Raw genomic sequence first — 225,535 nt, 5'->3', positions numbered from 1 at the left:
TTCCGCTGAACAATTGAACGTGCACATTCACTTCTCCAAAATGCTCATTGATTTGAGGTTTGTTTTCTGAACCCTCTTCAACATTTTCTCCGAAGGCAGCACGGACTTTAGGGAGAATTTCCTTCCAGTCAAATTTCGCATTGCGTTCTACTGCAAGGAAATCAGCCACATGATAAACGCCTTTTACGCCTTCAACTTTCAGGATTTCCTGAATAACCTGCGGCGCACCTTCTGCCGTTTCTTTTTTATAATTATTGCTTTTTCCGCCTGGAAGCTCTTCGTCTAATATGATTTTCATCGTATTTGGACTTGGAGTCGGTTCAATCGATTTGATATTCAAAGCCATGTCACTCCTTGTTTGATCTCTGCACTCATTCTAACATAGCTGAAAGAGGTCATGCCATTTAGAGGACCCGGCTTACAGTCCTCTGTTCGGTCCTTCCCATTCAAGAAAAAATTGAGATAAATAGTCGACCATGAATTGGTGGCGCTGCTGCGCAAGCATTTTGCCTTCTTCAGTATTCATTAAATCCTTAAGCTTCAGCAGTTTTTCATAGAAATGATTGATCGATGTTGATTTAATTGTACGGTATTCTTCGCAGGTCATGCTGTCACGTGTTGGAATGGCAGGATCATAAATAAGGTTTCCTTTTGAACCGCCGTAAGAAAAAACTCTGGCTATGCCAATTGCACCCATCGCATCCAGTCTGTCTGCATCTTGTACAATCTGCGCTTCTATTGAAGAAACTGCTCTTCTTTTTCCGCCTTTAAACGAAATGGTCGAAATAATGGTCAGGACTTCCTGAATCGAATCAGAATCGAGTCCTTCTTCTCTTAAAAGATTGGCAACCTCATCCGTTTTCATTCTGATGTCATCGCTCAGTTTATCGTCGATTAAATCGTGCAATAAAGCGGAAAGCTCGATAATAGTTAAATCACACGAGTATTTTTTCGCGAGATTAAGAGCGGTTCTGCGCACTCTGTCAATATGGAGCCAATCGTGTCCAGTACCCTCTGTTTCAAGACGGCATTTAACGAATTTTTCTATGTTTTCTGTGATTTGTTTCATATTGACACTTCCTATTCTTCAAACCACGTCACGCCAACGACATCCTCTCCTGTATGTACTCCAATGGTTGTGCAGAGCGGAACAAGCTTTATATGAATGTCCGGAAATTCTTTTTGAAGGACTTCATACAGTTTTGAAGATTTGTCGAGTTTGGAGCTGAATAAAACAGCTATTTCATGAATACCGTGATTTTGATTTCCTTTTTTTATTAGATTGATAATATATTGAAACGCTTTTTTCTCTGATCTTACTTTCTCAGCCGTGGAAAGCTTGCCTGATTCTACGCGGATGATAGGCTGTATATTTAATAGACTTCCGAGATAATATTGTGTCCCCGACATTCTGCCGCTCTTGTGCAGCCTTGTTAAATCGCCAATCAGGACATATGTGCGGTGATTTTCACGAAGTGTTTCAAGCTTTGCGGCAATTTCATCCGGTGCAAGCCCGGATTCATGCATTTTTATCGCTGCCTTAACTAATCTTGTTAAAGGCTCTGATAATGTCAACGAATCAACCACAGTTACAGGAATATCAACTTCAGCAGCAGCCTGCACAGCAGAAGTATATGTACCGCTGAGCAAACTGGATAAGTGGATCGAAACAATTTCATCATATTTCTCTGCAAGCTCCGTATAGAGCTCGACAAACGCACCTGGCGGCGGCTGTGAGGTGGTAATGGCATTTGATGAATCTTTTAATAAGGCATAAAGATCATCTGCCTGAAGATTCACTCCGTCAAGATATTCTTCATCATTTATACAGATGACCATCGGCACCCAGTAGACGTCCGGATGATCTTTCATCTCCGCATCAATGCTTGCCGTGCTGTCTGTTACCCATGCAATTTTTCTCCTCATATATGACTACCCCTTTGTTTAGAATTCAAACTATCCCCGTCTATTTTTATTAAGCACAGGCATTTAAGAATCCTCTTTTAAAACCATATTTAATTTTGGAAATAATCTCAGCGCATTCTTATAAAAAAAGTTTTCGTGATGTTCATCAGGAATAATGTCCTTATATAAATCTACAAAAGGCTTCACACCAATTAATGGCCAGTCCGTACCAAACAAAAGCTTTTCATAATGTTCGCAATAAGACAAAGCATGAAGAAGATGATCAAAGAATCTTGATTGTTTTTTATCTGAAATATCCTTGGCAGTGCCGACAATCAGGCCTGACAAGTCTGCAAACATATTGTCATTTTTATTGACAACTTCTGCCCCGTCAAGCACCCATGGGTCTCCCAAATGCGCCATCATAAATTGGATATCGCGGTTTTCGACTGCCACTTCGTCAAGTGTAAGCGGATGACTGTATTTTAAAAGTCCTCGTTCAGAGTATGTATCGCCTGTGTGAAAAACAACTGGAAGTCTATAGGCTTTTGCGAGTTCATATACAGGGCCATAAACCTTGTCATAAGCATAATAAGGATAATAGCCCAAATAGATTTTAATTCCTGCAGTCTGCGGATTCTGAAGCGACTTTTCAAGCAATAACAGGTTTTGTTCATTCACTTTATTAGGGTTGATCCCCGGACAGTAAAAAAACTCGTTTGGAACCGGTCCATCAAGGTCAATTCCCATCGGTGTTTCAGCGTCCCGATCAGGAAATGCCCCAGGTTTAGTTTCTGTCACACCCATGGCTATTGCAGCGACAACTCCTTCTGCTTCATATTCTTTTTGCAGTCCGGCAATCGAATAGTCAACGAATGATAATGTCTCAGCTGTTTGCTTAAAGCTTTGAATCTTAGAAATATGCATATGAGCATCAATGATTTTCATGAAGAATCCTCCTTGGACCGGATATAAGAAAAGAAGCCGATTACTCAGGCTTCTTCTTTTAAATGATGAAAAATGAATAAATACTTCAGCCAGCTTAAGCTTCTTTTAACAGCTGCTGAATTTTCTCTTCCAATTCTTTAGGGTCTGTATTTGGCGAAAACCTCTCAACTGCTTTACCGTTTCGATCTACTAAAAATTTCGTAAAGTTCCACTTCACTGCTTTTGAACCCAAGAGACCAGGCGCCTCGCTTGTTAAGTGTGTAAAAAGCGGATGGGCATCAGAGCCGTTTACATCAACCTTTGCAAACATCGGAAATGTTACTCCATAATTTATTTCACAGAAGCTTTTAATTTCTTCTTCGTCTCCCGGCTCCTGGCTCATAAACTGGTTGCACGGAAAGCCCAAGATTTCAAGCCCTTCAGATTGATAGCGTTCATAAAGCTCCTGCAGTCCCTTATATTGCGGAGTGAAGCCGCATTTGCTTGCTGTGTTCACAATCACAAGAACCTTTCCTTTATAGGTACTCATAGATTGTTCCGCGCCGTTTATGGTTTTCATTTTCATGTCATAAATACTCATCACTTTGCTCCTTCATCTATTTTTTCAAGGGTATCGATGGCATGATCAGCCATAGCGATTAAGTCATCTATCTGTTCTTCCCCGATAAGCCTGTTGAATTGCACTTCAAATGTATGATGATAGACCTCAAACGGGACTCCATATGAAATTCTGTGAGTTACCGCTTGATGAGCGCCCCAAAGATCTTCAACGATTGATTTAATATACGTCTTATTTTCCGGTGTCCGGACATGGAAGAATAAAATTACTTCACACCCGGGAACAGCAGCGGTTTTTAACAGTTCACCGGATAATTGCGATACATTCATCACTAGATGAAATTCAGCGGAAGCCGCTTTTTTTCCTTCTTTTAATTGAAACGTATTTTGGTAGGATCTTGACATGGCTGCCAGATCCACTAAATCTTTTCGGTCTATTACGGTAATGGCTCCGCCAAGATCAGCATCGTAAATCGCCCCTTCCAGGACGACCTTTAAGTTATCAAAAGCAGTCGGATCAAACATTAAAACAGTCCTCTTGCCTTGCCGTTTTCATCCACACTCATTGAAAGCGCAGCCGGTTTTTTAGGCAGACCAGGCATTGTCATAATATCCCCTGTTAAACAAACCAGGAATCCCGCTCCAATTGATGGCTTCAGTTCCCGGATAGTGAGCGTAAAATCCTTCGGCCGGCCAAGAAGCTCAGGCTGATCTGACAGGGAGTATTGTGTTTTTGCCATGCAGATCGGCAAATTTGACCATCCAAACTGTTCAAATTCTTTTACTTGCTTCAGTGCCTTTGACGAAAAATCAACGCCTTTAGCTCCATAAACAGATTTGGCAACTTTTTCAATTTTATCCTTAATGCTGTCATTTAAATCATATAAGTAATCAAAGTGATTTTCCGTATGCCCGATTGTTTCAAGTACTTTTTCTGCAAGCTCTATTCCGCCTGCACCGCCCTTTTCCCAAACCTCCGTAAGAGCTGCAGGATGAGAATGCTCCCCGCACCACTTCATGAGTGCATCCGTTTCTTCCTCTGAGTCTGTCACAAAACGATTAACAGCTACAACATAAGGAAGTCCGAAGCTTTCAATCGATTCAATATGCTTCGCAAGATTTTCTGCACCTGCAAGCATTGCATCTTTATTTGAGATGCCAAGCTTATCTTTCGGTACTCCTCCATGCATTTTTAAAGCTCTTACTGTTGCGACTATGACAACCGCTGCAGGTGAAAATTCTCCAGCCCGCGTTTTAATATGAAGGAATTTCTCTGCTCCGAGATCAGCTCCGAATCCTGCTTCCGTCACAACATAGTCACCGAGCTTTGCAGCCATTTTTGTGCCGAGAAGGCTATTGCAGCCGTGGGCAATGTTTGCAAATGGTCCACCATGAATGATCGCCGGCGTGTGTTCTAGCGTTTGAACAAGATTAGGTTTCAGGGCGTCTTTCAATAAGAGAGTCAAAGCTCCTTCGTATCCCAAATCACCGACTGTTACTGGCTCCCGCTCATAAGAAAAGCCAACAACAATTTTAGAAAGTCTTTTATTTAAATCATCAAGGTCAGAGGCAAGACAAAGAATGGCCATGATTTCTGAAGCTACGGTTATGTCGAAATGATCTTCCCTGGGTGTTCCGTTTGCCGGTCCGCCAAGGCCAATGACCACATTTCTAAGGGCACGGTCATTTAAATCCAGGACCCTTTTCCAGGTGATTCTTCGCGGATCAATCTGGCATTCGTTCCCTTGATGAATATGATTGTCAATCAGTGCTGACAGTGCATTATTAGCTGTCGTGATTGCGTGTATGTCACCTGTAAAATGCAGGTTGATTTCTTCCATGGGAATGACTTGCGAGTACCCGCCCCCAGCTGCTCCGCCTTTAATGCCCATTGTTGGACCGAGTGACGGCTCCCTCATCGCAATGACGGCTTTTTTCTTCAGCAGATTAAGAGCCTGGCCAAGTCCAACGGTTACTGTCGATTTTCCTTCTCCAGCAGGAGTGGGATTAATAGCCGTTACCAAAATCACTTTTCCGTCAGGTTTTGTTTTCACCCGATTTAAAAATTCCAACGATATTTTTGCTTTGTATTTTCCGTAATATTCAATTTCATCTTCTAGAATATCAAGATCTCCAAAAATCTCCTGGATTGGCTTGATTGGTGCTTCCTGAGCGATTTCGATGTCTGATTTATGTTTTATTTTTAACACACAGCGCCCTACTTTCTGCTAGTAAATATAGATTTCACGCCCAATTGTAACACAAAAGCAAATTGAATTATTATTCTAAACTTTCTATAATAGAGAAAACTCAGAATGATAAAGAAAGTTGAGGTTCTTTTATGCCTATTAATATTCCAGCTGACCTTCCCGCAAAAGAAATTCTTGAAAAAGAAAACATCTTCATCATGGATGATGCCAGAGCCTATCAGCAGGACATCAGGCCTTTAAATATCGTGATTTTAAATATTATGCCCGAAAAACAAAAAACAGAGGTGCAATTATTGCGCCTTCTCGGAAACTCGCCGCTGCAGCTGAACATTACCTTTTTGCGCCCGGAAACGCACGTTTCAAAAACAGAAAAGCAGCAGCATCTTCAGCAGTTTTATACGACGTTTAATAAAATCCGCCACAAAAAATTTGACGGTATGATCATCACAGGTGCACCGATTGAGCATCTGGAATTTGAAGAAGTGTCCTACTGGGAAGAACTTAAAGAGATTTTTGCATGGACAAACCAGAATGTCACTTCCACTCTGCATATATGCTGGGGTGCACAAGCAGGACTTTATTATCATTACGGCGTAAATAAATATAGTCTGAATGAAAAATGCTTCGGTGTTTTCAAGCATGATATTTGTAATAGTTCTGTAAAAATTGTCAGAGGCTTCGATGATCAATACTATGTGCCGCATTCCCGGCATACGGATATAAAGAGACAAGATATCGAAGCAGTTGAAGCACTTGAGATTATCAGTGAATCTCCTGAAGCCGGCGTCTGTCTAGTCTCTTCAAAAGATGCGAAGCAAGTTTTTCTTACAGGCCATCCTGAATACGATTTGCTTACGCTGAAAGAGGAATATGAACGCGACCGGGCTAAAGGGATGAATACCGCCGTCCCTCTTTCTTATTTTCCGGAAAATGATCCGGCGAGAAAGCCTGTACAAAAATGGAAATCCCATGCCCACCTCTTATTTGCCAACTGGCTGAATTATTGTGTCTACCAGGAAACCCCTTACGAATGGGAATGAACTTTTAAAAAAAAGATTACAACAATTGGATTATTTTGTTAAAATTAAGCAGAATTTAATTTAAATTTTATGCAATCTTTATATTTCTTAAATATTCATATGATACGCTGATCGTAGTTAATCATGTTTCTTTGTTTTTCAGATTAAATTTGAGGTGAATGCGTTGATAAAAAAACCAAAAGTGCTGATCTTAACTGCAAAGTACGGGAATGGACATGTTCAAGTCTCAAAAACACTTGTAAAGCAATGCAAGGACTTGGGAATAGATGAAGTGGTGGTGTCGGATTTATATGCAGAATCAAATCCTGTATTTACAGAGATCACTCAGTACCTCTATTTAAAAAGTTTTACAATCGGAAAGCAATTTTACCGCATGTTTTACTACGGCGTAGACAAAATTTACAACAAGAAGCTTCTTACTCTTTATTTTAAGCTTGGCAACAAAAGACTGCACGAGCTGATCGAAAAAGAGCAGCCTGACATCATTATTAACACGTTTCCGATCATTGTCGTGCCTGAATACCGCAGGCGCACGGGAAATATCATCCCGACTTTCAATGTTCTCACAGATTTCTGCCTTCATAAAATATGGGTTCATAAAAACATTGACAAATATTATGTTGCAAGCAAACGAGTAAAAGAAAAAGTCATGAGCCTTGGCATTCATCCTGCAGCTGTTAAAGTAACAGGCATTCCAATCCGCTCCCAGTTTGAAGAAAATTTAAATAAAAATGCCATTTATAGAAAATACAATTTAGATCCAGCCAAGAAAACACTGCTGGTTATGGCCGGTGCGCACGGAGTTTTGAAAAATGTCAAAGAGCTGTGCGAATCGTTCTTAGCAGACAAAAACCTGCAGACTGTTGTTGTCTGCGGAAATAACACTGCCTTAAAAGAAAGTCTTGAGAGCATAACCGGAAAGAACAAGGAAAACTTAAAACTTCTGGGGTATGTCGAACGAGTAGATGAATTGTTCCGGATCGCTTCCTGCATGGTGACAAAACCAGGCGGAATCACCCTAAGCGAAGCAGCTGCAGTCGGTGTGCCGGTCATTCTTTTTAAACCTGTCCCTGGCCAGGAAAAGGAAAATGCGCTCTTTTTTCAGGAAAATGAAGCTGCACTTGTCGTAAACCGCTCTGAAGAAGTATATGATGCTGTCAGCACCCTGCTTCAGGATGACAAAAAGCTGCGCAGAATGAAGCGGAATATTAAACGGCTGCACCATCCGCATTCATCTCTTGCGATTATGGAAGATATCTTGAAAGAAGCTGCTGTCTTTAAAGAGAAAAAATATATTAAAGCTCAGTAAAAGAGCCTGCTGCTTTCAGGATGAAGGGGAATAGAATCCTGGAGGTCAACTGTATGGATACGAGCACACATATAACGATGGGATTTGGCCTTGCCGGTCTTGCTTTTATAGACCCTGCAGTCGCTGCTCAACCGGAGCTTGCTTCAGCCGTTTTGATCGGAACCGTCCTTGGGTCGAATGCTCCTGATTTTGATTACGGAATCAGGCTGTTTAAAGGAAATGGCATGTATACAGAGCATCACCGCGGACTCTCACATTCGATCCCTGCATGGTTTATGTGGACGGGTTTGTTAACAGCTATTATCTATCTTTTTCATTTTAATCTAACAGCACTAGAGCTGATTCATTTATCAGGCTGGATTTGTTTAGCCGTCATGATGCATGTCATGTTTGATATTTTTAACGCATACGGCACTCAGGTAGCGAGACCCTTTACAAAAAAATGGCTTTCATTGAATTTTATTCCGCTGTTTGACCCGCTAATCGTATTTTTGCATCTATTAGGGTTTGCTTTGTGGGGATTGACAGGTGATCCAGGGCTGGTTTTCCTTTTCATTTATTTAATAGTTGTACTCTATCTTTTAGAGCGATTTTTCAGTTCCAGAAGAGTATTGGCCATGGTCAAAAAGGAATTAGGCAGAGATGAATCAATCACAATTATACCAACTGTCCGCTGGTCTGTCTGGCATATCGTATCTGAAACAGACTCATCCTTTGATGTAGGAGAGCTTCGCAATAAGGAACTTACATGGATTCATACTTTCGAAAAGTCAGATCGGGACGCCTATGTCATAGATAAAGTAAAAAAGGATAAAAATGTTGGCCACTTTTTAAAAAATTCCAAGCACGTTCATACTGTTGTTCTTCCAATCCCTTCTGGATACGAGATTCGATTTTTCGATTTGAGATTTCGCACGAAAAACCATTACCCTTATATGGCCGTCTGTCAAATGACTAAAAACGGGCTGATTCTCGGATCATGCACGGGTTGGTTCCATCATGCAAATCAGTTTAAAAACAAGCTGATCCCGCATGAGAACGCTGGTAAGAACCAATTGGAAGCCTAAGGATTAGGTACTGAAAAAATACGGATGAAAAACGGGTATAGATTGCACAGCAATTTTTTACCCGTTTTTTATTTTTTGATAACCAAAGACTTGCTTTGACACCCTCTATTTCCAATTCGACAATTATAGGGCACCATAGATACAAAAAAACAAAGGATGACCTAATGAACGCAGATTGCGTTAATAGTCATCCTTTATTTATTGATCCTTGTTTAATTCTTCTTCGAAATAAAAGGTTGAAGGGTATTCCTTCAGAATGTAAGAGTAACGGTGCATATTTTTTATATATTTTGACTGCATGATAGTGACGCTTTCCCCTGTTTTCACAATTTGGACAGATTCACCGTTTTGAAACTTGCTGGCATTGCTCTTCATTCAGCACTTCCTTTCATCATATCCCCATTATATCATAGCTTCCATGATTTTTTAGGACAGGAGAAAAGAATGAACAAAGCATTTCTCCCGTCAGCTTGTCGTTTCTCTGAAATACACCTCTTCAAACGGCTGAACGACTACAAAGCCATCTCCTGCAAACTTCATTTGAATAGATTCTCCGCTGCCGCGCCCAAGTATCGTTTTTAAAGAAATGTCGGTTACAAATTCCGGAGTTAAACTGCCGGACCAGGCAACCGTTGCATTTGGATCTGTATATACTGGATCCCCAGGCTTCACAATCAGAGTCAATGGCTCATAATGAGAGGTAATGGCAATAAGCCCTCTTCCTTCAAGCTTGACATTAAATAATCCTCCTGAGAGCATACCTGCGATTTTTCTCATCATTTTAATATCCCACGAAATAGATGGTTCAAATGCTAGCAAATCATTTCCATTCACATATAATTCTTCACCATTAAGGTTCAAAATCGAAATCTTTTTCCCTTGATCTGCTAAATAAAGCTTTCCATTCCCTGTTGCCTTCATTAATGATGTGCCTTCCCCAGAAAATGCTTTTTTGAACATCTTGCCGATTCCATGTTCAAGAATGCCTTCCCTTTCATATTTAATTTGCCCTCTGTAAGATACCATTGCTCCTGATTTCGCCCAAATCTGCCCATTCAGATTGATCTCAAGCAGCCTCTCTGTTTCAAGTTCAAATAAGCCCTGCCCTTTATCCTGCTGCTCAGTCTTTTCAACAAACTCTTCAATGGAATATCGGTTCATTTAATCTCTCCTTCTTTCTTTTGAAGCATAAACAGCCATAGAAATGAAAGGGACTGTTTTAATTCAGGCGATAATACTTCTATCATTTCTTTTGTAACGCCCCGTTTGTAAACGCCTTGACTTCCAGCCAATTTCCATCCGTTTTCAAGCGCCAATTTTTCAAATTCCCAGGGCATCATTGTGTTGCATATGACAGGTTTTCCGTAAAGCCGTTCATAGCTGTTCGTTCGAGGGTGCGCCGTGGGACCTAATATCGCAATGCATAAAAAGCCATCCGTTTTTACCACACGCTTTAATTCGCTTAATGCCGCTAATGGATTCTCTGTCCACTCGATGCAATTGATCGTCAGCAGCGCATCCGCTGTTTCATCCTTAAATGGAAGCTCCATCATATTCGCCTGAATAAAAGAAAGCTTTCCTTCTTCTTCATGCTTCTTTGCGAGCTTAATCATCTCAGGAGACAGGTCCACTCCAGTAACCTTCAAGCCCTCTTTCATCAAAAGAAAAGAACCGTTCCCGTCTCCGCAGCCAATGTCGATCACTTCTGCTTCCGGTTTCACATACTTCGTAAAAAAAGGCACAATGGAGCTCCTGCTTCCCGAATCCCACATCTCCTTGCTTCCTTTATTCCAGAACGCAGCACGTTCATCCCACTTCTTTTCAGCTTCTTTTTCCCAATTATATGTATTCTTCAATTCCAATCAGCTCCATCTTTAATCATCTTCTACTATTTCTAGAAAAACCTGTGAAAATCCTTTTCTGAGGAATAATTGAGCGGCAAGAATGAACACTAAAAAAGAAAGGGGTGCTGACGATGGAAAAAGAATCTTTTGTGGCTGCACAAAAAAACGGAGACGGAGATCTCGTCTCATTTAAAACATCAGCAGGAAGAACTCTCTCCTACCCTGAAGCACTGATGGAAATCGGCAAAGGTGCTATAGAAGGTGTAAATACCTTTAAAGGAAAAGACGGAGAGATGTATATTCGGAGCAACCCGGATCACAATAAAGCAAACAACCTTGATTCATTACCACCATTTTAGGAGGAAATCATCATGACAAAGAAATTTAACAAAGGCGGAAGCGAAAACGGCAATTCTCCTAGAAAAGGACATTTCCAGGAAGAATTTGGCCAAGAAATCATTTCTGGCGATAATAGCAAAGGAAACAAACGGAACAAAGATCAAAAATCAAAAACTTCAGAGAAGTAAATGCAGCCGGCTGCCCTGAGCAGCTGGTTTTAATTTAAGGGAATCTGATACCTTTATTTCTGCCCCATCCCCCGCAAGAACAAAAGCGCAAGCGCCTTGGTCAGATCCGACAGGCAGATAAGAATACGACAGAAAAGTCCGGGTTTGACTTTTTTGGCGGATTCGTTCTGACCGAGGATCTAGGCGCTTGCGCTGGACGTAGATAACTTTATTTACTTATCCACAACCTTTTACATTTTATAATTTCCTAAACAACAAAAAAATTGCAGACAGCGCCTGCAATTTTTACTCTTCTTTATCAAACTCTTTTTCATTTGTGCCTCTGTCTATTGTAATGGCAGCTGTTTCGTTATTCATATAAAGAGGTACTTGCATCTTGTCGCCGTTATCATAAAAGGCTTCATTGATTTGCTCGTTCGCCCTCGATGTTTCTTCACTGCCAAGATATGAGGATTTATTGTTTTTCCTTGTCATGTGCCCGCCTCCATTCTTTTTTATCATCCCCTCGGGCAATAAAAAAAATCTCCCTTTTTTAAGGAGATTTTCTGCAAGACTTATGCGCCTAATTGTTCTGCTATGATGACACGTTCTACAGCTTCAATTGCATCTTTCGCATCGCTGCCTTCTGCTGAAACGACAATTGTTGTTCCTTTAGAGATGCCAAGAGACATGACGCCCATGATTGATTTTAAGTTTACTTTCCTGCCGTTTGCTTCTAAGTTTACATCAGCCGTGAATGAGTTGACTGCATTGACTAATGAAGTTGCCGGACGTGCGTGTATTCCAGATTCACTTGTAATTTCAAATGATTTTTGCACCATTGCTTACTTCCCCTCCCAAATTGTTAATAAACAATATTATAATCGTTTTCGTTTAAAAGAAAACTGTTTTTTTAGGAGTTAAGCAAGCTTGATAATTTCCTCATTCATAATGTAGCTGTGCAGATAGATGGTGCAAGTTTCTGTGCTCTTTTTTTCAATGATAATGGTATTCTGGAGCGGGTCTTTGATCAATATGAGCCGTTCACGTTCGATATCCAGCAAGGACTCGAGTGCCTCAAGCTGGCGGCATGCAAGCAGAAAACGCTCATCACTCATTTTACGGTCTTTTTTAAAAATAACCTGTTTATCTCCAATGCTTGTTTTGTACACGTTTCCCACATCCCTTTACAAGTTATTCCACCCTATATTTAAAATATCTGAAATTTCAATAAAAAGCTATAGGTAACTTGACGACAAATTTTCAATAGTGTATATTAAAATCATCATTTAGCTAATAGTTAGTGAGATGTTGTTTTATCAAACAATGTTTGCGCATACATATTTGCTGCATGATAAATATTTCCAGGTAGCAACACCTTGTGCTACAGTATTAGGAGGATAAAGTACTATGCAAAACGGTAAAGTAAAATGGTTCAACAACGAAAAAGGTTTCGGTTTTATCGAAGTTGAAGGCGGAGACGATGTATTTGTACATTTCTCAGCTATCGAAGGAGACGGCTACAAGTCTTTAGAAGAAGGCCAGGAAGTTTCTTTTGAAATCGTTGAAGGCAACCGTGGACCACAAGCAGCTAACGTTGTGAAATTATAATTACAAACGTACATTATATTTGATCATATACGATGCAAGAAAGAGGCTGAGCTATCTCAGCCTCTTTCTTTCGTGAAATCCTGGCTGATCATTAAGTATTCCACTGCCTTTATATTCTGTTTCAATTTTTTTTCGATTCTGTTTACTTCATATTGATTAAAGACATTTCCATTTTTCGCCATGAACAGCAGCATGTCCAAATCTCCATATATTTCATAAAATGCATTTTTTACATCTTCATTAATGCTGACCTTGGTTCTCATGAAATACTCTTCCCTCCCTTCCACGCCATCCGCCTAGTCAAAAAGATTCAATTTTAAGTTCTATTCTACACATTTCTGTTATTAGGAACAAAAACCCTTCTTTTTAACGAATATTTATTTATTCTGAAAATTCATTTTGTTTCTTTAGACTCATTTTTCCGATGTATATTTTAAGAAAGATGTCGAACGATAAGTAAGTGGAGGTGACGAACATGGATCAGATTAATCATACCGGCCTTATCAGCGGCTTTAATAATCTTAAACAATTGGAAATGGCTGTAGCAGCAGCACAAAAAATGACTGGATCAGCAACGATGAGCATGGATCCTGAGGCCATTCAAAACGCGGAAAAAGCACTGCAGGATGCAAAAACAATCTATCAGACCGCTGGCGATACAGGAGTCGACCAAGACTTTCTCAGCAATCAGAATGAACTTCTGCTGCAATGTGAACACCAGCTGAACGAGGCTAAGCAATAACAAGAAAAGCGGAAGCGCCCGTTTAGCGCAGGCATGACAGAACAAAATCACCCGAAAAGGCCGGTTCACGCCTTCTGGGGATTTTTTTCTGGCCGAGGAGTTGGGCGGCGGAGCTTGCAATCGAGACGCAAAGTATTATACTTTCTGATCTTTAAAAAAATCCGCTGAATCAAATTGTCAGCGGATTTTCATATTAGCTTCTTGCCGTATTCTTTAATTTTTTGACCGACCGTGCATTCTTCAATACAGAAAGAATGTGCATACTTTTTTCCGTATTCTTTTCGAAAATGCTTTTTTAACAAACAATCTGTGCAATAAGTGTCCAGAAGCTGGTCAATCTCACAAACAACTTGTTTTTTCTCCAATTCATTCATCTCCATCAATCACTGTCAAGCTTCCATTCACTTGCAATTGTTATTCCTTTTAATCCTTGACCTGCAAGCTTATCAGCTTCTTCATTGTCTTTACGGGCAATTGGCATGCATATTGGGCGAACTTTCATTTTTTTCAGGGCTGCTTCAATTCGATCAAGCCAGAGGGTGTACGCTTCTTCATAGACGGGCCACTCCCCAGAGAGCTGGTTAAGCACGACTTGCGAATCTCCTTTAAATGTTACATCCTGATAGCGCACGCCGAGCTCTTCAAGTTTTTGCACCAGAAAGTAAACAGCCATGTATTCTGCCTCATTGTTGGATGCCGCCTCTTCTGCTTTTGCACTGAATCTCATTCTTGTCCGTTTCTCGTTTAATGTGTAGTAGATGACAGCGCCAAGACCTGCTTCTTTCGTTTGTTTATTGTAGTTGCCGTCAAAATAAGCTTCCACATCGGCAGGCTCATGCACGACTTCCAATTTTAATTTCTTTAATTCTTTAAGCGACCATGGAGTCCCTCGTGTATCAATGAATTCTATTGATTTCACCCTGCCTGTTTTCTCGAGATCCTCACCAATCGAAATGGCTGAATCAAGATCTGTTTCATTATCAGATGTGAAAAGCATGTTCTTTTTTTTCGGGCTGCTGTACATCCATTTAATTAGATATTTCACCTGTTCCACTCCCTAAATCGGATGAGCTCTATATGCAGTAGTTTTGCTCATACCACCAAATGTATTCACTATGCTATAATCATATTCGGTAATTAACCTGGCTGCTTGCTGACTCAAAAACAGCCTATACTAAAGCAGCCTTACTAAACATATAAGCAAGGAGACAGATTGTATGCCAAATGAAATGTTGTGGCTTGGTTTTGCGTTAATCAATTTTATCATTGTTCTTTTATTTTATAAACTGTTCGGAAAAAGCGGATTGTTTGTCTGGATTGGCTTTTCAACGGTTGTTGCCAATCTGCAGGTTGTTAAAACCATTGAAATCTTTGGTTTGACAGCAACAATGGGGAATATCATGTATGGGACAGCTTTCTTAGTTACTGACATTTTAAATGAAAAATATGGAGAGAAAGAAGCCAAAAAAGCAGTATGGCTCGGATTTGCAACCTTAATCTCTTTAACTGTCATCATGCAGGGAGTTCTTTTGTTCAAGCCTGACGAGACTGATTTTGCACAAGGTGCACTCGAAACGATTTTCGGCCTCATTCCCCGCATTGCTCTTGGAAGTCTTGCTGCATTTATCATCAGTCAATATGCAGATGTAGCAATTTACTCTTATATCAGAAAAAAATTTCCGTCTGACCGATTGCTTTGGGTTCGCAATAATGGCAGCACGATGATCAGCCAATTGATTGACACACTTATTTTTACGTCTATCGCGTTTCTTGGCGTCTACCCATTTTCAGTCTGGGTCCAAATTTTTATTACAACCTATTTGATTAAGTTTGTTGTGGCGATTATTGATACACCTTTCGCCTATTTAGCTAAAAAAATGAAGCCCTATGAATAAGGAGTTGAAGACTAGATGATTGAAGTTTATATAGACGGGGCCAGTGCTGGGGATCCTGGACCTTCAGGAGCCGGTATTTTCATTAAAGGCCACGGCAAAGGGGAACAATTTTCCGTTCCTCTTGGCATCATGACGAATCATGAAGCGGAATACCATGCGTTAATAAAAAGTCTGGAAATTTGTCTAGAGAAAGGTTTTACAATTATTTCAGTCAGAACGGATTCACAGCTTGTCGAACGGGCAGTTGAAAAAGAATATGTGAAAAATCCAGCTTTTGTCCCGCTTCTTGAGAAGGTTTTGAGCTTGAAAAATCAATTTGAGCTATTTTTTATAAAGTGGATTCCAAGTAAACAAAACAGTGTAGCGGACCAGTTATCAAGAGATGCTATTCGGATGAACGGAGAAAATAAAAGATGAAGCTGAAAAAATCTTCCGCTGCTGATCTAAGTCTCCTGCTTGTTGCACTTATTTGGGGTTCTACCTTTGTTATTGTTCAAAAAGCCATTCAATTTATGCCGCCGCATTTTTTTAATGGCGTCCGTTTTTTTGCGGCTGCAGTTATTCTTGCGATGATAAGTTTAAGAGTAACCCGCTTTCGTCTTTCAAAAGAAACATTGCTTGCGGGAATATCGCTTGGTGTCTTTTTATTTTTAGGATATGCCTTTCAGACTGTAGGGCTTTTATATACGACTTCTTCAAAAGCCGGATTCATTACGGGTTTAAGTGTTATGATCGTTCCTCTTTTGTCGATCTGGCTGCTTAGGGAACGGGCAAGAAAAACAGTTTATTTTGCAGCAGCACTTGGAACTGCCGGCTTATACCTTTTAACCCTGAGTGATTTTTCCTCTCTGAATATTGGGGATTTGCTTGTTTTCTTCTGCGCTGCTGCGTTTGCTTTCCATATTATTTTTACCGGAAAGTTTTCTGGCAGTCATGATGCTTGGATGCTGACGATAGTTCAGCTTGGGACGGTCTCTTTCTTAAGTTTTTCTTCATCCGGATTATTTGAAGCTTCAAACGTCAAAGAAAATTTCAGAAGCATGTTTACATTTGAAGTTCTGTTTGCGCTTATTGTTACAGCACTATTTGCAACTGCTTTCGCCTTTTTCGTTCAAACAAAGCTTCAGCAATACACAACAGCTTCAAGAGTTGCACTCATCTATGCGTCTGAGCCTGTATTTGCTGCTTTAACTGCTTTTATTTTCATTGGCGAGCGGCTGAGCGTATACGGCATGACTGGCTGTCTGCTTATTTTGGCAGCCATGCTTACAGCTGAATGGAAGCAGGACAAAACAGAAGAATCTCTTTCTACATAAAAAATCTCGGGAGCCCCGAGATTTTTTTATGATAAAGTTTTATGCAATCATGCTTCACGAACATAACGGCTCCGGAAATAAAATGCGGCCTTTTTTCAATGAGTATTGACCAAGGCCATCCGCCATATAAATTAAATCAAATTCAATTTTTGCGCCACAAGAATTGCCTGTCTGCGGTTTTTTGCCTTTTCTTTTGTCAGTCTTTCTAAAAGAGAGACAAAAAATGAACCGTCAAATTCCTTCTGTGCTTTTAATGTCAGCTCGATTGCAGCAATGACAAGCTCATCTTCAGCACCTGTATAATGTTTGCCGAAACTGATAAAGCCAAGAGCATCTTCCTTCAGCTGAAATCCTTTATCTTTTAAATGCAGCAAATAATCTGTAACCGACTGTTTCGTATGTAGCAAGCAGACCCCGCCTTAGGTGTAAAGTTTCATCCATCCTAATTTTAGCCCATGGGTGAAAAAATTTCTATACTGATTAGTAATAGCCAATTTCATGAATTTCATCTGATTGAAACGTGATAACGAGCGGATCTTTATTTTGAGCTTCTTTTACCATTGCTTTAGCCACCGTTTTTGCATGGATCGGCTTCATTATTTTTAATTTTCCGATAAAAAGGAATCCAAAACTTTTAGCTATCCATTCACCCATCTTCTCTCCATAACGCAAGTCTTCCCTGTCACCGAGCAGAAGAGACGGCCTGAACAATATGACCGAGGGCAGCCCCATGTTCCTTAAGGCATCTTCCATTTGTCCTTTAACACGATTATAGTAAAACATTGAATCGCAATCTGCTCCGATAGCTGAGACAGCAAGTACTTTTTTAACGCCATGCTGTTTTGCCAGCCGGGCAGCTTCCACTGCATATTCAAAATCGACTTTATAAAATGCTTGCTTTGATTTTGCCTGCTTCATCGTGGTGCCTAAACAAATAAATAATTCATCTGCGGCAAATTCACTGCCGTAATCAGATAAATGATCAAAATCGGAAATGACAGTATTTTTATGTTTGGAATTTTCATGTGTTAAAGGTTTTCTTGTAATCGTCTTCACTTCTGAGTACTGCTTAGATACAAGCAGGAGGCTGAGCAATTCGGTCCCGATCAAGCCAGTTGCTCCGATAATCAATGCTTTCTTCATGATCGCCACTCCAATCTTATATTTAGAATCATAAAGGAATTAGAGCCATTAATCAAAAAAAGAGAGGTTACATTGCCTCTCTCACTGCCAGGGCATCTGATAAAAAAGTGTGCAGCCCTCTGAGTTCCAGTTCCTCAATCATCTGAACAGCCCGGTTATGTTCAACATTTAAAATCGCTTCATCAAGTGCGCACTCAACTGGCACATCACATGTAATTTCAGCAAGTCTTCGTGATAAATGAAGCATTTCAAGATCTTGTTCAATCTTAGAACGCTGGGCTTTGGTGAGCTCTTCCAAGCTGCTCAGCAGACCTTCAATGGATTTGTATTTTGCAATCAATTTATAGGCGGTTTTTTCACCAATGCCTTTTACTCCAGGATAGTTATCGCTGCTGTCTCCCATCAATCCTTTTACATCGATCAGATGAGCCGGAAGAATGCCTGTTTCTTCAGTGAAAAAATCGTGTGTATATACTTTATACTGGCCAATCCCTTTTTGCATAAGAACAACTTGTACATCCTCCGTTAATAACTGCAGCAGATCACGGTCACCTGTCAGGATTGAGACATTCATCTCACCTCCGTACAGTTTCGCAAGAGTACCGATGCAATCGTCTGCCTCATAGCCTGCAAGTCCAATATTCGGAATGTTTAAAGCCTCAACTACTTCTTTCGCTAAGTCAAATTGCGGAAGCATTTCAACCGGAGCTTCCGGACGGTTTGCTTTATAGTGATCAAACAATTCCGAACGGTACGTTTTGCTTCCCATATCCCAGCAGCAAATCACATGACTCGGATTAAAATGTTTAATGGATGCCAGTAAATGCTTTAAAAAGCCGTTCACTGCATTTGTTGGAACGCCTTTGCTGTTAATCATAAAATTGCCGTATACTGAAGTTGCATAAAAGGCTCTAAAAAGAAGCGCCATGCCATCTACAATTAATAAATGCTGTTTATTATTCATCTATTATCTGATCCCCTATCTAAAAAATTCAAGTACCTCTATCATATCATATTAAGGGCGGCAGGCTGAAAGGGAAAAACAAGAAAAAGACCTCCACATTTGTGAAGGCCTCCAGTTTATCTAGTTAGAATCCTTTTTCTTTTTGCTGTTCATTTTTTTCACTTCTGTTTCTGCATAAGAAGCGAATTCTTCATTAAAGCCATTTTTCTTTTTTTCATTGTTGTTGCGCTGTGCATTAGCATTTCCGCTTTTTGTTCTGCCCATTTATAACACCTCTTTTCAGTTGTGTTAGTCTTAGGTTTTCCATTAAGCAGGTCTGATTACACGCAGAAGTTATTGGTTATCACCAGTATATTTTCGCTGTACATACTCATGTACCATTTCTTCTGTGACGAGTTTTCTTGCCGGGATAATGCCCTGTTTAGCGAGCTCATTGATCTCAGCTGTAACTGCATTAATGCCAGTAACAGAGAATGACTGTGATTGTCTGCATTGCTGTACGGCTTGCTCAATCAGCGCTTCTCTTCTTTCTTCTAACGTTAAAAATTTGGAAACAATCGCGTGCTGTTTTTTACTGTGAGCTGAAATTTCTTCATGTACGTTTGTCATTGGTCAAGTCTCCTCTTTTTTTCATCAGGTTCAAAACGGCTTCAGCCGGAGTCCAGCAATCAAAAGAATAATCCGGCTTTGTTTCAAAGCCCAGCCTTCCGCAGCGGTAAATCATTTTTCCTTCGCTGCGGAAGCTTTGAAAATGAGTGCATGCTGCACAAACCTGATATTTATTGCTGCTCATTGTTCTCAAGCTCCGTCATAATTTGCTTCAGAGTTTGATGACCTAATTGATGCAAGGTCAAATCATCATTTGTATAAGCAGACAGCAGCGCTTCATAATAATTCTCTGCCTGATTGGCCAGGTTCTCAGTCAGCATTCTGCATTCATTCATGAACTGCCCGCGATAATATTCTCCGAATTGATGCTCGTGAACTTCCAGTAGATCTGTAATCGGCTGATCAAGTTTCCTTTGCAGCTCGTCACTCATTATTTTCTTCTCGTTTTTTTCGAAAAAGGATTTTGTATTTTTAAATCTTTTCAGCGGCTGGCGAATTTCACCATTGTTTATGTCTTTTAACACAGCCTGCAGCTTGGGTGTTTGAAATTTCGAGAATTCAGGCATTGATGTCCTAAGCTGGTTATTAGTAAGTGCCATATCCTTGGAATGGCGCTTAAACACATCCGCAAGCAGCTTGTGGCTGTATTTTTCAAGCCTGAGGGTTGTTGCCTGCAGCTCTTGCATCACATGAAATTGCAGCGAAACCAGCAGGTCCTGCAGGCAATTTTCAAGGATTTCTTTTGTCTGCATAGACGATCCTGCAAAAGCTCCTGGATGAAAGGCTTCTTTAAATAGGTCTGGAAATCTCAGCATCGTGCGCTGTTTCACATAAAAAAGCTGCTCTTTTATTTCCTGAAGAATCTGCTTTTGCTCAAGCTCGTGTTCATCGACGCGGAGCATAGATCCAATCTCAGCACGTTCTGATGAAAGCCTCTCAAGTTCTTTCTTTTTCTTTTCCTGATCATCGCTTGCAGCTTCGAGAATCGACTGCAGCTGCTGCTTTGCAATAGACAGTTCTACCCTGGCAGACATGATCATCGAAGCGGATAAATCGTTGTTGATAAAGTGCATAAAATCATCTTGGAACTGTGCGAATTCAGAAAGAGCAGGATCTGCTGTTTTCTCAAGCTCCATCAGACTGGAAATGCCGTAAAGACGCGGATGGCGAATCTCATGTGTCAGCAGCTGCCCTGTAATGTACTCTTTTACCATCTCAATTTCTTCCTTGCTCTCGGCAAGATCAATGGCATTGATGACAAAGAACATCTTATCCATCGCAAACGTATCTTTTACGCGTCCAAGCTGCTTCAGAAATTCACGGTCCCCTTTTGAAAAAGGATGGTTATAATAAGTGACAAACAAAATAGCATCAGCATTTTTTATATAATCAAAGGCTACTTCTGTATGACGCGAGTTAAACGAGTCTGCACCCGGTGTATCAACAATCGTAATCCCATTTCGACTAAGAGGGCTGTCAAAATAGATGATGACCTCTTCAACCGTGCATGCTTTTTCTTCATTGGCAACAAACTCTTTATATTCCTCTCTGCCAACCCCTCTTACCGTTCCGCTGATTGAGGAGAAGTTTATAAGAGCATGGGTGTAGAGCGGAAGAAGGGATTTCAGTCTCTCATTCCCGCCTTCCAGCTTTTCGAGTTTTGAGAGAGCTGATATTATCGATTCTGCTTCAATCGAAAATAAATCGGCGATTTCCTTCAAAAACGCATCTTCTGATTTAAATTTCACTTCAATATAACCGTGCGGCTTATCCGCTGTTACTGGAACAATTTTGTTGATTGTAGCTGTAGTGGGTGTCGGGGACGAAGGCAAAAGCTTTTCCCCGAGAAGCGCATTGGCAAATGATGACTTGCCAGCACTGAAAGCCCCAAATAAAGCAACCGTAAATGATTTATTTTGAAGCGAATGCGCCTTTTCTAATAGAGATGACGTCAGCATTTGAAAACCGGGAATATCCCTCATGGCTTCTGAAGCCCGGGCAATCTGCTGTGAAAAGAAATCTTGATCGGGCTGCAGGTCATGTTCAGGCTTTTCTTCATTTCTGACTTCAACGCTCGCGGCCGGAACAGGTTGATGAGCCTCAAGCATCCCCTCTACTGGTTCTTTCTCAGGGTTCTTTTGCATCCACTCCGTAAACTTGATGTCTGGAAAGCTTTGCTGAACCATTAGTTCCATTAAATCATTTTTTACTTGTTCATATGAAATCAGACTGTGATAGGTTACATTCAATTCTTCAAGCTGTTTATTCGCTTCGTCAACCTGTGCTTCAAGCGTTTTAATTTGATCTGCACTTTGATTTTTGAGATGGCGCTCAATCTCTTCAATTAGAGGCAGGACCTGCTGTTTGCACTCTTTCTTGACAGCCTCGCTTAAATCATTGGAGAAGGTCAGCGTATATTGCGAATTGACTGTTGCACCTTTATGAATAGAATCCTCCAGCAGCTGCGGCTGAATTTTAACATGGAACGATTGAATGTTATTTAAGATAACGGGATCATGGATCTCATATTCAGCACTTTTTTTCTTTAAAAGCTCAGATATATGCCACGTAATTTGTGACTGCAAGCGTTCTGTTATTTCTTCAAAGAGCTCAGATTCACGCTTTTGCTTCTCTTCAAGCGTTTTAGCTTTAGAGAAGAGAAGTCCGACCTTAAATCCGGGCTGAGCAGCTTCAATAAACCTCTCCGCCTTGGATCTTGTCTCAAATGGAATCAAATTCGCATTTTTAAGAATATACTGCAGCTGCTCCTTCATATCAAAAACTGCGCTGTTTACTGTATCAAGCAGGCTTTGCAGGGCTGAAGCTGATGCCTCTTTATTTACTTGAACCGATTCTAATTGCTCAATTAAATCATCTGCCTGGATGTCTTTAATCTCAAGATCATCCTCTTTCCACTTCAAAAATTCTTCCACTAATGATTTCAAAGTGAACTGGGCACTTTGGATAACAAGGTGATTTTCCGCGATTGTATCCCGAATAACCTTTTTTACTGTCTGAAGCTGATTATGAGTATTTTCAAGGTCTACTAAAGATGTATAAAAGATATGGTTCTTAGAAAGACCTGCTCCGCCAAATGTCATTTCAATTTGTGATTTGAAAAAAGTAAAAGGAACTTCTTCTTCCCTGTGTTTATCGATTTGATTTACAATCAAACAGACATTTTTGCCTTTATGTATCATTTCTCTTATAAACGCAACATTCTCTTCAGATTGTACGTGATTATAATCTGTCACATAGAAGATCAGATCTGCAAGGTGCAGCGTTGATTCTGTTGCCAGCCGGTGAGCGGCATCTGTTGAATCGATTCCGGGTGTATCCATAATCACCACATTTTCAGGCAGAGCCTGATACAAATCGCTGATCTCCACTTTCAAAATTTCTTCGCCCTGCTTGCAGTAATCTTTTACTTGCTGAATGGAATATTCCCCGTTCAGCTTCAGCAAATTCCCGCTGCTGTCATGCAAAATGACCGACTTGTCCCCTTTTTGGAGCAGCACCACATTAGCACTGGTCGGGATTGGACTTGTAGGCAGAATGGATTCTTCAAGGATCGTATTAATCATTGTTGATTTACCGGCAGAAAAATGACCGGTAAACGCAATATGCTTCGTCTCTTTATGAACTTTGTAAATCAGTTCTTTTACCTTGGCAGCTGCGGCTTTATCCTCTTTCATCCGTTCGAAAACAGCAGCTGAACGCGGCAGCAGGTGATGTTTTAACGTTTTCGTGCTCATTGCCTAAACCCCTTTGTCTAGCGTATATTGCTATTTTACTTGATTTTTTGCCTTTTTCCCATCATATTATAGAATGTATGAATGGTTCTTCTGAATCCTGAAACTTTTTAATTACATGACTCGTATAATAATTAATTATAAATGGTTTTTTCACTAGCTGAAAGGTGGGCATTTTCTTGTTGTTTAGTAAGGTATTATGCAAATTTGGAGTAGGCTCGGCAAAAATTGATCTTGTTTTAAAGAGTGATACATACAGCAGCGGCGATATGATCAAAGGTGAATATATCATCAACGGCGGCGTTGTTGAACAGCGATTAAAACGCGTTGAATCAGATCTGGTGCTGACTTCTTCAGATGATGATCGGGAAAGAGTGATTCATACGAACACCATTTACTCATCAGCTGTGATTACGGCTCAGGAAAAGAAAGTGATGGGCTTCTCTTTTAAGCTTCCATCATCCCTTCAGCCATCTGACCACCAAGTATCCTACAAATTTATCACACGGCTGATTTTTACAGACGGCATCAGCAGTGTCGATCATGATGAAATTATTATTCAGCCTGACTAAATCAGTAACAAAAGGTGACTAATGTCACCTTTTTTCATTTTCTAAAAGTGCATCTATATAATGGAGGACTTCTTCTTCGACTGGATATAAACCGGTCTTCCCATCAGGATCTTGCTTTCTCACATCCCAAAATTTCTCCATAAGTTCAGCGTCTCCGCGAAACGTTAAATCTGACAGCCTTATCATATCTTGTGCCAGCAGTTGACCCTCTTCAGAATCCGGGCTGATTTCTTTCTGCAGAAGAAGCCGGGCCCTCTTTAGGATGGAAATCCATTGTTTCGTTATGTAGTCCTCCTGCTCAGCTTTAGGCAGCAAAGACATCGCTTCTATTTCCTCATCATTGAAAGAGTCTTTCCAGTGAAAAGTCTGTTCATGTGCGCTCCTGGCAAGCGGCAGAACACGCTCCCAGCTGAGGCCGTCGTCCACCTCATTGATTGTGAGCAATCCAGTTGTTTTTTTCAGCTGAGCTGATAGTTCTTCAAGCTGTGCTTCTAAATGGTGTTTATGTTTTAATACAATTGCAACTGTATTCAGCTCTTTCAGCAGGATTTTGATTTGATCCAGCGGCAGCGCTAAAGATTTCAAGAGTACTGCTTTTTCTAGAAGCAATAGATCTGCTTCTGTATACAGCCTCCGTCCGTTCTGATCCTTTATGCTCGGCTCGATCAAGCCGATTTGATCGTAGTACCTCAGGGTGCGGACACTGATATTCAGCATCTTGGAAAGCTGACCTGTTGTAAAGGATTTCACTTTCATGCCTCCTTTTAAAAAAAGTACTTGCAGGTGACGCAGCGTCATCTTTTAAAATCAAGTTAACATTAGAAATGGGGGATTTACATGCTAAATATTTCTTTTATCAAACAGCGGGATTCTTGGGAAATGAAAGACTTCTTCATATTACTGTTCATTGCTTTCGCTGCTGTTCCTTTGCTCATTGAAACGTATCTATACAATCTATTTGAAGCCTTTTTTAAGGATACTTTCTATTCAGGTACGTTAATTGGATTTTTCATGTCTATTTTATTTACCTTAAGTCTGTACTTTATTTCCATAAAACCTCATGCTCTTTCTTTTAAAGAGATTGGCCTTGTTTCTTTTGAAAGAGGATACTGGAAACAAATTCTTCTGTGGACTTTAGCGCTGATCGTTTCCAGTACTCTAATTATGATTTTCATGGCTTTGATGGGAGGAACCTATGAAAATGCAAAAACAGAAAGTATACAGCAAAGCATTTCTCCGCTCACATTGCTGATTGGCCTGCTGTCGGCAAGTGTGGTCTCTCCAATCTATGAAGAACTTTTTTACCGCGGCTTCATATATCGCTTTGTGAGAAACAGATTGGGTATTTTCCCAGGCATAATGATCAGCAGCTTTCTTTTTACACTGGCGCATATCCCAACTTACAACACGCTCCCGGTCAATTTTTTATCAGGAGTGATCTTTGCATGGACCTATGAAAAAACGAATTCTGTGATACCCGCAATGATTATTCATGGGCTATTTAACGGGATTGCGTTCTTACTGACCGCTTTTGCTTCCTAGCAGTAAGGACTGGTCCATTCTCTTTCAGCAAAACCTGTATAATAATCGATGACAGAATCCATTGCTCTTCCTCCTATATAACGTTTGAATCTTCATAAATTATACCATTTACTGTATTTGAAATATAAAAAAAACGCTCTATGAATAGAACGTTTTTTGGTTTACTAATTTTCCTGCTGTCTTATTTTAGGCTCTGATTTTTTCGTTACTTTCCATTTGAAGATTTTATTCAGGAAATGATAGATGGCTTTTGACTCTTTCGTTAATAATGGGCCAAGGATCGCTAAAATGAGCACATAGAGAGCTGAGAATGGTTTTAGAATCGGCATCAGACCGCCAGCTATACCTAAGTTAGCCATGATTATTGAAAACTCTCCCCGTGAGACGATGGTCAGTCCGATGTTTAGTGAACCTTTATGAGATAACCCGGCTCTTCTGCCTGCAATCATACCCGCGATGATATTACCGGTAATCGTCAGCACAACTGCACCCAGAGCAAGCCATACAGCGCCTCCAAGTGAAAATGGATCAATGCTTAATCCGAAGCTGAAGAAAAAGAGGGCTCCAAAGAAATCGCGAAATGGAACAACTAAATGTTCAATGCGGTCGCTGTGTTCTGTTTCTGAAAACACCAGACCTAGTAAAAGTGCACCAATTGCTTCAGCAACATGGATTGTTTCTGAAAAACCTGCAATAAAGAACAGGGATGCAAATACAACGATGATAAAGATTTCATCTGAAGAAATATTTAATAATTTGTTTAGGATTGGAGTTGCTTTCCGGGCAACAATGAAAAATAAAAGCATGTACCCGAGGGCTATTAGAATGGAGGTTAAAGCTCCGCCAATTGACGTTGCATCTCCTAGAACGAGGCCTGATACAACAGATAAATAAACAGCTAAAAAGATATCCTCGAACATGATAATTCCTAAAATGAGTTCGGTCTCAGTATTACCTGTTCTTCTTAAATCAACCAATACTTTTGCAACTATGGCACTGGAGGAAATGGTGATGATGCCTGCAATTATCAAGATTTCAAGCAGTGGGAATCCCGCAAGGTAGGCAAACAGCAACCCTACAGAAAAGTTTATTAAGATATAGATTGAGCCGCCCATCACAATGGACTTTCCTGATTTGATCAATTTTCCAATAGAAAACTCGAGTCCGAGGTAAAAAAGGAGAAATAGAACACCCATGCGTCCCATAAATTCAATGATGTCCGCACTCTCAATGAAGGTTAAATCAATGACTCCAATCTTTGGAGCGTGAGGACCTACCAGCATTCCAAGGATAATGAGGAATGGAATAATGGAGAACTTAAATTTCCCTGCCAAAAGGGCTGCAATTGCTACTAAAACTAATGCTGTTCCTACTTCAAATACTAAATGATCCATCTATACATACTCCCCCTTAAGAAGATAATAAATTTTTGATCAGTGCTTTCAAATCCTTTCTTTCTCCTGAAATAACTATTGTATCTCCTGCTTCAATCACCGTTTCTGGTCCGGGATTCAATACTTTTTTCTGATTTTTTTTCATAATTGCAATGACGGTTACGCCGTATTCATTTCTAATATCAATGTCTAAAATGGATTTATTCACAGCAGGAGCACCAGGCTCGACTTTGAACCATTCAATCACAAGGTCATCAAGAGCGATTTCAATGGACTCCATAGCTTTTGGCTTGTAAACCATGCCGCCTAAAATGGCTGCAACTTGTCTGGCTTCATCATCATTAAATGTAACATTTGAAATGCTTTCCTCATGATCATCCGCATCAAAATGATAAATTTCTCTTCTTCCATCATCATGAATCACGATGACAATTTTATCATTTGTTTTTGTGATCACTTCAAACTTTCTGCCGATTCCGGGCAATTCACTTTCTCTGCAATTCACACCTATTCCTCCTTCACATTTTGGGCAAAAAAATAGAGGCCTTTTTTAAGGTCTCCAATTTTCTTACTATTATTGTATCGAACTTTTTTGATGTATTCAAATAGTTTGCACTATTATTCACAAAGTCTTCAATTGTTTCTAAAACTCTTTAGAAGAAAGCGGCAAAAAATATTTAACTCCTCTCCTGTTAAACGGGAGAATTTTCATATCAGCAATCAAATGGCTTGCGTATCCTGCTGTACTGACAATAAATGAATGATTAACTCCGGCTGCCTGTTCAAATTGATAAGCGATCACGGCGAAAAAAGCCAGGCCCGCAAGTGAGTGAGTGTAGCTTCGATGAGGAACGAAAGATGCAATAACAATGAATGCTCCAAGAAGAATAATCCAGATTTCCTGAAGAGAAAATCCTCCAGATGCAACGCCGATGCCAGTCATCGTCAGCATATGCCTTTGCCTGACAAACGCTGAGAAGACAATAATTCCCGTTCCAGCCCCCATTCCTATCCAAATTTCATTGCCTCTTCCTTGAAAAAAGCTGTACATAATCATCAAAAAACCGACAATCTGTGCGACCGTGCGGAAAAATTGATGAGAAAACGTAATTTTGTTGCTCAATTTACCGTCAATATCAAAGTCAGGCATTAATGCTGTCAAACCGCCCAGACCTGATAACAGCAAGGTTGTCTGAAAGTCAGCACCTGTTGCATTGGCGATAATAAATCCTGTTCCGGCACCTATAGCCATGTGTGATGTTCCGTTCATAGATGATACCTGTCTCCTTTTTTGTTTATACGATTACTTTATTCTAATATAAAAAAGTCCAGCTGGGATGATTTTGATGGAAAAACTTTCTGATAGGGCATTCATAATAAAATAAGGCTCTTTTCTTAAGGCTTGTTGTTTTAGACTAGAAGTTATAACCATAAGTGCTGTAGCGGAAGGAACTTGACTTCTTCTGGAGAATAGAGGGAATTAGTTGATTCCACTTTACGTTGTATAAACCAAAATTGTGGAATCATAGCGTGCGGTTGATTTTACTTTTCAGTTCAAAAACCAAAATTGTGGAATCATAGCGTGCGGTTGATTCCACTTTTCAGTGCAAAAACCAAAATTGTGGAATCATAGCATGCGGTTGATTCCACTTTTCAGTGCAAAAACCAAAATTGTGGAATCATAGCATGCGGTTGATTCCACTTTTCAGTGCAAAAACCAAAATTGGGGAATCATAGCGTGCGGTTGATTCCACTTTTCAGTGCAAAAACCAAAATTGTGGAATCATAGCGTGCGGTTGATTCCACTTTACGTTGTAAAAACCAAAAAAGATCCCCTTAATAAGGAGATCTTAATCCATTAAAACGTATGAGCCAAATCTTTAGCGCGGGAAATTCCATCTTCTTTGATTTCCTGAGCTTTGTCAGGCATTGCCGCATGACCTTCAATGAATAAGCCATCAAATGAAGGAACTCCGAAGAAATTCATCATAATGCCAAGGTAACGATGTCCCATTTCCATTTCAGCTGCCGGGCCAGTTGAATAGATGCCGCCGCGTGCTTGAATGTGAAGAGCTTTTTTATCTGTCAACAAACCGACAGGTCCTTGTTCAGTGTATTTAAACGTTTTGCCTGCTACAGCAACAGAGTCTAGATATGCTTTCATAACTGGCGGGAATGAGAAGTTCCAAAGAGGAGTTACGAAAACATATTTGTCAGCTGAAACAAATTGTTCGCTCAGCTCAGATAGACGCCCTACTTTTGCTTTTTCTTCTGCAGATAACTCTTCAAAACCTTTGCCAGTCTGAAGTTTTCCCCAGCCGCTGAATACGTCTGCATCGATATGAGGGATGTTCTCTTTATAAAGATCGATATGAACGACCTCGTCATTTGAATTTACTTCCTTGTAAGTATCCAAGAATGCTTTTCCTGCTGCCATACTGAATGATGCAGTATCATCGTGCGGGTGTGCAGTGATGTATAAAACTTTTGCCATTTTGTCATTTCACCTTTCCTTGTTTAAAATTAGAGACATTTTATTATTGTTTTAAAATAAGGGATTTAAACAATATATTATGAATCTTTAAATTGAATATCTTCAATTCGAGATAATAATATCGAATATTTTATTCTTTGTCAATTGATTTGATTTCACTAAAAACAAATCATAAAGCTTTCTTTCTGTACCCAGAATTGCTCGTTATGGTATCTCTATTCATCAGCCATTGCAACACATGGATTCAAAGCTTTTTTACGGCACTGCCGGCTGAAGGAGCCTATTTTTTTCTCGAAACTTCGATAATGCTTACAGAAGTTGATCGAAATTTCTACATAAAAAAAACTGCCAAAAAGGCAGCGAATGTATTTACGAAACAGTATTTACTTTTTTAAGTACGTAACCAATTAACGAGCTGTAGCCTAAGACGGTTCCTAATAATAATACCATTGTCATTGTCTCACACAACCTTTTCGCTGAGAATGATTCTTAAAATCAGTGTAGCACGAATGAAAATCATTTTCAACAAGAAAAGCGGAACCGACCGTTTAGCTCCGACAGACAGATAAGGCTCAGCCAGTGAAGGCGCTTTTTGCCTTTGCTGGATGAGCCGTTCTGGCCGAGGAGCTGGGAGGTGGAGCTAGACACCAAGAAAAGCGGAACCGACCGTTTAGCTCCGACAGACAGATAAGGATCCGGCTGAAAAGGCGCTTTTTGCCTTTACAGACGGAGCCATTCTGGCCGAGGAGCTGGGAGGTGGAGCTAGACACCAGGAAAAGCGGAACCGAGTCAATCCTCAAGATTCTTCCTTCCCGGGTATAAATCTTTTTTTAGCAAGAAATGCCTTCTTATAATTTGTATGCTCCATCAGCGCTTTTTCTTCCGCAGGTATTCTGATGGACAAAATCGCTGCATTTAGAATCGTAAAAAGAATCGCGGTAAAATATGCTTGAAATAAAATCGGCAGAAAAAGAATTTCGACCGCAACAACTAAATAATTGGGATGCCTCATAAAGCGGTAGGGACCTTTTGCAACGACTTCAATGTCCGGGACGATCAGGATTTTTGTATTCCAAAACGGCCCTAAGCTGAAAACCGCCCAATATCTGATGATTTGTGTGATTAAAATAATCGGGAGGATGATCATCCACAGGGGAGAAATTTCTTTATTAAAGAGAATGACCTCTAGTGCGAATGACAGCAGAAACAGCAGATGAACGGCTACAATCAGCGGATAATGCCTGATGCCATGCTCTTCTCCCCCCATTCTTTTCATGTGTGCTTCGTTTCTCCTGGCAATCCATAATTCAGAAACTCTTTGTCCAATGATAATGAAGAGAAAAAGATAAAAGATCATCCAGCCTTCTCCCATTCTACAAGTAATAGCTCTGAACAAAACCCTGGTCCGAGGGCTGCAATGATGCCTAAATCCGATTCCTCACCCAGCCCGCTGCTTAAATATTCTTCAATTACATACATAACAGTAGCGGATGACATATTGCCATGATTTTTAAGGACGTTTTTAGAGACCTGAAGCTGTTCCTCTTCAAAACCAAGGCTTGTCTGGTAGGCTTGAAGAACTTTCTTTCCGCCTGGATGGGCAAGAAAGTGCTTAATTTTGGCCAGGGGAATTTGTTCTTCTTTCAGGTAATCTTCAACCGTCTGTCTTAGCCAGTTTTTTATAATGCTTGGAATATCTCGCGAGAAGATGACGTAAAATCCATTATTTTTAATATCCCATCCCATGACATCTTCAGAATCCTTCATAAAGGTTGAACGAGTAGAAAGTGTTTTTGGAAGTGTTTTAAGAAGGGAAAGCTCTTCTGCCTTAACTTCTTCTCCTGCAAGCAATGTGCATGCTACACCATCTGCAAATAAGGATGTGCCAATAAAATTGCTTTTCGATAAATCATCAGGCTGAAAAGTCAGGCTGCACAGTTCCACGCAAACGACAATCACTTTAGCCTTCGGATAGGCTTTGCAGTAGTCATGAGCTCTTGATAAGCCGGATGCCCCCCCTGCACAGCCAAGGCCCCAGATGGGCACCCTTTTTGCAGAATCCTTAAAAGGCAATCGATTCATGATTTTCGCATCAATGCTCGGCGTCGAAATGCCCGTACTTGAAATAAAGAAAATCGCATCAATTTCTTCAAAGCCGATGTCTCTCTTTAACAGGCGTTTTGCAGTTAAACAGTTGACGACCGCTCTGGTTCCAAGTTCTACTGCAGCTTCAATATATGTATTATTTTTGTCTTCGAATGAGTGAGCTGAAGTATACCAGCCCATATCTTTTACAAACTGCCTGTTTTCAATGTCTCCGTTTTTAAAAGCCGGAAGCAGTCTATTAATATCTTTAAAGGAGCCTGAAAATAGTTCTTTAGCGAATTCTACCGTAGTGTCCTGCGGCAATTGATTCGGCGGTATGCTTTTACCAACAGACAAAATATACGCCATAAATACACCTCATTTTTCACCTGATAAGGTTACTTTTTCCATTATGGCGCCGCTTTATGTAGTACTACATCAGGTAAACAAAAAAAAGCTCTTCCCGATAAATGGGAAAAGCAACGTTTTAAAGGAGTTGTTGTTGTGCTCTTTTATTATAACCTTAAAATCCTGTTTGAACAGCAAAGATTAAATGGGAATTCATGTAAGGAAAAGTGAAAACTGAGATTCTCCTGAACGTTCCCACTTGCACATGTTTCACTCAGACTTAAAAAAGTAGGCCATATGAATTTCATCATCAAACTTTCCGTTTAGAATCACCTGCTCACGCTGTGTTCCCTCAATAACAAATCCATACTTTTGATACAGCTTCAATGCAATTTCGTTTGATGCAAATACAGTTAAGCAGAGTTTATGGAGATTGTTCGATCTGCACCACTCAAGCGTAGCGTTCATCAGCTCCTTGCCGATGCCAAGTCCCTGGGCAGAATCTGAAAGCCACGTCCGGAATAGGCCTGTATGCTTTTTCATCTCAAGTTCTCCGCGGATGACTCTCGCTATACCGACAATTTTGCCTTTTAATTCAACACCTAAATACAGGTTGTTTTTTTCTCTCATTTCGGAAATAAAGTCCACTTCTTCCTGAATAAACCGCGCCCGTTCTTTTTGTATGTACGTCCCGGAATCAATAATGCTTTTTACGGACTGAATGATGTCCTCCGCATCCTCTTCTCTTACCTGCCGCAATGTGACCTGTTCACCGTTCTTTGCTGTAAATACTGTATTGATCTCTTGAGTAATCATGATGTTCAGCTCCTTCGGTTTAGTATATCTCAGGGACTCAAGAAGTAACACATTATACAGTCTGGCTCTTATTTTTTCAAAGCATAAGTCTGCCTGAATCACGCAAATAGGCTTCAACTTCCTTAAAGCTGTTCACGCCAACATACTTAATTCCCTTCTCTTCCAGCAGCCCGCACAGCGCATCCTTTGCAAAAGTAAGATCCGCATAAACAGCTGGATGTGAGTCAGGTTCACTGTCTCCAAAGAAATATACGGTTTCGTATTGTTCCTTCAGCTTTAAAATCACTTTCGATTTATCTATTCCATATCGCTCTGAGTATTTCCAGTCTTCTTGGTCAATTTTCAAATGAATATTCTTTTTGTGGTAATATCCCTCATTCGAAAAAATTTCTACATCTTCAGCCCCAAGATCATCCAGGATATGCCGGATATAATAATCTGTACCTGCACTTAAAATGAAAAAATCTCCTCCGTTTTTTTGAACAAGCTTGATAAATTGTCCAATATGCTCATCCATCGGCAGCGTCAGAATTGATTTTATAAGACTCGCTTCCTCTTCATGGATTGAGGTGAAAACATGACCTAAAAAATCAATGTCGAGCATTTGCCCGTCCTTCCATTTTTTATAGAGCACTTCACCCTCAGGATAGTAATGTTCAATGACATGATGATAAAAATCTTTCTTTGAGATGGTTCCGTCAAAATCTGATACAAAAGCCCACTTTTTCATTGAATTGACCTCCAGAGATTAATTTTCAACATTTGGCAATATATAGGAAGTATTCTCATATGATGTAATAATGGCATTTTATTCTTACATCAAAGGGGATGCACATGAAAAAAATACTCGTTATTTTCACCTTGGCGCTGATCATGTTTTTTGGCGCCGGAATCAGCAAAAGCTATGCAGCCGGAAGTGATTTAATCATCATCAACAAATCTAAAAACCAGCTGGCCTACTATCAAAACAGCAAATTAAAAAGTGTATTTAAAGTAGCTACAGGCAGGCAGCCTTCTTACACGCCAGAAGGAAAGTTTAAAGTTGTCAGCAAAATTGTCAACAGACCTTATTATAAACTTGGCATCCCTGGCGGCGATCCGCGCAATCCGCTTGGCAACCGCTGGCTTGGCATCAATGCAAGAGGCACTTGGGGAACGACTTATGCCATTCACGGCAATAATAACCCGAGCTCAATCGGCCAATACATCAGCAACGGATGCATCCGCATGTATGACAATGAAGTTGAATGGCTCTACAGTCAGGTGAAGATGAACACTCCTGTTATTATCACGACATCAGGAAAAACATTCGATTCAATCGCGCTTGCAAGCGGCTACAAAGTTAGCGGAAGCAACGCAGTCCCGTCAAAACCTGCCGCATCTTCCGGGCAAAATTTAAGAAAAGGCAGCAGGGGAAGCGAAGTGAAGCAGCTTCAGCAGCTGTTAACATCGAAGGGCTTCAACACAAAGGGCATTGATGGCATCTTTGGAAATAATACAGATAAAGCGGTGAGGTCGTTCCAAAAAAGCAAGAAATTAACGGCAGATGGAATCGTCGGACCTAATACAAGAAAAGCACTGAGTATGTATTGATTAAAAAGGAAGCCCTAAAAATGATTTTAGGGCTTTTTTCATTGTATCTCCAGCAGCTCCAGGTGAAAATCGCCTGCAGCACCTTCTACATATAAATTTGTAAGCGATGCCGAATAATTGATGATGGTTCCTTTAAATGAGAGATCTTCACCCAGAACGTTTACTTCAAAGGTTTGGTTATATAAAAGCGTTGTGATCTCATGATAGTTGCTGGAATGAACTTTAAAATCCATTGTTATTTTTACAGCACCGTTATCAGCGGTTTCCTTTTTGAAGGAGTATGGTTTTAATTCTGTTTGGTTTAATAGGACCGTATCCTTCATTTTCTCCATCTCCTGTAAGTTTGATAGAGAAATGGTAACATGGCAGCAATAAAAATAACAAGAATTCAAGCTCCGTTTCAAGAATGGAAAAGGACCTCACCATATTCAGTGAGGTCCCTGTGGATTAAGAAGCCTGTTTTCCTAATGAAACGATCCCGCTCTTCTTTTCTTTTTTCACGACATTGAAAAGAATATTTAAGAAAATGGCGGTTAAACTTCCTGCTACAATCCCATTGTTCGTCAGAATTTTAACGGATTCAGGAAGATTTGCAAACATATTAGGCACTGCTGTCACACCAAGTCCCATTCCTACGGAGCAAGCAATAATCAGCAGATTTTCCTGTGAAGCAAATTCAACTTGACTGAGCATTTTAATTCCGTAGGCGATTACCATTCCGAACATAGCTACCATTGCCCCGCCAAGCACGGCTTCCGGAATGATTGTCGTAAATGCCGCAATCTTGGGAACAAGACCAAGCACCATCAACATGCCGGCTGCTGTGTAAATCACATTTTTTGATTTAACGCCTGAAAGGGAAATTAATCCGACGTTTTGTGAGTAAGCTGTGTATGGAAAAGCATTGAAAATCGCCCCCAATAAGTACGCCACACCCTCTGCACGATATCCTTTCGCAAGATCAACTTTCGTTATTTTCTGCTTTGTAAGATCTCCTAACGCATAATATACACCTGTTGATTCAACCATGCTGACAATGGCCACTAAAATCATTGTTAATATCGGTGCAATTTCAAACGTCGGTGTTCCGAAGTAAAAAGGTTTTCCAATTTGAAACCAGCTTGCTTCATATACAGGCTGAATATCAACTTTCCCCATAAATGCAGCAGCTGCTGTTCCTGCAAGCAGACCGATCAGAATGGAAATGGAGCGGATAAACCCTGTGAAAAAGCGATAAAGAAGAATGATGAAAAGCAAAACACCAAATGCAAGCCCTACATTTGAAATAGAACCAAAATCAGGAGATCCCTGTCCTCCTGCCATATTGTTCATCGCAACAGGAATAAGAGTGATTCCAATAATCGTTACTACTGAACCCGTTACGACAGGCGGGAAAAATTTCGCCAGCTTGCCAAAAACAGTTGAAATTAAGATGACAAAAAGCCCAGATGCAAGAATCGCTCCATAAACAGAAGATATACCGTACTCTGTTCCGATCGCAATCATCGGTCCGACTGCTGTAAATGTACATCCCAAAACGACCGGCAGACCGATACCAAAAAATTTGTTCTTCCATACTTGGAGAAGAGTCGCCAGTCCGCACATGAAGATATCAATCGATACTAGGTAGGTAAGCTGTTCTGCATTTAGTCCCAGTGCTCCCCCAACGATAAGCGGCACGATGATTGCACCTGCATACATCGCCAGAACGTGCTGTATGCCTAATGAAAAAACCTTGAAAGAACTGTTTTTCATACCGCAGCCTCCTCCGTTTCTTCCAGGAATTGAACTACATGCTTTTCAAGTGATTTTATTCTTGCAAGGGATTCTACGCGAAATCCTTTCTCGCGGAGGATTTTGCCGCCTTCTTGAAAGGACTTTTCAATCACGATTCCGATGCCTGCAAGTGAAGCTCCCGCTTGCTCGACTATTTCAGCAAGACCAAGTGCAGCTTGTCCATTCGCAAGGAAATCATCAATGACTAAAACACGGTCTTCAGAACTTAGATGCTCGCCAGATACAGCAATCGTATTTTCTTCTTGTTTTGTAAAAGAGTAAACAGATGCCGTTAACAGCTGATCTGTAAGTGTCAGTGACTTTCTTTTGCGTGCAAAAACTACAGGAACGTTAAGCTCAAGTGCAGTCATAACAGATGGTGCAATTCCAGATGATTCAAGTGTCACGATTTTTGTAATGCCATCGTTTTTAAATCGATCTGCAAATTCTTTTCCGACTTCTCTCATCAAGAATGCATCAATCTGATGATTTAAGAAGGAATCTACTTTCAATACTTGGTTTGAAAGAACTTTTCCCTCATTTTTAATTTTTTCCTGTAATTGCTTCATTTAAAATCCCTCCAAATAGTAAGAAAAGCGCAAGCGCCCGTTTAGCGCAGGCATGTCAGATAAGAATCCGGCAGAAAAGTCCGGGTATGACTTTTTTGACGAATTTGATCTGGCCGAGGAGTTGGGCGGCTCCGCTTGCCATCAATGCGCTAATTTTATTTTTGCTTGAACAAAAAAACGGCATTGCCTCACATAGAGTGAGACAATGCCGCTATATCCGGAAAAATATGAAAAGAAAATCCCCATGCAAAATAAGGAACTTTTACGAATAAAAACAACACTGCTCACTCATAGTCAGATGATTTACGGTCATCCGGTAGAAACTTGCAGGCCCTATTCCTGCGATTATATGAGTGCTCGTTTATTTGATTAGTTGCATTATAACAAGGATTTTAGCGAATGGGAAGTATTTTTATAGAGAAAAAACGAATAATAGAGCAGAGAAAGTTTTCAATTATTCGTTTTTTCAAACAAGTTAAAAAATGCATGGATGCAATCTGCTGAATTTATGACATTGCATAATTTAGCTGCGGGGAACACCGTACTTTCTTGTACCCAGCCAAATTCTTCACTGACTGAAGAGCCTGCAAAAGGCACGGCTTCACCTTTTACTGATCCATTTGTTTCTCTCTTTGCACAAAAGACCGCACAACTATTAATGTGCGGTCTAACTGATTTTATTTAGCAGCTTCCAGCTGATAAAGCTTCGCATATTTCGTTTCAAGATGCTCAATTAAATAGTTGGCATTCAGGCCTTCTCCTGTTACATCATGAAGAATTTCAAGCGGCTGTTTCATTTTTCCATATTGATGGATGTTATCAGTCAGCCAGTTTTTAATCGTGCCAAATTCTCCATTTTCAACAAGCTCATCAAAATTTGGAAGGTCTTTAAGCATCGCATGTTTAAACTGTGCTGCATACATATATCCCAATGCATATGAAGGGAAATAGCCGAACATTCCGCCCGACCAGTGCACATCCTGCAGAACGCCTTCTCCGTCATTTGAAGGAGTAACGCCTAAGTATTCCTCATATTTCTCATTCCATATACGCGGAAGATCCTCAACTTCAATTTCGTCATTAAATAAACCTTTTTCAATTTCATAGCGGATCATGATATGAAGCGGATAGGTCAGCTCATCTGCTTCAATTCGAATAAGGGAAGGCTTAGATTCGTTTACGCCTCTATAAAAATCCTCTAAAGAGACATCATCGAATTGACCTCCTGCATGCTGTTTCAAAGAATCATAGTAGCGGTTCCAGAAACCTGGATTCTTCCCTATGAATTTTTCATAGAAGAGTGATTGTGATTCATGAATTCCCATTGAAGTTCCGTCACAAAGCAGTGTGCCTTCAAGCTCTTCAGAAATATTCTGTTCATATAAGGCGTGCCCGCACTCATGAATGGTGCCGAATAAAGCTGTGCGGAAATCCTTTTCCGAGTACTTTGTTGTCACCCTTACATCCCCGCGGTTTAAACTGATGGCAAATGGATGAACCGTTTCATCCAACCGGCCGGCTTCAAAATCATAGCCAAGCTCTTTCAAGAAAAATTCAGAGATTTGACGCTGCTTATCTTTTGAAATCGGCTCATACAAAAAGCCTGTTTCTGGCTGATTAGGAGACTCTGTAATCCTCTTTACCAGCGGAACAATCCGTTCTCTGAGCTCTCCAAATACACGGTCAAGCACTTCTACCGTTACACCTGGCTCATATTGATCGAGGAAGGTATCATATTTGTTTTCTTTATATCCCCAGTATTCAAGGAACTTTTTGTTCGTTTCAACAAGCTTCTTTAAGTATGGAGCAAACAAGCTGAAATCAGATTGATCTTTTGCTTCCTCCCATACCGATTCTGCTTTTGATTTAAGAATGACATATTCTTTGTATTCATCCTGCGGTATCACTTTGCTGAGCTTGTATTCTTTCTCGCACTCCAGTGCTGCTTTATAGGCAATTTCTGAAACTTCTTCTTTCGCCTGTAAAACTTGATCAATATATGATCTCATTTGATCAGACGTTGCCATTTGAAATACTTCTGTAGAAAGAACGCCAATTGCCTGAGAACGCTGCTCTACCGCTTTCTTTGGAGCTCCCGTTCTAAGATCCCAGAACATGAGAGAAATCGCTTCATTATAGCTTTTCATTTTTTGAAGATACTCTAAAAATTCTTTTTCAACGGATTGAATGGTCAATCTGCTCACCCCTTGATTTTTATGTAAATAAATAGTAATAATTTTCTAACATTTTCAGATTAAATGATGGGAAAGGTTTTTGTCAATCTTTTTATCGACTGGATAGTCTGTTTAGAAAAAATAAAAAAAGCGAAGGATTCCCTTCGCTTTTACATCATTTCAGGCTCAACCGGCAATACGGCTTTCACCTGATCTAATACTTTTATGTCTCGTTCATTTGAAAGATAAACCGAGATTTCTCCCTGATCGGTGCTTGTTCTGATCAGGCGCCCGATGCCCTGCTTCAGTCTTAATATCATGTAAGGCATGTCTACATCAGCAAATGGATTTGCTGAGCTGCCCCGTTTTGATTCAAAAACAGGATCTGTTGGAGGAAACGGCAATGACCAAATGATCACATTAGACAGTGATGCACCTGGAATATCGAGGCCTTCCCATAAATGCACGGCACATAAAATGGAGGTTTCGTCATTTTGGAATTCAGATACGAGCTGGCTGATTTCCTGATCTCCTTCAAATAGGAACGAGTATTCAGTGTTCTGTTCACTAATAAATTGTTTAAAGACTTCGAGCTCGTTCATGGCACTGAACAGGATGAGTGCACGGCCGCCGGTCTTATTAACTTTTTCAAGAGTCTGAACACACTTCAATTTATTTAAATCAAGCGCTGCTGAAAGATCGTGGAGTTTTATTTTCATATTTTCTTCATAATCAAATGGCGACTCCACTGTGAGAGACAAGTAATCTTTAATGCCTAGACTTCCGGCAATGAAATCAAAGGATTTATTGTTAGACAGTGTGGCAGAAGAAAAAATATACGGTTTTTTCTGTGAAAATACTTTTTCACTCAGCACTTCTTCAACAGTCCGCGGCATAATAATCAGCGAAAAGTCCTGCTCGCCGCTTTCAATCCAGTGAATGGCTCCGCTCTGCTTATTAAAGAGAGAGATGGAGAATTCCATCGAATCCAAGTACTCTTCGACAATTTTAAGCTCATAAGAATCAATGGTGTACATTTCACTTTCAAAAACGAGCGCTTCTCCGATTTCAGCAAGAAGCCTGTGCAGCTGAATGCCCTGCTTCCTTAATGTATCATTCATGATAATTTTAGAACGGTGCGACCCGGGAACTTCTTCAGACGCATCCAGCAGACTGTCGAAAAACTCTTCATTGATTACTAGTGTGTCCTCCACTAAATGAGCGAATTCCTCGCGGATATCATTCTGGAGCAGTCTTTCCAGCAGAACGGCAAGTGTGCTGCTTTTCACTCTGTATGTTAAGGCTTTTTGGGCCGCATATTCCAGCAGATGCCCTTCGTCAAAAACGACAGAGCTGTGCTCAGGAAGAAGCGGCAGCTGACCTTCACGTTTTCTGGAATCAAATGTCCATATATGCTCCATGTAGAAATCATGTGAGCAGACAATCAAATCTGCTGCTTTTCTGTAATGATCGCGTGAAAGAGTCAGGCCGCAGCGATGCCTTTGATCGCATGACAAACAATCCTGAAACGAGTCATAATTAACAGTGTTCCACTCTTCATCAGATAAATGAGGATATTCTTTTCTGTCGCCATAATGGCTGAATGATTGCATGCCCGCTTTTTCATGCACAAACGACGGCAATGATTCAAATAAATCAAGATAAAGATCATCACCGGTTCGCTGAATCGTTTGATCCAGTTTTTTAAGACATAAATACTGATCCTGTGATTTCCCAAGACGCACATCAATATTCAAGTCCAAATGCTTGCGGAGTTTGGCAATATCGCCCTCATTTTTAACAAGCTGTTCGATAAGTGTTTCATCAGCACAAGCAATGATGGCTGGCTTTCCTGTGTATCTTGCATAGCTTATTGCATAAAGCAAATAAACAAGAGTTTTACCCGTTCCTACTCCTGCTTCAGCAAACATGACATTTTTTTCCCGGAACGCGCGTTCAAGCTGAAACGCCATAAATATTTGTTCATCTCTAAGTTCAAAGCCTTTTTCAGGCAAAATATCATAAAAAACATCGCCGATCCAGTTATTTAATCCTTCATAGAAGGTTTCATTCTTTGATACGGCAAAAGGCAGACGTGACGTCGGCATGTATCAGATCCCCCACATTCTTTTATACTCGAAAAGCCATTATTTCACTTAACGCACACATAGTCAAGATTTCATGACTATGAATGAACGCAAGAATAAGATTGGTTTTTATATAGCGGATGCTGCCTTTTCCCACTAAAAAAGATAGGCTTTCATCATGAGAAAGCCTATCTCTTAACGGTCATAAAGTGTATCGATCATCACTTTCTGATCAATAGCAGAGGCATGGGCAACAGCTTTTAGAAAATCAGCGCGCGCATTGCTGAGCGAAGCATGAGCTGCTGGGTCCTGGCCATTTTCTATGAGCGATAGATAGGAAGACGACAGCGCCTTCGATATTAAGTTAAAGTCTTCGTTTATGTGCAAAAAGACCACTCCCCTGAATTTTATCAATACTGATTCTAGTGTATTCAAGGGAGGATCAATCTATACCTGTTTCTTTTCACGGGGAGGGCGTTTTCCCCAGAATTGATAATAATCTGTTTCGATAAATCCATTAAACAGTTTGCGTTTTTTTGTAGCCTGTCTGCCGTAATATTGCTCAAATCCTTTATGGGAAGTCAGCATATAAACAGACCATGTATCATGAGGAGCAAGTGCCCGTCCTAATTCCTTATACATCTGCTCTACTTCTTCTTTTTCGCCGAGACGTTCTCCGTACGGAGGATTGCCGACGATAACGCCGTACTCTTTTCTCGTTGTAAAGTCACTTACTTGCATTTGCTTAAACTGAATGATGCCGCCAAGGCCAGCTTCATCCGCGTTTTCTTCAGCTATGCGGATCATGCGGTGATCGATATCATGGCCTGCGATGTCAAGAGGGATATCATAATTGGCCAGGTCCTCAGCTTCCACTCTTGCATTGTTCCAGTGCTGCTTATCAATCCAGTTCCATTGTTCAGATACAAATTCACGATTAAAACCGGGAGCAATGTTCTGTCCAATTAAAGCGGCTTCTATAGGAATCGTGCCAGAACCGCAAAATAGATCGGCAAATGGACGGTCCGGTGTCCAGTTGGTCAGCATAACAAGAGCAGCTGCCAATGTTTCTTTTAATGGAGCTCCGCCCTGATCAAGCCTGAAGCCTCTTTTATGGAGACCTGCGCCGCTGGTGTCAATCGTCAGTGTGGCAACATCTTTTAACAGAGCAATTTCCACTTTATAAAGAGGGCCGGATTCCTCGTACCAGTCAGATGCAATTTTATGATGGCTTTTCAATTTTTCAACAATTGCCTTTTTTACAATCCGCTGACAGTCAGAAACACTGAACAGCTTTGATTTTACTGATTTTCCTGTGACAGGGAATTCAGCCTGTGCAGGAATAATATCTCCCCAGTTCAGTGCTTTTGTCTTTTCAAAAAGCTCATCAAAAGAATAGGCTTTGAATTCTCCTACTTTTAATTTGACCCGGTCTGCTGTGCGGAGCCACAAATTTACCCGCGGAATGTCTTTTGCTTCTGCCTCGAATGTAACCTTGCCGTTTTCTGTCGTGCATTCATAGCCAAGATCACGCACTTCTTTTGCAACAAGAGCTTCAAGGCCCATTGCTGCAGTAGCAATTAATGTGACTTTTTCCATGAAATCACCTTCTTTTCTGTAAAATCGTACAGCTAACTCAACCTTCTGTAAGCTTGTTTAACCGAATTTTTATGTAAATGAAAAGCTCTCATCTAAGTGAAGAGAGCCTGTTTCGCATTTATAGTAACCTGTAATAACGTTCTGTAAGCCATGTTTTGTCCCTTTGTACTGCAAACGGCCGGTATCACCTCGTACTCCGGTGGTAATCATCTATCTACAGAAGCGAATCGCTTCCGGCCTTCTCCTTGTTCAGTTCCTAAGAGAAGGTGCCCCTACCTATATTTGGGTTTCTCGCTCGAGGGGTTTACCGCGTTCCACTCTTTCGGTTTCCCGAAAGACTACGTCACTGTGGCACTTTCAAGGTAGTAAAGCCGTATCCCGGATGGGACTTAGGCTTGTTCCCTGCCGTCAGCCAAATCTTTGGCTGCCCTAGCTTATGAATTCGCTAGGCACGAACACTACGGGCATCTCAGCACCGTGCGAGCATGGACTTTCCTCTACAGCCCTAAAGACTGCAGCGATTACCTGAACGTTATTATTTTAACAGCAAATATTAGTATAGTGAATTTAAGAGATTAATGCAAGTGTAAATAAATGGAATCAATCGTACAGCTTGCTGCCGAAAACGTGTTTCTCTAAATTTGATAAACGTTTAAGAATATCAAAGTTTGTTGTATTTGTCTGAACCGGCTGCGCCTGTTTGCGATTAAAAGAATCTTCAAGCTGCTTAGTCAAACGAAGATTTTCCTGCTGCAGCTCTTCAATTTCCTGATGAAACGTTTCATAATCCTTAATTACCAAGTCTAAAAATTTATCAACATCTTCCTGTTTGTAGCCGCGCATACCCTGTTTAAATTCTTTTTCTAAAATTTCTTTAGCCGTTAATTTAATTTTATCAGAAAGCATCTCTTTCACCTCGTCACACTGAAATCATCTTTACATATTTTTTCACATCTTGATTGCAATTGTCAATTTCTCTTCGCTAACTTGACCAAAATCCATGCGATTTGCTCTGTTCTTCTTCTACGATCATTTGCAGATCTGAAAATGAAATCATCATTAATGAATATTCGTTTGCTTCCGCCTTTTTTCTGGCCGTATCCAGCAAAAATTTTGGAGACCCTTGATTTTCTTCATCATAAACAAGAAGCAAACCTTGGCTTTTTGAAACAAAAAACTCATTTTTCAAGCGAAACTGATTTGGATTTTCGTATTTTCGTTTTGTTATACTATCAACAAAATCAGCTTGAGACAGAATGAATTCATAGTATTCTTTATTGTCATCATTCCACTTCTCTTCCTGATCCAAAAAAGGTGTAAGCACACCCAGCTTTAATTCATCATACTCCAACTGCAAATCAAAGACAACCTCTGCGGCCCATAGCTCAACACCAAGCTGTCCGCTTATCAATACCCATTCTAAGCCGTCATCAATCATCTGACGCAATGACTTTTCTATTGCTTTTTTAATATACCCGATGGCTGGATCATCTTTTTTAAAAATGCCAAGTTCAAAGGGCTTGTAGCCGGAAACTGTTACTACCTTCATCTATGTATCGTCTCCCTTCAAAAGAAGATAGGAGCTGATACCCTAGCATCAGCTCCTACTATCTGAGGTTAACGGCCGTAAGGACTAAATGGTGGTCTTGGACCGCCGCCGCAGTTAAATTGTTGGTTTGAAACTTGATTTGCCATAGATTGAGTTTGAGGGAAATAATGTTTATGCTGGACCATTTGATGGTTTACTACAGTAGTATGGGTTGGATGAATGTGCGGAACGACTGTTGTAGAAAATGTGTGCTGTACACAGCATTTTGTCGGATGGACAATCGGCGGACACATTTTAGTTGGTCCCATTGGTCCCATTTGAGCTCCGCCAACCATATTCGGTGCAGGCATATTCGGTCCCATCGGTGACACCATATTTGGCATATTCGGTCCCATCGGTGACACCATATTTGGCATATTGTTATTAGGCATCATATTTGTTTGACTCCTTTCCTTCATTTCTTATCTGTCTTACAGTGATAGTCTATGAAGAAAAGTGTGTACATGTACTGATGCATTAACCTATTTTTTACAAGAAAGCGTAGAAAGTGTCTTTGAAGTTTGAAAAGATAAAAACAGTTGCAAATAAAACGATGAAAAACAAGTAGAAAATCCCTTTGTACATATTCCGTTCACCCCATGCAGATAGTGTTTACAGTCCTTAATTTTACACACATCTACACCATTCTACAATTACCTATTTTAATCTTTGCAAAATTTCACAATATCGACAAATTCTTTGCGAAAAACCGCTGATTTTGCGCTTCCCCGGGGAATAATCACCTGTTTTTATTTCCTAAGCGTTTCATTCTTTTTAAGAGTTCAAGCTTCTCTTTTTCCGAGTCCGTTTTTAATGCTTGATCTTTTGCCTTTATCGTCAAGTAAGCTGAAGTCGCATAAGACAGTGCTTTTTCATAATTCTTTTCTTTATGTTCATAATACTTCGCAAGCTCTACAGCAGCTTTTGCCTTCTGTTTCAAGCTCGGGCCTTCAGCAACAGACTGAAATAGCGGCAGTGCTTCCAGCAGGTTTTTCTTCTTTTTTAAATGCATGGCCATTTCGAATTTCGCTTCAAATTCTTTCGCCTCACTGCGGTCAGCTACAGATTTGAATGTGTCGAAAGCTGTTTCTTGATCTCCGGCAGATAGCAGCCATCTTGCCACTTCATATTGTTCTGTATCCGTCGCTTCGACACCCGGGAACAAGATTCGGTAAGAAAGATGTGTATACAAAGTAATCAAAGAAAGAATATCAATCTCATTATGAATCAGCACACCCTCAATATGATCAGGATCCTGCGACTGAACAAAGCTGAAATACAGCATAGGAGCAAGATAGCCAGGAACATCATGCTCACGTACAATACCAAGTATTTCTTTCTCTACAATGCTGAGTTTTACGGATTCCAAGCTTGTTTTCCATAATCTTCTCGCAGCATGAAACAAATCAAAGTGGCCGAAAGCTGGAAGTTTTGGCACTTGTTCACGCACTAGAGTATGCCGTGTTTTTACCTGAGGCCAATCAAAAGCTTTCCCGTTATAAGTTACGAGAGTTTTCGTGTTCACATCGCTTAAGAAGCTTTGATAAAGGGCGACTTCATTTCCCGGTTTAGGGAGAAAGTGCTGCTTAACTACCACTTTGTCGTGAAAAACCTGTGCGTGTCCAAGCAGAAAGATTGTATTGCCTGCTCCTCCGCCGAGTCCCGTTGTTTCTGTATCAAAGAAAAATAATTCATGGGAATCATGGTCTTTAGATGATAATGGATGCTTGCTGTTTCTTTCATTCCAGCAAGAAACGGCTCTATGAAATTCACCCATCTGATAGAGACCGTGTTTATAGTCAAGGGGATAAGTGCGTTCCCTGACCATGCAATACTCTCCATCAAACCAAAAAGGCAATGCATCCAAGGCGGCCCACTTTTCAAGGTTTGGAATCTCCTCTGTATGGGGCGTCTGGGCAGTTTCCAAACTGCCTTCAAGCGACATATGTGTTTTTAATCGATTTAACTTTCCTTTTAATGACAAGGATTCTCTGCTCCTTTTAACTGTACTAATAATTGAAGGGTATCGGCTTTTTGATGGTCAGATCCTTCAAGTCCTGTGCACGACGGGCATCCGGATTCACATGGACAGAAAGCAATCATCGCCATCGCTTCCTGCAGGACGATCTCCATTGTTTCAAATACTTTATTTGCAAGACCCACCCCGCCTGGATAGCGGTCATACAGAAATACCGTAGGCTGATCATTATGAGTTGCTTTCATTTGCGGAATGACACTGATATCGGATGGGTCACACATGACGCTTAATGGGACAATATGTTTAAGAGCATGTGCAATTCCTAGCAGCGCTTCCTCAAGTCTGTCTTTTTTCAGCGATTTTGCCAGTTCATCCGATAAACTGATCCATGCAGCATTCGTATGCAGCTCTTCTTCAGGCAAATGAATGGGACCTGAACCGATGTTTTCATGCGTATCAAATTTTATTTTTTTGAAGATCGTAGCCATCGCCTGCACGGTTACATCTCCAAAACCAAGCTGATGAGTTTCATTGCTTCTTGATTTATCTTCCTCCAGCACTTTCAGCTGAACGGCAAGATTTGCATCTGTAAAATAATCAACATCCACTTCTCTCACAAACGCTTTTTTCTCTTCCCAATCAAGCTTCTCAACCTGATATTGAATCCCCTGATGCAGATAGATCGCTTCATCATGAAGCAAAGTCATTGCGCTGAATCTGTCCATTTCCCCAATCACTTTAACGTGAGCGATGTTAGACTGGTCAACGATAATGACGTTTTCCTGAGACGCTGATCTCAGACTGATATTATGGGCTGGAAATGAATCATTCATCCAGTGATAACGTTCCCGGTTGTAATAAAGCACCTTTTCTTCCGTCAAAAATTCAAGGATATCCGCAAGCTCAGCATTGCCGAAATTCTCGCCTTTTTTGAAAGGCAGTTCAAACGCCGCACATTTCACATGGTCTACTAAAACAATCAGATTATCCGGGTTAATAATAGCTGTCTCGGGATTTTGTTTAAAAAAGTAATCAGGGTTCTGAATGATATACTGGTCAATCGGCGTGGACCCTGCGACCATGACAATAAGCGCCTCTCCGCTTCTTCTCCCAGCTCTTCCCGCCTGCTGCCATGCACTTGCGATGGTTCCTGGATATCCAGTCATGATGCACACTTGAAGCTGACCGATGTCTACTCCCAGTTCAAGGGCATTTGTACTGACCACACCAAGGATTTCACCATTTCTGAGCCCTTTTTCAATCTCCCGTCTCTGCTTTGGCAGATAGCCTCCGCGATATCCTCGTATCGTCTGTTTGCCAAGCTCGCCTTTAATAAGCTCCTGCAAATACGTTAAGATGATTTCAACACGCACCCTGCTTCTTGCAAAAACGATTGTCTGAATCTTGTTTTTTAATAGCTCGCTTGCAATTTTTCTGACCTCAAGCGTAGCGCTTTTTCGAATATTCAGCGGCTTATTCACAATAGGAGGATTGTAAAATAAAAAATGCTTTTTTCCTGATGGCGCACCGTTGTCATCAACAAGAGCCATCTCCTCCTCCAGCAAATTTTCTGCGAGCTCCTGCGGATTTGCAATCGTGGCAGATGTGCAAATAAACACCGGATCACTTCCATAAAAATGGCAGATGCGCTTCAATCTTCTGATCACATTGGCAACGTGGCTGCCGAAAATTCCCCTGTAAATATGAAGCTCATCTATGATGATATATTTTAAGTTCTCAAAAAGAGAGACCCATTTCGTATGGTGCGGCAAAATGGCAGAGTGAAGCATATCCGGATTTGTCATAACTATATGCCCCGCTTTCCGAATGACATTTCGGATGTTGGGGGCAGTGTCGCCGTCATACGTATAAGAATTAATATCCACTCCGAGTTCTGTAATTAGCTCGTTCAATTCACTTTTCTGATCCTGCGCAAGTGCTTTCGTCGGAAATAAATAGAGTGCTCTGCTCGTCTCATCATTTAGAATTTGCTGCAGGACCGGCAAGTTGTAGCACAGTGTTTTTCCAGAAGCTGTCGGTGTCACTGCTACAAAGCTTTTTTTCATATGGGCAAGCTCATAGGCGGTAGCCTGATGTGTATATAAATTATGTATGCCTCTTGCTGCAAGGGCTGATTTTAATTTAGGGTCTACTGAAGCAGGCATTTCCGCCGTTTTTGCTTCTTTTGGCTGAATAGTATGAGCATGTACAACCTGATGCTTAAACTGCTCATCCTTTTTTAGAAATTCAATGATTTCTGCCAGTGACTGCTTTCTTCTCATTCGCTTCACCTCTCTTTTCATTCTAACAGAATAAACGTTCGTTTTTAAGCGGAACAGCTTATTATTAATTATTGGAAATTTTGACGAGGTTTACATGGCAGCCTAGTAAGGTATAAGTTTAATAATCGATTTTTCAGTAATGACTTTCAACATCATTTCCGCATAAAAAAAGCAGGCCGCAGCCCGCTTCATTGATTTCATTATTTCACTTTAATTTCAAACACTTTATCAGAGCCGCCTTTAACCTCGCCTAATGGAGATTTTTGCACATTCTCAATGATATCACCATTTGTGATGATAATCGGTGTTATCGTGCTGGCTGCTTTTTCTTTAATTAAATTCAGATCAAATGTAATCAATTTGTCTCCAGGTTTTACTTTGTCGCCTTCTTTTACAAATGCTTCAAAGCCTTCCCCATTCATCGCAACTGTTTCAAGTCCGATATGAAGCAGAATTTCCATGCCGGTTAAGCTTTTAATTCCTATCGCATGTTTCGTGTGGAAAAGCTGAATGATTTCTCCCTCAACCGGAGAAACAAGTATTCCTTCAGAAGGCTCAATCGCCATTCCGTCACCCATCATTTTTTGAGAAAAAACCGGATCCGGAACATCTTCAAGATTAAGCAATCTACCTGTTAGAGGTGCGTAAACCGTTTCTTCTGTTTGCTTTTCAGTCTTTTTTCCAAATAATTTTTTCAGCATGTTCATTCTCCTTTTCTGCATTCGTTTCTACTATTAGAAATACCCTGTACCCCTGAAATTAAACGTTTCCCCAAGTGTGAAAAAGCCCGTCCCCTTATTTATCTTCATTATTTAATCACAAAAAGCTTAAATCAAGCAACCAATTCACGGGTTTATGCATAATTTAGCCTAAAAGAGCGAGGAGAGCATATTTATGAGTGAAAAAAAACAAAATCCTCTATATGAGCTCGCTGAACAATTTTTTGGCGAAAGCTCATTTAAACAGGATTTAAATGAATTCGAAAAGATGTTTCGGCTAAAAAGCAGCGCATCTTATCTTAAAATTTCTCAGTTCGAAGAAAATGGCTATTATTTTGTTAAAGCAGAGCTTCCCGGAATTAAAAAGGAAAAAGCCGGCATTGATCTGCATGAATGTTATTTAACCATTACTATTACCCATCAGGAAGAAATCAACATCCAGCATACTCGTGGCTCCAGCGTTTCCCAAACATGCGAGCATATCTCTAAAACAGTATTATTGCCTTTTGCTCCCGATAAAAATCAAGTAAAAACCACCTTTAAAAACAGCTGTATGATGATTTCATTTCCTTTTGAGGAGTCTTTTTTGCCGCCGCCCAAAAATTAACACCATAATATAGCCCCTCCTAAAAGAAACTAAAGGCAGGAGGTGCATGACATGCAGAATGAACATACTAAACGGATTAGCGCAGAACCTTCAGATTCCCCAAGGCTTGTGATTAAGACAAATCTGGATTCTTCCACTCCTGCTGAAGAGAATCCCTATTTCTCCGGCAGCGATAAGGAAAAAACAAAAAAATATTTTGAGGACCGCTGAACATGGATAAATCACTGAGCTATTTGCGCGAAGTTCTGTCCAATTATCTGGAGCATCATGAAGTCAGCAGGCATTTATATCAAAAGCTGTCTCAGCAAGCTTTTGATGACGAAAAACATTTTGTGAGAGATTTATCTGAGAAAGAACTGTCATTTCTAAATAAAATGCTGCCTCATGAAATCAAGCACGCCATGGGTGAACAGGATTATGTCCGTGTCGATCAGTTAAATGAAGTTTATGAGGAACTGCTGTAGAGGTGTTTGGAATGAAAGAGAATGGATTTTTAAATTCAAGAAAATACAGTGATACTGATATAGACAAAGTAATACAGCTGAATGCTCAGTCAGGCATGTCTTATCAGGAAGTTAAGCAGGCTCTGGCCCGCCAATTTGCATCCAAAAACAAAGAATCATAACAAACAAAAACGCGTGCTGCCTTTCACGCGTTTTTGTTTTTATCATCATTATCCCTTTCGACTACTGACTGTTTATATGCCTGATGAGTTGTAATCGCAGCACCTGCAGCAATAAAACCATTTGCAATACTGCTTACTGAAAAGCCTAATGTGAAAATACTTGCCATTATGCCAGCACCAAGCAGAATCCAGACAATCATCCAATCCTGAACTTTTGGGGTCCTTTTTAAGGCATATCCCAAGATCATCAAGGCTGGTACAACTATAACCAGCTGAGGATGAACACTGATTTGATCAAACACGCTCGAAAGTGCGCCTGTCACCACCTAGAACACCTCTTTTTCCATTATAGTTCATGCAGGAAGCCCAATTTACACTTTAAACATGGAGGTAACACCTTTTACAAGCGAACTCATCTGGTTGACTGCACCCATCATCTGCCCTGCCGTATCCATCACTTTATTAAAATCCATTTGTCCGTCCGGTTTTTTAAATTGAGACATGACAGTTGAGATTCCTCCAGCCTGATGTTTAGCATTTGGCACAGGCTTTGGATAAGGATTAGCATACATGGCCTGCTGTATCATAGTCTGCGGCTGCTGCACCGGAAACCCTTGAGCCTGATAGCCATTCATATAAGGCGGTATTTGTCCCTGCTGATAGTAAGCTGGATTTTGCTGCATTTGTTGATAATTATGTTGAACCTGAGGTAAATATGTCGGGTTTTCATATGGAGGATACCCTTCATATGGATAGTAATAACTGATTCTTTCTTCTTTTTTTCTTCTGCGGTTTTTAAATGAATTTCCTCCGGCTGAATACATGATTCATTCCCCTTTCCCATACATTAGGCTATTTCATAGGTATGCTGAAAAAAGCGCTCCCGTGCTTATCCTCCAAAGTGAAAAAATATGTCAACTCTTGTCGGAAGTTTAAATTTTACAAAAAATTAAGATAAAAAAATGACATGATACGATAAAAGCAAGGGGAATGGGAGGAGATACATGATGAATTTGCAAAGCATAAAAACTGCATTTTTTGAAGCGAAGCAATATGAACCGAACAGCATGGGCGAGCTCCTGAATTTTATTAAAACCATGTACATCAAAGGTGAATTATCCATCAGCGAATACAGAACTGCTGTCATGCTGCTTGAAACGTCTGACACATCTAATCCCGGACAAGAAGTAAACGCATAGCCAATATTTTCTTAAACAGAGAAGGAATCCCTTCTCTGTTTTTTCTTTTAAAATACATAATCCTGCTGAATGAAACCATATTATGAAGGACTCTTATATCAAAAACATGGAGGTTTTCTATATGGGAAGAGGCAAAGATTTCAATCACCAGAAAAAAGGACAGGATTTAACGATTTCAAAAAAAGGACAGCCTGTCGCTGCGAAACATTCTAAAGATGTCGAATATGCAATTGAGCCTGTGGCAAGTGAGGGAGACCGTGCTGTTACCCTTCAGGAAGCACGCGAGATTGATGAATAAATAAGGGAAACCGGCTCTATTTTGCCGGTTTCTTTTTTTACGCTCTTTTTGTAAGTTTCTTTTATAGAGAATGTTTAAGCATTGGATAGACTGCATCGGAGATCTCCGTATGAATGTATAATCATGAACAAAAATAAAGCTGAAAAGAGTCTTCTTCAAAAATGAAAAAAAGCCCCCTCTTCTATAAGGAGCTTTCGGTCTGAATATGTGCAATGACTTGTTCGATCACATAGTCAATGGACTGTTTCATGTTTTTAAATCGTATTGGTTTTGACTCCTTATAAAAAGACTGCAGCACAAGCTGTTCGAAATTTTCTACTGTAGAGTCGATTTGAGCAGGAAATAAATATTTTGGTCTCGCCGTGATTCTCCATGTCAAGACATCTTCTTTCCACTCATTCATGATCGCCATCGCCTCTTCAAATGCAGGCTTTACTTCATTAAAAAAATCTACTTCATCCTTTTTTTTTGCATCATTTTCAAAACGGCTGACACATTCGCCTGTTATATGAAGGAGCTTATTTGAGTTATTCAGAATTTTTATATTCATGTTCCGCATCACCTCTCTGGGGTATCTTACCAAACATGAACCCAAAATTCCAACATCATCTTCATCATCTGATCTCTAGTAACTTAATCGGTATCTCGGCTGAACTCTGGAGTTCGTGTCCTCCCTTATCCCTTCCTCGTTCAAAAACCTGCTAGCTTCCATTACATGCTGAGCAGCGCCTTCCATGTTCTTATACAGTTCTTCTTCACTTTGGCAGATTGTTTCCGTTACTCTTTTTTGTATGGCAAGTTCTAATTTCGTCATCTCTTCATCTAATTCCATCAATAATTTTTCTACTACCATCTTAGGTATGAGGTGCTCCACGCTGACTCCTCCTTTCAATCTACAGGTACTATTCGAGAAGCTTTTCCCTCCTCCCTTCAAGGGTGACAAAACTAGTTTCCATTCGTCAAAGAAAGAAGAAAATATTGGATAAAGCTTAATTTTCGACATTCCCTTCTGCGACATTCTGCATGAAATCAATCTGCGTGCAAACAATACTCATAGGAGGTGGCAACATGGCAAAAGAAACGAAAAAGAAACAGCAAAAACAACAATCCCAGGCACCATCAAAAAACGACCTGGATAAAAAGCTCGGCGGGCCGAACCGCCCATCGACATAGAAAAGCGGAGCCACTGTTCTGGCCGAGGGACTAGGAGGCGGAGCTAGACACTGTGTATTACGAAATTTCCGTTTAGCTCAGGCATGACAGATAAGGATCAGCCAGTGAAGGCGCTTTTTGCCAATGCTTGCTGGGTGGCGATGAAACCGACTTGGTAAAAAAAAGAAAGCAAGGATCAATTAATCCTTGCTTCTTTTCCCTTTATTAATTACGTACTCATTCAGCAAAGAAAATGCATGCATCTGATTTTGTTTTTTTATAAGCCACTCTGTCATTTCGACTTCGTTTGGAGTTGGCAGCGGGCTGTACCATTTTTCCATCGGCTGGCCATGAAACCATTTTCTTTCTTTTACGTCTAATTGGTGGGAGATCATCGGATAGGATGTTCTTAAATAAGGTGTATCTCTTTTTCTTCCGTCACCCAAGTACTTTTCATAATCAAATCTTGACCCTGTATGGGGTGTCCGTTCTGAAAAGTCCATAAAATCAGGAAGATAATCCGGGTGAAAAAGCAGCCATGCTAAAGATCTTCCAAGCTTGATGCGGCTTTTCAGCTTTTTAAAATCGTGAACGGAAAAACCGAATAATCTGCCTTCTATAGTAGGGAAAACGACTGTGCTAAAATGAAAGAGGTCCTGAAAGAAAAACAGCGGTGTATGAAAAACCTTTCTCTTAAAAACAGCCTTTTCAATAATTGGCTTCTGAATTAAATGCTGTTCATTAATAATCAGCGATGTCATTAAATATTCAATGTTTTTTTCTTCCCAAAAACCCTGCCATACTTTTTTCATAAACGGCGAAACATGGAATTCATCCAGCAAATGAAAAAGAGGCCGGCCTGTTTGTTTTGAAATTTCATACAGCAAGAGCTGGGGATAAGCATCGGAGAAAATGAGCCAGTTTGCATCTTCATAAGTCAAAAACAATGCCTTTATCATTTTTTTATTTATCATTTTTTGAAACCAAAGGCCCTTTAAATCCGTCATACAGTAGCCGGCATTCCGTGATACCATGCCTGCAAGAAATGCCCATCTTATTTCGGGATTTCTTTTAAAATATTGATTATAGCTTTCTGTTCTCGATATGTTGTCGTAATTTTTTTTTAATGTCGTATTCTTTATAAGTGCTATAATATTATTTTCTTCCATTGTTCTATGATTCGGCGGGAAATCTTGATTGATGTGCATACGTTCACCTCACTTCTTATAGACTCTCCTGATTGAAGCTGAAGTACACATAAGCAGCGTTAACAAAATCGAAACTTTTTCACCATGTCTTTTTCATTTTTTTTGATATGATAAGTAGTAGTTTTACCTGAGGAGGGAAGAAATGATTTTTCGTTATCCTAACGGAAAAACGTATAACCCGAGTACTGCTCCGCCTAAACAGCGCCAGCAGAAAGAAACCTACAGCAACAGAGGGATGACGCTTGAGGAAGATTTGAACGAAACGAATCAATATTATTTAGACAGAGGCATCGCTGTCATCCATAAAAAACCTACCCCTGTTCAAATTGTAAATGTGGATTTCCCTAAACGGAGTGCAGCCGTTATCCGAGAAGCTTATTTCAAACAGTCATCTACAACAGACTATAACGGTGTTTATAAAGGAAAGTATATTGACTTTGAAGCAAAAGAAACGCAAAGCAGCACATCCTTTCCGCTTCAAAACTTCCATGAACATCAAGTCAGGCATATGAAAATGGTACTAGACCAGGGCGGACTGTCTTTCGTCATTCTTTCTGCCTTCCAATCATTTTATCTGATGGAAGCTGCCATTCTTCTTGAATTTTGGGAGAGGAAAGAAAACGGCGGCAGAAAGTCGATCACAAAAAAAGAAATTGAATTAACATCCCACCCCATTCCGCTTGGCTATCAGCCCAGAATTGATTATATTAAGGTATTGGAAAAACTGTATTTTCTATCATCCTGAGTGAAGCGGATTTTGTAAAATGAAAGGTTGGAAAAGCAATGTCAGATCAATATAAAAGCCGTGAAGAACGCAGAAAAGCGTTGGCGCAAACAAGTAAAACCAAGAATAAAAAACCAAATAAACCAGAGCGCGGATCTCTCTTTAAACGCATCCTGTTCATATTGGTTTCCATCGGTCTGATCGGACTGATAGCAGGCGGAGTTACTTTCGCAGTAATTGCTGCGGGTGCCCCGAAGCTTGATGAGAAAAAATTAAAGGATTCCTACTCTTCTACAATCTATGATAAAGAAGGCAATGAGATATCAGAAGTAGGAGCCCAAAAACGAACCTATATTTCTTATAATGATATTCCCAAAAAATTAGAAGAAGCCGTCCTAGCAACTGAGGATGCCCGTTTTTACGAGCACAGCGGCGTAGATGTCATCCGTCTCGGCGGAGCTGTAGTAGCGAACGTCACACAGGGTTTTGGCTCACAGGGCGGAAGTACAATCACACAGCAGGTTATTAAAAATTCCTTTTTCACACATGAAAAAACAATCACTAGAAAAATACAGGAGCTTTGGCTCGCTTTTCAATTGGAGCAGAAATATTCGAAGCATGAAATCCTGGAAATGTACTTAAACAAAATCTATTACCACCCTCAATACTATGGTGTCGGGAAAGCTGCGGAAGGATTTTACGGCAAAGAGTTAAAGGATCTTGAACTGCATGAAGCAGCAATGCTTGCAGGCATTCCGCAAAGCCCTACAAATTTTGATCCGAGAAAAAATCCTGAATCAGCAGAAAAAAGACGCAATATCGTTCTTAACTTAATGGTAAAGCAAGGCTTCATTACTGAACAAGAAGCAGAAGAAGCAAAGAAAGTGCCTGTACAGTCAACGGTCGTTCCCGAGAGAGAAAAATCGAACCCATACAGCGCATATGTAGAGCAAGTCATTGAAGAAGTAAAAGATAAAACAGACATTGATGCAAGTTCAGCAGGTGCAAAAATCTATACTACAATTGATACAGATGCCCAAAATTATGTTGAAGAATTGCTGAATGGAAGTGAGATCGGCTATCCTGATGACAACTTCCAGGCTGGGGTAACCCTCATCGATACAGAGACAGGCGAAATCCGCGCAATTGGCGGAGGCCGCAATCAAAATGTCGGTGACTTCAACTATGCAATTGATACAAGAAGACAGCCTGGTTCAACGATTAAGCCAGTTCTTGATTACGGTCCGGCAATCGAATACCTAAAATGGTCAACGTACGAACAAATTAAAGACGAACCTTACACTTACTCAAATGGCGTCAAAATCAATAATTTTGACAGAGGATATAAAGGACAAATGTCTATCCGTGATGCGCTCGCACAATCACGCAATATTCCTGCACTAAAAGCTATGCAGGAGGTCGGTGTTGATAAAGCGCGCGACTTTGCAGCAGGTCTTGGTATTCCGCTTGAAGAAGAAATACCGGAAGCCTATTCAATTGGCGGTTTTGATACCGGTGTCTCCCCTCTTCATATGGCGGGAGCATTTGCTGCATTCGGAAATAACGGGATCTATACAGAGCCACACGCTGTAACGAAAGTTGTTCTAAGCGATGGTACGGAAATCGACCTCTCTCCTGAGCCTGAAGCTGCCATGAGTGATTATACAGCTTACATGACAACTGATATGATGATCTCTGTTGTTGAAGAAGGCACAGGTACAGCTGCCCGGGTACCTGGTGTGACAGTAGCAGGAAAAACCGGAACAACGAACTTCTCTGAAGAGGACAAAGCAAGATACAACGTTCCTGCAGGCGGTGCAAAAGACAGCTGGTTTGTCGGCTACACACCTGAGTATTCAGCAGCTGTATGGACTGGATATATGAAAAACGATGAAAAAATGCACTTAACAAAAACAGATCAGCAGCTTGCAAAAAAAATCTTTAAAGAAGTGATCTCAGAGGTTTCAAGCGGTGATGGCAAAGACTTTAAAAAACCGGATTCCGTTGTAAAAATAACGGTTGAAGATGGTTCAAATCCTCCGAAGCTTGCAAGCAAATTTACTCCTGACAGCAAAAAAATCAGCGAGTACTTTGTGAAAGGAACGGAGCCTACAAAAGTTTCTGAGCAATATAAACGACTTGCGAAGCCATCCGGCTTTAAAGTGGATTACGATCAAACAAGCAATCAGATTACACTCAGCTGGGACTATAAAGATGACTTAAAAGACGCTGTATCCTTTGAGATCAGCCAATCTGTCGATGATGGTCCAGCACAAGTCATCAATAATACGAAAGATACCGGCATGGTGATTCCAAATGCTGCTGCAGGTTCAACTTATAAATTCTACGTAACCGCAGTAAGTGACGATGACGGCTCAAATCGCAGTGATTCTGCAGCAGCTGTTTTAAAAGTTCCAGAAGCAGTTATTGAAGAGCCTGTTGAACCAGAAGAACCGCCTGCTGAAGAACCAGGTGAAGAGCCTGGTGAAGGTGAATTGCCTCCTCTCGAGGAGCTTCCTGGTGAAGAATTGCCTGGTGAAGGTGAACAGCCTCCTGGTGAAGAAACTCCAGGTGAAGGAGACGCGGACGGCGGTGACAATGAAGGTCAGCCTGGCGAAGGTGAAACCCCTCAAGAACCAAGCAATCCGCTCGTACCAGTCCCTCCAGCAAATCCACCTGGCAACGGGAATGGAAATAATGGGAACGGAAATGGCAATGGCGGAAATGATGATGGTGATGGAAGTTCAGATGGAGATTAATGATACGAACCCCTCTGCATAGCAGAGGGGTTTTTTATGACCGGCGGTTTCCTGCATCTGTATATATGGGAGTACCGTACTTTTTTTGCAGCAGTATTTTTCACTAAAAAACGCAAGGATCAAAAACTGATCCTTGCGTTTTATTTATTTCGGCTGCTCATAGCTCTTTTTTTATGATATTGTTTAACCGTTTCTTCAATAAGCTGATCGAGCTGAATAAAAGAATGATATTGTTCAGGCTTTAAAAGCACATACATCAGTCTTTCAGTTGGATTGATCGGCTTTGCAGCAAAAGCTGTGAAATCAGAAGGCTCTATATCCAGATGATGGACTGGAGTTTCATTGCTCCAATGAATCATACAGATCAATATGGCGATCCCTTTAACCATTTCTGCTTTATCAGCTTTCCTTGCATTTGAAGAAATCCCCCTTTTGATTGTCTCCTTAATTATCTGCCATTCCTCAGTTAGAATTGGGATACTTAATTCAGGATTTTTCCAAGGGTGAAAATCAATGGGCACATTCGCTTTAAAGCAAATATCAAAATAAAAGGGATTTGCTTTGATCATTTCTTCCGCTGTTCCCGCAGAATTCAGCTGTATTGTTAATTCATCTTTGCGAAAGAACGGCTCAACCTTAAAGCCATCTGGCAGATTAATCAATCGCTGCATTCCGCACTGTTCCCTTTTTCATTCTTTTTTGTCCTTCACGGCACATGTGAAGCAGCGGGCATTCTGTGCATTTAGGCGCCTGCGCTTTACAGTGGTATCTCCCAAAAAAGATGAGGCGATGATGGGTAAGCGACCATTCTTCCATCGGCACTTTCCGCATGAGTGTTTTTTCCACTTCCATTACGGAGTCTTTCCATTTGCATATAGCAAGTCTCTTGCTGACTCTCTCAACATGTGTATCAACTGCAATAGCAGGAACTCCAAAGGCAACAGACACAACGACATTGGCTGTTTTGCGGCCAACACCCGGAAGCTTTGTCAGCTCGTCCCTGTCCTTAGGCACAACTCCCCCATATTCTTGGATAAGAAGGGTGCACAGTTTTTGGATGTTCTTCGCTTTATTGCGGTATAAACCAATCGATCTGATATCATTTTGCAGTTCTTCAATCGGTACAGCTAAATAATCCTCAGGCGTTTTGTATTTTTCAAAAAGCTGTTTCGTCACTTTATTGACCAGGACATCTGTACACTGTGCAGACAGGGCGACTGCGATGACTAGTTCAAAAGGATTGCTGTGATTCAGCTCACAATGTGCATCAGGAAAGAGCTCACCGATTGTATCAAGAGCTTCTCTGATTTGTTTCATATTCAGCATGCGATCACCTGTTTAGTTATTGTTTGTAAAAATCTCATGAAAAATTAACTTTCCAGCCAATTATAAAACGGCACTTTTCGTTTATATTCTTCATCTGATTGATTTTGCTTTTGCGGCTGGGATTGATGCTGCCGGAATCGTTTGCCGTAATTGCGCGCCTGATCGATTGTCCGGATCCCGTTTTTCTTCCACTCAAATAAAATTCTGTCGATATACCTGAAGTTTAGTTTACCTGATATGACAGCTTCTTTCAAAGCTGCTTTTATGATAATCGGGTCATGATAATCCTGATCCATCCAAATGGACAGTGTTTCAACTTCAAACGGTGAAAGAGGCCTTCCGAATTCACTTTCAAATACAGGATACAAATTCACGTTTTCCTGCTGCTGTTTTTCTTCTGTTTTTTTCTCATCTTTCATCAGCATAAATTCATATATTTTGCTCCAAAGAGGTTTCAGAGAGTACCGTTCGTATTTGATGGAAGCTTGCTCATATTCCTCAATGTCTAAAAATCCTCTTTGCAGCAAGCTTCTGAGAAGGGATGTACATGAAGATACAGAAATGGACATGTTACTTGATAATTCACTTGGAGTAGGAAACTGATTTCCTTTTTGAAGATGGAGATTGACTTGAAGAAGCAAAACAAGCTCCTCTTCTTTAATTCCGATTTGATGATAATGCATAATTAATGCTGCAGGAACAGATAGCGATCCCTGCTCTTGCATGTTAACAAATTGCTCTTTATTCATAACGAGTCACCTCACCTAAAATAGTATAACATGTCCAAGCAGAAAAACGGTGATGGACTTTCATGGAAAAGCGGAACCGGCTGTTTAGCTCCCTTATTAATAAAAACAAGGAAATATAAACCCGTTACTGCGAACCTGTAAACAAAATATGAGCCTCCTATCAAGGAGACTCACATTATTATTATTATTATGGATATAATCTGTTAAGCAAACGAGGGAACGGAATGGATTCGCGCACGTGTTCTACGCCGCTGATCCAGGCAACTGTGCGCTCAAGGCCAAGGCCGAATCCTGAATGCGGAACAGATCCGAATTCACGCAGCTGCAGGTACCACTGATATGCTTCTGGTGATAGATCGTGCTCTTCAATGCGCTGCTTTAGAAGTTCGTGATCGTGAATACGCTGTGATCCGCCAATGATTTCCCCGTAGCCTTCTGGTGCGATTAAGTCTGCACAGAGCACGACGTCATCGCGGTCAGGAGCAGGCTGCATGTAGAAAGGCTTAATGCCTGTCGGGTAATGAGTAATGAATACCGGTTTTTCAAAGCTTTCTGCGATAGCTGTTTCATGCGGTGCACCGAAATCATCGCCCCACTTAATGTCATCAAATCCTTTTTCATTCAAGAATTTAATGGCGTCGTCATAGGAGATTCTAGGGAAAGGCGCCTTGATTTGTTCAAGTTTAGCTGTATCACGGCCTAGTGTAGTCAGTTCAAGTTTGCAGTTTTCAAGAACGCTTTGGACGATATAAGAAACATAATTCTCCTGTACAACCAGGTTGTCTTCGAATTCATAAAAGGCCATCTCAGGCTCGATCATCCAAAATTCGATCAAGTGGCGTCTTGTTTTTGATTTTTCAGCGCGGAACGTCGGTCCGAATGAGAAAACCTTTCCAAGTGCCATTGCTGCAGCTTCCATGTAGAGCTGACCGCTTTGAGACAGATAAGCATCTTCATCGAAATATTTAGTTGCAAAAAGCTCTGAAGTCCCTTCAGGAGCGCTGCCTGTTAAGATTGGCGGATCTACTTTTGAGAAGCCTTCTTTGTTAAAGAACTCATACGTTGCACGGATGATTTCATTTCTGATTTTCATCACAGCGTGCTGACGCTTGGACCTGAGCCATAAATGACGGTGATCCATTAAAAATTCTGTGCCGTGTTCTTTTGGCGTAATTGGATAGTTTACAGATTCATGAATGACTTCAATTCCTGTCACCCCAAGCTCATATCCAAACGGAGAACGCTCGTCCACTCTTACAACACCTGTTACATAGATGGAAGATTCCTGGGTGATTGATTTTGCTGTTTGGAAAACTTCTTCAGCTACTTCTGCTTTTACGACTACGCCCTGGATGAAGCCAGTGCCGTCCCGCAATTGCAAAAAGGCAATTTTGCCGCTGGAACGTTTATTTGCAATCCAAGCCCCGATTGTTACTTCTTTATCTACAAATTTGCTTACTTCTTTAATTGTTGTTTTCACGTAATTGTTCCCTCCAAAAACCGGATCTTAATGTATGTACGTACTTGCTATTATACATTTGTTGCATGCTTCGTTCAAACATAAATGTGAGCCGTCAAATGACGGCTCATCTTTTATTAATGAACACTGTTTTCTTTTACAAATCGGTCAATTCTGACTAAAGCTTCTTCAAGTGTATCAAGAGAAGTGGCATAGGAAAGTCTTACGTTGTCAGGAGCTCCAAAGCCAGAGCCTGGGACAATCGCCACTTTTTCTTTTTCAAGCAATGCTTCTACAAAGTCATCTACATTTGCGAACCCTGTATTTTCTGCCGCCTGCTTTGCATTAGGGAAGAGATAAAAAGCTCCCTGAGGCTTTAAGCACGTAATTCCTGGAATAGAAACAAGCTTGTCATAAATAATGTTCAGGCGTTCTTCAAATGCTTTTCTCATCTCTTCCACCGGCTCCTGTGAACCTGCATATGCTGCGATTGATGCATATTGGGCAATGGAAGTCGGATTAGATGTACTGTGGCTTGCAAGATTTGTCATTGCTTTAATGATTTGCTCATTTCCGGCAGCATATCCAATTCTCCATCCTGTCATTGAATGAGATTTTGAAACACCGTTAATGATGATTGTCTGCTGCTTTAATTCCTCAGAAATCTCGGCAATAGATACATGAGAATGTCCGCCGTAAATCAGCTTTTCATAAATTTCATCTGAAACAATCAGCACATTATGCTGGATACAGATGCTTCCCAGCTCTTCAAGCTCTTCTTTCGTGTAAAGCATTCCGGTAGGATTGCTTGGAGAGTTGATGATGACGGCCTTCGTTTTGTCTGTGATCGCAGCTTTTAGCTGATCAGGAGTCATTTTAAACTGATTTTCTTCCAGGGCGTTCACATATACAGGCACTCCATCTGCAAGCTTCACTTGTTCAGGATAGCTTACCCAATATGGAGATGGGATGATCACTTCGTCTCCTTTATTGAGAAGGACTTGAAAAAGTGTGTAGAGAGCATGCTTTGCACCTGTGCAGACAATAATTTCACCAGGTTTGTATGAAAGGTTTTGATCCTTCTGAAACTTGCCGATGATTTCTTTTTTCAGCTCTGCAAGTCCGCCTGCAGGCGTATATTTTGTCTGTCCCGCATTCATTGAATGAACAGCAGCATCAATAATATGCTGAGGTGTATTAAAATCAGGTTCTCCTGCTCCAAGTCCAATTACATCATGTCCGGCTGCTTTCAGCTCTTTTGCTTTTGCTGTGATCGCTAAAGTGGATGAAGGTGTTAATGCAGATACTCTATCGGCTAATTTCATGGATGTGTCCCCCTATTTTTTAATGGCAATATGCTTTCTAATTTCACCATTGCTGAAATTGATTAAATCATATGTATAACGATTTTGATCGTCAATATATTTTACTTCCCAAAGCGGTACATTTTTTTCCATTCCAAGCTTGACGCTTATCACTTTTACAGGATTCTGTTCTGCTTTTACAATTTCCAGCGCCTTTTTTTCAGTTATGCCATCTGAGGCAAGCTTCAGCACAGGCTTTTCCTTCTTGTTCTCAGGAACCCATACGTAAACACCTTTATTGGACTTATTCAGGCCTGTTATCACGTAAAACTGTTTAAGACCATTAAACGTTTCAACACTTTCGGCATTTTTCAGGTCTGTTTCTTTTAATGCACGGTCAATAGCTTCTTCATGACCATCGTTTTTTTGAGCCATCGCTGAATGATAAACGTTAAAAAAAACTCCAAGTGATACAAGCAGAAAAACGGCGGCAGCACTTGCTGTGATTACTATTTTTTTCCCCATGTTTTAAATCCCTACGTTCTGTAAATCGTAAATACGGCTTTATTTTTATCATCCTGATCAAGCGCCAGACCAAACATCAGATTTTCTCTCTTCAATGTCCGATTTAAGCCATCGACAATTTTATAGAGGTCATCTGAATGTTCTACGGTTACGGTTGATAAAATTTCGATTTTACTTTCCATGACCTATTCCTCCTATGCAAAAACAAAAATTGTAACTTATATGTCAGCCGCAAAGGGCAACAATAACAAATACAGACAACAAGATGTTGTTTTATGTACCCATTATAACAGTATCATTATCAATAAGTGAAAATAAATTTTCTCCTACCCACACCATTGCCTGTGCTGCTCACACAGGCTTTTTTTCATGTGATACATATTGCATAATATACAATTTTATCGGCCTGTAAAGCTATTCCGTGTCGGCGGCTGGGTCCTTATGATTCCAGCAGAGAATTTCATCATGAAGCTTCTCCATTGGCTCCACATGGACATCTATCGGCGGCAGGGATGCAATAAAGTGCCTGCCGTACTTTGCTTCTATAATCCGTTTGTCAAATACAAAGAGCAGTCCTTTATCCCGTTCTGTCCTTACTAGTCTGCCAAAGCCCTGTTTGAACTTCAGGATCGCTTCAGGCAGTGAGTAATGATAAAAGGCATTCTTCCCCTGCTTTGTGATCTGTTCGCATTTTGCTGCAACGACCGGATCATCCGGCGGGGAAAACGGAAGTCTGACGATTATCAGCGTTGTCAGTTCATCACCGGGAAAATCCATGCCTTCCCAAAAAGTGCTCGTTCCGAGGAGAATAGCCTGATCAAATTGCCGGAAATTTTTGGTCAGCTTTGAAATGCTGCCGCCTCCTTGACCCATAATCATAAAATCTTCCAGTCCAGAATCAGCCTTTAACAGCTGATGCGTTTTTTTCAGCATATCGTACGCAGTAAACAATACGAGCAGCTTGCCTTTTGTGGCCTTGGCAATCGCTGAAACATTTTTAGCAATAGCTGCCGTATATTCATCAAGCGTCACATGCTGCACGGCTGGAAAATCTGAAGGTATCATTAACTTCGCCTGTTCTTTATAGACAAATGGCGATTTGATCATCAGCGTTTTTGGATAATAATCTGTCAGACCAAGTTCTCTGATCATATAGTCGAAAGAATGATCGACAGTCAAGGTAGCTGATGTAAGGATCACGCTTTTCATCTCTGAGAAAAAACCATCTGCTAATTGCTCTGATACAGAAACGGGCTGTGAATAGACACTGACAGCGTTTTTCGCTCCGCGTGATTCAATTTCAATCCATTTGACAGCATCTTTCTTTTCCTTGAAAAAAAGTGTGTCCAAATCCTGGTATGCAGCGGCAAATTTATCAAGAACGGCAAAATATTCATATAAAATAAAGGATTCTTCTTCATTTTTTATCTTGTGAAAATCTTCTTTTTGTTTATTCATGATTGTCATCAAATCATGGAGCTGAAATTTCACTCTGGCTGCAACCTCTAAAATAGCCAGCCATTTTCTGCTCTGTTTTTGATTGTGTTTAAAACGATGAGTGATCCGGTTTGTTTGCACATCTTTTTCATTTTGAAGTACATACCTGTGCAGTGTGCTGAATAGCATTCCATTATCTTCAACGAGCTGTTTGATTATGACATCCATTTCAATAAAGGCATCATTTAATCCATTTACCGAAAAAAGATGCTGTGTTCTTCTAAGCAATCCGTCTGTATAAAGGTTTCCAAGCTGATTGGTTAAAGCCTGCAAGGTTAAATAGTGCATCCTTGTGCCTAAATGTTCGCAGGCGATTCGCTCAAAATGATGTGCTTCATCAATAATCACTTCTTCTATATCATCAAGAAAATCACTTGAGGACGATATACTTGATAGCAAAAGAGAATGATTTGTAATGACAACATCTGCTTTTTTGGCGTTTTCATATGCTCTTTTGTAAAAGCAGCGCGACAGCCAGGGGTTTTTAGCAGAATTTGATGATTTCTCATCATAATGAAGCCTTTGCCAGAGCAATTTTCCGCCAGACGGCAAATTCAATTCATCAAAATCCCCGGTCTCTGTTTCGGTCAGCCATATTAAGAGCTGTGCTTTCGTTAAAATATTATCATAATTATAATCATCTTCATTCAAATATTTTTCAAATTTACGCAAGCATAAATAATGGGATTTCCCTTTAAGAACCGCCATATGAAACGGCTGGCTGACGGCTTTTCTCAGCATAGGAAATTCTTTTGCCATGACCTGCTGCTGCAGAGCGGTTGTATATGTACTGACTAATACACTTTTTTTCTCAGACATTGCATAGAAAATGACAGGAATTAAATAAGCAAGTGTTTTGCCTGTTCCTGTGCCAGCTTCTATCAAAGCATGCTGATGCGACCTAAAGGACTCATGTATTTCATTCATCATTTTCACTTGTTCTGTACGTTTTTCATATTGCTCAAATTGTCCCGCAATTGGTCCATCGCTGCTCATCAGCCGATTTGAAAAGGTCTCAAAATTCTCTGATATCCTGCTGTTCTGATCATCAAGAATGTCTTTAGATTGGCTTCTTATTGCGATTGAACGAAATACTTCTATGTGTTCAGGTTCTTTTAGATCAAGCAGTCTCTCAGAAATAATATCCTCCAGAACATCTTCAATATCGCTTATAAACGAGCGTGATAAACGCTTCAGCGCTTGAAGAGTGACTGGCGGCAGACATGCTGCTTTTTTGAATATATGAATAAACAGTTCTCCTGTCACTTCAGCGTCGCTGTCGGCACGATGCGGATTGTCATGCTTGATGTTCAGCTCTTCGCACAGCTCAGACAATTTATAGCTGTCCGCTCCAGGGAAAACAATTCTTGAGAGCTCGACTGTGTCAAGCACAGGACCGGTAAATCTCTGCAATCCGCTGCGTTCGAGTTCTTCTTGTATAAAGGAAAGATCAAAATGAACGTTATGCGCCACGAAATAAGCATTACTTAAAAGAGACGAAACCTTTTCAGCGATAACTTCAAATGGGGCTGCATCCTTTACCATCTCATTTGAAATACCGGTTAATTGCTCAATAAAAAGCGGTATAGGCTTCAGAGGATTGACAAAGCTTGAAAAACGCTCTGCCACCTTGCCGTTTTCAATCACCACGGCTGCAAGCTGAATGATCCTATCCCCTTTTTTTGGAGAATTTCCAGTTGTTTCAACATCTATTACAACAAATCTTTGTTTCATTTTGATACACCTCAATTAATCGAAAAACCAATAACGTTATTTTACCACTTATAAAGCAAAATCCCCCAAACAATCGGGGGATTTTTAAAAAAATTATAAAATGGTTGCCGCAGGCTCCTGGCCGAGAAGTTCGACAATCTGATTTTTTTCATTCATGATGGCTACTTTAGGTTCATGATCACGGACCTTTTCTTCCGCTACCATTGCATACGAAATGATAATAACAACGTCATCTTCCTGTACAAGTCTTGCTGCTGCGCCGTTCAGGCACACAACGCCAGACCCGCGCGGACCAGGAATGATGTATGTTTCAAACCTGGCACCATTGTTGTTGTTGACGATTTGCACTTTTTCATTAGGAAGCATATCAACGGCATCCAGAATATCTTCATCAATCGTGATGCTGCCGACATAATTCAAGTTTGCTTCCGTGACTCTTGCACGATGAATTTTCCCCTTCATCATTGTACGAAACATTATGATCTCCTCCACTGCTGTTCTCTATATAAATTTCATTCTTTTTCAATTTAATTCGATTGTCATATTATCAATAAGCCTTGCTTTTGTAAACTTGACAGCAACTGCGAGAATCAAGTTCCCCTTCAATTCCGTCAAGGTCTCAAGGTCAGGATAGGAATAGATCTCCACATAATCAATTACGCCATCTGTATGAGCCGACAGATAGGATGACACGGATTTGATAACGGCCGCCGGGGATTTTTCCCCTTTCACCATCATTTCTTTTCCTGCCTGCAGGGCTTTATAAAGATGCGGGGCCTGCTTCCTTTCTTCTTCTGATAAATAAACGTTGCGGGAGCTTTTTGCAAGTCCGTCTTCTTCCCTTACAGTCTGAACGGGAACGAGCTTTACAGGGAAATGAAAGTCTGAAATAAGTCCGCTGACAACCGCTGCCTGCTGTGCATCCTTCATTCCGAAATATGCGCGGTCAGGCCCGACCAGATTAAAAAGCTTAGTTAACACTGTTGCTACACCATCAAAGTGGCCGGCTCTTGATTTTCCGCATAAAACGTCCGTCCGCTTCTCTACTTTGACTGTAACGGAAGGCTCGTTTTGGTACATTTCGTTCACTGATGGAGCAAAGATATAATCTGCTCCTGCCTCTTCGGCAAGACGTGTGTCCCTCTCCATGTTTCTCGGATAGGAATCAAAATCTTCATTCTCTCCAAATTGCAGTGGATTGACGAATATGCTGATGATCAGGATATCATTCTGTCTTCTTGCCTCTTGCATTAATTTCAGATGTCCTTCATGAAGAAACCCCATTGTCGGGACAAAGCCAATCGACTGCTGTGAGTTTTTATGCTCTTTCATAGTCTGCTGCAGTTCTTTTATTGCTGTAATGATTTTCATTTGGCTTGAGTTCCTCCATATAGAGACTGAAGTTCCTCATCTTTCATCGTAAAGGTATGTTTTAGCTCAGGAAATTGTCTGCTCTTTACTTCTTGTACGTATTCATTCAAAGAAGTTTTAATTTGTCCGCCGATGTTCGTGTACTGCTTTACAAATTTAGGCACACGGTTCACACCGTATCCGAGAACGTCGTGATAAACAAGCACTTGTCCATCTGTTTCGGATCCTGCACCGATTCCTATGACAGGAATGGTTAATCTATTTGAAATTTCTGAAGCGAGCTGTCTTGGCACACATTCAAGCACTAAAGCGATTGCTCCCGCTTCCTCGCACTGTTTTGCGTCATGCATTAATTTTTTTGCACTTTCAGCATCTTTTGCCTGTACTTTATAACCGCCAAGTACACCGACTGACTGCGGAGTCAGCCCTAAATGGGCAACAACAGGAACCCCCGCACTTGTAAGCGCTTCAATAATTGGAAGCACATCATCAGCACCCTCAACCTTTACAGCATGTGCCCCGCTTTGCTGCATAATTTCAGCTGCATTTTTTAAAGATTGCTCTTTTGAAAAGTGATAGGACATAAACGGCATGTCTGTCACAATGAAAGTAGAAGGCGCTCCTCTTTTGACAGCCTTTGTGTGATGAATCATATCACTGACTGTAACCGGCACCGTAGAATCATAGCCGAGTACAACCATGCCAAGGGAATCACCGACTAAAATCATATCCACGCCAGACTCTTCTGCAAGCTTAGCTGAAGGATAATCGTATGCGGTAAGCATCACAATCGGTTCATGCTGCTGCTTCATTTTCATAAAATCCAATCTTGTTTTCATTTTTTCCCCTCCCATTAATTGCAGAGGAATTTCATAACCGAGTGACATGAAAAAACCTTCTTCAAATAGGAAGAAGGATTATACTCATCGTATCCAGCCGGTTTTTCATCCCTCTGTCCCAGTCCGCATTCCGGATCAAGGCAGAACTTTTATTCAAATATGTGATAAAACTAAGTGCAGGTGCAGTTCCAATTAAGGATACTACCCGCCTAGAATTATAACAGAAAATAAAAGGGGATACCAATTTATTGTTGAACGCACTAGTTAACGATTAAGACTGAATTTCGATATCTGCAGAATAAATTTTTTCAATTTTGCCTTCGGCTGTTTCAAGAAGCAGCACACCTTCATCATCAATACCGATGGCACGCCCGCGAATGGTGCCCTGAAGGGTTCTTGCAATGAGAGTTTTATTCAGGCTGATGGCGTAACTTTCCCACAGCAGCTTTACAGGTTTAAATCCATGAATCAAATAGCTGGTATAGAGCTTTTCGAAATTCTTCATGATGGCCTGAATTACCTGAGCCCTGTCAGCCGGTTCTCCTGTTTCCTCAGCAATGGAGGTAGCAATTGCCTGCAGCTCCTCAGGGAATTGATCCAGACTGTGATTGACATTCATTCCGATTCCAATGATGACAGAATGGACTCTGTCTGCTTCTGCCTGAAGTTCCGTCAAAATGCCGACAATCTTTTTGCCGTTTATCATAATATCATTCGGCCACTTGATTTCTGGTGTAAGTCCTGTCACTTCTTCAATCGCCTGGATAAGAGCGACAGCAGTCAGCAGGGTTAGCTGCGGTGTTTTGTTAATCGGAATCTTCGGTCTGAGAATCATGCTCATCCAAATGCCTGTCTGCTTTGGAGAGTACCACGCCCGGGCGAGTCTGCCTCTTCCGCCTGTCTGCTGATCCGCTACGACAATTGTTCCTTCCTCCGCTCCATCCCCCGCTAATGAGTGGGCAATTTTTTGTGTGGATGAAACAACCTCTTCAAAATGAATATGACGGCCCATAAATTCTGTCTTCAGTCCAAGCTGAATTTCATTGCCGCTGATTTTATCAGGCTTATGAGTGATTCTGTAGCCGCGCTTTCTCACAGCTTCAAGCTCATACCCTTCGCTTCTTAAATCTTCAATATGCTTCCAGACTGCTGTTCTTGAGCAGCCAAGAGTTTCACTTAGTTTCTGGCCGGATAGAAACTCCCCTTCAGCTTCTGAAAAAGCCTGCAACAATCGTGTTCTTAAATCAGATTGCACGATGCTAACATCTCCTTAATAGCTTCCTTGCTGTTTTCGACTTCATCGTTCACAACTGCGAGCTCAATCTTTTTAAGTAATTCGCCCATCCACGGGCCTGGCTTTTGACTGCTGATCTTCATCAGGTCAGCTCCGCCAATCGCGAGTTCATTTTTAGAGTGAATCGGCAGACTCTGGTAAAGTGCTTTTAGCTCTGCCGTTCTCTCGCAGGACAGCGCTTTCCCTTTTATTAGGCAATAAACAGCTTCTACTTCAAGGGTGCAATGCAGGCCTGCCTCGTAAACGGACAGCCTTGTCCATTCACTCTTCTTGCGTTTTTGTAAATATAAACTATTTTTAGCGATCATCTCAATTTGGCGATTTGAAAGCTTCCAGCTTTTCAAAAATGCTTCTATGCTGTTTATTTCCAAAACATCCAGCAATGCTGTCCAGCGTTCTTCGGTTGAAGACAAGCCATTAATTTCCAGGGCACAAGCCTTCAGCAGATGCTGTTTTTTCCCATCTAAACCAGGAAGGTAATCTATGATGCCTGTTTCTGCAACAAGCTTCAAAGCTCGCCCGCTTCCGTCTCCTGCCATGATTTTTTCAAACTCCGCCGTCTTTCGCTCGACAGATATTTTTTCAAGCAGGTGCGTTTTCTCACAGATTGCCTCATACGTATCTCCGCTTAAAGAGAAGCCAAGCTGGCTTACAAAGCGCACCGCTCTCATCATTCTCAGTGCATCTTCAGAAAAGCGCTCATGCGGACTGCCTACAGTCGTAATCAGCTTTGCTTCGGCATGCTCTTTCCCTTGAAAATAATCAATGATTCTTCCTTCATCATCCATAGCCATCGCATTTACAGTAAAATCCCGTCTTTTCAAATCTTCCTTCAGGGAAGATACAAATGTGACCCCGCTTGGTCTGCGATTGTCTTCATATGCAGACTCCGTTCTGAAGGTCGTAATTTCATAATGGATGCCGCCAACAATCACAATCATTGTCCCGTGCAGAGATCCAATATCAATTGTTTTTTCAAAAAGAGCTTTCACTTGTTCCGGCGCTGCAGAAGATGCGATATCTACATCTTTAATTTCCTTTTTAAGCAGCTGATCCCTTACAGAACCGCCCACAAAATAGGCTTCAAAACCATGTTCTTTTAACCTTCGGATCACCGGAAGCGCGTCTTGAAATTCTTTATTCATCACGTTCACCAGAATCCAGCAATCCGTAGTAAAGATCCTCGTACTGCTTCACGATGAGGCTTGAATGAAATTCTTCCTGGGCAATTCTCACAGACGCAGATGACATTCGTTCATAGAGCTGTTTATCCATTAATATCGAACTTGTTTTTTCGGCAATTGCTTTAATATCCCCTACATCACATAAGAAACCTGAAATTCCATCTTTAATTACTTCAGGGATGCCCCCGATGTTTGTTGCGACACAAGGCACACCGCATGCCATTGCTTCAAGAAGAACCAGACCGAAGCTTTCCTTCTCAGATAATAGCAGTTTCAAATCACTGATCGAATATAGCTCTTCCAAGTGATTTTGCTTCCCAAGAAATAGAACGTTTTCTTTAATTCCAAGTTCTTTGACCAATTTACAGACTGATGTCATTTCAGGACCATCGCCTACAAGCAGAAGCTTTGATTTGACTTTGTCTAAAACACGCGCAAAAACACGGACAACATCCTGAACCCGCTTCACTTGCCGGAAATTTGAAACATGGATGATGACCTTTTCGTCTTCTGAAATCCCGTATTCACTTTTCAAATGAGCTGCATCCTGTTTCTGATAAATGCGTTCATCAATAAAATTATAGACCGTCTGAATTTCTTTATCAGGGTTCAGCAGATCATAGGTTTGATCAGCAAGAGCTTTTGAAACAGCTGTAACAGAATCAGAAGCTTCTATGCCAAACTTGATCATATTTGAAAGGGATAAATCATGTCCCAAAACCGTTATATCCGTTCCGTGCAGCGTGGTGACAATTTTCAGATGATCGCCTGTCATTTGTTTGGCCAAGTGCGCGCAAATCGCGTGAGGCACAGCGTAGTGGACATGAAACAGGTCTAGTTCTTCACGCTTTGCGACCTCGGCCATTTTACTTGCAAGGGCAAGATCATACGGCGGATGTTTAAAGACAGAATACTGATTAACCTCAACTTCATGGAAAAAAATATTGTGATACATTTTGTTTAACCGGAAGGGTCTGCTTGTTGTGACAAAATGAATCTCATGTCCATTTTCAGCAAGCTTTTTCCCAAGCTCCGTCGCTACCACGCCTGAACCGCCGACTGTAGGATAGCATGTAATGCCTATTTTTAATTTCTTCATAATCTGTCCCCTATTAAATCTTTGTCGAGCAGAATCGGGGATTTTGTTAAAAATCCCTCCGCATACTTAACGCCTGCCTCTTTGCCGAATAAGCGCTCACGGCTCTCTACACTTTCTATGTATCCATTAATTAATGGGGTGATTAAGGAAGAATCACTTTTAATAAACTGACTTTCATATGCTCTTAAACTTGAGAGTTTTTTATCCATTGTATCAGTAATATCGACCACGAAATCCGGCTTATGGTACCCATTAATCATGTAATAATATAGGCGGTTTACACGATGAGGGGGAAGGCCTCCGGGTTCGCTCACTTTTTTCACACCGGCTGAAAAACTTGCTTCTTCCACCAATTTCGCGCAATTTCCGTGGTCGGGATGACGGTCTTCATACCATGGAACAAACACAAGACGGGGCTTGTATTCCCGGATGACTGATACAATCTTTTCAATATATTGTTCTTTCAAGTATAGTCCTCTGTCTGGCAAATTGAGAAAAATACGTTTATGTATGCCGAGTATACTTGATGCACGTTCTGCTTCTTCCTGCCTGAGTTCTACAGTACCGTTGGATGATAGCTCTGCTTCTGTTAAATCGCAAATGCCAATTTTGAAGCCCTGCTCTGCGTATTTTGCAAGAGTTCCTCCCATTCCGATTTCGGCATCATCAGGATGAGCTCCAAAGGCAAGGATATCAAGCTTATTCTTTTCCATAGTCGTCATCGATTTCTTTGTCATTTACAATTGATCTCCATTTCAAATCACCGCGTTCAAGGCCGCGGATTAGGATTTCAGCAGTTCCCATATTTGTCGCAAGCGGAACGGCATAAACATCACATAACCGGATAAGGGCCGTAACATCAGGTTCATGCGGCTGCGCTGTAAGCGGATCTCTGAAAAAGATGACCATATCCATTGCATTGTTTGCGATGCACGCTCCAATTTCCTGATCGCCGCCAAGTGGTCCAGATTGAAAACGGTGAATACTAAGCCCTGTAGCTTCAGAAACTTTAAAACCGGTCGTTCCTGTTGCATATAGCTTGTGCTTCTCAAGAATCCCTTTGTAAGCAAGCGTAAATTGGATTAAATCATTTTTCTTCTTATCGTGAGCAATGAGTGCAATATTCATCAGACATTCCCCTTTAGTCGATTAAATTTTCTAGCCCGTAAACCAATACATCAAGTTTCATAATTTGCTCTACGCATAATTTTACGCCTGACATGAAGGATGCCCGATTAAATGAATCATGACGGATGGATAATGTCTGCCCGTCCCCTCCGAACAAGACTTCCTGATGAGCGACAAGCCCCGGCAGGCGGATGCTGTGAACATGAATTCCCTGATAATTTGCTCCCCTTGCTCCCGCTAATGTTTCTTTTTCGTCAGGATGACCCTGTTCTTTTGCCTCTCTCACTGCGGAAATCATTTCAGCTGTTTTCAGTCCTGTGCCAGAAGGTGCATCAAGCTTTTGATCATGATGCATTTCAAGGATTTCTACATCACTGAAGTATTTTGCGGCCATTTGTGAAAATTTCATCATTAAAATAGCTCCAATGGCAAAGTTCGGTGCAATAATGGCGCCAATCCCTCTGTCTTCTGTCAGTTTTTCAAGTTCCTTTAAATCGGCATCCGAAAATCCCGTCGTCCCCACAACAGGTCTTACTCCATATTCAAGTGCTTTCTTCGTATGGATTTTCCCGATTTCAGGTGTTGTCAGATCGATTAAAACGTCCGGCTTCGTTTCGGAAAAGCATTTCTCAATATCTGTGTAGATCATGGCATGGCTTTTAAAATCATCTGCTTCGCTGAGCTTTTGTCCTTCAAATTTATGATCAATGACCCCCACAAGTGAGAAGTGTTCCGTTTCTTCCACAAGTTTAACGGCTTCTCTTCCCATTCTTCCCCTAGGTCCTGCAATAACAATTTTGATTGTTTCCATGTCTGTTTCTCCTTAAGAATCTATTTTGGTCCAGCGGTCTTTGTCTCTTGTATTAAACTTCTTCATCACAAGGTTATGCGCTTCTTCAAGATCAATATTTAAAGAATTGGCAAGACAGATTAAGACAAATAAAATATCGCCCGCTTCTTCCTCTATCTTTTTTTCCTGTTCTGTCTGCTTTTTTGGTTTTTCACCGTATGTATGATTTATCTCACGGGCAAGTTCGCCCATTTCTTCTGTTAACCTCGCCATCATGGCAAGCGGACTGAAGTAGCCTTCTTTAAATTGCCCAATATAGTCGTCAACTTCTTTTTGGAGATCTTTCATCGTTTTATTATTCATGATTCTTCACCTCAACTTCATTCCTTTCCATGTTAGCGGGTCTCAGCCTTTTTGACAAATTTTTAGGTCGTCTTTCAGGCTCAGATTGCACCTTTTGTTTCCATCATCTATAATATTATCGCTAAGACTTAGAGCAGAGGATGATGTACAGCATGTTCACTCAACTGAAAATACGAAATATTTTCTTTATTTTACTCGGTTCAGCTATATTTGCATTTGGTTTAGTTCATTTTAACATGCAGAACAATTTGGCTGAAGGCGGTTTTACCGGAATTACCCTGCTTTTATATTTTATTTTCGATATTGATCCATCCATTTCAAATCTCGTGCTGAACATTCCGATCTTTTTCATCGGCTGGAAGCTGCTTGGCAGGACAACCTTCCTCTATACCATTATCGGAACAGTCGCATTATCGGTATTTCTATGGCTGTTTCAGCGTTTCCAGATTTATATGCCGCTAAAAGACGATCTGACTCTTGCAGCTTTATTTGCAGGGGTATTTATCGGTGTCGGACTTGGAATCATCTTCAGATACGGGGGTACAACCGGAGGAGTAGATATCATCGCCCGGCTTGTACATAAATATAAAGGCGTCAGCATGGGCAAAACGATGTTCATGTTCGATTTTGTCGTCATTGCCCTCTCTCTTGTCACTTATTTATCCTATAAAGAAGCGATGTATACATTAGTTGCAGTATTTATTGCGGCGAAAGTCATTGACTTTATGCAGGAAGGTGCCTATGCAGCCAAAGGAGCTACCATTATATCAGAGCGCAACGGGGAAATAGCTGACAGAATTATGCAGGAGATGGACCGCGGTGTAACCATTTTAAAAGGTCAGGGATCTTTCTCAAAGATGGATCGCAACGTTTTGTATTGTGTAGTCGGCAAAAACGAAATTGTCCGGCTTAAAATGGTCATAACCTCAGTTGATCCACATGCATTTGTTGCAGTAAGCGATGTGCATGATGTGCTTGGCGAAGGATTTACATTAGATGCGGATAAGAATCCCATTCACCGATAATTATTTAAAAATAGTTCAAACAAAAAAGCCTCTCTGCTGGTAACGGGTTCTGTTTTGAAGTACAAACTTCTAATAAACAAACAAAATGGTAGAGTTATTTGTAACAGAAAAAACAATTATATTTGCATTAAAAATGGTCAGTGGCTGATATGCCTCTGACCATTTTTTATGACGATTCTTCAATTAAAGCCCCCGATTGTTAAGTAAACATAAATTTATTCCGCATCCCTAATTACGATTTTGGATAGAAGCGCAGATAAAATAATTGTTGTTCCGGCAAAAATTCCAGCATACAATCTACTGTCCCATTCTATAAAAGAATCTGAAATTGTAATTACAGTTGCAGCAATAAAGGACATAAGTATCATTTGAGGGATATTTAATTTCATTTTAAACTTTTCCATTGATAGCTCCTTTTTGGACCGTACAATTTTCTGAAGAATAATATTTTTAGAAATAGACATATCTTATTCCAGATAAGCCCCTGATAGCTTAACATTAAAAAAAATTTTCACTTAATCGGGTTACTATTTTCAATTCCAATTTTCTTCTTTGTAAATAAACCTATTATCAATATAATAATTCCATTCAAACATACAGCAAATGAAAACAATATTCCTCCTAATGCTTGAAATCCACCTCTGCCTATTTCACCTAAAATCGTTAATGTTGCGAAGAAAACCAGGGGACTTAACACTATAATTGTAATTCCAGCCAAAATTCTCTCTTTTCTGAACTGCTTTACAAATTGAAAAGCGATGATATTAAGAAATACAATCAAAATTATATATATAACAAACTCAAACTCCATTAGGAAAAACTCACCCCTTATAAATTTAATGTTTAATCAAAGATCTTAAGATAAATAACTCGATATCCTTGTTCAATAATCCTGCCCTTTAATGGAATAACTGATATTTCCATTTTATCATACATACTGCCCTCAGTTCTTTTTTGTGTGCCTTAAAGTGTATAAGAAATCGCATCACATAATTTGAGGAACAGGAAGTTCTGTCATCTACATTTTAGGGTGCATTTTGCATTACAAATTATGAAGATAGCAAAAACGCCGATAAATCAAGAAAAAAGGAGTTACAAAATCAATACGATTTGGCACTCCTTTTGATGTGTAATTTTTAGTTTTGTACTCGAAAACCGAACCCGTTACTCTGCTGGAGGCTTTTTATTTGTTCATATCACGTTCACGATTCATTTTCTCTTTTTCGCCTCTATACTTCCGCCATCCCGTATAAGTAAGCGACATAAAGATGATGCTGCCGGTTGATATCATGACCCACCATAATGAAGGATCGGCTTCGTCTTCTTTTACCCGATTAAACAAATCCTGCAATTCCTCCTCCATCAGTGCAAGCTGATTCACTTGAGATTCTACTGGTATTTGAGTAAAAATAGCATCTTCTACTACGGATCTATGAGCGTCCATTCTTTTAAGCTGTTCTGAGTCGACATCCATCATCATACTGGGATAAACGGTTTCATAAAGCGAGACGAATTCAGCCCAGTTCTGCTGAAAGGACTGATGATCTCCGTTTTCAACATCCCCTTTTACTTGAGAAAAAGCAGACATGACCGGCTCTTCCATTGAACTCCATAGAGGCTGGTGTTCTGATGCTGCCGCATCCACCACAAGTCTCAGCTGAATAAGCGCTCTTACCTTCTCATCAGGAGTGATGCTATTCTCCAGCAGCATTTTAGCTGCTGTTTGCTGTGATGCTGATATCGTACGAATCTCTCTTGCTGAAATGCCCCCGTCACCTTTTACAGACTTTTCAAACTCTCTTTGAAAATAATCAATAAGCTGATGTGATTCTTCAAAACGATTTTGCTTTGACAGCTGAAGTGCTGTATCGGTGAGTTTATTTAAATCGTCCCATTTATCCGTGTGTTCAGCCTGATGATCAGCTAAAGCCCAATACGGCAGTGCGACTATCATAACAACGAAAACCGCCATCACGATCATTCTTTTTTTCATCCTTGTCCCTCCTACAGCTTCTACTAAAAAAGTATGAAAAAGTGGACAAGGTTAGACCACCTTTTTACACAAACATTAAAAGGCGGTCTGCAGCTAAAGAAGATTTAGTTTCAGTGAGTTCTTTCTGACGACAAAATAGTATGCGAGATAAATGGAGAAAAGGCTCAGCCAAAATGTGAAATATCCGATTTCAGGCAAATAGTTCATCAGAACACTGTATTTGGGCATCATGCCAAACACATAGTCTATGATTTCATTATGCAGTGTCCATACAGCAGCAGCAGCTAAATGCCACGCCTTAAATCTGTAATAAGGGGCATACAGAAGTCCCTGTACAGCCATGCCGAGGTGAGAAAGTATGAGCATATAGCCGACCGGATCCAGAACACCTGTCTCATTAAGCACCAGCAGGTTCATTACAACTGCCCAAATCCCGTACTTAAAAAGAGTAATGATGGCAAGTGCTTCAATCAGGGGGAGATTTTTCTTAAATAAAAAACCAAGCATGACGATCGTGAAAAATAGGCTTGCTGTTGGGCTGTCAGGGACAAACGGGAGAAAAATTGCCGGTGTCTCGTATAGCTGGTACCGGTACCAGTAGTACCCATAGATCGTTCCAAACAAGTTGACGGTGAACATCATAAACAAAAAAGGCTGTTTAACAAGAAGGTATTGAAACCACTTCATCTTTGTTCAACTACTTTCATTCTCAAATGTGAATCTATCCTTAAACGTAGAAAAAAAGCTGACTTTTGGTCAGCTTTTCACTTATTTTGCTGTGACACTTGAAACAAATTCAGAAAGCACTTTCAATTCTTCATCCGTGCCTTTAAAGATGCCAGCCGGCATTCCGCCCTGACCTTCTTTAGCGATTTTTGCAACTTCTTCAGGACTTAAACCTGTATCCACCAAAGATGGACCGGCAGCTCCTCCTGCTAAGTTATCGCCATGACAGGAAACGCACGTTTGTTCAGTGAAAATTTTGTAGCCTTCAGATTCTTTATCAATTTCAGCTTCAGCTTTAATCTTCCCTTGTTCTGCAGCTGCTTCCCAGTCATGGGTGGCAACGGATTCCCAAGTTAAGAAAATAGTTGCTGCAACACCAAGCAGCATCATACCTACAGCTACAGGACGTTTCGAAGGCTTGCGTTCAGGGCCGCGGTCAATAAACGGCGCAAGAAGCAGCGCTCCGAATGCAAGTCCTGGCATAATGAATGCCCCGATTACAGTATAAGGACCTGCGGCATACGTGTATTTCAGCAATTGATATAAGAATAAGAAATACCAGTCCGGCAATGGAATGTATCCAGTGTCAGTCGGATCTGCAACACGTTCAAGCGGCGATGGGTGCGCCACAGTCAAACATAAATACCCGATCAGGAAAACGGCGCCAACAAGCCATTCTTTTAATAAAAAGTTTGGCCAGAATGCTTCTGTTTTACCTGGGAATTCAGAATAATCTTTTGGAATATTCGGTTTTCTTTCAGCTGGAACACGTGAATCTCCAACAAATTTCATCCCTTTTCCGCGATGCATGATTTCCCCTCCTTCTTTGGCAGTTACGCAAATGAACTAGAATGCACTTGCGGATTTTATCTTATCGATTATTTTATAGAGGTCCAGATATACCCTGCTTGCGAATCATGATGAAGTGAGCTCCCATTAATCCAAATAGAGCTGCCGGCAGGAAGAACACATGGATGGCAAAGAAACGCGTCAATGTCTGTGCACCGACGATCTCAGGATGGCCTGCAAGCAATGTTTTTACTTGAGTGCCGATAAGCGGTGTTGCTTCAGCTATTTGAAGACCAACTTTTGTGGCAAATAGCGCTTTCATATCCCAAGGCAATAAATAACCTGTGAAGCCTAACCCTAACATAACGAAGAAAATTAAAACGCCAACTACCCAGTTAAGTTCACGAGGTTTTTTGTAGGCACCCTGGAAAAATACCCGCAATGTATGTAGGAACATCATAACGATGACGAGACTCGCTCCCCAGTGATGCATGCCGCGGACAATTTGTCCGAAAGCGACTTCATTTTGCAGATAATAAACAGATTCCCACGCATTTTTGATATCGGGAACATAGTACATTGTCAAAAACATGCCTGATAAAACTTGAATAACAGTTACAAAGAACGTCAGACCGCCAAAGCAGTATACGAATGCTGAAAAATGGTGCGCAGGATTTACGTGCTCCGGCACTTCATGGTCAGCTATATCCCGCCACATCGGCGTAATATCTAAACGTTCATCAACCCAATCATAAATCTTGTTTAACATTGATTACGCCTCCTTTCGCGGTTTAGCCGAACCAAGATACAAAAATCCATCCTTCACTTCACTCTTGTATACATCAAGCGGAGCAAGCGGCGGTGTTCCAGGAACATTCGTGCCGTCTTTGTCATATAAGCCATAATGGCATGGACAGAAAAATTTGTTTGGATTAGATGGATCACTATTCCAGTTAACTGTACATCCTAAATGCTTACAGACAGGAGAAAGTGCAACAATATCCCCTTTTTCCGTTTTAAATACCCAAGCCGATCTAGGTTCTTCAGACTTGTGCCAAGCATCAACTTGTTTAATTTTAAAATTAAAACGCGTTGGTTCGTTCGTAATTTCATCGACACTCACTACCTGTACAAGGTCTTGCTCTTCGACCTTTCCAAGTACAGGGTCGAGCGCAAAGCGAACCATTGGCATCAGCATACCCGCAGCCATGAAACCGCCTACACCAGTCAGTGTATAGTTGAGAAATTGCCGTCTTGAAACACGATGTTTTTTCTCGCTCATCATTTTCCCCCCTCTATCTTAAGCTGAAGTCCGTCAGGACATACGATAAAACCATATAAAACTAGGACAATCTCATGATATATCAATCTTCCAGTAAGGTCAATATTATCCTTTTTTGGAACTTTAAAAATGTAAGGGTTTTTATGAAACCCTCCAGGATTGTAAGAAAATGTTCAAAATTTGACTTACTTGATCCTCAATCATTTTCCTTTTCAGGGACTCGTCCATATGTTCCATAGGAATTGGAGGAAGATAGATTACGCTGTCCTTATGCGTTCCGTCTTCATTTTTCCATAATTCATCACTCGTCACGAAAAAAATATGGTTGAAATTGTCCTTTAATTCATGATACCATTGTAAAATTATTTTTTCTCTGTCATGCATTTGTCCGGTTATGTACGTGCAGGCAGGAAGCATAAAGATTCTTCCTTTAAGCTGGCGTTCCAGATCTTCTGTGATCAGCGTTGTATACTCTCCCTCTGCCGCCAAAGATTTCAGATTATCTCCAAATCCGATTTGAACGAGCGGGATAATGGCAGTATCTACATATTCCTTTGATTGAAGAAACATGCTTGTGTCTTCTGATGTCCATTTCATGTCTTACAGCTCCCTCTGCTTATTATGTAATAATTATAAAGGTATTATATGTGTTTGTTAATAAGCTTTTGAAAATGAGGGAGATATTGGCTTTTCTGTTTCATTGCGAAGAACCTTTTGTTCCAAAATCCATTTTATCAATTCTTACATTATATGTAATTTTCGCTTCGCTGAATTTTTCATCCCACTGTTTTCCATATTTTCTCCAAAAGGCAGGATGCTGATTTTTAACATACTGAAATAGCCCGGCCACGCCTGTTTTATAGTCGTGCTGCAGTGTATAGATTAAGTCATTCACCTCCCTTTCAATTGTCTTTTCCACGATTTCTTCAATTCCTTTTTGATACCCTTTATCGAAAGAATTCTCCTTTTCATACCAATCCTCCGCTAATCTGCCTTCTACTCTGATGAAGACATCGATGAAAAGACGTCCATTCTTAATCTTCGTCTTTATTTTTTTGCTTCTCAATTTAATCACTTCAAAGCCAAATGGCTTATCATGATGAACAGCTTCAACGGTGCCTCCTTCTACTGACCCATTAAGCCAGGAGAGAGCTGATACTTCATCTTCTGTTAGATTTTCACCTACCAGTTTTCCATTGTTGATTACACCGGCACCCTTTAATTTTAAGTTGCCGTTTTCTAAACCTACAATCTGAATGGCAAAGCTTCCTTCAGACTGCAAGCGGGCAGAAGCTTCACCAAGCTTAAGCGGCGGCAAAATTTTATTTGTTTTTTTTCGATTTTCTGTGAGTTCATAGATAATATTAGATGGGATTTCTTTATCTGTTTTTACTGATAAAAGCTCTGATGCAGGTTCTTCCGTAAGAAATATGTATAAGCTTCTTCTTGTTTTATCATCCCTGATAAATTGATTGATGACTGTATCCAAGGGAGTTTCTTTAATAACTTCTTCATTAATTAAAACGATCCGCTGATGTTCGCTTGATATTGGCTTCGTCTCTAAAGAGACATTTCGAATCGCTTCATGCACAGTTCCACCTTGAGTTGTAATATTTTTATACCCAGCTCCCTCACCCTGGCCAATTGATCCGCTTTTCGGCAAAATGATTTGCTGAACTAATTGCACCCCTTCAACAGGATCAATCTTATCTACACCTGTCCCCACTACAAGGGAAATATCTTCAATGTTTTGGCTGTCCCAGCATCCTGTGAGCATCAGTGTAATAACTATAAGGAGAATTTTTTTCATAGTTTTATTAGCTTCCTTTTCAAAGCGACCGTTAAAAACGTTGCGATTGGAATGACGAGAAAGACAATTTGAAACATTTTTCCGACTATTGTGCTCATTTGAATAATTTCAAGTGTATTACTAGGTACGCAGGCTAATAGAAAAAGGAGCGGAAGCAGGATAAGCACGTTCGTTTTAAAAGTTGTTTTAAACACATGAGTCATTCCGTACGCAGCTAAATAATAGTACATGGATGTAGTGGTGAAGAACTGCAGAATCCAGGTTGTCAGCAGAAACGATTCGAACCGCTCAATAAAAATGCCCCTCACTTCAAAGGACTGCACAAATGAAATAGTCGGCCATGTCACAGCTTTCACTTCTTGTTCAGATAAACCTGAAACAACTAGAACATACGTTGTAATATATAAAATTAATGGAATGGCAAAACCGATTATCAAACCCTTCTTCAAGTTTTGTCTGTTTTTTGAAAAGGCTGAAATGACAAGAAAAATTTCCACTCCGATAAAGGAAAGAATCACCGAGTTTATCCCTTTGAATATGGGAGAGAACCCATCTCCCAAAATCGGTTTAATATTTTCAATATCAATACTTTTAATACTGAAAAAATAGATAAGAAACAGTTCAACAATTGCCAGAGGAAGAAAGACACTGAAAACCTTTGTTATACTTTGCAGCATGCCTAAAACCAAATATGCACTCAAACATATCAAGGTTAGAATAACGACCTGTACCGGTGTTGTTGAAAGCAGGAAAAAACGGACCATTTCACTCATTGCAACAGCTTCAAAGCTTGCTACACCCATGAAGTACAGGATGATAAATAGCTGGATTGCTTTTGAAATCCATAATCCAAACCCTTCTCTTGTATATTGAAAAATATCCTTCACCTGATGTTTTTTAAAGAAATACAGGACAAGTAAAGCAAACAAGATTGCTAGGATTCCATCTATTATTAACACGATCCATCCATCCGGCGAATCAATTTCTGCTGTAATCGTTCTTGGCAAAGTGAGCAGTCCGACTCCAAGCATGGCGTTGCTTACAAGCATCGCTACTTGAAAGACCGAGAGATTATCCATTTGCTTCATTTTCGGGGCCTCCTGCTAATTACCTTCTTTCGCCTGAATGGCAGCCTGACTAAGATATCCCTTGCCATGCTCGGGTTAAAAATCGTTTCCGGCGTGAAATAAGGAGTGTTAAAGCTTGACAGTCTAGATAGGTGTATACAAATTAAAATAAAAAATAAAGTCGTTCCATAAATCCCAAGCACTGCAGCAGCTGCCATAGCTCCAAAGCGCAATAATCTAAAAGCTAAGGCAAAACCATATTGAGGTACGGTAAAAGATGTGATGGTTGTGATTGAAACAATGATGACCATAAGGGAGCTTACAATGTTGGCTTCAACTGCGGCTTGACCAATTATAACCCCTCCGACAAGGCCAATTGTCTGTCCGATAGGAGAAGGAAGACGAATTCCTGCTTCCCTTAGCAATTCAATAGTAATCTCCATAATCATTGCTTCAACAAATGGCGGAAACGGCACATTTTCCCGGGTTCCCGCGATAGTGATTGCAAGCTCAGTTGGAAGCAGTCCAGGATTAAATGAAACCAGGGATATGTAAATAGCGGAAAGAAACAAAGTAATAGCCACTGAAATATATCTGAGCAGCCGCAGAAAAGATCCTGCAGCCCATCTTTCATAATAATCATCAGGTGATTGAAATAGCATATCGATTGTCGTTGGTGCAAGTAAAGCAAAGGGCGATCCTTCTGAAAATATCACTACCCTTCCCTGTTTCAGGGCAGCAATAACTCTGTCTGGACGTTCTGTGTTCTGAATCTGCGGAAATGGAGAATAAGGTGAATCCTCAATCAGCTCCTCGAGTATGCCTGAATCTTCCACATTTGTTGTTTGCACCTTCTCAAGCCGTTTTTTCACTTCATTTATCAGCTCTTCATTGGCTTTTTCTTTGTTATACAGATAAACAATCCGTTTAATACTGCTATCTTCCTCAATTTCGATTTTTTTTGCGATAATAGACTGATCATTTGCCAGCTGACGTATAAGCCCTAGATTTTCATCCAGGCTTTCTATGAAACCAAGCTTCGGCCCCCTTACGATCCGTTCTGATGTGGGTTCTGTAAAGCTTCTCAGCTTCTCCTTTTCAGTATCTATGACAAAAGCAGTGGAAATTCCATCAACTAAAAGAACAGTCTGCCCGGAAAAAATATGTTTAAAGACATCTTCAATCGTGTGGATTTCCTGCTTTTTTAAAGGATTTACTTTTGAAAAGAAGAGCTGGGAAAAAGAGTGATTAAAATCCGTCATAAAATCAATCGATGAAAAGGAATTGATCATTTTAAGTTGTTTATTGCTGTCTGTCATTCCAGACAGATAGAGCATGACACACATTTTTTGATGCGCTTGAATATAAAATTCTTTTTTCTCCAAATCTGTACTCTCAGAAATAATCGGGGCTAAACTTTCCAGATTCTCTGTTAATTGAGTTCTGAGCAGGGTATTATGACTCATCATGTGTTCTCCTCAGGCTTTATCGTTTTTTTATTATTTCTCCTTCTTCTATTCTTATACGAATGAAACTTAATACAAAAAGCCCCTTCATTTAATTAGAAGGGACTCCATTTTTACGTTTTCTGGTGTTTTTTCCGAAATAAAATAGTTCCAATTATCAGCAGGACAGCTCCAATCACCATGTAAGTATAGGTATTTGTCGCAGTCAAGGGAAGTTTGTTGCTGTTATCATTCTTCGAATCTGTTTCACCTGACGATTTACTATCTGAATCATCTTTCTTATTAGGTTCATTTGGACCCGGAACTGTTCCGCCGCCTGCAGGTTTTTCTTCATCAGCATCACTCGGAGGCTCCGTCACTTCATTTTCAAGTGCTAAAATGAATGTACCTCCAAGTTCCCGTTCCGCTAAATCAACTGTTACTTGCTTATCACTGGAAACCTTGTATTTTTTGCCGCTGTATAAATCTATAATCTTATCAGACTCCTCAAATGGCACATCAATTGTAATCTGCTGTTCATCTTCTGTCGTGTTTATTCCAATAACCAGAGATTCATCCTTGTAATCTCTATTGAAAACAAGGTAACCCTCTTCATTGCTGCCTGCTACTTTTGTCCGTTCTCCTTTTGAAAAAACGCGGGAATAGTCTTTACGGATGTTTAACAGCTTCTGATAATGAGTAAGGAGATCATTATTTGCCGTATTGTCCCAGTCAAGATTATACCTATTTTCATTAAACTCGCCTTTATCCATGTCGCCTGCATGCTTTCCAGATTGCCCAAGCTCTTCTCCGTAATAAATAACCGGCTGCCCTTTTGCTGTAATTTGCAGAGCAGCGGCAATTTTCTGCTTGCTTTTATCTCCGCCTGCGTGCGCCAATAAGAAACCGTCTTCGTCATGGCTGCTCAGAAACTGTCCCATTGCGGCTGTGTTCGAGAGCTTGCCGTTTCGTTCTTCAAGTCTTGCTTCAACAGCTTCAATCTCTCCATTGATAAAATCTCTTGCGTCGTATTTAAAATTGAAATCAAGCAGAGAATCCATCTGTCCGCTGTTTAAGTAACCGCCTGTATTATCGATGCCCCCGCCATAATATTCACCAATCATTTTGAAATCAGGATTCACTTTGGTCAGCTCATTTTTAAATGCTTTCCATGTTGTATCTTCCACATGTTTTACAGTGTCTACCCTGAAGTAATCAATAGCATTTCCTTTTTTTGTTTTGTGTGATGCCCACGCTGTCTGCCAGTCAATGATTTGCTTTCTTACAGCCGGATCTTCGGTAATCAGGTCCGGCAAACCGGCAAGCTCCCCTTTTATAACATCCGTTCCTCCGCTCCGGAGCATTCCCTTAAAGCGATCCCGATCTTCATCTCCAGGGAAATTGGGAATGTTTTGTTCATTTTTATCCGTTTCTTTCAATCCATAGCCGGTATGATTCAGGACCACATCGACCATTACTTTCATATTTCTTTCATGCGCTTTATCAAGCAATTCATTTAAATCGTCCATCTCGCCAAGATGTTCATCAAGCCTTGAAAAATCCTTTGCCCAATATCCGTGGTACCCGTATTGATTGCCGCTTTTATTATGACGCAGATCCCAATCAATATTATCGACTATTGGTGTAATCCAGATCGTATTGATGCCAAGATCATCAAGATAGTCAAGCTTCTCCGTTATCCCTTTAAAATCGCCGCCGTGATACGTTTCAGGATGGTTTACATCATATCCTTCATGATTCGGGTCATTATTCCCTTTGTCTCCGTCATAAAAGCGATCAGTCAGCATAAAGTAAATTCGGGCCTCATCCCAGTCGAAATCCCCTTCTCCTCCGGAAACTCGCGGTTTCACTGAAACGGATGCTTTCCCAGTATGTTTATTTCCAAATGCATCAACAGCTGTAACAGGAATTTCTTTATCACCGGCCGGCACTGAATCCTTAACTGACAAACTCACCTCTTTCAGTGCAGGATCGATTTGCAATACTTCCGGTCCTCCAAGAGACGATGCATCGGCATACATATCCGTAAACTGAATGGTTTCCTGGTCAGATTTTATATCTAAACTCAAGACCGCATTCTGGTTAGATGTGATCTCTTTTGGAAATACAGATGCCTTCATCTTTACTTTTGGAATCACGTAGTCTATATATGATTTCTCATAATATGGATCTGTTACTTCATTCGCTGTTCCGCCCTTTGTGACAAGATAGGTGTATTCATATTTGCCCTCTTCAGGGATATCAAATGTATAGGTGAAATATTCATTTTTCTCATCATATTTCATGTCAAATTGCTTGCCGTGAATTTTTATTTTTACATGCTCAACATCTGACATCGCATTGTTTTCGAAAAGCTCCTGATCCCGGTAGAAAAATGTTGCTTTTCCGTCTGATATAACAGGACCTTTTATCGCTGGAACTGTGTGAAATTCAGCCATTCCGCTTTCAACAAACACTTTTGTCAGCGGCTGATCTGGGTCTGTTTCTATATACCGGTCTTGATCATACGGATCTTTTACAGCCCAGTCCTGGCCTTTTCTAATGACAAATCCAATGTTTGATGCCTCTGCTCCAATTTCGAACGTTGATACGGCCCCTTGATCAGTCTCTTCCGTAAACCGTTTTTCCCCATCTTCAAGTCCCGTCTGCCATGTCCATATATTCCATCCGTCATAATCGGCATCTTCTCTGGAATAGGTAAACTGAACAAGCCTTTTGACCGGGCTTTTCATTTCACTTGTTTTAAAAGAAAGGGAAAGATCCTGTTTTAATCCTGTTCCTGATTTTTCTCCAGTAATGGCTTGTTTTGAAACAGTCAGTGTATAGTTTTGAGCTTTTTGCAGAGTCTCAGGAACGATTTTCAGCTGATTTGCATCCGCCGTAATTGCTGCCGTTATAGCCTGTCCTCCATTTTCTTTCAGGGAAATGCCGTCTGTCTGCCAGAGTTTAATAGACTCATTGAACGTCAGGATAATAGGAGAAGTTGTTTTAACGTCTTCATCTCCATCAGCAGGAGCTGCTGATGTAAGTTCAAGCTGTTCTGATCCGCTGATTCCATTTAGTGTATACTCCTTACTATAAACAGATTGCTCATTTGGCTGATCTTTTTCATTCCAGGATACCGCAGTATTGTTCCCTTCAGCTTCAGGACTCACATCAAATGCGCCATGTTCAGAAGCAGTATTTCCGCACAATACGGCAATCGCTTTTAAACGATCATCATTTTCAAGCCCCAGTTCGCTTAATGGAATTCTTCCTTCAAATCCCTTCGTGCGGTCAGCTGCAAACTGTGCACCTTTTATATTTTCCCAAGTTGAGAGTTTTGGATGATTAAAGTCTTCTGCACTGTACAATGCAGCACTCGCTATTTCATGATCGTTCTTTACTCTGGAAACAATATGAAACTGGGGTTTCGCGTCTGTACCGCCAAAATGGAACGGTGCGCCCCATGGATTTCCTTGCACTTTTGAATCTTCGTTATTAACATTTATTGCGAGATTCAGGTACATGCCACTTTCGCCCCAATTTGGGACATTTTTAGCTTCAACCCAATAATAGAGGAACTGACTGTCATTCTCCAGATGTACATCTCCGAGATGAAAACCTTCATATCCTGGATTATCAGATGTGGCCATTGGCTCAATTCCTGTCCAATCCTCACCGTTCCCATCAACTGTTATCACATTCTGTTCAGCAGCAAACACCTGCCATGAACTCATTACCCCGCTTGCCAGAAGCAGTATAATCAGCAAAATGGATATCCACTTGCTTTTCTTTCTCCTCATCCCATTTCCCCCTTTAGCTCTAAGCGAAATCGTTTGCACAATTTTAGTTTTACAAACACATGTAAACGATTACAATCCCAATCATATTTTGTCACGTTTCGACCGAAAAATCAATTGAAAATTCTGAAAAATAAATGCGCAGCCTGGCCTTTCATTAATCAAAAAAAGAACCTCATCAAGTAGAGAGGTTCTTCCTTATTTCAAGCATTTCAGTTTTTCTGTTAAGCTTTCAAATGCTGCTTTATCCTGGCGGTCAAGTGCGTCATCAATCATTTGAAGTAATTTTTCTTTTTGGAACGTTTGAATCGACTGCTCTAAAATGCGTTCGGCTACTACACGGTCTTTTTCATTAATGTTGAGATGTTTCGGCACAAATGGGTTCGATTCAAGCACTGCTGCATAATTCGGCGATTGGTAGGCCGAGCGGAAGTTGAGCTGAATGTACAGATCCTCGTCTTTATTTAACCGAATGTCATGGAAGGATTTTTCTGCATCCGTTGTCATGACATTTTCTTTGTAAAAACGAAACGGCACTTCCTCTACGCAGTGGGTCGACATGATAATCCCTCGCGGACAATACTGGGCCTGCTCAACGAAATGCACTTTTTCCATCAGCGTGTCGTGACTCATTAAGTAATTCAAAATCCAAACACATTCCCGTCTTTTCAACTGATAATGATTTAAAAACCACCTGATAAAATCTTTCTTCTCAATGACAGATACAGGGGCCATCATATGCATTTCCCTCCTCTGCTAACTGTAGATTCTTATTCTTAAAGTTCAACAGATCCTAGGTGAAATCCTTCCGATTGGACGTTAAAAATCATCTTCTAATTGTATCAAAATCTCTTCGATTTCGACATTCGCCGGATCATGCTTTAATGCCTGACGGAACATTTCCCTGGCGGCGGCGCGATTTCCGTCCTCTAACAAGTAATAGCCGTACTCTGTGAGAAAATCTGGTTCTTCCTTGAAGAAATTATATGCTCGCTGGTAATGGTTTAATGCATCCGAATATTGCTCTGTTTGATGATAAGCTCGTGCTAATTTACGATCGTATTCAGGATCTTCCTCGCCGTACCTCATTACTTCTTTCAAACAGTCAATGACTTCTTCATATTTTTGTTCCTGCATATAAATATTTGTCAGTGTAATCGTTGCTTCGACATGCCCCGGATCAATGGCAATTGCTTGCTGGAGCAAGGCGGAAGCTTCGTTTGGCTCATTATTTTTTAAAGCGATTTTCCCGCCGTAAACGTAAAGCTCTTTATTATACTCATCCGCCTTCAGGCCGTCTTTTACTGTTTCTAGGCTTTCCGCAAGCATGCCTTCTGCTTCATATGCTTTAGCTAAATATAAATAAAGAGATGTATATTCATGGTCGAGTTCTTTTAATTTTAAAAACTGATCAATTGCTGTTTTGGGATAATTCGCCTGCAGAGCTGTGAAACCATAGCCGAACAATGTGTGCAGATCTACTTGTTCATCGACCGCTTTCTCATAATACGGAATCGCTTCTTCAAATTCGCCTGAGGCGCTGATTGATTCTGCAAGCCTCTGATACACATTAACTCCGGTTAACACCTTGTGCTCTTTTAAAACATCCTTAAAATAAGGGATTGCTTTATGATAATGTCCTTGATGAAAATAAAGCTCGCCTAAAGCAAAGTCAATGACGGGTTCATCAGGGACGATTTTTTTTGCAGACAGCAGCTTTTGTTCGCTGACTTCATTTAATCCCTGCATTTGATACAAATCAGCTGAAAGGATCAAAGCCTGTACATACGCAGGATCTGTTTCAGGGATTGTACTTAATAGTTCAATTGCCTTTTCTTCTTCGTCCATATCTATATAGACTTCTGCTAAAAATACCGTAACCTCAGATTCTTCCGGATATAACGTATGCATGTCTTCCATTATACTCAGAGCCTGCTCTGTGTTGCCCCACTGGTAGTATTTTTCTGCAAGCAGAAATTTTTCTTCATCATGCAGAGTCTTCTCAAGCCCTGAAAGTTTTTTTAAACCCTCTTCAGCTTGTCCTGACTCAACTAATTCAATTGCTTCGATTAGTGAATTTTTCAACTTGTAACGCCCTTTCCAAGGAAAATCCTTATGGGACTGCATTTGCGGCAAACCTGCCTGACATGGATATGGCACAGAACTCTCCAAACCCAGGCTTTATGCAGACTTTTTCATCCACTTTGATCAGCTGTCCCTTATGAATCGTAAATTTAGGAATATGATTATGATACCCGCTAGCGGACATTTCTTCAACTGAATTGAACTCATTCCGCACATAGAGGTTATAATCAACTTCGCCGCCGATCCTGATTTCTCCTTTTTCAGGGTATAACCCTATTTTCATTAATAGTGATTTTTCAAGAATATCATGTTCTGGAGGACAGTCCGGTTCTGCTGCCATTCGGTGTCTATCCATCAATGCAGCAAACTGTTTTCTCCTTTTATCTGATGATGATCCGTTCCATTGAGGCAGGAATGTCATCGGGAATCCATATATGCATCCGCGAATCCATTCCCACGGAAAATCAGCAATTGAATCTTCTGAATGAATTTCTAAAATAAGCAGTGGAATTTTATTTTTTTTGCAGCTAATGAGCAATGATGGGGTCAATCTTTTCAGCGGAACTTTCACACCGATGCAGTAATCGATTGGAGAATTAATCATCAATTGTTTCTTTTTGCGAATCGCTTCGGGGAGATCCCGTTCATATTCTGCCTGAGCAATGGCTATAACTGTGGTACAGCCCTTTGAAATCAGCTTTTCCGTAAAGATTCGTTTTATTTCTGTAAAAGAACCTCCAATAGAAAAGTCAAGCATCACGTGTCCAGGTGTTAACAGATAGTCCGCAGCGTTCATTTTCATGCACGTCATCCTCTGCAGCGAAGGACTCATGTAATCAATTTTGTTGTTTCGAATTAGAATGGAAGTATTAACAAGTTCGCCAGTTTTTAAAACATTTGCATCTTCAATAAGATAGGACAACGCCTTTTATCCCTCCCCCTGAAACCTTCTTAAGACAAGCTATGAAGGGAAGGGGCAGGATATGACTGTTAATGAAAAAACCTGCAGAAAAACTTTATTTCTGCAGGCATTTTTTAAATTGGCTGTTTTTGCAAAGAACGTTTTTTTCGATTAAAAATGTTGTCCGTTCCTTGCAGCGAAAGGAACTTGCTTTCCGCGGGGAGCGTGGAAGCCTCCTCGGCGAGCCTGTGGGGTCTTCTCTTTCGCTCTTTTTCCCGCAGAAGTCAAGTTTATCCGCCACAATCCACTAATGGCTTTAAACATCTAGTCTAAAAACAATAAAGTTTAGGAAAAGAGCTTTTAAATTCTCTGTCTGGCTCCACCGACCAACTCCTCGGCCAGAAAAATCGCTTCCGCCTTTTTAATCAGCGAGCTGATTTAAGTGATCGAAAAATTGCGGATAGGAAACATTGATTGCTTCATGTTCTGACAATGAAACGTCTCCCTCTGTTATAAGGGCCGCAACAGCAAGCATCATTCCAATCCGGTGATCACCGTGGCTTGAAACGGAAGCTGAGTTTCTTAAGGTCTGTTTACCGCGGATAATCATGCCGTCATCTGTCGGCTCAATTTCTGCTCCAAGTTTTTTCAGCTCCTGAACAACTGTATCAATGCGGTTTGTTTCCTTTACCTTCAGCTCACTTGCATCTTTAATGATCGTATCCCCTTCAGCTTGAGTGGCAAGCAGAGCAATCACGGGAATCTCATCGATCAATCGCGGAATCAGTTCGCCTGAAATGACCGTTCCTTTTAATTCAGATGTTGAAATCGTTAAATCTGCAACTGGCTCATGTGCGTGAGATCCTTTCTCTTCGATTGTTAAATCAGCACCCATTTTACGGAGAACCTCAATAATCCCGATCCTGGTCGGATTAATTCCTACGTTTTTCAGCGTAATGGTACTTGATGGAACAATTGCTCCTGCTACTAAGAAGAAGGCAGCAGAAGAAATATCTCCAGGAACGTGAATAGATGCAGCCTGTAAAGACTGACCTCCGATCAATTCTGCTGACAGACCTTCTTCCTTCACTTCTATACCAAATGCTCTCAGCATTCTTTCTGTATGATCCCTTGATTTATGCGGTTCTGTTACTTTCGTTTTTTCCTTATTTGCCTGAAGTCCTGCAAGCAGAATTGCTGACTTAACTTGAGCACTTGCTACAGGTGATACATAGTCTAATCCTTTAAGTTTGCCGCCGCGAATAGATATAGGCGTGTAATTGCCGTTTTGTCTGCCATCGATAGCTGCTCCCATTTCTCTCAGCGGGTCAGTGACGCGTGTCATCGGTCTTTTAGCGATCGATTCATCGCCGACAATGCAGGCATGAAAAGGACGGCCTGCTAAAATGCCAAGCATAAGACGGGTAGTTGTTCCCGAATTGCCGACATCAAGTATTCCCTCAGGCTCCCTTAGTGCATCAATACCTTTGCCATGCACTTTCACCTTTGTTCCTTCCTGATCGATTTCAACGCCCATTTGTCTAAAGCAGGCAATCGTTGATAAACAGTCTGCTCCTGCAAGGAAATTTTCAATGACAGTCTCACCGTTAGCAAGAGCTCCGAACATCACCGCTCTATGTGAAATGGATTTATCGCCTGGGATGGCAATTTCACCGCTTAACGTCTCTGCTCTCCGCAAATTTTTTTCATTTGACATGGTCCTCACCTCATTAACTGAAAAATGTTTTGTAGTCTGTATATTTCTCGATGCATTTTTGTGCACGTTCACGGTCGACATCCGTCTGGAAGCTTAATCTCAGCACACCGTAAATCTCTTCGCGTGTTTCGATAATCCGGATGTTCGTGATGCTGATTTCCTCCATTGCCAGATAACCTGTGATTTCAGAAATGACCCCTGGATAATCAGGTACATCCACATATAAATCGTAAAAAGAAGGAATAGCTCCTTTTTCTCTCTCAGGCAGGCCATCTCTAAAATCCTTTGCCTCCTGAAAATACGAAAATAGAGCATCTCCATTAAGTCCATCAACAAGCTCTCTGACACGGTTCATTTCGTATTGCCAGTCATCAAATAAAGCAAGCAGCTTGTCTTTATTATGGATGAGAATATCTCTCCACATCGCGGGGCTGCTTGAGGCAATCCTCGTGATATCGCGGAATCCTCCCGCTGCCAGACGCTTAATCACAGGATGACTGTCTTCAAAACGGCCTGCCTGATGAACAAGACTCGCTGCAACGATATGCGGAAAATGACTGATTACACCTGTAACCTCGTCATGTTCAGCTGGAGTCATTTCTACAAATTGAGCTTTCGTTCCTTTTAAGACGTTCTGAAGGATCCTAAGCGAAGCATGGGATGTATGAACCGTCGGCGTCAGGATATAAAAGGCATTTTCAAAAAGGTGCGCTTTCGCCGCGATCACTCCTGATTTATGCGAGCCGGCCATTGGATGTCCGCCGATGAACTGCACCCCGTCCCCGAAAACAGAAGCAGCGTATTTGCTGATTTTTTGTTTTGTGCTGCCAACATCCGTAATAATGACGCTTTCTTTTAAATGTTGTGAACTTAATTCGCTGATGATGGACAAAGTCTGTTCCACCGGAGTAGCAAGAATAATTAAATCGGCTGTTTCTATGCCGCCGAATTGATTTGGAGCTATTTCATCGATTACGGTCAGAGTCTTGGCGATTTCAGCCTGACTTTGATTAATATCATACCCGACAATCTTTACATCAGGAAACTCCTGCTTAACCGCAAGGGCGATCGAACCGCCGATTAGCCCGAGTCCGATGAGATGAATTTTTTCGATTTGCTGTTCCATTCTTTATCACCTTCGCTGCACATTATGTATGAAGAAAGAGGTGATTAAGATCACCTCTTCTTTTATGAAATCAATTCTGTCAGGATCTGCAGAATCTCTTCGTTTTGTTCTTTCGTTCCGATTGTGATGCGGATAGACGTTGGAAATCCAAGTGCATTACCGGAACGGACAATATAGCCTTTTTCCAGGAGAGCCTGAAACACTTCATCAGCATCGCGGTTAAAATCGATCAGAATAAAGTTTCCTTCTGAAGGATAGTAGGATAGACCGTGTTCTTTACTGAAATGGTAAAACTGTTCAAGACCCTGTTTGTTTTTTTCTGCACATTGTTTAATGAATTCCTGATCACCTAAAGCATGCAATGCGGCTGTCTGTCCTAAACGGTTCGTATTAAAAGGCTCTCTTGCAGGTTCGATGCTTTTGATTAACTCCCTGTTCGCAATTCCGTAACCGACGCGGAGGGCTGCAAGGCCGTATGCTTTTGAGAAAGTGCGGAGAATCATGACGTTATTATATTCTTTGATTAATGGAAGTGTTTCCGGAAAATCAGATGCTGTTACATATTCATAGTAAGCTTCATCCAGGATAACAAGCACATGCTTTGGCACCTTTTTCATGAAAGCATGCAAAGACTGCTCGTTAATATAAGTACCCGTTGGATTGTTTGGCGAACATAGCCAAATGACCTTTGTTTGTTCGTCAATTGCTGCAAGCATGGAGTCCAGATCGTGATCTCCATCGACCAGCGGAATTTCCTTAATATCCGCGCCTTCAATGATGGCATTGTGGCGGTATTGCGGAAATGTCGGTGTTGCCATTACTGTGTTCGTCCCTTTTTTCAAAAAGGCGCGGCAAATGATCTGAACAATTTCATCGGATCCATTTCCAAAAATAATTTCATTTTCTTCTACGTTTAAAAAACGTGCCAGCGTTTCACGAAGCAGAGCGCTGTAGCCGTCTGGATACATAGCAAGCTGATTCAGTTCATCCTGAATGGCTTTTTTCGCGCGTTCTGAGCTGCCGTACGGATTTTCATTGGAAGCGAGCTTCACAATGTGAGTTAAGTTATACTCTTTTTTTACTTCTTCGATCGGTTTACCCGGCTGATACGGTTTTAAGTTCGTAAGCTGATCTTTAATTTGCATGAATGGACACCTCTTCTGTAATAAAAGCGAAGATTTCTTCGCTTGCTGCTCGATTTACCCTGTGCTTACTTTAGCGTCTGAAACAAAGGAGGAAGCTTTTTCTGCAAACTCGAGAAGGGCAGCATCCAATGAATCTTCCTCTTTCAGTTTTGAAGATAACCTCTCAACTTCTTCAATAAGTGCACTTCCTACAACAACTCCGTCACATACCTTTGTCAGTTCTTCTACGTGTTCCTTTGAAGAAACACCGAAACCGACAACGACTGGAACTGCAGCTTCTTGTTTTACCTCACTCAGAAAATCGAAAATGCGCTGATCGAACGTCTTTCTCGAACCTGTTACACCTAACGATGAAACACAGTATAGAAAACCTTCTGCATTTGACACAATTTTCTTAAGCCGCTGAACAGAAGTAGGGGCAACCATTGAAATAAACGTGACGTCATGCTGCCTGCAGGACTCTCTCAAATCTCCGCTCTCTTCGAAAGGAAGATCCGGAATCAGCAGCCCGTCTATTGTGTTTTTTTCCGCTAAAGCAAAGAAGGATTCTTTTCCTAATTGTAACACAGGATTATAATACGTAAAAAGAATTATTGGAATAGTTAGACCTCTTTCGCGCATAGCTGGAACGAGTTCCATGGCTTTTACAATATTCATTCCGGCCGACAGCGATCTTTGCGAAGCCCTTTGGATGACAGGACCGTCCGCCAGGGGATCTGAATATGGGATGCCAAGTTCTATAGCTGAAGCTCCAGCCTTCTGAAGAGTAAGCGCGAGTCCGATTGTGGCTTCGCCATTTGGGTCGCCTGCTGTTATAAACGGGATAAATAATTTCTTATTTTGAGCAAGCTGCTTCTGCAAGTATTCCTGCATTCTTATCGCCCCCTTCAAGAGATTCCATCAGTGTATGAACATCTTTGTCTCCGCGTCCTGATAGACAGATGAGCAGCGTTTCATCTGGATCCATTTTCTCTGCAAGCTGGAAGGCTTTTGCAAGAGCATGGGCGGTTTCAATAGCCGGAAGAATTCCTTCTTCCTTTGCTAAGAAAGTCAGCGCTTCTAATGCCTCGTCATCTGTTATGCTCTCATATTTTACCCGGCCAGTATCTGCAAGGTGTGCATGCTCAGGTCCAATTCCAGGGTAATCAAGCCCGGCTGAAATGGAGTATGGTTCAATAATTTGCCCGTACTCATCCTGGATCAGGTAAGTGAGCGAACCATGAATAACTCCTTTTGTGCCCTTGGTGATGGTTGCAGCATGGAGAGGTGTATCAACGCCTTTGCCTGCTGCTTCAACGCCGACAAGCTCAACATCTTCCTCAATGAAGGCTGCAAACATGCCAATCGCATTGCTTCCTCCTCCGACGCATGCGACAACTTTATCAGGAAGGCAATCCATTCGTTCAGCCAGCTGCTGCTTTGCTTCATCTCCTATTACTCTTTGAAACTCTCTGACCATTTGCGGATATGGATGAGGTCCTACTACTGAACCGATCATATAAAAATGATCCTCACAATGCTGAACCCAGTATCTGATCGCTTCGTTCGTAGCATCCTTCAGCGTTTTATTTCCGCTGTGAACAGGGATAACTTCTGCCCCTAGCAGCTTCATCCGAAAGACGTTAAGCTGCTGACGGATCACATCTTCTTCCCCCATAAAGACTTTGCATTCCAGGCCGAATTTTGCTGCAACCGTTGCTGCCGCAACACCGTGCTGTCCTGCACCTGTCTCTGCGATGATTTTTGTTTTCCCCATTTTCTGTGCCAGCAGGGCCTGGCCAATCGCATTATTAATTTTGTGTGCGCCTGTATGGTTAAGATCCTCGCGTTTCAGGAAAATCTTTGCTCCGCCAAGTTTTTTCGTTATGTTTTCGGCATAGGTCAAAGTTGTCGGCCTTCCGGAATATTCAATGAGAAGACGGTGGTATTCGTTCATAAATTCAGGATCTGCCGCTGCTTCTGCAAATGCCTCCTGCAATTCTTCAAGCGGCTGCATTAACGTTTCAGGTACATACTTCCCTCCATAATCTCCGAATCTGCCAAATTCATCTGGAAACTGATACATGGTGATTCACCCTTTCTTCTAGCCTTGTCAATAAGGCCTCATCTTTTTTTCCGTTTTGTTCAATCCCGCTAGAAATATCAATTCCCGGCGGATGAAGCCCGAGCAGCTGTTCAATATTGTCAGGAGTAAGGCCTCCTGCAATGAAGAGTGTTTTGTTTATCTCCTCAGCGGCCTGTATATAACACGGCACTTTTGACCAATCGAATGTCCGGCCAGTTCCTCCGAAAGCGTCTTTGACTTTAGAATCAATCACAAAGCCGTCCGCTGCTTCTGCATATAATTTCATATCAGACAGTGTTCCCTCATAATGGGGCAATGCCTTCCATACTTCCCTCTTAAAATGATGCTTGATTTCAGCAATTTCTTTGACTGTCTCCGAGCCGTGGCATTGAATGACATCGATTGGAAGTTCATTCATGACTTGTTCTATTTCATCCAGCCGGGCATTTACAAATACCGCAACTAATTGTTTATCCTCAGTTTCAACTTCTTTCAGCCACTCTTTTACATCCAGAGCTTCCACTATCCGCTTGCTTTCAGCAAAAATCAGTCCGAGATAATCTGCATCTGACTTGCTTGTCAGCTTCAAATCTTCCAAAGATTGATTTCCGCATAACTTGATCAAAGGTTTACTCATTTTCTTCTCCATACAAAGCTTTGATAGCAGCTGTTTGATTCTCGCCTCGCATGAGTGATTCTCCGACTAAAATGGCATGCGCGCCTTCTTGCTGAACCGTTTTTACATCTTCAAATGTAAAAATGCCGCTTTCACTCACCATCAGAGTATCTTTTGGAACAAATGTTCTTATCGTCTTTATTTGATGGATATCTGTCTTAAAGGTTGAAAGATCTCTATTATTCACACCTAGTATTTTAGGGGTGAACACAGACAGAACATTTTCCAGGACTGCCAGAGAATGCACTTCCACCAATACATCCATGCCGAGCTCATAAGCATTCACATACAGTTCGTGCAGCTCTTTAGCTTCAAGCGCCTCTCCTATTAAAAGGATGGCATCTGCCCCTATATTCCTGGATTCCTCAACTTGCTTGTGATCAATAATGAAATCCTTTCTTAATACCGGAAGACTGACTTCTTTCTTAATTTCCGCTATAAAATCACGGTGGCCCTGAAAAAAGCTTTCATCTGTTAAAACAGAGAGACAATCCGCTTTTCCAGCTTCATAAGCTTTTGCAATTTCCACCGGATGAAAATTCTCTTTAATGACCCCTTTAGAAGGAGAAGCCTTTTTTACTTCCGCGATTAAAGCCGGTTTCCGGTTTGAATGCTTCAAGGCGCTGTAAAATGACCGTTCAGATACGTTATTTCTTTCGGGAATAGTCAGTGAAAGCACTTCTTCCCTTTTTTTTTCAAGAATTTTAGTAAGCATACTGCTCCTCCTTCTTTCTTTGAAGACGTGCGAGCTGACGATAGGCTGTGCCATTTGCGATTGCGTCTGCCGCTTTTTTTACTCCATCAGCAAGTGAATCCGTTTTGCCTGCTACATATAAAGCAGCACCGGCATTCAGTGCAACAATGTCTGCCGCCGCCCCGCTGCGCTTCCCCTCAAACACACCCAGAATCAGTTTTGCACTTTCAGCCGGGCTCTCAACCTGGATGTCTTTTAATTCTCCGCGCTGCAGTCCCATCTCTTCCGGGGTTATTTCATAGCGGTCAATCTTGCCGTTTTTCAGTTCAACAATATCTGTTACACCTGTAATACTGCATTCGTCGAGGCCATCTCTTCCTGTAACAAGGAGAACATGTTCTGAGCCAAGCTCGCGCAGGGCAAAGGCTATTTTTTCTGCATACTCTGTAGAGAACACCCCCATTACCTGGCGCTTGGCATCAGCAGGGTTTGCTAATGGTCCAAGAAGGTTAAAAACCGTCCTGAAGCCGATTTCCTGTCTAGGGCTTACAGCATGCTTCATGGAAGAATGGTAGATTGGCGCGAACAGAAAACTCATATCATAAGCCTGCAGAGCGAGCTTCGCTTCATCCGGTGTTGTTTGAATGGAGATCCCAAGCTGTTCAAGCACATCAGCACTGCCGCTTTTGGATGAGATTGCCCGATTGCCGTGCTTTGCTACTTTTACTCCGAGCGCAGACGCAAGGATTGCTGATGCAGTCGAAATATTAAATGTCGATGCCCCGTCTCCGCCTGTTCCGCATGTGTCAATCAGGTCCTCTGCATAATCAATGCGGGTCATATGCTGTTTCATTGCTTTTGCAAAACCGACAAGCTCGTCAACCGTTTCACCGCGGAATCTTAATATGGAAATGAAACTTGCGATTTGGCTGGAAGTGGCTTTTCCCTCCATTACCTGATTCATGGCAGCCATTGCCTCTTCTTCTGTCAGCGTATGGCCTTCAATGCATTTGCTGAGTAATGTTTTCATGTTCTGCCTCCTCCTTTTTGCCAAACACTTTTTCTGCAAGTTCAATGGTTTTAATTAAGGCGCTTGCTTTATTTCTCGTTTCTTTCCATTCAAGTTCAGGCTTTGAATCTGCTACAATTCCGGCACCGGCCTGAACATAAGCTTTTCCGCCCTGCAAAGAAATTGTCCTGATTGTAATGCAAGAATCAATATTGCCGTCAAAGCCTATATAGGCGATGCACCCTGCGTACGCGTTTCTCGCTGTTGGTTCGAGCTCCTGCAGAATCTGCATGGCCCTCACCTTAGGGGCGCCAGATACCGTTCCGGCCGGGAAGGATGAAAGCAAAGCATCTATGGGATGTATGCCGGTTTTTAATTGACCGGTCACCTTTGAAATTAAATGCATCACGTGTGAAAAACGTCCGAGCTCCATTAAAACCGGAGTCTTAACTGTCCCGTAATCAGCTACTCTGCCAATATCATTTCTCGCCAGGTCAACAAGCATATAATGCTCTGCTTTTTCTTTTTCATCGCTGCGCAGATCTTCCTCAAGCCTCAGATCCTCTTCTTCCGTCTTTCCGCGTTTTCTGGTTCCTGCAATCGGATGAATTTCGAGATAGCCGTCCTGAACGTAGATCAGCCTCTCAGGAGAACTGCCGATCAGCTCAGTCTCATCAAATTTGATGTAAAACATGTAAGGCGAGGGATTGACAACCCTCAGCATTCGATATAAGTCAAAGCCTTTTGCTGTTATGGGCATTTCGAATCTTTGAGAAAGAACGCCCTGAAAAATATCCCCTGCTCTGATGTATTCTTTTATTTTTTCGACTGAGTCAAGAAAATCATCCTTTTCAAAATTGGAGGTTACTCCTTCAAACGAAACAGATGCCTGATCCATCGGAGAGAGCATCAAATCATTGAAATCCCTTTTTTCAGTCAGCTGGGAAATCAGCTGATTGATTTTGGCTTCAGCAATGTCATAAACTGCCCGCTTGCCTCCTTCTGACTCTTTTCCGGAGAGGCGTTCGTAATGGATAAACGAAAGTGTTTTATCAATATGATCGAATGCGATCATCGTATGGCAAACGAATAAAAGGCACTTTTTAAAATTCAGATCTTGATTGGCATGCTTTGGTACTCGTTCAAACATCGTGACAGAATCGTATCCTAAATAGCCTACAGCACCCCCTGCAAACGGAATATCAAGATCTGGAAGCTTTACTTTTAAATAGCCGTCCATCCATTGGAAGATTTCTTTCAGAGATGAAGATTCATAGATTGTATTTCTTTGTTTGGACCTCACGCAGTAGCGGTCATTTTCTTCTTCAATGAACAAAAAAGGATTTAATCCAATAAATGAATAACGTGACCATGACGATTCGGCATCTTTGCTTTCTAATAAATACACCGCTTCATCTTCAAACACTTTAAAAAGCTGAATCGGAGTAAACGTGTCAACTTGAAAAGACTTAATAACAGGTATGGTTTGATAGCTCATGCTATCTTGTTTAAATGAGGCAAAATCGGTATGAAACATAAGTACTCACTCCTCCAGCATGGTGGAGAATAAGTATTTAGGAGGTATTAAGCGGAAACGCTGCGGTAAAACGAAAAAACCCAAAAACAAAGAATCTCTGTTTTTGGGTAGTCTTAACCGTAACGGAAAATATAAAAGACCTCAGCTAAACTCATTCTCGGCTACCCTAAACTATGCTAAACTAATTGATTTTTCACTGAACTGATCTGACTTGCTCACTATACTCATCTAACGCACTGGAACATATTAGAAGCTCTCTTCTAATTTCTATTCTTGGGCTCTATCTTAATACACATGCTGTTTTCTGTCAACGAATGATGTTCCCGCCTAAGGGAGGAACATCAGGCACTATTTAATAAATTTAAATTTATTCTTTGTCTGTTAAATCGGGTCTTAGCACAATCGCTTTTCCCTGATATACATGCTTTACTTCTTTTTGATTAAGCCGAGTCTCTACTGTCATCATGACCCTGATGCACTTTTCAAGACTTCCAGCTACAGGGATTTCCTGCATGCACATGACAGGAACAAATTCCCATCCATCAAAATTCCGCAGAGCTTTCGCCGGAAAAACCGCATCTAAATCGGCAGTCATTGAAAGCAGGACAGATGCGACATCTTCAGGCTCTACATTATTTTTTTCAATCATTTCTAAAACAAGAGCTTCCGTTGCTTTAATGATCTGATCTTCATCATTGTGATCAACTGTAGCAGCTCCTCTAATTGCACGAATCAAACTGATCCCTCCTGTCTCCATGTTTCTAGCAAGGATCTTAATTGATCTCTTTCGAAAGGTGAAATTTCCGGTGCTCCGATCGTTTTTAACAGAACCATTGTGATCGTCCCGGAATGCGACTTTTTATCTTTCAGCATTCTGCTGATTAAAGCATCCGAAGATAAGTTTTCAGGCACTTCAACCGGAAAGCCTAATTCTTTAAACCAATTTTTGATTTTTTCATAAGGAAGACTCAAACTGTGAATTTTCCCGCTCAGCCAGATCGCAAAAAGCATGCCGATGGCAACCCCATCACCGTGGCTGATCTTTCCATATCCTTCGGAAGCTTCAATCGCATGTCCCAGGGTATGGCCAAAGTTCAGATGGGCTCTCACGCCGGTTTCTTTTTCATCTTCTTTTACGACTGCCGCTTTGACATGAATCCCTTCAAGAATCATATGCTGAAGTTTTTCATCATCCAAGTCATCGAGAACAGAAATTTCAGACGTCAGCCAATGATAGAAATCCGCGTTTCCAATCAGTCCGTGTTTGATCACTTCTGCAAATCCAGAACGAAGCTCATGAACCGGCAATGTCGAAAGAAAAGCCAGATCATAAATGACTGCCCGGGGCTGATGAAACGCACCGATCATGTTTTTCCCTTCCGGGTGGTTAATCGCGACTTTCCCTCCGACCGCACTATCATGTGCAAGCAAAGTAGTCGGCAGCTGAATGAATGGGATACCTCTCATATATGTAGCAGCAGCAAAACCGGCCAAGTCGCCAATGACTCCTCCGCCGAATGCAAGAATGAGAGATTTCCGGTCAAGTCCAAGTTTAAGAGCGAGCGTTTGAATATCATAGAAAGATTGGAAAGATTTATACTCTTCCCCGCTCGGCACAACGAAAACTTCCGTTTTATAAAAATGGCTCAATGCATTCAGCAGCCGCTCACCGTAAAGGCTTTGAACAGCTGCATCAGCAATAATCAATATACTTGAAGGCTTTATTTCATTTACTTGCTTAATCAGTTCAGTTTCAATGATATTTCTTCCTACTGAAACGGGATATGATCCGGAAGCAGTTTCAATAAGCAAATTCTTCATTAGAACTTCCTCGCATACTCGCGCATTTCCTGAACGTGCTCACGGATTGCATCCATCCGGTCTGAACCGAATTGTTCAAGAATCGCATTCGCAATTTCCCATGCCACAACGGCTTCAGCAACTACACTTGCTGCAGGCACGGCACAGCTGTCAGAACGTTCGATGCTGGCTGAAAAAGGTTCTTTCGTTTCAATATCAACACTTTGAAGAGGTTTATACAGGGTTGGAATTGGCTTCATGACTCCTCTGACTACAATCGGCATGCCCGTAGACATTCCGCCTTCTAAACCGCCTAAGCGATTCGTTTTGCGTGAGTAGCCATTCTCTTCGCTCCAAATAATTTCGTCATGTACTTCACTGCCAAATCTTCGGGCTGCTTCAAAACCGATGCCAAATTCCACACCTTTAAAAGCATTGATGCTAATGATGGCCGCTGCAATTTTCGAATCAAGCTTGCGGTCGTAATGAACATAGCTGCCGACCCCGGCAGGCATTCCTTCTACAATCACTTCCACGACACCGCCGATGGAATCGCCATTGCTCTTAGCATCATCAATGGCCTGCATCATTTTTACTGCAGCATTCTCATCCAGGCAGCGGACAGGCGATTCCTCAGTGACCCGCTGTAATTCTTCAATAGACGGATACTCTGTTTTTTCAGCTTTGATTGCTCCGATTTCAACTACATGTCCTGCAACTTTAATGCCAAGCTCTGCCAATAGCTTTTTAGCTACTGCACCAACCGCAACTCTGACCGTTGTTTCACGGGCAGAAGAGCGTTCAAGCACGTTGCGGATATCTCTGTGCCCGTATTTAATCGCTCCGTTTAAATCAGCATGTCCAGGCCGCGGACGGCTGATCTGGCGTTTAATATCTTTTTCTTCGCCTTCTTCTAAAGGCTCGATTCCCATAATATTCGTCCAATGTTTCCAATCATTATTTTCAACTACAAGTGCGATTGGAGAGCCAAGTGCTTTTCCATGACGGATTCCGCTTGTAATCTGAACCTCGTCCTTCTCAATCTGCATTCTTCTTCCTCTGCCATGTCCCTTTTGTCTGCGCGAAAGATCGAGGTTAATATCCTCTGCAGTAATTGACAGCCCCGCCGGCACTCCTTCAACAATAGCTGTTAACTGCGGTCCATGTGATTCTCCTGCTGTTAAGTATCTCATCTAAAGCTCTCCCTTCAGCGCACTAACGCTTTTAAGTAACACTATACCATATGTATGAAAAATTGAATAGAAAGTTTACATTTGTATTTTTCTGTAAAAAAAGGTGCCTGCTGATTCAAGGTCATATTGCTGACTGTAAAAAATCTGTTCCGTGCTCCCGATAAAAAAGATACCCTCGTTTTTCAAAGCCCTTGAAAACTTATGATAAAGCATATTCTTCGCATCTTCCGTAAAATAAATCAGCACATTTCGGCAAATGATTAAATCAAATCCGCTTTCAAAAGGGTCTGAAAGCAGATTGTGTTTTTTAAATTGTACAGTCTCAATGATTTCTTTGCTGATTTGATAGCCTGCCCCGTCCTGAACAAAATATTTGCTCTTCATCTCACCCGGCAGCTCAGCAAGACTTCTTTCCGGATATATCCCGAGCTTTGCTCTGGCTATGACATTTTCGTCTAAGTCTGTTGCCAGAATTTTAATAGAGCACAAGGGCAAATATTTTGACAGAATCATTGCGATTGTATAAGGCTCTTCACCGGTTGAACAGGCTGCGCTCCATATTTTCAGCGGGCGGGACCCGCTTAGCAAAGCAGGAAGCAATTCAGTCTCTAATAGATCCCAGCGCTTCCTATTCCGATAAAACTCTGTAACGTTGATTGTTATTCTGTCCAGAAGTTCACAGAGCATCTCCCTATCTCTTTGAAGTGCTGAACCATACTCCTTAAAACCGTTAAATCCCCTTTTCAAATAAAGAGAGGTAATTCTTCTTTTCATTTGTGCCTCTTTATAAAGACCAAGATCGATTCCGGTTAACTTTTTAAATTCTTTCTGAAATTGCATATATTCCATCTGACTCAACTCTCCTGCAGGAATTCCCTCTATGTATAGTATATCGGAAAGTGATAGTCTCTTGTGAGGCCTGAATAAAAAAATCTGAAAACTCTTAAAAATTCTTATAAAAATGGTAAATGGGAAGTGATATTTAAACATGAGAAAAGCCAGCATCTCTGCTGGCTTTTAGGCGGATCAGTATATCCAAGTATGAATATCTTTATCGTATTCTACTAATTCTTCTTGTTTGAAGAACAGGTTAATTTCGCGCTCTGCACTTTCCGGTGAATCAGAACCGTGGATGATGTTTTTTCCTACGAATAAACCATAGTCGCCTCTGATTGTACCCGGCAATGCTTCGGCTGGTTTTGTTTTTCCCATCATCGTGCGGGAGATTTCGATCACATTTTCCCCTTCCCAAACCATAGCGAAAACTGGTCCGGATGTGATGAATTCAACTAACTCTCCGAAGAAAGGCTTCCCGTTGTGTTCCCCGTAGTGCTGTTCAGCAAGTGAAACCGGAATTTGCATTAATTTAGCCCCAACTAAATGTAAGCCCTTACTCTCAAATCTAGAAACAATTTTCCCGATAAGCTGACGCTGAACGCCATCAGGTTTGACCATCATAAATGTTTTTTCCATCTTAATTTCTCCACCCCGCGATTGTTATGTATGGGCTTTCATGCCCCATGGAAATCGTACCATTTTTTCACTTTTTTCGCAATCGTATGGGGCGGAGGAATTTAAAATTTTCTTTTTCCAATATATTTTGCAATATTGGATAAAGCAGATCTTGCCCGATTTTTCGGCAATTGGTTTAAAATGCTGAAACCTTTTTGAAGATACATGTCACTGACTTGTATGGACCGCTCAATTGCATTCGTAGATAAGATGGCATCGATAATCTCCGCCATTTCCGTATCGGACGTATCACTCGCAACCTTGCTGATTTTGTTTTTCAGCTCGGAATTTTCCATTGCATACAGCACCGGAAGGGTAATGTTGCCCTGCAGCAGGTCTCCTCCAACAGGCTTTCCAAGCTCTTCTTCTGTAGAGGTAAAGTCGAGAATATCATCTGTAATTTGAAAGGACATCCCTACGTAATAGCCGAACAGAAATAATTTTTTATGTATGGATTCCGGAACGCCGCCTGCAATCGCTCCAAGCTGGCAGCTGGCAGCTATTAATAACGCTGTTTTCCTTTTTATGCGTCTTAAATAAACACGCAGATTCTGGTCAAAATCATACTTGTCTTTTATTTGTTCAATTTCACCAAGGGATACTTCAACAATTGTTTTTGAAAGGATTTGATGTGCTGCAATATTTTCTAAGGATGTCATAATCTCAAGTGACCTTGCAAATAAATAATCCCCTGTATACATGGCAATGCGGTTATCCCATTTTGCTTTAATAGTCGGTTTTCCCCGCCTGAGCTCAGCATCATCAATCACATCATCATGCACTAAAGATGCCATATGAATAATTTCAAGAGCGATGGCCACTTTTTTGACTTTTTCGATATCATATTCGCCAAACATGGCAGAAAGCAATACAAAAACAGGGCGGATACGCTTTCCCCCTGCCTGAAGAAGGTGAAGCCCTGCCTCGCTTAACAAAGGCTCTGTTGAGCTTACCGTTTTTTCAAGTTCCTGTTCAATGAGATCAAGATCTGCATTTAAGAACGAATACGCCATTTTAAATTTCATTCAATTCACCTAAATACTCGCATTTTTAAAACATGGCTGGTCTAATGATAGATTGCAGTACGTAGTCCACATCCGATTCCTCCGCCATTTAATCTTATAGGAAGGACAGAATTATAAACAAAAAGCTTCATTTGCACCCGAGATGCATTGCGGCTACGCCGCCTGTAAAAGGCTTCACTTCTACATCTTTAAAGCCCGCATCTCTGAACATTTGTGCAAGCTCACGCATTCCCGGGAAATCTCTGGCTGATTCCTGCAGCCATGAATATTCATTGTAGCTCTTTGCAAACAGTTTTCCGAAAACAGGCATCACAAATCGGAAGTAACCGTAATAAAGCTGCTTAAATCCGATCATGGTCGGCTGGGAGGTTTCGAGGCAGACTACTTTTCCGCCTGGCTTTACAACGCGGTGCATTTCCTTAAGCACGGTCATATAGTCCGGAACATTCCGAAGTCCAAAACCGATTGTTACATAATCAAACGTGTTGTCTTCAAAAGGAAGCTCCATGGCATTGCCGTGAATTAATTCGATATTGGAGTAATCTTTTATTTTCTCTCTGCCAATTTTCAGCATATTGTTGCTGAAATCAAGACCAACCGCCCGGCCTCTGTCGCCTACCGCATCAGCCATAGCAATTGTCCAGTCAGCTGTGCCGCAGCAAACATCCAGGGCAATCGAGCCTTGTTTGACATTCATTCGTTTCATAGTTTCGCGGCGCCAGGCAATATGGCGCTGAAAACTGATGACTGAATTCATCTTATCGTAGTTTTTATATATTTTTTCAAATACAGAATGGACTCTTTCTTCTTTGGATTGCTGCATTTCATAAACCTTCTTCCGCAAGCGTAGTGTATCTTATATCCTGATTATACTTGAATGACTGCAATCTTGCTAACAGGACTTTCTGCAGAGGGGACGGCTGCTGAAAACAGCTTTCTAAAAGCTCGGCTGTCTCTTCGAAATAACGGTTGCAAAACTCTTTAAGATACACTCCGGTAAATTCGATTGTGCCGATATTTTTCTTCTTTTTCTCCAAATTCCTCATGATCGATAAAGATTCTTCGTTGTATCTGTTTTTCTCAAGCATCAGCCGCTTGTATGATAAAAATTTAGTCGTAAGCTTTGAGAATAAGCCTGCCTGAAAATAATCAGAAACATGCTGAAAAAGAGCCGTTTCAACTTTTATGATACTTGCAACGAATGAATCAAAATCACTTACAGTCTCTTCGTACAGGCGAATTTTATGTTCATTTATCTCTTTTATTGCCGTTGCTAACGTTCGAATCATTCCAATATCCTGCATTTCTGATAATAACGCGTAATACAGACCGCTGAAGTAGTCTCCTGCAAGAACAATAAGCTGTCTTTGCATGAACTCTTCCTGCTTTAAATGAACGGAAGTGGATACTTCATCATGAGTATCAAGGGCAATTTGCACAAGCATCGCTGTAATTATGTAGTTCTCTTTTTTTTCATCTGGAAGATCAATCTGATCGAACAAAGCATAGAAGAGGAGCAGTTTATCTTCATCAATCACAGGAGAAGGTATATATTTTGCTAAAAATGGATGAGTGAGCTTTACGTGCAGCGCGTCTTTAATCTTAGCCATTTGTACATAGATGTCTTGCAAATGAATCACCCTTGTCCCCATGTAAATAGAAATTTTTTCGAAAAACCAGCAACAGCAACAAACAGTTACAGCTGAATACTAGATATTATACCATAATTGCAGCCGTCAGAAAATTATCTTCTGGAGTCGCTTTCGATTTCACCGTAGCTTGTCTGAATAATAGCTTTGCCTCTTATCTTGATAGCAGATGTATGCTCAGTAAACTGGGCAATCATGACCTCGCCTTTATCAAGCTTCTCTGAATGATGAAATCGAGTATCCGATCCGCGGGTCAGACCGATGACATTCACTCCATCTTCCACCGCTTTAATCACTAAAAAATCATTTGTGTTGTCTTTCATATGAACACCCCCGAATCCTTATTCTTTAATAAATGATAATACTTCCGCTCTGGCTGCAGGATCTTTCACAAAAACACCTCTGACAGCTGATGTCACTGTTTTGCTTCCAGGCTTTTTGACTCCCCGCATTGTCATGCACATATGTTCTGCTTCTACAACCACCATGACGCCATGCGGTTCTAATGAATCAACAATGCTGTCTGCAATTGTCGAGGTAATTCTTTCTTGAAGCTGCGGTCTTCTGCAAACAGCTTCAACAGCTCTGGCCAGCTTGCTCAGCCCCGTTACTTTTCCGCCTTTTGGTATATATGCAATGTGAGCCTTTCCAAAAAACGGAACAAGGTGATGCTCACACATCGAATGAAATGGAATATCCTTTACCAGCACAAGTTCTTCATGGTCTTCGCCGAACACGGTTTTAAAATGCTCTTTTGGGTCTTCGTTAAGTCCAGAGAATACTTCGGCATACATTTTAGCAACACGCTTTGGAGTATCAAGCAGCCCTTCGCGATTTGGATTTTCCCCTATCGCCTCAAGTATGAGCCTTACCGCCTCTTCGATCTGCTGAGTATTGATTTGCCCCATACATATCCTCCTAAAAACAATATATTTGATACAGATTCTAGCATATGTAAGCAATTAAAAGCAAAGAATGATGCATCTTGTGAAGTTGATGCAGCAGCCATGTCTTCTTTTTTTCCAGAACAAAGGAAAAGCCCCTATAAAAGGGGCTATCCATGTCATTTTGTGTATGTAATTTATGCATCATACACGGGTAAGAGCACATTATTTTCCAGCAACAGCGTCTTTAAGAGCTTTACCTGGTTTGAACGCAGGCACTTTGCTTGCTGCGATTTCGATTTCTTCGCCAGTTTGTGGGTTGCGTCCTTTACGAGCCGCACGCTCACGTACTTCGAAGTTGCCAAAACCGATCAATTGTACTTTATCACCGTTTTTAAGTGCATCTAAAAGTGTATCGAAAACAGCATCAACCGCTTTCGTTGCATCTTTTTTAGATAATTCGCTAGCTTCTGCTACCGCGTTGATAAGTTCTGTTTTATTCATGCCTTTCACCTCCTCCCAAAGATTGTCTGTTAAGCAATAAAAGCATTCTGTTAATTTCATTTCTTCACAGATTATGCAGAATCTATACATGATAGATACGCATTTTACTGTTAACACGCTAATCTTATACGATTAACGGCTATAATTCAATGATTTTCCGCATGAATATTGGGTTTCTAGGAAGAATCGACCAATGCAGAAAATAATTTCTGATAGTAGATTAACACATCCTTTTTCGCTAAGCAAGGAGAAACCTTTATAAAACCTATATAAATCAATAAGTGAGGGTACTTTCAGCGAACGTGCATTCCTATAAAGAACATATTTTACAAAAAAAAAACCGCAGATGCAAATGTTATTTTGAAATATGTAAAACTTATTAAAAACACTAATACATATTGGGATAGAAGTAAACATTAATTTTATTAAAATAAAATTTTGTAAGCTTATTGTCATCAGATTGAAAACTATTTTTAAAGACAAAAAGATGACCACATTTTGTGGTCATCTGTTCGTATGACTTCTATAGAATGATCGCGATTAAACCGCCTGATCCTTCGTTAATGATGCGTTCGAGAGTTTCTTTCAGCTTGTATCTGGCATTTTCAGGCATTAAGGAGAGTTTCGCCTGAATGCCTTCTCTCACAATTGAACTCAGGCTTCGTCCGAAAATATCTGATTTCCAGATGGACAGCGGATTATCTTCAAAATCCTGCATTAAGTATCGAACCAGCTCTTCACTTTGTTTTTCGGTTCCGATAATCGGAGCAAATTCTGACTCCACATCCACTTTAATCATATGAATCGATGGGGCCACAGCTTTTAGACGGACACCGAATCTTGCACCCTGCCTGATAATTTCCGGCTCATCAAGGCTCATGTCGCTGAGTGCCGGTGCTGCAATGCCGTAGCCTGTTTGCTTAACCATTCTAAGCGCATCTGATACTTGATCATATTCTGCTTTCGCATACGCAAAGTCCTGCATCAGCTGCAGCAGGTGATCTTTCCCTCGGATTTCCACACCAACGACTTCTTTTAATATCTGATCATATAAATCATCCGGCGCGTAAAGATCGATTTCTGCGATCCCCTGCCCCATTTCAATGCCTGCAAGGCTTGCTCGGTCAATGAAATCATATTCACTGAAATAACCGACCACACGGTCAACATCTCTGAGCCGCTTAATATCCTGTACTGTGTCTTTGACTGCTTCCTGATAGCTTTCGCGCAGCCAGTGATTATCACGGAGTACCATAACCCAGCTAGGCAGATTCACATTAACCTCAAGCACAGGGAACTCATACAGCGCTTCGCGGAGAACGTTCATGACATCTGTTTCACGAATGCTTTCAACACTCATGGCAAGAACCGGAATGTCATATTTTTCACTGAGCTGTCTTCGGAGCGTTTCTGTTTCAGGATGATACGGCTGAACCGTATTAATAATCATGATGAAAGGTTTTCCTACTTCCTTTAATTCCTCAATGACACGCTCTTCAGCTTCAATGTAATCTCTTCTTGGGATCTCTCCAATTGAACCGTCTGTTGTAATGACGACGCCAATTGTGGAGTGCTCCTGAATGACTTTTCTTGTTCCGATTTCTGCTGCTTCATGGAAAGGAATCGGCTCCTCATACCACGGAGTGTTAATCATTCTAGGCCCATTTTCATCTTCATACCCTTTTGCCCCGGGTACCGTATAGCCAACGCAATCTACCAATCTAATATTGACGTCAAGTCCCTCATCAACATGGATTGAAACCGCTTGATTAGGGACAAATTTAGGCTCTGTTGTCATGATGGTTTTGCCTGCAGCACTTTGTGGGAGCTCATCCTGCGCGCGTGCCCGGTCTGACTCGTTATCAATATTCGGAAGCACAACCTGCTCCATGAATTTTTTGATAAATGTAGATTTGCCTGTTCTTACTGCTCCTACTACTCCAAGATAAATATCGCCGCCTGTGCGCTCTGCGATATCTTTAAAAATATCTACCTTTTCCAAGTGATCCCCTCCCGATCATAGGCTTCTTGGGTTATTGACCGTCTGCTTTTTCGTGTTTAGGACACTATATATTTATGACGTTGTCCTATTTATTTATGACAGTGATCTGAAATTTTTTTCATTTCATTTTTCTTATATGATTTTAAAAAATGAAAAACCCTTCTTTCAGAGTTTATTTCTCTTAAGAAGGGTTCATGACTTATTTATCTAAAAAGACAGGTTCATTTTTTTCATTGACGGTATAAGGCAAGGAAAATGCCGGAACAAACGGAGAGTCAACGACCAATAGATTTCTTATATCTTCACCATCTGCGGCTTTATGTTTTTTTTCGCTCAATGCTTTATTCAAATCAATGCGGTAATCAACATACACTTCCCCCGTATTATCAATTACAAATGGCAGTATTTCTCCTGAATAAGGGCTAACAGCATGAGGAGCTTCCTCATAGCCAAGTTTCTTATAGTCCAAAGTAAACACATTTTCAGCTACAACATCTTTATAAGGCGGATAGCCGTTGGATGCTTTATACACATTTAATCTCGTTTTCAGATCACGGATTTCCTCTGAGATTCTTAGGTCAATCAGTTTGACAGTCGGATTTTTTTCAACATCAACAAGAACATACAAGTAAACTCCGCCGCTTTCATAAGATGTCCCGGGGGGTTCAGCCATGTATTTCGGCACAAGCTGGGCAAAATCAATCGGGTATTTCTGATAGATCGGCGTTTCCATATCTCTCGTTTTTATCGGAAGCAGCCCTCCGGAATCTTCTTTAAACCGGTCAACCGTGTTTTGCACCCCTGCTATCTGATCTTCATACGGAACCTGATTCTGGCTCAGCTCCTGATCAGGATACAAGCAGCCTGAAAGCAGTGTCATGATTAAAAAAACAGGTAATAGTGAAACAAGCTTTTTCATGAAAATCTTCCTTTATAGTGAAGTTCATTATTCATTAACAGGTCCGCTGAACACAACGAAAAAGATTAATAATCCTGCCAGAATCATAAAAAAATAGGCAATTGCCGCAAAAGCAACCTTTAAAAACCCTTTCATTTTAAATCTGCTGAAATAGATTGATATAATCGCAACAAACATAAACCCCATTGAAGCGAGAGCAATCCACATCTTCATCAACGCTGGACTCATTCCCTTACCTCCCCTTATTATCCGAAAATATTATATCATACGAAATGCGGAATCGCCCGTTTAGCTCCGACAGACAGATAAGGATCCGGCTGAAAAGGCGCTTTTTGCCTTTACAGACGGAGCCGTTCTGGCCGAGGAGTTGGGAGATGGAGCTGGACACCACGAAATGCGGAATCGCCCGTTTAGCTCAGGCATGACAGATAACAAATCTCAAACTAGACAAATTCCTTTTTTTAGCTAAAATCATCCCATTTTATCCAGACGGTTTCCTGTTATATATAGCCGTTTTTGCTTTTATCAGAAATTCAATTTTTGATATCGCTGGATTTCTGCTTATTTAGCCGTACTGTGCACTCTTAAGCTGAAATCCCGCAATTTAAGCCGAGTAAATTTATGTATGAATAGCTGAAGTGTATCTATGTATATCCCTGCATCCAGCAGAACCGCCAGACTTGTCCCTTTTCATGACAAAAAAAACCGAAGTAAAGAGGGGGCAGCTTTACTTCAGCCATTTTTTGCTTCAGACTAATCGGATCCCATTGATTAGAGCAACTCATAATTTACTACGATGCATTTTATGCGAATTTCAAAGCATTTGCATCCTCTAATGCCTATTTTCATGATTAAGTGAGCCATTTTTATAAACAGAGAGGAAACGTAAGTATATGATTCAATGCTATAGTGGGATTTACGCATTTGCACCTAGTGGTCCGTTTCATGAGTAAGATTGTTATTCTTTCACTAACTCAAGGTATACTATGCACGTTCCGCCCCATATGCCACATGAGTCAGCTGCGATTTTCACTTATATTCACAAGATCTTCCATTTCATGTGTTTTCACTCTGGCCATCAGCGAATCAACAGCATCTTTTACTTCTTTATCGTTGAATAATACATCATACAGAGCTTCTGTAATCGGCATTTTCACTTCATATTTTTGGGCAAGCTGATAGGCTGCCTTTGTCGTTCTGACACCTTCTACAACCATTCCCATGTTTTCAAGCACATCCTCAAGTTTTTGGCCTTTACCAAGCAAATTACCGGCCCGCCAGTTTCTCGAGTGTACACTTGTACATGTAACAATTAAGTCTCCAATACCTGTGAGTCCTGAAAACGTTAATGGATTTCCGCCCATTATACTGCCAAGACGCGCTATTTCAGCAAGTCCTCTCGTAATAAGAGCAGCTTTGGCATTATCTCCATATCCAAGACCGTCCGTGATTCCTGCTGCAAGTGCAATAATATTCTTCAGAGCTCCGCCAATCTCAACCCCGATGACATCAGGGTTTGTATACACTCTGAAATGCTGATTCATAAATATGTCCTGAATAAGCTCTGCTGCTTCAAGGTTATCTGAAGATGATGTTACCGTTGTCGGCTGTCTTAGGCTTACCTCTTCAGCATGACTTGGACCTGATAGAACCACTACATCCTGCAGAAGGTGTTCAGGCACTTCCTCTTTAATGATTTCAGATATGCGCAGAAGGGAATCAGGCTCAATTCCTTTACTGACATGCACAATGGTCAATTTATGGTCAATTACTTTTATAACGTCCTGCAGAACTTCTCTTATTGCTTTTGTCGGAACAGCCAAAACCGCGATATTCACTGAATTCAGAGCTTCTGCTAAATCTGTATAGCCTTTAATGGCATCTGAAAGCTCAACATCAGGCAAATACTTTTGATTCCGGTGTGTTTCATTTATTTGCTGAATGAGCTCTTTGCGATGTCCCCAAAGTCTAACTTCATGATGATTATCTGCAAGTACAATACTAAGCGCTGTCCCCCAGCTGCCTGCACCAAGAACGGCAATTCGTTCCATCCCTATTCACCCCTGTTATTTTCTAGCTCTTGCGAAAATTTTAATTGGTGTGCCTTCAAAACCAAATGCATCCCGGATTCTGTTTTGCAGGAATCGCTCATATGAAAAATGCATTAATTCTGGTTCGTTTACGAAAATAGCAAATGCCGGCGGTTTAACAGCAACCTGTGTAGCATAATAAATTTTCAATCTCTTCCCTTTATCAGTTGGCGTAGGATTCATCGCTACAGCATCCATAATGACATCATTCAAGACGCTTGTTTCAACACGCAGAGAGTGATTTTCACTGGCAAGTATGATTTTTGGCAGCAGTGTATGGATACGGCGCGTCGTTTTTGCTGACAAGAAAACGATTGGAGCGTAATCCAGGAATAAGAAATGCTCTCTAATGTTTGTTTCAAAATCTTTCATCGTTTTTTCATCTTTATCAACTGCATCCCATTTATTAACGACAATCACGACTGCACGTCCAGCTTCATGTGCGTAGCCTGCAATTTTTTTATCCTGCTCAATAATGCCTTCTTCCCCGTCAATCACAACGAGCACGACATCTGAACGGTCTATGGCTTTTAAGGCGCGGAGAACACTGTATTTTTCAGTAGACTCGTATACCTTCCCTTTTTTCCTCATGCCGGCGGTATCAATAATTACGAAATCCTGGCCTTCATATCGGTAGCTCGTATCGACAGCATCTCTTGTAGTGCCTGCGATATTGCTGACGATTACCCGGTCTTCTCCAAGAAGAGCATTCACCAGGGAAGATTTTCCAACGTTTGGACGGCCGATTAAACTGAATTTGATTGTTTCTTCATCATACTCTTCTGTCACGATATTTTTAAAATGCTCAGCTACTGCATCAAGCAAATCTCCAAGCCCCAGTCCATGAGAACCGGAAATCGGGAAAGGCTCTCCAAATCCAAGCGCATAGAAATCATAAATGCTTGATCTCATTTCAGGATTGTCCACTTTGTTTACAGCAAGCACAACAGGCTTTTTGCTGCGGTAGAGAATCTTTGCCACTTCTTCATCAGCAGAAGTCACACCTTCGCGTCCGTTTGTCAGAAAAATAATAACATCCGCTTCATCGATCGCAATTTCAGCCTGCTGGCGAATCTGCGCTAAGAACGGCTCATCTCCAATATCAATTCCGCCTGTATCAATTAAATTAAATTGGTAGTTCAGCCATTCTCCCGAACTGTATATTCTGTCTCTTGTTACTCCTGGTGTATCTTCGACGATTGAAACACGCTCGCCAACGATTCGATTAAATATCGTCGATTTCCCGACATTCGGGCGGCCGACGATTGCAATTACCGGTTTAGCCATAGCAATCTTTCCTTTCAGCTTGCAGTTTATGTATTTTAATGCGGGCAACATATAAGTTCATATCTTACATTATAAGCTTTCCCTTTTCATGAAAGAAACCCTTCTCTATTTTCGGGAAGGGCTTAACTTTTATATATTAGCAGAGTTTAGCATGTTGTACAACTCAATGCTTTACAATAATGTACAGATCTTCGCCGATTCCGTGTGCGATTCCATCTAAAATGGCTTCTAGATTTTTTGCGTAAAAATCCATTTCTTCTTTTGTTTTGACTACAAAGACGGCAGTCCCGCCTGTTACTTTTTCGGGGCTTGTCGTTACCGCTGCCAGAATATATTTTTCAAGTGATGTACTCAATGTTTAGACCTGCCTTCATTATTGGCTTTAGACTCACTTGGCATTCTTATCGCATTTTCAAGTGTCGGGACTTCCCCAATTACGGTTTTGGCAAGCTCAATGTCTCCACCTTGAGGGAGGACGAATACTCCTACTCTCCCATCATCCAAATCACGCTTAGCGAGCGGTACTAAGGATGGTTCACCTGAATCCCGGTGGACTCCAAGCGCAGTTGAGACATCATGCAGGATCGCCTGTCTTTGTCCTAAATTCGCAATTGTCGTTCTTGCATTGTAATTTTTCGGAGTCAAAATAAAGCCCATGCCGTATTTTAATACAGCTTCCTGTTTGGCAGGTATCCCGATATTCATGATATAAATATTATCTATATATAATCCTGCACCTTCAAAATGAGGCTCTTTATATTCAATATGTACGATATCCTTCAATTTGCTTCCTGCCATTAATTTTTTTGATACGATCAGACAAATGACGCCTGCAGCAGCTGCTGCCCAGATGTTTAATACTAAATAAGTTAACGTCGTCACTAAAGAAGTGAAAATGACCAGATAATTTCTGCTTTCAAACGCAACGGCAATTCCCTCAATATATGTGCTCCCTCTTGAAACAAGCTCATATCGATCCAGCTCTGTTAACGTATTCCTCTCCATATTTCTCACTTCCCTGAATTGCGAAGCAGCAAGCGTCAGGAAAGTAATCGCAGTAAATTCTTCCTCCATAATAGCTGGTATGGCAATCGTTCCAAGCCCTGCAGCAATGAAACCCAATGCAACATGTATGATTTTTCCGTGCAGGTACGTGGGGTACTGTCTGTAATCTGTGCGCAGCATATAAAGTCTTGAAACCACACCAAAAGCAACACCGAATAATATCGGAAGAGTATATACATTCATATTAAGCCTGCTTCCCCCTTGCTGATTTTTGAACCTGCTGATTTAATGACGCCGTCACTTGTTCTATATAAGTCCAAGTACATAAGATAAAAAAGCCAATGGCAGCCATATTTAAATAATCAGCTGTTCCAATTGTTAATCCATCATGAAATTTTCCAAGGATGACCCAAAACAATAATTCTCCCTGGCTCATGGAAAGGATCAGAAGCCCTAAACGCTCGCGCATACTTTTCCCCAGATAAAGAGCTAATATACTGATAACCCCAATAATGACAAAAAAACGGTCGACCATAAACCATACAGGATCAAAGATTTCAAATAAATGAATACCTGCATATGCACTAGTTAACGTCATCACTGAAAAAAAGTGATAAACCTTCCGCATGCTGACTGCGGCCAAATAATAACCCACACAAAGTGCCATAATAAAGGAAACTCTAATGGAAAAAGAAGAAACCTCCACAAATAATTCCCCAAATGCTATGAATAATAAAATAACCATTGATATCAATGTTCGCCTGAAGGATTTTTGAAGAAAAAAAGCTGCAGCAATCCAAGCTCCCCACAAAATCCAATAGTAAAAGACATTTTCCACAATCCTCACTCCTATTGTTCCTATTATGGGAGGATTTTTTGATCTTTAATCCACATCTCGGGTGAAAATTGCCGTTTATGTATAGACAGCTGATTAAATGAGCTTTCTCGGTTTTGCCCAAATGATCAAAGCCTCATAAAATGGAATTCATGGGCAGCGGCTGCTTGAGTCATACTAAGGAATAAAAGGAGGGATTTAAAATGGGACGTGACCGTCAAGAAAAAAAGCTGAAAGCAAGTAAACGGGTCGAATCTGACCGAGATCAATCACTGCATTACAAAGGAGCCACTTCTTTAGAAAGCCCGGAGGAATCAAGAGCCCGAAATAAATAGGCAATCAAGTTTTCTTCTCCCGAAGCAAAAAAAGCCGCCAAATGTATGGCGCCTTTTCTCCAAAACAAAATCCGCACCCTGTAACAGGATGCGGATTTTTATTTTTCGATGATTCGATTGCTGAACATTTTTGTGTCAATGTTTCGTTCGGTTAAAATATGATGTGTCAGACCGGATAAAATGACGGGTGCCTGCTGAAGCTGGTTTATGCTTTCTGCCCCAACCGCTGTCATAATCATTCTTAAATCATCCTGAACGTTTTTAATTTCAGAAACAAGTGCATCATAGCCGTCTTCAATCAATAATTTCAAAAAGAAACCGGCCATTCCTGCGCTTGATGCACCGAGAGAAATAGCTTTCGCTATATCCATGGCGTTTTGAATGCCCCCGGACCCGAGAATGGAGATGCCTTTAACCGACGAACCCAGCTCCGCTATTGAAACGGCTGTTGGAATTCCCCAATCATTGAAATAAGATAACAGTCTGTTTCTTCTTTCGTTTTCAATTTTTGCAAAGTTAGTTCCGCCAAAGCCCCCGACATCTATGGCTGCTACGCCGGCATCTCTCAGCTGTTCGGCCGATTCACGGTTCATGCCGAATCCCACTTCTTTCACGATAACCGGAACTTCTGCTGCATTAGCTATCGCCGAAATTCGTTTTAACGCACCGCTGAAATCTCTGTCGCCCTCTGGCATAACCAATTCCTGAACAACATTCAAATGAATTTGAATGGCGTTTGCTTCGATCATATCAATAGCTGTTTTTGCCTGATCCGGCGTTGCTTCGCTTCCAAGGTTTGCAAAAAGGATTCCCTTTTGATTAACCTTGCGCACCACTTCATAGGAAGGTCTTTCTGAAGCATCGCGAATAGCAGACATTTGGGAGCCGACAGCCAGCGGAATTCCGCACTCAGCTGCAGCGGAGGAGAGCGCTTCATTAATTTTGACTGTTTCTATTCCGCCTCCGCCTGTCATTGCATTGATGAAAATTGGCGAACTTAGAACAAGTTCGCCAATTTCAGTGTGAAAATCAATGTGATGAACAGCCGTATCAGGCAAGCTCTGGTGCAGAAACATGACATCATCAAATCCATTTTCTCTTTGCTGTCCTGTTTTTAAAGCATGTTGTATATGGTCAATCTTGCGCTTAGCTCTGCTCACATTCATCACCGTTTATTTCAATTTATTTAATTGATCGCCAATCATTTCGCCTAATTGAAAACCTGAAGACTCTTCTTTAGCCTGATAATTGCGGTAATCCTCTTCATCAGCTCTAGATGGGCCTTCTAATTCACGAATGCTCAGGGAAATGCGCTGTTCGTTTTCATTAACATCGAGCACTTTCACTTTAACTTCTTCATTCTCTGAAAGCACTTCATGCGGTGTGCCGATATGCTTATTTGAGATTTGAGAAATATGAACAAGACCTTCTACCCCAGGAAGGATTTCTACGAATGCACCGAAAGAAACCAATCGTTTCACTGTTCCGTCCACAACATCGCCGGCTTTTACTTTACCTGCAATGTTCTCCCATGGTCCAGGAAGGGTTTCTTTAATAGATAATGAGATTCTTTCATTATCACGATCAATTGAAAGAACTTTCACCTGAACTTTTTGTCCTTCTTCTACTACTTCAGACGGTTTGTCAACATGGTTATGTGACAGCTGTGAAATGTGAACAAGCCCGTCAATGCCGCCGATATCGACAAATGCTCCGAAATCAGTCAGTCGCTGAACCGTTCCTTCAAGCACTTCGCCTGCTTTAATCATCTCTAATCTCTGCTGTTTCTTTTCACCATGCTCTTTTTCAACCACGGCACGATGAGATAAGATCACACGGTTTTTCTCACGGTCAATCTCTACAACCATAAGTGTCAGTGTTTTTCCTTTGTAGTCAGAAAAATCTTCAACAAAGTGAGATTCCACTAATGATGCAGGAATGAATCCTCTTACTCCAAGATCGACAACAAGGCCGCCCTTCACTACATCCTTGACTTCTGCTTCAAATACTTCCTTAGATTCGAATTTAGCCTGCAGCTGATCCCAGGCAAGATCTGCGTCAATTGCTCGTTTAGAAAGGATTAATGCTTCATCCTCGACTTTTGTCACTTTTAGCTGCAATTCTTCATTTTCACTTACAACATCAGAAGCTTTTTCAACGTGCAGACTGGATAATTCACTGATAGGAATAATACCAGTATGTTTCACGTTATCAATTTCAACAATTACCTGTTTGTCTTCCACTTTGGTAACGATCCCTTTTAGAATGTCACCAACTTCCGGTGTTTTTACTTCTACATCATTCATGTCTTCAACCATTCCAATTACCTCCTTGGTCACAACCCACGACTTTAGTTGGATATGTATGAAATCACTTTTTAGAATAAAGTGAAAATACTCTTTTTACTAACTTCTAATAAATGTTACATTTTGTCAAGTAGTAAGACTCTTAAGAGCGATGTTTTTCGAGCAGTTCTGCAATTTTCGACATAATCAGTTCAGTTGCTTCTTCAGCAGTAGCTTTTCTCTCTCTTAAAGGATCCAGATTGATAGGCTCGCCGAAGAAAACTTTCACTTTCCGAAAAGGCTTATACGTGCCTATAACTGCGCAGGGAACGACTAAAGCATTAGATCTGAGGGCGAAAAAACCTGCTCCCGCAAGCCCCTTTCCAAGCTGGCCGTCTTTGCTTCTTGTGCCTTCAGGGAATAATCCCAAAACGCCGCCTTCTTTCAGCACATTTAAACCATTTCTTAAAGCTTCACGGTCACTCATGCCTCTTTTAACAGGAAAAGATCCAACTTTTCTGACTATACCCCCTAATATAGGGACTCGAAACAATTCTTCTTTCGCCATAAAATGCACTTGTCTTGGAGCTGATATCCCGACTGTAGGAGGATCTAAGTTATCAATATGATTCGAACACAAAAGAACCGCGCCTTCCTTAGGAAAATGCTCTTTCCCTTTTACCTCGACCCGGTAAAGAGGAAAGAACACTGAAGCTACTACACCTTTGGCAAATTGATAAAAGTTCATTTTCATCAAAGCCTCTCTTTGACAATTTTTTTGATTTCTTCCACAACACCAGAAATAGACAGTGACGTGGTATCAATTTCAACAGCGTCATCTGCTTTTTTAAGAGGAGCAATGACCCGTTCAGAATCAAGTTTGTCCCTTCTTGCAATGTCAAGCTTCAGCTGCTCTAAATCGGATTCAAATCCTTTTGAAAGATTTTCGTCATGACGTCTTTTTGCACGTTCAAGCACAGATGCTCTCAAAAAAATCTTCACTTCTGCATCCGGCAGAACATGGGTTCCGATATCTCTTCCGTCCATAACCACTCTGCCGCCGCTTGCCATTTCTTTTTGTCTTTTGACCATTTCTTCTCTGACAGAAGCATGTTTTGCCACGATAGAAACAGAATTTGTGACTTCATGGGTGCGGATCACTTCTGTGACATTTTCCCCATTCACATAAACAAGCTGTCCTTTTTCACTTGGAACTAGGTCTATTTTTGTATTTGACAGAATCTCTTTCAGAATTTCTTCGTTTTCTAAATCGGCTTTCTGCTGAATCGCTTTATAAGTAAGAGCTCTGTACATGGCACCGGTGTCAATATAAACATACGAATAGTCTTCTGCTAAAATTTTTGCAACTGTGCTTTTGCCTGCTGCTGCAGGTCCATCAATTGCAATCGATATATTACGTTCCATAGTTCCTCCTTGATAGTTTCCTAGATACATATTCAGGAATCTTCATGCTGTTTTAATAAGAAATAAAAAGAATGCAGGTCTACTTATCCTGCATAGTTGATTGTTTAAAGGTTTCAAGCCATTCACTGATTGTCAGCTTATTTACACCTTCATATTGTACCACACGCGAGATGTGGGGCTGAAGATTTGAATTCGTCAGCGCTGCCTGTGCACAAAATAAAAGAATCAATTGAATGATCACAATCTTGATCACAATTCGTTCAAACCGCATCATACATGTATCCATCTCCACTTTTTATAACTAGTATGATGCAATTGGAATTTTCTTATTCGGCTAAAACTCCCTTTTTCTTCATAAGCAGCTGCTGGTCAAAGCAAAATTGCAGCACTTTCTTGCGGTCTTGTTCTGATAAGTCAAGAAACTGAAGCGTGGCCATGTCTTTCTTTCCGCTTTTTATGATTCTTATCATTTTCGCTTTGATTTTTGCATATTCAGTTGTTCCTTTTTGAAAAGGCAAAGAGAGCCATGCATACACCTCTTCATTTTGATTGACAGTGACATGAGAGGGAAGGCTGACTGCAGCACCACCTGCACTTAAATCAATCGTTGTCGTCACAAAAGGCTCAAACATGCCATTTACTGAATGAAGAGCAACATCAATTGCGGTCTCAATTCTGACATACTCTCTTCTTTGAATTCTGGTCATGTCATGCGCTGCCGGAAGTTTAAAGGCAAGCATCGGTATATTATCTTTGAATCTGCCCAGTACTTCTGTATCAAAATAATAAGGATTTTGATCATTTCCAACGAAGGTGGCAGATAAATGTGTTCCGTTCAGCAAAAACGATGGTTTTCCTGTCTTTTCATTCACTGGATAATCGGTATATAATACCTGATCCTTAAGATCGACTACTCTGCATTTTAATTTTACAGACTGATCATCTTTTATTTCAAAAATTAAACGATCCCCAATATTCAGCACATGATCACATACTCTCTATTTCACTCTACTTTAATATTAAATCATGGAATAAAAAAAAGGAAAAGTCTATTTCATCTTTTCCTTTTTTTATTTAGGATCTTTTTGTCATTTTTTTCTTTCTAAATTTCCTGATAGATCGGCTCAGAGTTATCAAGCTTTTCAACTTTTTCTTCCGTTCCATCATTCGCATTGACAAAAATTCTGTAAGTATCATTCTCCATTGTTCCTAAAAACTCATAAGTAAGAACTTCTTCACCCAGTTCATTTGTAATGATAGCCAGTCTGTCTTCTTGGACCATCAGATTAGGATTAACAAAACTTCTTGCTTCTTCTGCACTGATTTTCGCCTGCGGAATTTCGCGTTTGCGGTGTGATGCCAGATAGTCTCTTGCGGAAAAGCCAATTACTTTTCCATCATCAAGAGCCACTTTCATTCTGATTGCATCCGGATAAAGCCTTACATTTTTATAGACGGACACAAAGGAGAAAATGCCTATGTTTTCAAATTGAGCACTTTCATATAAAATCAAATCCTCAAACCCCTGATCTTTTAAAAATTTCGCCGCATTATTAGACGCATCATTTAAACTGATCTTAGGGTCTTTTACTTCTCTGTTCTGAAGCAGCCAAATCGGATAGCCGCCTTTTTTTGTAATATCCAGATAAATCTCTGATTTCTTTTTCGGATCGTTGACTGATACGCTGTAAAACTCAAGCGGTGAACCTTTCCCATTGGGCGTTACTTTCATTTCGCCGGTAGAACCCGGAACAAACTTTTCTACAATCTTTGGAACTTCTTTTTCTGTAATGACTTTGCCTTTTAAATGGTTAAAACCTTCTTCCTCTTTTTTAACAGACGTTAAAGACGGATCAAAATCTGTTTCTGAATAGGCATTGACATTTTTCTCAACTGTTTTAAATCCATTAATAATGGTGTTATCATCTTTTTCATCGCCAGAAGCCAGAGCAAGTTCAACATCCATCCATCTGAGATTGTTATCGATAACCAAATGCTGGACATTGCGCAGTTCTTTTTGAATATCCTCTGATTTTGTATAAAGCTGCTTTAGTGTGGCATATTCCTGATCTGATAATGGTTCTTTATCCAGGTCCCGCACAGCTGTACGGTAGCTGAAATCAGATATTGCCGCTAAAAACTCTTCTGTTTTGTTGAAAGGGAGCAATGTCAGCGGCAGCTGTCCCACATCACTATGAGCTTCCGATGTAATTCTCCATACTTCAACAAGGCCCGGCGACAATGATTTTTTTGAATTCATTGCAAGAGTGGCACCGATTTTATCATGCAGCTGATCAACCTGATAGGTCAAATCATGGAATGCACGCTGGTAGTTATTTTCAGCATGAATCAGCACAGCATTTTTTTCTTGATGCTCTTTGTAGCCCCAATAAGCCGTTCCGACGACTCCAATTGTCAGAATCGCAATCAATATCCCTCTGATCATTTCATTCACCTCTTAATTGCAGAATATGTGTTTCCCAATCTGTTTTATTTGAGGACGTCCCCAAATCCAGCCGCTTGTTGCGGTATTGGGATTAAAATAATAAGTCGCATTCTCTGTTGGATCCCAGCCATTTATTGCATCCATTACTGCTTTTTTAGCCGTTTCATTCGGAGTCAGCCAAATTTGCCCATCTGCTACAGCTGTAAAGGCTCTTGGCTCAAAAATAACACCTGATACTGTATTAGGGAATGTTGGACTGTCCACCCGGTTTAAAATAACGGCGGCAACAGCAACCTGCCCGATATACGGTTCTCCGCGCGCTTCGCCGTATACTGCATTTGCCATTAGCTGAATATCATTTTGCGAAAAACCCTCCGGCATATTTACAGCGGTTGTTTTTGCTTTAGGCTGTGGCTTTGCTTTAGGCTGTGCCTGCTGTTTTGGCTGAGCCTGCTGTTTTGGCTGAGCCTGCTGCTTCGGCTGTGTTTGTTTTGCCTGTCCTGAAGGGGCCTTGCCTCCTCCTTTTTTGCCGTATGCCGCTTTTAATTTAGCCTTATACTGTTTTGAAGGCGAGCTCTGTCTGCTGAGCGGAACGCCTCCGTAATGTGTAAAATCTTTGCCAGAGTTAAGCTGCTTATGGACAAAATCCCGATAATATTTTGTAGTCTGTGTGAGTTTATGTTTTGTTGACTCTCCCACCAGTCCATCTATTTCCTTTAATCCAAATTCATATTGAAAGTTGCGTACAGCCCAATAAGTGCTCCATCCATATACTCCATCGATTGAACCGTTATAATATCCGTTGTACTGCAATCTTGCCTGCAGTTCCACAACATCATCGCCAACAGCGCCTTTTTGAATCACTTGATTCGAAAACGCATGGGCTTCATTTTGATTTAAAATAGTCATTTGGAAAAAGAGGGCAATGATTACTGCACCTGCCGTCATCCAAATGAAACGATTTTTCTGCATGCTGCTGCCTCCTCATGATTAATGGTTTTCCTTACAACGTATTTTTTGTAGTAAATGGCATTTTATACAACCTGATTAAGAACTTCTGTCCATAATAAAATAAGCAACCCTCTGAAAGGATTGCTTTTTGCTTATACAGGATGTTTGATCATTCTTGCTTTTTTTGCTTTGTGCAGTGCGAACCACCATAAAAAAAACATAAAAGGAACCATATAAAACGGCCAATGTTCATGTGCGACCAATATGTAATCATATAATCCGTGCAGCAGAACCGGAAGCATCAAAGACAGCAAAATCCATTTCTTTTTTTCGGAAATAAGGGAAAACTTTCCTTTCCCAAGGTAATACCCCATAATGACACCAAACAGCGCATGACTCGATACAGGCAATAGCGCTCTGCCAATTGCGAACTCCAGTCCATTTCCGATCAAGTACAGAATATTTTCCAGGGTGGCAAATCCAAGAGAAGATGCAACACCGTAAACAATACCGTCATAATGCTCATCAAAATGAACATGCGGATAAATAGTCACTATTAAGATAAACCATTTGAAAAACTCTTCCAGAAGCCCGCTGGATACAAATGCCAGCATCAGTCCAGAGTCAAAGACTTTTTCTTCTTCAAGTACATATTGTATAAACATGATTGGAAAAACGAGCAATGCCCCAAAAACAAATGACCTGAAAACCATGTAGAACGGCTCTGAATCATACTGGTCTTTTAAATAAAAATAGCTTAAAATGGCTAAACCAGGGGCTATGCCGGCAGATATAATGGCAATCATCCACAGGCCTTCTTTCTTCTAAAATCTTCTATTTATTAATGGTATCATGTTATCGTAGAATTGAAAATGAATGAAAGATCAAACAGAGAAAAAGATTTCAAACATTCGGAGGAGCTTATGAAACATATATTTGTCATTCACACAGGCGGTACGATCTCAATGAGTGAAGATGAAACAACGGGGGAAGTCAAACAGGGAGAATCGAATCCCCTGCTTCACAACTTACTGAAATTCAACGATATTGTGATTACGGCAAAGGAATTATTTTACCTGCCTTCGCCTCATATCACCCCAAACGAAATGCTCCAATTAAAAGAAACGATTGAAAAGGCATGCAAGAAGGATAAAATTGACGGCATCGTTATTACTCACGGTACAGACACTCTTGAGGAAACGGCGTATTTTCTGGACTTGACTTTAAATGTCAGCATACCCGTTGTCATTACAGGTGCCATGAGGTCAAGCAATGAGCTCGGTTCAGACGGATTATACAATCTAGTATCATCCATTCAAGTCGCCGCAAGCAAAGAAGCAGCAGAAATGGGTGTACTCGTCGTCATGAACGATGAGGTCCACTCGGCAAAAAATGCCACGAAAACACATACAAGCAATGTAGCGACCTTTCAGAGTCCGCAATACGGCCCGATCGGCATCGTCAATAAAAGAGGCGTTGCCTTTCATCATAAACCGGTCAATCGAACGTCACTCGCTGTTGCCTCTTTAACAAAGCAGGTCCTGCTTTTAAAAGCATATGCAGGCATGGATGAAACAATCTTGAAAGCCATAGAACAATTAAAACTAGACGGTTTGGTTATTGAAGCACTGGGACAAGGCAACCTGCCGCCCAAAATGATGACGTCCTTAAAAAGATTAATGAGCTTAGGCGTTAAAATTGTCATTGTATCCAGATGCTTCAACGGCATCGTTCAAGACGTCTATGCCTATGAAGGCGGGGGAAAAACACTCAAAGACGCCGGCATTATTTTCAGCAACGGACTAAATGGCCAAAAAGCAAGACTAAAACTCATGATTGCCCTTGAAACCACACATAACGAAGAAGAATTACAGGAAATATTTTCGTATTAAACCAGAAAAGCGGAACCGACTGTTCAGCTCCGACAGGCAGATAAGAATTCACCGGAAAAGTCCGGGTTTGACTTTTTCGGTGAATTTGTTCTGACCGAGGAGTTAGGAGGTGGAGCTGGACAACCAGAAAAGCGGAACCGACTGTTCAGCTCCGACAGGCAGATAAGAATTTACCGGAAAAGTCCGGGTTTGACTTTTTCGGTGAATTTGTTCTGACCGAGGAGTTAGGAGGTGGAGCTGGACAATAAGAAAAGCGGAACCGACTGTTCAGCTCCGACAGGCAGATAAGGATCCGGAGACTATTTGGAATGACGCCACTTGTCATGCTTTGAACCGTTAAAAGTGGTTGCGCTAAGGAGAATGAGGCCACTTATTACTCTTTGCATCATTAAAAGTGGTTGCACTACTTCGACTGATACCACTAAATATACTTATAAAAAAAGCAGGCAGGAAAACCATTCCTTTTCCAGCCTGCTTAATTTTATAGACTTATCAGAAAGCCATTTTCTTTATTTCATTTTCTCTGCAATATGACTCGCCAACAATCCGCCATGAAATCGGCCATTTTCAATAAAAATCTCATTTGCGTTGTTTCCTGCTGCGATAACACCCGCAATATAGATACCCTCTGCGTTTGTTTCCATTGTCTCCTCGGAAAAAGCAGGTCTGCCGGATGTTTCGTCAATTGCCACACCCATTTTAGTCAAAAATGAATGATCAGGATGATATCCAGTCATGGCAAACACAAAATCATTTTTGATCGTTTTTTCTTCTTTGCAGTCAACTTCATAGGTTACTTCTTCTTCTGTTATTCGTTTCAAAATAGAGTTGAATTCCATATTGATTGTGCCGTTTTTGACAAGAGCCTCAAATTCCGGCAGAATCCAGGGCTTTACGCTCGGAGAGTAATTTGCACCTCTATAGATAACCGTTACACGGGCACCGGCATGGACAAGTTCAAGCGCTGCGTCCACACTTGAATTTTTCCCGCCTACCACAACTACATCTTTGTCGAAATACGGATGTCCTTCTTTAAAATAGTGGAACACTTTTGGAAGATCTTCTCCTTCAATGTTCATATAGTTTGGATGATCGTAATAGCCGGTTGCTGCCACGATAAAATCAGTTCGGTAGTCCGCTTTAGACGTTTTGACAATAAATTCTGTTCCTTCTCTCAATACTTCAGTTACTTTTTCAAAAGCATTGATTCTTAAGCCGCTCCTCTTGACCACTTCTCTGTAATAAGCGAGCGCCTGGATACGAAATGGCTTCCTGTTTTCTGTAATGAAAGGAATTTCGCCGATTTCAAGTTTTTCACTTGAGCTGAAAAACGTCTGATGAGTCGGGTAGTTGTAAATGGAATTTACGATGTTTCCTTTTTCTATAATAAGAGGGTTAATCCCTTTTTCTTTTAAGGCAATGCCTGCAGCTAATCCGCATGGCCCACCGCCGATAATAATAACCTGTTCCGTTTTCAAAGCGTTCACTCCTGAATAAAACTAAAATCGTCCTGTTTGTCTATTAAATAAAAAATCTCCTATCAATAATGATAGGAGATTTCTTGAATTCATGCAAATATTTGATTTTAGATCCAGCCTCTGAAGCGGGATGCTTCTGCCATTTTGCGGACCCCGACCATGTAAGCTGCGAGCCGCATATCAACACGTCGTGTCTGTGCTGCTTCATAAATATTATTAAAGGATTTAACCATCACTTTTTCAAGTTTTTCTTCAACTTCTTCTTCGGACCAGTAATAGCCTTGGTTGTTCTGAACCCATTCAAAGTAAGAGACGGTAACGCCTCCTGCGCTTGCCAATACATCCGGCACAAGAAGGATGCCGCGGTCAGTCAGGATTTGCGTTGCTTCAAGCGTCGTCGGGCCATTTGCAGCTTCTACAACAATGCTTGCACGGATTAAGTGTGCATTCTCTTCTGTGATTTGATTTTCAATCGCAGCCGGCACTAAAATATCACAATCAAGCTCAAGCAGTTCCTTATTTGAAATGGTATCATTGAACAACTTTGTTACTGTTCCGAAGCTGTCGCGGCGGTCAAGCAAGTAGTCAATATCAAGACCTTCTGGATCATGCAGACCCCCGTACGCATCTGAGATCCCAATAATTTTCGCACCTGCATCATGCATGAATTTCGCTAAGTAGCTTCCTGCATTTCCAAATCCCTGTACAACAACACGGGCGCCCTTAAGCTCAATTCCTTTTTTCTTGGCAGCTTCATATATACAAATCGTAACACCCTTCGCAGTCGCTGATTCCCGGCCATGTGAACCTCCAAGCACTAAAGGCTTTCCTGTAATGAATCCAGGTGAATTAAATTCATCTATTCTGCTGTACTCATCCATCATCCATGCCATAATTTGTGAATTGGTGAAAACATCCGGAGCAGGAATATCTTTTGTCGGTCCGACAATCTGGCTGATCGCTCTAACGTATCCGCGGCTCAGGCGCTCTAATTCACGGAATGACATATCACGCGGATCACAGACAATACCGCCTTTTCCTCCGCCGTAAGGCAAATCAACAATGCCGCACTTTAAACTCATCCATATTGACAGCGCTTTAACTTCAGTTTCGGTTACACCCGGATGGAACCTGATTCCGCCCTTAGTAGGTCCTACTGCATCGTTATGCTGGGCGCGGTAGCCAGTGAAAATCTTGACTGAACCGTCATCCATTCTTACAGGTATTTTTACCGTCATCATTCTTAGGGGTTCTTTTAATAATTCATAAACTTCTTCAGGGTATCCTAGTTTCTCTAGGGCTTTATGTATCACCGTTTGTGTTGATTTCAACACATCATGCTTTTCTCGTTTATGATCGGTGCTTTTTTCGGCTACCATTCGAGTAAACCTCCTACTGTCTTTTCAATTGTGTGGAAATGTCCACCTTTCATGACATAGTATACACCTTCAGATGTTTTCTGCAAAGTAGAAAAAGCAGAAATAAAACAAAAACAAACCCATTTTTGTAAGCGATTTCAATGTTGTGGTGTTAATGGGTAAAATTGGTTAAATATTACCGTTTGAAGTTTGAAAATAGCGAATATTTTTAACTGATTGAGGATTTAGTCTTTTTTGTCAATCCATCTTTTGAGCACAGTTTCAAAATGACAAACGGCAACATCCAAAAACAAAACCTGCAGTAGCCTGCAGGCGTTTTTTGTTATTTTGTTTTACTCCAATAGTAGTGATGCAGTTTTTCAATTGCACCATCTGCCATTAAGCATTTTCCGTATTCATGGAGATAATGAATGGAGATCATGGATGGATTACCGTATTCTGCGATGATTGAAATTAAGGAATCCACTTCGATCGGCTGATGCTCATCCAGCATGAAGTAAAATCTGTTCTGATGGGAGTATACGGCCCCTTCTTTAATTCCCTGCGAGAAGAGTGCATTTGAAAGCTGTATAATGTCTTCAAACTCATTGAATTCAAAAATAATATCATAGCTTTGATCGAGCTTCACTTGCATCTCAATGTAATCATCTGCGTAATCTTCATCAGTCTCTTCTTCCTCATGATTTTTGGTCACGATGATGACCATCCCCTGAGCTTGAAGAGAGTATACTTCAACTGCAATTGGCCCGCTTGGTTCAAAACCAAGCTCTTCACTTGCTTCATCCATCATTTCTCTGAAAAGCTGATGCACTTTCAATGAATCTTTCCATAAGTCTTCCTTCGTAAGTCCTCTGTCCATTAGATCGTCTATTGTTAAGAAGATTTTTATCTTGTTATAGTTCAATCGCTCTAGCCGCATCCCTTACCCTCCTGCCGTCAGAACGCCCTTTTCCTTATCATATGAAATACAGATGGGATGGTTCGTTGATTTTTAACAAGTTTACACTCTCTTAACCCATTAAGACAAGCAAAAGATTTCGGGGTGCCCGTGTTAAACTGAAAGGCGTTCTTTAAGCCAATTGTCCCACTGGTTTTTCGTATCCCCGACGAAAAATGATTCATAGTTTTTCAAATGCTCTTTTGGAACTTTATTAAACGCGTTGCCTCCGAGACCTATGATCAAGCTGCTGTATTTTTTTGAAAGCTCCTCAACTGACTCGACCGTTTTTGCAACGTTTTCCTGCAGAGTGCATGAGTAGAATAAAAACCTCGGATTTACTTCTTCAAGGACAATATCGATATCCCCGTCGGCAATGCTCGTCCCAAGATAAATGACTTCAAACCCTTTTCTCCTTAAATAAAGAGTAAAGATCAGAAGTCCCAGTTCATGCCACTCTCCTGGACCGCAAACGGAAACTACTTTTGGAAGCAGTCCGTTTACAGGCAGGGTATGAAGGATAATCCCGATTCTCGAACGGAGAAATGACGAGGCAAAATGCTCATGTGCAGAAGTAATTTTGCCATTTTCCCACATGTCTCCGATTTTCACGAGAAGTGTTCCTAAAATGTCGATGAGGACTTTGTCAATTGAATAAAGACTAAAAGCCTTGTTCAATAGTTCATGCGCCTGGTTCTCATCAAATGAAAGCAAAGCCGAAAGCAGCTCTTCCGTTAAATCCAGCGCATGGTCAGGTGTATCGGAACTTGCTGACACAGCAAGAGGCTCTTCTGATGCAAGGCCGCTGTTTTCAAGCAAATTAACTGCCTGGCTGATAGTAAAGCCTTTATTTACTTTCGTGATCAGCCATTTAACAATTTTTATATGTTCTTCTGTATATAAACGGTGCCCTGAATCATTTCGAACCGGTGCAATCATATTATAGCGTCTTTCCCAAGCTCTTAATGTCCCTGGTTGGATTCCAAGCATTTTGGAAACTGCCTTAATGTTGTATTTGCCTTCTTGACCAGACATATCTAATCCTCCAATAACAAAAATCACTGTACTCAAAGTATATAGGATTAAACAGCATGTGTAAACTTTGTATAACAAATGAATAATCCTGCATTTACAGCAATTTTTTCATTAGATATGTACTTTAAAATCTTAATGGGCTTTTTTAGGCGAGAAATGTTGATGGTTTGCCGCTGCCAGCCCATATAAAACTGTAAAAGCTGCTAATACTAAAGTTTGCCAAAATCCTATTTGAAATAATATATAAAAATTAATAAAAACACAATAACTAATCGTCGTCTCAAGCACATCCCCTTCGTTTCTTGCGATTTTTAATGTTAGTCTTAATGCCGTTTTTATAAGAGAAGCGTGCAGAATGAATCCGATTGTAAATAGGATCATTGATAAAAAAGATCTTGCAGGGTTTAATACAAGCATCATAATAAATTCAGACAGCTGGAACGGAACCTGTACAGGTATCCAAATACATGCTAAATAGGCAGATATGTACCCGATGATCAAAAACGCGGCATGTTTAAACAAAAAAATCCCTCCCCTACACTTTTATATGTAGGGAAAGGAGGTTTATTCATCTTCGTGGACATCGAGGACTCTGAATCCTGACTTTTCTATCCTTTCGATAAACCGGCTGATATTGTCCTTTTTTTCAATTTTCATGACCATTCTTCTGACCATGCTTTCGGTTTCATCAAACGTGACAAGGGAAATGATGTCTTCATGAAACTGCCTTGCAAGCTCTGTCAGCCTTGCGATCCTGCCCTCTGTTTCAACTGAGGTAAATGCAATTCTGACTCCTTTTTTATTCATTCCGAATGCGCTTTGGAATTGTTCAAGAACATCATATCTCGTAACAATACCCAAGTATTCCTTTTCTTCTCCGACTACGGCAATCAGCGGAAAGTCTTTTAGCCGAAGCAGCGTTTTTTCAAAAATCTCATCGCCTTCAAGGAACACATCCCGATTGACGGCAATTTCTTCCGCTTTTTTGTTTTTTAAGTATTCGTCTTTCTCCACATTAGACTCAAAAAAATGCTCATATAGGTGATAACGGGTGATCATCCCTATGTATGCCGTCCCCTTCAAGACTGGAATTCCATCAATCTTATGTTTTTCCAGCTTTTCAAGCACCGTAAACAGCGAATCCTCCGCTGCGGCATGAATTGTTCTTGCTTTAGGAATCATCGTACTCTTAACAAACATCGCATCACCCCATTAACGTTTTAGCATACATTCGCTGTTATTTGCTAAATTCCTCTATACTCCGTCTATTTATTTGCTTTCAAAATACAGGTTAATATCAAAATCCTTCTTCATCATGTCATAAACCTCGCCTCTTTTTTTCCAGTGATAAGGCTGTGGCCACAATTCAGAGCTTTTCCGGATGATTTCCGTTCTTAAGCCATGATATTCCTTTTCGTATTTTTCTTCTTTTTTCTTATAATAATGGGATGTTGCATACCCTGCCCCTATGGTTAATATGATGAAAAAGTGAAACGCGCTTCCAACTAATTGACCGAGCATGAAGCCAATATCGCTTCCATTAGGAACAACAATGAATTGATAAAAATAGAGAAAAAAAGCCATCCCGCCTGTCAGTGTAAACATCTGCCACCTAAAACAATTCTTTTTATACCGCTCATATTTTCGTTTTTTATTCAGCACGCTCTGAAGCATTTGTTTAGTCGCTAAGTCGGTAGACTCACTAAGCTGCTGTATTTGCTTTTCCACACACATCACATCTCCTGGGAAAGGTTCTCTTCTTATACCAGATTATATGATGTTGTCCATCTTGATATGAAAAGCAAGCATGAAAAAAACGCATGCTGTTCATGCGTTTACTGTTTGATCGGTATTTTAAGTACTTGACCTTCATACACACCGTCTCCGCTCAGCTGATTCCACTGCTTAATTAAAGCTTCGCCTGAACGGTCACTGTAATATTTCACAGAGATTCTGAACAGATTTTCTTCAGGACCCACTGTGTGTTCGATTACTTTGTACTCTTCTTTTGGTTCGGGTTCGGGTTCGGGTTCGGGTTCAGGTTCAGGTTCAGGTTCAGGTTCAGGTTCAGGTTCAGGCTGTGTTTTTTCAGGTTCAGGCTCTGAAGTTTGCTGAGGTGCGGCGTCTGTTTTGACAGTGGTTTCAGCTGAGCTTACAGACGCTTGATCAGCCTCTTGTGATTTTGTTTCAGATTCTTCTAAGGACTGTTCGTCAGAAGACTGTTCTTCTTCTTCCTCTTCATCACCATATTTTATTAATACATCTTCATAGTCGGAAATATTTTCTCCATTGACGGTTTTACTGCGGTCATCAAAATAAGAAATAATGTAGTAAAACACTATGGGAAGCAGAAAAAAGAATAAGGCCAGTATGCTTATAGCGGGATATTTATACTTTGATTTCTTTTTATCTTTCTTTTTATGAAGTTCACTTCTGGATGGATAGCTGCCAGTTCTTGATTTGTATTCATCTATCTTATTTTTCCTGGAAGCACGTGACGAAGCTGGTTCTTCATTTTTACTCATATTTTTCACCTCCGTTAATGTACTGCAAACGAATTTGAATGGCAAACACCAAATCGATTAAGAAATGTGCAAAAACTGTGACGAATAAATTATCTGTCCAATCATACACAAACCCGAGCAGCAAACTGATCAGCATCACCATAATAAACAGCAGACCTTTTGTTAAATAACGAAAATGCAGGACCGCAAAGATGATGCTTGCTGTCCAAATGCCAAAATGAGTCTGAATGACACCGCGAAATAAAAGTTCTTCTGTAAAGGAAATTAACAGACACAGGAAGAAAATATGCAGCAAGGAACGGTGTCTGAACATTTTTTCATTGATGCCGCCATCATCATACCATTCTTTTGGCATGGTGCGCATGATGATCCAATCAAAAATCAGCACAATACCAGCAGTCAATCCGCCAAACAGCAGGATTTCTGCCAGTTCTGGCCTCCATATTTCCTTAAAATCAGACAATCTGTTAAATAACATCATACTTAAAAAGACGGAAATTGTAAGTAGTAAAATTTGAGTAAAATAGAGCTGCTGGAGCAGCTGCCCATCTGTCATTCTTTTGACAAGTTCATTTTGACGCTTAACCATTTCATCACTCGTTCTGGCCAAAAATAGCCTTTAATTCTGCCTTCCACTCAAGGAGATGCAGATGCGTATGCTTCTCTTTCTTTTCTTCATAAAGTAAAAGATCAAGTCCGCACCTGTCACAGCAAATCTCCTGTGACTTAAAATTCTTTTCTTCAAAGTAATTGAGAATTCCCTGCCGCCTGCATTCTTTTGACAGCAGCCATTTCATCACTGCGTCTAATTTTCTTTTTTTGAAAGAACGCCTGTCTTCAATTCTTCCCCAAACGAATTGAATCGCCTGTTGTTCATTCCCGGGCAGAGGATATGGGAGCTTTTCTAAATGATGAAGAATAAATCTTCCCTGTATTTCATTTACACCAGCCGTTTCAAATGATCCTTCAGCATCTCTGCCTGCAGAGATTTGATAAATGGTCTGATGAAGCTGTTCATACGTTGAAAACTCAGATTCCATCAGGGCTAAAGGTATTTCCATATCTCCGCTTCCAATAAGAGATATTGCCGCACTTGGCAGTCCATCTCTTCCGGCTCTTCCTATTTCCTGAACGTAGGATTCCATTTGAGAGGGAAAATGAAAATGAATGACAAATCTGACATTCCCTTTATTAACACCCATTCCAAATGCATTTGTGCAGCAGACTACATCTAATTGATCATAAATAAACTGCTGCTGAATCAGTGTCCTCTGCTCTTGCTCCATCCCGGCATGATAACAGGCAGACTCATGAATGCCCTCCATTTTTAGAAATTGCGCAAGGTTTTCCGTCCATTTTCTGCTTGAGCAATAGATAATTCCAGGGCCTTTCAGCGTTTTTACTAGTTCAGATACTCTTTTCATCTTATCTTCAAGTGAATGGCATTCCTCAATTTTAATGGCAATATTGCTGCGGTTAACGGATTGAATATGCATTTTCACGTTCGTCATGTGCAGAGATTTTTCAATATCCTTAAGTACTTCTGGTGTCGCAGTCGCGGTCAGTGCCATGCAAGGTGCACCGCCAAGTTTCTCTCTTAATTCCCCAAGCTTTGAGTAGTCAGGTCTGAAATCATGTCCCCATTGAGAAATACAGTGAGCTTCATCAACTGCAAATAACGAGAGTTTTATCTCCCGAAGTGCCGTAGCAACTGCTTCAGACTGCAGAATTTCAGGAGATGCAAAGATATATTTATATTGATTCAGTCTGCTTAATGCTCTTTGTCTTTCCATATAAGGGAGGGCGCCATTTAAGCCAATGACTCTTTTCTCTCCCCGGAGGCGAATTTGCTGAATCTGATCTTCCATTAGTGAAAGGAGCGGTGAGATGATCAGAACCGTCCCTTCCAGAATGTAAGCAGGCAGCTGATAGCAAAGCGACTTCCCTCCTCCTGTAGGAAGAAGGGCGATTGCATCATGGCCGTTTATAATGTCAGTTATGATGTTTTCCTGGCCAGTTCGAAATGAATCATGTCCGAAATGGCGCTTTAATGCTTCTTTAACGTTCATGATTTCCTCCTAAAGACGTGTAAAAGCAAGCCTGATCTGAAAATATGAATAACGGTCATTCAGCGCTTCTTTTACAATTCTCAGCTGATGCGTGTTTAATTCCTCAATCTTCTTCGCAATAACCTGAAGACAATCATCCGCTAAAAACATAGAAAAATCAAAAGCAGTGTCATTCAATGAAATTTCGACTACATGATCTTCAATCGTGCTTAATTTTAAATACCTGATTCTTGCAATGTCCTCTATTGATTTTCCCAATTGGATCAGCTGCAGCGTTTTTGAAGTGGATTCGGTAAGAGGGTGAACTTTTGAAAGGTCTTGTATCACAGAGTTCAAGATCGGATATTGATGTTTTTTTTGGCTGCATTCTTCAAGTACACGGTGAATAAGGTTCCAAAACAGCAGTTTTATGTACTCTGCATCTTCTTTAAATTTTTCGCCAAGCTGGTCATATGTCAGGCCAATGCGCTGATTTGAAGTCAATTGATATACCCAAATCGCTGCCTCCCGATCTGAAAACCGTTGCAGATGACTGAGCATTTCATGATAGAGTGCATCTGACAGCTCCATATTATTTAGAGATGACCTTTTTAAAAATTGCTTCACCCACCGCTGCACTTTTTCATCTTTTGTTACAGGCAAGTATTTTGTGCTGCCTGCTTTAGAATGAGAAAGAACTTGAGTCAACAGCATAAGTCTCTTCCAGAAAAGAAACCCGCTTGATGAAAAGATGGATCCATTCAAGCTTTTAGGAATTGGCTTATTTTTCAGCACTGTTTCAAGAAGAGTTTCAGCTTTTTTTGTTAAAATAAGAGCATCATTTTCTGAATAAATTAACTGTCCACTTTCAATGAGATTCTCCACAGCTGCATCAAACTCTTTTCGCTTTAAAACCGGATACATGCCGAATAAGTTTGAAAGGTGAAAAAGCTTGCTGTCCTGAATCGTCTGTGAGGATTTTTTTCCTTTTAATAAGTGAAAAACGGCTGATGAAGAGCGTTCCCCGCCGAATTTCTTAAGACAATCTAAATAGACAATATCTAAATAATTTTGACTCATCCACATCACCTTACACGTTTTGACACGTTTCGATTCTTGCTTCTATTGTAACAGATTCCATCTGAAAATTGGCGTTTAAAGTTGCCTGTAAAGGGTATCTTAATTACTAGAAAGCCTTGTATGATAAGCATTCTCATTGTACTTTCCTATTGAAAAGTTTTGAAAACAGATTTACAATGTATAAATATAAAGAGGTACGCACCTGATTTTTCAGTTTTTCACTGACAAATGAATGAATGTACCATATCATAGAGTGTGACCATTTCAGAGGAGGTTTTTTTATGGCAAAGTATACAATCGTTGACAAAGATACTTGCATTGCTTGCGGTGCATGTGGAGCAGCTGCACCAGACATTTATGATTATGATGATGAGGGTATTGCATTTGTAACCCTTGATGATAACCAGGGAATTGTCGAAGTACCTGAAATCTTAGAGGAAGACATGATGGATGCTTATGAAGGCTGTCCGACTGATTCCATCAAAATAGCTGACGAGTCATTTGACGGCGACGCTTTAAAATTTGAATAGCACACAAAAAACCCTCTGCAGCGGCAGAGGGTTTTTCTTTATTTATTATGCAGCTCGTTTATAATCAGTTTGTGCATGAACCCATGTTTTAAGCTTCGCAAAGATTGCCATAAACACAAATCCCATCACAATTCCTTTAATTAAGTTAAACGGCAGAATTCCCGCTGTAATTAGGGCGCGCAATTCTGGCGCTGCCATAGCCGGAGCATTTAGGAACCATGTGTATGCCGGAATAAACAAGTAATAGTTTAAGACACTCATGACTAGAGCCATCACGATCGTGCCGATTGAAAGTCCAATTGCAAGACCTCTCATAGAATTCATTTTACGGTACATATAGGAAGCAGGCAGAATATATAAAACACCTGCGGTAAAATTGGCCAGCTGGCCTACAGGAACACCTGTTGCATTCCCCATGATAATATAATGAAGAATGTTTTTGATTGCTTCAACCATAATCCCCGCTCCAGGCCCAAACAGGATAGCTGCAATAATGGCCGGAACATCTCCGAAATCAAGCTCTAAAAAGCTTGAGAAGCCAATCGGAAAATTAAAAATCATTAATACAAACCCTACACTTGCAAGCATTGCGATTGATACTTGCTTTTTCACCTTACTTTGCTGCATCTTTCTCTCTCCTTTTTCGATCCATCCGGAAAGAAAGGATACGTCCTGTTTATCCAAGCAAAAATAAAACCCTTTGCGCATCGTACACAAAGGGAGAAATTAAGCAAGGTTAAATAAACGATTAAAATTTGCATTTTAAACGCCAGAACCTCCATCTTCTCCCATCCAGACTTTACTGTCGGCTCTGGAATCACACCAGATCCTGCCAAACTGCAAACGGCTCGCGGGCTAGAAACATTTGTTTCATTACCGCCGGTCGGGAATTGCACCCTGCCCCGAAGATAGATCATATTATTTTGTTTTCGAGATAAGTATACTGCATCCCCTTCATTTTGTGAATATAAATGCTTAAAATCGGATCCGCATTCTTTTTCCAATTAAAGTCTTTACCCTTTTAACGCTTTACTGTTATTGACATAATAATCTCAATATGATAAATTATCTGATATTTAATAGAAGTGCTAGGGGGATAATCATGTATCGAATACTAGTGTCAGATTCAATGAGTGCAGACGGGCTACAGCCTTTGCTTGCAGCAGAAAATGTAGAGGTTGTTCAGAAAAAAGCGTCGGAGGCAGCAGAAGAACTCCATACGTTTCACGCTTTGCTTGTCAGAAGTGCCACTAAAGTTACGGATGAATTAATCGCTAAAATGCCGTCCCTAAAAATAATTGCAAGAGCCGGTGTTGGAATCGATAACATTGATCTTGATGCAGCGACTAAACATGGTGTAGTCGTTATTAATGCACCTGATGGAAATACGATTTCCACAGCCGAGCATACATTTGCAATGATGACTTCCCTTCTCCGCCATATTCCGCAGGCAAATGTATCCGTTAAGTCTAATGAATGGAATCGTACAGCATTTGTCGGAACTGAGCTATACGGCAAGACATTGGGAATTGTCGGACTCGGGAGAATCGGAACAGAAATCGCAAAACGCGCGCAGGCTTTTGGAGTAAATGTGCTTGTATTCGATCCATTTTTGACCCGTGACCGCGCTGCAAAAATATCAGTAAAAAACGCGAGTCTTGATGAACTTCTAGAGCAGGCAGATATCATTACTGTACATACTCCTCTTACAAAAGAAACAAAAGGACTTATTGGAGCAAAATCCTTGCCTAAGACTAAAAAAGGCGTATATTTGCTCAACTGTGCACGAGGCGGAATTATCGATGAAGAAGCCCTTATCCCTTTTTTAGAAAACGGGCACATTGCAGGAGTTGCTCTGGATGTATTTGAAACAGAACCTCCAGTTGATCACCCTCTGCTTGCCTTTGACAATGTAATTGCAACCCCTCATTTAGGAGCTTCTACGAAGGAAGCGCAGTTAAACGTTGCAGCCCAGGTCGCACAGGATGTTCTTCATTTTCTGGACGGCAAAATGGTGACGACATCTGTTAACCTGCCGACATTAACAAAAGAAGTATTCGAAAAAATTCAGCCATTTTACAAGCTTGCCAAAAAAATGGGGAACGTCATTTCTCAGTGCATGAAAGAACCTGTGAATGACATTTCCATAAAATATGAAGGATCAGTAGCTGAACTTGAAACTTCATTTATTACAAAGAGCATGATTGCAGGGTTCTTAACACCCCGTGTTGCTTCTAATGTAAATGAAGTAAACGCAGGCATGATTGCAAAAGAACGCGGAATCAGCTTCAGCGAAAAAAACACTTCAAATCAGTCAGGATATGAGAATTGCATCACTGTAACCATCCATGGTGACCAAACAACTTTTGAAATAAAAGGCACGCACATTCCTCACTATGGTGAACGAATTGTAGGCATTAATTCTTTTAATATCGACTTTTACCCATCAGGACATCTCATTTATATTCAGCATACTGATAAACCGGGGGTCATTGGGCGCGTAGGCCGGATTTTAGGTGATCATGAAGTAAACATCGCCACCATGCAGGTAGGCCGTAAAAACGCTGGCGGAGAAGCCATCATGATGCTCTCATTCGACCGATCCCTGGACGATGCTCTGCTGACAACCCTATCCGAAATAGATGATATCGTATCTATTAGAGCCATTGAGCTATGAAATGCGGAATCGCCCGTTTAGCTCCGACAGACAGATAAGGATCAGCCAGTGAAGGCGCTTTTTGCCTTTGCTGGATGAGCCGTTCTGGCCAAGGAGTTGGGCGATGGAGCTGGACACTAATGAAATGCTGAACCGACTGTTTAGCTCCGAAAGACAGATAAGGATCCGTCCGTAAAGGCGCTTTTTGCCTTTACGGGCGGATCCGTTCTGGCCGAGGAGTTAGGAGGTGAAGCTGGACACCATGAAATGCGGAATCGCCCGTTTAGCTCCGACAGACAGATAAGGATCAGCCAGTGAAGGCGCTTTTTGCCTTTGCTGGATGAGCCGTTCTGGCCAAGGAGTTGGGCGATGGAGCTGGACACTATGAAATGCTGAACCGACTGTTTAGCTCCGAAAGACAGATAAGGACACTTGGAAATGAAAAAATAAAGAAATCTTTATAGACAAAAACAGAGAACAGGCTTCCTGCTCTCTGTTTTTTTATGCTCTTTTCATCGGAATTTCAATCTCAACGGCCGTCCCTTCGCCAACTTTGCTGCTGAAAGATATTTTTCCATTATGTGATTCAATGATTCTGTAGCTTACGGTGAGGCCGAGTCCTGTTCCTTTTTCTTTCACAGAATAGAATGGTTCACCGAGTCTTTTAAGTCTTTCATCTTCAATTCCGTCACCATCATCAGCAATCATGACGAAGGCATGTTCCTGATTGTGGCTGACTTTAATCTCAATGGTTGTAGAGCCGGCTTCAATCGAGTTTTTAATGACATTAATAAAGACTTGTTTAAGCTGATTAGGCTCACAATCAATATCCGGCATGCCGGCTGCGTGCTCAAATTCAATATTAACGCCGTACATATTAGCCTGTGACTCCAAAAGTGATATAACGTTGCACATAAGCTGGTTCAAATTTGTTTTTTTAAAATGAATATTCTGCGGTTTGGCCAGAACAAGGAGTTCACCGACGATCTCATTGATCCGGTCCAGCTCGCTTTCCATAATTTCGTAATACATTTTGTTCACACTGTCGTTTTTATTCATCAGCTGAACAAAACCCTTTAGAGAGGTCAGGGGGTTTCTTATTTCATGGGCAACACTTGCAGCAAGACCTCCCACAACACTTAATTTTTCAGCCTTCTGCAGACGGTCCTCGGCTTCTTTCATTTGTGTAATATCCCGCCCGATGACAACAAGAGCTTTTCTTGACCCGTCATCGTTATATAGTGGAACTTTGATCGTATCAAACGTTTTGAAGCTTCCGTCAGGCAGCGGGATAATTTCTTCACAGCGGCTGACTGTTCCACCCTGCCATGTGATTTCATCAGATTTTTCGCAAAATAAAAGCGCTTCTTTATAGAAATCCGTGTATTCAGCAAGCTCCCGGTCACTTTTCCCTTTATATTCAACACCCTGCAGCTGAAATAGGTTCAAACCAAAGGTATTGACTTCAATCCATCTGCCCTGGCCATCTTTAAAGTTCACAAAATCCACCATGGAATTAATCAGGGACAAAAGCTTTTCTTTCTCCCGCTCCAACTCCTTAAACTGTTCGTTTTCATTGATTAAGTAGTAGATGAAGATGCTTGTGGCGATGATAAAAACAATGGCTTTAAATTTTGAAATAAGAATAAACGTATAAATATCGTAGTCTAAAACCGCAATTAAATGATCTGTTCCAAAAATCCAGATCATACTGATAAAAAAATATATGTAAAGAACTTTTTTCTTTTTTGACATGAAATTCTCCCGCTAAATGATGTGTAGACTTTCATTTTACTACTATTAGCAACTAAATAGATAGGAGGCGATTGAATTTTTTCTTATTTATGAAATGAGAACTGCAGAAAAAAGGTCACTCTATATAGAATGACCTTTTTTTATACAACTATTTAAGCGGCACTTCTTTTCGCTCCCCTTTTTGGAACGTCATTAATGAAGTATATCCGACTTTTTTTGCAAGAGCGATGGCCTGATCATAGTCCGCCCCCACGTCACCAGGTATATGTGCATCAGAAGAAAGGACAATCGGAATGTTTTTCTGAAAACATAGAGAGAGAAGTCTTTCATCCGGATACAGCTGACCAACAGGCTTTCTCAAGCCGGCCGTGCTGATCTCAACACAGGTTTTCGATGCGGCAAGAGCATCTGTTGCTCTATCATATTGCTTCAGCAAAAATTCTTCATCACTCGGCACATATTTAAAAATCTTCACTAAATCAAGGTGTCCTACAATATCAAACAAATTTGACTGAGCAAGTGTTACAACCTGATCGAAATATTTTTCATATACTTCATTTACATCGCGCCTGTCCCATTCGTGAAGAAACTCTTTTAAATCAATGCCAAAGTCATCAACCCAGTGGATGGAACCGATAACATAATCAAAATCATATGTATCAATGAAAGTTTTCATTTCAGCATGCTTCCCTGGTGTATAATCCATTTCAATAGACATTTTCACATCAATTCCATGATTCCATGCGTCTTTAAAAAGCTCCACATAGTCCTTCATATCATAGTATCGTCTTTCTTCTACCCACGGATTGCTTAGTATATCTTTTGTCTGATAGAAGTGATAGGCATGCTCTGAGATTCCAAAGTGCTGAATGCCTTTTTTTGCAGCTTCATCTGTGAATTGCTTCAAATAATCAAGTGTCAGGCTGCCTCGTTCTAAATGATTGTGATAGTCTGTCCGCATCGTCTGCCCCCCGTAAGTTTTGTCCATTATAACTTTTTTTGGGCAGTGTGACAATGCATTTTCTGTTTATTCTGAAGAACTGGAATGATTAGAGATTTTCAAGTTCTGATAGGGAAAAATCGCTTCCGTTTTTAAACGATTTTCTTTTTTCAGCTGATGAACTGTCACTTGAAACTCATCTGCAATTGAGAAAAGGGTATCTCCCTTTTTCACAGTGTACGTTTTAATATCCGGCTTATCTTTAACGATTAACTTTTGGCCTATTGCCAAAGTGTTTGATGACAGTCCATTCTTCTCTTTTAAGGCTTCAATTGGAAGGCCGTATGTCTTTGAGAGCCCCCACAGCGTGTCCCCTTTTTTCACAGTAATAGAAGCTGGATTTTTCACCGCAGCTGATGCTGGCATCGAGAGCACCGGCACGGTTTCAATTTTATTTGCAGCCACCATCAGAAATGGATTAACAGCATTTTTCTTATCGAAGGTCCATTTTCCTTTATGCACTTCAAAATGAAGATGTGTTCCTCTTGATGCGCCTGTATTTCCAATAACGCCTATTTCATCTCCACTTTCCACTTTGGAACCTTCTGAGACTGATCTTTTGCTTAAATGAGCATAGACCGTTTCATAGCCTTCTGGATGCTTTATAAATACCACATGTCCATATGTATCTGAATAATAGGATTTCGTCACAAGACCTTTTTGCACAGACTGAATGATGGTTCCTTCTGGAGCTGCGATATCAATCCCTTTATGTTTTCCGCTTCTTGTTCCAAACGTATCAGTAATTGTCCCCTTTATGGGGCTGGACCAATTTAATTCTACAGCGCCAGATCTTCCTTCAGCCTTTGCCTGAGTGCCGCTTACGAATAACAGAACGATGCATATACCAACTAGTAACGCGATTGATAACCTTCTTAACAAATCTAACATAACTTCCCCCTATACTTTGTTTGTCAAAAAATGACCAATACTAGTATTATGCAGTGATTTCCAATTCATACATAAGGATTTGCAGGGGAATGGATTGCTTAATCTGGCCATTCCTTTAAATTCCTGTAATTTCACAGGCAATGCAGCGTTCGTTTTTTTTTTTACATTTTCTGTTATTTGCAAAGAATATCAGATTCTATACGAAAACTGGCTTTGCTAAAAGACTTTTCTTTTCATCATAAGCAAAGACTCGTTGTTTCCTAACATAAAAAAACCGCAGCATTCACTCCTGCAGCGGTCAAAATACTTCTCTATTCATTTAATTCGACAGGATTTGGGGAAAACGGAACAGGTACAGCCTCTGTCAAATCCATTTCTCCGACTCTGTCTACATTTAATCCTTCGAACTTCACACTCTCATATCCAAACTCTTTTGCAGTCATTAAGATAGCTTCAAGCATCAGAGTATCTGTTTCATTATTATCAATCGTTGATTCAGCAGTAAATTCAATTGTCACATCATCTTTTGTTTCTTCAATGTCTTTAATGACAACTGTTTTTTCGATCACAGGCTTAAGCCCGAGTGTCCCTTTTCCCTTCATTGCAGACAATGCATCAGACAGTTTATTGAATGACAGCAGGGATGGTGCGAGAAGTTTAGGGGATTCAATGCTCTCCTGGTAAAGGAAATACGCTTTTCTTTTAAGAGCGCCAAGTTTCATCCCTTCCCGGAAGCCATATGCACCCAGTTCTATTCCCTTCTCTCCGTTTTTAAAATACTCTGCCTCTTCAACACCCTGCCAGCGGAAGGACTCTTCAATGCCTTCTGTAAAAAGTTTATTGTCCGTTTCTGATGCGGACCCAGCGAAAGGATTTTCGTTAACGTCTATTAATAGCTTAGGTGGAATGCCTTCTGCATAAGTAAGCTTCAACCCTGATAAAGAAGAGGAACTTAGCCCTGCTTGTGCCGGATTAAAATCTGAAAGAACCGATTGAAACATGTTCAGATAATCTTCACTCTTTTCCATTTGAAAGCTGAGAGGGATCATATTTTGCACCTGCTGATCCGGAAAAGCAGCTGTGACGATGGAAAAACCGTCTTCAGAACGGGCAACAAATGTGCTTTTTTCAGAGCCGCCTGTCAGTTCATCCTCTTTTTTTGATTCAGCATTCTCCGAGAATGGCTGTGCCTGGTCTAAACTTGCTTTATCCATGCTTGATTCTGATTTGCTGCTGCTTTGATTTATACCTAATTGATTAATGAAAAAAGGCGATATTAATAATAGAATAAAAAGTGCGGCAATACTTGCGAAAGCAGGTGTTACCCAAGGCTTCCTGTGTTTATATTCTTTTTTCGGTAGCCGGGCATAAATTTCAGCAGAAGTCCGTTTATCTTCAATTGCCGGCAGCTTTCTTAAGGCTTCGGTAATTTGATCTTCATTCCAATTTGATTTGTTCATCCTTTTAAAATCCCCTCCTCCCTCACATTATGGTCAGTCAAATGTTTTTTCAATGCTTTTAATGCTCTGTGCTGGGTGGTTTTCACTTTGCTCTCAGTAAAGCCAAGGGCAGCAGCAGTCTCAGCAATGGACAGCCCTTGCAAATAACGCAAAATAATGACAGAGCGCTGATCAACTGTACAGCTGTCGAGAGAACGGTAAATCCCCTGCAATTCTTCATTTTGAGCGGCAATTTCCTCAGGCATTGGCCGCACATCCTTTATTTGCTGCCGGTCCCAATCAAATGTTTCCAAAATCCTTTGCTTCAAGGTTTTTTGCTTTCTGAAAAAGTCGATGGCTACATGCCTTGCTATAGAGAAAATCCACGTTTTTTCACTGCTTCTTCCCTCAAAGCTGTCATAGGATTTTAAAATTCGTATATAAACCTCCTGAACGAGGTCTTCAGCCTGCTCACGATTTTTCACCATATAAAATAAGAATTGAAAAATATCACCATGATACTTTTCATAGATCCTCTGAAAGGCCTCTTCCATGAATGAACCCCCGATCAAACCATTAGTCGATTTTCTAGTATAAAAAGTTACATATAACTAACTATATATCTGTTCATAGAACAAGATCCGACAGCCAGATAAGAATCCGCCAGAAAAGTCCGGTATTGACTTTTTTGGCGGATTCTTATCTGGCCTAGGAGCTGGACGCAGATCATTTTATGATATAATCCATATCCTTTTCACTATAATAATTTCTAAACGTATAAAAAGGAAGGTGCTCCCTTCCTTGATTTCTAATTATATTATGACTGTTCCGGCTTCGTAAATACGATTGCGCTTCTTTCGTATTCCACATCTTTAGAGCCGAGTCTCGCATTTGCGACTCTTGCTGCAGCAAAAAAGTAATCTGAAAGTCTATTCATATATTTTAATACATGTTCATTGATCTCTGTTTGCTTCTGCAGGGAAACAATGCAGCGTTCAGCTCTTCTTGCTACAGTTCTTGCAATATGTATGGCGGATGCTGCCTGTGTGCCTCCAGGAAGGATAAAGCGCTGCAGCGGCGGAGCTTCAGCAGAATACTGATCAATTCTTTCTTCTAAGAATGCAATCATTTCAGCTGTTGTTTTATACGGATGCTTTTGTCTGCCATGTATGACCGCAAGATCGCTTCCGCAGTCAAACAGCTCATGCTGAATTTTTTCAAATTCATGATACAAGTCAATCAGTTTATCTTCATGAAGCCACGTCATGGCAAGTCCGACGAATGAATTTACTTCATCAATCGTGCCGTATGCCTCTACTCTTAAATCATCTTTATCGACTCGGCCGCCAATAATGCTTGTTTTCCCTTTGTCGCCTGTTCTTGTATATAAATTCATTTTTTCAGCAGCTCCTTTAGGGTTAAAAGTAAAAAGAGCGAAACTAATCGCTCTTTTATTTTACCATTTTTCTTATTGCATTGTTACGCCGTAATCCTTCTTTTTCAAGTAATACTCAAACGTTTTTCTCATGACAGGATAAAGCAAAAGAAAGAAAATGCCATTTCCGATTGCATGTGCTGTATCAAACGGCAGACCAGCAAGATAATAGGCGAATCCATGGTCAGTCAAGAAAAACATATTCAGTGAAACAACAAAACCGAATAGGTATCCTGCTAACACAGAAATGGGTGTAAAGATAATCATGCGATTAGATTTCACATATTTGCCTAAAAGACCTGTTATCAATGCGAGAATCCCCCATGCGAGCATTTGCCAGATTGTCCATGTTCCCATCCCGAGCAGCAAATTGCTCAGAAAGCATCCTAAAACGGCTACAATCATGCCATTTACAGGGCCAATTAATATAGAAGTGATGAGAATAATGGCAGTCATCGGCTGAATGTTCGGCACAAATTGAAAAGCCATTCTTCCAACAACTGATAATGCGATCAGGAGTGAAAGCAGACTGATTCTTCTAGTCGTCATAGTGCTCTCCAGGATTACTCATATTTTCTTAAATCGAACTCAACTTTATCTCCATCTTTCAGCTCGATTTCATTAGCTCCCGTCATAGCGTCTTCTCCATTAACAATTAGATGCCAGTAAGTTTTATCCGCATCGCTTGCCATGATTCCATCAATTCCGCTGATGAAGCCGCCAGCTTCTTCCACTTTGAAATTCGCTTTCATTGCATCCATCAGAGTCTGGCCTTCTTCAAAAGCCACTTCTTTAGAATCTACTTTTTCTGCCATTTCATTTTTAGTAAGTGTGACAGCAGCTTTCATTTCTTCTGCTTCATCAGCAGCCTGTTCAGATTTTGGAGCTTCTTTCTTCGGTTCCTCCGCTGTATTTCCGCAAGCTGCAAGCAGCGCTAAAAGGAAAACGGACAGTAAACTTATTAATTTTTTCACAACGAATCTCTCCTTCTTCTGTATGTATCTATTTAGTGGATCTTGAAACACTTAAGAAAAGGTAATGCGCTTCGCTTTGATAAGCTATCACACGGAAGTCAGGCTTTGGAGCTTATTCTCTATGTCCTGAGAAATATAAAAAAGCCCATCTTCTCAGATGGGCTTAAAAACGGCATAATTAGATTCAGATTATATGCAAAGAAACATAAATCCTGCCGTTTCTATGCTCAGGCCCCGAAGAATACAAACAAAGTAAGAGACATCGGCAGGTCTACTGACTTTTGCGTCATCCTCCACTCGAACCTTCCCATATAATAAACAGCAATAGAGCCATCTGATTATACAGTGGTTTAGACAAAGTATCGTCGGCAAATACAGTTGCGGGGACAGTTCAGGCATTTCACCTGATTCCCTATTAAGCGTAAAGCACCTATATCTCAAAGTATACAATTTTATTAATTCAGTCTTATTTTACATAAAACGACTAAGGTCTTCAACAGAAATTTCATTCGGTGTTTCTTATGAAACAAGAATTTTCGTCATGTTCTATCAGAAACATCGCTTTTTCGAGGCAAATAGAAGCTGAACGCTGTCCCTTCATTTACCTTGCTGTGAACATTGATAGTGCCTGCATGAGCATCTACGATGTTTTTTGCAATCGCAAGGCCAAGCCCAGTGCCCGAACGTCCTCTCGTTCTTGCTTTATCCGCTTTGTAAAAACGTTCAAAGACAAAAGGCAAATCCTCTTCTACAATACCTGTTCCTGTATCTTTTACGTCTATTTTCATGCCTCCTGCAACGGTTTGAACATGAATTTCAACAGATCCCCCTTCAAGGGTATGTCTGATCGCATTATCAACCAGGTTCGTCAAAACTTGTTCAATCTTATCCGGATCAAGGACAAACTCAGGATCATCTAGTGAAAAAGAGGAGGTTAACGAAATTTTTTTGTCTCTTGCAAGTCCCTGGAATTTCCGGCTTATTTTCTCAATAAACTCATGAACCAAGATTCGCTCTAAATTAAGAGAAATGTGCCCTGCTTCCATTCTTGCAAGATCAAGCAAATCGTTAACAAGTCTTCCCATGCGCAGCGATTCATCATAGATGACCTGAGCAATCTCTTTTTTCTCTTCCTCAGAGTTCGCAATGTCATCGACAATCGCTTCACTGTATCCCTGCAGCATGGCAATCGGCGTTCTCAGCTCATGACTGACATTGGCAATAAAATCTTTACGGAGCTTATCGAGTCTTCTTTCTTCTGTCATATCCCTAAGAACAGCAACTGCGCCCCGTACATAAGACTGGTTATAAAGAGGGCTCATAACCATCACCCAGCTCCTGCCCTGCAGATTGACCTCTACTATATGTTCTCTCTCTGTATTGACGACTCTTTGAAATAATTCTTTCGCTTCTGGAGGGATTTCCTCCCCCTCATTGATTTGCATCTTTTGTTCGTAGTACCAGGACTGAAGAAAACGTTCAGCAGGCGGATTCGTCACCAGAATCGTCCCATCAATATTAAGCGTGATGACGCCGTCTGCCATACTGCTTAATATGCTTGTTAAATGTTCTTTTTCCTGGTTAAGTGCATTAATGTTGAATTTCAGCTGCCTGCCCATCTGATTAAACGCGATGGCAAGCTCGCCAATTTCATCGTGACTTAAAATCGGCACCTTCGTATCGAACTTACCGCGTGTAAGCTCTTGCGTTGCTTCCCTCATTTTTCTGAGCGGATAGGTAATTCTAGTTGATAAAAAGAAAGCGAATATTGTCGTTAATACAATTGCAATACCTGCAGCAAGCAGAATATACTTTGTTGTATGCTTTGTTGTTTCGTGAACAGCAAGCAGTGACTGTGACATAAACACTGCCCCGTTTTCTCCATTTTTCAGCTCATAGGGTACGCCAACGACCAGCACTTCATCATTGTTGTCCGAGCTGATCTGCTGCTCTTTGGAGAGTTCCGTGAGCTTGCTGACATTTTTTTGATCTGTAAAAACTTTAGAAAGCTCGCGGTCTTTCTGAATATCCTGCATGTCAAAAACCGGGGTGCTCTCGAATTTCTTGGGCGAAAACCAGTATTTGTCCTGATCTTCAACGATGATGATGCTTGTAAGTTCATCCGCCAGTTCCCATGAAATTGACCGCGCGAGTTCCTGATCTTCATGTTTTTCTAGAATAACCGAGATTTTGTTGGCTAATTGTGTAAGCTCCCGTTCGGCCTCATCCACATGATAATTTTCAATGAATTCAAGAAGAAGCACAGTCAGAATTAATAAAACAAATGAAACGAGCAATAAAATGGTAAACCACAGTTTACCGACTACGCTTTTCCAAAACATCATTCACTGCCTACCTCAAATTTGTATCCAACTCCCCATACCGTGACAATCATGGTGGCTGCATCAGGTGATACCTTGCTCAGTTTTTCTCTCAGCCGTTTGACATGAGTATCAACCGTTCTCAGGTCCCCGAAGAACTCGTATTGCCATACTTCTTTTAACAGTTTCTCGCGGTCGTATACTTTATCAGGCGTTTTTGCGAGAAAATAGAGCAGCTCATATTCTTTTGGAGTTAAACTGACCTCTTTGCCGTCTGCAAGCACGCGATGTGCATCGTGATCGATGGAAAGATGCGGGAAGACAATCACATTCTTAGCTTTCGTTTCTGTTTTCAGGAATGATGTTGTCGATGAGCGCCTCAGCAGTGCTTTCACTCTTAAAACAACTTCTCTCGGACTGAAAGGCTTGACGATGTAGTCGTCTGTTCCAACTTCAAATCCCTGAACTCTGTTCACTTCTTCCCCTTTTGCTGTAAGCATAATGATCGGAGTCGCTTTTTTCAGGCGCAGCTGTCTGCATACTTCAATCCCATCAAGGCCCGGCATCATTAAGTCAAGCAGGATTAAGTCGTATTCTGCAGACAGTGCCATTTCAAGAGCATCACTGCCGTTGTCAGCTTCTTCAATTTGATAGTTTTCTCTTTCTAAGTACATCTTCAAAAGTCTTCTGATTCTGTCTTCATCATCTACGACCAGAATTTTATAGTTCATGTTGTTTTCCATCTTGCTTCTCCTCCTTAAAAAACTCCTATAGCATTATCTTACCAAAAAACCTTCACTTTATATGAGTGAAGGCTCTTTAGCAAGAAAAGCAAGTTCTGCCTATGCGTAAGAATGCAGGCCGGCAATGACCAGATTAACGAAAATCAAGTTAAACATGATGATGGCAAATCCAATAACAGCAAGCCATGCTGATTTTTCTCCCTGCCATCCTTTTGACAGGCGCAAATGCAGGTAGGCTGCGTAGAAAAGCCATGTAATTAATGCCCAGACTTCTTTAGGGTCCCAGCCCCAAAAGCGGGTCCAGGCAATTTGCGCCCAGATCATTGCAAAAATGAGCGCTCCAAGCGTGAAGACCGGAAACCCGATTGTAACTGAGCGATAACCGATTTCATCTACTAAGTCAAGATTCACATTTTTGGTGAGAGGCTGAAGGAAAGCTGAGATTCGCTTTCTCAGAATTAAACGGATTGCTCCGTATAATAATAACCCGGCAGCAATTGACCAGATGACAGTATTCAGCTTTCTGGCAGAAATGAGAGCAGGAACTTCGATAAAAGCTTCCATTTTCCCTTCTGTTAATAGCTCGCCTTTATGCGGCCCTACAAGGGCAGGCAGATTATAGATCATTTCAGCATTCTGATCATTTTTATCTGTCCATTTATATACGGCTTCATAATCCATCATTCTGAAAGTGCTTGTAATGGCAATGAATGCAATCGTAGCTACAAGTGTATACATAACTACTTCAAGCCAGAATGTTTTCTTGGAATTTTTCGACTGATCCACTGTCCTGATCAGATAAATGACACCTGCTATAAAGCTGATGGCAAGAATCGCCTGTCCAAGAGCGGCTGTTGTCACATGAATGTGCAGCCAGCTGCTTTGAAGCGCAGGAATAAGCGGTGAGATATCTGACGGAAACATGCTTGCATAAGCGATAAGCAGCAAAGCAACCGGCAGAGTGAAAAGTCCTAAAATGGACACTTTATAAATAAAGTAGAGTACTATAAATGCAAGAACGAGCATCATGCCAAAGAACGTTGTAAATTCAAACAGATTGCTGACCGGTGCATGACCGGATGCGATCCATCTCGTTATGAAATAGCCAGCTTGTGCTGCAAAAGCAAGAATTGTGATCGCAATACCCGCAGACGCCCATTTGCTTGGCTTTTTGTATTCTTTTCTCTTATCACGGATGGCTCCGCCAAAAAGAAATGTCGCAGCCAGATATAAAATGAATGCTGCAAATAGCAAATTACTGCTTAGAGCCGCCACACCTTTTCCTCCTCTATGATCTGTCTTATTTCTCGTCTGACTGATCCTTCAGCTTTTCAATTTGCGTGCCCTCAAGCACCGTATCAATCTCATTTTTAATACCGTACCAGTTCTTATTTGTATGCGCTGCAAGAAGAATCCCATCTCCGCTTCGTCTGATCCAAATGCGGCGATGATTCCAATACATGCCCTGGGTGACACCGATCATGAAAATCGCTCCGCCAAGTCCAAGAAACCAAAGAGTATTGTCTTTGCGTACAGTAAGTGCTGATAGATTCTTTGTTTGCACGCCCTCAAACTTCATTTTCAGCTGATTGTCTTCATTTGGTTCAATTGTCTGCTGAATGGCTACAAAGCTTGTTTCGCCTTCAGGTTTATCAGGAGAAATCATTTTAAATACAAAAGCAGGATTATCCGGTATTCTCGTTTTCGTAGCAGGTTCTCCCTCGCTGTTAAAATAAAAATCAGGAAGGTAGCTTGCCACTTCTACTTTATAGCCATTGCCCAAATCAAATTCTTTTTGAGGATCAAGCAAGTCGATTGTCAGCTGTCCAAAGTTTTCCTCGGTCTCTTTGTCTACTAAACTAAATGTCATTTTGTTCAATTCATTTAATTTGAAATCAACTTGATACAAAGCGTATGAATCATGCTTAAGCGGCTGATTCACTTTGATTTGCTCATCCTTTATCTTCTTAAGCTCAGGCTCTTCACCAAGGACTGCTCCGCCTTGTCTTTCGTACAAAGTGACGTTTGTCTGATAATTCTTAGCAACGCTTCCATCACCTACTCTAGTAATAGCATCCTGGAAGACTTCATCTTCGCTGTCTTTTTTGTATGTTTCCATCACAAACTTGTCGCTCTTGAGAAAATATTTTCCTTCTGTACCAGGAATGACGTTCGTTTCCCCTTCGCGTATCCAAATGACATCATCCACATACATGCCAGGAACAAACCTGAGCATCGCTCCAAACAAAAAGATGATCAAACCGATATGATTGACATAAGGACCCCATCTTGAAAAACGATTTTTCTCAGCAAGGAGATTGCCATTTTCCACTCGGACATGATAGCGTTTTCTCTTTAACTTATCTTTAATGGCTTCAAGCTGTTCTTCCGTATTCATAACAGAAACTGTTTCGCTGAATAACCGCTGTCTTCGCATAAAGCTTTCATGTCTGGTGACGCCTTGTTTTTTCAACGCCCGATAGAGCGGAACAAACCTGTCTAAGCTTGCAATAACCAATGAAGCGGCCAGTGCTCCAATTAAAACCATGTACCACCACGAGCTGAATAGTTCATGAAACCCCATCTGATAGTACAGCTGACCAATTACACCGTACTCATCGCGGTAAAACTGTTCAGGCGTTACATTCGGCGGTATGTACATAACCTGCGGGAGGATTGTTCCAATTGCAGAAGCAATTAAAATCAGGACAATAATCCATATTCCGACTTTTACAGATGAAAAAAAGTTCCAGATCTTATCGATTGGCGTTTTCTTATAGGTCTGAGAGCGTCTTGCACTCCCATCATATTTCATATCCAGCAGCTGGTCTGGAGCAGCCTGATTATTGCTGTCTGTTTCCCCGACAGGACGACCGCAGGATTCACAAAGGATCGTTCCGTGCGGATTATGGTGCCCGCACTTGCATTTCACTTCATTCATGATGAAAACTCCCCGTTTACGGCTTGATTGATTCCATATAATCCCTGACCATCCGCTCATTCATCTGGCCCGTGATTATTTCTGCTACTTTTCCATCTTTATCTATCAGAAATGTAGTCGGAAGAGGTAAAACACCGTATGCTTCTAACACTTGCCGGTCCTTATCGAGGACGACAGGAAACGATAAATCATATGTATCCGTAAAATTCTGTACGGCAATCTTTGACTCTGCGATGTTGACGGCAAGCACCTCTACACCTTGTTCTTTATAATAATCATACTGATTTTGCATGTAGGGCATTTCGCGTTTGCACGGTTCGCACCAAGTTCCCCAAAAGTTCAGGAAAACGCCCTTCCCCTTATAATCTGAAAGCTGATGCTTGTCCCCGTTAATGTCTGTTAAAACAAAATCAGGGGCATCGCTTCCAACTTTTACTTTTTCCTTGCTTGAGAAAAAATTTGTGTATAACGTATATCCAAGTGCTGCAACCAGCACTGACAGAATGATCGATCTCATGAGCAACCGTCTTTTTTTCATAAAAAACTCTCCCATATCCTCATACATTTCAACTCATTATATCACTGTTTATTTCAAACATTTTCTTGATAATTTGAAGTTTATGTGAAAATTAAAGGGTTTACTTTCCAAACTTGGCAAGTGATCTGAGCTGTTTGACTTCATGCGGAGATAATTCACGCGCATCTCCTGTTTTCAACCCTTTCAAGTCCAGGAAAGCATATGTTTCGCGCTTCAGCTTCAGTACAGGATGTCCAATCGCTTCGAACATGCGGCGGACTTGAAGGTTTTTGCCTTCATGAATCGTCAGTTCAATAATGCTTGTTTCCTTCTTTTTGTCGAGTGACATAAACTTCACTTTGGCAGGAGCTGTTTTCCCGTCTTCGAGCATAATGCCTTTTTCTAACGACTTCAGCTTTTCACGAAGCGGAATTCCTTTCACTTTGGCTACATATGTTTTCTCTACTTGATTGCTTGGATGCATAAGAAGATTGGCAAAATCACCGTCGTTTGTCATGATTAAGATGCCGGAAGTATCGTAATCAAGCCGGCCAACCGGATAAATGCGTTCTTTAATCTGGGGGAAAAAGTCTGTGACTGTTTTTCTTCCTTTATCATCAATAGCAGAAGATATTACACCGCGCGGTTTGTAAAGAATAAAATAAACTGGCTCTTCCTTTTCAACAGGCACTCCTGCAACTTCAACACGGTCATTTCCGGAAACCTTAACACCAAGCTCCCTTACGACCTTCCCGTTGACAGTCACTTTGCCTTCTAATATAAGCTCCTCTGCTTTTCTTCTTGATGCAAGACCCGCATGAGCTATCACTTTTTGTAATCGTTCCATTTCTTTCACCTCGTTAACATCTTACTTCTTATCATTTTTTTATACAAGTTCTCATTCGATGGTCAGCGCAGGCATGGCTTACATATAAAATACAAAGAACCTTTATAAAAAATGCATGAAGCCTTATTATCTCACAAAAACAGGAACAATGAGACAAAAATATTTCATTACAAAAAAAGCGGACTCCAGCATGCCGGAGTCCGCTCAACTAAATTCAAAGCTCTTTTATGAAAGTTTGCTGCTTTTAGAAAAAATGGTTATTAACCTTGAGTGGACTTCAGCGGAGGGCAATTGACTCATGCGAGCCGTCAATGCGAAAACAGCGAAATTAAAATAGCATCATAACAATGACGATTGAAGCAATAATTCCCATTAGGTCGGCAAGCAGACCGACTTTAAGAGCATCCCCCATTTTTTTGACTCCTACAGCTCCGAAATAGACCGTCAGAATATACAAAGTTGTATCTGTACTTCCCTGCATGACGGCCGCAAGCCTCCCAATAAACGAATCAGGTCCGTAAGCTGCAATCAGATCTGTAGTCATACCAAGTGCTGCTGTTCCTGAAATAGGCCTGATAAATGCGAGGGGAACGATCTCGCTTGGAACGCTGATGGCATCCAGAGCCGGTTTCATCATGCCCACAAAAAATTCAAGAGCTCCTGAAGCCCTGAAAATCGTTATCGCAACAAGCATGCCCACTAAATAAGGAATAATTGAAAACGCAATATCAATTCCTTCTTTTCCGCCCTCTACAAACGTTTCGTACGTAGGCACTTTTTTGAACGTCCCATATAATAGAATGAACCCGATGATCAGCGGGATCATCCATAAAGAGATTAAACTGATCATTGCCATCCTATTTTTTCTCCTTTCGCATTCTTCTATGATAGAAATAGCGGTCTATCAAAATGGCGCCAATCGCTGAAATAATCGTCGCAAGCAAAGTGGGGCCGACAATATCTGTTGGAGATTTAGAACCGTATGTCATCCTGACGGCAATAACGGTTGTTGGAATTAAGGTAATACTCGATGTGTTCACGGCAAGAAAAGTAATCATGGACCTGCTTGCTGCAGGTTTGTCTCCATTTAATTTTTTCATCTGTTCCATTGCTTTGATGCCAAGCGGAGTTGCCGCATTTCCAAGTCCGAAAAGGTTGGCAATCATGTTTGACAAAATGTAGCCCATTGCCGGATGATCTGCAGGAATTTCCGGAAAAAGTCTTTTTACGAATGGCTTAAAGAGCTGTCCAAGCTTTTCAAGCAAACCTGCCTTTTCAGCAATCTTCATCAGCCCGAGCCAGAATACAAGGACACTGATCAGGCCGATGCTGATCGTTACAGCATCTTTTGCACCTTTGAAAACAGCAGCGTTCACTTGTTCCATTGTTCCATTGATCATGGCAAAGACGATGCCGATGACAGTCAGCCCAACCCAAATAATATTAATCATGATTGCTCAAGCCTGCCCTTATGAAAAACAGCTTGCGGAATTTCTCCCACAGCGAGGCGTTTGGTTTATTTGTCAAACCATTATCATAATAAATTGGCACTTCATCCACTCTTTCATCATCAACAATAATCGTCATTTTTCCCACAACGTTCGGAACATCCTCAGGGTCTTTCCAGCTTTTTTCCGGTCTCAATATGGAGACATCAATTCTAAGATCGTCTTCTTCCTCCTCTGTTAATGGATAAAACACATCTCTTTTTATAAAAAGCTTATTTTTATAGATTTTATCTTTAATATCTATCTTTTTTAACGTACCTGATTCTTTAATTTTGAATAAATCATACTTGCTGAACGCCATGTTAAACATTTCAATATGATCATTCCAATCATCTGACGCATCAATCGTCACGGCGACGAGATTCATGCCATCTTTTTGAGCTGTGGAAACGAGTGTGCGTTTCGCTCTTTTTGTATAGCCTGTTTTCCCTCCGGTGCTGTACTCATAAAGACTGGTCAGCAGCTTATTCTTATTTCTCCACACACGGTCCCATTGTTCATTCGGATTTGGTGCACGATGAACCTTTGTTCCGGAAATTTTTTGATACATCGGATTTTCCATCGCGTACCTTGTAAGGATCGCCATGTCATAGGCTGACGAATAGTGATTTTCATGATCATCCAAACCATGCGGATTGGCAAACTCCGTATTCATCATGCCGATTTCAGCAGCTTTTTGATTCATTAAATGGACAAACCCCTCAACGCTGCCTCCCACATGTTCGGAAATTGCAACCGCTGCATCATTTCCTGAACGGAGCATCAGTCCATATACAAGATCTTCAAGCTTAATTTTTTCTCCTTCTTGCAAGTAGACCGCTGAACCCTCTGTATGTATCGCACGATTGCTTACCGTTGCCTTCTCGTCCATTTTTCCGGATTCAATTGCAAGAATCGCTGTCATAATCTTTGTTATGCTGGCAATTCTTCTTTTTGCATGGGCGTCTTTCTCAAATAGGACTCTGCCGGATTCCTGTTCAATTAATATCGCACTTCTTGCACTTACGCCCATTTCAGCAGAAGAATGGCGAGGCAAACCTGAAATCAGCAAGAAGAAGATGAGTACGATCGCTGCTATCTGTTTCCATTGCCGCATAACACCCACGTCCTTTTATTGTTTTGTACAAGTTTATGCGGGTGGACAAAGGTTATGAACGATAAATTTGAAAAACTGCAGGGGAAAACAGGGATGGATTAGCAGGAAGACGTAAAAAAAACAGCCGCTCTGCAAGTAACAGAACAGCTGCCATTTTTTATTATTTAGACTGGATCATTTTCGTACGGTAATCCGTCTCGTAGTATTCGAGTTCTTCGCGGATTTCCTGAAAACCGCTTTCTAATGAAGCAATCATAACCTTAAGTGATTCTGGAGCCGAGTGGCGGTATTTGATTGCATTCTTGCCGGTATAGGCAGATCTGCTGTCTTCATACCAAACATCATTTTTCGGATTATAAAATTCTTCAATGCACTGATGATAAATTTTATAAAGTGCTTTTTCAGCTGCCGGCTTTCTGAAAGGCTCATTTTGAAGAACAATGTGACAAGCTTCAAGCCCCTCTTCGCAATAAACAGAAAGTCTTCTCAAATTACGGAAAAGATCCTCATAATAAGTTTCATTCCCATCTGTTTCATTTAAAAATGATGAAATTGTTGCATGGTTTAAAAACGTATTCAGCTCCTTTACGACGTTTCCTAAAAATACTTCAACTTGTTCTGTTTGTGCTTTTACGATCATATTTCCCATTCAAACACATCCTTTCAAATTCTTAAGCTATTCTTTATGTATGGGTGTTTTTAGCTTTTGAACAACTTCTGACCATTTCATCGTCTGATTTCGGTTCATCTCCGGAATCAATTCAATAGCTGCACGAAGGTCGATTCCCTGAAGAAACATGAGAAATTCTTCTTCTGTGTTCAGATAGAGCCTTTTGCGCTCTAAAAGTGCTTCGTTTTGAATGATGCATATCAGTGCCATTACATCTTTAATGCTCAGGTCTGATCCTTCAAAAAGCAAAGGATTCTGTTCTCTGAATTTGTCTTCGAAATACCTCACATACAAAACATAAAACGTTTTCTCCATCTTTTTTGACACAATTGTGATTTCAGAGCGGTTAAAAAAATCTTCGGATGTATTGGGCATCTCTTTTACTAATTCATACCCTCTGCCATTTTTTATAATCACCTGACAAGCACCCCTATGCGTTTTTCATTCAAAAAAAGGAACAAAGATATTCCTTTGTCCCGTTCTCCTCTATTTTATCATAGGTCATGATGCTATTGTGTAAATTATTTGATTTCTTCAAAAGTTTGATTAAAGTTCTCAAAAAAGAGATCGGCTTCTTCATTAAAGGAGTCATCATCATCTTTTTCAGGAAGGGGCGGAAGTTCTTTTATCGTTTTTAATCCGAAGTATTCAAGGAATTCTTTCGTCGTTCCGTATAAAATCGCTCTTCCTGTTCCTTCAGCCCGTCCCACTTCTTTCACAAGCACTTTAGAAGTCAGCGTCTGCAGCGGACGCTCTGATTTCACGCCGCGGATATCTTCGATTTCAGCCCTTGTTATAGGCTGACGGTATGCAACAATCGCCAGAATTTCAAGAGCTGCCTGAGATAGTGCGGTGTGATTGGGTGTTTCAACCAGTTTTTTTAAAAAGGCAGCATGCTTTTTTTTCGTCGTTAATTGAAAGACTCCCGCCACTTCAATCAATTCGATGCCGCGCTGTTTTTTCTTGTAATCATTCTGAAGTTCCTGTATGACTTCAGAAATCGTTCCCTCTTCTGTTTCAAGTACGGACGTCAGCTGTTTCATTGACAGCCCTTCATCCCCTGCAGCAAATAGAAGAGCTTCAATGATGGATTTCCATTTCTCCAAGGTTTTAAGACCTCCCCAGAATATAAATATCAGAAAAATTTTCTTCTTGTTCAATCATGATGTTGTTCTTTTTCATCAATTCCAAGATGGCAAGAAATGTGACAACCAGGTGATCCTTTTGATCGGAAGGAAAAAGCTCCGTAAATTTTCGCCGCCTTGGATTCCGCTTCAATTCCATAAGGATTTCATCCATTCTCTTTTCAATCGGTATTTCCTGGCGTGCAACTTTTGTCTGCAATGGTTTCTGAAGCTTCTTTCTCCGCATCATCTTCTGGAAGGCACCGAGCATATCGTAGATTGATACATTCATAGATTCTTTATCAAATACAGGCTCACCGGCAAACTCGCTTAAATCACTAGGGGGTTTTGTATAAACCTGAGAACGTTCTTCTTCCATATGCCTAAGATCCACTGCCGCCTCTTTGTACTTTCTGTATTCGATCAGCCTTCTCATCAGTTCGTCCCGCGGATCTTCCTCAGGTTCAAATCCGAATTCGTCCTCAACCAGCTCTTCCTCATGCTTTGGAAGCAGCATTCCGCTTTTGATGGAGAGCAGAGTTGCCGCCATTACTAAATATTCTGAAGCTACATCAAGCTGGAGTTCTTTCATCGTATGTATATAAAGCATATACTGCTCTGTAATTTCAGCTACGGGTATATCGTATATATCAATCTCGAGCGTATTGATTAAATGCAATAGAAGATCGAGCGGCCCTTCAAATGCGTCAATTTTCACTTTGTACTGCAACTTCATCCCACCACTTCATTCTGTACCATTCATGTCGGCTACCCTATAGTATAGAACATTCTGCTTCCAATCTCCAACACTTATTTTCAGAGGGGAGAAGTCCTCCGGTTCAAAAAAAGGCCAAAATTGTGATAAACGCCCAAACAAACACAGGACCACCTACATAAGATACCTATGTAAATGCAAGATACTTAAGGAGGAACAAGTAAATGGGAGATAAAGGCTACGGTTCAGGCTTTGCATTAATCGTTGTATTGTTTATTTTATTGATTATTGTCGGAGCTGCTTGGTTGTATTAATTTTCATTCAAAAGGTGCTCTTCATGAGCACTTTTTGTGTTTCATAAAGGAAAGTCATAGAGTTTATGCTACACTAATCAATACATAAGCAAAGACAATGGGGTGATGGTTTGTATCCGAAATCATATATAGAATACCTTGTTCATTTTCACGGAGACCGCGATTACTTCGAATGCCATGAAGTGCTTGAAGAATATTGGAAAGAAGATCCTCCCGGTCAGAGAAAGATATACTGGGTTGGTCTGATCCAAATTGCGGTCGGCCTTTATCATCACAGAAGAAGCAACTGGAATGGCGCTCACCGAATGATATCCAATGCCCTTGCCATATTGGAGCAGGAAAAAGACGCTCTGCTCTCCCTTGGTTTAAATCCTGAGAAGACGGCGGAACTTTTAAGAAAAAAAAGCAAAGACATCGAAAACAAACGTCCATATGAAAGTGTGAATCTGCCGATTGAAGACAGCGATCTCCTTCGTACTTGCATCGAATTTTGCACAAAGCATCGCCTGCAATGGGGGAACCCGAGCGATCTCTCCGATGAATTCCTGATTCATAAGCATACAATGCGTGACCGGAGCGATGTGATTGCGGAAAGGAAGAGCAGCCTGATCCGCAATCAGAAAAAAAACAGATGAAGCATATGCTTCATCTGTTTTTTTAATCGCAATCTGTGCATCTCTCAAAAAATGCTTTTGTATGTTGATCTGGAATAACTGTTTTTGTCTTGTACTGTTCTTTTAATGCCGTCACCATTTTCTTGCCGATTCCCTGATGGCGATGCGAAGGGTTCACACTTACATGCTGAATCTTCACGTGATCATCATCCTGAAACACTACTCCGATTGTTCCAATGATATCTTCATCTTTCCAAAGAAACAGCTGCCATTTCTCATCTGTTTCATATTGTTTCATCGTCTGCTGCAAATGTTTTAAATCTTTTTCATTTGGCATAAAAGACAGAAGACCCATTGCAATTTTTTCAAAGCTTTTCTTATAGCGAATTAACATATGAACCCCTCATTAACGAAATAACCTTCCGATTAGAGAAAGCAAAAACAATAAACTTGCGCCTATCATAATGTAAAATAAAATTCTTTCCTGATTTCTTCCTTTATCTTTTTGATCTCGATTCAAGAAGAATCACTCCTCAGAACATTATAAACAGTTTTCCGCCCATTTTAAACACTTTTGCCTAAAATTAATCCATTGTACGCATTAAATTCGCCATTTCAATCGCAGCAACCGCAGCTTCATAGCCTTTATTCCCAGCTTTTGTTCCCGCTCTTTCAATCGCCTGTTCGATTGATTCGGTTGTCAGGACACCGAAGATTACCGGCACTCCTGTAGACATTGAAGCTTGAGAAACTCCCTTCGCTGCTTCATTGCAGACGTAGTCATAGTGTGTTGTAGAACCTCTTATGACAGTTCCAAGAGTAATAACTGCATCGTATTTGTTTGAAGAAGCCATTTTTTTCGCAACGAGCGGAATTTCAAACGCTCCAGGCACCCATGCAAGCTCTACATTTTCATCTTCTACTCCGTGGCGTTTTAAAGCATCTACTGCTCCGCTTAAGAGCTTGCTTGTAATAAACTCATTGAATCTTCCTACGATGATCGCTACTTTTAATCCTGATCCGACTAAATTTCCTTCATATGTTTTCATGTACAGTTCCTCCGATTATAAGTTTAGTAAGTGTCCAAGTTTACTATGCTTTGTTTTCATGTAGCCTTCATTTTCTTTCTTAGATGGCATTTGAATAGGTACGCGGTCAACTACGGCAAGACCATACCCTTCAAGTCCGGCTATTTTTCTAGGATTGTTTGTCAGCAGCTTCATTTCTGAAACGCCAAGATCTCTTAAGATTTGAGCCCCAATCCCATACTCTCTTAAATCATCTGCAAATCCAAGCTTGTGATTGGCTTCTACTGTATCGTACCCTTCTTCCTGCAGTGCATAAGCCTTCATTTTATTCAGCAGGCCGATTCCCCTGCCTTCTTGTCTCATATACAAGAGGATGCCGCTGCCGGCTTCCTCGATTTGAGCAAGCGCTGCATGCAGCTGCGGGCCGCAGTCGCACCGGTTCGATCCAAATACATCTCCGGTCAGGCATTCAGAGTGAACTCGGACAAGTGTCGGCTTATCATCTGAAATCTCACCCTTAACAAGGGCAATATGTTCTTTTCCGTCAAGGATATTTGAATATCCGACTGCCCTGAACATGCCGAATTCAGTCGGGAGTTTTATGTCCGCTTCTCTTTTCACGAGAGCATCTGACATATTGCGGTAATGGATTAAATCCTTGATGGTAATCATTTTCAAATCAAGCTCTCTGGCAATTTCAATTAAATCAGGAACCCGCGCCATTTCGCCATCTTCTTTAATAATTTCACAAATGACTCCGACCGGGCTCACTGCGCAGAGTTTAGCCAGATCGACCGCTGCCTCTGTATGCCCTGCTCTTCTTAAAACTCCGCCCTCTTTTGCAATGAGAGGGAATATATGCCCGGGTCTTTTAAAATCAAGCGGCTCTGCATCTTCTTTTAAAATAGCTTTAATGGTTTCTGAGCGTTCTGATGCACTGATTCCCGTTTTGGTTGTTTTGTAATCAATACTGATCGTAAAGGCAGTTCCATGCGGATCTGTATTGTCATTTACCATAGGATGAAAATTAAACTTTTCAGCATATTCCTCTGTCAGAGGCACACAAACGAGCCCTCTGCCGTGCTTAATCATGAAGTTAATGACCTCAGGCGTTGCATACTCAGCCAGCGCAATAAAATCACCTTCGTTTTCGCGGTCTTCATCATCTACTACGATGACTGTTTTTCCAAGTTTTAAATCGTCTAACGCTTCTTTAATGGAATGAAATGCCATGATGATCCCCCATTCTAATAAAAACCATTTTCCTTTAGAAAGTCTGGTGTTAAAGATGAAGATTTTGAATCTGACTGCATCACAAATTTTTTGACATATTTTCCGAGCATATCGCATTCGATATTTACGGTATCCCCTGCCTTTTTGCCTCCAAGCACCGTTTCAGACAATGTGTGGGGAATAATTGATACGGTTACTTTTTCATCCTCTAAACCAAATATGGTCAGGCTGATGCCGTCAATGGCTATCGAACCTTTCATGACTAATGATGACGTTATTTCTTTACTCACCTTGATCTCATAGTAAACCGCATTGGCTGAAGGCTTTTTGCGGATGATAATTCCGGTTCCGTCAACATGCCCTGTTACAAAATGGCCTCCGAAGCGCCCATTGGCGGGCATCGCCCGCTCCAGATTGACGGATGAACCAGGCACAAGCGAATTCAGGGAAGTTGCTTTGACTGTTTCGGGCATCACATCCACAGTAAATGATCCAGCAGTGAAGGCTGTTACTGTTAAACAAACGCCATTAACGGAAATACTGTCTCCAAGATTCACATCATCTGTAATTTTCTCTGCATGTATGGTCATCTCGATTGCATTCTCTGTTCCCTGCATACTCGCGATTGTGCCGATTTCCTCAATGATTCCTGTAAACATTCACTTGTCACCCCTCTTTTTTCACACAGACTATTTTAAGATCATCTCCGAGTATCTCAGTTTCTTTTATTCTTAGTCGAATCGCCTCGTTTATACGGCTGAAGCCGGCACCGGCTACTGCAGGAGGGGCCTCTTTTCCGCCGATGAGCATCGGGGCAGTATAACTCACCACTTGATTGAAAAGCCCGCTTTTTATAAAACTGCCATGAACTGCGGCTCCGCCCTCTACGAAGAGCGATGTAATGTTTCTTTCCCCCAGCAGGTGAAGAAGATTATCTATCTCAATATCCGGAGTATTCATTTGAATGATAACCGCGTTCTTCCTTTGAAAAGACTCTATCCTTTCAGGGGAAACTTCACTGCCGGTAATAATCCATACAGGCGAATGGCCATCGTTGACTAAACCAGCCGTTTCCGGTGTTCTAAGGTGCGTATCCAAAACAATTCTGACTGGCTGCTTTTTCGGGTTTTCAAGCCGGCAAGTCAGTGATGGATCATCTTTTATCACGGTTTCAACGCCAGCTAAAATTGCATCATGAAGTTCCCGGTATTTGTGAACATCTTTCCTTGCGGATTCACCTGTTATCCACTTGCTTTCACCTGTGACCGTAGCCGTTTTCCCATCAAGGCTGCACGCCCATTTTAGGGTTACAAAAGGACGTTTCGTTTGAATGTAATGGAAAAAGACTTTATTCAGCTCTTCTGCTTCGTTTTTTAATACTCCTGAAACCACTTCGATTCCAGCAGCTTGAAGCTTCTTCATTCCTCTTCCTGCTACAAGCGGATTCGGGTCTTCCGCTGCAACAACCACTCTTTTCACCTTTGAAGAAATGAGCAGGTCAGCACACGGAGGTGTTTTTCCGTGATGACTGCATGGCTCCAGCGTCACATAGACGGTTGAATCCTCAGCTTGTGAACCTGCCATTCTTACAGCATGTACTTCAGCATGAGGTTCGCCTGCTTTTAAATGGGCGCCCATTCCAATGATCTGTCCATTTTTCACTACAACAGCTCCAACGAGCGGGTTAGGACTTGTTTGTCCAGAGCCTTGTTCTGCAAGCTGAAGGGCCACTTTCATATAATCCTGATCTTTCAATGCACTGCCCCCTTTTAAAATAAAAATAAAAAGCCCAAGGTAATAGATACCTGGGGCTTTGTAAGGGATTTCAGTCACATATGCATGCCAAACAAGAGTACTATTCATCTGTTTTTTCAGAAAAATAATACCCGCGCGTTCACATTGTGTTCCTTCTCCCATCCAGACTATACTGTCGGCTCCAGATTTTCACTAGATCCACCGCCTGCAATAAATGCAGCCGGGTCACGGACTTAAAAGCTTTTGCTTTATCACCGCCGGTTGGGAATTTCACCCTGCCCCGAAGGAATTCAATGAATTATGAAGTTTTCCTTTCTATCATTTTAACGAGAGTGTGGGAATTATGCAATGAATAAACTTAAAAGCGTAATTTTAACTGATTCTCAACTCTACTTAGCATATAACCGTTTTTCATAAATACATTAAAATATAAACCAGTTTAAGGAGGGATAGAATGCTCGATGAGCAGATAAGAAAGCTTCTCAATAACTTAATTCAGATTGAGCATGTATCTGCAACCCTGTATCTCGCCATGTCTGCATATATGGCAACCCGCAATTATACCGGCATGGCGTCTTGGCTGAGACTGCAGTCAGAGGAAGAACGGACACATATGCTGAAACTGATTGATTATGTTACGGATAAGAATGGTTTAGTGGAGATTCAGGCACTTCCTGCACAGCCATCTGAATTTGGGACACCACTGGAAACGTTTCAAAAGGTTCTTGAGCATGAGCAGTTTGTCACAAACTCCTACCGCCAGGCCTACAATTATATAAAACAAACAGATGAACAAACGGCCATATTTATTCAAGAGTTTCTCCTTGAACAAATCGACGAAGAAGCTCAGGCTCAGACCATTGTTGATCGATTAAAATTAGCGAAAGACAACCCTGCCGCCATCCTTATTTTAGATCAGGAATTAGGTCAGCGGAATGCAGCGGCAGCGGCGCCTGCTGCCGGAGGAGCGGGTGCAGGCGGTTAACTCTTTCAAAAAGCGATAAAAAAAGCTGACCGCATGCGGCCAGCTTTTTCCGTTTTTATTCTTCCCAGACTTTAACTTCTTTCATAACATCGCCTTGCTTGATTTTATAAATGTTGTCCATGCCCACAACCACTTGGCCGAAAACAGTATGAACGCCATTTAAATGAGGCTGCGGCTCGTGAACGATGAAGAACTGGCTGCCGCCTGTGTCTTTGCCTGCATGAGCCATCGATAATGCTCCAGCCACGTGCTTGTGAGGGTTCCCTGCTGTTTCACATTTAATAGAGTAGCCAGGACCGCCAGCGCCTGTTCCCGTTGGGTCTCCGCCTTGAGCAACAAAACCTGGAATAACACGGTGGAAGTTTACTCCGTTGTAGAAACCTTCATTTGCAAGCTTCTCAAAGTTTTCAACTGTTTTTGGAGCTGCCTCAGGATAAAATTCGATCACTAATTGATCGCCGTTTTCCATTGTAATTTGACCTTTTTTCATATGTATGAAACCTCCTGCTTCTTTTTTTCGTCTAATAGACTGAACGTTATTCATTCTACTATAATACGTTCAAGAAAGCCAAGGAGATCGTCTGCCGCCTCACCAAGAAGATACGACAGCCAAAAAACTCTGTCGCCAATCAGAAAAAAATACTATAATGAAGGTTGCTGTCATGAAATAAGGAGGTCTTTTTTTGAAAAAGATATTGGTTTCTATTATGGCGCTTGCATTATTTGCGTTCCCGACGATCGGGCTTGCAGATGCAGCTGCCGGAGATAAAATTATCACACTCGGAAAGAACTTAACAGAAGAGCAGAAGCAGTCTATGCTTAGCGAGATGGGCGCTGATGACAATTCACAGGTTATTGAAGTGACGAATGAAGAAGAACATAAATATTTAGGAAACTACATTCCTAAAGCCCAGATTGGCACAAAGGCGATTTCATCATCAGCCATTACAATCGAAAAAAGCGGATCAGGTCTTGAAGTAGATACACAAAATATTAATTGGGTAACAGATGAAATGTACTTGAATGCCCTTATGACAGCTGGTGTAAAGGATGCAACAATCCAGGTTACCGCTCCTTTTGAAGTTTCCGGAACGGCGGCGCTCACCGGATTATTAAAAGCATACGAAGTTACTTCGGATGAAGCCATTCCAGAAGAAGTCAAGCAGGTGGCAAACGAAGAGCTTGTCAAAACAGCAGAGCTTGGAGATAAAGTCGGCGAAGAAAATGCGAGTGCGCTTATGGCGAAAATCAAAGAAGAAATCGCAAATAATGGCGTGCCTGAAACAGATGCGGAATTCCGCGAATTAATTGAAAAAGCAGCAAGCGACCTTGGCATCACTCTGTCAGAAGAAGAAATTAACAGTCTTGTTGAATTATTTAACAAAATGAAAGAAGTCAACGTTGACTGGGATCAAGTAGGACAGCAGCTTGATAAAGCAAAAGATAAGATTTCTAACTTTATAGATTCAGAGGAAGGACAAAACTTCCTGGATCAGCTTAAGGAGTTCTTCATTGCCCTTTGGAATGCAATCATCTCCATTTTCAGCAATAAAGATAATGCATAAACTGAAAAAAGACGAGCCGGCTGGCTCGTCTTTTTTTCAGTTTAACTTTGCGTCACTTTTGATTTTAAAGGCAGATCAAGCGCAACTAAATCCTGATACGTTTCTCTTTTAATCACAAGCTGTTCTTCTCCATTTTCCGCAAAAACAACCGGAGGACGCGGAATGCGGTTATAATTGTTCGCCATGGAATAGCCGTATGCTCCTGTACAGAATACAGCCAGCAGATCATCAGGGTTTGCCTTTGGAAGCGGCAGATCCCAAATCAGCATATCGCCGCTTTCACAGCATTTTCCTGCGATTGAAACAGACTCATCATTTTTATCATTCATGCGGTTTGCAAGCGCCGCTTCATATTTTGCCTGATAGAGGGCTGGGCGAAGGTTATCGCTCATTCCGCCGTCAACAGATACATACTTGCGGATATTCGGCACTTCTTTTTCAGACCCGATGGAATAGATGGTTGTTCCGGCATCGCCAACAAGTGAACGGCCCGGCTCAATCCAGATTTCCGGCATCTCAATGCCGCTTTCAGCTACAAGACCTTTTATGCTTTTAACAATTTTTTCAACATAATAAGTAGCCGGAAGCGGTTCATCCTCATCCGTGTAGCGGATGCCAAATCCCCCGCCCAAGTTCACTACTTTCGGTTCATACTGGAAGGTATCTCTCCAATAGCTGACTTTAGTGAAGATTTTTTCTGCAGCAAGAACGAAACCGGTTGCATCAAAGATTTGTGATCCAATGTGGCAATGGTAGCCCAGCATGTTGAAGGCAGAGGAAGAAAGAACATTTTCCATCGCACGTTCTACTTGACCATTTTGCAGATCAAACCCAAATTTTGAATCCTCTTGCCCTGTTGTAATATAATCATGCGTATGCGCTTCAACTCCAGGAGTAACCCTGAGCAGAATCGGCACGACTGTATTTTCTTTTGCAGCAAGTTCTTTCAGAAGCTCTATTTCGTGAAAATTATCAACCACGATACAGCCGATTTTCAGCTTGATCGCCATTTCTAATTCTTCTTTACTCTTATTATTTCCATGAAAGTGGATTCTGCCGGCAGGGAAACCCGCTGTAACAGCCGTATAAAGCTCTCCCCCTGAAACTACATCCAGTGATAATCCCTCTTCTTCAACCAGCTGAAACATCGCAACGGATGAAAAGGCTTTACTTGCATAGGCTACCTGCGCTTTTACGCCAAGCTTTTCAAATGTATTCTTAAAGCTTCTCGCACGGTCGCGAATAAGCGCAACATCATAGATGTACAGGGGTGTTCCATATTTCGATGCAAGTTCGGCCGCATCGACTCCGCCGATTTCCAGGTGATTCCGCTCGTTAACTTTACTGCTTCCATGTAAGAACAATTTAACATTCCCTCTTTCATCTCGGGTAAAAAGGATAAAAAGACAGTCGCTGACTCATGGCTTTAACAACTGTCCTTTTATTCGTTTCCTTCAGGTAAATTAAGCTTACAATATCACAAAAGCCATGTACTTTCAATCTCAGCGGGGCTGTTTTCTTACATTTTGAGGATGGACAATACTAGGCCTGATTTTCGCTCCAGGAACAGATGTGCGAATTAAAATCTGCCAGAATGCTTTCGGATTAAATGGAAGGAATGGCCATAGGTATGGCGTATTCAGAGACCGGATGTGTGTCAGGAATAAAAAGATGACGGTTGCGCCAATGACCAATCCTTCTGCCTTGAATAATGCAACTGACAGCAGCAGAACAAGCCGCATCATCTTATTGGCGATGCTGAGCTCATAGCTTGGAGTGGCAAATGTGCCGATTGCAGCAATGGCCACATATAAAATAACTTCAGGTACAAAGAGCCCCACATCGATTGCGATTTGCCCGATCAATGCCGCTGCAATTAATCCCATTGCAACAGACAGGGCGGTTGGTGTATGGATGGCTGCCATCCTTAAAAATTCGATCCCCAGATCGGCCATGAATATCTGAACGACAATCGGTATATTCTTTTGCTCATTCGGTCCGATATAGGCAATGTTCTCAGGCAGCAAAGAAGGCTGAAGCACGTACATAAACCACAAGGGAACGATTAGAATTGAACCGATAATCCCAAGGAAACGAACCCACCTTAAAAACGTTCCGACAGCAGGCGCCTGGCGGTACTCTTCTGCATGCTGCACGTGATGAAAGAAGGTTGTCGGGGTTATGATCACACTTGGTGATGTATCCACAATAATTAATACATGCCCTTCTAATAAATGATTGGCTGCTACATCTGCCCGCTCTGTATATCTGACAAGGGGATAAGGATTATAGCCCTGCTTGACTAAAAATTCTTCCACCGTTTTATCCGCCATAGTCAGACCGTCAATTTTAATGGTTTCGAGCTCTTTTTTAACAACTTCTATCAAATTCGGGTCAGCAACATCTTCTATGTAACAAAGACAGATATCCGTTTTAGAACGCTCACCGACCTTCATCATCGAATACCGTAAGCGTTCATCCCTGATTCTTCTTCGGATAAGGGCTGTATTCACAATGATATTCTCTACAAATCCGTCTCTTGATCCCCTTACGACTTTTTCAGTATCCGGTTCCTCAGGGTTTCTGCCGGGATAGCTCCTTACATCAACAACCAGCCCGTAATCGCACCCTTCAATCATAAAGACGACAAGGCCTGACAGCACTTGATCAACGGCTTCATCGATTGTTTTAATTCTTTGAACCTGCTGATTCACTAAGCGGTTTTCGACGATTTCGTTTACTTTCATCTTCTCGTGTTCATAATCATTTATCTCAATTAATTCTTTTAAAAGCTGAATGATGTAGGAGGTATCGCAAAGTCCATTGACATAATACAGATTCACGCCAATGCCCATCACAGTAATTTTGCGGACACCCAAGTCAAAACTCTGATTTAATCCTACATGATTTTTAAAATAATTCTCATTTACAACGAGCTTAGGAGAGATTGATGTCTTTTGTTTCACGTTTTCGCTCATCTGCCATGCCGCTCCTTTCAAGAATCAGTTCTACCGCCTTCATAGTGATCGGTGATCCATGATCTAAACTGTCTTTACGGGACATTTTACCGATGTCCCCAATGCCGACTATGATAGGTACATCCAGTTTGTCTAGGCAATACACCGTATCTCCAGTCATTTTCCCTACCTCAAATTCACGGATTCCGCTCTTATCCACTCCGTACTCAGAGATAAGCCCGTCACGGTCAATGGAAACGTCAATATTCGTCCACTCTGATCCGTGCGTTTTTGCTGCAACGGCAATCACACCAAGCACATCAACCTGCGGATGTTCCGCTACGTACTGCATCGCTCTTTCACCTGGTCCCTCTTCCAATAAACCGCAATCATCAAACATGACAAAAACAGGGTCATAAGGTGTTTTCAAAATTAACTTCACAATCTCAGGCCCCGTTAAAAAAGTTGGATTGCCTTTTGACTGAGAGATGCACCTCCCGCCGATCTGCTTTGCAGCATACGCAATGGTTTTAGCTGCATAAACATCCCCGTCTGTTACTAATATGACCCTTCTCGTTTCTGTCATAGGATGATCTTATCCTTTCGGTTTGAAAATAAGTGCTACAAAAAATGCAAAAACGATTGCTGAAGAAATCCCCGCTGATGTCAATTCGAAAATTCCGATTCCGATTCCGATAATGCCATGTTCATCTGCTTGATGCATTGCACCATGCAGCAAAGAATGTCCAAAGCTTGTAATTGGAACAGTGGCCCCTGCCCCTGCAAATTCAATAAAATTATCATAGATCCCAAAGCCGTCAAGAATGGCACCAGCTACAACAAACGAACTCATGACATGAGCCGGCGTCAATTTTGCCACGTCAAGGAGCAGCTGGCCGATGACACATATTGCTCCGCCTACGACAAACGCAATTAAATATTCCATTATCCGATCACACCCCTGTTCACACGTTCAAACACGACGCCATGTGCAATAGTCGGTATCGACTCTTTTTGCTGAATCATTGTCGGGCTAAGCAGAGCACCTGTTGCTACAACCATCACACGATTAAGGTTTCCGCTCTTTAGTTCATTAAAAATGTGGCTGTAGGTGACAACTGCAGAACACCCGCATCCGCTTCCGCCTGCAAAAACATTTTGATCAGGTCGGTAAATCATTAATCCGCAGTCATTATGATTTGCATAAACGTCGTAGCCTTCTTCTTTCAGCAGGTCCTTTAGAATCGGGCTTCCGACAGACGCCAAATCACCTGTCACAATCAAATCGTAGTCTTCAGGCTTACTGTTCAAATCTTTAAAATGCTGCGCGATGGTATCGGCAGCTGCCGGCGCCATCGCAGACCCCATATCAAATGGGTCTGTAATCCCAAGATCCGCCACTCTTCCTATCGTTGCGGAAGTAATCATAATGTCACTCGGATCACGGCTTACGATGACAGCCCCTGAACCTGAAATGGTCGATTGCGCAGTATCCGGTTTTTGCCCGCCATATTCTGTTGGATAACGGAATTGTCTTTCAGCTGTTGCATTATGGCTGCTCGTAGCTGCCATGACGCGATTCGCAAATCCCCCGTCTACAAGCGCTGAGCTTACGGCGAGCGTTTCCATTGAAGTTGAACAGGCACCGAACATACATAGAAAAGGAATCTTATTTTGCCTGGCCGTATAATTTGCCGTCACGTTTTGGTTTAATAGATCCCCAGCAAGGAAAAAATCGATGTCCTCTTTCGTATAATTTCCTTTTTTCAATGCATGTTCAATCGCATCTTCCATTAAACGTCTTTCCGCAAGCTCCCAATTATCCTCATCACAGTGAAGATTATCATAGGTTTTGTCGTACAATTTTCCAAATGGCCCATCTGCTTCTTTCGGACCGACAGCTGTACCGCTTGACTGCACATAAATCTGATTCTCAAATTGCCATGTCTGTTTTCCAGTCAGCCTCATTGCAGAGACACCTCCTCGTTAAAATGCCAATCCATATAGATACCGGATAATTCCAACAACATATGCTGCAACAACCCCAAAAACAATAACTGAGCCTGCCAGTTTAAACATGTTCGTAGCCACCCCGAGAACTAACCCCTCACTGCGGTGCTCAAGCGCCGCACTTGTCATGGAGTTTGCAAATCCAGTAACAGGAACAGCTGACCCCGCACCGGCAAATTGTCCGATTCGATCATAAATACCAAAGCCAGTCAGCAGTGCTGAAATGAGAATTAAAGTGGCAACAGTCGGATTCCCCGCTGTTTTTTCAGTAAAGTCAAAAAAGGTCATATACATATTCTGAATAGCCTGCCCTAAGGTGCAAATCAAGCCTCCAACAACGAAAGCCTTAATGCAGTTCAAAAGATAAGGCGGCTTAGGCTGATAGCTTTTAATGTTGTTTTTATAATCATCTTTCAATTTAGAGGTACTCATTTCTTTCTCCTCTCATGTCTTATTGGTCAACAAAATAAAGCCAGTGAAACAACGAGCCTGCTACTTTGCCAAAAACAATGGCCATTAAAAGGATCACGATTTTATCAGCAATCCCTATCCGTTTAGCCATAATTGGAAAGACATTTAAAACTTCTGTCAGCGCGGCTGCAAGCATTCCGATAAAGATTCCATTAATTAATCCAATCGGTACTAGAAAATACTCTGATAAGTAAAGTTTGGAGTCCCTGAGACTTACCCATCCTCCTGTAAGGGCACCAGCTACGATGGCCCATTCATATGCTTGTATCAGATCGACTGTTTTCGTCAGCTGCGTTAACCTGGGTATGATGCCAAGCACAGTTAAAAAGGCTACAAAGCCAGAGCCGACTGCAAGACCTCCCGAGAGTCCGATGAAAATGGTGATCAGAATATTAATTGTCATCAATTTTCTTCATGCTCTCTTTATTTTCTTTCATAGATACGTACATATCCATATCAAGCTGGTAGTTGAACATTTCTACCTCAAGAGGACTTGGCTCTTCATTAATTCTTTTCTTGAAAAGGTGATTGAAGAAAAGAATCATCCCTAAACCGAGGCCTATAGAATAAGGAATCTGCAATAAAAGAGGATGTTCTGATGTCTCACCTGTAATAATGGTATAAAGACGCTTATGCACAAGCTGCATGCTGACATCTTCGTGAAAATTCATAATCGCAAGAGCTGCACCCACAAAGAGCAGCAGCCAAACGAGTGCGAATAAAACAGGAGAATACGTTTTCTTTTGATACATAATTTCAACAATCGTCTGTGCCGGTCCAACCGCCTGAACATCGATATCAGGATCTGTTTTATGTACTTCAGACAACACGCGCATGACATCAATCACAACAATATTTTTGTCACTTGGCTGAACTTTATGGACCTCAAGTTCTCCAATCATGTCGCGAAGCTGCTTTCCGGCAACAATCTGGGCAATCTTAGAGACGGTAATACAATCGTCCGGATGGACTTGTACGCGATGACGCAGTCTGATGTACACCGTTTTTTCCATCACATTTCACTTCCTGAAAATAGGATTGTATCTGTAGTATGCATTGGAAGAATTTATATCATGCAGATTGCTCGGATGGTCCATTAATTACCAAAGGGTTCGTAGGTGCAGTGATTCTCCGGAAAAGGCTTCTTACTCGCTGGACAGATTTAATGATTCAATGTTCTAAAAAAGTATGCCCGCTTATTCTGCTTTTATTTTCTAAAAAGCAAAAAAGACACATCCATATTGGACATGTCTTTTCCATAGTTATTGATCCATGCGGTCTTTCATCTGCTGGAGAATTTTCTTCTCCAGCCTCGATACTTGAACTTGTGAGATCCCCAGCCGCTCAGCAACTTCTGATTGTGTCTGGTCTTTGTAATACCTTAAATAAACAATCAGCTTTTCACGTTCATCGAGCTCTTTGATTGCATCCTTCAGGACAATTTTATCAAACCATTTCGTCTCTCCTGAATCAGCGATTTGATCAAGGAGAGTGATGGGGTCACCGTCATTTTCATAAACGGTTTCATGGATGGAGGAAGGTGCACGTACCGCTTCTTGTGCAAGGACGACTTCTTCAGATGTGATTTCAAGGTAGGCTGCTATTTCAGAAACAGTCGGCACCTTGCCTAATGATTTGGATAAATCATCTTTGGCCCTTCTGATTTTATTGCCCAGTTCTTTTAGGGAACGGCTCACTTTTACTGTGCCGTCATCTCTGATAAAGCGCTGAATTTCACCAATAATCATCGGTACAGCATAGGTTGAGAATTTCACATCGTAGGATAAATCAAACTTATCGACCGATTTCAAAAGGCCGATGCAGCCAATTTGAAACAGGTCATCTGCTTCATAGCCCCGATTTAAAAACCTCTGAACAACAGACCACACAAGACGCATGTTTTTCTCAACTATGGTATCTCTGGCTGTTTGATCGCCCTGCTGGCTGCGCTTAATCAACTCTTTCACTTCATGGTCCTTTAACTGTGTTTTTGAGATATCGTTCTTGACCTCCACATCCATAGCAAGTCTCCTTAATTTACTAAAGCTTTGCTTTTCGATAAGTGTTTTGTAAGCTTTACCGCTGTACCCCGTGATTTTGATGATTCAATCTGCACTTCATCCATGAAATTCTCCATGATTGTAAAACCCATACCTGATCGTTCTAGTTCAGGCTTTGTGGTATAAAGCGGCTGTCTTGCTTCCTCTACATCCGGTATTCCCATGCCCTCATCTCTGATCGACAGCCTGACCACACTGTCTTCTAGTGTTACTGAGATGTAAACAATACCGCTTGGATCATTATCATAGCCATGAATAATGGCATTGGTCACCGCTTCAGAGACGACTGTCTTGATTTCGGTTAACTCATCAAGCGTAGGATCAAGCTGAGCAATAAATGCCGCAACCGTCACCCGGGCGAAGGATTCATTTTGGCTGAGGGCTGAAAATTGAAGGTTCATTTCATTTTTCATGATGCCACCCCCAGTGTCATCAGCGCTTTTTCCTCCGATGGCTCCAGACGAATGATTTTAAACAGCCCAGACATATCGAACAGTCTTTTCACTGAAGGAGAAATTGCACAAACGACCATTTCTCCGCCAAATTGCTTCACTTGCTTATATCTTCCAAGAATTACGCCCAAACCAGAGCTGTCCATAAAGGATAATTGCTCCAAGTTCAGTACGATATGCTGAATGTCTTCTGATGCAAGAATTTCTGTCACTTTCTGCCGCAATTCCTCCGCCGTGTGATGATCCAATTCTCCGATCAGACGAATGCACAGGACAGATTGCTTTACATCAAGCTCTACTGCTAGACTCATCCATACTCCTCCTTCAATTTCTGGATAATGTCTGTTTCGAGGTTTTGATGTGCTTTTCCTGCCCTATGACAAAACTAGTGGAGATTCGCCAACATCAGCTAGACTTTTTCATGCAGTCAGCCTGATTTCGTGAAGTCTCCAAGGACTCGTTTAAAGAGTGTCCACCAACCGGCCTGGTCTATGTCGCCCTCAGCAACAAGCGGGCTTTCCACCACGACTTTATTGTCTTTTTTCAGAATCAGTTTTCCAAGTTCATCCCCTTTTTTCAGAGGAGCCTGCAAATTCTGTTTCATGACAACTTCCTGAGTAACATCTTTGACGCTTCCGCCTTTTTTCGTCAAAACAGAAATCGGCTCTGAAGTAACAAGGTTGAGATTTTTGCTGTTTCCTTTGCTGATTTTCATATTCGCCACAACTTCATTTCGTTTAAATAAAGGATGTGTTTCATACTGGCTGAATGCGTAATCGAGCATTTTGGTCACCTGCGCATTGCGGTCTTTTGGTGTTGGTGCACCCATGATCACAGCAATGACACGCATGTTTCCTTTTTTTGCTGTAGCAGTTAAACAATATTTTGCTTCATTCGTAAAACCTGTTTTTACACCATCTACGCCTTTATAAAATTTCACAAGGCGGTTTGTATTGACCAGCCAGAATTTTTTGTCTGTATCCTGACGCAAATAATCTTCATATTGACCTGTGTATTTTGTAATGCCTTCAAATTTCAACAGCTCTTTTGCCATAACGGCCATATCGTGTGCTGTACTGTAATGATCTTTTTCAGGAAGACCTGTCGGGTTTTGAAAGGAAGTGTTCTTCAGCCCGAGTTCTTTTGCCCGATTGTTCATTTTTTCAACAAACGCATCTTCAGACCCAGCAATTCTCTCAGCCATGGCTACAGATGCATCATTTCCTGAGGCAATCGCGATTCCTTTCAGCATTTCATGAACGGTCATTTCTTCTCCAGGCTCAAGGAAAATTTGAGAGCCGCCCATAGAGGCAGCATGTTCGCTTGTACGGACTTTTTCATCCATTTTGAGCTGGCCTTTATCAATCTCTTCCATAATCAGCAGCATCGTCATAATTTTCGTCATACTTGCTGGAGGAAGTTTTTCATCACTGTTTTTATCATATAGAATGTTTCCGGTGTCACGTTCAATCAGAACAGCTGATTTTGCCTGATCTGCAAGCTGTACTGAACCTTCTTTTGCAAATGCCGGTGATGCAATGGTTAATATCATGGTGCTAATCGCTACGGTAGATAGTAGACGTTTCATCTCCAAACCCTCCATTCTTATACACCCCATTTTTTCCAATTGAAGAAAAAATATACTTGCGGACAAGAAAAAATTGCATACAAAAAGCCGGGATTTTCTCCCGGCTTTCATGTCATATTATTCTTTAATTGTATCGTGAACAAGCGGCGGTGCTTTTACTGAGTCAGCTGTTACTTTAATGCTTTCATACAGCTTTGTTTTTACTTGTTCTACATCTTGCTGATTGCTGTAAATCGTTACTAGCGAATCGCCTTTTTTAACAGCATCCCCGATTTTTTTATTCAGCATCAGGCCTACAGCAAGGTCAATTTCTGATTCTTTTGTTGCTCGTCCTGCACCAAGCCACATTGCTGCAACTCCAACAGAATCTGCCACAATCTCAGAAACGAAGCCGTCTTCTTTTGCTTCAAGTTCTACTTTGTAGCTTGCCTGAGGCATCTTGCTTGGATCATCCACAACTGAACCGTCTCCGCCTTGAGCTTCTAAGAAGATTTTCAGTGTTTCAAGCGCTTTTCCATTTTGGATAACTTCCTCAAGCATCGCTCTTGCTTCCTCAAGTGAAGAGGCTTTTTCAGCCAAGAATACCATGTAGCTTCCAAGCGTTAAGCAAAGCTCATGAAGATCCTCAGGTCCTTCGCCTTTTAATGTATCAATCGCTTCTTTAATTTCTAAAGCGTTCCCGATTGCATAGCCAAGCGGCTGGCTCATGTCTGAAATAACAGCCATTGTTTTGCGGCCGACAGCATTTCCGATTTCAACCATAGCCTGAGCAAGCTCTCTCGCATCATCAAGATCTTTCATAAATGCGCCTGCTCCTGTTTTCACATCCAGAACGATCGCATCTGCACCTGCAGCGATTTTTTTGCTCATGATCGAGCTTGCAATTAATGGAATGCTGTCAACTGTAGCTGTTACATCACGCAAAGCGTAAAGCTTTTTATCAGCTGGAGTCAGGTTTCCGCTTTGGCCAATGACAGCAATTTTATTTTGGTTGACCAATTTGATGAACTCATCGTTTTCGATTTCAACGTGGAAGCCAGGAACAGCTTCAAGCTTATCGATTGTGCCTCCAGTATGGCCAAGACCGCGGCCTGACATTTTAGCAACCGGAACACCGACTGCAGCAACAAGAGGTCCCAGCACAAGAGTCGTTGTATCGCCTACGCCGCCTGTGCTGTGCTTATCAACTTTAATGCCTTCGATTTTGCTTAGATCAATCGTATCGCCAGAATGAACCATCTCCATCGTCAATTGAGCGCGCTCTTCCTTTGTCATTCCTTTAAAATAGATGGCCATTGTTAAAGCACTCATTTGATAATCCGGAATATCCCCGTTTGTATAGCCTTTGATGATAAAGCTGATTTCTTCTTTCGTCAGTTCCTTGCCGTCACGTTTTTTTTCAATTAAGTCAACGATTCTCATGATTTACCCACCCTTTGTCAGTTTGATTCGTGTATGTCTGAAACAATTTTCTTCACTAGATTCAAGAAATTAGCTTTTACTTTTTCAGTCGTTTCCATAACTTCATCATGTGATAATGGCTGGTCTAATATACCGGCTGCCATATTTGAGATGCATGAAATCCCAAGCACTTTCATCCCTGCATGATTGGCTACGATAACTTCGGGAACTGTTGACATGCCGACAGCATCTCCTCCAAGCACGCGTGCAAGACGCACCTCTGCAGGCGTTTCATATGCAGGTCCTGTGTTTCCTACATAGACACCTTCCTGAACTTTTATGCCAAGCTCGGAAGCCGCATTTCTAGCAAGCGTTCTGAGCTCTCTGCTGTATGCCTGAGACATATCAGGGAAACGGACGCCTAGATCAGAATCATTTGGTCCGATTAATGGGCTTGTCCCCATATTATTAATATGATCAGAAATAATCATTAAATCACCAGGTTCAAACGATTCATTTACTCCGCCAGCAGCATTTGTAACAATGATCGTGTTTACACCCATTTCCTTCAGCACACGCACAGGGAACGTCACTTTTTTCATGTCGTATCCTTCGTAAAAATGGAAACGTCCCTGCATGGCAACAACGTTAGCACCTTTTAATGTGCCGAATACAAGCTGTCCTGCGTGGCCTTCAACAGTCGAAACAGGAAAATCAGGGATTTCCTCATAGGGGATTTTCACCGCATTTTCGATCTCATCAGCAAGTACTCCAAGGCCAGATCCTAAAATCAACCCGATCTCAGGCAGGTCTTTTACTTTTTCTTTCATAAATTGCGCAGATTGTTTGATTTCCTGAAGATTCATTTACCGCTCCCCCTTAATTCTTTAATTCCATTAAGAAACTTTTTCCGTGCTTTGGCATGCTCACTTTAAAGTTGTCAGCAATTGTAGCCCCAATATCTGCAAACGTTTCACGGACCTGAAGCTCAGAACCGCTGCTGAATCTTGGGCTGTAAGCGAGCAGCGGAACGTATTCACGCGTGTGGTCTGTCCCGTGATGAACAGGATCATTGCCGTGGTCAGCTGTAATAATTAAGAGATCATCTTCTTTTAATTTAGAGAGCAGTTCAGGAAGACGCGCATCATACTCTTGAAGCGCAAGACCGTAGCCTTCAGGATCGCGTCTGTGACCGAAAAGTGCATCGAAGTCTACAAGATTGACAAAACTCAGACCAGTGAAGTCGCGATCAGCTGTTTCAGCAATCTTGTCCATGCCATCCATATTGGATTTCGTGCGAAGTGCATCTGTAATTCCTTCTCCGTCATAAATATCAGAGATTTTACCGATTGCGATAACATCGAGACCTCCGTCCTTCAGCTCATTCATAACCGTTCTCTCAAACGGCTTTAAGGCATAATCATGACGATTAGGCGTTCTTTGGAAGTTCCCCGGATTGCCTACAAACGGACGTGCAATCACGCGGCCTACCATATACTTTTCATCAAGTGTCATTTCGCGGGCCATTTCACAGATTTTCAGCTGCTCTTCAATCGGAACAATGTCTTCATGTGCGGCTATTTGCAAGACGGAATCTGCAGACGTATAAACAATAAGAGCTCCTGTTTTCATGTGCTCTTCGCCCAGTTCATCTAAAATCTCCGTTCCTGAAGCAGGTTTGTTGCCGATGATTTTTCGACCTGTTTTTTCTTCAAGAGCCCCGATTAATTCATCAGGGAATCCATCAGGGAATACTTTAAATGGTGTTTCAATCTGAAGACCCATGATCTCCCAGTGACCTGTCATCGTATCTTTGCCGTTAGATGCTTCCTTCATTTTCGTATAGAAAGCTTGAGGTTTTTCCTGCACAGGTATCCCTTGGATTTCTTCAATATTGCTCAATCCAAGCTTCGCCATGTGCGGCATTTGCAGGCCGTTCATATGTTCTGCAATGTGTCCTAGAGTATGTGAGCCAGTGTCGCCAAAATCAGCTGCATCAGGCGCTTCGCCGATTCCCACTGAATCCATGACAATCAGGAATATTCTTTTATATGTATAATCAGACATGTAAATCCTCCTTTAATCGTTCAGAGATCACTCTTTGTATAACATTCCCAATTGTTCAGGAATGATTAGCTGCTTTTTATTGGTCAGAAGTCTGACATCTAAAGTATAAACCGTTTTCATGCCTTCTGACAATAGATATCTTGATATTCTTCTATGGTTCTGTTTTCCTTTTACACGTTTTTTAAAACATGAAGCTGTCTGCAAATAGAATGTTTCATATTTGTTTCGCAGCAAAAATTCCCGCAAACAGAACAAAAAAAGCCACCGCACCTACTGCGAATGACTTCAAGCTCTCGGATGATATTGTTTATATACATCTTTTAATCTAGTTTTTGAAACATGAGTATAGATTTGCGTTGTAGAAATATCGGCATGTCCGAGCATTTCCTGAACAGCCCTTAAGTCTGCGCCATTTTCAAGCAGATGGGTTGCAAAAGAATGTCGCAGCGTATGAGGGGTCAGCTCTTTGCTGATGCCTGCCTCCAGGGCAATTTTTTTAAGGTTCTTCCAATAGCCCTGTCTGGTCATGCGGTTTCCATGATGATTTAAAAACAAGGCTTCCGTAGCTTTTTTCTTTGAAGCTAGTTTAGGTCTGCCTTTTTCGATATAGGATTCAAGTGCTTCTGTCGCTGTTCTGCCAATTGGAACGATGCGCTCTTTGTTTCCTTTTCCGAAGCAGCGGATAAATCCCATTGTTAAATGAACATCGCTCAAATCCAGATTGATCATTTCACTTACCCGGATGCCCGTTGCGTAAAGAAGCTCTAGCATCGCTTTATCCCGGTAGCCGAATGGTGAAATCAATGTTGGAGTATCAAGCAGTTTTTCAACTTCTGTAAGAGAAAGTACTTTAGGCAGTGTCCGTTCAACTTGAGGAGATTCGATATGTACAGTCGGATCATGATCGACTGCTTTTTCTCTTAGAAGAAACTGATGAAAATTGCGGATGGATGCGGTATGGCGTGCAATCGTCTTGCTTGATTTTCCCGCTTCCTTCAATGATTTTAAAAAATGAATGATGGATAATCTAGTGACATCCTGAAATGAAGTTAGCTGCTCCTGTGCAGTAAGAAATTGATGATAGCTCTTTAAATCGCGTTCATACGATATGATTGTGTTATGGGAAAGCCCTCTCTCCACAACCAGGTAATGCATGAAATCCTGAATTTGATCTTTCAATCTCCTCTACTCCCCGTTTAAATAGAAGAAAAACAGACGATTAAGCCAGTGCTCTTCTTCGTCCGCCACCATTTTCGTGACTTTCAGGGCTGCACCCTCAGGCTGGTCATATCGGTGGATTTCTTCATACTCTAAGTTAATCCAAATGATAGCATAATAGAAAAGAATCGTAAATCCAGTAAACAGGATAAATACTTTAATCATATCAAATAGTGTTCTAGCTGCTCTCATCGCGGCAGTCCTCCTTTGGCCGGTCTTTCATCTTAAAACATATGCCAAAAAGGACAAACTTTATACTAAAAAATACAAAAAAACCTCTCCTGTTTGACCGGAAAGGTTTATTGTTCATCTTCTTTCTCTTCTTTTTCCTGACAGCGGTAGCATATGCCATGAAACGTCAGACGATGATCTTTAATTTCAAAATTGAAGTCGCGTTCGACAATCTGTTCAACATCCTCTAAGAGGTCATCCTCAATTTCAGCGACAGAGCCGCATTCAATGCACACAAGATGATGGTGAAAATGGGCTGCGCCTTCTTTTCTTAAATCATAGCGTGATACGCCATCTCCAAAATTTATTTTATCGACAATTTTAAGTTCTGTAAGTAGTTCCAACGTTCGATAAACAGTTGCTAAACCAATCTCTGGCGCCTTTTCCTTAACGAGGAGGTAAACATCTTCAGCACTCAAGTGATCTTCTTCGCGTTCAAGCAAAACCCTTACGGTAGCTTCACGCTGAGGAGTCAGCTTGTAGCTGGATGAATGCAACTGCTTCTTAATACGCTCAATTCTGCTTTCCATAACACACATTCCTCCCTCGCCACGTTCCTCATTCATTATATCAAAAGAAAGGGATGTGTCCAACGAAAATAATTACAATCTAATAAATGAAATGATTATTAAGTAAAAATCATTCTATTTAGAAACAAGTTCAATGACGTTCTTCATCAGGATCGGCGAAGCATATGCCTCAAGTGTTGAGGCAATCATTGTCAGCGCTGAAATAAACATAAAAACGGCCGCGTATTTCGTAAAAAGGGCGAAAGGCGATTCTGTTAAGTTTGTTTTCTTCATCAGCAGCTGCTTAACAATTTTCAATGAGAAAGAGATTGCAACCGTCCCCATGATGATAAATGCAGGTATTAAGACTATATTCTGAGGCAAAACCGATACAAATGAAAGCATAAAGCCTTGCCATCCCATTTGATTCACTAAAAAACCCACTGTAAATCCAACGACCATTCCTTTTAAGAATAACATAATCAGAATGACCGGCAAACCGATAATTGAGATGCCGAGCACCCACATCAGACCAAGATATTTCAGGTTATGAAAGAAACTCTGCTGAAGCATTTCAGCCGAGCTTGCGACTTTCCCTTCAGATACTTGTCCGAAAAACCGGCTTAAATAAAAATACAAATCTTCTTTTTGTGTAAAATTCATGCTGTTGACAATGACTGCACCGAAAATGACCCCCATCAAAAACAAGACAAATACAAATAGATATAGCGATGAGCGTTCTTTTATATGCTGAATAATCATTGCTTTTAATGGATGTTTGCGCATATACCTTCCTCCTAGCGTTCTCTTACTAGATTGTATGAAAAAAGGAAGAAACTATGCCATTCTATCATTGCATTTTTTTCCAAGTATAATATAATACTAAAAAATCAGAAAGGCGGTTTTGTTATGAAAAATCCAATATAAATTGATTTTCCGGCTGAAATGACGACTGAAGACTCTATATCCGGGCTCCTCGTCCGGGCGATGGAAAAGAAGTCAATGCCGCCGTCAATGAATCTTTGAATGAGCTTAAACCGTGGATGCCTTTTGCTCAAAAAGCCCCTGAACTTGAAGAGACGGAAGCAAATATAAGAGAATCATGTGCGAAGTTCATCTTGCGCGAGGATCTTAGGCTGCTTATATTCGACCGTGAGCAAGGTCATTTTATTGGAAGCACAGGCTTTCACCGTATGGACTGGGATGTGCCGAAGGTGGAAATTGGGTATTGGATTTCAACGAAATATGCCGGAAAAGGCTATATGACGGAAGCGGTTGAGGCTCTGACGCTGTTTGCTGCAGAAGAATTCGGCGCTAAACGGGTGGAAATCAGATGTGATCCTGAGAATATAAGAAGCCGCCGCATACCTGAGAAATTAGGATTTATTTTAGAAGGAATTCTTAGACAGGATGATGTTTCGGCAGACGGCAGCACATTGCGCGATACGTGTGTGTTTTCGAAGATTTTTTAATTTCTTGTAAGATAAACAGCTTTGCTGAAAATTCGATAGAAGAAAAGCCTGTTCATACCTTTCAACCTTATATTTTCTGAAGGCACTTTACATTAAAGTGCCTTCATTATTCAGGAGCGATTTTCCCGTACACTCCGCCACCGCCAGGAACAGCACTAAGCTTCCCTTCCCTCGCTGCGATGATATAATCTGCTGTTTTAGCCGGCAGGACCATTAAAAGATCCTTTCTTGAGATTTCATTTAAAATGACCATCTCAGTTCCAAACGCCGTTTTCAATTTTTCAAGCGTTTTTGGGCCGATACCGGGGATAAACTGCAAAGGCACCTGATGAATATATGGCGGACGGTGCGGTTTCTCATGATTGTTGTCTGAGAGCTCTTTCAAGCGAGTGCTGACCCCTCTAGTCGATCTTTTGCTGCCGCAGCTTTGACAAATCGTGTCCACTGACGCTTTTTGTGTGCCGCATTTCTCGCAGGTTGTGCCATAATACTTTCCTAAAAGCGGATTTAAACCATGATTGGAAAGAATCCCCCGGTTTCCTATTCCTTTTAGAGCTTTTTTCAACTCTTCGAAGGTAGGCTCTTTTAATTGAAGCTTCTGATACTCCCTCCCAATCTTAGCAAGAGAGTGTGCGTCAGAGTTTGTCAGAAAAGGATACGGATTCAGCTCAGACAGCTGGGAGGCCATTTCAGTGTCAGAGCTTAAGCCAAGTTCAACCGCATCAATCAAGTCAGGGTCCAACACTTCTTCAAGTGAAGAAGATACCCCGCTGCCGTACAGACTTTTATGCGGCGTAAAAATATGAGCCGGAATAAATAAGCCTCCAAGCTCGTTAACTTTTTCCTGAAGAACCCGCGCATCTGCATATATTCTTTGCGTACTTAATGTCCTATTTTTCACCCGAAAAGACAGCCATTCGGAAAATTGCTTCATCTGCTGAATAGACGGCATATAGACGAGCACATGCAATGGACCTTTGCATCTGGAGTCATATACTTCAATTTCAGAGCCAAGAATCATGGTGGACTGTTTGAATTGAATTCCGCCCTCGTTATGTTGTGTCCAGAGTCCTTCATTCAAACCCTGCTCCAGTGTATCCAAAATCTCGGGTACGTGGCAGTCAATAATTCCGATGATATCCATTCCTTTATGTTCGCTTGCTTCAATCAAAATATTTTCAAGCGTAAGCTTATTTGAAGCAGTAATCTTAACAGGTTTGCCGGAACGTGTTCGCCCGATATGAATATGTAAATCTGCAAAAAAGGTATTCATCTTATTTTTGAAGAGCCAGTTTCAGCTGCAAATACTGAACGGCATATGCTGTTTTTGCATCGAAAATCCGCTGATCTGCAATCATTTGCTGCGCTTCTTCTAGTGTCACCTCCAGAACATCTACAAATTCATCCTCATCAAGCTCTGCCTTTTCGGTTAAAATCTGCAATTCTTCCGTAAAATATAAATGCACAAGTTCATCCGCAAACCCTGGTGAAGTATAAAACGAGATTAAGTGCTGAAGCGAATCCGTGGTGTACCCTGTTTCTTCTTCTAATTCCCGTTTAGCCGTGACCTCAGGAAGTTCCCCTTTTTCAAGCTTGCCGGCAGGGATCTCAACGAGGACACGCTCCATTGCTTTCCGGTATTGCTGAACCATGACAATTTTTTTCTCTTTAGTGATGGCGATAACAGCGACCGCACCCGGGTGCTTAATAATTTCTCTTGTGCTTGTTTTTCCATTCGGAAGCTCTACTTCTTCTAAGTACAAATCAATAATGCGACCAGAAAATAATTTTTCAGATGATTTTGTTGTTTCTTTTAAATGATTCATACTCATTCCTCCGCGTTCTGCAAATTCTGCTTTTCACATATATTTTATCATATATAGAAAAGCGGAAGCGCCCGTTTAGCTCCGACAGACAGATTAGGATTCGGCAGTGAAGGCGCTTTTTGCCTTGGCTGCCGAATCCGTTCTGGCCGAGGAGTTGGGCGCTGGAGCTGGACAATACGAAAAGCGGAACCGACTGTTCAGACTCGGGCAGACAAATAAGGATCCAGCTGAAAAGGCGCTTTTTGCCTTTACAGACGGATCCGTTTTGGCCGAGGGGCTAGGAGGTGGAGCTAGACACCATGAAAAGCGGCAGCACTATGGAGAATGACGCCACTTTTTAAGCTTTGAATCGATAAAAACAAGCTTGGCGCGGAACAACTTAATACTTACTCACCAATTAACGAAAGAAACGAGGCGAGCGCATATGAAGATCTACCTTCTTGACAAAGGCGTCGTGCTGGTCGGCAAAGCTTGGGAAGTCCGGGAAAAACTGAAGGAATACAGCCGGAAATATGAAACGGTTGAACAGTGGACTAAAGATAAGTAAGCGTCACAATTGCATTTTCACCTCTCTTGTACTAATGTCAAAGCAAGACATATAGGCAGGAGTGATACGATGAAAAAAAGACAATTGGGCACATCAGATTTATTGGTCAGTGAATTGGGACTTGGCTGCATGTCTCTTGGAACAGATAAAGAACAGGCTGAATCCATCATTGATGCAGCTCTATATGAAGGAATCAATTATTTTGATACAGCGGATTTGTATGATTTCGGATTAAATGAAGAGTTTGTAGGCGATGCCTTAAAAAAACGCAGAAAAGATATCATTCTTGCAACGAAGGCCGGAAACCGCTGGAACGAGAACAAAGACAGCTGGACGTGGGATCCCTCTAAAGCCTATATAAAAGAAGCGGTGAAAAACAGCCTTAAACGATTAAAGACAGATTACATCGATTTGTATCAGCTGCATGGCGGTACAATGGAAGATAACATTGACGAAACGATAGAAGCGTTTGAAGACCTGAAAAAAGAAGGCGTCATCCGCTATTACGGAATATCCTCGATTCGTCCAAATGTCATTAAGCAGTACTTGGAAAAATCATCGATCGTCTCCGTCATGATGCAGTACAGTCTGCTCGACAGACGTCCTGAGGAATGGTTTTCTCTTCTTAAGGATCAAAACGTCAGCGTGATTGGAAGAGGTCCTATGGCAAAGGGTCTTCTAACAGACAATTGGGAGTCCAAGCTCTCTGAGAAGGGCTATTTATCCTATAGCGATGAGGAACTGCGCCGGGTGCTTCCATCCATTGAAGCAGAAACTGATTTATCCATGACAGAAACCGCCGTTCAGTACTGTCTGAAGCAGGCTGCAGTAGGATCCATTATTCCGGGTGCCAGCAAAATTGAACAGGTTCAGGCTAATTGCCGTGCTGCAAATGCACGTCCTTTATCCGGCGAGGAATATATAGCGCTGCAGGCACTTACGAAATTTGATAAATATGAGCAGCATCGTTGAGGTGCTGCGAAATAGAAATCCTTCCCACTTTGGGGAGGATTTTATTATTGCTTGAAATTTCATTAATATGAACATAAAAGATAATAGGTAATTAGACCTGTATCTTCAGAATTATCTTTTTTTATTTTTTTCCAATTTTACGTGATGTAATCCATGTATTGTAATTTAATACAAAACTATACATATAGGTGTTTTTTCATATCTGTTGTAAATACACACTTTATGTTAAGGGTTGCCTAAGGAGAGGAAGCAGTATGAACAAAGTATTCAGTTTTTCTAAGAAACATTGGAAGTATATAATTGTAGCCCTCATTGCTCTTTTTATCGGTAGCACAAGCGGTCCTTCTAAGGCTGACGTCGAATCTACTCAGCAGGAATTAAAAGATGCTTCTAAACAATTAGAAGAAAAAGATAAGGATTTAAAAAAGGTTAATAAAGAAAACGAAGATTTAATGGCTGATAAGCGTGAGTTAGAGAAAAAGGTAAAAGAAGCAGAGCCTTTTTTTAAATTAACTGAGCAGGAACGCAAGGAAAAGGCTGCCGAATTAAAGAAAAAAGAAGAAGAAGCAAAAGCGAAAGAAAAAGCTGAAGCTGAAAAAAAAGCTGCTGAGATTAAAGCTGCTGAAGAAGAAGCAAAACGTAAAGCAGAAGAAAAAGCTAAAAGAGGATATGATACAGGAATCACTTATAATCAATTAGCTAGAACACCGGATGACTTTATAGGTGAAAAAGTGAAGTTTAAAGGTAAAGTCGTTCAAGTTATGGAAGGTGACGGAACTACCCAAATCCGTTTAGCTGTGAACGATAATTACGACACTATTATATTTGGAGAATTCGATTCTTCAATACTTAAAGCTAGAATTCTAGAGAATGATGTTATTACTATTATGGGTATATCTACTGGTTTATTAACTTATGAGTCGACCATGGGAGGAAACATATCAATCCCAGGTATGCTGATTGAAAAAATAGATTAATCTTAAAACAAATACCCTTAGAAAAACGCCCCCGCATAGGCGGGGGCGTTTCTTATTTATAATCAGACCACTTCATACTGCTGTCATTCAGCAGCTCTTCAAAGCTTTTGTTCTTTTCTTTTTCTTTTTTCTCTTTGATTTTTTGAAGGCGTTCTTGCTCTGCCTTCTGCTCCTGTTCTTCCACCAAGCCTTTTTTCATGTTTGATAGTTTTTGGAACAAGTCAGACTCAAGATGATCCTTTAAGTTTAAGCTGTCTTCTGTTTTTTTAGGCTGAGGTCTTTGCTGTTTTTTTTGTTTTTTAGCCATGATGATCACTCCCGTATCCTTTCATTATATACAAGAAAGGTGGTTTATAGAAAGCGATTTGACCCTTTTAATAAGCATCAAGCACTACATCGTCTCCGATGATCAGCTCGGGCTCTGTTGATTTTTTGATATCTTCGATTGTGTAGCCTTTTGCGACTTCGACAAGCTTCAGGCCAAGCTCTGTTACATCAATGACAGCCTGATCTGTAATGATGCGGTGGACAACCTGTTTCCCCGTAAGCGGCAATGTGCACGCATTGAGAATTTTTGACTCGCCGGATTTGTTCACATGCTCCATGATGACAATGATTCTTTGCGCGCCGTGTACTAGATCCATGGCTCCGCCCATTCCTTTAATCATTTTGCCTGGAATCATCCAGTTTGCGAGATCTCCTTTTTCGGATACTTCCATGCCCCCGAGAATCGCTACATTGACGTGTCCTCCCCGGATCATGGCGAATGATTCGGCACTGTCAAAATAAGCAGAACCCGGGATAGCCGTTACGGTTTCTTTTCCCGCATTGATCAAGTCAGGATCCACATCCGCTTCTTTCGGATAAGGCCCAATACCAAGAAGTCCATTTTCAGATTGAAGGACAACCTGTTTGTTTTCGCTGATATAATTGGCAACAAGTGTCGGCATGCCGATTCCCAAGTTGACATAGAAACCGTTTTCAATTTCCTGTTCCGCTCTTCTTGCAATTTTTTCACGCACTCCTACTTTATCCTGTATCATCGCTTTGCCTCCTGTCATCCTGTCTTTTGTACCGTTAATCGTTCAATGCGTTTTTGCTGCTCACCAAGTATCAATGATTGTACATAAATGCCCGGAGTGTGAATCTCACTTGGAGCAATCTCACCAATCTCAACAAGTTCTTCAATTTCAGCAATTGTCACTTTTCCTGCTGCTGCGATCATCGGATTGAAGTTTTGAGCTGTTTTATTGTAAAGCAAATTGCCCATTTTATCAGCCTTCCACGCACGGACAAGGCTGAAGTCTGCCGTAAGCGCTTCTTCGAGCAAATATTCTTTTCCGCCAAAGCTTCTCGTCTCTTTACCTTCTGCGATTGGCGTTCCTACACCTGCAGGCGTATAGAAAGCCGGAATTCCTGCACCGCCTGCCCGGATTTTTTCAGCGAGCGTTCCCTGCGGGACAAGTTCAACTTCAATCTCCCCTGAGAGCACTTGACGTTCAAACTCTTTATTTTCGCCAACATATGAGCTGATCATTTTTTTGATTTGCTTATTTTTCAGAAGCAGGCCAAGCCCCCAGTCATCTACTCCGCAATTGTTTGAGATGATCGTTAAATCCTTTACGCCTGTTTCTACCAATGCAAGAATCAGATTCTCAGGAATTCCGCATAAGCCAAATCCGCCAACCATTAATGTTGACCCGTCTTTAATATCCTTCACTGCTTCTGTAAAAGATGTATGCACCGTTTTCATTTTATCACCCCAGGAATTATAGATTTTCAATGATTGTTGCTACGCCTTGTCCTCCGCCGATGCAAAGTGTCGCCAAACCGCGTTTTGCATCTCTGCGCTTCATTTCGTGAATGAGTGTAACAAGGATTCTTGTGCCGCTCGCTCCGATTGGATGTCCAAGAGCAATGGCACCGCCGTTTACGTTCAGCTTTTCTTTATCAAAATGAAGTTCGCGGTCAACGGCTATGGATTGTGCTGCGAATGCTTCATTTGCTTCCACCAGGTCAATATCTTTCATGTTAAGCCCGCTCTTCTGAAAGGCTTTTTGCACAGCTGCAACCGGTCCAATCCCCATAATGCTTGGATCTACGCCGGCGTTGCCGTTTGCTGTAATTTTAACAAGCGGCTGAATGCCAAGCTCTTCCGCTTTTTTCCGGCTCATCACAACTACGGCAGCTGCACCATCGTTTATTCCAGATGCATTGCCGGCTGTGACTGAGCCGTCTTTTTTGAAAGCAGCGCGCAATCCGCCAAGCTTCTCAGCTGTTGAACCTGCACGCGGAAACTCGTCAGTATCAAATGTGACAGCATCTCCCTTACGCTGAGGAATAACGACAGGCGTAATTTCAGCTTTAAACGTTCCAGCCTGAATAGCGTCTGTTGCCTTTTTCTGGCTCCAGGCAGCAAACTCATCCTGCTCTTCTCTTGAAATTTCATATTTATCGCATAAATTTTCAGCTGTTACGCCCATATGATAATTGTTGAAAGCACACGTTAACCCGTCGGAAACCATTGTGTCAATCAGCTTTTGATCGCCCATTTTAAATCCGTCGCGTGCATTTTTTAATATGTACGGTGCCTGGCTCATATTTTCCATACCACCTGCAACGATAATGTCAGCATCCCCCGACAAAATAGCCTGTGCAGCAAGATGAACCGTTTTCAGCCCAGATCCGCATACTTTATTGATTGTCATTGAAGGGACATTTTCCGGTAATCCCGCTTTAATAGCTGCTTGACGCGCAGGATTTTGCCCAAGTCCAGCCTGAAGGACATTCCCCATAATGACCTCGTCGACCTGCTCTCCTTTTAATCCAGCTTTTTCGAGAGCATCTTTGATAACGATGGCTCCAAGCTCAGGAGCAGATACGCCTTTCAGCGATCCGCCAAAACTTCCAATTGCCGTACGGACTGCACTTACGATGACCACTTCATTGTTGCTCATTTTCTCATTCATCCCCTTTTTCATTGGTTCATAGATTGGTTTCGCTAAATAAAGATAAATTCCTTCAAAATTTTCAAGATTCAAATTTCATTTGCATCTAATCCTAGTTAACTACTAATATAGAAATATGTAAACCCTTTCATAGAAAAGCGGAACCGACTGCTCAGCTCCGACAGACAGATAAGGATCCGCCAGAAAAGGCGCTTTTTGCCTTTACTGGCGGAGCCGTTCTGGCCGAGGAGTTAGGAGGTGGAGCTAGACACCACGAAAAGCGGAATCGCCCGTTTAGCTCCGACAGACAGATAAGTCTCATCCAGTAAAGGCGCTTTTTGCCTTTGCTGGATGAGACGTTCTGGCCGAGGAGTTGGGCGATGGAGCTAGACAATACCGAAAAGCGGAATCGCCCGTTCAGCGCAGGCAGACAGATAAGAACCCCACAGAAAAGGAGCTTTTTGCCTTTACTCGTTATGCGTTCTAGCTGGAAATACAAAAAAGCGAAACCGTCCATTTATTCTCACATCACCCATTGCAGAAAGGCTGGTGATTCAAGTTGAATCTTCCTGAACATGTGACATTAATTGAAGTTGGCCCGCGTGACGGGCTTCAAAATGAAAAAAATGAAATTCCGACTGATGTTAAGATTCAGTTTATCAAGGAGTTAAAAAAAGCTGGTTTTAAGGAAATGGAGCTGACATCATTTGTTTCTCCCAAGTGGGTTCCGCAATTGAAGGATGCTCTAGACATCATTCAATACTGCACAGATGAAAACCGGAATCTTGTGCTGACTCCGAACGAAAAAGGCGTCATGCGGGCAAAAGAGGCAAAGTGCCGGGATATAGCCTTTTTCGTCGGGGTAAGCGAATCCTTTAACTTAAAGAATATTAATTCAACAACGAAAGAAAGTATGAATAAGCTTTTGCCGCTGATCCGCGAGTTAAAAGCAGACGGATTTTTTGTTCGAGCCTGTATTTCCACTGCTTTCTACTGTCCGTATGATGGGAAAATTCACCCTGATGCTGTGCTTAACATTTGTCAGCAGTTTGCGGATGCCGGAGTGGATGATTTAAGTGTGGCTGACACGATTGGAATGGCGAATCCTCTGGAGGTTTATGAGCTTTTTTCCCGCTTGAAAGCGCAATTTCCCGACATGCTGCTTACAGCCCATTTTCACGATACACGCGGGATGGCACTGGCGAATATTTATGCTGCTTTGCAGGCAGGAGTAGACAGGTTTGATACTTCTGCCGGAGGGCTTGGAGGCTGTCCGTTTGCACCAGGCGCTACTGGAAATGCTGCGACTGAAGATGTTCTTCATATGCTGAAGGCTTTGAACATTGAGACTGGGATTGATATGAATCAGCTTTTAAAAGCAGTTGAAGTGATTGAGCCACATCTTGCAGGAGCAATTCAAAGCAAACAGCATCAGTTGAACAAACAGGAAAAGGCGGTTAATTAAGACAGGCAGAAATAGCTTAAATAAAGAGAATGAATGCGGAAATAATGGCGGCAGCACAGCTTGGCAAGCCTAGTAAAAACAGCTGGATAGCCCAGTTTGTCCTCGCTTCCCTGTGCTCATTTGTTTCTGAATGAAAATTAGCCCTTATACGGTCTCCGCCGAGGAAGGCATTTGTCAGCAGGCCTGAGATCCCGAAGCAAATCAGAACAACTCCGGACATCATGATGAAAAACAATTGAAGATCCTTTGCAGCAAAACTGATGATGCCTGCTATACATGCAGTCAGAATTCCAGTTCCCAATGCTTTCATGTTTTTCACGCTCCTTTCCCTTTATACGTAATGGACAAGCAGGATGTTTCGTTTAATTGTATAATTTCTATTCTTTTTCCAAACGTTAGGACTATAGAAAGGAGCGATATCTCATGTCACATGAAAAAACATCAAAAAGTCAAAAAGGAAAACCGAATGCTGATACAGTAAAACAAACGATGGCGTTTGAAGAAATGGAAAAGGCGGTACATCCGACAAAGCGGCAAAATTCTGAGCAGTGATCATGCGGCAAGCCGTCCCTGGCTTGCTGTTTTTTTGCCCAAATTGCTGTAATCCTTATTTCCTGTCCCCCTTTTCTCATGCTAAAATAATTTCATGAACCTTTGAGAGGAAGAATGCAGATGAAAAAATGGCTGATCGGAGCAGGCATTGTTCTCTCCTATATTTTTATCGTGGGATTCTTTTTTACCAATCAGATGATGTATATGAAAAAGAAGACAGATAAAGAAATTATCGACCGTGAAACGAAGGACGGACATTACGATGAAAAGGAATATGATTCTTATAACAAAATTGAAGTTTCCATCCCTTCGAAATTTGGCTATGACATTAAAGGCATGCTCATCGCCCCTCATAAAACCTATTCATATGTGATTATTTGCCACGGAGTCACAATGAACCGGTATAATTCCATCAAGTATATGAAGCTCTTTTTAAACCGGGGGATGAACGTGCTGATCTATGATCACCGCAGACACGGAGAATCTGGCGGCAAAACAACAAGCTTTGGACATTATGAAAAATTCGATCTGCAGTCTGTTGTGCATTGGCTGAAGGACCGGGTTGGCGATGAACTGCACCTCGGTATTCACGGAGAATCAATGGGAGCTGTTACAACACTGCTTTATGGAGGACTGGTTGAAGACGGTGCAGATTACTATATTGCCGATTGCCCTTTTTCTGATTTACAGGAGCAGCTGCTGTACCGCTTAAAATCCGATTTTAAACTTCCGGGCTACCTGGTTATGCCGATCGCAAGACGCTTTCTAAAACTCCGCGACGGCTATTCAATTCAGGATGTTTCCCCTATTGCCGTGATTGACCGGATTCAGCATCCTGTTTTATTTATTCACAGCAAAGACGATGATTACATTCCGTCTGCGATGACACAGCAATTGTTTGATAAAAAGCCTGGCTTCAAAAAGATTTACTTTGCTGAAAAAGGTGCGCACGCTATGTCATATACTGAAAACCGGGAAGAATATGAGCGCATTATTGATGAATTTTTTGAAGAATTAAAGAAACACAAGCACACCGCCAATATATAAGAGAAACGCCCGGATTCAGTCCCTGAATCCGGGCGTTTCGTATTAACCAAGAACATCTGTTATTTCTTTCATGTTTTCGCTCATATAGGCAATGGCTTCATCAATTGTGGCAAACTCTTTTGCCTCAAAGGTCATTTCATCCTGCAGAAGCCAGACATCTTTCTTATCCTCGTATACTCCTCCGATGGACCAGTGAAGCAGCGTATAGGGATGGTTGCTGTTTAAAAAGGAAACCCAAGTTTTATTTAACGCAATATTTTTAAGTGATGTTAAGCGGTCCTTCATCTTTTTCTCCACCTCACTTTACTGTTAAGCTCATGCGGGGATTCAAGATTTGCGAAGGACATGTCAGCATGTATGTGTTTGCTGTTTCATTAAAATCGATGGTCATTCTTTCATCCAAGAAAACCATTTTCGATTTTTCAACAAGTACCGGAAATGCGTTTGTGTCAATTTCCAGATCATCACTGTCTTTTTCATCTATGAGCCAGAGTGCCGTAACACCGCTGACAACGCAGCCGCAGCCGTCTGTATCATATTTTAATTTGATGTGCTTATCTGAATTCTCCTGAACGTTTCCTGAAATTTTTTTGATTGCACGATCTGTCCATTTTATTTCCATCATCTATGTCTCCTCATTTCAGCTTGCATACGGCCATTTTATCATAAGTTTCCAAAATACGCATAAGGGCTTGCTTTGTCACACTGGAATGCCCGCTTGAATACTTGTGTGTATAGAAAAAAGGAGGGTTATGAAAGATGAATAAAGCTCAAATCAAAGTGAATGATAATGGATCGCTTCGTGTGACCGGTGATGTGGAATTAGTGGACGCAGAAGGCAACGTGTTTCCAACCAAACAAAGCTTTTCGCTTTGCCGCTGCGGGTTATCAAAGAAGATGCCGTTTTGTGATGGCTCTCATAAAGGCGCGTTTCAGTCAGTTGTGCGCGCTGAATAGGGTAAAGTAAAAAAACTTTATACCTACTGCAAAAACGAAAAAGGACTGTCCCAACAAGACAGTCTATTTCTCGCGAATATCTGTTATTTTGTTCAATGGCAGATCAAAGCGGGCTTCTTCTGCATTTACGATCCGAATGCATCCGCGGATCGGATCTACATAGTGCACATGGCCTTCCTGCACATGAAAACCGTGATTTTCATAGTAGGTAAAAGCAAGCTCGCGGTTTTCTTCCATGGCAAGACTGATCAATTCATTAAAATGCTCCAGCTGCTGCTCATCCACCGAAGGCTTTGCTGCATGTCCCTGTTCAATTTCAAGCTCCCGCAAAATTTTTACATGCTCAGGCAGCATCATGGATGTCCATTTGATATTGCCCCGATCCCGAATCATGACAATCCCTCCTTTTGTTAAGCTTTGTGTCCACCGACAAGTTGGGCACGGTGCCTCGCGGTGCCGGCGTTTGTATAGGAAACGGCGCGCAGCAGGGCATTAGAGCCGTATTTTCCCCGAATGGAGTCCATCACATAACCGAGGATCTGTTCTTTTTCACGATTAGGCTGAAACAAATCCAGCTGCATTTCAGCATCATCTTCAATATTGGACAGAGCAATTGAGATTTTCCGGACCGTTTTATTTGCATAAAATTGATCAAATAACGCGATGCATGTTTCGTAAAGCTCCATTGTGATATTGGTCGGCTGGCGCATCGTCCGTGAGCGGTGAAATCCGCCCCCAAGCTCATCGTGACTGTAGCCGATGCCAAGGCTCACCGTTCTGCCCGCTTTCCGGTGGCTGCGTGCTCTTCTTGCGACCTCCTCGCACATCTCAAGGATGACATGCTTCACTTCTTTCGGGTCGGGATAGTCCCGCATCAGGATCTGGCTTTTGCCAAAGCTGATCTGCCCCTGCAGAATCGGCGCTCCAATTTCAGACAGATCAACGCCCCAGGCATGATAATAGAGCTGATTTCCCATAATGCCGAATTTCTTCTCCAGCAGCTCAAGCGGATGACGCGCGAGCTGTCCCACATTAAAGATTCCCATCCGGTTCAGTGTTTTTTCTACCTGGCTGCCGATGCCCCACATTTCCCGGAGCGGCGAGACCTTCCAGAGCTTTTCCTTCACATCAGCATACGTCCATTCGGCAATCCCTTTTTTCTTCGCCTCCAGATCAAGGCATATTTTAGAGAGCAGCATATTAGGACCGATGCCAATCGCGCACGGGAGAGAAAATTCGCGCTCCATGTCATCTCTGATTTTTGCTGCAATGGTCCAGGCGTCTCCCCATATCCCCTCGACTCCATCGACTTGAATAAAGCTCTCGTCCACGCTGTACGTATGGATGGCATCCTTTGGAACGTACCGGTGGAAAAGACGTGTAAGCTCTGTTGAAATGCGGACAAAGGATGCCATCTTTGCATTTACAATGTGAATGCGGGGATCTTTTGGAATTTCGAACAAGCGAGATCCGGTTTTAATGCCAAAATCCTTTTTCAGACAAGGTGAAGCTGCGAGCACTATGCTCCCCTGCCGCTCTGTATCGCCGACAACAGCTAAATGGCATGTCAGGGGATCAAGTCCTTTCAGAACCGCTGCGCAGCTTGCATAAAAGCTTTTCATGTCAATGCACAGAATTTTTCGTTTTGGAAATTGACTGTAATCCTCAATCATAGTTCTTACTCCTCATTGCAGAATATATGTTCGTGTTTATTATATGACTAATAGTAAGCGAATATACGTTCGATTTCAATGGTAGTTTTTACTATGAAATGCGGAACCGGCTGTTCAGACCAAGCAGTCAATACAAGAATTGATGGGGTTTCCAGTTTAATTGGAGGGGTTTTGGAATTAATTCATTGGAGGGGTTTCCAATTTAATTGGAGGATTTTGTTTTGGCCGAGGGGCTAGGAGGCGGAGCTGGACACCGTGAAATGCGGAACCGGCCGTTTAACGCAGATCATTCCCCGCTTGGCATCAAGCGCGCAGCTGCTTATAATCAGTGTAAGAAGAGGTGGGACATGGACGAAAAGTGGATTTATAAAATGATTCAGCAATCCTTTCAGCAGTATGAGCTGGAGGGATCGCTCAGTGAAAAAGAAGCACATGGCCTTGTTACAAAAGTAATAGAAAAAAAGCAGCAGGAAGACACAGAGTGGTTTGAAGTTGTTGAGGATGTTGTATATGGATATGTGACGAACCAGGAGCTTTAATACGAAAAGCGAAGCCGACTGTTTAGCTCCGACAGACAGATAAGGATCCGGCAGTGAAGGCGCTTTTTGCCAATGCTTGCTGATCCGTTCTGGCCGAGGAGCTAGGAGGTGGAGCTGGACACCACGCAATGCGGAATCGCCTGTTTAGCAAAGGCAGACAGATAAGAACCGGCAACTGCAATTTCTTCAGCCGAAAGTCCAATTTATTTAGCCGTTTTGCTGATTTCAACCGCCAGCAAGCCTCCAAAAATGCACAAAACCGGCCTTCATCACCGGCCGGTTTTGTATTATTTCCTTGATAACGCCTTCCCTGCCACTTTCTCAAACAAACGGGGCATAAGCTGATAAAAGCTGCTGCCGGCATTCATCCAGCCGGGCAGGTTAATTTCACGCCTGTTTGAAAACATAGAGTCAACGATTTTCTCTGACACCTTATCAGGACCCAGCATAAAGCGCTCCACATTCTTCACATAATTGCCGCTTTGGTCGGCGATGTCGAAGAAGTCTGTTTTGATTGGACCTGGATTTACCGAGGTGACATGAATGTTCGTCTCTAAAAGCTCCATCCGCAGGCTGTTCGTAAAGCCGAGAACAGCATGCTTGGAAGCTGAATACAAGCTTGATTTCGGCGTGGCAAGCTTTCCTGCCTGTGAAGCGATATTGATGATGTGGCCAGTGTTCCGCTCCTTCATAGCAGGCAGCACCATTTTTGTACATGCAATCAAGCCGAAGACGTTTACTTCAAACATGGATTTCATTTCCTCAAGAGTCGCATCTTCAACCGTGTTAAAAATACCGAATCCCGCATTATTTACGAGCACATCAATTTGCGGAATATCACTCAAAATCTGTTCAAATGTTTGCTGAACAGCATTCAAATCACTGACATCAAGCTGATAGTATGAACAAGAAACATTGTAGTTTTCTGTAATATGCAGAGCGGCTGCAGCAAGGCGGTCTGCTCTTCTTGCAAGTAAAATAGGATGTCCGCCGCTTTTAGCTACAAGCACAGCCATTTTTTCGCCGATTCCGCCTGACGCTCCTGTTATGACTACGTATCGGTTTTTCAGTTTTTCATTCATTTCGCACACCTCAGCAAGAATAAATTTTCTGTGCTCCCTCCATATGCCCTTTAATTTCTCCCAATGCCTCTAAATAATCCAGCTGTCCGACCGTTTCAGACATGGTGAGCATCATTTGTCTTTTATAAAGATGCGGAAAGAGCCTCTGACAGGCTTCAAATGCTGTCAGCGGTTTTTCTTTTATGTAGCCGCGCACTTCAAATGCACGCTCCTCCTGTTTTTTCAGGCGGTAGCGGATCAAATCATGCGGCTTTAAAACCGTTTCCCCGTGTCCTGAAAGTACGTTTGAAATCGGAATTTTCAGCAGGGAGTGAAATGATTCGTTAAATTGGTTCTGAGGCCTTGGCCGCTCTCCCCCATCCATTGGAGGCTCAAGCAGCGGATTTGCTGATATATGCTGCAGAAGATGATCCCCGCCAAACATCAGGCCGTCCTCAGCACGATACAAAGCGATATGAGTTTGAGCATGCCCCGGGGTTTCAATGACATGCCAGCCATCCATGCCTGGAACAGCGTCCCCTTCCCTGAGAGATGAGGTTAAGTTTCGTTTGCAGGCATACTTCATCGATGAATCAAACTTGGCCAAATTCGCAAGCAGGCGCTCATCAATGCCAAATTCCGTGAACAGTTTCATAAAGAATTCTTTTTGAGCCGTCATAAAAGATTCATCCTGCATGATCCATGGAGCATTATATGGATGCCCAATCACGTCCACCGACTGAGGCAGGTAATCAAGCAGCCCGACATGATCTGGATGATGATGCGTCAGGATTACCTGCTCAATGTCTTCCATTCTGTATCCTGCCCGCTCCATTTGAGTGTTCAGGGCAGCGAGAGCTTCAGGTGTCTTAGGTCCGGCATCAATCAGTGTGAGCCTATCTCCTTTAACAAGATAAACATTCACATCTCCAACTGGAAAAGGAGTCGGCAAGGTTAATTTGATGATCATATCTGATTTCGTTTTCATACCATCTTCCTCATTTGTTATTTTTATATAAGTCTAATATATTCAATGCACCAATTATGAATGCTTATTCATTGATTATAAAGCTTATTTTACACCTTCCCTGCAAATGTGTCATTATTTTCAAATAATTCATCATCGGAAAAGAGAAAAAATCCGCTTGACAAACACTTGTCCAACCTCGCATAATGATGAAAATCACTTTAACGCACAAATGCACGAAATGAATATAGATGAAGCAATGAACAGGAATAGTAAATCAAGCAATGATAAACAGAGAGTGAAATCCGCCGGCTGAAAGGTTTCACCATCCTCTTGCTGATTGAACCTGCCCTGTGAGCTCTCAGGCAAACTTGACGTGATCCCTCGTTACGGGATTTTTAAGTTGGGGTCATGCATCGCGCATTTCCCAATGAAGGTGGTACCGCGGAAACCTTTTCGTCCTTTATTTTTAATTGGATGAAAAGGTTTTTTATTTGTGCTTTACATGAACTGCTTTGCAGAAAAAAAAGGAGGAATTCACATGAAAACAATCGCGTTTGTAGGTGCAGGATCCATGGCAGAAGCCATCATAAACGGATTAGTCAATGGCGGTGTCTGCCTCCCTGAATATATAAAAGTCACAAATCGCTCAAGCATGGAACGGCTGGACTTTCTTAATCAGGCTTACGGAGTGTCCGTTACAAAAAACAAACAGGAGACAGTTGGGGGTGCGTCAATTATTATCCTTGCGATGAAACCAAAAGATGTCAAAGCAGGAATTGAGAGCATCAAGGATTATGTGGACAGCAGTCAGGTCATTATTTCCGTTCTCGCCGGCATCTCGAGCGAAACCATCCGGAAGCTTTTCGGAAAAGAGCTGTCGATTGTCCGCGCGATGCCAAATACATCGGCTGCGATTCAGAGATCGGCAACAGCACTTGCATGCAATTCAGCTGTAACAGCGGATCAGCTGAAGCAGGCAGCAGGGCTTTTTGAGGCAATCGGGACCGTTACCCATGTTTTAGAGCATCAGCTGGATGCTGTAACAGGCCTCTCCGGAAGCGGCCCCGCTTACATTTATTATATCGCGGAAGCACTTGAAAAAGCAGCTGAAGAAACCGGTCTTGAAAAAGAGACAGCGAAAGCATTGATTGCACAGACACTGCTCGGGGCAGCTGAAATGCTGCTGACTTCAGAAAAAGAACCTGCAGTGCTCAGAAAAGAGGTCACAAGTCCCGGCGGAACGACTGAAGCCGGTATAGAGAAGCTTGAGGAATATAAAGTCAGCGAAGCAATCGCTTCCTGTGTTAAAAGAGCGACAGAGCGTTCGCATGAGCTCGGGGGGATATTTGCAAAAAATGCATTAAAAGAGCATACTTAAAGAGATTGGGTGCAGGAAAAACAGCGGGCTTGTTGAAGTAAAAAAGACAAGGTCGAGCAAAGTCATAATTCAGACAGGTGATAAAATGTATACAGTATTTTCGACTTTTGATGTGCCGAATGAAAAAGCAGATGAAGTCATTTCCATATATAAGAATCGTTCCCGCATGGTAGACGATGCAGAAGGCTTTGTCGATTTTCTCCTTCTGCAAAACGATAAGCGCGCAGGAGAATTAACGGTACAGCTTATTTTTAAGAGTAAAGAAGATTACTTGAACTGGGTAAAAAGCGCGGATTTCAAGAAGATTCATGATCTTGAAAAGAAATATCCCGATCAGGAACTTGCGGCTGTGATTCCTAAAGTCAAACAATACAAGGTGGTTGCGCGATGAGCTTTTTTCCGGCAGACCAAATTGTCCATGACGTGACCGAAAGAATCTATCAAAATGAGCCCTCTCTGCTGGAACGTTTCGGAGAAAAAGGAAAAGAGAAATGCAGGGAAGATAATCATCATCATTTAAACCATCTTAAAACAGCTTATGAACTGCAAAATGAGCAGATTTTTACAGATTATGCGAAATGGCTGAATGGGATTTTAGTGAAACATGGCATGAAAACACAGCATTTGATTGATAATTTCATGCTGATTAAAGAAGTCCTCCTCTCAGCTGAGATCGAGGACGCAGAGACAGTATCAGATTATCTTTCATTTTTAGATGCTGGCATCCGCTCACTTTTACTAGAAAAAGAGAAATAAAGAGAAACGGGGTGTTCTGTTTTGAAGAATTCTCAAGCACTGGAATTTGCTCAATTGCTATTGAACGGCGATGAGCATGCAGCAGTCCAGCTGGTCAAAGCTCACAGTCACCTGTCACGCACCCAACTATTTGAAGAGCTATTCACGCCTGCGATGCAGCATGTAGGCGAGTTATGGGAAAATAATGAAATTACGGTAGCAGATGAGCATTTGGCAAGCGTAGTTTGTGATTTTATATTATCAACGATTTATCCGCCGATGCAACATTCAGCATCAGAAGGCAGAAAGAAAGCAATGCTTCTGTGTGTTGAAGGAGAGCAGCATTATTTGGGCCTGAAGATGGTCAACAGCTTATTCGAAGAAAAAGGGTATGAAACACACTATTTAGGCCCTAACCTTCCGCTTGAATACGCCATTAAGAAAGCAGAGCTCTGGAAGCCGGAAGTCATCTGCCTCTCCATTTCCATTGTGTATCATTTGCCGAATATAAAAAAATATGTTGATGCTCTGGCTGCTTTGCTTAATCATCCAGCCATTCTTATTGGAGGCAGAATCGTGAATCAATATGATCTGCAGCCTTATTGTTCAGGCCAGGCAGAAATCATGTACGATTTAAAAGCCATAGAGAACTGGCTGAGCAAGCACGGAATGCTTGAGTACAAGACTCACACTCTCGCTGAAGCAAGCCAAACTGTATCTCCATTAAACTAAAAAAAAGAGACTGACCTGCATCCTATGTAAGGATCTGGCCGGACTCTTTTTTCATTCTGATAGAGTTAGAGAGCTGAATGCTGTTTTTAAGCCATGGCGGAGCAGCCTCATTCGCCATGACCTCTTCAAATGTCATCCAGGCAGCAGATGTGACCTCATCTTCGCTCTTTGCATAAGGTGTCCCGCTCTTATATTCACATAAAAAAACAACATCAACCACATGGACTCCGTCATCCGAAACAAAAGAAGTGCTGTGCACATAACTCATGTCCTCACTAATCTCAATGCCGGTTTCTTCCTCGATTTCACGTTTCAGCGTCCGTTCTAAAATAGTGGAAGAAGCCCCTTCCTGCTCCACTTTTCCGCCTGCGAGGGAAAGCTGTCCTGGTGCGTGTTCTTCCTCCATGCTTCTTTCAATAATCAGCCATCGGCCATCTTTAAAGACAGCACCTTCAACATTTACAACAAACATGCAAACCGCTCCCTTATCCGTAAATGAAACCACAAAAGCTCTTCGAATCCCCATTTAAAAAGTACTTTTCCCTTCAGGCAGAACCGCAGAAACTTTCATAAAAATGAAATCAGCTATTCCCATCCTCAGGCCTTTACATGCTGCAAAAGCCAATCCGCCGCCAGCTCTTCCACCACGTCCAAATGCCCCATAAAACTATGAGCTGCGCCATCTATAATAACAAGCTTCGATTCCTTTGACAGGTACTTCATTCCTTCCCGCGATTTTTCTGAAAGCATCTTTTCTTCCCCGTCATGATTGCCATGAATGATTAAGACAGGACACGATATGGCAGACAGCAGTTTTTTCTGATCACACTGTTCAAAGTCATCAAGCATTTGCTGCTCAATGATGACTTTCTTTCTCGGGCCATTTGTCAGCAGCTGTGTTATTTTACCGGTTTCCCTCAGTTCTTTCATTTGGGCCGGTGTAAAGTGCTCGTTCCAGTCATATACCGTCCCGCCTGTCGAAGCACCGGTAAGCACGATTGTCTGAATGTCCTTACAATAGCTCATCAAACAGATTCTGCTCCCTAAACTGTGTCCGTAAAGAGCAATTTTCCGTATGCCTTTTTGTTTTACAAACGCAAGTGCAGCCTGCAGATCATCTGCTTGTTTAGCCATTGTAAGTGAATCGTCATCGCTTTCCCCGCAGCCGCTGAAATCAAACGCCAGTACATGAAAGCCTGACGCTTGAAATCGCAGTGCAAACCGGTCAAACCTTCCGCGGGAGGACTTATCAGAAGTAAAACCGTGGCACATAATGATGACGCAATCTGATGATGCAGCATAAAAATTCCCGATCAATGTTAATTGCCGGGAATTCTTAATTTCAACTCGCTCAAACTTCATTTGTTTTCACCTATTTCTTTTCAAAAATCCTCTTCAGTGTAAAGGAAAGCAGCTCAGGACATGTTTCAAAAGAATAAGGGAGATGCAGACGCTCCGTCCATTTATGCGGATCCTTTCCAAATGGCCCAACATTTAAAACAGGAATATTCAGTGCTTTGATTTCTTCAAGTGGAAGCTGATAATGGTCCCCGTAAATCGGCATATTGTCTGTCAGCTCACGGATGGATTCTTCGCTTTCTTTAATCTGCAGAAAGCTCAAATCGGAAAGTCCGGCAAAATACTGCTGATTTTCGAGTGAAATCTGAAACTGATCCTTCGCGTAGCTTTGAACTTCTGAAAGAATTCCCTGGATAAATTCATCCTCTTTTGATGAAACGGATGGATAAAACGGCGGACTGTAAAATACAACAATCAAAGGCGCAAGCTCCTTGCACAATCCGGATAAGCCAGAGACGATTTTATTTGTGAAATGACGATCATCCAGATCGCCGCGGTTCGCTTTTAAATAATGAATATGCCGGTTCACTTCCGCCTCTCCGACTTTCATCACGGCGTATTTAAGCAGGTCATCATAGGACATAACGGTTACCTTATATGATGCGGGTGTATATGAAATAGACTGGCTGTAATGTTTCGCTTTCTTATCATAAAAGCGCTCAATATTATCTGCCGCCTGCTCTGCCGTTCTCATAAGCATGCCATGCAGTTCAAGCATGCTGCGTTTCATGGTTAAAATATTAAAAAGCGTAACGGCTTCGTGCGGAATTTGCACCGAATACTCTTCCTTTAAATCCTTTTGCATCAGATTCATCGGCGGCGGTGTGACTTCGTCATCGACTTTTTCGCTGTAGCGCCCGTTCAGTTCAAGGAGCCTATTCAGCTCAGATACCATAAGGTTTGCGTTTAATCCTGAAAAAGGCTCTCCTACATGAGTTTCGACTCCGCTGCAGTAAAATCCCGCAAGCACTTTGCCTATTGAACCGCTGTATACATAATAATTTTTATCGTTCGGGTATCTAGAAAACATGGGCTCAGAATTTACACATGCCCGGTATGATAAGTTAAATTGGTTTTTTAACTCTGTCAAAACCGGAACCGCGCCGAGCATTCCCGCAGAATTCACTTCTTCGTCAGGAACAGTCAGCAAAAGAAGATTCCCTTCAAACTCCCCATTCATTGCACGTTCAAGCATTCCAAGCTGAACCGTCAGACCCGCTTTCATATCCATAGTGCCGCGGCCAAAAAGCCACTCGCCTGTCTCGATATCTTCTTTAACATGAGGCGGCAGGAGATCAGCTGTGTTCAGCAGCTCCTTCGTTAACTCGTGAGGATGGAACGCTAAATGCTGCAGGTGGCCGTAATCTTTTACATCAACCACATCAAAATGACTTAGTAACATTACGGTTTCATCTGTCTGCTTTTCGCTTTTTACAAGGGCAGTCAGAAAATACCTTCCATCAGCCAAGGGATGGAGCTGCAGAAAGTCCGGATTTTCTTTAAAATAAGGGAAATCATTCAGTACATAATAAAGATGCTGGGCAAGTGCAATCTCATCTTTTGAACCTGTAACGCTTGCAAGGTTCACTAGTCCTGTTAATAGTTCAGTCAGCTGCTGTTTCGTTTGCCATTTTGAATTCATGATGAGACCTCCTAAAATAGATGCTGTTTCTATTCTAAAGAATTTTCGCAATTTTTAAAAGAGGCTGTCAGGCAACTTACATGAAGTATGGAAATAAAGCTGTTATACTTTTTATGAAATTCACTTCAGGGAGGTAAAGCTCAATGAAAAATCATTTATTTACACCATACACCGTTAAAAATGTCACACTGAAAAATCGCATCGTGATGTCTCCAATGTGCATGTATTCTTCTCACCGAGAAGGCGGCATGGTTGAAGATTTTCATATGACACACTATATCAGCCGTGCTGTCGGCGGTGCTGGACTGATCATGATTGAAGCAACGTCTGTTACTCCCCAAGGAAGAATTTCCCCTCAGGATTTAGGGATATGGAGCGATAATCATGTAGAGGGTCTTGCAAAGCTTGTAGATGGCATGAAGCAATACGGGGCAAAAACAGCCATTCAGCTTGCACATGCAGGAAGAAAAGCCGTTCTTGAGGGCGAAATCGTATCCGCCTCTGCTCTTCCGTTCAACGAGAAAAGCAAAACACCTGTTGAAATGACAAAAGAAAAAATCCAGGAAACCATTCAGGCTTTTAAAGACGGAGCCATCCGAGCTAAAAAAGCCGGATTCGATATTATTGAGCTTCACGGGGCGCATGGATACTTAATGAACCAGTTCCTTTCGCCGCTTTCCAATAAGCGGACAGACGAGTATGGCGGAAGCAAAGAAAACCGCTACCGCTTCCTCCATGAAGTGATTGAGGCTGTAAAAGAAGTTTGGGATGGTCCATTATTTGTCCGTGTATCCGCGACAGACTATCACACGGAAGGATTAAATGTGGAAGATTATGTGGAATTCAGCACGTGGATGAAGGAACAGGGGGTTGATTTAATTGATGTCAGCTCAGGTGCTCTTGTTCCTGCAGACATCAAAGTCTTCCCGGGCTACCAGGTGAAATTTGCCGAGCGCATCCGTGAAGGAGCCGGCATCGATACTGGTGCTGTCGGCCTGATCACAACCGGAACACAGGCTGAAGAAATCCTTGGCAACGGCCGCGCAGACCTTATCTTCATTGCACGCGCCCTCCTTCGTGACCCATACTGGCCGCGGACTGCAGCAGCTGAACTTGGCGTTGAGATCGAAGCGCCTAAGCAGTATGCGCGCGGGTGGTAAAGAAGCATTATTAACAAACTGGCTACAGCAGAAAACGGGTACTGCATCTCACATCGATGCAGTACCCGCTTTTGTTAACACAGCTATTGATTCCCCCCTGCTTTTTGACAAACATACACCATTTCTTTACTTTCGCCTGTCAGCGGATTTTCATTCCAGTCCCCATACACGTTTAAAACCTTGAACCCGTTCATGGACAGCAGTCTCTCCATTTCCCTGGGAAACACATAGCGCAGAGAGATCTCAGTTTTTTTCTCTTTTACTTCTTCTCCCGCTTCATTCTTATACTTCCTTATTGTTGTATTATGCTGGATTTGGCTGATGGGATCATAAGAGGATATGCAGAAAACGTCTACTTGCAGCTTAGACTCTGCATCTTCATATGTCTGCCAGAATTCCTCTGTCCCTGTTGAAACCAGCTCTTCTGCCCCGGGAAATCTGGTTCCGAAAATAAAGATTCCATCTGAATTCAAATGCCGGCTGACTGAATCCAACAGCTTATCCTGTTCTTCATTGGTCAGAAAATGCTGAAAAGAGTTTCCCACGGTATAGATGAAATCCGCTCTAATTTTAAGGTTTAAATCCATACAGTCCTGCTGAACCCAATCGATTTCAAGATGTAAGTCTGAAAACTTTCTCCTTGCTTCGTCCAGCATTCCTTTATGGACATCCACTCCAATAATGTGATGACCCTGCCTTGCTAAAGGAATAGTGGCTCTCCCTGTACCGCAGGCAATATCGATTATTGCTCCTTTTGTCAGCGATGCCCATTTCAACAATAAGGGAATGTCGCTTGTATAAGACTCGTTTTCCCCGTCATAGAGCGAAGGATCGTCGTACTCTTCGAAGTTATAGTGTGACTTTTTTTCTTGCATGAAGGTCTCCTTTTCTTCTCAATCTTTTATCTCCCACTCCTCATACACCTCAACATCCGGGCTAAGTACCTCCTCTTCCATCCACCTAAATGCTTTAAGAATCAGCGGTGATGCATCATTCATACTTGCCTCATCTTTTGATACCCACATGGCATTAAGCGAATCTTGACCTTCAAACTGTTGAGGGTTCTTTAGATTGCCCCCAACTTTTTCAACTAAATAAAATGCTGCTATGTGATGAACAAATTCATAATTATTCCAGGTCCATGGCAGCATAAAATCTGCCATACCCACGTTTTTTATCACTTTTACTTCAATGCCAGTCTCTTCAAGGAATTCTCTCTTCAAAGCGGCTGTCAGACTTTCACCGGGTTCATGTCCCAATGGATGCAGCGGTTGAAGATGTATATACATTGGGAAAAGAAGCGGCTCCGGTTAATACAATCGGATTAAAATACGGACTCCGCCCTTTGACGAGAAATTACCGTTTAGTAACAAAATTCAGCGTTGACGGAGCTCCTTTTGCACAGGTGATGGTCGGTGCCCTCAATGTTAATTCCATTGAAAGAACCAATCATCAGCACGATGTACGCCGCGGCGATCCATTTGGCTACTTTTCATTCGGCTCAACTGTTGTGATCTGTGTTCCAAAAGGACACCTTGAATTTACCGGAAAGACAGGACCGGTGAAAATGGGCGAGGAAATTGGCAGGTGGAAGTCTGATGGTGACATGCCGAAGTTGTAATGTCACGCAGTCTAATCAAAAGAACGAAACCTTATAAAAAGCAGCCAATGGCTGCTTTTTATCGTTCAATAGAAAAAAATCCTAACACCTTACATACTTCCGCTTAAATCCAAGCCGTCCTTTATCCAGATCCTTTTGAATATTTTCGAAAGCGTTCAAAGCAGTGCTTTTTTTCGTGTCCCGCCTAATTTCAACTGTTCCGATCGCCTTAGCAGTCTCAACTGCTTTTTCACTCAGCGGCACATACGAAATCCCGACCGTGTAAACAAATTGATTCATGGCATATTTCGCTCGTTCCGGCGAATCATGAATGGTATTTTTGACCTGATCAAGCATCGCAGCAATCTTGTCTTCGGAAAATTCATGGTCCTTGCGGTTTCCAAGCAGCCAGCAGTAGCAGCTCCAGCCTGCAGACATTTTGAGCTCTTCCCCGCTCGCAATCCACTTATCTGCCACATCCTGCGCACTATCTGATTCAGATAGAGTCACTGCCACCACATAGTCCGACAGCATATAAAAATAAGCTGCATCGATCCAGCGGTCAAAATCCTCCTCCGTCATGGCTTTTGGATCTGCAATAATCCCGGCAAAATACATCGCATCATAATTCCCCGTGGCATACAGATCTTCTGCCAGTGCCTGATTGATTTTAATTTGTTTGGCCATTGGTTTCATCGCTCCAGTTGCCACACCAAAAAGAGGTTCGTGAGCCCCGTTTGACAGGTACATTTTCTTAGTCCGTTCCTTGCCGAGCGCTTCAAGCTCCTGCATAACCGTTTTGGTATCCATTGTTTTTGCACGTCCTTTCATATCTTTAAAACGATACTATCTGAGTTTTTGTTCGAGCAAAAATTTATGTTCATTCACTAAATTTAATAGAGGAAATTCATTGTTTTGTATTCTCTTTGTTATTCGACGAGCTTCATACCAGGCCAGTTCATAAAGCTCCTGATCAATATCTCCCTGCTTGCGGGCTTCCTCCAGCTCTTCTGTATCCAACCGAAACCACTCTCCCGATGGAAGGACCACAATGTCAATGAACAAGTCATCCATCCACGGCACATGTTCATCTGCCCCAATTTCTTTACATATATCTATATACCACTGTGTCACCTTTCCGCAGGAATCAAACATGACAGTAAGCGAAAAATTTTCGTTTCTTGGGAAGTACTGAAGCCATTTGTAGCCGTTATCTGCAATACAAACACTCGTTTCTCCATATTTTTTAATTAGAGGTTCGGTTACTTGGACAATTTCGATTAAGGTTACATGCCCTATAAACTCTTTAGAACAAATTATCGCACTTGCAAACCTTTTTTGTACAACTCGTTTCCAGTCCCTGTAATCTCCGTATTTCCACTTTAGCATGCCAACCCCCGCTTTCAGGTCGAAAATGAATTATTCCCAATCATTCCTATGATTTGATATAAATGAAAGGTCTTTTTGATAATGTTCAAGATGACCTTCTTCAATCATTTTCTGAAAAGCAGAATTACCTTCTCCCGCTTCCCTTATAATCGTCTTGCACAAGCCTTCGATACGCAGCAGAACGATATCCAGAACATCTTCTTCAAACGTCTTTCCGTATGAATCAAAGAACAAGTTTATTCTCCGCTTAATCCTGCTGGCATGCTCCGATGCTTGATAATAAACCTTTTCCCCTGTTTCGGAGAGATAAAATCTGCTTAGCGGGACGCATGTATAAAGAGTGTATGCAATGTCCCAAATGTGCGGACCAGGTCCGGCGACATCAAAATCAATGATTCCGATTGGACGCTGGTTATTAAAAATGATGTTATATACCGCAAAATCATTATGACAGAGTACTTCATACGGCTGCGGAGTATTATCAAGCGGTTTCCAGCTGCTGTCGAATGGAAAATCACTGACAGCATCATGATAGAGCCGGAGCATTTCTGCTGTTTCTTGCAAAACCGCATCTGACCACATGTACTTTTTCAGCGGATAATGCCCGGCTTCGCCTTCAATAAAGGTCAGAATCTCTCTTCCTTTTTCATCCATTCCGAGATATCTGGGAGAATAATTATATCCTTTTTCTTCTAGATGTTTTAGAAGTGAATGAATCTGTTTGCTAGTTGACTTACATTCCCGTCTTACTGTCTGTCCTGAGCGGTACACACTGGACACGTTGCCGCCAGTGAGCAATTCTTCGTTTGAAGGATTTGACAAAACGAGGCACCTCCTTCTTTTCATTATTTAAATGGTACATCTCAAATCTCTTCTCTCCACATCGACATGAAATACCCGGACATCAATACTTCTCCTTCAAGCCGTTGGGCAGGCAGGATTTCGCTCACCCGGGAAAAGAATGTCCCCTTTTGATTTTGCTGCCACTTGGATAAATCAATTTCTAAAACAAATGTATTGGACATATCCGTTCCTTTCGGCGGCAAATCTAAAGCGGCTTTAACATACTAACTGAAAAAGAAAAAATAGATCTCCTGAACAATCACAGCGAGCATGACTGTCAGCAAAATATCAGAAACAACCCATTTCTTTTTTCTCTGCTTATATTTTGAATCAAAAAAATACCTGATCACATACACTGCGGTAAAAATGGCAAGCAGTTCAAGAATCGTCAATTTCCGTGTCCTCCAGCCAGCTATTATTTTCAAAAGTGTATTCAACAAAAAGAAGCATGAACCCTTCTCCGGACGCACGCCTCAATAAAATCTTTCAGGTTTTCCATTCAATATATGCTTTCTGTTCTTCACCTTAAATCTATTTTATCCGGCAGTCTTCTTTTTTCTGTTCGCAAACAGAGAAACCATTAGCGCGATCAGAAATCCTGGAATCGCATAAACTTGAATAATGTATAGATTCCATATCTTAGTATCATACCCTGACCCCTTAGGACCCCCTTCTGGTAAAAGAAGTCCAATTAAGCAAATTACAAGATACACCACGACTGGCGGCATGATTATTTCTGAAAATTTCATTTCACATCCTCCTTTAGTGTATTTTTACACTAAATGGACGTAATTGGAAATATATTTATTATGAATTTTGGTAATTATCTTTTTATCTTCCTCCCAACATAAAGCAAATGCGAAGATATCCCCAAAATAGATGGATCCGCCGCTTTCTCTATGATTAACTCGATTAGTTTCTGAACTTCTTTCTCCCCTTTATCGTGCCAGTAAGTCCAGTTTTCCTTTGATAAAATAGCACCCGCATTAGATCCGATTAATTCAAGCGTTTCAAATCCATGGGCTTCCATAAAGGGATTAATGTCGGCAATCTCAAAATAATAAGCACCTGTGAACCGGCCCTTATCCGCATGATTAAAGCTTCCATTTTGCGAGAACTGAGTGATGCTGTCCATGTTATCGTTCGGTCTCCAGTTGTCGGGAAACAAGAGGGACGTGAGGATGTGTCTGATTCTTGGCATAAAAGCTACAAACACTAAGCCGTCCTGCTTTGTTACACGGTATAACTCCCTTACGGCTTTGATCCGGTCGTTTTCTTCCTGCAAATGATACATGGGGCCAAGCATTAAGGCCGAGTCAAATTGTTCATCTTTTAAAATGGACAAATCTCTTGCATCTGCCACATGAAAAGCTTCAAACTGTTCCGCTAAATAAAGTTCTTTTGCTTTATCCTCAGCTATTTTGACCAGCCGCGGAGTTAAATCAGTCAGTGTCACGCTATATCCATCTTCCGCAAGCGCCATAGAATATTTTCCGGGTCCCGCTCCATTGTCAAGAATGTGCCCGGCACTCGGAAGATATTTTTTGATATAGTGCCAGTTCACTTGAAATTCAACCGGCTCCCGTTCAAGCCTGCCCCATTCATCAAAGGTATTGTAGTAGCTGATTATGTCACTCATAGTTCACCTTGTTTCTATAAGGATGGCGGATACTCTTCTAAAAAATCACTCAAATACTCTACTAACTCACCTTCAACATCTTCAACCGATTCATCAATATACTCACCACTTATGGTACTCCCGGGGATCTTCTTTGAGGTAGTCAACCCTAAAAAAGCCCGATGGCACTCCCATATTTTAATCGTTTGCAAATCAATAAGTTCTCCGTTTTCTTCAGAAACGCCAATCCATACAGAAGAACTGTATTCAGGTGTAAAAGGGTCATTTCCTTCTATAGAAAATTCGCCATGAATATCCAGTTTCTTTTCTGCAAAAGCAGACTTATTTTTCACCAGCAACCTTTCTATCAGTCTCTTCATTGCCGTTTCAGTCTCTATGATGCTGGTTAATAAAGCTTCTGAAAAATCTTTTTGGTGAACCTTCATCTTACTCACTCGCTTCAGCATTAAATTTAAGGACACTGACCAGCCGCTGCTGTATTTCCATTTTATCACAGCTGGACAGAACGCCATATAAAAAACAGGATGCTTGTTTCGCATCCTGTAAACTGTTTTCATGCGGTTTCTCCATTCATTCTCACCTTTTCTGACACTCCGGGCAGTAATACAGCCGCCTGGATGAAGCGATAACCTTCACAATTTCCGTTCCGTCTTTGCGGCATGCTCTTCCTTCGCGGTTGAAAACCCAGTGGCGGTACTGGGATCTTTTTTCACCCTGTTTTTTGAGTTTTTCGGCGAGCTCCAGGTTATTGGTGATTCCCTTATGTCTGTAAGACTGAACGGTGATGTTTATGATGGCATCGGCAGCTGCGCGGAGCTGTTCCTCTGTGCAGTCGACGGGCCGCATGTCCGGGTGGATTTCTGCTGCATACAAGATTTCGCTTCGCAGGTAGTTTCCGATTCCGGCGACAAATCCCTGATCTAAAAGCAGGCCAGACCATCTTCTCCGGAAAAAGCGCTTGTCCATGAAACGGTAAAAAAGATCCTCTGAAGTGAGGTCGTCGTTCAGGACATCAGGACCTGCTTTGCAGATAAACGGGTGAGCCGGCACTTCACTGTCTCTGAGAACTTCAATGTCAGAGGCACTGTACAAAAGAGCCGACTTTTTCTCGTTATGGATGGCGAGTCTGAGGATCCGGTTCGTTTTGGGATATGTATAGGAATTGCGTACGACCCATTTCCCGTACAGCTGGTTGTGGGAATAGATGGTGTAGCCGTTGTTGAAGCGGATCAGCATCGCTTTGCCCTTCGTCTCGACTTTTTCCACTCGTGCCCCTTGAAAAAGAGGTTCGTAATCTTTCTGATGATCAAATGCAAAAGACACTTCTCCTACCGGCAGAGGAAGAAGAGCTTTTTCAATCTGGTCGGCAGCACGGCGTATTTCCGGACCTTCGGGCATTTCAGCAGCACTCCTTTCTTGTATGTAAAAGCCTTTTGTCATGAAGTGTACCCTCATAAGTCAGACCGCAAAACACTTCAATCTGCAGCCAAAAAAAAGAAGCCTACAAAGCTTCAGCACTAAAATCCTTTTTTGTTCAGCACAATCACGCTGTTTTTGAGTGTCTTTCCGCCCTCTGGCACAGGCTTTTTCTCTTGGTAATACCAGAGAATTTTATCTTCCAGATTATACTTTTGCGCAAGATCCTGCTCAAGCATAACGCCAATTTCGAGTGTGCGGGCCGGTGCTCCGTTTACATTCACCTCAAGTGCTCCTTCGTCGTCAGAAAGGAGCCCGTAAATCATGGAATCATCATATACGTGATAGTCGATAAGCTTTTGATCCGCCTTCATTTTTTGCCGGGGGTTTGCAGAAATAGCTCCCGTCTTCCAGCCGTAAATGCCTTCTTTTAAAAAAGCTGTACCAAGCTGATTGTTTTGATCAATGAAGAAATAAAGGGCTTCATCATTTATTTTATAGGCTGGAATGACTACTTCCATATCATGTTTCGTATCCTGCAGCGCTTCAAGAGGCTCATCGAAGGATTGTGATATTTCTGTCATTGACCAAATAACAAAGGCCAGACCAAAACAAATGAATAAACCTAAGGATACTTTATATTTATTCACCAAATCCCCCCATTCTTCAAATGTCTCCTGTTATTTTTATATTCTAGGAATTTATGTCGTATTCCTTTTAACATACGAGGGAAATAATCTGCAGTATTTCGCTATTTTCAGGCAAGAAAAAAGGAACTTCATCAAATTCCGATGAGTTCCCTGTGAATTCTTACTTTGTTTCGCGGTGCACCGTTACTTTTTTAAGTCGCGGAGAATATTTTTTAAGCTCCAGACGGTCAGGATTGTTGCGTTTGTTCTTAGTTGTAATGTAATTGCGGTCCCCTGACTCTGTGCATTGAAGTGTGACGTTAACTCTCATGAATGTTCCTCCTAAAAAATAAAACGTAATAGTTACGATTTGATAAGAACATTCTATCTACTCTGTTCGTAGTTGTCAACACCATATCCTCCGAATCTTTCTTTCATGTTCATTGATTTCAATATGAAAGACATCCGGATTGCTCATCTTCATCATGTGGTCATATCCATAGCTTTCTTCAAAAGATCTAAGCAAAAGAACAGACAGATTTCCATGGCTGACTAAAACGATGTGACTCTCATCAGCTGCCTGCAGATCGCCAAGCAGTGAGCTTACCCGCTTCATGCCTGACTCATTTGATTCTCCGCCTTCAAAAGCGAGGGTAAAATCATCAAACGTTTCCTTCAATTTCTCTTTCCAGTCTGCCATGTCTGTTCCGCTCATAACCCGCTCCGCCAGTCTGTCGTCCCGTTCAATCTCTAGTCCGCGCGCAGCAGCAAGAGGATCAGCGGTCTGTACAGCACGGCGAAACGGACTGGAGAGAATCCGGTCAATTTTCTTCCCTTCAAAAAAAGAAACAAGCCTTTCAGCCTGCTGAAACCCCGCTACGGTCAGAGAGGCCGAAACCTTCTGACCATGCGCCTGGCAGTGGCGGATCAAATAGAGGTGTTTAACTGTCATGTCTCACAACCTCAAAACATGAAAAATCTTCTGCAACGGCTGTATTCGGGAATATAGCGGAAGCTTCGCTTAAAAGAGTATGCTGATCCTCATTCTGATACCGGGCACTGATATGTGTCAGAACCAATTTTTTCACTCCTGCATTAAAAGCGGCTCTGGCTGCCTGGGTTGTGGAGGAATGAAAATACTCATACGCAAGCTGTTCATCGTCCTTGCCGAACGTGGATTCATGAACAAGCAGGTCGGCATTTGCTGCTAGCTCCTCTACCTGAGGGCAAGTTCTTGTATCACCAAGAATGGTAACGATTCTTCCTTTTTTAGGAGCCCCGAGAAAGTCCTCCCCATGCAGTGTCCGTCCGTCTTCAAGCGTGACCGATTCTCCGTTTTTCAGTTTCTTGTAAAGCGGTCCGGGCTGAACACCCGCTTCTTTCAGCTTATCGACCATAAGCATGCCGGGCAGATCCTTTTCTGTGATCCGGTAGCCGTAGGATGGAACACCATGCGAAAGCCTTTTGGCCTCCACTTTAAACTGGCTGTCTTCAAAAACAGTCCCGTCTTCAAATTCCACAATTTCAAGCGGATATTTCAAATGCGTATAACTCAATCTCAGAGAAGCTTCCACATAGTCTTTTATGCCCGAAGGACCGTAAATCACTAGCGGTTCTTCCCCTCCCTGAAACGAACGGCTTCCAAGCAAACCTGGAAGTCCGTAAATATGATCCCCATGCATATGGGTGATGAAAATCTTCTCTATTTTTCTCGGTTTAATACTTGTATGCAGGATCTGATGCTGCGTGGCCTCCCCGCAGTCAAACAGCCAGACCGCCTGCCGCTCTTCAAGCAGCCGCAGTGCAACAGACGTAACGTTTCTCGCTTTTGCCGGCATCCCGGCACCTGTCCCCAAAAACAGCAAATCCATGAAGCTTCACCTCATCCGCTTTCTAGTAATTCTAGAATACATGAAAAAGGGAAAAAGATGAAGATTGGAAAGAATTTAGATGGGAAAAGACATATATGCTATACCATTTTTAATCAAATTGAAACTTACCTGTTCTTTATTCGTATAAGTACTAGCAATCAAATACAGAGGAGGAACATTGGTGAAATCACTAACAAAAAAACGGACAAAAGCGATTCTAATAGACTTGGCGATCTCAAGCGCTGTGACAGCTGGAGTTGAGTATTTCCTGCGCAAAAAAGTCAAAAGCGAAGCAGTACATACGCTGATCACACCGACGATTGTCATGTGGACACTCGAGTACGCACAGCTGCGCAAAAGCGGTCAAACCGCAGGCTACAAAAAAATGGGGCTGGCCCTTGAAAATGAGGATGGTTCAGAACTGACTTCCCGCCAAATTATTAAACGCATGGCCTACAGGGATACATTGAGTACATTTGATTACATAAAGAACCGGAAAACGTTTGAAGCCCAAGAAGGAGCCGTCCTTCCACATGATCGCTTTTCGGGGACAGAAGTGCGGGAAGTGTAGAGGCGGCAGGCATACACATTACTTTTGTGCACATGCTGCACACATTGTGCTTTAATAAATTTACAAATAATTTTACTTGATATAAGACTTTCTTAATACATGAAACCATTACTTGGCGCTTTCCTATAACAAGGATCAGCGCTTTTTTGCATTTCATGCAGCATCCAAAGCACGAATTCTCGCCTACAAAATGGGGTTCCCCCTTATCAAACACCTATTTTCCATTATTACTGTAACCACAATAGTGTATGACACATAGCATAAGACAAATAGTGTTTGTCATACAGTATTTAAAAACGAGGTGGGTGAATGAGCACTTTATTAAATTCATTATCTACAGAGCTTAGGAGAGGAACACTGACATTGGCCGTTTTAAGTCAATTGCGAACACCACAATATGGCTATTCACTTGTTCAGTTATTGGAGGAATCAGGTATCAATATCGATCAAAGCACTTTATATCCATTGCTTCGCCGGTTAGAAAAACAGGAATTAGTCACGAGCAGCTGGGACACAACCGAAAGCAGGCCCCGCAAATATTACGTATTAAGCGATTACGGACTGGAAATCTTTTTGACGCTGAAACAAGAATGGTTAAAAAATACGAAAGAACTTTATCGTTTGGTAAAAGGAGAGAACGAAGATGAATGTGATTGAGGTTTATATATATGAAGTCACTCGCAGACTGCCTGAAAAAAACCGTCAGGATATTGCCCTTGAGCTGCGGTCAACGATTGAGGATATGCTGCCTGATGATCACACTGAAGAAGATGCATATGCCGTTCTTGAAAAACTGGGAAATCCCGCAGCGTTAGCCAGCGGATACCTGGATCAGCCTATGCATCTAATTGGTCCGCGCTATCTCGATGTGTATGTCTCTTTATTGAAAATGATCCTGCCTATTGCTGCTGCTATTTCCCTGATTTCTGTTATCGCAGAATATTTTATAGGATTTCCCCACGGAGAAACAATCATTGATGTGGTTTTAACTATTACTGGTTTTGGTATTTGGAAAATGATCGAAGTAAGCATCCACACCTTTTTCTGGCTTACTCTTGTTTTCGTGATTATTGAAAGAACAGATAAAGGAAAAAACCAGCAGCCATTATCCGCTAGTTTGAAAAAATGGACACCTGATGATCTGAAGAACATTCCTTATATCCCGAAGAAAAAAGCCATTACTAAACTCGAAGTATTTGGATATTTAATGTGGACGGCGATTTGGGCAGCCTTTTACTTTCATGCCAATCATCTTTTGGGTTTCTATGAAGGCGGTAATGAGGGTCTCAAATTCTTAATTCCAGCCTTGAATCAAGAAGTATTACTACAGTATTGGCCAATTGTTCTCGTGATCATTGCCATCGAAATAGCATTATCTCTTTACAAACTGATCAAGGGGCAATGGACAAAGAAAATGGCCATCTTTACTGCTGCTCTTGAACTTATCGGAACGGTTGTATTCCTTGTCATACTAAGCGATCCAAAGGTAATGAACCAAGAATTTATTGCGTATATGAGCAATTTATTTAACACCTCAGCTGTGCGATTTCAAACATGGCTTGTCGGTAGCGTGATAATCATATTTATACTGTCTGCGGCATTCAATGTGTTCAATGGATTCCGCAAGGCCAGAATCCGTTAATTTATGCGGGCGCTATTGAGTAGGAACTTCCAACTTAGAAGTTCCTTTAATTTTTCTAAGAACCCACAACTAAATTCCTTTTGTACACATTAAAACGATACGCCAACCATCTGGATCTTCAATCGTAACACCAGATTCGTTCCAGTAAGGATTTTCAGGTTCGACCGCTTTGTAGCCCATCGTTGTCAAATGACTGTGTAAACGCTGAATCTCACCTTTACTAGGAATATAGAAAACAAGTAAATTATCTTTTGTTGGAGCAGGGCACGGACTTCCATCTATATGCTGCGTAAATTCCAAATGGTACGATGCATCAGGAATACCAAACATCACCCCGTCAAAGCCTTCATGATCTTGAAATTGCGCGATTTGTTTCAACCCTAATCCTCTCCCATAAAATCGAATGATCTCCTGTAAGTTGTTTGTTGGTCTAGCTACACGAACTTGTACGTAATTCAACTAGTCTCCCCCTATAAGTGTTATTACACACTATAAAAATAAAGCCTTCAATCTTCCTTGGATTAACGCTTCTGTTAGCATGAATTGCAATCACACTTTTCCTTTAGTTTGCATTATTTTCAATTAAAATGGTGTTGACTGGGTCTGCTGTGTTAGAGAAACGATTCGAGTGAAATGATACAGAATGCAAGCGCGTCTCAGTGGAATCTACAAACTTCACCGTCCAATCGTTGCTCCCGAGAATGACTAATTCTGAGTTTTTCCGAATTATTTTTTGACCCAAAAGCGTGCCAAATAACGAAGGGTTATTAATGGAGAATGGTAAGTGTATTTCCATCTGATTCATTCGCGTATGATTTTCCTCTTGAACAACTTCTCTTCTTTTTTGTACTTCTACTTTCACCTTCCAAGGGGTAGAAATAAATGTTCTCCGTACATCTTCATTCACTTTCCAACCCTGATTATTTGCTCTATTGATAATCTGATCATATTCAGCTGAATCCACTATAAATCCGAAATGATCAAAAATGTCCCGACTACCATTTCCAAATGTAATATTTGTTTGTCCTTTTACCATTTCGATAATTCTAAACTTAATATCCTTATGCCTAAAATCGTTCCATTGCAGTGGAGGGTTAAAAGCTTCAAATTTATCTTGATACCTGCCAACTCTTAATGTGACCTTAAAACCCAATTCCCCGTAAAAGTTTTCCATCTCTTCCGCTTTGTCAGTCCACCAGTGGTAATGAAATAAATTCATTATGATCTCCTCTCAACAATTAGTTCAGCTGTTTCCAGTTTACTTGCATTAAGAAGGAAAGACTTCAGTTGTTTGGAGGAATGACTATACTACTTTGGATGGACATTGAGACTTGCTCGGCAAAATAAAAAGGCTCTTTCATTAAATAACGGGATTGGCAGAAAGGTGAAAACAGCTAATTAACACGGTAAATACCAATCAATAAGCAGGGCTTTACTGCTTTGCCCTATCATCTGTGAACGCATTCTTTGGTTATGTATCGAAAAAAATTTTATGTTTATTGATTAGTTCTTTCCTTATTAATTAGCTCCTTGCCATTTAGCTGTGTTATTACGTTAATATGGAAGAAAAATCCGCCTCGTGCCTCTAAAGTAAATGGTTTCCGCCAGCTTTATGAATATTCCAGCCTTACCAACTTTGAAAAACATGGAAGAATTGTTCACTCCTATTTTGGAACAATACAGTAGACTGCATTATCGAATAAGGAGGTTTTTTTAAAATGGATATAAAAAAATTAGCCGACCATGAGTCATTGGATTTACATGAAGTTATTAACTTTAAAACCCTTTGCTTAGCTAAATCTAAACTAATGCAAGGTCTGGTATTTGATCAGGATTTGAGAGCATTAATGAAAAAAGATGTTGAACAATCTATCCAATCGCTTGGAGAATTACAGGCAATTTATCAACGTGCGCCTTTTGAAGCTCCTGTTCCGCAAAACCGGCCAACACCAATAGTAAATTGAAAAGGAGGCAACTTCATTGAATAATGACTATTTAGACCCTATAAACTCATTACATGTACCTGAGTTAGCTGATACCACATTTGCCATGGATTTCCTTCTTCGTGCAAAAGAAGGGGTGCGTAATATTTCTGTCGCTTTAACAGAGTCTGCATCACCTGATGTTAGAGCCCTATTACGAAACCAATTAATGCAAGGTATTTCTATGCACCAAGAAATTACAGACTTAATGGTTAACAAAAAATGGTTCCATCCGTACGAACTAAGTGAACAGTATAAACTAGACCAGCTTTCTGCCAACAATACATTGATGATTGGCAAAATGAATTTATTTCCTGTTGAAACCAATAGAAAAGGTATGTTTGACCGGACACCCGATGAACACTAACACTGGAGGCTATATAACATGAAAGCGGTAACGTATCAGGGTATTAAAAATGTTGTAGTAAAAGAAGTTCCAGATCCAAAAATTGAAAAACCAGATGACATGATTATTAAAGTTACGAGTACAGCAATATGTGGATCTGATTTACACTTAATTCATGGCATGATTCCAAACATGCAAGAAGACTACGTTATCGGTCATGAACCAATGGGAATCGTCGAAGAAGTCGGTCCGGATGTGACAAAGGTAAAAAAGGGAGATCGAGTCATTATCCCTTTTAATATAGCATGTGGGGATTGTATTTATTGTAAAAACCATTTGGAAAGCCAATGTGATAATTCTAATGATAATGGTGATATGGGTGCATATTTCGGATATTCTGGTACAACGGGCGGCTATCCAGGCGGGCAAGCCGAATATTTAAGAGTACCCTTTGCCAACTTTACTCATTTCAAGATTCCGGAAACTTGTGAAGAACCTGATGAAAAGTTAACAGTAATAGCGGATGCGATGACTACTGGTTTTTGGAGCGTTGACAATGCAGGAGTAAAGGGTGGAGATACAGTTATCATTTTTGGCTGTGGTCCAGTTGGTCTTTTTGCTCAAAAATTCTGTTGGCTTAAAGGAGCAAAGCGGGTCATTGCCGTAGATTATGTAGACTATCGTCTGCAGCATGCCAAACGTACCAATAAAGTTGAAATTGTAAATTTTGAACACTTTGAAAATGTGGGAATGCATTTGAAGGAAATAACGAAGGGTGGTGCTGATGTTGTTATTGATGCAGTTGGTATGGACGGTAAAATGACTGATTTAGAATTTCTCGCGAGCGGAATGAAACTTCAAGGTGGAGCATTAGGTCCGTTTATCATGGCTACACAAGCAGTACGAAAAGGCGGGACAATTCAAGTTACTGGCGTTTACGGCGGCAGATATAATGGTTTTCCACTTGGAGATATTATGCAGCGAAATATCAACATCTGCTCTGGGCAGGCACCTGTGATTCACTATATGCCATATATGTTTGAATTAGTTTCAACCGGTAAAATCGACCCAGGTGATGTAGTAAGTCATGTAATTCCACTTAGTGAAGCAAAGCGTGGCTATGAGATTTTTGACACAAAAATGGATGATTGTATAAAAGTTATACTGAAGCCATGAGGAAGGAGATAATAATATGAATTATGCCTTACATGAAGTTCTTGAAGTCCATGAGATTGCTGCATTTAAAACCACTTGTTTAACTAAATCTAAAACGATGAAAGCGTTAGTTACAGATCAGCTTTTAAAGGACATTATGCTGCAAGACATTGATGTTTCTACTAGACAATTACAGGAATATGCTTCTGTCCTTTCCAACGCTAGAGGTGAGTCAAAATGAATCCGATCATTGAAAATTTTACTGGCATGAATGCACTATCAGATCAAGTGGTTGCAATGGACATGCTCATTTCAGCTAAAAGCGGGGTTAGAAACTATGCAATGGCAGTTACTGAGGCAGGAACACCTGAAATTAAAGAAATTCTCACTCGCCACTTAGTGGAAGCACTTGATTTTCATGAACAACTATCGGCTTATATAGCAGAAAAAGGTTGGTATCATGCTTGGGATACTAACAAACAAATCAGTTTGGATTTAAATAATATCGAGACAGCATTAAACTTACCCACCCTGTAAAAATCAATTAGGAGCAGTTACCCTTAAAACCTACACTGCTCCTATTTGATTTAATTACGTTTAACCGTTTTTTTAAATGGTTGGAGCAGGAAATTCACCAATTTTCATACGAAGTAAACTGTAAGGTTTCTGTCGCAGGTCTTTTCCATAATGAAATCTAGGCTGTCGGTGTAATTGGTTCACAATGACATACAAATATTGATCCAAACCAATAGAAAAAGTATCCGGCCACAAAATTCTTGGATCATGAGCGATTGTTTCCATTGCTCCATTCTGAAATATCTTACGAATACTGTTATTTTCATAGTCCCCAGCATACACGATTCCTTTTGCATCGGTAATCATTCCATCAGATGCCCCTTTTTCTCCCCAATACTCTACATAATTAGTTAAATCCATGTCTTGTATCCTTTTATTTCTGAGGACTTCTGTTGAAATCGAGAACAAATGACGACTGGTTAATGGAGCAAAATATAATACCTTTCCATCGGGAGAAATCGCAAGACTATCAGACGCCAATTTGAATGGAGAAGTTGAACCGTCCTGGTTTCGATTCATTAAAATTTGACCTTCTACTTTCGGTACAAAATAAGGATCTGGTGAAGTTGAATTTGCTCCATTTAACCGTCTAAAAGCGTTTCCGTTTGATAAATCGACAACGATTATGGCTCCTGGTCCTCTTGAAGAAGAATCCGTTATATAGGCATAACCTGCTTTTCCAACACGAAAATCAAAACGGACATCATTCAGATAAGTTGTTGGCAGGACAACATCATCTTTAAAGGTATATACCCTTCTGATTGTATTAGTTTTTAAATCAACAGCGACTAACTTTGCCCCGCCTTTAATGGGTACAGAAAAATTAGGTGCCCCTGTATCCAGTACCCAAAGCGTGCCCAAGCCATCCGCAACTACACTTTGGACACTGATGAAAGTCATTGTGATATTCTCGGGGTTAACCAAATTGGTTTGTAAATTAGGATAAGGCAGCAATTTATCCCCAACAATTTCCGCCACCGTAAATTTAACATCGTCTCCCCATTTTGGAAAGCAAACGAAAATACGACCGGCTTCTGAAACAGTGACACCTGTCGGCATAGCTCCATAGAATGCATGAACTAGCTCAAAATGACCGAAATATTGTTCACTGGGTAACATAGGTTTCATAATATCCTCCTCGAGCATTCAAACGGGATATCATCTATATATGATGCAAATTTTTTCTAGTGCATGTTTCACTTAGTAAGTTTCTAAATGTGATGATCTGATTCTTTTGAATAAAAATAAGTTTCAAGAGCAAAATATTGTTGAAACAATAAAAGAAATAGGTGGTGGTATTAATGTATGGGAATAATAATTTGTTGGGTGTTGGAATAATTGCAATTCTTTTAACATCTATATACACTGCAATTTTAGTTTCACTACTTTTGAAAACTAAAGAACGGGTTGATTATATTTATCATAAGGAACGTTCAAATTAAGAAGCTAAAATTTGGCGATGATTTCGTCGCCTTTATTTGTATATTTCCCCACTGATAACTCTATAAATCTCTAGAAGATCTCTCTTCAACAATCCAGCCCAAGTCCTTCCAATAAGAAAAGGCGATCCACTTTGCTGCAATCGCCCCTTTAACTTTACAAGATAATCATTATCATTCGACTATTTTGTTCTCTGATCCACTTAGGATTCTTTTTATATTTTGTTGATGAAGATAATTATTGAAACAATTATTGATAGAGAAAGTGCAAAGATAACTTTATCTTCAAATATTAGACTGATAGAAGCCAACATTGAACTTAGTGATACATCCGCCTTTAAAACTAACAAATACAGAAAATATGTGTCCTAATATGGCTAATTAACCACATACAATATTAACTGTAGAATCAAGTATTATCGGAAAGCTGTACTTCTTGAGGTGGTATGCAGCTTATTTTCGTTTCTTTGTTGAGGTCTTTATTAAATGCTCTTATTTTTTCTCTTATATTATTAATAACTTTTTGTCCTGTGTTTACCTCTGTAAGAGTAATATCCCACATCACAGCATTTGTAAGTGGATTTTGGTCTTTGTTAATTACTTTTATGGTAAGGTCAGTTACACCATCTAAAGGGATTTGAAAATCCTCCTCGCCTGTGACTGATAGCCCTAACGAATAAATGACTGTTCCGCCACTGATGAATTCTATGTCACTACCTTCTGTTCTTGCAACGTTAATTACATCGTCCGGTATGGCGACATGGCCTGTTATGTTTTTATATTTGCCATCTAATTGATACGTGAATTCATTGTTTTTCGTATTGTTTCTACTATACAGATTTATTTGAGGCGTAACCTCTTTTCGGTCTACTGTAAAGCTGGACAAGCTTTCATCCCACTGTACAGACCCATCTTTTAAGATCAGTTCATTCAGAGCTGCGGTTTCCCCTCCCCCTTTTTCTAGATAATTATTGATACCGCCAATAATCATAATAGTACAAAGGGCAAGTACAATAGCCATTATGAATATTCTGCAAATCCCTTTTGGTTTATCTCGGTCACCGGTGACTATTCGCTGTGCCGCAAATCCTATCGAAGCACCTAATAGATTAATGATGAT

The 225,535-nt window shown here is 41.3% G+C and carries 268 protein-coding genes, 1 other RNA gene and 4 riboswitches (2 of these 273 running past the window's edge); of the genes, 55 read left to right on the top strand and 214 right to left on the bottom strand.

Annotated features, from left to right (window positions below; genetic code table 11):
- The 7 genes from E2R53_RS03640 to E2R53_RS03610 all read right to left on the bottom strand — a co-directional run.
- A protein-coding gene (locus E2R53_RS03640) for a conserved virulence factor C family protein (RefSeq protein WP_133310443.1) crosses the window boundary here: on the bottom strand, nt 1-340 show its 5' portion. 782 nt of this gene lie to the left of the window's left edge; only the first 340 of its 1,122 coding nucleotides appear in the window; it begins with the start codon at nt 338-340; the stop codon falls past the left edge of the window.
- Between the two features lie 78 nt (nt 341-418).
- On the bottom strand, nt 419-1,069 hold the full coding sequence (locus tag E2R53_RS03635; RefSeq protein ID WP_133310442.1) for an HD domain-containing protein: 651 nt from the start codon (nt 1,067-1,069) through the stop codon (nt 419-421).
- 11 nt (nt 1,070-1,080) lie between these two features.
- On the bottom strand, nt 1,081-1,926 hold the full coding sequence (locus E2R53_RS03630) for a DegV family protein (RefSeq protein ID WP_133310441.1): 846 nt from the start codon (nt 1,924-1,926) through the stop codon (nt 1,081-1,083).
- Nucleotides 1,927-1,989: 63 nt separating this feature from the next.
- On the bottom strand, nt 1,990-2,853 hold the full coding sequence (locus E2R53_RS03625; RefSeq protein ID WP_133310440.1) for an amidohydrolase family protein: 864 nt from the start codon (nt 2,851-2,853) through the stop codon (nt 1,990-1,992).
- Between the two features lie 94 nt (nt 2,854-2,947).
- On the bottom strand, nt 2,948-3,433 hold the full coding sequence (locus tag E2R53_RS03620) for a glutathione peroxidase (RefSeq protein WP_133310439.1): 486 nt from the start codon (nt 3,431-3,433) through the stop codon (nt 2,948-2,950).
- Nucleotides 3,433-3,936: a hypothetical protein gene (locus tag E2R53_RS03615; protein ID WP_133310438.1), complete on the bottom strand. Its 504-nt coding sequence runs from the start codon at nt 3,934-3,936 to the stop codon at nt 3,433-3,435. The genes E2R53_RS03620 and E2R53_RS03615 overlap by 1 nt, the downstream gene beginning before the upstream one ends.
- On the bottom strand, nt 3,936-5,621 hold the full coding sequence (locus tag E2R53_RS03610; protein ID WP_133310437.1) for a formate--tetrahydrofolate ligase: 1,686 nt from the start codon (nt 5,619-5,621) through the stop codon (nt 3,936-3,938). Before E2R53_RS03610 ends, E2R53_RS03615 begins: the two co-directional genes overlap by 1 nt.
- Before the next feature lie 131 nt (nt 5,622-5,752).
- Between E2R53_RS03610 and metA the strand changes: the two genes are divergently transcribed.
- From metA to E2R53_RS03595, 3 genes are all read left to right on the top strand, one after another.
- Complete coding sequence (gene metA / locus E2R53_RS03605) at nt 5,753-6,661, top strand: homoserine O-acetyltransferase MetA (RefSeq protein ID WP_133310436.1); 909 nt, start codon at nt 5,753-5,755, stop codon at nt 6,659-6,661.
- A 163-nt stretch (nt 6,662-6,824) separates the two neighbouring features.
- On the top strand, nt 6,825-7,970 hold the full coding sequence (locus E2R53_RS03600; RefSeq protein ID WP_133310435.1) for a diglucosyl diacylglycerol synthase: 1,146 nt from the start codon (nt 6,825-6,827) through the stop codon (nt 7,968-7,970).
- 53 nt (nt 7,971-8,023) lie between these two features.
- On the top strand, nt 8,024-9,037 hold the full coding sequence (locus E2R53_RS03595; protein ID WP_165970875.1) for a metal-dependent hydrolase: 1,014 nt from the start codon (nt 8,024-8,026) through the stop codon (nt 9,035-9,037).
- Between the two features lie 198 nt (nt 9,038-9,235).
- Here E2R53_RS03595 and E2R53_RS23075 read toward each other — a convergent pair whose 3' ends face one another.
- The 3 genes from E2R53_RS23075 to E2R53_RS03585 form a co-directional block, all read right to left on the bottom strand.
- A complete protein-coding gene (locus E2R53_RS23075) occupies nt 9,236-9,412 on the bottom strand; it encodes a hypothetical protein (RefSeq protein ID WP_165970874.1) in 177 nt (58 codons plus the stop codon).
- A 90-nt stretch (nt 9,413-9,502) separates the two neighbouring features.
- On the bottom strand, nt 9,503-10,198 hold the full coding sequence (locus E2R53_RS03590) for an AIM24 family protein (protein WP_133310433.1): 696 nt from the start codon (nt 10,196-10,198) through the stop codon (nt 9,503-9,505).
- On the bottom strand, nt 10,195-10,899 hold the full coding sequence (locus E2R53_RS03585; RefSeq protein ID WP_435796768.1) for a class I SAM-dependent methyltransferase: 705 nt from the start codon (nt 10,897-10,899) through the stop codon (nt 10,195-10,197). The genes E2R53_RS03590 and E2R53_RS03585 overlap by 4 nt, the downstream gene beginning before the upstream one ends.
- 113 nt (nt 10,900-11,012) lie before the next feature.
- Between E2R53_RS03585 and E2R53_RS03580 the strand changes: the two genes are divergently transcribed.
- Both E2R53_RS03580 and E2R53_RS23070 read left to right on the top strand, forming a co-directional pair.
- Nucleotides 11,013-11,240, top strand: coding sequence for a DUF3892 domain-containing protein (locus tag E2R53_RS03580; RefSeq protein ID WP_133310432.1), 228 nt, complete (start codon nt 11,013-11,015; stop codon nt 11,238-11,240).
- 12 nt (nt 11,241-11,252) lie between these two features.
- Nucleotides 11,253-11,408 carry a hypothetical protein gene (locus tag E2R53_RS23070; protein ID WP_165970873.1) on the top strand — a complete coding sequence of 52 codons (156 nt, stop codon included), beginning with the start codon at nt 11,253-11,255 and terminating at the stop codon, nt 11,406-11,408.
- Between the two features lie 285 nt (nt 11,409-11,693).
- Here E2R53_RS23070 and E2R53_RS03575 read toward each other — a convergent pair whose 3' ends face one another.
- The 3 genes from E2R53_RS03575 to E2R53_RS03565 form a co-directional block, all read right to left on the bottom strand.
- Nucleotides 11,694-11,882 (bottom strand): hypothetical protein, encoded by a 189-nt coding sequence (locus tag E2R53_RS03575; RefSeq protein ID WP_133310431.1) that lies wholly within the window; start codon nt 11,880-11,882, stop codon nt 11,694-11,696.
- A gap of 80 nt (nt 11,883-11,962) precedes the next feature.
- A complete protein-coding gene (locus tag E2R53_RS03570) occupies nt 11,963-12,229 on the bottom strand; it encodes a phosphocarrier protein HPr (RefSeq protein ID WP_286166053.1) in 267 nt (88 codons plus the stop codon).
- Nucleotides 12,230-12,307: 78 nt separating this feature from the next.
- Entirely contained in the window at nt 12,308-12,559 is a 252-nt protein-coding gene (locus E2R53_RS03565; protein WP_133310430.1) for a hypothetical protein, read from the bottom strand.
- A gap of 238 nt (nt 12,560-12,797) precedes the next feature.
- On the opposite strand from E2R53_RS03565, the gene cspD reads away from it, so the two are divergent.
- The gene (gene cspD, locus E2R53_RS03560) at nt 12,798-12,998 is read left to right on the top strand and encodes a cold-shock protein CspD (RefSeq protein ID WP_029280415.1); all 201 of its coding nucleotides are present in this window, start codon (nt 12,798-12,800) and stop codon (nt 12,996-12,998) included.
- A gap of 56 nt (nt 12,999-13,054) precedes the next feature.
- Here the strand turns inward: cspD and E2R53_RS03555 are convergent, their stop codons facing one another.
- The gene (locus tag E2R53_RS03555) at nt 13,055-13,261 is read right to left on the bottom strand and encodes a hypothetical protein (RefSeq protein ID WP_133310429.1); all 207 of its coding nucleotides are present in this window, start codon (nt 13,259-13,261) and stop codon (nt 13,055-13,057) included.
- Nucleotides 13,262-13,473: 212 nt separating this feature from the next.
- Here E2R53_RS03555 and E2R53_RS03550 point away from each other — a divergent pair, with 212 nt between their 5' ends.
- Nucleotides 13,474-13,740 (top strand): DUF2564 family protein, encoded by a 267-nt coding sequence (locus E2R53_RS03550; protein ID WP_133310428.1) that lies wholly within the window; start codon nt 13,474-13,476, stop codon nt 13,738-13,740.
- A 188-nt stretch (nt 13,741-13,928) separates the two neighbouring features.
- On the opposite strand, the gene E2R53_RS03545 is transcribed toward E2R53_RS03550, so the two are convergent.
- Together E2R53_RS03545 and E2R53_RS03540 are read right to left on the bottom strand one after the other, a co-directional pair.
- Complete coding sequence (locus tag E2R53_RS03545; RefSeq protein ID WP_070877924.1) at nt 13,929-14,105, bottom strand: zinc-finger domain-containing protein; 177 nt, start codon at nt 14,103-14,105, stop codon at nt 13,929-13,931.
- 14 nt (nt 14,106-14,119) lie between these two features.
- Nucleotides 14,120-14,785, bottom strand: coding sequence for a reverse transcriptase-like protein (locus E2R53_RS03540; protein ID WP_133310427.1), 666 nt, complete (start codon nt 14,783-14,785; stop codon nt 14,120-14,122).
- Nucleotides 14,786-14,957: 172 nt separating this feature from the next.
- Between E2R53_RS03540 and E2R53_RS03535 the strand changes: the two genes are divergently transcribed.
- From E2R53_RS03535 to E2R53_RS03525, 3 genes are read left to right on the top strand one after another with little or no spacing between them, the layout of a single operon-like run.
- On the top strand, nt 14,958-15,635 hold the full coding sequence (locus tag E2R53_RS03535) for a queuosine precursor transporter (protein ID WP_133310426.1): 678 nt from the start codon (nt 14,958-14,960) through the stop codon (nt 15,633-15,635).
- Nucleotides 15,636-15,650: 15 nt separating this feature from the next.
- On the top strand, nt 15,651-16,052 hold the full coding sequence (locus E2R53_RS03530) for a reverse transcriptase-like protein (protein ID WP_133310425.1): 402 nt from the start codon (nt 15,651-15,653) through the stop codon (nt 16,050-16,052).
- On the top strand, nt 16,049-16,951 hold the full coding sequence (locus E2R53_RS03525; RefSeq protein WP_206197347.1) for a DMT family transporter: 903 nt from the start codon (nt 16,049-16,051) through the stop codon (nt 16,949-16,951). The genes E2R53_RS03530 and E2R53_RS03525 overlap by 4 nt, the downstream gene beginning before the upstream one ends.
- A 131-nt stretch (nt 16,952-17,082) precedes the next feature.
- Here E2R53_RS03525 and E2R53_RS03520 read toward each other — a convergent pair whose 3' ends face one another.
- The 7 genes from E2R53_RS03520 to E2R53_RS03495 form a co-directional block, all read right to left on the bottom strand.
- Nucleotides 17,083-17,358: a DUF6123 family protein gene (locus E2R53_RS03520; RefSeq protein WP_133310424.1), complete on the bottom strand. Its 276-nt coding sequence runs from the start codon at nt 17,356-17,358 to the stop codon at nt 17,083-17,085.
- A gap of 73 nt (nt 17,359-17,431) precedes the next feature.
- Complete coding sequence (locus tag E2R53_RS03515) at nt 17,432-18,094, bottom strand: NAD(P)H-binding protein (RefSeq protein ID WP_133310423.1); 663 nt, start codon at nt 18,092-18,094, stop codon at nt 17,432-17,434.
- Between the two features lie 67 nt (nt 18,095-18,161).
- Nucleotides 18,162-19,058, bottom strand: coding sequence for a 5'-3' exonuclease (locus tag E2R53_RS03510; protein ID WP_133310422.1), 897 nt, complete (start codon nt 19,056-19,058; stop codon nt 18,162-18,164).
- A 120-nt stretch (nt 19,059-19,178) separates the two neighbouring features.
- The gene (locus tag E2R53_RS23065; protein ID WP_165970872.1) at nt 19,179-19,322 is read right to left on the bottom strand and encodes a hypothetical protein; all 144 of its coding nucleotides are present in this window, start codon (nt 19,320-19,322) and stop codon (nt 19,179-19,181) included.
- Nucleotides 19,323-19,391: 69 nt separating this feature from the next.
- Nucleotides 19,392-19,667 carry a DUF2533 family protein gene (locus E2R53_RS03505; RefSeq protein WP_133310421.1) on the bottom strand — a complete coding sequence of 92 codons (276 nt, stop codon included), beginning with the start codon at nt 19,665-19,667 and terminating at the stop codon, nt 19,392-19,394.
- Nucleotides 19,651-19,851, bottom strand: coding sequence for a hypothetical protein (locus E2R53_RS03500; RefSeq protein ID WP_133310420.1), 201 nt, complete (start codon nt 19,849-19,851; stop codon nt 19,651-19,653). Before E2R53_RS03500 ends, E2R53_RS03505 begins: the two co-directional genes overlap by 17 nt.
- Entirely contained in the window at nt 19,838-23,422 is a 3,585-nt protein-coding gene (locus tag E2R53_RS03495) for a dynamin family protein (RefSeq protein WP_133310419.1), read from the bottom strand. The genes E2R53_RS03500 and E2R53_RS03495 overlap by 14 nt, the downstream gene beginning before the upstream one ends.
- A gap of 176 nt (nt 23,423-23,598) precedes the next feature.
- On the opposite strand from E2R53_RS03495, the gene E2R53_RS03490 reads away from it, so the two are divergent.
- Nucleotides 23,599-23,991, top strand: a complete 393-nt coding sequence (locus E2R53_RS03490; protein WP_165970871.1) for a sporulation protein — start codon at nt 23,599-23,601, stop codon at nt 23,989-23,991.
- A gap of 24 nt (nt 23,992-24,015) precedes the next feature.
- Here E2R53_RS03490 and E2R53_RS03485 read toward each other — a convergent pair whose 3' ends face one another.
- Complete coding sequence (locus tag E2R53_RS03485; protein ID WP_165970870.1) at nt 24,016-24,741, bottom strand: MerR family transcriptional regulator; 726 nt, start codon at nt 24,739-24,741, stop codon at nt 24,016-24,018.
- Between the two features lie 87 nt (nt 24,742-24,828).
- On the opposite strand from E2R53_RS03485, the gene E2R53_RS03480 reads away from it, so the two are divergent.
- The gene (locus E2R53_RS03480; RefSeq protein WP_133310416.1) at nt 24,829-25,533 is read left to right on the top strand and encodes a CPBP family intramembrane glutamic endopeptidase; all 705 of its coding nucleotides are present in this window, start codon (nt 24,829-24,831) and stop codon (nt 25,531-25,533) included.
- 164 nt (nt 25,534-25,697) lie between these two features.
- Here the strand turns inward: E2R53_RS03480 and E2R53_RS03475 are convergent, their stop codons facing one another.
- From E2R53_RS03475 to E2R53_RS03440, 8 genes are all read right to left on the bottom strand, one after another.
- Nucleotides 25,698-26,927 (bottom strand): cation:proton antiporter, encoded by a 1,230-nt coding sequence (locus tag E2R53_RS03475; RefSeq protein WP_133310415.1) that lies wholly within the window; start codon nt 26,925-26,927, stop codon nt 25,698-25,700.
- A 16-nt stretch (nt 26,928-26,943) separates the two neighbouring features.
- Nucleotides 26,944-27,432 (bottom strand): cation:proton antiporter regulatory subunit, encoded by a 489-nt coding sequence (locus E2R53_RS03470; protein WP_133310414.1) that lies wholly within the window; start codon nt 27,430-27,432, stop codon nt 26,944-26,946.
- A 138-nt stretch (nt 27,433-27,570) separates the two neighbouring features.
- Nucleotides 27,571-28,197, bottom strand: coding sequence for a metal-dependent hydrolase (locus E2R53_RS03465; RefSeq protein WP_133310413.1), 627 nt, complete (start codon nt 28,195-28,197; stop codon nt 27,571-27,573).
- A gap of 588 nt (nt 28,198-28,785) precedes the next feature.
- The gene (locus tag E2R53_RS03460) at nt 28,786-29,421 is read right to left on the bottom strand and encodes an FMN-dependent NADH-azoreductase (RefSeq protein ID WP_133310412.1); all 636 of its coding nucleotides are present in this window, start codon (nt 29,419-29,421) and stop codon (nt 28,786-28,788) included.
- 796 nt (nt 29,422-30,217) lie between these two features.
- Nucleotides 30,218-30,775 (bottom strand): isoprenylcysteine carboxyl methyltransferase family protein, encoded by a 558-nt coding sequence (locus tag E2R53_RS03455; RefSeq protein WP_206197363.1) that lies wholly within the window; start codon nt 30,773-30,775, stop codon nt 30,218-30,220.
- Nucleotides 30,775-31,875 (bottom strand): type III polyketide synthase, encoded by a 1,101-nt coding sequence (locus E2R53_RS03450; protein ID WP_133310410.1) that lies wholly within the window; start codon nt 31,873-31,875, stop codon nt 30,775-30,777. Before E2R53_RS03450 ends, E2R53_RS03455 begins: the two co-directional genes overlap by 1 nt.
- A 249-nt stretch (nt 31,876-32,124) precedes the next feature.
- Nucleotides 32,125-32,670, bottom strand: coding sequence for a GNAT family N-acetyltransferase (locus E2R53_RS03445; protein ID WP_133310409.1), 546 nt, complete (start codon nt 32,668-32,670; stop codon nt 32,125-32,127).
- A gap of 76 nt (nt 32,671-32,746) precedes the next feature.
- Nucleotides 32,747-33,400: an MtnX-like HAD-IB family phosphatase gene (locus tag E2R53_RS03440; protein WP_133310408.1), complete on the bottom strand. Its 654-nt coding sequence runs from the start codon at nt 33,398-33,400 to the stop codon at nt 32,747-32,749.
- A 104-nt stretch (nt 33,401-33,504) separates the two neighbouring features.
- Between E2R53_RS03440 and E2R53_RS03435 the strand changes: the two genes are divergently transcribed.
- A complete protein-coding gene (locus E2R53_RS03435) occupies nt 33,505-34,263 on the top strand; it encodes a L,D-transpeptidase family protein (RefSeq protein ID WP_133310407.1) in 759 nt (252 codons plus the stop codon).
- Between the two features lie 38 nt (nt 34,264-34,301).
- Here E2R53_RS03435 and E2R53_RS03430 read toward each other — a convergent pair whose 3' ends face one another.
- From E2R53_RS03430 to E2R53_RS03365, 14 genes are all read right to left on the bottom strand, one after another.
- Nucleotides 34,302-34,586 (bottom strand): DUF3219 family protein, encoded by a 285-nt coding sequence (locus E2R53_RS03430; RefSeq protein WP_133310406.1) that lies wholly within the window; start codon nt 34,584-34,586, stop codon nt 34,302-34,304.
- 124 nt (nt 34,587-34,710) lie between these two features.
- Nucleotides 34,711-36,018, bottom strand: coding sequence for a nucleobase:cation symporter-2 family protein (locus E2R53_RS03425; RefSeq protein WP_133310405.1), 1,308 nt, complete (start codon nt 36,016-36,018; stop codon nt 34,711-34,713).
- Nucleotides 36,015-36,608, bottom strand: coding sequence for a xanthine phosphoribosyltransferase (locus tag E2R53_RS03420; protein WP_133310404.1), 594 nt, complete (start codon nt 36,606-36,608; stop codon nt 36,015-36,017). Before E2R53_RS03420 ends, E2R53_RS03425 begins: the two co-directional genes overlap by 4 nt.
- 271 nt (nt 36,609-36,879) lie before the next feature.
- Nucleotides 36,880-36,981, bottom strand: a riboswitch (purine riboswitch).
- Between the two features lie 304 nt (nt 36,982-37,285).
- On the bottom strand, nt 37,286-38,755 hold the full coding sequence (locus E2R53_RS03415) for a carboxypeptidase M32 (protein WP_435796774.1): 1,470 nt from the start codon (nt 38,753-38,755) through the stop codon (nt 37,286-37,288).
- A gap of 197 nt (nt 38,756-38,952) precedes the next feature.
- Nucleotides 38,953-40,890 (bottom strand): ATP-dependent DNA helicase, encoded by a 1,938-nt coding sequence (locus tag E2R53_RS03410; protein WP_133310402.1) that lies wholly within the window; start codon nt 40,888-40,890, stop codon nt 38,953-38,955.
- Nucleotides 40,891-41,064: 174 nt separating this feature from the next.
- Nucleotides 41,065-41,256 (bottom strand): hypothetical protein, encoded by a 192-nt coding sequence (locus E2R53_RS03405; protein ID WP_133310401.1) that lies wholly within the window; start codon nt 41,254-41,256, stop codon nt 41,065-41,067.
- Nucleotides 41,257-41,316: 60 nt separating this feature from the next.
- Nucleotides 41,317-42,468, bottom strand: coding sequence for a THUMP domain-containing class I SAM-dependent RNA methyltransferase (locus E2R53_RS03400; protein ID WP_133310400.1), 1,152 nt, complete (start codon nt 42,466-42,468; stop codon nt 41,317-41,319).
- Between the two features lie 139 nt (nt 42,469-42,607).
- An RNA gene (rnpB, locus tag E2R53_RS03395) (RNase P RNA component class B) lies at nt 42,608-43,001 on the bottom strand.
- A 67-nt stretch (nt 43,002-43,068) separates the two neighbouring features.
- Nucleotides 43,069-43,374: a cell division regulator GpsB gene (gpsB, locus tag E2R53_RS03390; RefSeq protein WP_070876299.1), complete on the bottom strand. Its 306-nt coding sequence runs from the start codon at nt 43,372-43,374 to the stop codon at nt 43,069-43,071.
- A 76-nt stretch (nt 43,375-43,450) separates the two neighbouring features.
- A complete protein-coding gene (locus E2R53_RS03385; protein ID WP_133310399.1) occupies nt 43,451-44,017 on the bottom strand; it encodes a DUF1273 domain-containing protein in 567 nt (188 codons plus the stop codon).
- Nucleotides 44,018-44,085: 68 nt separating this feature from the next.
- A complete protein-coding gene (locus tag E2R53_RS03380; RefSeq protein ID WP_286166052.1) occupies nt 44,086-44,451 on the bottom strand; it encodes a spore coat protein in 366 nt (121 codons plus the stop codon).
- Between the two features lie 344 nt (nt 44,452-44,795).
- Nucleotides 44,796-46,040: a ribonuclease H-like domain-containing protein gene (locus E2R53_RS03375; RefSeq protein WP_133310398.1), complete on the bottom strand. Its 1,245-nt coding sequence runs from the start codon at nt 46,038-46,040 to the stop codon at nt 44,796-44,798.
- Entirely contained in the window at nt 46,031-48,316 is a 2,286-nt protein-coding gene (locus E2R53_RS03370; protein WP_133310397.1) for a DEAD/DEAH box helicase, read from the bottom strand. Before E2R53_RS03370 ends, E2R53_RS03375 begins: the two co-directional genes overlap by 10 nt.
- A gap of 200 nt (nt 48,317-48,516) precedes the next feature.
- Nucleotides 48,517-49,017 carry a PTS sugar transporter subunit IIA gene (locus E2R53_RS03365; RefSeq protein ID WP_133310396.1) on the bottom strand — a complete coding sequence of 167 codons (501 nt, stop codon included), beginning with the start codon at nt 49,015-49,017 and terminating at the stop codon, nt 48,517-48,519.
- A 193-nt stretch (nt 49,018-49,210) separates the two neighbouring features.
- Between E2R53_RS03365 and E2R53_RS03360 the strand changes: the two genes are divergently transcribed.
- Genes E2R53_RS03360 through E2R53_RS23055 form a run of 4 tightly spaced genes read left to right on the top strand, consistent with a single transcriptional unit; the run spans nt 49,211 to nt 50,267 of the window.
- Entirely contained in the window at nt 49,211-49,642 is a 432-nt protein-coding gene (locus E2R53_RS03360) for an Hsp20/alpha crystallin family protein (protein ID WP_133310395.1), read from the top strand.
- A gap of 51 nt (nt 49,643-49,693) precedes the next feature.
- The gene (locus E2R53_RS23060; protein ID WP_165970869.1) at nt 49,694-49,852 is read left to right on the top strand and encodes a hypothetical protein; all 159 of its coding nucleotides are present in this window, start codon (nt 49,694-49,696) and stop codon (nt 49,850-49,852) included.
- Nucleotides 49,853-49,854: 2 nt separating this feature from the next.
- On the top strand, nt 49,855-50,106 hold the full coding sequence (locus E2R53_RS03355) for a sigma-G-dependent sporulation-specific acid-soluble spore protein CsgA (protein WP_133310394.1): 252 nt from the start codon (nt 49,855-49,857) through the stop codon (nt 50,104-50,106).
- Nucleotides 50,107-50,117: 11 nt separating this feature from the next.
- On the top strand, nt 50,118-50,267 hold the full coding sequence (locus tag E2R53_RS23055) for a hypothetical protein (RefSeq protein WP_165970868.1): 150 nt from the start codon (nt 50,118-50,120) through the stop codon (nt 50,265-50,267).
- Between the two features lie 23 nt (nt 50,268-50,290).
- On the opposite strand, the gene E2R53_RS03350 is transcribed toward E2R53_RS23055, so the two are convergent.
- Both E2R53_RS03350 and E2R53_RS03345 read right to left on the bottom strand, forming a co-directional pair.
- Nucleotides 50,291-50,593 (bottom strand): phage holin family protein, encoded by a 303-nt coding sequence (locus tag E2R53_RS03350; RefSeq protein WP_286166051.1) that lies wholly within the window; start codon nt 50,591-50,593, stop codon nt 50,291-50,293.
- 45 nt (nt 50,594-50,638) lie between these two features.
- Nucleotides 50,639-51,091 (bottom strand): YppG family protein, encoded by a 453-nt coding sequence (locus E2R53_RS03345; RefSeq protein ID WP_286166050.1) that lies wholly within the window; start codon nt 51,089-51,091, stop codon nt 50,639-50,641.
- 180 nt (nt 51,092-51,271) lie between these two features.
- On the opposite strand from E2R53_RS03345, the gene yppF reads away from it, so the two are divergent.
- Both yppF and E2R53_RS23050 read left to right on the top strand, forming a co-directional pair.
- Nucleotides 51,272-51,466 carry a YppF family protein gene (gene yppF, locus E2R53_RS03340; RefSeq protein WP_133310393.1) on the top strand — a complete coding sequence of 65 codons (195 nt, stop codon included), beginning with the start codon at nt 51,272-51,274 and terminating at the stop codon, nt 51,464-51,466.
- A gap of 121 nt (nt 51,467-51,587) precedes the next feature.
- Nucleotides 51,588-51,764: a hypothetical protein gene (locus E2R53_RS23050; RefSeq protein ID WP_165970867.1), complete on the top strand. Its 177-nt coding sequence runs from the start codon at nt 51,588-51,590 to the stop codon at nt 51,762-51,764.
- 181 nt (nt 51,765-51,945) lie between these two features.
- Here E2R53_RS23050 and E2R53_RS03335 read toward each other — a convergent pair whose 3' ends face one another.
- On the bottom strand, nt 51,946-52,314 hold the full coding sequence (locus tag E2R53_RS03335; protein WP_070876315.1) for a DUF1798 family protein: 369 nt from the start codon (nt 52,312-52,314) through the stop codon (nt 51,946-51,948).
- 75 nt (nt 52,315-52,389) lie between these two features.
- Nucleotides 52,390-52,638, bottom strand: a complete 249-nt coding sequence (locus tag E2R53_RS03330; protein ID WP_070876317.1) for a hypothetical protein — start codon at nt 52,636-52,638, stop codon at nt 52,390-52,392.
- Nucleotides 52,639-52,832: 194 nt separating this feature from the next.
- Here E2R53_RS03330 and sspM point away from each other — a divergent pair, with 194 nt between their 5' ends.
- Nucleotides 52,833-52,937: an acid-soluble spore protein SspM gene (sspM, locus tag E2R53_RS03325; protein ID WP_070876319.1), complete on the top strand. Its 105-nt coding sequence runs from the start codon at nt 52,833-52,835 to the stop codon at nt 52,935-52,937.
- 179 nt (nt 52,938-53,116) lie between these two features.
- On the opposite strand, the gene E2R53_RS03320 is transcribed toward sspM, so the two are convergent.
- Nucleotides 53,117-54,124, bottom strand: coding sequence for a DUF2515 domain-containing protein (locus E2R53_RS03320; protein ID WP_133310391.1), 1,008 nt, complete (start codon nt 54,122-54,124; stop codon nt 53,117-53,119).
- Between the two features lie 145 nt (nt 54,125-54,269).
- Between E2R53_RS03320 and recU the strand changes: the two genes are divergently transcribed.
- Both recU and E2R53_RS03310 read left to right on the top strand, forming a co-directional pair.
- Nucleotides 54,270-54,869: a Holliday junction resolvase RecU gene (recU, locus tag E2R53_RS03315; protein ID WP_286166105.1), complete on the top strand. Its 600-nt coding sequence runs from the start codon at nt 54,270-54,272 to the stop codon at nt 54,867-54,869.
- Nucleotides 54,870-54,907: 38 nt separating this feature from the next.
- Nucleotides 54,908-57,607, top strand: a complete 2,700-nt coding sequence (locus tag E2R53_RS03310) for a PBP1A family penicillin-binding protein (protein WP_133310389.1) — start codon at nt 54,908-54,910, stop codon at nt 57,605-57,607.
- 140 nt (nt 57,608-57,747) lie between these two features.
- On the opposite strand, the gene E2R53_RS03305 is transcribed toward E2R53_RS03310, so the two are convergent.
- The 18 genes from E2R53_RS03305 to E2R53_RS03220 all read right to left on the bottom strand — a co-directional run bounded on the left by E2R53_RS03305 (nt 57,748) and on the right by E2R53_RS03220 (nt 74,269).
- Nucleotides 57,748-58,278 (bottom strand): YpoC family protein, encoded by a 531-nt coding sequence (locus E2R53_RS03305; RefSeq protein ID WP_133310388.1) that lies wholly within the window; start codon nt 58,276-58,278, stop codon nt 57,748-57,750.
- Nucleotides 58,262-58,933, bottom strand: a complete 672-nt coding sequence (gene nth / locus E2R53_RS03300; protein WP_133310387.1) for an endonuclease III — start codon at nt 58,931-58,933, stop codon at nt 58,262-58,264. The genes E2R53_RS03305 and nth overlap by 17 nt, the downstream gene beginning before the upstream one ends.
- 44 nt (nt 58,934-58,977) lie before the next feature.
- Nucleotides 58,978-59,682: a DnaD domain-containing protein gene (locus tag E2R53_RS03295; protein WP_133310386.1), complete on the bottom strand. Its 705-nt coding sequence runs from the start codon at nt 59,680-59,682 to the stop codon at nt 58,978-58,980.
- A gap of 187 nt (nt 59,683-59,869) precedes the next feature.
- The gene (gene asnS / locus E2R53_RS03290) at nt 59,870-61,162 is read right to left on the bottom strand and encodes an asparagine--tRNA ligase (RefSeq protein ID WP_133310385.1); all 1,293 of its coding nucleotides are present in this window, start codon (nt 61,160-61,162) and stop codon (nt 59,870-59,872) included.
- A gap of 116 nt (nt 61,163-61,278) precedes the next feature.
- Nucleotides 61,279-62,466, bottom strand: a complete 1,188-nt coding sequence (locus tag E2R53_RS03285) for a pyridoxal phosphate-dependent aminotransferase (protein ID WP_133310384.1) — start codon at nt 62,464-62,466, stop codon at nt 61,279-61,281.
- A gap of 12 nt (nt 62,467-62,478) precedes the next feature.
- Nucleotides 62,479-62,970, bottom strand: coding sequence for a DUF5590 domain-containing protein (locus E2R53_RS03280; RefSeq protein WP_133310383.1), 492 nt, complete (start codon nt 62,968-62,970; stop codon nt 62,479-62,481).
- An 11-nt stretch (nt 62,971-62,981) separates the two neighbouring features.
- Complete coding sequence (locus E2R53_RS03275) at nt 62,982-63,152, bottom strand: YpmA family protein (RefSeq protein ID WP_070878095.1); 171 nt, start codon at nt 63,150-63,152, stop codon at nt 62,982-62,984.
- Between the two features lie 232 nt (nt 63,153-63,384).
- On the bottom strand, nt 63,385-66,201 hold the full coding sequence (dinG, locus tag E2R53_RS03270) for an ATP-dependent DNA helicase DinG (protein ID WP_133310382.1): 2,817 nt from the start codon (nt 66,199-66,201) through the stop codon (nt 63,385-63,387).
- Between the two features lie 93 nt (nt 66,202-66,294).
- The gene (panD, locus tag E2R53_RS03265) at nt 66,295-66,678 is read right to left on the bottom strand and encodes an aspartate 1-decarboxylase (RefSeq protein WP_133310381.1); all 384 of its coding nucleotides are present in this window, start codon (nt 66,676-66,678) and stop codon (nt 66,295-66,297) included.
- 45 nt (nt 66,679-66,723) lie between these two features.
- Nucleotides 66,724-67,572, bottom strand: a complete 849-nt coding sequence (gene panC, locus E2R53_RS03260; protein ID WP_133310380.1) for a pantoate--beta-alanine ligase — start codon at nt 67,570-67,572, stop codon at nt 66,724-66,726.
- On the bottom strand, nt 67,569-68,411 hold the full coding sequence (gene panB, locus E2R53_RS03255) for a 3-methyl-2-oxobutanoate hydroxymethyltransferase (RefSeq protein WP_133310379.1): 843 nt from the start codon (nt 68,409-68,411) through the stop codon (nt 67,569-67,571). Before panB ends, panC begins: the two co-directional genes overlap by 4 nt.
- Nucleotides 68,412-68,682: 271 nt before the next feature.
- On the bottom strand, nt 68,683-69,666 hold the full coding sequence (locus E2R53_RS03250; RefSeq protein ID WP_133310378.1) for a biotin--[acetyl-CoA-carboxylase] ligase: 984 nt from the start codon (nt 69,664-69,666) through the stop codon (nt 68,683-68,685).
- On the bottom strand, nt 69,651-70,850 hold the full coding sequence (locus tag E2R53_RS03245; RefSeq protein ID WP_133310377.1) for a CCA tRNA nucleotidyltransferase: 1,200 nt from the start codon (nt 70,848-70,850) through the stop codon (nt 69,651-69,653). The genes E2R53_RS03250 and E2R53_RS03245 overlap by 16 nt, the downstream gene beginning before the upstream one ends.
- Nucleotides 70,843-71,988 carry an N-acetyl-alpha-D-glucosaminyl L-malate synthase BshA gene (gene bshA, locus E2R53_RS03240; protein WP_206197346.1) on the bottom strand — a complete coding sequence of 382 codons (1,146 nt, stop codon included), beginning with the start codon at nt 71,986-71,988 and terminating at the stop codon, nt 70,843-70,845. The genes E2R53_RS03245 and bshA overlap by 8 nt, the downstream gene beginning before the upstream one ends.
- Nucleotides 71,985-72,725, bottom strand: a complete 741-nt coding sequence (gene bshB1 / locus E2R53_RS03235; protein ID WP_286166049.1) for a bacillithiol biosynthesis deacetylase BshB1 — start codon at nt 72,723-72,725, stop codon at nt 71,985-71,987. Before bshB1 ends, bshA begins: the two co-directional genes overlap by 4 nt.
- Nucleotides 72,688-73,116, bottom strand: a complete 429-nt coding sequence (mgsA, locus tag E2R53_RS03230) for a methylglyoxal synthase (protein WP_133310375.1) — start codon at nt 73,114-73,116, stop codon at nt 72,688-72,690. Before mgsA ends, bshB1 begins: the two co-directional genes overlap by 38 nt.
- Before the next feature lie 13 nt (nt 73,117-73,129).
- Nucleotides 73,130-73,927 (bottom strand): 4-hydroxy-tetrahydrodipicolinate reductase, encoded by a 798-nt coding sequence (gene dapB, locus E2R53_RS03225; RefSeq protein ID WP_133310374.1) that lies wholly within the window; start codon nt 73,925-73,927, stop codon nt 73,130-73,132.
- Between the two features lie 12 nt (nt 73,928-73,939).
- Nucleotides 73,940-74,269 carry a nucleotide pyrophosphohydrolase gene (locus E2R53_RS03220; RefSeq protein WP_070878115.1) on the bottom strand — a complete coding sequence of 110 codons (330 nt, stop codon included), beginning with the start codon at nt 74,267-74,269 and terminating at the stop codon, nt 73,940-73,942.
- Between the two features lie 152 nt (nt 74,270-74,421).
- On the opposite strand from E2R53_RS03220, the gene E2R53_RS03215 reads away from it, so the two are divergent.
- A complete protein-coding gene (locus E2R53_RS03215) occupies nt 74,422-75,294 on the top strand; it encodes a YitT family protein (RefSeq protein WP_133310373.1) in 873 nt (290 codons plus the stop codon).
- 215 nt (nt 75,295-75,509) lie between these two features.
- Here the strand turns inward: E2R53_RS03215 and E2R53_RS03210 are convergent, their stop codons facing one another.
- The 43 genes from E2R53_RS03210 to E2R53_RS03000 all read right to left on the bottom strand — a co-directional run bounded on the left by E2R53_RS03210 (nt 75,510) and on the right by E2R53_RS03000 (nt 117,872).
- The gene (locus tag E2R53_RS03210; RefSeq protein WP_133310372.1) at nt 75,510-75,698 is read right to left on the bottom strand and encodes a hypothetical protein; all 189 of its coding nucleotides are present in this window, start codon (nt 75,696-75,698) and stop codon (nt 75,510-75,512) included.
- A gap of 107 nt (nt 75,699-75,805) precedes the next feature.
- Complete coding sequence (locus tag E2R53_RS03205; protein ID WP_133310371.1) at nt 75,806-76,105, bottom strand: hypothetical protein; 300 nt, start codon at nt 76,103-76,105, stop codon at nt 75,806-75,808.
- A gap of 372 nt (nt 76,106-76,477) precedes the next feature.
- Nucleotides 76,478-77,287, bottom strand: a complete 810-nt coding sequence (ypjB, locus tag E2R53_RS03200) for a sporulation protein YpjB (RefSeq protein ID WP_133310370.1) — start codon at nt 77,285-77,287, stop codon at nt 76,478-76,480.
- Between the two features lie 93 nt (nt 77,288-77,380).
- A complete protein-coding gene (locus E2R53_RS03195; protein ID WP_133310369.1) occupies nt 77,381-77,974 on the bottom strand; it encodes a DUF1405 domain-containing protein in 594 nt (197 codons plus the stop codon).
- Between the two features lie 81 nt (nt 77,975-78,055).
- A complete protein-coding gene (locus E2R53_RS03190; RefSeq protein WP_133310368.1) occupies nt 78,056-78,823 on the bottom strand; it encodes a menaquinol-cytochrome c reductase cytochrome b/c subunit in 768 nt (255 codons plus the stop codon).
- A 73-nt stretch (nt 78,824-78,896) separates the two neighbouring features.
- Nucleotides 78,897-79,571, bottom strand: a complete 675-nt coding sequence (gene qcrB / locus E2R53_RS03185; protein WP_029280290.1) for a menaquinol-cytochrome c reductase cytochrome b subunit — start codon at nt 79,569-79,571, stop codon at nt 78,897-78,899.
- A gap of 3 nt (nt 79,572-79,574) precedes the next feature.
- Entirely contained in the window at nt 79,575-80,084 is a 510-nt protein-coding gene (locus E2R53_RS03180; RefSeq protein WP_070878123.1) for a ubiquinol-cytochrome c reductase iron-sulfur subunit, read from the bottom strand.
- A 141-nt stretch (nt 80,085-80,225) separates the two neighbouring features.
- Entirely contained in the window at nt 80,226-80,681 is a 456-nt protein-coding gene (locus E2R53_RS03175; protein WP_133310367.1) for a YpiF family protein, read from the bottom strand.
- 100 nt (nt 80,682-80,781) lie between these two features.
- A complete protein-coding gene (locus E2R53_RS03170; RefSeq protein ID WP_133310366.1) occupies nt 80,782-81,894 on the bottom strand; it encodes a Ger(x)C family spore germination protein in 1,113 nt (370 codons plus the stop codon).
- On the bottom strand, nt 81,891-82,982 hold the full coding sequence (locus E2R53_RS03165) for a GerAB/ArcD/ProY family transporter (protein WP_133310365.1): 1,092 nt from the start codon (nt 82,980-82,982) through the stop codon (nt 81,891-81,893). The genes E2R53_RS03170 and E2R53_RS03165 overlap by 4 nt, the downstream gene beginning before the upstream one ends.
- The gene (locus tag E2R53_RS03160) at nt 82,979-84,430 is read right to left on the bottom strand and encodes a spore germination protein (RefSeq protein WP_286166048.1); all 1,452 of its coding nucleotides are present in this window, start codon (nt 84,428-84,430) and stop codon (nt 82,979-82,981) included. The genes E2R53_RS03165 and E2R53_RS03160 overlap by 4 nt, the downstream gene beginning before the upstream one ends.
- A gap of 110 nt (nt 84,431-84,540) precedes the next feature.
- Nucleotides 84,541-88,212 carry an alpha-amylase family glycosyl hydrolase gene (locus E2R53_RS03155; RefSeq protein WP_165970866.1) on the bottom strand — a complete coding sequence of 1,224 codons (3,672 nt, stop codon included), beginning with the start codon at nt 88,210-88,212 and terminating at the stop codon, nt 84,541-84,543.
- A gap of 195 nt (nt 88,213-88,407) precedes the next feature.
- A complete protein-coding gene (locus E2R53_RS03150) occupies nt 88,408-88,947 on the bottom strand; it encodes a ReoY family proteolytic degradation factor (RefSeq protein ID WP_133310364.1) in 540 nt (179 codons plus the stop codon).
- Between the two features lie 81 nt (nt 88,948-89,028).
- Nucleotides 89,029-90,336: a tetratricopeptide repeat protein gene (locus tag E2R53_RS03145; RefSeq protein ID WP_133311129.1), complete on the bottom strand. Its 1,308-nt coding sequence runs from the start codon at nt 90,334-90,336 to the stop codon at nt 89,029-89,031.
- Nucleotides 90,323-91,216, bottom strand: a complete 894-nt coding sequence (locus E2R53_RS03140) for a hypothetical protein (RefSeq protein ID WP_133310363.1) — start codon at nt 91,214-91,216, stop codon at nt 90,323-90,325. The genes E2R53_RS03145 and E2R53_RS03140 overlap by 14 nt, the downstream gene beginning before the upstream one ends.
- A gap of 400 nt (nt 91,217-91,616) precedes the next feature.
- Nucleotides 91,617-92,912, bottom strand: coding sequence for a 3-phosphoshikimate 1-carboxyvinyltransferase (gene aroA, locus E2R53_RS03135; RefSeq protein ID WP_133310362.1), 1,296 nt, complete (start codon nt 92,910-92,912; stop codon nt 91,617-91,619).
- Between the two features lie 13 nt (nt 92,913-92,925).
- Nucleotides 92,926-94,038 carry a prephenate dehydrogenase gene (locus E2R53_RS03130; RefSeq protein ID WP_133310361.1) on the bottom strand — a complete coding sequence of 371 codons (1,113 nt, stop codon included), beginning with the start codon at nt 94,036-94,038 and terminating at the stop codon, nt 92,926-92,928.
- 62 nt (nt 94,039-94,100) lie between these two features.
- A complete protein-coding gene (hisC, locus tag E2R53_RS03125) occupies nt 94,101-95,183 on the bottom strand; it encodes a histidinol-phosphate transaminase (protein ID WP_133310360.1) in 1,083 nt (360 codons plus the stop codon).
- Between the two features lie 54 nt (nt 95,184-95,237).
- Nucleotides 95,238-96,056: a tryptophan synthase subunit alpha gene (trpA, locus tag E2R53_RS03120; protein ID WP_133310359.1), complete on the bottom strand. Its 819-nt coding sequence runs from the start codon at nt 96,054-96,056 to the stop codon at nt 95,238-95,240.
- Nucleotides 96,019-97,248, bottom strand: coding sequence for a tryptophan synthase subunit beta (trpB, locus tag E2R53_RS03115; RefSeq protein WP_133310358.1), 1,230 nt, complete (start codon nt 97,246-97,248; stop codon nt 96,019-96,021). Before trpB ends, trpA begins: the two co-directional genes overlap by 38 nt.
- Nucleotides 97,229-97,885, bottom strand: coding sequence for a phosphoribosylanthranilate isomerase (locus tag E2R53_RS03110; protein WP_133310357.1), 657 nt, complete (start codon nt 97,883-97,885; stop codon nt 97,229-97,231). The genes trpB and E2R53_RS03110 overlap by 20 nt, the downstream gene beginning before the upstream one ends.
- A complete protein-coding gene (trpC, locus tag E2R53_RS03105) occupies nt 97,878-98,639 on the bottom strand; it encodes an indole-3-glycerol phosphate synthase TrpC (RefSeq protein ID WP_133310356.1) in 762 nt (253 codons plus the stop codon). The genes E2R53_RS03110 and trpC overlap by 8 nt, the downstream gene beginning before the upstream one ends.
- Nucleotides 98,629-99,648, bottom strand: a complete 1,020-nt coding sequence (gene trpD / locus E2R53_RS03100; RefSeq protein ID WP_133310355.1) for an anthranilate phosphoribosyltransferase — start codon at nt 99,646-99,648, stop codon at nt 98,629-98,631. The genes trpC and trpD overlap by 11 nt, the downstream gene beginning before the upstream one ends.
- On the bottom strand, nt 99,620-101,164 hold the full coding sequence (trpE, locus tag E2R53_RS03095; RefSeq protein ID WP_133310354.1) for an anthranilate synthase component I: 1,545 nt from the start codon (nt 101,162-101,164) through the stop codon (nt 99,620-99,622). The genes trpD and trpE overlap by 29 nt, the downstream gene beginning before the upstream one ends.
- Nucleotides 101,165-101,531: 367 nt before the next feature.
- Nucleotides 101,532-101,900 (bottom strand): chorismate mutase, encoded by a 369-nt coding sequence (aroH, locus tag E2R53_RS03090; protein ID WP_133310353.1) that lies wholly within the window; start codon nt 101,898-101,900, stop codon nt 101,532-101,534.
- Entirely contained in the window at nt 101,897-102,985 is a 1,089-nt protein-coding gene (gene aroB, locus E2R53_RS03085) for a 3-dehydroquinate synthase (RefSeq protein ID WP_133310352.1), read from the bottom strand. The genes aroH and aroB overlap by 4 nt, the downstream gene beginning before the upstream one ends.
- Nucleotides 102,985-104,157, bottom strand: coding sequence for a chorismate synthase (gene aroC / locus E2R53_RS03080; RefSeq protein ID WP_133310351.1), 1,173 nt, complete (start codon nt 104,155-104,157; stop codon nt 102,985-102,987). Before aroC ends, aroB begins: the two co-directional genes overlap by 1 nt.
- A gap of 75 nt (nt 104,158-104,232) precedes the next feature.
- The gene (locus tag E2R53_RS03075) at nt 104,233-105,006 is read right to left on the bottom strand and encodes a CheR family methyltransferase (protein ID WP_133310350.1); all 774 of its coding nucleotides are present in this window, start codon (nt 105,004-105,006) and stop codon (nt 104,233-104,235) included.
- 177 nt (nt 105,007-105,183) lie between these two features.
- Nucleotides 105,184-105,630 (bottom strand): nucleoside-diphosphate kinase, encoded by a 447-nt coding sequence (gene ndk, locus E2R53_RS03070; protein WP_070878161.1) that lies wholly within the window; start codon nt 105,628-105,630, stop codon nt 105,184-105,186.
- 101 nt (nt 105,631-105,731) lie between these two features.
- On the bottom strand, nt 105,732-106,694 hold the full coding sequence (gene hepT / locus E2R53_RS03065) for a heptaprenyl diphosphate synthase component II (RefSeq protein ID WP_133310349.1): 963 nt from the start codon (nt 106,692-106,694) through the stop codon (nt 105,732-105,734).
- Between the two features lie 127 nt (nt 106,695-106,821).
- A complete protein-coding gene (locus tag E2R53_RS03060) occupies nt 106,822-107,517 on the bottom strand; it encodes a demethylmenaquinone methyltransferase (RefSeq protein ID WP_133310348.1) in 696 nt (231 codons plus the stop codon).
- A gap of 1 nt (nt 107,518) precedes the next feature.
- Nucleotides 107,519-108,325: a heptaprenyl diphosphate synthase component 1 gene (locus E2R53_RS03055; protein ID WP_133311128.1), complete on the bottom strand. Its 807-nt coding sequence runs from the start codon at nt 108,323-108,325 to the stop codon at nt 107,519-107,521.
- A 113-nt stretch (nt 108,326-108,438) separates the two neighbouring features.
- Nucleotides 108,439-108,666 carry a trp RNA-binding attenuation protein MtrB gene (gene mtrB, locus E2R53_RS03050; RefSeq protein ID WP_133310347.1) on the bottom strand — a complete coding sequence of 76 codons (228 nt, stop codon included), beginning with the start codon at nt 108,664-108,666 and terminating at the stop codon, nt 108,439-108,441.
- Between the two features lie 18 nt (nt 108,667-108,684).
- Nucleotides 108,685-109,251 carry a GTP cyclohydrolase I FolE gene (folE, locus tag E2R53_RS03045; protein ID WP_133310346.1) on the bottom strand — a complete coding sequence of 189 codons (567 nt, stop codon included), beginning with the start codon at nt 109,249-109,251 and terminating at the stop codon, nt 108,685-108,687.
- Between the two features lie 201 nt (nt 109,252-109,452).
- Entirely contained in the window at nt 109,453-109,731 is a 279-nt protein-coding gene (gene hbs / locus E2R53_RS03040) for a non-specific DNA-binding protein Hbs (protein ID WP_029280242.1), read from the bottom strand.
- Nucleotides 109,732-110,254: 523 nt separating this feature from the next.
- Nucleotides 110,255-111,733, bottom strand: coding sequence for a stage IV sporulation protein A (gene spoIVA / locus E2R53_RS03035; RefSeq protein ID WP_133310344.1), 1,479 nt, complete (start codon nt 111,731-111,733; stop codon nt 110,255-110,257).
- Between the two features lie 199 nt (nt 111,734-111,932).
- Nucleotides 111,933-112,652, bottom strand: coding sequence for a hypothetical protein (locus E2R53_RS03030; protein WP_133310343.1), 720 nt, complete (start codon nt 112,650-112,652; stop codon nt 111,933-111,935).
- A 27-nt stretch (nt 112,653-112,679) separates the two neighbouring features.
- Complete coding sequence (locus E2R53_RS03025) at nt 112,680-112,880, bottom strand: DUF2768 domain-containing protein (RefSeq protein ID WP_133310342.1); 201 nt, start codon at nt 112,878-112,880, stop codon at nt 112,680-112,682.
- A gap of 788 nt (nt 112,881-113,668) precedes the next feature.
- The gene (locus tag E2R53_RS03020; RefSeq protein WP_133310341.1) at nt 113,669-114,703 is read right to left on the bottom strand and encodes an NAD(P)H-dependent glycerol-3-phosphate dehydrogenase; all 1,035 of its coding nucleotides are present in this window, start codon (nt 114,701-114,703) and stop codon (nt 113,669-113,671) included.
- Nucleotides 114,704-114,718: 15 nt separating this feature from the next.
- Nucleotides 114,719-116,029 (bottom strand): ribosome biogenesis GTPase Der, encoded by a 1,311-nt coding sequence (gene der, locus E2R53_RS03015; RefSeq protein ID WP_133310340.1) that lies wholly within the window; start codon nt 116,027-116,029, stop codon nt 114,719-114,721.
- 163 nt (nt 116,030-116,192) lie between these two features.
- Nucleotides 116,193-116,384, bottom strand: coding sequence for a capping complex subunit for YIEGIA (locus E2R53_RS03010; RefSeq protein WP_070877549.1), 192 nt, complete (start codon nt 116,382-116,384; stop codon nt 116,193-116,195).
- On the bottom strand, nt 116,381-117,277 hold the full coding sequence (locus E2R53_RS03005; protein ID WP_133310339.1) for a YIEGIA family protein: 897 nt from the start codon (nt 117,275-117,277) through the stop codon (nt 116,381-116,383). Before E2R53_RS03005 ends, E2R53_RS03010 begins: the two co-directional genes overlap by 4 nt.
- A 1-nt stretch (nt 117,278) precedes the next feature.
- Entirely contained in the window at nt 117,279-117,872 is a 594-nt protein-coding gene (locus tag E2R53_RS03000; protein ID WP_133310338.1) for a YphA family membrane protein, read from the bottom strand.
- 200 nt (nt 117,873-118,072) lie between these two features.
- Here E2R53_RS03000 and E2R53_RS02995 point away from each other — a divergent pair, with 200 nt between their 5' ends.
- A complete protein-coding gene (locus E2R53_RS02995; protein ID WP_070877552.1) occupies nt 118,073-118,204 on the top strand; it encodes a YpzI family protein in 132 nt (43 codons plus the stop codon).
- A gap of 98 nt (nt 118,205-118,302) precedes the next feature.
- On the opposite strand, the gene fni is transcribed toward E2R53_RS02995, so the two are convergent.
- The 9 genes from fni to prsW all read right to left on the bottom strand — a co-directional run bounded on the left by fni (nt 118,303) and on the right by prsW (nt 126,117).
- Entirely contained in the window at nt 118,303-119,364 is a 1,062-nt protein-coding gene (gene fni / locus E2R53_RS02990; protein WP_133310337.1) for a type 2 isopentenyl-diphosphate Delta-isomerase, read from the bottom strand.
- A 12-nt stretch (nt 119,365-119,376) separates the two neighbouring features.
- Complete coding sequence (gene rpsA, locus E2R53_RS02985; protein WP_133310336.1) at nt 119,377-120,522, bottom strand: 30S ribosomal protein S1; 1,146 nt, start codon at nt 120,520-120,522, stop codon at nt 119,377-119,379.
- Nucleotides 120,523-120,652: 130 nt separating this feature from the next.
- Nucleotides 120,653-121,237, bottom strand: a complete 585-nt coding sequence (locus tag E2R53_RS02980) for a lysophospholipid acyltransferase family protein (RefSeq protein ID WP_133311127.1) — start codon at nt 121,235-121,237, stop codon at nt 120,653-120,655.
- A 5-nt stretch (nt 121,238-121,242) separates the two neighbouring features.
- Nucleotides 121,243-121,914 (bottom strand): (d)CMP kinase, encoded by a 672-nt coding sequence (gene cmk, locus E2R53_RS02975; RefSeq protein ID WP_133310335.1) that lies wholly within the window; start codon nt 121,912-121,914, stop codon nt 121,243-121,245.
- A gap of 79 nt (nt 121,915-121,993) precedes the next feature.
- Nucleotides 121,994-122,188, bottom strand: a complete 195-nt coding sequence (locus E2R53_RS02970) for a YpfB family protein (protein ID WP_133310334.1) — start codon at nt 122,186-122,188, stop codon at nt 121,994-121,996.
- Between the two features lie 52 nt (nt 122,189-122,240).
- The gene (locus E2R53_RS02965) at nt 122,241-122,897 is read right to left on the bottom strand and encodes a flagellar brake protein (protein ID WP_133310333.1); all 657 of its coding nucleotides are present in this window, start codon (nt 122,895-122,897) and stop codon (nt 122,241-122,243) included.
- Between the two features lie 119 nt (nt 122,898-123,016).
- Nucleotides 123,017-124,360: a germination protein YpeB gene (ypeB, locus tag E2R53_RS02960; RefSeq protein ID WP_133310332.1), complete on the bottom strand. Its 1,344-nt coding sequence runs from the start codon at nt 124,358-124,360 to the stop codon at nt 123,017-123,019.
- 12 nt (nt 124,361-124,372) lie between these two features.
- Complete coding sequence (sleB, locus tag E2R53_RS02955; protein WP_286166104.1) at nt 124,373-125,269, bottom strand: spore cortex-lytic enzyme; 897 nt, start codon at nt 125,267-125,269, stop codon at nt 124,373-124,375.
- A gap of 194 nt (nt 125,270-125,463) precedes the next feature.
- Nucleotides 125,464-126,117, bottom strand: a complete 654-nt coding sequence (gene prsW, locus E2R53_RS02950) for a glutamic-type intramembrane protease PrsW (protein WP_133310331.1) — start codon at nt 126,115-126,117, stop codon at nt 125,464-125,466.
- Nucleotides 126,118-126,234: 117 nt separating this feature from the next.
- Between prsW and E2R53_RS02945 the strand changes: the two genes are divergently transcribed.
- Nucleotides 126,235-127,203, top strand: a complete 969-nt coding sequence (locus E2R53_RS02945; RefSeq protein ID WP_133310330.1) for an asparaginase — start codon at nt 126,235-126,237, stop codon at nt 127,201-127,203.
- 509 nt (nt 127,204-127,712) lie between these two features.
- On the opposite strand, the gene E2R53_RS02940 is transcribed toward E2R53_RS02945, so the two are convergent.
- From E2R53_RS02940 to E2R53_RS02890, 11 genes are all read right to left on the bottom strand, one after another.
- Nucleotides 127,713-128,681, bottom strand: coding sequence for a YpdA family putative bacillithiol disulfide reductase (locus tag E2R53_RS02940; protein ID WP_133310329.1), 969 nt, complete (start codon nt 128,679-128,681; stop codon nt 127,713-127,715).
- 107 nt (nt 128,682-128,788) lie between these two features.
- Complete coding sequence (locus E2R53_RS02935) at nt 128,789-130,060, bottom strand: Glu/Leu/Phe/Val family dehydrogenase (RefSeq protein WP_133310328.1); 1,272 nt, start codon at nt 130,058-130,060, stop codon at nt 128,789-128,791.
- A gap of 322 nt (nt 130,061-130,382) precedes the next feature.
- Nucleotides 130,383-130,979, bottom strand: a complete 597-nt coding sequence (locus E2R53_RS02930) for a genetic competence negative regulator (RefSeq protein WP_133310327.1) — start codon at nt 130,977-130,979, stop codon at nt 130,383-130,385.
- 132 nt (nt 130,980-131,111) lie between these two features.
- Nucleotides 131,112-132,032 (bottom strand): MerR family transcriptional regulator, encoded by a 921-nt coding sequence (locus tag E2R53_RS02925; protein ID WP_133310326.1) that lies wholly within the window; start codon nt 132,030-132,032, stop codon nt 131,112-131,114.
- 132 nt (nt 132,033-132,164) lie between these two features.
- Nucleotides 132,165-132,554, bottom strand: a complete 390-nt coding sequence (locus E2R53_RS02920; protein ID WP_133310325.1) for a hypothetical protein — start codon at nt 132,552-132,554, stop codon at nt 132,165-132,167.
- A 42-nt stretch (nt 132,555-132,596) separates the two neighbouring features.
- Nucleotides 132,597-133,232, bottom strand: coding sequence for a CBS domain-containing protein (locus E2R53_RS02915; protein ID WP_133310324.1), 636 nt, complete (start codon nt 133,230-133,232; stop codon nt 132,597-132,599).
- A gap of 69 nt (nt 133,233-133,301) precedes the next feature.
- The gene (locus E2R53_RS02910) at nt 133,302-133,760 is read right to left on the bottom strand and encodes a DUF2663 family protein (RefSeq protein WP_165970865.1); all 459 of its coding nucleotides are present in this window, start codon (nt 133,758-133,760) and stop codon (nt 133,302-133,304) included.
- Between the two features lie 107 nt (nt 133,761-133,867).
- Nucleotides 133,868-134,557, bottom strand: coding sequence for a LysM peptidoglycan-binding domain-containing protein (locus E2R53_RS02905; protein ID WP_133310322.1), 690 nt, complete (start codon nt 134,555-134,557; stop codon nt 133,868-133,870).
- A complete protein-coding gene (locus tag E2R53_RS02900) occupies nt 134,550-135,146 on the bottom strand; it encodes a CPBP family intramembrane glutamic endopeptidase (protein WP_133310321.1) in 597 nt (198 codons plus the stop codon). Before E2R53_RS02900 ends, E2R53_RS02905 begins: the two co-directional genes overlap by 8 nt.
- 4 nt (nt 135,147-135,150) lie before the next feature.
- The gene (locus tag E2R53_RS02895; protein WP_286166047.1) at nt 135,151-136,626 is read right to left on the bottom strand and encodes a RecQ family ATP-dependent DNA helicase; all 1,476 of its coding nucleotides are present in this window, start codon (nt 136,624-136,626) and stop codon (nt 135,151-135,153) included.
- A 9-nt stretch (nt 136,627-136,635) separates the two neighbouring features.
- Nucleotides 136,636-137,685, bottom strand: coding sequence for a helix-turn-helix domain-containing protein (locus E2R53_RS02890; protein WP_165970864.1), 1,050 nt, complete (start codon nt 137,683-137,685; stop codon nt 136,636-136,638).
- A 281-nt stretch (nt 137,686-137,966) separates the two neighbouring features.
- Between E2R53_RS02890 and E2R53_RS02885 the strand changes: the two genes are divergently transcribed.
- Complete coding sequence (locus E2R53_RS02885; protein WP_029280187.1) at nt 137,967-138,215, top strand: ferredoxin; 249 nt, start codon at nt 137,967-137,969, stop codon at nt 138,213-138,215.
- A 45-nt stretch (nt 138,216-138,260) separates the two neighbouring features.
- On the opposite strand, the gene E2R53_RS02880 is transcribed toward E2R53_RS02885, so the two are convergent.
- Nucleotides 138,261-138,842 (bottom strand): ECF transporter S component, encoded by a 582-nt coding sequence (locus E2R53_RS02880; protein ID WP_133310318.1) that lies wholly within the window; start codon nt 138,840-138,842, stop codon nt 138,261-138,263.
- Between the two features lie 149 nt (nt 138,843-138,991).
- A riboswitch (FMN riboswitch) is annotated at nt 138,992-139,129 on the bottom strand.
- Between the two features lie 188 nt (nt 139,130-139,317).
- Between E2R53_RS02880 and serA the strand changes: the two genes are divergently transcribed.
- The gene (gene serA / locus E2R53_RS02875; protein WP_133310317.1) at nt 139,318-140,892 is read left to right on the top strand and encodes a phosphoglycerate dehydrogenase; all 1,575 of its coding nucleotides are present in this window, start codon (nt 139,318-139,320) and stop codon (nt 140,890-140,892) included.
- Between the two features lie 480 nt (nt 140,893-141,372).
- Here serA and E2R53_RS02870 read toward each other — a convergent pair whose 3' ends face one another.
- From E2R53_RS02870 to E2R53_RS02770, 21 genes are all read right to left on the bottom strand, one after another.
- Entirely contained in the window at nt 141,373-142,626 is a 1,254-nt protein-coding gene (locus E2R53_RS02870) for an ATP-binding protein (protein ID WP_133310316.1), read from the bottom strand.
- Between the two features lie 148 nt (nt 142,627-142,774).
- Nucleotides 142,775-143,587: a histidinol-phosphatase gene (locus E2R53_RS02865; RefSeq protein WP_133310315.1), complete on the bottom strand. Its 813-nt coding sequence runs from the start codon at nt 143,585-143,587 to the stop codon at nt 142,775-142,777.
- Nucleotides 143,588-143,653: 66 nt separating this feature from the next.
- Nucleotides 143,654-144,517: a M23 family metallopeptidase gene (locus E2R53_RS02860; RefSeq protein WP_133310314.1), complete on the bottom strand. Its 864-nt coding sequence runs from the start codon at nt 144,515-144,517 to the stop codon at nt 143,654-143,656.
- A gap of 311 nt (nt 144,518-144,828) precedes the next feature.
- Nucleotides 144,829-145,977: a hypothetical protein gene (locus tag E2R53_RS02855; RefSeq protein ID WP_133310313.1), complete on the bottom strand. Its 1,149-nt coding sequence runs from the start codon at nt 145,975-145,977 to the stop codon at nt 144,829-144,831.
- Nucleotides 145,974-146,510 carry an RNA polymerase sigma factor SigX gene (sigX, locus tag E2R53_RS02850; RefSeq protein ID WP_133310312.1) on the bottom strand — a complete coding sequence of 179 codons (537 nt, stop codon included), beginning with the start codon at nt 146,508-146,510 and terminating at the stop codon, nt 145,974-145,976. The genes E2R53_RS02855 and sigX overlap by 4 nt, the downstream gene beginning before the upstream one ends.
- Nucleotides 146,511-146,773: 263 nt before the next feature.
- Nucleotides 146,774-147,352: a cob(I)yrinic acid a,c-diamide adenosyltransferase gene (locus tag E2R53_RS02845; RefSeq protein WP_133310311.1), complete on the bottom strand. Its 579-nt coding sequence runs from the start codon at nt 147,350-147,352 to the stop codon at nt 146,774-146,776.
- 72 nt (nt 147,353-147,424) lie between these two features.
- Entirely contained in the window at nt 147,425-147,940 is a 516-nt protein-coding gene (locus tag E2R53_RS02840) for an ECF transporter S component (protein WP_133310310.1), read from the bottom strand.
- Nucleotides 147,941-147,954: 14 nt separating this feature from the next.
- Complete coding sequence (locus E2R53_RS02835; RefSeq protein WP_133310309.1) at nt 147,955-148,365, bottom strand: DUF4430 domain-containing protein; 411 nt, start codon at nt 148,363-148,365, stop codon at nt 147,955-147,957.
- A gap of 247 nt (nt 148,366-148,612) precedes the next feature.
- A riboswitch (cobalamin riboswitch) is annotated at nt 148,613-148,814 on the bottom strand.
- A 90-nt stretch (nt 148,815-148,904) separates the two neighbouring features.
- Entirely contained in the window at nt 148,905-150,710 is a 1,806-nt protein-coding gene (locus tag E2R53_RS02830) for an ATP-binding protein (RefSeq protein ID WP_133310308.1), read from the bottom strand.
- Nucleotides 150,707-151,429 (bottom strand): response regulator transcription factor, encoded by a 723-nt coding sequence (locus E2R53_RS02825; protein WP_070877584.1) that lies wholly within the window; start codon nt 151,427-151,429, stop codon nt 150,707-150,709. The genes E2R53_RS02830 and E2R53_RS02825 overlap by 4 nt, the downstream gene beginning before the upstream one ends.
- A 99-nt stretch (nt 151,430-151,528) precedes the next feature.
- Entirely contained in the window at nt 151,529-152,704 is a 1,176-nt protein-coding gene (gene ccsB / locus E2R53_RS02820; protein ID WP_133310307.1) for a c-type cytochrome biogenesis protein CcsB, read from the bottom strand.
- Between the two features lie 25 nt (nt 152,705-152,729).
- Nucleotides 152,730-154,370 carry a cytochrome c biogenesis protein ResB gene (locus E2R53_RS02815; RefSeq protein WP_133310306.1) on the bottom strand — a complete coding sequence of 547 codons (1,641 nt, stop codon included), beginning with the start codon at nt 154,368-154,370 and terminating at the stop codon, nt 152,730-152,732.
- A gap of 16 nt (nt 154,371-154,386) precedes the next feature.
- Nucleotides 154,387-154,908, bottom strand: a complete 522-nt coding sequence (resA, locus tag E2R53_RS02810) for a thiol-disulfide oxidoreductase ResA (protein ID WP_133310305.1) — start codon at nt 154,906-154,908, stop codon at nt 154,387-154,389.
- A 100-nt stretch (nt 154,909-155,008) separates the two neighbouring features.
- Complete coding sequence (gene rluB / locus E2R53_RS02805) at nt 155,009-155,734, bottom strand: 23S rRNA pseudouridine(2605) synthase RluB (protein WP_133310304.1); 726 nt, start codon at nt 155,732-155,734, stop codon at nt 155,009-155,011.
- A gap of 328 nt (nt 155,735-156,062) precedes the next feature.
- On the bottom strand, nt 156,063-156,590 hold the full coding sequence (locus E2R53_RS02800) for a spore maturation protein (RefSeq protein WP_070877589.1): 528 nt from the start codon (nt 156,588-156,590) through the stop codon (nt 156,063-156,065).
- 1 nt (nt 156,591) lies between these two features.
- Nucleotides 156,592-157,185 (bottom strand): nucleoside recognition domain-containing protein, encoded by a 594-nt coding sequence (locus E2R53_RS02795; protein WP_133310303.1) that lies wholly within the window; start codon nt 157,183-157,185, stop codon nt 156,592-156,594.
- The gene (locus E2R53_RS02790; RefSeq protein ID WP_133310302.1) at nt 157,178-158,338 is read right to left on the bottom strand and encodes a D-alanyl-D-alanine carboxypeptidase family protein; all 1,161 of its coding nucleotides are present in this window, start codon (nt 158,336-158,338) and stop codon (nt 157,178-157,180) included. Before E2R53_RS02790 ends, E2R53_RS02795 begins: the two co-directional genes overlap by 8 nt.
- A gap of 160 nt (nt 158,339-158,498) precedes the next feature.
- A complete protein-coding gene (locus tag E2R53_RS02785) occupies nt 158,499-158,987 on the bottom strand; it encodes a YpuI family protein (protein ID WP_133310301.1) in 489 nt (162 codons plus the stop codon).
- Between the two features lie 27 nt (nt 158,988-159,014).
- Nucleotides 159,015-159,425 (bottom strand): hypothetical protein, encoded by a 411-nt coding sequence (locus E2R53_RS02780; protein WP_133310300.1) that lies wholly within the window; start codon nt 159,423-159,425, stop codon nt 159,015-159,017.
- Between the two features lie 104 nt (nt 159,426-159,529).
- Nucleotides 159,530-160,114, bottom strand: a complete 585-nt coding sequence (scpB, locus tag E2R53_RS02775; RefSeq protein ID WP_133310299.1) for an SMC-Scp complex subunit ScpB — start codon at nt 160,112-160,114, stop codon at nt 159,530-159,532.
- Between the two features lie 4 nt (nt 160,115-160,118).
- Entirely contained in the window at nt 160,119-160,868 is a 750-nt protein-coding gene (locus tag E2R53_RS02770) for a segregation/condensation protein A (RefSeq protein WP_133310298.1), read from the bottom strand.
- A gap of 203 nt (nt 160,869-161,071) precedes the next feature.
- Between E2R53_RS02770 and E2R53_RS02765 the strand changes: the two genes are divergently transcribed.
- A complete protein-coding gene (locus E2R53_RS02765) occupies nt 161,072-161,161 on the top strand; it encodes a YjcZ family sporulation protein (protein ID WP_070877596.1) in 90 nt (29 codons plus the stop codon).
- A gap of 110 nt (nt 161,162-161,271) precedes the next feature.
- Complete coding sequence (locus E2R53_RS02760; RefSeq protein ID WP_133310297.1) at nt 161,272-161,796, top strand: DUF309 domain-containing protein; 525 nt, start codon at nt 161,272-161,274, stop codon at nt 161,794-161,796.
- 22 nt (nt 161,797-161,818) lie between these two features.
- On the opposite strand, the gene E2R53_RS02755 is transcribed toward E2R53_RS02760, so the two are convergent.
- The 5 genes from E2R53_RS02755 to ribD form a co-directional block, all read right to left on the bottom strand.
- Nucleotides 161,819-162,169, bottom strand: a complete 351-nt coding sequence (locus E2R53_RS02755; RefSeq protein WP_133310296.1) for a GNAT family N-acetyltransferase — start codon at nt 162,167-162,169, stop codon at nt 161,819-161,821.
- Between the two features lie 190 nt (nt 162,170-162,359).
- Nucleotides 162,360-162,824, bottom strand: coding sequence for a 6,7-dimethyl-8-ribityllumazine synthase (ribH, locus tag E2R53_RS02750; RefSeq protein WP_133310295.1), 465 nt, complete (start codon nt 162,822-162,824; stop codon nt 162,360-162,362).
- A 15-nt stretch (nt 162,825-162,839) separates the two neighbouring features.
- Entirely contained in the window at nt 162,840-164,036 is a 1,197-nt protein-coding gene (locus E2R53_RS02745; RefSeq protein WP_133310294.1) for a bifunctional 3,4-dihydroxy-2-butanone-4-phosphate synthase/GTP cyclohydrolase II, read from the bottom strand.
- A 14-nt stretch (nt 164,037-164,050) separates the two neighbouring features.
- Nucleotides 164,051-164,695, bottom strand: coding sequence for a riboflavin synthase (gene ribE / locus E2R53_RS02740; protein WP_133310293.1), 645 nt, complete (start codon nt 164,693-164,695; stop codon nt 164,051-164,053).
- 7 nt (nt 164,696-164,702) lie between these two features.
- The gene (gene ribD / locus E2R53_RS02735; protein ID WP_133311125.1) at nt 164,703-165,773 is read right to left on the bottom strand and encodes a bifunctional diaminohydroxyphosphoribosylaminopyrimidine deaminase/5-amino-6-(5-phosphoribosylamino)uracil reductase RibD; all 1,071 of its coding nucleotides are present in this window, start codon (nt 165,771-165,773) and stop codon (nt 164,703-164,705) included.
- Nucleotides 165,774-165,937: 164 nt separating this feature from the next.
- Nucleotides 165,938-166,083, bottom strand: a riboswitch (FMN riboswitch).
- 162 nt (nt 166,084-166,245) lie between these two features.
- On the opposite strand from ribD, the gene E2R53_RS02730 reads away from it, so the two are divergent.
- Nucleotides 166,246-166,776 carry a ferritin gene (locus E2R53_RS02730; protein WP_133310292.1) on the top strand — a complete coding sequence of 177 codons (531 nt, stop codon included), beginning with the start codon at nt 166,246-166,248 and terminating at the stop codon, nt 166,774-166,776.
- Between the two features lie 55 nt (nt 166,777-166,831).
- On the opposite strand, the gene E2R53_RS02725 is transcribed toward E2R53_RS02730, so the two are convergent.
- The gene (locus E2R53_RS02725; RefSeq protein WP_133310291.1) at nt 166,832-167,266 is read right to left on the bottom strand and encodes a peptidylprolyl isomerase; all 435 of its coding nucleotides are present in this window, start codon (nt 167,264-167,266) and stop codon (nt 166,832-166,834) included.
- A 193-nt stretch (nt 167,267-167,459) separates the two neighbouring features.
- Between E2R53_RS02725 and E2R53_RS02720 the strand changes: the two genes are divergently transcribed.
- Nucleotides 167,460-168,341: a DUF1002 domain-containing protein gene (locus E2R53_RS02720; RefSeq protein WP_206197345.1), complete on the top strand. Its 882-nt coding sequence runs from the start codon at nt 167,460-167,462 to the stop codon at nt 168,339-168,341.
- A gap of 41 nt (nt 168,342-168,382) precedes the next feature.
- Here E2R53_RS02720 and lysA read toward each other — a convergent pair whose 3' ends face one another.
- The 19 genes from lysA to spoIIM form a co-directional block, all read right to left on the bottom strand.
- Nucleotides 168,383-169,705 (bottom strand): diaminopimelate decarboxylase, encoded by a 1,323-nt coding sequence (gene lysA / locus E2R53_RS02715; RefSeq protein WP_133310290.1) that lies wholly within the window; start codon nt 169,703-169,705, stop codon nt 168,383-168,385.
- Between the two features lie 138 nt (nt 169,706-169,843).
- A complete protein-coding gene (locus E2R53_RS02710) occupies nt 169,844-171,319 on the bottom strand; it encodes a spore germination protein (RefSeq protein ID WP_133310289.1) in 1,476 nt (491 codons plus the stop codon).
- Nucleotides 171,279-171,884, bottom strand: coding sequence for a stage V sporulation protein AE (locus E2R53_RS02705; RefSeq protein WP_133310288.1), 606 nt, complete (start codon nt 171,882-171,884; stop codon nt 171,279-171,281). Before E2R53_RS02705 ends, E2R53_RS02710 begins: the two co-directional genes overlap by 41 nt.
- A 9-nt stretch (nt 171,885-171,893) precedes the next feature.
- The gene (gene spoVAE / locus E2R53_RS02700) at nt 171,894-172,244 is read right to left on the bottom strand and encodes a stage V sporulation protein AE (RefSeq protein WP_133310287.1); all 351 of its coding nucleotides are present in this window, start codon (nt 172,242-172,244) and stop codon (nt 171,894-171,896) included.
- Complete coding sequence (gene spoVAD, locus E2R53_RS02695; protein WP_133310286.1) at nt 172,244-173,266, bottom strand: stage V sporulation protein AD; 1,023 nt, start codon at nt 173,264-173,266, stop codon at nt 172,244-172,246. Before spoVAD ends, spoVAE begins: the two co-directional genes overlap by 1 nt.
- 18 nt (nt 173,267-173,284) lie before the next feature.
- The gene (gene spoVAC, locus E2R53_RS02690) at nt 173,285-173,740 is read right to left on the bottom strand and encodes a stage V sporulation protein AC (RefSeq protein ID WP_133310285.1); all 456 of its coding nucleotides are present in this window, start codon (nt 173,738-173,740) and stop codon (nt 173,285-173,287) included.
- Between the two features lie 19 nt (nt 173,741-173,759).
- Entirely contained in the window at nt 173,760-174,182 is a 423-nt protein-coding gene (locus E2R53_RS02685) for a stage V sporulation protein AB (protein WP_133310284.1), read from the bottom strand.
- Nucleotides 174,172-174,792 (bottom strand): stage V sporulation protein AA, encoded by a 621-nt coding sequence (locus tag E2R53_RS02680; protein ID WP_133310283.1) that lies wholly within the window; start codon nt 174,790-174,792, stop codon nt 174,172-174,174. Before E2R53_RS02680 ends, E2R53_RS02685 begins: the two co-directional genes overlap by 11 nt.
- Before the next feature lie 249 nt (nt 174,793-175,041).
- Nucleotides 175,042-175,800, bottom strand: coding sequence for an RNA polymerase sporulation sigma factor SigF (gene sigF / locus E2R53_RS02675; protein ID WP_070877612.1), 759 nt, complete (start codon nt 175,798-175,800; stop codon nt 175,042-175,044).
- An 11-nt stretch (nt 175,801-175,811) separates the two neighbouring features.
- Nucleotides 175,812-176,252, bottom strand: a complete 441-nt coding sequence (spoIIAB, locus tag E2R53_RS02670) for an anti-sigma F factor (protein ID WP_070877613.1) — start codon at nt 176,250-176,252, stop codon at nt 175,812-175,814.
- Entirely contained in the window at nt 176,249-176,602 is a 354-nt protein-coding gene (gene spoIIAA, locus E2R53_RS02665) for an anti-sigma F factor antagonist (RefSeq protein WP_133310282.1), read from the bottom strand. The genes spoIIAB and spoIIAA overlap by 4 nt, the downstream gene beginning before the upstream one ends.
- 116 nt (nt 176,603-176,718) lie before the next feature.
- Nucleotides 176,719-177,879: a D-alanyl-D-alanine carboxypeptidase family protein gene (locus E2R53_RS02660; RefSeq protein ID WP_133310281.1), complete on the bottom strand. Its 1,161-nt coding sequence runs from the start codon at nt 177,877-177,879 to the stop codon at nt 176,719-176,721.
- A 117-nt stretch (nt 177,880-177,996) separates the two neighbouring features.
- Complete coding sequence (locus E2R53_RS02655) at nt 177,997-179,301, bottom strand: pyrimidine-nucleoside phosphorylase (protein ID WP_133310280.1); 1,305 nt, start codon at nt 179,299-179,301, stop codon at nt 177,997-177,999.
- A gap of 17 nt (nt 179,302-179,318) precedes the next feature.
- Nucleotides 179,319-180,146: a purine-nucleoside phosphorylase gene (locus E2R53_RS02650; RefSeq protein ID WP_133310279.1), complete on the bottom strand. Its 828-nt coding sequence runs from the start codon at nt 180,144-180,146 to the stop codon at nt 179,319-179,321.
- Between the two features lie 13 nt (nt 180,147-180,159).
- Nucleotides 180,160-181,347 (bottom strand): phosphopentomutase, encoded by a 1,188-nt coding sequence (gene deoB / locus E2R53_RS02645; RefSeq protein ID WP_133310278.1) that lies wholly within the window; start codon nt 181,345-181,347, stop codon nt 180,160-180,162.
- A gap of 285 nt (nt 181,348-181,632) precedes the next feature.
- Complete coding sequence (gene xerD / locus E2R53_RS02640) at nt 181,633-182,526, bottom strand: site-specific tyrosine recombinase XerD (protein WP_133310277.1); 894 nt, start codon at nt 182,524-182,526, stop codon at nt 181,633-181,635.
- Nucleotides 182,527-182,532: 6 nt separating this feature from the next.
- Nucleotides 182,533-182,757: a YqzK family protein gene (locus E2R53_RS02635; protein WP_070877621.1), complete on the bottom strand. Its 225-nt coding sequence runs from the start codon at nt 182,755-182,757 to the stop codon at nt 182,533-182,535.
- Between the two features lie 107 nt (nt 182,758-182,864).
- Nucleotides 182,865-183,326 carry a Fur family transcriptional regulator gene (locus tag E2R53_RS02630; protein WP_133310276.1) on the bottom strand — a complete coding sequence of 154 codons (462 nt, stop codon included), beginning with the start codon at nt 183,324-183,326 and terminating at the stop codon, nt 182,865-182,867.
- A 114-nt stretch (nt 183,327-183,440) separates the two neighbouring features.
- A complete protein-coding gene (gene spoIIM / locus E2R53_RS02625) occupies nt 183,441-184,091 on the bottom strand; it encodes a stage II sporulation protein M (protein WP_133310275.1) in 651 nt (216 codons plus the stop codon).
- A 179-nt stretch (nt 184,092-184,270) separates the two neighbouring features.
- Here spoIIM and E2R53_RS02620 point away from each other — a divergent pair, with 179 nt between their 5' ends.
- Nucleotides 184,271-184,777 carry a GNAT family N-acetyltransferase gene (locus E2R53_RS02620; RefSeq protein WP_133310274.1) on the top strand — a complete coding sequence of 169 codons (507 nt, stop codon included), beginning with the start codon at nt 184,271-184,273 and terminating at the stop codon, nt 184,775-184,777.
- Between the two features lie 106 nt (nt 184,778-184,883).
- On the opposite strand, the gene E2R53_RS02615 is transcribed toward E2R53_RS02620, so the two are convergent.
- A complete protein-coding gene (locus tag E2R53_RS02615) occupies nt 184,884-186,050 on the bottom strand; it encodes an endonuclease Q family protein (RefSeq protein ID WP_133310273.1) in 1,167 nt (388 codons plus the stop codon).
- A 1-nt stretch (nt 186,051) separates the two neighbouring features.
- Nucleotides 186,052-186,603, bottom strand: coding sequence for an NUDIX hydrolase (locus E2R53_RS02610; RefSeq protein ID WP_133310272.1), 552 nt, complete (start codon nt 186,601-186,603; stop codon nt 186,052-186,054).
- Between the two features lie 124 nt (nt 186,604-186,727).
- On the opposite strand from E2R53_RS02610, the gene E2R53_RS02605 reads away from it, so the two are divergent.
- The 4 genes from E2R53_RS02605 to E2R53_RS02590 all read left to right on the top strand — a co-directional run bounded on the left by E2R53_RS02605 (nt 186,728) and on the right by E2R53_RS02590 (nt 189,099).
- Nucleotides 186,728-186,931 carry a hypothetical protein gene (locus tag E2R53_RS02605; protein WP_133310271.1) on the top strand — a complete coding sequence of 68 codons (204 nt, stop codon included), beginning with the start codon at nt 186,728-186,730 and terminating at the stop codon, nt 186,929-186,931.
- Between the two features lie 96 nt (nt 186,932-187,027).
- The gene (mciZ, locus tag E2R53_RS02600) at nt 187,028-187,150 is read left to right on the top strand and encodes a Z-ring formation inhibitor MciZ (protein ID WP_070877628.1); all 123 of its coding nucleotides are present in this window, start codon (nt 187,028-187,030) and stop codon (nt 187,148-187,150) included.
- Between the two features lie 69 nt (nt 187,151-187,219).
- Complete coding sequence (locus E2R53_RS02595; RefSeq protein ID WP_133310270.1) at nt 187,220-188,122, top strand: aldo/keto reductase; 903 nt, start codon at nt 187,220-187,222, stop codon at nt 188,120-188,122.
- Nucleotides 188,123-188,376: 254 nt separating this feature from the next.
- Complete coding sequence (locus E2R53_RS02590; RefSeq protein WP_133310269.1) at nt 188,377-189,099, top strand: toxin regulator; 723 nt, start codon at nt 188,377-188,379, stop codon at nt 189,097-189,099.
- Between the two features lie 52 nt (nt 189,100-189,151).
- Here the strand turns inward: E2R53_RS02590 and E2R53_RS02585 are convergent, their stop codons facing one another.
- From E2R53_RS02585 to E2R53_RS02570, 4 genes are all read right to left on the bottom strand, one after another.
- On the bottom strand, nt 189,152-189,406 hold the full coding sequence (locus E2R53_RS02585) for a DUF3886 domain-containing protein (RefSeq protein WP_133310268.1): 255 nt from the start codon (nt 189,404-189,406) through the stop codon (nt 189,152-189,154).
- Nucleotides 189,407-189,473: 67 nt separating this feature from the next.
- A complete protein-coding gene (locus tag E2R53_RS02580; protein ID WP_133310267.1) occupies nt 189,474-190,142 on the bottom strand; it encodes a CoA transferase subunit B in 669 nt (222 codons plus the stop codon).
- A gap of 14 nt (nt 190,143-190,156) precedes the next feature.
- Nucleotides 190,157-190,852: a CoA transferase subunit A gene (locus E2R53_RS02575; RefSeq protein WP_133310266.1), complete on the bottom strand. Its 696-nt coding sequence runs from the start codon at nt 190,850-190,852 to the stop codon at nt 190,157-190,159.
- Nucleotides 190,853-190,868: 16 nt separating this feature from the next.
- Nucleotides 190,869-192,056 carry an acetyl-CoA C-acetyltransferase gene (locus tag E2R53_RS02570; RefSeq protein WP_133311123.1) on the bottom strand — a complete coding sequence of 396 codons (1,188 nt, stop codon included), beginning with the start codon at nt 192,054-192,056 and terminating at the stop codon, nt 190,869-190,871.
- Between the two features lie 550 nt (nt 192,057-192,606).
- Here E2R53_RS02570 and E2R53_RS02565 point away from each other — a divergent pair.
- Nucleotides 192,607-193,512 carry a hydroxymethylglutaryl-CoA lyase gene (locus E2R53_RS02565; RefSeq protein WP_133310265.1) on the top strand — a complete coding sequence of 302 codons (906 nt, stop codon included), beginning with the start codon at nt 192,607-192,609 and terminating at the stop codon, nt 193,510-193,512.
- Between the two features lie 16 nt (nt 193,513-193,528).
- Here the strand turns inward: E2R53_RS02565 and E2R53_RS02560 are convergent, their stop codons facing one another.
- Nucleotides 193,529-193,822 carry a DUF5316 domain-containing protein gene (locus E2R53_RS02560; RefSeq protein ID WP_133310264.1) on the bottom strand — a complete coding sequence of 98 codons (294 nt, stop codon included), beginning with the start codon at nt 193,820-193,822 and terminating at the stop codon, nt 193,529-193,531.
- 113 nt (nt 193,823-193,935) lie between these two features.
- Here E2R53_RS02560 and E2R53_RS23475 point away from each other — a divergent pair, with 113 nt between their 5' ends.
- On the top strand, nt 193,936-194,064 hold the full coding sequence (locus E2R53_RS23475) for a hypothetical protein (protein WP_263596930.1): 129 nt from the start codon (nt 193,936-193,938) through the stop codon (nt 194,062-194,064).
- Between the two features lie 120 nt (nt 194,065-194,184).
- Nucleotides 194,185-195,111 (top strand): alpha/beta hydrolase, encoded by a 927-nt coding sequence (locus E2R53_RS02555; RefSeq protein ID WP_133310263.1) that lies wholly within the window; start codon nt 194,185-194,187, stop codon nt 195,109-195,111.
- Nucleotides 195,112-195,153: 42 nt separating this feature from the next.
- On the opposite strand, the gene E2R53_RS02550 is transcribed toward E2R53_RS02555, so the two are convergent.
- The gene (locus tag E2R53_RS02550) at nt 195,154-195,396 is read right to left on the bottom strand and encodes a DUF2552 family protein (protein ID WP_133310262.1); all 243 of its coding nucleotides are present in this window, start codon (nt 195,394-195,396) and stop codon (nt 195,154-195,156) included.
- A gap of 13 nt (nt 195,397-195,409) precedes the next feature.
- Nucleotides 195,410-195,733, bottom strand: coding sequence for an iron-sulfur cluster biosynthesis family protein (locus E2R53_RS02545; RefSeq protein ID WP_133311122.1), 324 nt, complete (start codon nt 195,731-195,733; stop codon nt 195,410-195,412).
- Nucleotides 195,734-195,870: 137 nt separating this feature from the next.
- Between E2R53_RS02545 and E2R53_RS02540 the strand changes: the two genes are divergently transcribed.
- The gene (locus tag E2R53_RS02540) at nt 195,871-196,068 is read left to right on the top strand and encodes a CDGSH iron-sulfur domain-containing protein (protein ID WP_133310261.1); all 198 of its coding nucleotides are present in this window, start codon (nt 195,871-195,873) and stop codon (nt 196,066-196,068) included.
- A 63-nt stretch (nt 196,069-196,131) separates the two neighbouring features.
- Here the strand turns inward: E2R53_RS02540 and E2R53_RS02535 are convergent, their stop codons facing one another.
- Nucleotides 196,132-196,461, bottom strand: coding sequence for a YolD-like family protein (locus E2R53_RS02535; RefSeq protein ID WP_133310260.1), 330 nt, complete (start codon nt 196,459-196,461; stop codon nt 196,132-196,134).
- A 17-nt stretch (nt 196,462-196,478) separates the two neighbouring features.
- Nucleotides 196,479-197,741, bottom strand: a complete 1,263-nt coding sequence (locus E2R53_RS02530; protein WP_206197344.1) for a DinB/UmuC family translesion DNA polymerase — start codon at nt 197,739-197,741, stop codon at nt 196,479-196,481.
- 221 nt (nt 197,742-197,962) lie between these two features.
- Between E2R53_RS02530 and E2R53_RS02525 the strand changes: the two genes are divergently transcribed.
- Entirely contained in the window at nt 197,963-198,280 is a 318-nt protein-coding gene (locus E2R53_RS02525) for a YqzH family protein (protein WP_133310259.1), read from the top strand.
- A gap of 287 nt (nt 198,281-198,567) precedes the next feature.
- On the opposite strand, the gene E2R53_RS02520 is transcribed toward E2R53_RS02525, so the two are convergent.
- Entirely contained in the window at nt 198,568-199,362 is a 795-nt protein-coding gene (locus tag E2R53_RS02520; protein ID WP_133310258.1) for an SDR family NAD(P)-dependent oxidoreductase, read from the bottom strand.
- 10 nt (nt 199,363-199,372) lie between these two features.
- The gene (locus E2R53_RS02515) at nt 199,373-200,329 is read right to left on the bottom strand and encodes an MBL fold metallo-hydrolase (RefSeq protein ID WP_133310257.1); all 957 of its coding nucleotides are present in this window, start codon (nt 200,327-200,329) and stop codon (nt 199,373-199,375) included.
- 514 nt (nt 200,330-200,843) lie between these two features.
- Between E2R53_RS02515 and proC the strand changes: the two genes are divergently transcribed.
- The 4 genes from proC to E2R53_RS02495 all read left to right on the top strand — a co-directional run bounded on the left by proC (nt 200,844) and on the right by E2R53_RS02495 (nt 203,156).
- Nucleotides 200,844-201,689: a pyrroline-5-carboxylate reductase gene (gene proC / locus E2R53_RS02510; protein WP_206197361.1), complete on the top strand. Its 846-nt coding sequence runs from the start codon at nt 200,844-200,846 to the stop codon at nt 201,687-201,689.
- 85 nt (nt 201,690-201,774) lie between these two features.
- Nucleotides 201,775-202,080, top strand: a complete 306-nt coding sequence (locus E2R53_RS02505; protein WP_070876725.1) for an antibiotic biosynthesis monooxygenase family protein — start codon at nt 201,775-201,777, stop codon at nt 202,078-202,080.
- Entirely contained in the window at nt 202,077-202,445 is a 369-nt protein-coding gene (locus E2R53_RS02500) for a hypothetical protein (protein ID WP_133310255.1), read from the top strand. The genes E2R53_RS02505 and E2R53_RS02500 overlap by 4 nt, the downstream gene beginning before the upstream one ends.
- Nucleotides 202,446-202,466: 21 nt before the next feature.
- Nucleotides 202,467-203,156, top strand: coding sequence for a cobalamin B12-binding domain-containing protein (locus E2R53_RS02495; protein ID WP_286166045.1), 690 nt, complete (start codon nt 202,467-202,469; stop codon nt 203,154-203,156).
- Nucleotides 203,157-203,178: 22 nt separating this feature from the next.
- Here E2R53_RS02495 and E2R53_RS02490 read toward each other — a convergent pair whose 3' ends face one another.
- The 3 genes from E2R53_RS02490 to E2R53_RS02480 form a co-directional block, all read right to left on the bottom strand.
- Entirely contained in the window at nt 203,179-203,628 is a 450-nt protein-coding gene (locus E2R53_RS02490) for an NUDIX domain-containing protein (protein WP_133310254.1), read from the bottom strand.
- A gap of 125 nt (nt 203,629-203,753) precedes the next feature.
- Nucleotides 203,754-204,518, bottom strand: coding sequence for an alpha/beta hydrolase (locus E2R53_RS02485; protein WP_133310253.1), 765 nt, complete (start codon nt 204,516-204,518; stop codon nt 203,754-203,756).
- A gap of 10 nt (nt 204,519-204,528) precedes the next feature.
- Entirely contained in the window at nt 204,529-206,157 is a 1,629-nt protein-coding gene (locus tag E2R53_RS02480; protein WP_133310252.1) for a M20/M25/M40 family metallo-hydrolase, read from the bottom strand.
- Between the two features lie 143 nt (nt 206,158-206,300).
- Between E2R53_RS02480 and namA the strand changes: the two genes are divergently transcribed.
- Nucleotides 206,301-207,317 carry an NADPH dehydrogenase NamA gene (gene namA, locus E2R53_RS02475; protein WP_133310251.1) on the top strand — a complete coding sequence of 339 codons (1,017 nt, stop codon included), beginning with the start codon at nt 206,301-206,303 and terminating at the stop codon, nt 207,315-207,317.
- An 83-nt stretch (nt 207,318-207,400) separates the two neighbouring features.
- Here the strand turns inward: namA and E2R53_RS02470 are convergent, their stop codons facing one another.
- Entirely contained in the window at nt 207,401-208,192 is a 792-nt protein-coding gene (locus E2R53_RS02470; RefSeq protein ID WP_133310250.1) for a class I SAM-dependent methyltransferase, read from the bottom strand.
- An 18-nt stretch (nt 208,193-208,210) separates the two neighbouring features.
- Nucleotides 208,211-208,606, bottom strand: coding sequence for an NUDIX domain-containing protein (locus tag E2R53_RS02465; RefSeq protein ID WP_133310249.1), 396 nt, complete (start codon nt 208,604-208,606; stop codon nt 208,211-208,213).
- On the opposite strand from E2R53_RS02465, the gene E2R53_RS02460 reads away from it, so the two are divergent.
- Nucleotides 208,606-208,938 carry a phosphatidylserine decarboxylase gene (locus E2R53_RS02460; RefSeq protein WP_286166044.1) on the top strand — a complete coding sequence of 111 codons (333 nt, stop codon included), beginning with the start codon at nt 208,606-208,608 and terminating at the stop codon, nt 208,936-208,938. The genes E2R53_RS02465 and E2R53_RS02460 overlap by 1 nt on opposite strands.
- An 81-nt stretch (nt 208,939-209,019) precedes the next feature.
- Here E2R53_RS02460 and E2R53_RS02455 read toward each other — a convergent pair whose 3' ends face one another.
- From E2R53_RS02455 to rnz, 13 genes are all read right to left on the bottom strand, one after another.
- Complete coding sequence (locus E2R53_RS02455) at nt 209,020-209,727, bottom strand: DNA alkylation repair protein (protein ID WP_133310247.1); 708 nt, start codon at nt 209,725-209,727, stop codon at nt 209,020-209,022.
- A 36-nt stretch (nt 209,728-209,763) separates the two neighbouring features.
- Nucleotides 209,764-210,306: a DUF402 domain-containing protein gene (locus tag E2R53_RS02450; protein ID WP_133310246.1), complete on the bottom strand. Its 543-nt coding sequence runs from the start codon at nt 210,304-210,306 to the stop codon at nt 209,764-209,766.
- Between the two features lie 30 nt (nt 210,307-210,336).
- The gene (locus tag E2R53_RS02445) at nt 210,337-211,128 is read right to left on the bottom strand and encodes a phosphotransferase (protein WP_133310245.1); all 792 of its coding nucleotides are present in this window, start codon (nt 211,126-211,128) and stop codon (nt 210,337-210,339) included.
- Nucleotides 211,129-211,169: 41 nt separating this feature from the next.
- A complete protein-coding gene (locus tag E2R53_RS23045; RefSeq protein WP_165970863.1) occupies nt 211,170-211,331 on the bottom strand; it encodes a hypothetical protein in 162 nt (53 codons plus the stop codon).
- A gap of 42 nt (nt 211,332-211,373) precedes the next feature.
- Entirely contained in the window at nt 211,374-211,541 is a 168-nt protein-coding gene (locus E2R53_RS23040; RefSeq protein ID WP_165970862.1) for a hypothetical protein, read from the bottom strand.
- A gap of 144 nt (nt 211,542-211,685) precedes the next feature.
- Entirely contained in the window at nt 211,686-211,898 is a 213-nt protein-coding gene (locus E2R53_RS02440; RefSeq protein ID WP_133310244.1) for a DUF4017 family protein, read from the bottom strand.
- Between the two features lie 74 nt (nt 211,899-211,972).
- Nucleotides 211,973-212,788, bottom strand: coding sequence for a class I SAM-dependent methyltransferase (locus E2R53_RS02435; RefSeq protein ID WP_133310243.1), 816 nt, complete (start codon nt 212,786-212,788; stop codon nt 211,973-211,975).
- A 14-nt stretch (nt 212,789-212,802) separates the two neighbouring features.
- On the bottom strand, nt 212,803-213,345 hold the full coding sequence (locus E2R53_RS02430) for a hypothetical protein (protein WP_133310242.1): 543 nt from the start codon (nt 213,343-213,345) through the stop codon (nt 212,803-212,805).
- Between the two features lie 19 nt (nt 213,346-213,364).
- Nucleotides 213,365-214,186: an endonuclease VIII gene (gene nei / locus E2R53_RS02425; RefSeq protein WP_133311120.1), complete on the bottom strand. Its 822-nt coding sequence runs from the start codon at nt 214,184-214,186 to the stop codon at nt 213,365-213,367.
- 119 nt (nt 214,187-214,305) lie between these two features.
- A complete protein-coding gene (locus E2R53_RS02420; RefSeq protein WP_133310241.1) occupies nt 214,306-214,854 on the bottom strand; it encodes a hypothetical protein in 549 nt (182 codons plus the stop codon).
- A 160-nt stretch (nt 214,855-215,014) separates the two neighbouring features.
- Nucleotides 215,015-215,164: a 50S ribosomal protein L33 gene (gene rpmG, locus E2R53_RS02415; RefSeq protein WP_029279966.1), complete on the bottom strand. Its 150-nt coding sequence runs from the start codon at nt 215,162-215,164 to the stop codon at nt 215,015-215,017.
- A 75-nt stretch (nt 215,165-215,239) separates the two neighbouring features.
- On the bottom strand, nt 215,240-215,785 hold the full coding sequence (locus E2R53_RS02410) for a histidine phosphatase family protein (protein ID WP_133310240.1): 546 nt from the start codon (nt 215,783-215,785) through the stop codon (nt 215,240-215,242).
- On the bottom strand, nt 215,775-216,704 hold the full coding sequence (rnz, locus tag E2R53_RS02405) for a ribonuclease Z (RefSeq protein ID WP_133310239.1): 930 nt from the start codon (nt 216,702-216,704) through the stop codon (nt 215,775-215,777). The genes E2R53_RS02410 and rnz overlap by 11 nt, the downstream gene beginning before the upstream one ends.
- A 181-nt stretch (nt 216,705-216,885) precedes the next feature.
- Here rnz and E2R53_RS02400 point away from each other — a divergent pair, with 181 nt between their 5' ends.
- The 3 genes from E2R53_RS02400 (at nt 216,886) to E2R53_RS02390 (ending at nt 218,917) form a co-directional block, all read left to right on the top strand.
- Nucleotides 216,886-217,275 carry an RDD family protein gene (locus E2R53_RS02400; RefSeq protein WP_133310238.1) on the top strand — a complete coding sequence of 130 codons (390 nt, stop codon included), beginning with the start codon at nt 216,886-216,888 and terminating at the stop codon, nt 217,273-217,275.
- A 309-nt stretch (nt 217,276-217,584) separates the two neighbouring features.
- Nucleotides 217,585-217,932 carry a PadR family transcriptional regulator gene (locus E2R53_RS02395; protein ID WP_133310237.1) on the top strand — a complete coding sequence of 116 codons (348 nt, stop codon included), beginning with the start codon at nt 217,585-217,587 and terminating at the stop codon, nt 217,930-217,932.
- Complete coding sequence (locus E2R53_RS02390; protein ID WP_133310236.1) at nt 217,919-218,917, top strand: HAAS signaling domain-containing protein; 999 nt, start codon at nt 217,919-217,921, stop codon at nt 218,915-218,917. Before E2R53_RS02395 ends, E2R53_RS02390 begins: the two co-directional genes overlap by 14 nt.
- A gap of 69 nt (nt 218,918-218,986) precedes the next feature.
- On the opposite strand, the gene E2R53_RS02385 is transcribed toward E2R53_RS02390, so the two are convergent.
- On the bottom strand, nt 218,987-219,376 hold the full coding sequence (locus E2R53_RS02385) for a VOC family protein (protein WP_133310235.1): 390 nt from the start codon (nt 219,374-219,376) through the stop codon (nt 218,987-218,989).
- Between the two features lie 103 nt (nt 219,377-219,479).
- Nucleotides 219,480-220,136, bottom strand: a complete 657-nt coding sequence (locus E2R53_RS02380) for a hypothetical protein (protein WP_133310234.1) — start codon at nt 220,134-220,136, stop codon at nt 219,480-219,482.
- A gap of 499 nt (nt 220,137-220,635) precedes the next feature.
- Here E2R53_RS02380 and E2R53_RS02375 point away from each other — a divergent pair, with 499 nt between their 5' ends.
- The 5 genes from E2R53_RS02375 to E2R53_RS02355 are packed head-to-tail and all read left to right on the top strand — an operon-like array spanning nt 220,636 to nt 222,937.
- Nucleotides 220,636-220,881 carry a spore gernimation protein GerQ gene (locus E2R53_RS02375; RefSeq protein ID WP_133310233.1) on the top strand — a complete coding sequence of 82 codons (246 nt, stop codon included), beginning with the start codon at nt 220,636-220,638 and terminating at the stop codon, nt 220,879-220,881.
- A 16-nt stretch (nt 220,882-220,897) separates the two neighbouring features.
- On the top strand, nt 220,898-221,266 hold the full coding sequence (locus tag E2R53_RS02370; RefSeq protein ID WP_133310232.1) for a spore coat protein: 369 nt from the start codon (nt 220,898-220,900) through the stop codon (nt 221,264-221,266).
- Between the two features lie 18 nt (nt 221,267-221,284).
- The gene (locus tag E2R53_RS02365) at nt 221,285-222,421 is read left to right on the top strand and encodes a zinc-dependent alcohol dehydrogenase (RefSeq protein WP_133310231.1); all 1,137 of its coding nucleotides are present in this window, start codon (nt 221,285-221,287) and stop codon (nt 222,419-222,421) included.
- A gap of 16 nt (nt 222,422-222,437) precedes the next feature.
- Complete coding sequence (locus E2R53_RS02360) at nt 222,438-222,641, top strand: hypothetical protein (RefSeq protein ID WP_133310230.1); 204 nt, start codon at nt 222,438-222,440, stop codon at nt 222,639-222,641.
- Nucleotides 222,638-222,937, top strand: coding sequence for a spore coat protein (locus tag E2R53_RS02355; protein WP_133310229.1), 300 nt, complete (start codon nt 222,638-222,640; stop codon nt 222,935-222,937). The genes E2R53_RS02360 and E2R53_RS02355 overlap by 4 nt, the downstream gene beginning before the upstream one ends.
- Before the next feature lie 72 nt (nt 222,938-223,009).
- Here the strand turns inward: E2R53_RS02355 and E2R53_RS02350 are convergent, their stop codons facing one another.
- Both E2R53_RS02350 and E2R53_RS02340 read right to left on the bottom strand, forming a co-directional pair.
- Entirely contained in the window at nt 223,010-224,104 is a 1,095-nt protein-coding gene (locus E2R53_RS02350) for an L-dopachrome tautomerase-related protein (RefSeq protein ID WP_133310228.1), read from the bottom strand.
- A 720-nt stretch (nt 224,105-224,824) separates the two neighbouring features.
- Nucleotides 224,825-225,535, bottom strand: the 3' portion of a protein-coding gene (locus E2R53_RS02340) for a VanZ family protein (RefSeq protein ID WP_133310227.1). It continues 351 nt past the right edge of the window; 711 of the gene's 1,062 nt are visible here — the last part of the coding sequence; the start codon falls outside the window, past its right edge — the gene reads right to left on this strand; its stop codon occupies nt 224,825-224,827.

The sequence above is a fragment of the Peribacillus frigoritolerans genome (genome assembly GCF_004358755.1).
Lineage (GTDB): Bacteria > Bacillota > Bacilli > Bacillales > Bacillaceae > Bacillus_P.
The sequence above is the reverse complement of the archived record's forward strand: the minus strand, read 5'-3'. Positions and strand labels throughout refer to the sequence as shown.

Bases quoted from the DNA above. Each gene is read 5' to 3' on its own strand.
- E2R53_RS03635 (WP_133310442.1), bottom strand. From the start codon at position 1,069: ATGAAACAAATCACAGAAAACATAGAAAAATTCGTTAAATGCCGTCTT.
- E2R53_RS03630 (WP_133310441.1), bottom strand. From the start codon at position 1,926: ATGAGGAGAAAAATTGCATGGGTAACAGACAGCACGGCAAGCATTGAT.
- E2R53_RS03625 (WP_133310440.1), bottom strand. From the start codon at position 2,853: ATGAAAATCATTGATGCTCATATGCATATTTCTAAGATTCAAAGCTTT.
- E2R53_RS03620 (WP_133310439.1), bottom strand. From the start codon at position 3,433: ATGAGTATTTATGACATGAAAATGAAAACCATAAACGGCGCGGAACAA.
- E2R53_RS03615 (WP_133310438.1), bottom strand. From the start codon at position 3,936: ATGTTTGATCCGACTGCTTTTGATAACTTAAAGGTCGTCCTGGAAGGG.
- metA (WP_133310436.1), top strand. From the start codon at position 5,753: ATGCCTATTAATATTCCAGCTGACCTTCCCGCAAAAGAAATTCTTGAA.
- E2R53_RS03595 (WP_165970875.1), top strand. From the start codon at position 8,024: ATGGATACGAGCACACATATAACGATGGGATTTGGCCTTGCCGGTCTT.
- E2R53_RS23075 (WP_165970874.1), bottom strand. From the start codon at position 9,412: ATGAAGAGCAATGCCAGCAAGTTTCAAAACGGTGAATCTGTCCAAATT.
- E2R53_RS03590 (WP_133310433.1), bottom strand. From the start codon at position 10,198: ATGAACCGATATTCCATTGAAGAGTTTGTTGAAAAGACTGAGCAGCAG.
- E2R53_RS03580 (WP_133310432.1), top strand. From the start codon at position 11,013: ATGGAAAAAGAATCTTTTGTGGCTGCACAAAAAAACGGAGACGGAGAT.
- E2R53_RS23070 (WP_165970873.1), top strand. From the start codon at position 11,253: ATGACAAAGAAATTTAACAAAGGCGGAAGCGAAAACGGCAATTCTCCT.
- E2R53_RS03575 (WP_133310431.1), bottom strand. From the start codon at position 11,882: ATGACAAGGAAAAACAATAAATCCTCATATCTTGGCAGTGAAGAAACA.
- E2R53_RS03570 (WP_286166053.1), bottom strand. From the start codon at position 12,229: ATGGTGCAAAAATCATTTGAAATTACAAGTGAATCTGGAATACACGCA.
- cspD (WP_029280415.1), top strand. From the start codon at position 12,798: ATGCAAAACGGTAAAGTAAAATGGTTCAACAACGAAAAAGGTTTCGGT.
- E2R53_RS03555 (WP_133310429.1), bottom strand. From the start codon at position 13,261: ATGAGAACCAAGGTCAGCATTAATGAAGATGTAAAAAATGCATTTTAT.
- E2R53_RS03550 (WP_133310428.1), top strand. From the start codon at position 13,474: ATGGATCAGATTAATCATACCGGCCTTATCAGCGGCTTTAATAATCTT.
- E2R53_RS03535 (WP_133310426.1), top strand. From the start codon at position 14,958: ATGCCAAATGAAATGTTGTGGCTTGGTTTTGCGTTAATCAATTTTATC.
- E2R53_RS03530 (WP_133310425.1), top strand. From the start codon at position 15,651: ATGATTGAAGTTTATATAGACGGGGCCAGTGCTGGGGATCCTGGACCT.
- E2R53_RS03525 (WP_206197347.1), top strand. From the start codon at position 16,049: ATGAAGCTGAAAAAATCTTCCGCTGCTGATCTAAGTCTCCTGCTTGTT.
- E2R53_RS03515 (WP_133310423.1), bottom strand. From the start codon at position 18,094: ATGAAGAAAGCATTGATTATCGGAGCAACTGGCTTGATCGGGACCGAA.
- E2R53_RS03510 (WP_133310422.1), bottom strand. From the start codon at position 19,058: ATGAATAATAAACAGCATTTATTAATTGTAGATGGCATGGCGCTTCTT.
- E2R53_RS23065 (WP_165970872.1), bottom strand. From the start codon at position 19,322: ATGGGCAGAACAAAAAGCGGAAATGCTAATGCACAGCGCAACAACAAT.
- E2R53_RS03505 (WP_133310421.1), bottom strand. From the start codon at position 19,667: ATGACAAACGTACATGAAGAAATTTCAGCTCACAGTAAAAAACAGCAC.
- E2R53_RS03500 (WP_133310420.1), bottom strand. From the start codon at position 19,851: ATGAGCAGCAATAAATATCAGGTTTGTGCAGCATGCACTCATTTTCAA.
- E2R53_RS03495 (WP_133310419.1), bottom strand. From the start codon at position 23,422: ATGAGCACGAAAACGTTAAAACATCACCTGCTGCCGCGTTCAGCTGCT.
- E2R53_RS03480 (WP_133310416.1), top strand. From the start codon at position 24,829: ATGCTAAATATTTCTTTTATCAAACAGCGGGATTCTTGGGAAATGAAA.
- E2R53_RS03475 (WP_133310415.1), bottom strand. From the start codon at position 26,927: ATGGATCATTTAGTATTTGAAGTAGGAACAGCATTAGTTTTAGTAGCA.
- E2R53_RS03465 (WP_133310413.1), bottom strand. From the start codon at position 28,197: ATGAACGGAACATCACACATGGCTATAGGTGCCGGAACAGGATTTATT.
- E2R53_RS03460 (WP_133310412.1), bottom strand. From the start codon at position 29,421: ATGGCAAAAGTTTTATACATCACTGCACACCCGCACGATGATACTGCA.
- E2R53_RS03450 (WP_133310410.1), bottom strand. From the start codon at position 31,875: ATGGCGTATATTTTGTCTGTTGGTAAAAGCATACCGCCGAATCAATTG.
- E2R53_RS03445 (WP_133310409.1), bottom strand. From the start codon at position 32,670: ATGATTACTCAAGAGATCAATACAGTATTTACAGCAAAGAACGGTGAA.
- E2R53_RS03440 (WP_133310408.1), bottom strand. From the start codon at position 33,400: ATGAAAAAGTGGGCTTTTGTATCAGATTTTGACGGAACCATCTCAAAG.
- E2R53_RS03435 (WP_133310407.1), top strand. From the start codon at position 33,505: ATGAAAAAAATACTCGTTATTTTCACCTTGGCGCTGATCATGTTTTTT.
- E2R53_RS03430 (WP_133310406.1), bottom strand. From the start codon at position 34,586: ATGAAGGATACGGTCCTATTAAACCAAACAGAATTAAAACCATACTCC.
- E2R53_RS03425 (WP_133310405.1), bottom strand. From the start codon at position 36,018: ATGAAAAACAGTTCTTTCAAGGTTTTTTCATTAGGCATACAGCACGTT.
- E2R53_RS03420 (WP_133310404.1), bottom strand. From the start codon at position 36,608: ATGAAGCAATTACAGGAAAAAATTAAAAATGAGGGAAAAGTTCTTTCA.
- E2R53_RS03415 (WP_435796774.1), bottom strand. From the start codon at position 38,755: ATGAAAAGCTATAATGAAGCGATTTCTCTCATGTTCTGGGATCTTAGA.
- E2R53_RS03410 (WP_133310402.1), bottom strand. From the start codon at position 40,890: ATGCCGACGTCACGTCTGCCTTTTGCCGTATCAAAGAATGAAACCTTC.
- E2R53_RS03400 (WP_133310400.1), bottom strand. From the start codon at position 42,468: ATGGAAAAAGTCACATTAATTGCTACTGCAGCAATGGGCCTTGAAGCT.
- gpsB (WP_070876299.1), bottom strand. From the start codon at position 43,374: ATGCTTTCTGATAAAATTAAATTAACGGCTAAAGAAATTTTAGAAAAA.
- E2R53_RS03385 (WP_133310399.1), bottom strand. From the start codon at position 44,017: ATGAAGGTAGTAACAGTTTCCGGCTACAAGCCCTTTGAACTTGGCATT.
- E2R53_RS03380 (WP_286166052.1), bottom strand. From the start codon at position 44,451: ATGATGCCTAATAACAATATGCCAAATATGGTGTCACCGATGGGACCG.
- E2R53_RS03370 (WP_133310397.1), bottom strand. From the start codon at position 48,316: ATGAGAAGAAAGCAGTCACTGGCAGAAATCATTGAATTTCTAAAAAAG.
- E2R53_RS03365 (WP_133310396.1), bottom strand. From the start codon at position 49,017: ATGCTGAAAAAATTATTTGGAAAAAAGACTGAAAAGCAAACAGAAGAA.
- E2R53_RS03360 (WP_133310395.1), top strand. From the start codon at position 49,211: ATGAGTGAAAAAAAACAAAATCCTCTATATGAGCTCGCTGAACAATTT.
- E2R53_RS23060 (WP_165970869.1), top strand. From the start codon at position 49,694: ATGCAGAATGAACATACTAAACGGATTAGCGCAGAACCTTCAGATTCC.
- E2R53_RS03355 (WP_133310394.1), top strand. From the start codon at position 49,855: ATGGATAAATCACTGAGCTATTTGCGCGAAGTTCTGTCCAATTATCTG.
- E2R53_RS23055 (WP_165970868.1), top strand. From the start codon at position 50,118: ATGAAAGAGAATGGATTTTTAAATTCAAGAAAATACAGTGATACTGAT.
- E2R53_RS03345 (WP_286166050.1), bottom strand. From the start codon at position 51,091: ATGTATTCAGCCGGAGGAAATTCATTTAAAAACCGCAGAAGAAAAAAA.
- yppF (WP_133310393.1), top strand. From the start codon at position 51,272: ATGATGAATTTGCAAAGCATAAAAACTGCATTTTTTGAAGCGAAGCAA.
- E2R53_RS23050 (WP_165970867.1), top strand. From the start codon at position 51,588: ATGGGAAGAGGCAAAGATTTCAATCACCAGAAAAAAGGACAGGATTTA.
- E2R53_RS03335 (WP_070876315.1), bottom strand. From the start codon at position 52,314: ATGAATATAAAAATTCTGAATAACTCAAATAAGCTCCTTCATATAACA.
- sspM (WP_070876319.1), top strand. From the start codon at position 52,833: ATGGCAAAAGAAACGAAAAAGAAACAGCAAAAACAACAATCCCAGGCA.
- E2R53_RS03320 (WP_133310391.1), bottom strand. From the start codon at position 54,124: ATGCACATCAATCAAGATTTCCCGCCGAATCATAGAACAATGGAAGAA.
- E2R53_RS03310 (WP_133310389.1), top strand. From the start codon at position 54,908: ATGTCAGATCAATATAAAAGCCGTGAAGAACGCAGAAAAGCGTTGGCG.
- E2R53_RS03305 (WP_133310388.1), bottom strand. From the start codon at position 58,278: ATGCAGCGATTGATTAATCTGCCAGATGGCTTTAAGGTTGAGCCGTTC.
- nth (WP_133310387.1), bottom strand. From the start codon at position 58,933: ATGCTGAATATGAAACAAATCAGAGAAGCTCTTGATACAATCGGTGAG.
- E2R53_RS03295 (WP_133310386.1), bottom strand. From the start codon at position 59,682: ATGAATAAAGAGCAATTTGTTAACATGCAAGAGCAGGGATCGCTATCT.
- E2R53_RS03285 (WP_133310384.1), bottom strand. From the start codon at position 62,466: ATGAAATTAGCCGATAGAGTATCTGCATTAACACCTTCATCCACTTTA.
- E2R53_RS03280 (WP_133310383.1), bottom strand. From the start codon at position 62,970: ATGGGGAAAAAAATAGTAATCACAGCAAGTGCTGCCGCCGTTTTTCTG.
- E2R53_RS03275 (WP_070878095.1), bottom strand. From the start codon at position 63,152: ATGGAAAGTAAAATCGAAATTTTATCAACCGTAACCGTAGAACATTCA.
- dinG (WP_133310382.1), bottom strand. From the start codon at position 66,201: ATGAAACAAAGATTTGTTGTAATAGATGTTGAAACAACTGGAAATTCT.
- panD (WP_133310381.1), bottom strand. From the start codon at position 66,678: ATGTTTCGTACAATGATGAAGGGGAAAATTCATCGTGCAAGAGTCACG.
- panC (WP_133310380.1), bottom strand. From the start codon at position 67,572: ATGAAAATCATTACAGCAATAAAAGAACTGCAGCAGACTATGAAAGAG.
- panB (WP_133310379.1), bottom strand. From the start codon at position 68,411: ATGAAAACAAGATTGGATTTTATGAAAATGAAGCAGCAGCATGAACCG.
- E2R53_RS03245 (WP_133310377.1), bottom strand. From the start codon at position 70,850: ATGAATAAAGAATTTCAAGACGCGCTTCCGGTGATCCGAAGGTTAAAA.
- bshA (WP_206197346.1), bottom strand. From the start codon at position 71,988: ATGAAGAAATTAAAAATAGGCATTACATGCTATCCTACAGTCGGCGGT.
- bshB1 (WP_286166049.1), bottom strand. From the start codon at position 72,725: ATGACAAAGAAATCGATGACGACTATGGAAAAGAATAAGCTTGATATC.
- mgsA (WP_133310375.1), bottom strand. From the start codon at position 73,116: ATGAATATTGCACTCATTGCTCACGATAAGAAGAAAAATGATTTAATC.
- dapB (WP_133310374.1), bottom strand. From the start codon at position 73,927: ATGGAAACAATCAAAATTGTTATTGCAGGACCTAGGGGAAGAATGGGA.
- E2R53_RS03220 (WP_070878115.1), bottom strand. From the start codon at position 74,269: ATGAATAATAAAACGATGAAAGATCTCCAAAAAGAAGTTGACGACTAT.
- E2R53_RS03215 (WP_133310373.1), top strand. From the start codon at position 74,422: ATGTTCACTCAACTGAAAATACGAAATATTTTCTTTATTTTACTCGGT.
- E2R53_RS03210 (WP_133310372.1), bottom strand. From the start codon at position 75,698: ATGGAAAAGTTTAAAATGAAATTAAATATCCCTCAAATGATACTTATG.
- E2R53_RS03205 (WP_133310371.1), bottom strand. From the start codon at position 76,105: ATGGAGTTTGAGTTTGTTATATATATAATTTTGATTGTATTTCTTAAT.
- ypjB (WP_133310370.1), bottom strand. From the start codon at position 77,287: ATGAAAAAAAGAATGATCGTGATGGCGGTTTTCGTTGTTATGATAGTC.
- E2R53_RS03195 (WP_133310369.1), bottom strand. From the start codon at position 77,974: ATGAAGTGGTTTCAATACCTTCTTGTTAAACAGCCTTTTTTGTTTATG.
- E2R53_RS03190 (WP_133310368.1), bottom strand. From the start codon at position 78,823: ATGCATCGCGGAAAAGGGATGAAATTTGTTGGAGATTCACGTGTTCCA.
- qcrB (WP_029280290.1), bottom strand. From the start codon at position 79,571: ATGTTAAACAAGATTTATGATTGGGTTGATGAACGTTTAGATATTACG.
- E2R53_RS03180 (WP_070878123.1), bottom strand. From the start codon at position 80,084: ATGAGCGAGAAAAAACATCGTGTTTCAAGACGGCAATTTCTCAACTAT.
- E2R53_RS03175 (WP_133310367.1), bottom strand. From the start codon at position 80,681: ATGAAATGGACATCAGAAGACACAAGCATGTTTCTTCAATCAAAGGAA.
- E2R53_RS03170 (WP_133310366.1), bottom strand. From the start codon at position 81,894: ATGAAAAAAATTCTCCTTATAGTTATTACACTGATGCTCACAGGATGC.
- E2R53_RS03165 (WP_133310365.1), bottom strand. From the start codon at position 82,982: ATGAAGCAAATGGATAATCTCTCGGTCTTTCAAGTAGCGATGCTTGTA.
- E2R53_RS03160 (WP_286166048.1), bottom strand. From the start codon at position 84,430: ATGATGAGTCATAATACCCTGCTCAGAACTCAATTAACAGAGAATCTG.
- E2R53_RS03155 (WP_165970866.1), bottom strand. From the start codon at position 88,212: ATGAGGAGAAAGAAAAGCAAGTGGATATCCATTTTGCTGATTATACTG.
- E2R53_RS03150 (WP_133310364.1), bottom strand. From the start codon at position 88,947: ATGATGGCCCCTGTATCTGTCATTGAGAAGAAAGATTTTATCAGGTGG.
- E2R53_RS03145 (WP_133311129.1), bottom strand. From the start codon at position 90,336: ATGCAGTCCCATAAGGATTTTCCTTGGAAAGGGCGTTACAAGTTGAAA.
- aroA (WP_133310362.1), bottom strand. From the start codon at position 92,912: ATGTCAAATGAAAAAAATTTGCGGAGAGCAGAGACGTTAAGCGGTGAA.
- E2R53_RS03130 (WP_133310361.1), bottom strand. From the start codon at position 94,038: ATGGAACAGCAAATCGAAAAAATTCATCTCATCGGACTCGGGCTAATC.
- hisC (WP_133310360.1), bottom strand. From the start codon at position 95,183: ATGCAAATTAAAGATCAGCTTACGAACTTAAAACCGTATCAGCCGGGT.
- trpA (WP_133310359.1), bottom strand. From the start codon at position 96,056: ATGCAGGAATACTTGCAGAAGCAGCTTGCTCAAAATAAGAAATTATTT.
- trpB (WP_133310358.1), bottom strand. From the start codon at position 97,248: ATGTATCAGTTTCCAGATGAATTTGGCAGATTCGGAGATTATGGAGGG.
- E2R53_RS03110 (WP_133310357.1), bottom strand. From the start codon at position 97,885: ATGAGTAAACCTTTGATCAAGTTATGCGGAAATCAATCTTTGGAAGAT.
- trpC (WP_133310356.1), bottom strand. From the start codon at position 98,639: ATGCTTACTAAAATTCTTGAAAAAAAAAGGGAAGAAGTGCTTTCACTG.
- trpD (WP_133310355.1), bottom strand. From the start codon at position 99,648: ATGAAAACATTACTCAGCAAATGCATTGAAGGCCATACGCTGACAGAA.
- trpE (WP_133310354.1), bottom strand. From the start codon at position 101,164: ATGTTTCATACCGATTTTGCCTCATTTAAACAAGATAGCATGAGCTAT.
- aroB (WP_133310352.1), bottom strand. From the start codon at position 102,985: ATGAAGAATTTGCTTATTGAAACTGCTTCCGGATCATATCCCGTTTCA.
- aroC (WP_133310351.1), bottom strand. From the start codon at position 104,157: ATGAGATACTTAACAGCAGGAGAATCACATGGACCGCAGTTAACAGCT.
- E2R53_RS03075 (WP_133310350.1), bottom strand. From the start codon at position 105,006: ATGGAATATATGCAATTTCAGAAAGAATTTAAAAAGTTAACCGGAATC.
- ndk (WP_070878161.1), bottom strand. From the start codon at position 105,630: ATGGAAAAAACATTTATGATGGTCAAACCTGATGGCGTTCAGCGTCAG.
- hepT (WP_133310349.1), bottom strand. From the start codon at position 106,694: ATGAAATTTAAAATGGCGTATTCGTTCTTAAATGCAGATCTTGATCTC.
- E2R53_RS03060 (WP_133310348.1), bottom strand. From the start codon at position 107,517: ATGCAGCAATCCAAAGAAGAAAGAGTCCATTCTGTATTTGAAAAAATA.
- mtrB (WP_133310347.1), bottom strand. From the start codon at position 108,666: ATGAAAGACAACACAAATGATTTTTTAGTGATTAAAGCGGTGGAAGAT.
- folE (WP_133310346.1), bottom strand. From the start codon at position 109,251: ATGGGGCAAATCAATACTCAGCAGATCGAAGAGGCGGTAAGGCTCATA.
- hbs (WP_029280242.1), bottom strand. From the start codon at position 109,731: ATGAATAAAACAGAACTTATCAACGCGGTAGCAGAAGCTAGCGAATTA.
- E2R53_RS03030 (WP_133310343.1), bottom strand. From the start codon at position 112,652: ATGAAAAAGCTTGTTTCACTATTACCTGTTTTTTTAATCATGACACTG.
- E2R53_RS03025 (WP_133310342.1), bottom strand. From the start codon at position 112,880: ATGAGTCCAGCGTTGATGAAGATGTGGATTGCTCTCGCTTCAATGGGG.
- E2R53_RS03020 (WP_133310341.1), bottom strand. From the start codon at position 114,703: ATGGAACGAATTGCCGTTCTTGGTGCAGGCAGCTGGGGGACAGCGCTT.
- der (WP_133310340.1), bottom strand. From the start codon at position 116,029: ATGGCTAAACCGGTAATTGCAATCGTCGGCCGCCCGAATGTCGGGAAA.
- E2R53_RS03005 (WP_133310339.1), bottom strand. From the start codon at position 117,277: ATGAATGTATATACTCTTCCGATATTATTCGGTGTTGCTTTTGGTGTG.
- E2R53_RS02995 (WP_070877552.1), top strand. From the start codon at position 118,073: ATGGGACGTGACCGTCAAGAAAAAAAGCTGAAAGCAAGTAAACGGGTC.
- rpsA (WP_133310336.1), bottom strand. From the start codon at position 120,522: ATGGTTGAAGACATGAATGATGTAGAAGTAAAAACACCGGAAGTTGGT.
- E2R53_RS02980 (WP_133311127.1), bottom strand. From the start codon at position 121,237: ATGAACTTTTATCAATTTGCCAAAGGTGTAGTAGCTTCAGTGTTCTTT.
- cmk (WP_133310335.1), bottom strand. From the start codon at position 121,914: ATGGAACGTAATATATCGATTGCAATTGATGGACCTGCAGCAGCAGGC.
- E2R53_RS02970 (WP_133310334.1), bottom strand. From the start codon at position 122,188: ATGATGCGGTTTGAACGAATTGTGATCAAGATTGTGATCATTCAATTG.
- ypeB (WP_133310332.1), bottom strand. From the start codon at position 124,360: ATGATCAGAGGGATATTGATTGCGATTCTGACAATTGGAGTCGTCGGA.
- sleB (WP_286166104.1), bottom strand. From the start codon at position 125,269: ATGACTATTTTAAATCAAAATGAAGCCCATGCGTTTTCGAATCAAGTG.
- prsW (WP_133310331.1), bottom strand. From the start codon at position 126,117: ATGATTGCCATTATATCTGCCGGCATAGCCCCTGGTTTAGCCATTTTA.
- E2R53_RS02945 (WP_133310330.1), top strand. From the start codon at position 126,235: ATGAAACATATATTTGTCATTCACACAGGCGGTACGATCTCAATGAGT.
- E2R53_RS02935 (WP_133310328.1), bottom strand. From the start codon at position 130,060: ATGGTAGCCGAAAAAAGCACCGATCATAAACGAGAAAAGCATGATGTG.
- E2R53_RS02930 (WP_133310327.1), bottom strand. From the start codon at position 130,979: ATGCGGCTAGAGCGATTGAACTATAACAAGATAAAAATCTTCTTAACA.
- E2R53_RS02925 (WP_133310326.1), bottom strand. From the start codon at position 132,032: ATGTCTGGTCAAGAAGGCAAATACAACATTAAGGCAGTTTCCAAAATG.
- E2R53_RS02915 (WP_133310324.1), bottom strand. From the start codon at position 133,232: ATGTTTGTTAAGAGTACGATGATTCCTAAAGCAAGAACAATTCATGCC.
- E2R53_RS02905 (WP_133310322.1), bottom strand. From the start codon at position 134,557: ATGAGTAAAAATGAAGAACCAGCTTCGTCACGTGCTTCCAGGAAAAAT.
- E2R53_RS02900 (WP_133310321.1), bottom strand. From the start codon at position 135,146: ATGGTTAAGCGTCAAAATGAACTTGTCAAAAGAATGACAGATGGGCAG.
- E2R53_RS02895 (WP_286166047.1), bottom strand. From the start codon at position 136,626: ATGAACGTTAAAGAAGCATTAAAGCGCCATTTCGGACATGATTCATTT.
- E2R53_RS02890 (WP_165970864.1), bottom strand. From the start codon at position 137,685: ATGAGTCAAAATTATTTAGATATTGTCTATTTAGATTGTCTTAAGAAA.
- E2R53_RS02885 (WP_029280187.1), top strand. From the start codon at position 137,967: ATGGCAAAGTATACAATCGTTGACAAAGATACTTGCATTGCTTGCGGT.
- E2R53_RS02880 (WP_133310318.1), bottom strand. From the start codon at position 138,842: ATGCAGCAAAGTAAGGTGAAAAAGCAAGTATCAATCGCAATGCTTGCA.
- serA (WP_133310317.1), top strand. From the start codon at position 139,318: ATGTATCGAATACTAGTGTCAGATTCAATGAGTGCAGACGGGCTACAG.
- E2R53_RS02870 (WP_133310316.1), bottom strand. From the start codon at position 142,626: ATGTCAAAAAAGAAAAAAGTTCTTTACATATATTTTTTTATCAGTATG.
- E2R53_RS02865 (WP_133310315.1), bottom strand. From the start codon at position 143,587: ATGCGGACAGACTATCACAATCATTTAGAACGAGGCAGCCTGACACTT.
- E2R53_RS02860 (WP_133310314.1), bottom strand. From the start codon at position 144,517: ATGTTAGATTTGTTAAGAAGGTTATCAATCGCGTTACTAGTTGGTATA.
- E2R53_RS02855 (WP_133310313.1), bottom strand. From the start codon at position 145,977: ATGAACAAATCAAATTGGAATGAAGATCAAATTACCGAAGCCTTAAGA.
- sigX (WP_133310312.1), bottom strand. From the start codon at position 146,510: ATGGAAGAGGCCTTTCAGAGGATCTATGAAAAGTATCATGGTGATATT.
- E2R53_RS02845 (WP_133310311.1), bottom strand. From the start codon at position 147,352: ATGAATTTATATACAAGAACAGGCGACAAAGGGAAAACAAGCATTATT.
- E2R53_RS02840 (WP_133310310.1), bottom strand. From the start codon at position 147,940: ATGACGACTAGAAGAATCAGTCTGCTTTCACTCCTGATCGCATTATCA.
- E2R53_RS02830 (WP_133310308.1), bottom strand. From the start codon at position 150,710: ATGATGTTTTGGAAAAGCGTAGTCGGTAAACTGTGGTTTACCATTTTA.
- E2R53_RS02825 (WP_070877584.1), bottom strand. From the start codon at position 151,429: ATGGAAAACAACATGAACTATAAAATTCTGGTCGTAGATGATGAAGAC.
- E2R53_RS02815 (WP_133310306.1), bottom strand. From the start codon at position 154,370: ATGAATGAAGTGAAATGCAAGTGCGGGCACCATAATCCGCACGGAACG.
- resA (WP_133310305.1), bottom strand. From the start codon at position 154,908: ATGAAAAAAAGACGGTTGCTCATGAGATCGATCATTCTGTCAGTGCTG.
- rluB (WP_133310304.1), bottom strand. From the start codon at position 155,734: ATGGAACGATTACAAAAAGTGATAGCTCATGCGGGTCTTGCATCAAGA.
- E2R53_RS02800 (WP_070877589.1), bottom strand. From the start codon at position 156,590: ATGGCAATGATCAGTTTAATCTCTTTATGGATGATCCCGCTGATCATC.
- E2R53_RS02795 (WP_133310303.1), bottom strand. From the start codon at position 157,185: ATGATTAATATTATTTGGGTTGGGCTGACTGTCATCGGCATCGTCTTT.
- E2R53_RS02790 (WP_133310302.1), bottom strand. From the start codon at position 158,338: ATGCGGCAATGGAAACAGATAGCAGCGATCGTACTCATCTTCTTCTTG.
- E2R53_RS02785 (WP_133310301.1), bottom strand. From the start codon at position 158,987: ATGGGAAATATGATCGTAAAAGCACAAACAGAACAAGTTGAAGTATTT.
- E2R53_RS02770 (WP_133310298.1), bottom strand. From the start codon at position 160,868: ATGAAGTTGCAGTACAAAGTGAAAATTGACGCATTTGAAGGGCCGCTC.
- E2R53_RS02765 (WP_070877596.1), top strand. From the start codon at position 161,072: ATGGGAGATAAAGGCTACGGTTCAGGCTTTGCATTAATCGTTGTATTG.
- E2R53_RS02755 (WP_133310296.1), bottom strand. From the start codon at position 162,169: ATGTTAATTCGCTATAAGAAAAGCTTTGAAAAAATTGCAATGGGTCTT.
- ribH (WP_133310295.1), bottom strand. From the start codon at position 162,824: ATGAAAACATATGAAGGAAATTTAGTCGGATCAGGATTAAAAGTAGCG.
- E2R53_RS02745 (WP_133310294.1), bottom strand. From the start codon at position 164,036: ATGGCATTTCATTCCATTAAAGAAGCGTTAGACGATTTAAAACTTGGA.
- ribE (WP_133310293.1), bottom strand. From the start codon at position 164,695: ATGTTTACAGGAATCATTGAGGAAATCGGCACAATCGCGAGTATGCAG.
- ribD (WP_133311125.1), bottom strand. From the start codon at position 165,773: ATGAAAGTGGCCCTTCAGCTTGCAGAACAAGGCTCTGGACAAACAAGT.
- E2R53_RS02730 (WP_133310292.1), top strand. From the start codon at position 166,246: ATGCTCGATGAGCAGATAAGAAAGCTTCTCAATAACTTAATTCAGATT.
- E2R53_RS02725 (WP_133310291.1), bottom strand. From the start codon at position 167,266: ATGAAAAAAGGTCAAATTACAATGGAAAACGGCGATCAATTAGTGATC.
- E2R53_RS02710 (WP_133310289.1), bottom strand. From the start codon at position 171,319: ATGAGCGAAAACGTGAAACAAAAGACATCAATCTCTCCTAAGCTCGTT.
- E2R53_RS02705 (WP_133310288.1), bottom strand. From the start codon at position 171,884: ATGACAGAAACGAGAAGGGTCATATTAGTAACAGACGGGGATGTTTAT.
- spoVAE (WP_133310287.1), bottom strand. From the start codon at position 172,244: ATGGAATATTTAATTGCGTTTGTCGTAGGCGGAGCAATATGTGTCATC.
- spoVAD (WP_133310286.1), bottom strand. From the start codon at position 173,266: ATGAGGCTGACTGGAAAACAGACATGGCAATTTGAGAATCAGATTTAT.
- spoVAC (WP_133310285.1), bottom strand. From the start codon at position 173,740: ATGAGTACCTCTAAATTGAAAGATGATTATAAAAACAACATTAAAAGC.
- E2R53_RS02685 (WP_133310284.1), bottom strand. From the start codon at position 174,182: ATGACAATTAATATTCTGATCACCATTTTCATCGGACTCTCGGGAGGT.
- E2R53_RS02680 (WP_133310283.1), bottom strand. From the start codon at position 174,792: ATGGAAAAAACGGTGTACATCAGACTGCGTCATCGCGTACAAGTCCAT.
- sigF (WP_070877612.1), bottom strand. From the start codon at position 175,800: ATGGATGTGGAGGTCAAGAACGATATCTCAAAAACACAGTTAAAGGAC.
- spoIIAB (WP_070877613.1), bottom strand. From the start codon at position 176,252: ATGAAAAATGAAATGAACCTTCAATTTTCAGCCCTCAGCCAAAATGAA.
- spoIIAA (WP_133310282.1), bottom strand. From the start codon at position 176,602: ATGAGTCTAGCAGTAGAGCTTGATGTAAAGCAATCTGTCCTGTGCATT.
- E2R53_RS02660 (WP_133310281.1), bottom strand. From the start codon at position 177,879: ATGAAACGTCTACTATCTACCGTAGCGATTAGCACCATGATATTAACC.
- E2R53_RS02655 (WP_133310280.1), bottom strand. From the start codon at position 179,301: ATGAGAATCGTTGACTTAATTGAAAAAAAACGTGACGGCAAGGAACTG.
- E2R53_RS02650 (WP_133310279.1), bottom strand. From the start codon at position 180,146: ATGAATCTTCAGGAAATCAAACAATCTGCGCAATTTATGAAAGAAAAA.
- deoB (WP_133310278.1), bottom strand. From the start codon at position 181,347: ATGTCTGATTATACATATAAAAGAATATTCCTGATTGTCATGGATTCA.
- E2R53_RS02635 (WP_070877621.1), bottom strand. From the start codon at position 182,757: ATGAGAGCAGCTAGAACACTATTTGATATGATTAAAGTATTTATCCTG.
- E2R53_RS02630 (WP_133310276.1), bottom strand. From the start codon at position 183,326: ATGGAAAGCAGAATTGAGCGTATTAAGAAGCAGTTGCATTCATCCAGC.
- spoIIM (WP_133310275.1), bottom strand. From the start codon at position 184,091: ATGCGCAAACATCCATTAAAAGCAATGATTATTCAGCATATAAAAGAA.
- E2R53_RS02615 (WP_133310273.1), bottom strand. From the start codon at position 186,050: ATGAATACCTTTTTTGCAGATTTACATATTCATATCGGGCGAACACGT.
- E2R53_RS02610 (WP_133310272.1), bottom strand. From the start codon at position 186,603: ATGAATCATTTAAAAGAAACAACAAAATCATCTGAAAAATTATTTTCT.
- mciZ (WP_070877628.1), top strand. From the start codon at position 187,028: ATGAAGATCTACCTTCTTGACAAAGGCGTCGTGCTGGTCGGCAAAGCT.
- E2R53_RS02595 (WP_133310270.1), top strand. From the start codon at position 187,220: ATGAAAAAAAGACAATTGGGCACATCAGATTTATTGGTCAGTGAATTG.
- E2R53_RS02590 (WP_133310269.1), top strand. From the start codon at position 188,377: ATGAACAAAGTATTCAGTTTTTCTAAGAAACATTGGAAGTATATAATT.
- E2R53_RS02585 (WP_133310268.1), bottom strand. From the start codon at position 189,406: ATGGCTAAAAAACAAAAAAAACAGCAAAGACCTCAGCCTAAAAAAACA.
- E2R53_RS02580 (WP_133310267.1), bottom strand. From the start codon at position 190,142: ATGATACAGGATAAAGTAGGAGTGCGTGAAAAAATTGCAAGAAGAGCG.
- E2R53_RS02575 (WP_133310266.1), bottom strand. From the start codon at position 190,852: ATGAAAACGGTGCATACATCTTTTACAGAAGCAGTGAAGGATATTAAA.
- E2R53_RS02570 (WP_133311123.1), bottom strand. From the start codon at position 192,056: ATGAGCAACAATGAAGTGGTCATCGTAAGTGCAGTCCGTACGGCAATT.
- E2R53_RS02560 (WP_133310264.1), bottom strand. From the start codon at position 193,822: ATGAAAGCATTGGGAACTGGAATTCTGACTGCATGTATAGCAGGCATC.
- E2R53_RS23475 (WP_263596930.1), top strand. From the start codon at position 193,936: ATGTCACATGAAAAAACATCAAAAAGTCAAAAAGGAAAACCGAATGCT.
- E2R53_RS02555 (WP_133310263.1), top strand. From the start codon at position 194,185: ATGAAAAAATGGCTGATCGGAGCAGGCATTGTTCTCTCCTATATTTTT.
- E2R53_RS02550 (WP_133310262.1), bottom strand. From the start codon at position 195,396: ATGAAGGACCGCTTAACATCACTTAAAAATATTGCGTTAAATAAAACT.
- E2R53_RS02545 (WP_133311122.1), bottom strand. From the start codon at position 195,733: ATGGAAATAAAATGGACAGATCGTGCAATCAAAAAAATTTCAGGAAAC.
- E2R53_RS02540 (WP_133310261.1), top strand. From the start codon at position 195,871: ATGAATAAAGCTCAAATCAAAGTGAATGATAATGGATCGCTTCGTGTG.
- E2R53_RS02535 (WP_133310260.1), bottom strand. From the start codon at position 196,461: ATGATTCGGGATCGGGGCAATATCAAATGGACATCCATGATGCTGCCT.
- E2R53_RS02530 (WP_206197344.1), bottom strand. From the start codon at position 197,741: ATGATTGAGGATTACAGTCAATTTCCAAAACGAAAAATTCTGTGCATT.
- E2R53_RS02520 (WP_133310258.1), bottom strand. From the start codon at position 199,362: ATGAATGAAAAACTGAAAAACCGATACGTAGTCATAACAGGAGCGTCA.
- E2R53_RS02515 (WP_133310257.1), bottom strand. From the start codon at position 200,329: ATGAAAACGAAATCAGATATGATCATCAAATTAACCTTGCCGACTCCT.
- E2R53_RS02505 (WP_070876725.1), top strand. From the start codon at position 201,775: ATGTATACAGTATTTTCGACTTTTGATGTGCCGAATGAAAAAGCAGAT.
- E2R53_RS02500 (WP_133310255.1), top strand. From the start codon at position 202,077: ATGAGCTTTTTTCCGGCAGACCAAATTGTCCATGACGTGACCGAAAGA.
- E2R53_RS02490 (WP_133310254.1), bottom strand. From the start codon at position 203,628: ATGTTTGTTGTAAATGTTGAAGGTGCTGTCTTTAAAGATGGCCGATGG.
- E2R53_RS02485 (WP_133310253.1), bottom strand. From the start codon at position 204,518: ATGAAGTTTGAGCGAGTTGAAATTAAGAATTCCCGGCAATTAACATTG.
- E2R53_RS02480 (WP_133310252.1), bottom strand. From the start codon at position 206,157: ATGAATTCAAAATGGCAAACGAAACAGCAGCTGACTGAACTATTAACA.
- namA (WP_133310251.1), top strand. From the start codon at position 206,301: ATGAAAAATCATTTATTTACACCATACACCGTTAAAAATGTCACACTG.
- E2R53_RS02470 (WP_133310250.1), bottom strand. From the start codon at position 208,192: ATGCAAGAAAAAAAGTCACACTATAACTTCGAAGAGTACGACGATCCT.
- E2R53_RS02465 (WP_133310249.1), bottom strand. From the start codon at position 208,606: ATGTATATACATCTTCAACCGCTGCATCCATTGGGACATGAACCCGGT.
- E2R53_RS02455 (WP_133310247.1), bottom strand. From the start codon at position 209,727: ATGGATACCAAAACGGTTATGCAGGAGCTTGAAGCGCTCGGCAAGGAA.
- E2R53_RS02450 (WP_133310246.1), bottom strand. From the start codon at position 210,306: ATGCTAAAGTGGAAATACGGAGATTACAGGGACTGGAAACGAGTTGTA.
- E2R53_RS23045 (WP_165970863.1), bottom strand. From the start codon at position 211,331: ATGTCCAATACATTTGTTTTAGAAATTGATTTATCCAAGTGGCAGCAA.
- E2R53_RS02440 (WP_133310244.1), bottom strand. From the start codon at position 211,898: ATGAAATTTTCAGAAATAATCATGCCGCCAGTCGTGGTGTATCTTGTA.
- E2R53_RS02435 (WP_133310243.1), bottom strand. From the start codon at position 212,788: ATGAGTGACATAATCAGCTACTACAATACCTTTGATGAATGGGGCAGG.
- E2R53_RS02430 (WP_133310242.1), bottom strand. From the start codon at position 213,345: ATGAAAACAGTTTACAGGATGCGAAACAAGCATCCTGTTTTTTATATG.
- nei (WP_133311120.1), bottom strand. From the start codon at position 214,186: ATGCCCGAAGGTCCGGAAATACGCCGTGCTGCCGACCAGATTGAAAAA.
- rpmG (WP_029279966.1), bottom strand. From the start codon at position 215,164: ATGAGAGTTAACGTCACACTTCAATGCACAGAGTCAGGGGACCGCAAT.
- E2R53_RS02410 (WP_133310240.1), bottom strand. From the start codon at position 215,785: ATGACAGTTAAACACCTCTATTTGATCCGCCACTGCCAGGCGCATGGT.
- rnz (WP_133310239.1), bottom strand. From the start codon at position 216,704: ATGGATTTGCTGTTTTTGGGGACAGGTGCCGGGATGCCGGCAAAAGCG.
- E2R53_RS02395 (WP_133310237.1), top strand. From the start codon at position 217,585: ATGAGCACTTTATTAAATTCATTATCTACAGAGCTTAGGAGAGGAACA.
- E2R53_RS02390 (WP_133310236.1), top strand. From the start codon at position 217,919: ATGAATGTGATTGAGGTTTATATATATGAAGTCACTCGCAGACTGCCT.
- E2R53_RS02380 (WP_133310234.1), bottom strand. From the start codon at position 220,136: ATGAATTTATTTCATTACCACTGGTGGACTGACAAAGCGGAAGAGATG.
- E2R53_RS02375 (WP_133310233.1), top strand. From the start codon at position 220,636: ATGGATATAAAAAAATTAGCCGACCATGAGTCATTGGATTTACATGAA.
- E2R53_RS02365 (WP_133310231.1), top strand. From the start codon at position 221,285: ATGAAAGCGGTAACGTATCAGGGTATTAAAAATGTTGTAGTAAAAGAA.
- E2R53_RS02360 (WP_133310230.1), top strand. From the start codon at position 222,438: ATGAATTATGCCTTACATGAAGTTCTTGAAGTCCATGAGATTGCTGCA.
- E2R53_RS02355 (WP_133310229.1), top strand. From the start codon at position 222,638: ATGAATCCGATCATTGAAAATTTTACTGGCATGAATGCACTATCAGAT.
- E2R53_RS02350 (WP_133310228.1), bottom strand. From the start codon at position 224,104: ATGAAACCTATGTTACCCAGTGAACAATATTTCGGTCATTTTGAGCTA.